Source organism: Dethiosulfatarculus sandiegensis, from assembly GCF_000931935.2.
Classification (GTDB): domain Bacteria; phylum Desulfobacterota; class Desulfarculia; order Desulfarculales; family Desulfarculaceae; genus Dethiosulfatarculus; species Dethiosulfatarculus sandiegensis.
In genome coordinates this window covers 1-230,686 of the sequence record NZ_AZAC01000056.1, presented here as the reverse complement: position 1 = coordinate 230,686, position 230,686 = coordinate 1, and the positions used below count along the sequence as shown (strand labels likewise).

Below are 230,686 nucleotides of genomic sequence, written 5' to 3'. Positions count from 1 at the left end.
CCCATACCGGCCAGGGCCGACCAGTTTATGGTCGAATCCGGCTTGGAGGGATCTTCATGGCCGGTCACAAAGGCCACTTCAGTGGAGCACCTGCGGTCTGTAACCGGTATGCCCGCATACGAAGGAGCGCTGATGGCGCTGGTTATGCCGGGCACCACCTCAAACGGCACATTTTTATGATATAGCGCGCTGGCTTCCTCGCCGCCCCGGCCAAAGACATAGGGGTCTCCGCCTTTGAGCCGCGTAACCACCAGACCCTTTAAGGCCAGATTGACCAGGAGCTCGTTGATATTCTCCTGGCTCATGGTGTGGTCGCCGCCTTTTTTACCAACGTAAATTTTCTCGGCGTCCAAAGGAGCCAAGGCCAGAAGCTCAGGGTTGGCCAGGAAGTCGTATACCACCACCTGGGCCTCGGCCAGACAGCGGGCTCCCTTTCGGGTAAGCAGTTCGGGATCACCCGGACCGGCCCCGACCAGATAGACCTTGCCCATTTCTTCCCCGGAGGGCGCGTAAACTTCCCGCAATATCTCCGCCCCTCCCTGGTCCAAAACCTCCAGGCCCACCTTTTCGCCCAAATCCGCAGCCTTTTCCCTGGGGCCTGCGGCCCGGGCGATGATCACCCTGGTTCCGTCCAGGCTGGCGACCAGCCCCTTGAGATGGAGCTGGTTAGCCTTTATTTGGGCATAACCCGCAATGGGAACCTGGCAGCCGCCTTCCAGACGAGCCAAAAAAGCCCTCTCCGCCTGGACGGCATAGGCGGTCTCAGGATGGTTCAGCTTGGAGACCAGCTCTCTCACCAGCTCGTCGTTCTCACGGATCTCTATACCCAGAGCCCCCTGGCCCACAGCGGGCAACAGCTCATCCGGCCCCAGCTCCTCCAGGTTCATGTCCCGGCCAAGCCCGAGCCGCCTGAGTCCGGCCGAGGCAAGCACCACGGCATCCAGATTCAGTTCCGTCAGCTTTTTCAGCCTGGTCTGTACATTGCCCCTGATGGATACAATCGAAAAATCAGGACGTACGGCCAGAAGCTGGGCAGCCCTGCGCAGACTGCTGGTGCCCACCCTGGCCCCCTGGGGTAAGGAGTTTAAGGAGCCGGACCTTGCCAGGACCAGAACATCGGCCGGGTTTTCCCTTTCGGTCACCGCGCCGAGTATGAGTCCCTGGGGAAGCTCGGCGGGCATGTCCTTCATGGAATGCACCGCCAGATCGGCCCTGCCGTCTATGAGAGCCTCTTCTATTTCCTTGACAAAAAGACCCTTGCCCCCCACCTTGGCCAGGGGTACATCCAGGATTTTGTCGCCTTTGGTCTTTATGATTTTAAGGTCCACGAGGAGGCCGGGGTTGGCCTGCGTAAGTTCCCGGGCCACCAGCTCTGCCTGGGCCAAGGCCAGCTTACTTCCCCTGGTGGCGATAACCACTTGGCGGTGCAATGGTGTCAACTCCCTTGCCTTTGAATTAATGGCAACTGGAGCAGGAGCCGCCGCTGCAGGAAGAGCAGCCGCCACCCGAGGAAGAGACCATGGGGCCGTCGCATTTGTGGGCAAAGCCGCTCAAAAGGCGCTCCACCTTTTCGGACTTGCACTCCGGGCAGGTCACTTTTTCGTCGCTCTTAAAGACCAGGATCTCAAAATCCTTGCCACAATCACTGCAATGATATTCATAGATGGGCATGATCCGTTCCTTTCAGAATTCGGTTCAATATGGTAGACGGGTTGCCGCTCGCTTTTGGCCTTTTGGCATTTCACCCGGCAACCCGCATTTTTCTTCCCTTTAACTCATGACATAAGCCCCTTGCCGCAATAATGCAAGGGGAGTTATATGCTCTTCCCCTGCCTAAGCTCGGCCACCATGGCCAAAACCAAGGGCAAATTGATCTCGTGGTGGCCTGTGATGAAAAGCCCCTCGCCGCCGGTCATGACCGGACGGCTCACCACATTGGTCATGGGACGGTAGTGGCGGATCATATCCAGGTTCACCGTGGTGAAATCGTGGGCATCCATACCCAAATTGCGGGCGGCGCTCAAGGCCTTGAGAAAAACCTCGGGCAAGACCACGGCCGACCCCACATTGAAAAACACCCCATGCTTCAACTCCCCAACCTGACTCACCAGAAGCCGGAAATCAAAATGAGATGCCCGGCCTGTGACCTGGCCGTCGAAACTGGGATGCATGTGAATAATATCCGAACCGATCGCAACATGCACGGTAAGCGGCAGGTCCAGCCTGGCGCAAGCGGCCAAAAGGGACAGCTCCAGGTTGGGGGGAGACGCCTCTAAAAGGGCCTCGCCCACTGCCCGGCCCAGGCCGTTTTCGCCCTTTTCAGCCACGGCCCGGTTGATGAATTCGCCGGTCTGGCGGGCCGTTCCAAAGCTGCCGTCGGCCAGGGCCTCGGCCACATCCTCGCTGGTGTGGCCGCTCAAGGCCATCTCCAGATCGTGGATCATTCCGGCCCCGTTCAAGGCCACCCCTGTGATCACAGACTTTTCCAGGGCGTCTATGAGCAAAGGGGAGAGTCCCACCTTGATAACATGGGCCCCCATGCCCAGAATCACCGGAGCGCCCATTTCACGGGCCTTAACCACGGCGCGGGCGGTTTTTCTCAAGTCATCCGCGGCCAGAAAACCGGGCAGGGTCTCTATGAATTCGGCCAGCCCGCCGCCGGGACGCCAGGGCTTGCCGAGCCGATCCTTCTCCACTTTGGAGGGCCTGGTGTCAAGGTCGCATAATTTAAGCTTGCCGAGATCCGCGGGTTTTATTTTCATTGACTGTGTCCAAAGAGTTTCAGGTCAACAAGTTCGCAAAGCAGATGCACCACCAGGCCGTGGACCTCCTGAATGCGCGGGGTCTCCAGGCTGGGGGCGCTTATGAGTATATCGCAGAGGCTTGTCATGCCGCCTTGTTTTTGGCCGGTGAGCCCCATGGTGAAAAGTCCCTTTTCCTTGGCCGCCTCCAGGGCTAAGAGCACATTGGCCGAAGAGCCGGAGGTTGAGATGCCGAGCGCTATATCCCCTTTTTCCCCCAGGGCCTTGACCTGTTTGGAAAAAACCTCATCAAAACTATAGTCGTTTCCAATGGCGGTTATGATGCTGGTGTCCGTGGTCAAGGCCAAGGCCGGCAAGGGCGGCCTCTCCAAAATAAAGCGGTTTACCAGTTCCGCAGCCAGATGCTGGGCATCCGCGGCAGAACCTCCGTTACCGAAGACCAAAACTTTGCCGCCCCTGGCAAAGGCTCCGGCCAGGGCATCGGCAGCCTCGATCACATCTTCCAAGCCCTGCTTGACAAACTCCGCCTTGACTTGCAAGGAACTTTCGCAGGATGCGCGGGCCACGTCTAAAAAATCAATCACTCCCACCTGGTTCCCCCTGTTACTGCCCCCTGAGCTTATTTCAGAAGGCCGCTCAAGCCAACTATTCGTGTTGACAACAAAATCAAAGATTCAAAACTAACCGGCGCACTGGTGTGTGTCAAGGCCGCCCCTTGTGGGATTTACGCCCAGACCGTTCCCTGAACAAAAGGCGCAAGGGAGCCTTTGTCAACCCCATTACTCCCCTCAGCTCATTATTCAGATAACGACGATAGGAAAAATGCACCGCCTTGGGGTTGTTGACAAACAACACGATCGTCGGCGGCCGGTTGGCCACCTGGGAGGCATAGTAGAATTTGAGCCTCTTGCCCTTGACCATGGGAGGCTGGTGCTTGGCCAGAATCATCTCCATGGCCTTATTCAAAGGTCCGGTGGCAATGCGCTTGTTATATTCTTCAAATACCTTTTTCACCTGGGGCAGAACCCGGTTCACCCCTTTTTTGGTCAAAGCGCTGATCTTCACCACCGGTGCGTAGGGAGCGAAACGGAAAGCCGACTCCAGGCGTTCTTTAAGCCGTCTTTGCTTGTATTCCTCGCCCTTTAAAAGATCCCATTTATTCAAAACCACCACCAGGCCCCGGTAGGATTCCACGGCCTGACCCGCCAGGCGCAGGTCCTGGTCTGTAATGCCCTCAAAGGCGTCTAAGACCACCACCGCTACATGGGCCCTTTCCAGGGAGCGCAGGGACCTGAAAACACCGGCCTTTTCTATCCCCTTTTCAACCCTGCCCAGTTTTCTTATGCCCGCGGTGTCTATGAGCACGTAATCCTGGCCGTCGAAGGTGAAGGGCGTATCGATTGTGTCCCTGGTGGTGCCGGCCACATCGCTCACCACCACCCGGGGGCTGCCGACCAGGGCGTTCAAAAGGGAGGATTTGCCCACATTGGGCCTTCCCAAAAGGGTGACCCGTATCTCTCCGGAGTTATCTTCGTCTTCTTCTTCCACAGACGGCAGGGCGGCCATCACGTCCTGCATCATATCCCAGATGCCATAGCCGTGGGCCGAACTGATGAAATGCAAGGGTGTGATTCCCAAGGCGTAAAATTCGGAAGCCGCGTCTTCCTTTTCCGGGGAGTCTATCTTGTTGACGCAGGCTATCACCGGTTTATGAGAACGCCTCAGCATATCGGCCACATGACTGTCCAGGGGGCTCAAGCCATACTTGCCGTCTGTAAGAAACAAAATCAGATCAGCCTCTTCCATGGCCAGTTTGATCTGGGCATGGACCTCATCGGCAAAGGCCTGGTCCGCTGGAGGGTCGAAACCACCGGTATCGATAAGGGTGAAGGGCTTTTCATAGGATTCCACCCGGCCGTAGAGGCGATCCCTGGTCACACCGGGAAGATCATCCACCAGAGCCATTTTGCTCTTGGTCAGGCGATTAAAAAGGGTGGACTTGCCCACATTGGGGCGTCCCACCACAGCTACTATCGGGGTCGTCATCTCTTTTCACCTCCATTAAGGGGTGATAACGCCCTGGGATCAAACCGGGCGGCCAAGGCCTGCACCAGATCCCTGAAGGCAAAAAATTCCTCAAATGCGGGTTCACTCACCAGCCGCTTGAGCGCAGCCAGAGCCGGTGCGGCATGAGGCGCGAAATGCGTCCTGCCCCGAACCCGGGTCAAAAAGGCGTAAGCGCCCAGGGCCTGCATGATCCTGCTTGCGCTCACCATGGGCCAGCCCTTGCGAAAGACCTCCCGGTCAAAGGGACCCAGCTCCTTTTGCAGCCCTATATACACCTCAACCAGCTCTTCCTTAAGTTGCCGGGAAAGATCCACATAAGGGTCGTGCAGCAGTGAGGCCAGATCATACTGGCAAGGCCCCAGACGGCCACCCTGAAAATCCACCAGGCCCGGTCCCCGGGAGGTCAAAAGAATATTCCTGCTTTGAAAATCCCGGTGCACAAAGCCCCGAGGCGAAGCTTCTCCGGCCAGGCGGCAGATTTCTTCCAGTTCCTGTTCCAGGGCCTGATTAAGATCTGCGGCCAACAAACCGCAAGCCCCCACGGCAAACTGTTCCCAAAAATAGGCGGCCTCTCTTTTCCGCAAAAAGCCTGGAGTAAGCTCATCGCCGTCAAAGCAGAATTCGAGTTTCATATTGCGGGCGGCTTTTCTTTGCATACGCGCCAGCATGGCCAACACGGGCCTGTAAAGCTCAAGCAATGCCCCGTGATCGCCGGCCAGGGAAAGAACCTTTTGCTGAAACAATTGGGAGCCCAAGTCTTCCAGCAAAAAGAAACCCTGGTCAAGATCCTTGACCAACAACTCGGGCACATGAATTCCCAGCCCGGCCAGGTGACCGGCGAGATAATCATAGGCCAGGTTCTCGGGCCGGTTATCCGGATTGGCCATACCCACCAGACTGCGGCCCTGGTTGTCCGTAAGCCTCAGAAAAACCCGGGGTGAACCATCCGCCTGGACAACCCCTGCCTCCAAATCCCCTTCACAGGCAAAGGGCCAGTTTTGAACGGCCCAGGTTTTGAGCTTCTCTGTCAGGGGCTTAGGCATGGGCCCCTCCCCCAAGATCCGAATTGGCCACAAATCCGTCGGCCAAAACCGCTCCCGTCACTGTTACCCCGGACCTTATTCTGGCCCCGGGCAGGAGTATGGAGTCGCTTACCTTGGCTCCGGACTCGACCACTGCATCCTCTCCCATGATCAGAAAGCCGCTGGTCGCAGCACCCGGCTCGATCCTAGCCCCCCGGGCCAAGACCGGTGATTCAGAGGGAGACAAAAAGGCCAGCTCCGAAGGAGGGGACTGGCATAATAACCGGTTGACCGCCAGATAGCGCTCAACATCACCTAAGTCGTCCCAAAAACAACCCGGCTCATAAGCCCTTATCTCACAACCCTTGCTAATGGCCGTGCGAAAGGCGTCCACCAGGCTGGAAGGGCCTTTTGCGGGTAAGAAATCCAAGAGTTCGGGCCTTAACCTGGCCAGGCCGCAATAGGTTTTCCAGCGGGCGTTCGGGGGGATATTCTCATCGCCCTTAAAGCCGAGCACCCGCCCTCCTTTATCCAGGGCCACGGTGTTAAAGGCCGGGTTATCAACCACAACCAACAGGGCCAGGGGGTTATCCACACCGGCGATCTGCTCCAGCTTTAGAAGGTCCAGACTGCTCAAGACATCTGCGTTAACCAGAAAAAAGGGGGCTTCACCCAATAGTGGACGCGCCTTAACCAGGCCCCCGCCGGTGCCTAAAATGCGGGGTTCATGGCTCACACGCACCAAAAGGTCCGGATCATCAAGCCGGTTTATATAAGACTGAACCCTGTCCGCCAGGTGATGGGTGTTCACCACTGCGCAATCCACCCCACAGGCGGCCAGCTTTTCCAGCCACAGCCCCAACAGGGGCTTGGAAACAACCGGCATCAGGCATTTGGGGCGGCGGCGAGTGAGGGGCAAAAGGCGAGTGCCCAGGCCCGCGGCCAGAACCATGGCCCGCATGGCCTTCTCCTTTTATCAGGTTATTCGGCCTCGCAGGGCCGTTTAAAGGTAAAATAAAGCCTGTGTAATATAACCATTTATTGTATCAGATGAAACACATGGTCACGCTTGGATGCCTTAAAACAGCACTTCCGGGCTGAAATTACGTTTCTTCATTATAAGGGTGTCGTTTCTTTCGATTCCCCAATAAATATTTAAAGGGTAGTCGGCCCGCCTCAGGCGCCTTTTCCCTAAAGGCCCCAAAGGGGCGTGCACAGGCAGGTTTTTGCTTCTCCGGTATTGCAGGCCCGTTTCAAGCCGGATAAAACCCAGGAGAATCACTTTTTGCAAGGCAATCAATTGTATAGCATAATAGTGCCTCTGCAACAATCACTGGACCCTTGACTATCTCTTCAGGCAAAGGGATCATTGGCAAATAATCTCCTGTAACTTCAGGCAAAGAGGTTTCCATGCCCTTAAGAAAACCGCTCAGAATCCTGGTGATCTGCCTTTTTTTATTTTCACTTACCTGTGTGGCAGGCTGCTTTGACTATACCGTGGAACTTACCCTGCAAGAAAAAGGTAGTGGAATCATTGACATAAGTCTTGATATGCCCCGTGGGCTGGCCGGGGACAACCCGCCCAATCCCCTGGATTCTCTTTTATTCCCCATACCGCGTAAAAAAACCGAAATGGTCGGGGACCGGGTGATTATAAAAGAATTCGCCGGGTTCAGCTGGCCGGACCTGGTGGTGGCCAATCGGGTCTGGTTTGAAGTGGAGCGGATCAGGGTCGGCGTATTGGGCATAACCGATTATACCTATCGCCTCACCACCAAGCTGCGTTCCCTGGAAGGCGAACTGCCGGACCGGGACGTGTTGCCCGGCAGGGAGCTTGAGCAAAAGGCCCTGAAAAACAGGCCCACCGATCCGGCGGAGATCAAGGCCAGGTCCCTTTTGGCCAGAAGCCTGGTCGGGCACCATGTCACTTTGCGCATCAATCTTCCGGGCGAAGTCACCAAAACCTATCCCCTGGTTCTGGGCACAAAGGTCATAGAACCGGTGGTCTCCGAAAAAAGAGCCGCCATAACCTGGCAGGTTCCCCTCTCCACCCTGGCCAATGAACAGATAAGGGACAACATGGTCTTCAGGGTGGAGTTCCAGGGCGTCATGGATTTCCGGGGCAAGGGGCAAACCCTGGCCCACACCCGCTATCCCAAGGCCTCGGATCTGACCCGGATCAAAAAGGAAAGGGAAAAGGCGCTTAAGGAAGGCAGCCGGGACTGAAAAATGATGTCACCTGAAGAAATCAGGGCCGCCTTGGCCCAATCATTTGTTGTGGGCCTGCAAGGACCGACCCCACTGGCCGAAGAACTGGAGATGGTGGGGGACAAGGGTCTCGGCGGGGTGATCCTCTTCAAACGAAACTGTGAAGGGCCTGAACAGGTCTGGCGGCTGAACCGGGACCTGCGCCGGGCTGCCGAGCAGGCAGGCAACCCCACCCTGTTTGCGATGGTGGACCAGGAAGGCGGCACTGTAGCCCGGCTCAAGGGCGACTTCACCCATGACCCGGATTTTTGCGAATTGGGAGATAAAGACGAAAAGGCTCTTTATGATCACGGCCTTCGCCTGGGAAGGGAGCTTTCCCTGGCCGGTTTCAACTGGAACCTGGCCCCGGTTCTGGATGTGCACGGCCTCCCGGACGGGGTGATGGCCCGCCGCAGCCTGGGTTCAGACCCTCAGGTGGTGGGCCGCCTCGGCGCAGCTTATATAAAGGGCCAGCAAAAGGCTGGTGTTCTGGCCTGCGGCAAGCATTTTCCCGGCCTGGGCAGGACCACCAAGGACACTCACAAAGAACGCCCCATAGTGGACCTTTCAGCCCCCGAACTGGCCGCCATGGAGCTTATTCCCTTTGAGCGGGCCATCCAGGCGGAATCGGCCGGAATAATGGTCTGCCATGCAGTTTTCAGTTCAATCGATCCCACCCTGCCCGCATCACTTTCCCCCAAAATCAGTGAAGGCCTCTTAAGGAGGCAAATGGGATTCAAGGGACTCATCCTTTCCGATGACCTGGAGATGGGAGCCCTTGCAGCCAACCTGGATCCGGCCGGGGCAGCGGTCAAGGCTTATCAGGCCGGAGTTGACCTGCTTTTAATCTGCCACCGTGCGGAATACGCCCTGGCGGCCCTGGATGAATTGGTTGACAAGGCGCTGAAACGGCAAATCAGCCAAGAGCGCATCCAAAAAGGGTTGAAGCGCATCTTGACCTATAAAGAAAATCTGCCCGCCCGGTTCCCCGAGCTGGCTGAACTTAATCAGGCGCTTAAGGCCTGATTAACGCCTTTACCTCAGCCGAGACTTAAGAATTAAACATATCAAAATTCTTGATTCAAGATTTGCTCCCTTTATACCGATATCGTAAGTGTATGGCTGTATCTAAAACGCCAGGGAGCCAATTACTTGAGCGTCACTATCAAATATAAAGAACTCTTGGAAAAACCGGTGTTGATCACCCCGGCTAAACGCAGTCCCTCGGTGAAACGGGAAACCCTTTCGGATAAAAAGCCGGAGTATGAATCCCCTTTAAGCCTTTATCTCGCGAGCCGCCGCTCCAACCTGAAGGAAGAGGTCTTTCAACAGGAACAGGAAAGAGTCCTGTCTCAGGTTCGGAGCAGGGTGGCGAACCTGGCCCAAAACATAGATGACTTAACCGTACCCCAGACCGATCTGCTGCCGTATTATAAATACGCCAAAAGTTCGGAACCCCAGGCCTTAAGCGCCGAGGCGGATCAGGAAGCGCCCTGGCCCTCTTCCTATTCGGTCAAGGTGTACCACCCGGCCAGGGGCCAGGTTATCCAAAGCCAGGGGCAAAATCCCATAGAGGAGGTGAATCTGGCCGACGGTGAACACACCTTTATCCTTAATCTTGATGGTGAAGAAAAGGAAGTCAGCGTAACGGTCAACAATACCGAGGACAACACAGACACCCAGGAAGAATTCCTGGAGCGGCTCGGCATTCTTATTGAGTCACAAAGCTCTCAATTAACCGCCCGGCTGGAATATTCCTTTGAGGATGCCTGGGACCCGGCCCCCAGAACCAGACCCATGAATCGGGTGGTCCGCCTGGTGGTGGAGTCCAGTGAGGCGGGCATGGGGCCTGATTTTCATTTCACAGACACAGAAGGTGAATCTCTGATCTCTGACTACGGCCTTGACCGGGGGCTTCCCCCCCAAGCGGCCATGGTTTATTCAGGAGGCGCCATAAGGGAGCAAAGCACAAATCAACTCAGCCTGGCCGACGGGCATTTAAACGCCGAGATCAAGGACGCAACCAACGGCATGGTGGAGATAGAAGTTTTAAAGGGCGGCGAAGAACTCAACCGGGATTTGCAAAAGATCATTGACGAATACAACAGTCTGGTGGATTATCTGGATTTAAACTCAGACCTCCTGAGACCCTCCTTGAAAGACAGGGTGATCCGGCCTTTGGAAGATCAATCCAGGCAACTTTTTGAAATGGGTCTACAGGCCTCGCCCCAGGGGAAGATGAAGGTATTGAGTGAATTCCCAGGGCAATTGACAGATAACTACAGCCAGGTGAAGGCAAAGGTTCTGGATGATGATGGCTGGATGGGAAGGCTGAAAACCAAGCTGGACCAAATTCTCGATCTGGAAGAAGACGCCTTTGCCGCCCAACCGGCGACCCGGTCGAACCTGCAGGCCAGGCAAGAAGCCTGGGCCCTTTTGGAACATTTAACAGACGGCATTATCAACGGCTATTACTGAACCGGAAAAATAAAAATGAAAAAACTTATCCCGCTGCTTTTGTTGTGTCTACTTCCCGTTTCCCTGGCCCTGGCTTCCCCCAGCGGCCTCATAGACCAAGGCAACCAGGCCGCGGCCAAAGGAGACCTTGCCAAGGCGACAAGCCTTTATCAAAAGGCCATAGCCTCGGGCAAGCTTTCCAAGGCAAACCTGGCCGTGGCCAGAACCAACCTGGGGTGCGCCCTGGATGATCAGGGTCAGGTCGATCAGGCCATAGCCCAGTTCAACCTGGCCCTTAAGGCAGATCCCTCCTATGCCCAGGCCTATTACAACCGCAGTTTCTGCTTTGAGCGCAAAAACCTTCCCAAACTGGCCCTGGAAGATGCCATGCAGGCGGTCAAGATCGCGCCCGGCGATAAAGACTACGCGGCTCGGCTCAACTATCTCAAAGGTCAATAGGGTTTCTTCATCACCTCCATTCCCTGCGGAAAAGACAAATGAGCATCTCCATACGCCCCCTGGCGGCCGGCGACGCGAAAAGCCTGCCCATCATCCACTCAAACGCGGTGCGCGTTATGGCCAGGGAACACTATTCCCAAGAGATAATAGAAGCCTGGACCGGTGCCTTTACCCGGGCAGATATAGAAAGCGCCTTGAATGAGCCCCAAACCCAATGGCTCTTGGCCCTGGACGCTGACGAACCGGCCGGTTTTGCCCTGCGCCACGGCCCTGAAATCAGGGCGGTGTATGTACACCCCGACCACTCAAGAAAAGGGCTGGGGCGAACGCTTTTAACCGAATTGGAACAAAAAGCCCGGCAAGAGGGGCACACCTCTCTGCAATTGGAAGCCTCACTGAATGCCCGCCCCTTTTACCAAAAACAGGGATACCGGGATGTCACCCGCTCATTTTTCAACCTGCCTGACGGGCTTTTGATGGAAAGTGTCAAGATGACCAAGGAGTTATCCTGAAAGTTCTCACCCTTCTCCGGCTTAGGGCATTGACTTGACGCTTGAAACCGGGCAAGCTGCCCCAAGGTTTGCATCACCTTGGGGCCGTTGTGCGCATGAAAGAACCGGTAGAAATTTTAAAGGGTCTTTTTTTCTGTGAAAGGGGTTTTCTAAACGCCAATCACTTTGTGCTGACAAGACCTTATAAAGCCCTTATCGACACCGGCTATCTCACCTGTCTGGAGCAGACCGAAAAAATACTGAACTCCCTGGGAGTAAAATTCAGCCAGGTAAGGCTTATTGTCTCCACTCACACCCACTCAGACCATATCGGCGGCAACCGGACCATACAAAAAGCCTCCAACTGCCGGGTGGCCCTGCATCCCCTGGGCAGGAAGTTCATGGAGCGAAAGGACAGCCGCTCGCCTTGGTGGAGTTACTATGGTCATAAAGCCGAATTCTTTTCCGCCGATCTTACTCTGCATGACCGGGATATGCTTAGCCTTGGCGATCATGAATTCATGGTGATCCATACGCCCGGCCATGCCGCCGACGGAATCTGCCTTTACAACCCCAAGGAAAAACTGCTTATCTCCTCGGACGCCCTTTGGGAAAACGACCTGGCCGCCATGACTCCCCTGGTGGAGGGGGAAGATTGTGTAATAAAGGCCAGACAGTCTCTGGAAAGCCTTGGCAGGCTTGAAGTCGGGCTTGTCTGCCCGGGGCACGGGCCGTGCTTTAAAAATGCGCCAAAGGCCCTGGTCAAGGCGGACAGACGCCTTAAGTCGTATCTCAAGGACCCGGAAAAAATGGCCCGCGACCAGATAAAACGGATCTTCATATTCACCCTGATGATGCTGAACAACCCCTTGAGGCAAGATTTTGTCCAGCACCTTAAGAGCGTCCCCTGGTTTCAGGAAACCGTGGATCGGTATTTCAACGGCGAATACGAACCGGTGAAACGTGATATCCTGGAGGAGCTCAAAAAAAGGGGCCTGATTGCCGAAAAACAAAACCGTCTTTTCAGCACAATCAGACCCTGATTATTTTATAAAACGCCAGTGCAGGGTGTGTCCTGCACCGTGCACTGGCTTTTATCCTTTTTTCCGCGTACGGGCCAGACAGGCCGGACAAAGTCCTTCCAGGGTGACCTCAAGGTGATCCACCTGGGCAGGGTAAAGGTCTTTCAAACGTGAATAATCCAGTTTGACCAGACCCGGCTCAAGGCAGGATTTGACTCCGCAGGCCTTGCAGTAAAAATGGGGGTGGCTCTCCCTGCCTGGACCGGCGACCAAATGATAGCAAAAGGCCCTGCTGCCTGATTTCAGGCGATCCAGCAGACCGGCCTTGAAAAACGTTTCCAAAAGCCTGTAGACCGTCACCCGGTCAATGGGTCCCTTTTGCCGGGCCTTTTTAAACAGTTCAGTGGCTGAGAGGGGCTTTTCTCCCTCCTCCAGCACAGAGAGCAAAAGCAGCCTGCGGCTGGTGGGTTTCAACCCTGCCTCGGTGAGCAAACGTTTAAGATCCAAGCCTTTCATTGTCCAGTCCCGGCCGGTAACAGGGGGTTCAGCAAAAGCGAAGCGAAAAAGAAAATTCCAGCCACACAGATAATACTCGCACCTGAGGTGAGATTAAAGACATAAGACAGCATCAAGCCTACAATGGTGAAGAACCCGCAGAGTAATGATGAAACAAACATCATGGATTTCAGTGACCTGCACCAACCCTCCGCCATATAAGTGGGAATGGTCAATAAGGCGATGACCAGTAAAAGCCCCACCACCCGGATCAAAAATACCACCACCAGGGCTATCATCACCACCAGCAAATAATACAAAGCCCTTACCGGCACCCCCCGGGAGACGGCAAACTGCTCGTCATAGGAGATGGCCAGAAAACGGGGATAAAAAAGAAACACCAGCCCCAGGCAGAGCAGGTCCAAGGCGGCTATGAAATAAAGATCGCTTGATGGAACCGCCAGGATGGAGCCAAACAGATAGCTCATCAGATCCACGTTGTACCCGGGCGTGAGGTCCATCAAAATTACGCCCATAGCCATGCCCAAGGCCCAGATTACTCCGATTATGGTGTCTGCCCTTTTTTTGTTTTTAAGGGTTATCCAGGCCATGATCAAAGCCGCGCTCAAGGTGAACCCCACCGCTCCCAAAAGCGGGCTGATGCCCAGAAAAAAGGCCAGGCCGATTCCGCCGTAAGCAGTGTGGGCGATGCCGCCGGAGATGAACACTATCCGATTCACCACCACCAGGGAACCGATCACTCCGCAAGCCAGGCTGGCCAGAAGACCGGCCAGGATTGCGTTTTGCATAAACTCCATCTGGAGGGCCTCAAGCATCTTCATCCTCCTCCTGATGGTTGTGCAGGGCCAGCACCCGATGGGGCATGCCGTGGGCCACCAACTCCACCGGGCAGTTATAGGTCTTTTGCATCATCTCGGGCGTGATTTCGGCTGAATGATGGTGGAAAACCGTATGATTCACGCAGGCCACGCTCTTTACATGGGTTGAAATGACGTTTAAGTCATGGCTGACCAAAACAATGGTCATGCTCTCGTTCAATTCAGCCAGGAGATCGTAAAAACGCCCTTGCCAGGTGCGATCCACACTGGAGGTGGGCTCATCCAGAAGCAAAAGGCTGGGGTTGTCGACCAGGGCGCGGGCAATAAAAACCCTTTGACGCTGGCCGCCGGAGAGTTTATCCACCTGCTCCTTCAGGTATGCTCCCATACCCACCCACTCCAGGGCCTGTGCGGCGGCCGCGCGGTCTTTTTTACCCCAGCCGAAAAACTTGAACCCGGCGGTGAGCCGCCCCATGAGAACCACTTCTTCCACTGTCACCGGCAGTCCCGTGCCGTTGGTTATCTCCTGGGGCACATACCCCACCCCCTTGGGGGTTCCGGGCATTTTCCTTCCCAAGACCCGAACCGATCCCCTGTCCGGGGCGATCACCCCGGCCATGATCTTCAACAGGGTGCTTTTCCCTCCTCCGTTGGGACCTAAAAAGGCAACATAATCACCCTGTTCCACGGTAAGGCTCACCCCATTCAAGACCTGCCCCCTACCGTAGGAGTAGTAAAGGTTTTTTATTTCAATTACCGGTTCACTCAAAACACTGTCCCCGTATCTGTTTTTTCCTGCAAATGATTAATCCTGATCCACGTTTCAGCGCAGGGCCTTTTTCATCTCAAGGGCGGCCTTTTTCAAATTAGCGGCCCAATCAAGGGCCAGGGGATCTATTTTCAGCACCTTGCCGCCGATGGCCTGGGCCACGGAAGAAGCCGCCTTGGTGGAAAACTGCGGCTGCACAAATATCACCTTGACCTCCAGTTCCCTGGCCTGCTTGATCAAAGCCATGAGCCCCCGAGGAGTGGGTTCCTTGCCTTCCTTTTCCACTGGTATCTGCTTAAGGCCATAGGCATCGGCAAAATAGCCCCAGGCCGGATGAAACACCATCAGGCGGTTTTTGCCGGAGACCCGGCTGAAGGCCTGGCGCAGCTCCTCGTCCAGCGAGGCGATTTGTTTTTTAAAGGCCTGATAATTACTTTCATAAACACCCTTATTAGCCGGGTCCAGGTACTTTAACTCCCGCAAAATTGCTTGTGCCTGGATAGCCACCAGGGGCGGAGAAAGCCAGATATGGGGGTCTGCGCCTGCTGTGTGTTTGTGACCGCCGTGTGCGGAATCAGGGCCTGATTCATGGCCCTTAACGGGTTTTCGGGTGGTTACATCCACCCTGGGCACCTTGGCCTGAGTGAAAACGATTCGCATGCCGGGATTTGCCGCCGTTATCCTGGGCAGCCAGGTCTTTTCAAAAGGCACCCCAATGGCAAAATAAGCCCTGGCCTTTTGCAAGGCCGCCATTTGCGCGGGCTTGGGTTCATAAGTTGCCGGAGAAGCGGCCTTGGGGACCATCACCTCGACCTGTGCCAGGTCCCCTGCGATGCGCTCCACAAAGTATTTCTGAGGCGTTATACTAACAAACACCTTCAGCCGATCTCCGGCCAAGGCACTATCAGGCCGGACCAGGCTCATCAGTAACGCACTGACAATTAACAAGGAAAAAACAAAACCCGTTTTAAAAACCTTTTGCCCGGGTAAAAGGCGTTTTGCAAACAAAGCTGTCATCTCAGATCCCCCATCCCTATTTAGGATTTATGTGAAAGGCCTTGAGCCATCAAACAAAGCGTTTTAACTTTCTGGGATTAATTGTGAGTCTCAGGCAGGCAAAATGCAACAAAGTTGCAAAAAAAACAAAACCCATCAACTGTGGGATCACCTTTAAGTCTGACCGGATCAAATCTCAAATTCGATAGAAAACCGCCAAAGCTCCAAAATATGCGCTAATTAAGTAAAACAGCCAATGGCAGTGGACCTTACCGATGAGCTGGTCTTAATTTAATAAAAAACAACTTATAAAGTAAGTTTTCACAAAATTCAAGCCTTAAAAAATGCCCGGGAGTTGAAAACTTCCGGGCATTTTTTAAGGCTTCTGACAAACAGCCTGTGTACGGGGCACTTGGCAAGACCACGTTTTTGCCAAGTGGCATCTGACCAAGTCCGGGATGGATTTATCAGCGAGTTTATTCCTTAAACCTTGGTCAGGCCTTTTGCTCCTGCCTTTCCAGGGCGCTTATAATGCCTTGGCGCACCATAAACGGAGCCAGCCCGGTCTCTTTGCTGATGCGCAGTACATCATCGGCCTCGGGATGCATGCACCATAAACCGGCTACCCTGGTGCGCTTGACCCTGGCCGGGCCCCAGGGGCTTTCCACGGTCACGATCTCCCTGGGAACGCAACGCCTCTCGGTGCGGGTGATGCGCACACCCAGAGAAGTTGTCTGTTCCAATACCAGTTGGGCCATTTCTTCAGCCTTTTCCGGCGAGCAGGAAACCATGACCCGCAAACCCGGACGCCCCTTTTTCATATAAAGAGGGGCAGCACTGGCATCAAGGGCCCCGGCTTTCATAAAGCGGTCCAGCACCATGGGCAGGTCCTCCGGGGTCTGGTCATCCAGATGGCAGGTTATCTCCACCACCTGCCTGGCCTCGGGCAGAATCCGCCCCTCTCCCCAGATAACCCGAACAATGTTGGGACTAAGCCTGGAAGGGCGTTCACCGCCTCCGGTGCCGGAACTTTTTATCTTCATCTGGGGCAGATCGCCAAAGCTGTGGGCCAGGGTGCTCACCAGGGCCGCGCCTGTGGGCGTAACTGTCTCCTCCTGCTCAACCCAGGATCTTACCGGAGCCCCTTCCAAAAGCCCCAAAACCGCGGGTGCGGGCAAGGGCAATCTGCCATGGGCGCAGTCCACGAATCCCCGTCCCAGAGGCAAAGGCGAGCAGACTACTTGATCGGGCTTGAGCCAGGCCAGGGCCCCACAGGTGGCGATAACATCCACCATGGCGTCAACAGCTCCTACCTCGTGAAAATGCACTTCCTCGGGTGAAACGCCATGCACCTTGCCCTCGGCCAGGGACATACGCTCAAAAACCCGCTCCGCAGGGCCTTTGACCTCCTCAGGCAGGCAACTCAAGATCTCCTTGACCTGGGCCACTCCCCTGAAGGGCTGCTCAGGCGGGGCAATCACCTCGATGCGGCGGCAGGCGATCCCCATATGATCCAGGTAAACCTCCCTCACCTCCACACCTTCCAGGCCCAAGGCCTGAACTAATTTCTCCAGCTCCGAAAAGGGCCATCCAAGGTCAAGAAAGGCCCCGGCCAGCATATCTCCGGCCACACCACCGCAAGCGTCTATATAGAGAATCCCCGACATCTCAATTCCTCATGATTTTTTGCGGGAACCGGACTTCCTGGTCCCGCTTTTTTTGGCGGCCTTTTTTTTGGATTTCCTGGGCTGGTCGGCAAAGGCCAGGTCCAGGACATCATCCATATGGGAAATCTGATGAAAAGTTAATTTTCTTTTAACATTGGCCGGGATCTCAGAGAGATCCTTTTGATTCTTGGACGGGACCAAAACCGTGGTCAGCCCGCAACGCAGAGCGGCCAGGGATTTTTCCTTTATCCCGCCTATGGGAAGCACCTTGCCGGTAAGGGTGATCTCGCCTGTCATAGCCACATCTTCCTTCATGGCCACACCGGTCAGAGCGCTTACCATGGCCGTGCATATCGTCACCCCTGCGCTGGGGCCGTCTTTGGGGATAGCCCCGCTGGGCACGTGCAGGTGCAGGTCCATATTCTCGTAAAAATCCGGATCCAGGCCCAATTGGTCAGCCCTGCTTCTGATATAGGTCAGGGCGGCCTGGGCCGATTCGCGCATGACCTCTCCCAACTGGCCGGTAAGGGTGAGATTCCCCTTGCCTTCCAAGGGCGAAACCTCAATCCTGAGAACCTCTCCGCCAAAGGCGGTCCAGGCCAGTCCGGTGGCCACGCCCACTTCACCCTCGGCCTTGTCATCCTCCGGTATGAACTTAGCCACTCCCAGATACTTGACTACGCTGGACTTGACTATGCGGAAGTGGCCTTTTTTCCCTTCCGCCACCTTACGGGCCACTTTACGGCAAAGGGAGCCCAACTCCCGCTCCAGGCTGCGCAGCCCGGCCTCGCGGGTGTAGCCCCTGATCACTTCGAATATGGCCGAGTCGCTTACGGTTATATCCGACGGTTTGAGCCCGTTTTCCTTAATCTGCCGGGGCAGGAGATGCCTTTTGGCGATTGTCACTTTGTCTTCATCGGTGTAGCCTGAAAGTTCAATCACCTCCATGCGGTCGAAAAGCGCATCCGGAATGGTGTCTTCCATATTGGCCGTGGTGATGAACATCACCTTGGAGAGATCAAAGGGCAAATTCAGGTAATGATCTGAAAAGGCATCATTCTGCTCAGGATCCAGCACCTCCAAAAGGGCCGAAGAGGGATCGCCCCTGAAGTCGCTGCCCACCTTGTCCACCTCGTCGATCATAAAGACCGGGTTGTTGGAGCCCGCGCTCTTCAAACCCTGAATAATGCGTCCGGGCAAGGCCCCGATATAGGTTCGGCGGTGTCCCCTGATCTCGGCCTCATCCCTGACTCCGCCGAGGGAGACGCGTACGAACTTGCGTCCCACGGCCTTGGCTATAGACCTGCCCAATGAAGTCTTGCCCACCCCCGGAGGGCCCACAAAGCAAAGGATGGGGCCTTTCATCTTGGGGTTAAGCTTGCGCACGGCCAGATATTCCAGAATGCGTTGCTTGATCTTGGCAAGGTCGTAGTGATCCTCGTCCATGACCTTTTTGGCTTTTTTAATATCCAGACTGTCCCTGGTGGATTTGGACCAGGGCAGGTCAAGAATCCAGTCGAGATAGGTTCGCACAATTCCCGCCTCGGCCGCTTCCGGCTGCATGCGCTCCATGCGGCCCAGCTGTTTTAGCGCCTCTTTGCGAACCTCTTTGGGCAGGGCCTTTTTCTCCAAGGCCTCCCTCAAGGTGGCTATCTCCTGGCCTCTTTCCTCGGCATCCCCCAATTGGCGGTTTATCACCCGCATCTGCTCGCGCAGGTAATATTCCCGCTGGCTCTTGCTCATCTCTTCCTGGGCCTCGGACTGAATCTCGGCCTGCAGGGTGGAGACTTCCAGTTCTTTATTGAGCTGGGAATAGACAAGCTCCAGGCGGGTCTTGGAATCTGTTTCCTCCAATATGCTCTGGGCCTCTTCGGTTTTGAGCCTCAGATTGCTGGCCACCAGATCCGCCAGGCGGCCGGGGCCTTCCACCGAGTTTAAGATAGCCATGACATCGCTGGACAAAAGCCCCCTTAAAGCCAATATCTTTTCACTGGCTTCGCGCACACTGCGCATAAGGGCTTCCAGGTTGGGGGAAAGATCTTCCTGCTCCGGCTCTTCTTCGTTTAACGGATCAACCGATACTTCAAAAAAGGGCTTTTTCTTTTTCCAGTCAGAGATAGCTGCCCTGGTTATCCCTTGAACCAGCACCTTCAACCGGCCGTCGGGCAGCTTGAGCTGGCGCATGATCATACCCACCGAGCCCACTTCATAAAGCTCGTCCGGATCAGGTGAATCCACATTGGGATCTATCTGGGTGGTCAAAAAAACCAGCTGATCACGGTTTTGGGCAGCCTCCACCGCCAGAACCGAAGACTCCCTGGCCACAAAAAGAGGCAAAATCATATAGGGGAAAACCACCACGTCCCGCACCGGCAACAGGGGCAGGGTTTCAGGCAGGTTTTCCTCGTCCAGCTGCTCAGCCAGTTCACTTGTATTTATGTTGTCTGTGGGTGCGGCCATTTTCTTCACCTAATAGTTAATAATCATTTATTTTCCCGGCCATTATACAGGCTCGGCCGGACCGGCGCCCCTACATCCTATCAAACCGCCGGTGCCTGTCAACAAGCCCCCAAGAGCCTATCAAACCGCCGGTGCCTGTCAACAAGCCCCCAAGAGCCTTTAAGGGCCTTGGCTCATATCAACGTAGACATTACCCCTTTTATTGTATTAGTATAACCTGCATACTGGGTATTAAGCTAAAGCAGGGCGCCAAATAACCTACAAAAAACAGGGGTTAATCTTGGTGTCAACCTGCTTATTTGTTAAAGGGGCTCCACTAATCCATAAGGAGGATATCGCCATGAAAAAAATGCTCGTGGCCGGTCTGTTCGTAGTTCTGGCCTTATCATTGGGAATGGCTCCCCCACAGGCCTTGGCCAAGGAGTATAAAATCAAGATTGGCGGAGGGCCCACAGGCGGCACATTCAACGCCTTTGCCAGCGGCATGGCCGCCTATGTGCCAAAAGTAGACGCCAACATTGCCTGCACCGCGGTGGGTTCAGGCGGCAGCGTGGCCAATGTGCGCCGGGTCAACGCCAAAGAATCTGACCTTGGCCTTTCCTATGGCGGCGATCTTTGGTTGGGGGCCAACGGCAAGCTGCCTAAGGACACCAGAAAATACGATAATGTCCGCATAATCGGTTTCCTCTACGGGGCCCCCGCCCAGCTGGTGGTCAGGGCTGATTCAGGCATAAAAAGCGCCAAGGACCTGGCCGGCAAGAGAGTGGCCGTAGGCAACGCGGGTTCCGGCGCGGCGGCCAGTTGCGAACGTTTTTTCAGACATCTCGGAACCTGGGACAAGATGAAGCGTCAGTTCCTGGGCTATTCCAAAGCGGCCCAGAACTTCCTGGACCGCAAATTGGACGCCTTCTGGGTGCTGGTGGGATACCCCAACCGCTCCATAATCGAGGCCAACTCAAGGGCTGAAATAACCTTGCTAAATGTGGGCAACGATGCCAAGGAAAGCGGCTTTTTCAAGGCCATGCCCTTTTACCAGCCCACAGAGATCCCGGCCGGCACCTACAAGGACGTTCCGGCATGCAGCACATTCCAGGACGCCACCTTCCTGACTGTAAACAAGGACATTTCAGCCGACCTGGTCTACAAGCTCATGACCATACTGTGGTCCCAAAAGGGTATGCGCGAGATGACCACCCGCAAAAAGACCTTCAAAACCATGACCATGGAAAACAATTTCAAGGGCGCTCCGATCCCCCTGCATCCCGGGGCGGTGAAATTCTGGGAAGAAAAGGGCGTAAAGGTGGCTGACAACCTTAAACCGTAATTTTAAAAAAAACGCCTGGCTCCCGGAGGGAGGCCGGGCCAGGCGTTTAATTTCCATGGGCGTTTGGGAGGCCTTTATTAGTCCATATGGGGAGGGGGCTCTATCGGCTCCCTTTTCTATTGCCTGGTACGGAGTTGGCTGATGAACGAAGTTCTTGAGAATGCAACCCAGGTTGAGGACAAAGAAAAACTGGACGAAATAGTACGCAAGGATTCCAAGGTCGGCAGGGCCATGTATGGCTTCTGGAACTACATAAACGCTTCCTTGGGCATCTTTTTAGTGCTTTTTTATTTTTATCAGGCAGGAGTAAACCCGGTGGACAACCAGTACAGCCTGGGAGTCTATGTGATGGTTACTTTTGTCATGGTTTTTTTAGCCTACCCCGCCCGCCGTGAATCACCGGAAGACAGACCCTCCCTTTTTGACTTATTCCTCAGTCTGGTGACCATAGCGGCAATCGGCTATTGGATGATGGAATTTGAGGATCTTAACTACCGCATGGGTGCGGAGACCGACCTGGACACAGCCTCCAGCGTACTCGGCATACTGCTTTCCCTGGAGGTGGCCCGCAGGGTCCTGGGCTGGGCCTTGACCATAGTGGGTATTGTGTTTTTGCTTTACTGCCTTTTCGGTGATCTGCTCTCCGACATTCCGGTTCTGAAAGCCTTTGCCCACGACGGCTTCACCATCAAAAGAAGCCTGAACCACATCTATCTCAAGTCGGAAGGCGTCTTCGGCATCATGGCCGATGTGCTGGTGACTTATGTTATTCTCTTTATCTTCTTTGGGGCGTTTCTGAAAAAATCAGGAGCCGCCCGCTTTTTCCTGGACCTTCCCACCGCACTGGCAGGCAGGGCCGTGGGCGGACCGGCCAAGGTGGCGGTGATAGCCTCAGGCTTTTTCGGTTCAGTCTCAGGTTCGGCCATCGCCAACACCGTCTCCACTGGGGCCTTTACCATCCCCTTGATGAAAAAGGCCGGTTTCAGGCCCCATGTGGCCGGAGCCATTGAGCCCAGCGCCTCTATCGGAGGCATGTTCATGCCCCCCATCATGGGCGCCGGCGGCTTTATAATGGCCGAGATGACTGAAATCCCCTATGTTGATATCATGAAGATGGCCATCTTCCCGGCGGTTGTCTACTTCCTCTCGGTCTATGCCATGATCCACTTTGAGGCCAAACGCTATGGCCTCAGGGGCAAGCCCCAGCCCGGAGATCCCACAGCCTGGGAAATCCTGAAAAAGGAATGGTACCTTTCCCTGCCTCTGGTGATCATCATCATCCTCATGCTCAAGGGTTATTCCCCGGGCCTGGCCGCCTTTTACGCCACTGTGAGCTGCATTGTGGTGAGCTGGTTCACCAAGGACCACAAAATGGGGCCGCGACAGATTGTGGAAGCCATGGTGGAGGGAGCCAGAAACACCATAATCATCGGAGCCACGGTGGGGGTTATCGGCATTATCGTGGGGACCATTGCCTTGACCGGCATTGGGCTTAAATTCTCCCAGATCATCATTGACCTTTCCTACGGCATCCTGCCCTTGGCGGTTCTTTTGATCGGCCTGGCCTCCCTGGTGCTCGGTATGGGCGTGCCGGTTACCGCGGCCTACCTCATAACCGCGGTGCTGACCGTAAGCGCCATGAGCCATATGATATCCATGGCCAACTTCGGCGTGCCCTATGCCGACATCCAATACAACGAACAGATGATGGCCCAGGCGGGCTGGGTGCTGATAGCCTCGCATATGATTGTGTACTGGTTCAGCCAGGACTCCAACATTACCCCGCCGGTCTGCGTGGCCGCCTATGCCGGTGCGGCCATCGCGGGATCAGACCCCTGGAAAACAGGCTGGACAGCCTTTAAATTCGCCAAGATGCTTTATATTGGCCCCCTTTTGTTCGCCTTTTCCCCGGGCTTTTTACTCCACGGCTCCTGGGACCAGATAGTTATGGCCTATGTAACGATCACCCTGGGCACCATTGCCTTTTCCAGCCTGACCATGGGTTATCTGCTCTGCCCCACCAACGTGCTGGAATGGCTCATGATGCTGGTGGCCACCGCCCTTTTATTTTTCCCGGTGTTGCTTCCGTTCTTGCCCAAACTGGCCGTGGACCTGATAGGCATCGGCTTTTGGGCGGGAGTGGTGATTTTGCAAAAGGTCCGCATCAAGAAAGATCCCACTTTGACGCTGCCCATCCAGGAAAGGATGAAGCTCAAGGAGGCCTGAAATGAACCCGGTTAAACCCATTGCCAGGATTCTTTGTCCCTTGGATTTTTCTCAGTTTTCCAAGGATACGGTGGATACCGCCGTCTTCATGGCGGAGAAGCTCGATGCCAGTGTGCTTTTTCTGAATGTGGTGAACGAAAGGCTTTTCCAGGATCTGAAAAGGGCCAGTGGAAGAGTGCGCTCTCTGGACGGGGTTTTTGACCAGTCCATTCTGACCATGGAAGAGGAAAGATCCCAACAGATGAGGGACATTTTAAAAAAAAGCAACGTGGACACTATTATCCACGAGTCAAAAGTGGCGGTGGGGTTGCCCTATGAAGTAATCATTAAAACCGCGGAACAGGAGAAAATAGACCTTATTATCATGGGAGCCAAGGGGCATGATTCATTAAGCCGCAGGCTTCGTTTCGGCAGCTCGGCGGAAAAGGTCTTTCGCCGCTCTTCCTGCAGGGTCTTATTTGTGCGCTAACCCGAAGCCTCCCTTGTGTAAACCGGTTATTTCCGAGAGCCTTTTCATAAAGGGCTCTCGGAAATCTTAAAAGACGCGTCTTGCTGCCCACTCTCAATCCATCTTTTCCAGGGTGAAGACCACCGGATTATCCGGATCCGGACAAACCAGTTCCAGCCTGCCCTCTTCATCCAGCCAGGGTATGGAGGCATCAAACATAAAGGCCCTGATCATGGGATCCAGGGCGCTGTAGGCGTGTACACACAGGCCTTCGGGGGTGTGCGCCTCGACCACCCACTCGTCACCAGGCTTATGTCCAGCGTGACAGGTCCCCTCAACTGATTTAACCTTGATCTTGACCTTACGATAATCCGACATTGAAACCTCCGGCCTTGCCCTGGCCTACATGGTTGACCCCTGATGAGCCGAGGATTTAAGATATGCTAACCATATCACCTAAAACCCGGTACAGATAAATATTAACAACCGGACCAAAACCAGTATCGACCGAAAAGGCCCCTCCGGGCAATCAGATCCAAGGGGGCTTTTCACCTGAATTTAAAAAAAAGCCCGGGTAGGACCGTTCTCGGCCAAAGGAGGACACCATGCAAAGGTCCCTTGGCGAAAAAAACAGATTTAAAAAATGGACGTCTGCCTTTTGGGGGATGTTTATCCTGCTTGTCTGTCTCACCACCGGGCTAAACGCCCTGGCCGCAGCTTCTGAAATCAGTTTCTGGACCACAGAGGTGGAAAAAGACCGGCTTACAGTGCAAAAAAACCTGGCCCGGGATTTTGAAAAGAAAAGCGGCATAAAAGTCAAGATCATTCCCGTGCAGGAAAACAGGCTTAACCAAAGGGTTACCGCTGCCTTTGCCGCCCGTAAACTGCCGGATGTCATGTACCACCCCCTGGACTACACCATGGGCTGGGCGGAAAGCGGCATCTTAAACCCCAAGGCCGCGGAAGAGGTCATTACCAAGCTTGACAAGGCCACCTTTGCCCAAGGCCCGTTGGAAATGGTTAAAACCCAAAAGGGGCATGCGGCAATTCCCTTGGACGGCTGGGGGCAACTCTTGCTCTACCGTAAAGATCTTTTCAAAGAGAAAAACCTGGACAGGCCGGATTCCTGGGACAAGATACTGAAAGCCGCCAAGGCCCTGCACAATCCGCCCCTGTTGTGGGGTTTCGAGGTGGCCACAGACCCTGGGCAGGCTTACACTCAGCAGGTCTTCGAACACATAGCCCTTTCCGGCGGGGTCAGGCTTCTCGATAAATCAGGCCGGATCGACCTGAATACCAAGGCCATGATAAATGCCCTTGATTTTTATAAAGAATTGGCCCAATTCACCCCGCCCGGAAACCTTTACTGGCTCCACACCAGAATGGATTATCTTTCGGGGCGGGCGGCGATGATTGTGTGGTCGCCTTTTATTCTGGACGAGCTCTCGGGCCTGCGCCGGGACCAGCCCGTGGCTCCCGATCTGGCCCAGGGCAAACCGGGTTTTCTGGCCAAGAACACAGGCTTTGTAACCAGCATCCAAAGTTCCGGGGGCAAGGCCCAATATGGAATGGTGAACTATCTGGGCATTACCGCGGACGCCCAAACCAAACCGGCCCGAGCCTGGGTGGAGTACCTGCTTCAAGAGGGCTACACAAAATGGCTGGCCATGGCCCCTGAGGGCAAACTCCCCTTGCGAAAAGGCACCCCCCAAGATGCCGATGCCTTTATCAAGGCCTGGAAAGAACTTGAATTCGGAGTGACCAGGCGGGCCAAGATATCGTCTTTTTACGGTCCTGAAACAGTATCTGCCATTCTGAAGGGCGCAGACGACTTTGACCGCTGGGGATTCAAGGCGGGCAAGGGATATCTCATGGCCCAGATCTACGGCTCCAAACTAATTGCCAGGGTCTTGAAACAATTTTTGGACGGTGAGTTGACTGCGCCCCAGGCCGCGGCCCTCATGGATCAAAAAGTCAAGGAATTGAATAAGTAAAAACGGCATATGCATAAAAGGGGGGGATTAATTGAACCCGAACAAGGCCGAAAACACTCTTTCCTCCACCAGGGTCGAGCTCAGCCTGGAGAAAAGGGAAGCAAGGCTGGCTTTCGGGCTATTGGCCCCCACCGCCCTGGTGGTGCTTTGCATCATCATCTTCCCCCTTGTCTGGAATATCTGGCTCAGCTTAAAACCGGTGGAACTGGCCCAGTTAAGGGGAGAATCCCTTTTCGCCTGGAATCTGGGATGGGACAACTACCTGAAAATCTTAAGCGACCCTGAGCTGCCCGCCATACTGGCCGCCACCTTGAGCTATGCATCTTTAGGCAGCGGGCTATCGATTATCCTGGGTTTGATCGCAGCCCTCTGCCTGCAAGGGCCCTTCAGAGGCAGAGGAGTTTTAAGGGGGTTTTTCATTTCTCCCTATATAGCCCCTGTGGTGGCGGTGGCCTTTACCTGGGGTTTTATCCTGGACCCTCAACTCGGCATCCTGAATTGGTTCGGCATGGAACACGGGCTTTGGGAAAAACCGCTTGCCTTTTTCTCCGCCCGCTGGCTTGAACTTGATTTATGGGGGGTTGAGTTCTCTATTCCCCTGGCCCTCTTCTCTGTAATCCTGTTTGAGGCCTGGCGCTATTTTCCCTTTGCCTTTCTTTTCATTCTGGCCAGGTTGCAGGCCATTCCCCCTGAACTTAATTATGCGGCCCAGGTGGACGGGGCCGGTGTGTGGCAGGTATTCAAACATATCACCCTGCCCCAGCTCTATCCGGTGCTGGCCAGCCTGTTTTTGTTCCGCTTTATCTGGACTATTAACAAATTTGACGACATTTTCCTTTTGACCAGGGGGCAGTCGGGAACCATGGTCCTGGCCATTAAAGTCTATGACTATGCCTTTGGCCAATTCAACCTGGGTCTGTCCTCAGCCCTGGCCATATGCATGTTTTTGTTTCTGACTATTTTACTGGCCGCTTATTTTCGCTGGATCATAAGGAAAGCCCATGCCCTGGTTTAAAAGCAAAGACAAAAGGGAACGGCTTTTCTGGGGCGCGATGAAAATCCTGGGCCTGGCCTTTTTCACCATCCTGGTCGGCTTTCCCTTTTACTGGATGCTGGTCTCTTCGCTGAAGCCCTTGCAGGAAATTCTGATGAACCCCAGTAACCTGCTTCTGGACCTGGGGCGAATAAGCCTGACCGCCTATACCCAAGTGCTTTTTGAACACGGTTTTCTGCGCTATCTCTTAAACAGCGCCTTCATCTCCCTGGCCACGGTTTTGCTCACCCTGGTTCTGGCCACCTTGGGGGGATACGCAGTCACAAGGCTGGGTTTCAGAGGTAAAAAGACCCTTTCCGGCGGCATTCTGGCCATATATATGCTCCCGGCCATAGTGCTGGTGATTCCCCTGTATGTGCTTTTAACCAAATTGGGCCTGCACGACTCCCTTCCGGCCCTGGTAATGGTTTATCTGGCCCAGACCCTGCCGGTGGCCCTTTATATGCTTAGAAGCTATTTCCTGACCTTGCCGGTGGAACTGGAATATGCGGCCATGATCGACGGCTGCACCAGGCTGCAGATAATCCGGCGCATCATATTGCCGCTGGCCGCGCCCGCTCTGGCCAGTGTGGCGCTCTACACCTTTATGATCGCCTGGAACGAATTTCTCTTTGCCTTCATGCTTTTGGATACACCGGAAAAATTCACCCTCTCCCGAGGGGTGGTCCAACTGGCCGAAAGCGTACACCTCTCCAAACAGCTGGTAATGGCCGCCTCGGTGATGACCACGGTTCCGATAATGGTTTTATTTCTCATGTTTGAACGTTTTCTGATCCAGGGACTCACCAAGGGGGCGGTAAAGGGATAAATCATGGCAAAGCTGGAGCTTACTGATCTGCATAAAAATTTCGGAAAAACCAAGGCCCTTGACGGAGTGAATCTCAAGGTGGCCGACCAAAGCCTCTGCGTTCTGTTAGGGCCTTCGGGGTGCGGCAAAAGCACCCTGCTCTACATTGTGGCCGGGCTGACCAGCCAAGACCAGGGACAGATCAAACTGGAAGGCAACCCCATTGACCACCTTTCCCCCAGGGAAAGGGATATCGCCATGGTTTTTCAGAACTACGCCCTATATCCCCACATGACCGTGGCCCAAAACCTGAGCTTCGGGCTTGCCATGCGCAAAGAACCCAAAAAAGTGATTCAAAGCCGGGTTAGTGAGACTGCCGAACTCCTGGGCATAACAGACCTGCTGGGCCGCAGGCCGGGCCAGCTCTCGGGAGGGCAAAGGCAGAGGGTTGCCATGGGCAGGGCCCTGGTGCGCAGGCCCAAGCTTTTCCTCCTGGATGAACCTTTGAGCAACTTGGACGCCAGGTTGCGGGCCCAGGTGCGCCTGGAACTGAAAAGCCTGCATAAACGCCTGGGGGCCACCATGGTTTATGTCACCCATGATCAGGTTGAGGCCATGACCCTGGGAGACCAGGTGGTGGTAATGGAAAACGGTAAAATCAGACAAACGGGCAGCCCGGCCGAGATATACAACCAGCCTGCCGACACCTTTGTGGCCGGTTTTATAGGATCGCCCGCCATGAATCTGATTCCGGGCAGGTTGGAGAACACGCCCAAAGGCCTGGTTTTTTCCTGCCGGAGAGAGGAAATATCCCTGCCCAAGGGACTTAGCCCGCGAAAGTCGCCGCTTGATATTTTATTAGGGATCAGGCCGGAAGACCTTCATCTGGGGCATGGCAAGGAAATCAAACTAAAGGCTGATCTCAGGCTCTTGAGCGACCTGGGCCCGGAGAAGCTTCTGCAACTTGACTGGGCGGGTCATGAGTTGACCATGCGGGCCGACAAAAAAGCCCTCCCGGCGCAAGATGAAACACTTTCGGTGAGCCTTGACTTTGAGCAACTACATTTTTTCAAGGATGAAAGGAGATTTGAACTTACGGCTGATAAGCAGCCAAGTCAGACCGGCAAGGAGGATGCTGAAAGGCACCCGCATCAACAACACTAAACGGTATTGATCGTGGAAAAAGTGATTGGAAAACGATCCAACCCGGGTTCTAATCTTTTTTTTCCAAAACCCGGGTTGGATCCTGGGCAAATTGAGACTATTTCCAGGTCACATTCCTGAAGATCTTGTGAGTGTCAATATTGTCCTTATAACGTAAGACCGTTTCCATAAACCGGGCCAGAACCTCATCGGTAAGGTAATTGGGCTCAAGCCCCAATTCGATCAAGCCTGAATGGGCCGGATTGTAGTAATGCTCATCGGCTTCCACCCGGGGGTTGGGCAGGTTCTCTATCTGTACATCCAGGCCCAGGCCCTTGCCCACCCTCTGCACCATTAAAGCCAGCTGATTCACACTGAAGGTCTCTACAAACTGGTTGAATATGCGCAGTTCACCGGGCTGAGCCGGATTTTCCAGGGAGAGGCGCACGCAGTTAAGGGTGTCTTTGATATTGAGGTATCCCCTGGTCTGACCACCGCCGCCGTACACGGTCAAGGGATAGTCGGCCACCGCCTGCACGGCAAAACGGTTCAATACCGTTCCAAAAAGCTCGTCATAGCTAAAAAACGGGAAAAGCTTTTCATCGTCGCCCGTCTCATCGGTAACCAGGCCGTAGACCGGGCCCTGCATAAGATCAGTGGCCCTGATGCCCCAGGTGCGCACATAGAACCACAAAAGGTCGGTATCCATGATTTTAGTGGTGTGGTAAAGGCTGGAAGCCTGACGGGGATAAAGGAACTTATGGGAGCGCCCCTTGTGCTCCACCTCAAGCCAGCCTTCTTCAATATCAATATTGGGAGTGCCGTATTCCCCCATGGTTCCCACCTTGACCAGATGGGCGTCCGGGCAAAATTCATGCACTGCCATTATCACATTGAAGGTGACATCCAGGTTGTTTTTGAGGGTCAGGTCTGCGGCCCTTCTGTTCAGCATTGAATAGGGGGCTGAAGGCTGCTCGGCATAATGCATCACCGCTTCGGGATCTGAAGCCTTGAACACCTCGGCCACAAAATCCCATTCCCTTAAGTCGCCGATCATGACCTCGACTTTATATCCGCTCTTGGCTTCCCATAAGCGAGCCCGTTCATGGAGACTCGGAACCGTAAATAACGGCTCCACATCTTCTTCAGTGCTGACTATACGGCGCAGGTAGTTATCCACCACAGTCACCTTGTGCCCTCTGGCCGAAAGATTCATGGCCGTGGGCCAGCCCAGGTAACCATCACCGCCCAAGATCAGAATATTCATAAGTTGAACACCTTGAAGTGGTTTGTAAAAGGAAAAGTAAAAAGACTATGAAATTTTAACAAATACCACTTTCTATGAACAGCAAGCAGATCATATATTCAATGACGTGAGCCAGGGCCCAGCACATCTCCTTCAATTTATACCTGAGCGTCGCTTGTTCAGCTAATTTACACATGTCTATAATGAAAAATAGGTAAGTACTGGTTTGCGTGTTTTTTTCATCAAAACTCACCGCGAAAAGACATGCTTTTTTAAAAATTACAACACAGTCCCTTAAATAGATAACAAACAAAAAAACCACGTATTAAATAAGAATTCGGCTACTAGGCCTGATACTGTTTTTGGATAAACAGTTTTTACTATCCTGCTGCTATTGTTTATGTACCCCTTGACATTACGGGCTTAAAGAGTACATATTTTTAAATTCCATTTACTCTTATCAGCAATATCGAACCCTCTATAGGAATATAAGCATTTCGTGAGGAAAACCATTGTTCACATAATCACCAGCACCGATACAGGAGGAGCGGAGAATATGTTGAGCAACCTCATAGAAGGTGCTTCTTCGCGGACTGCTCATCGGGCTGTAATCAGCCTCCTTCCTCTTGGCGCCATAGCGGAAAAAATCAATGCGTTCGGTGTAGAGACTCTTTCCCTGAATATGAAATCAGGGGCCGACGCCCTGCTTTACCTCAGCCGCCTGGCCCGGATGCTCAGAGTGCTGAAGCCTGATCTGGTGCATACCTGGATGTATCATGCCAACCTATTGGGATCTCTAGCCGCATTTTTGGCCGGAAGACCACCGGTTGTCTGGGGCCTGCATCACAACAACCTGGCTTTCAGCGCCAATAAGAAATCCACCCTGATGGTGGCAGGGCTGTGCGCTCCAATATCCCACTTTCCCTTGGTGAAAAAAATTATCAGCTGTTCACAAGAGGCATTGGCAACGCACAGGAAACTGGGCTATTGCTCTCCCAAAATGCAGGTAATACCAAACGGATTTGACCTAAACAGGTTCAAGCCTGATCCTTCCGCCCGTCAAGAATTGCGCATCTGTCTGGGACTTGCACCAGACACACCCATCGCCTGCATGGTGGGCCGCTGGGACCCTCAAAAGGATCCGGAAAACTTTATAAAAGCCGTCGCCAAGGCGCACCGTGAAAGTCCCCGGAGCATCTACCTTATGTGCGGAAAGGGCTTTGACAACAAAAACAGTCAATTAAAAAGCATGCTACGTAACGCGGGCATATCAAAAAAAGTTTTGCTTTTGGGTAAACGGGACGATATTCCCTTTATAATGGCTGGGATTGACCTGTTGGTTTTACCATCAAGGGGAGAGGCCTTCCCCATGGTAATGGGAGAGGCCATGGCCTGCGGCACCCCTTGCGTAGCCACCGATGTTGGGGACGCAGCCTATTTAAACGGAAATTTGGGTTGGATTATTCCGCCAAGAAACCATGAGGCCCTTGCCAAGGCCATGGTTAAGGGTTTGTCTTTAGGAAAAGACCAACGGGAAATCCTGGGGATGAAGCTCAGATACCGGGTAAGAATGAACTTCAGCTTGGCTGATACGGTTAAAAAATACGAAGCCTTATATGCACGAATATAATCTACTTTTTAAAAGCTATCTTCGATCTCGTCTCGCATCAGACTGTTGGAAGTTACAACGCAATCTGCAGATACAATCATTTTTTACGCCACTTGCCGGTCATTAATTAAAAACGGCAAGCCCCTTTCGCAGGCCGGGCTGTTTATCCAAGGGAATCAATATCACAAAAAACTAACCCAACTCTCTTAAAAAACCCAATCGTTGTTTTTCCTTGATCCCCGCATCCAGATTCTCTTCAGTATGACAACGGGCCTTTCGCCTCATTGCTGTATTCTTAAATACCCGATCAATAAACGTGGAAATGGAATCCATCTCCTTTACATAATTATCTTCTGTATTTTCAATACGCAGGGCAAAAGGGGCATCAGCAGGCAAATCCGGATCAACATATGCGTAAACCATGGGAATGCCCATGGCCAGGTACTGCCTTGATTTAAGCGGACAGGCCTGATCCAGATTTTTACGATGCAAAGCCAAGGTGGAAAACGCCAGATCCGCCCCTTTTAAAAGCTCCGTAACTTCAAATTCCGGCGGCCGGCCGTGAAACACCAAGTTAGACTTGTTTCGGCGATGAACGCCGATTACATGAAAAATTATATTGGGCATGAGCCCGGCCAAGTGGGTAATCTTGTCCAACCCCTGCCACCTCTGTTCGCTGGAACAGACAAAATACACTTGAGGGGTTTTATTACCCGTATCTTCTACAAAGGGATAATCTGCACAGGAAATCCCATTGGCTATGGTGGCCGTGGATTTATGCCAGGAATCATAAGAGCTTGCCAGCTCAGGCGTTACGCATACCAAACCATCGGCCAAAGGCAAGACGGCTCTGCGGCCGAGTTTATTGTAGGCCCAAAGCAGGCGATTGGTCACACGCCATTCCTTATCCTCGTCACTGTTGATCTCAAAAACCAGTCTGCGGGCCGCACGTTTCAAGGCTACAGGTAAAAACGGCATAAATAGAAGATAACGACAATAGCAAAAATCGTAGTCCATATTTCTTGTCATACGCATAAGGCGATAAGATGCCACTATCTGGCGTTGAAAGAACCAGGCTCTCCCTGCGGGCAGGCTAAAACTGAAAGGTGTGGATTTGGGTTGCATGTGAAGGTCGAACAACCTGAGTGATTCATAGGACAGCAAGTCAACCTCAATACCCATTTTTTGCCAGGCGGCAACCTGAGAGGCGATCTTGACCGCAACTCCGCTGGCCGGCTTGGGATCTGAATCGCAAATATACAAAATCTTCAAATTATATAACCCTTCCCCCTGAGGCCTTTCAAAACAGCGCATAGAAATTGCCAGGGGAGTACAGGACAAGGCTCAATTGCTTGAAATTGCATCCCGGCCAGAGGCTTTTTTGCCAGTCCCGACGCCGAAAGACACTATTGGGCACACAACTTCCACTCCCGGAAACCAGCACCGGCGAATAAGTTCTATTCCCTCAAACAAAGCATTATATTAACCGCAATTCCACTTAACGTCAGCTAAATGGCGGTGAGCGGTGGAGTAATCTATTTACATAAACGGTCTGTTTGACATCTCCCATACTTTTTCTGGCTTTTGCTGAAATGTTAAGTGGTGATTCAACCTGTCATGTTCACGGCTATTTTCTTTCCCCGAAAATGGGCTGTCACGGTTAAGCTTTTTTCAACTTCCTCAGATGGCCAGAAAATCATGCTGGTTTTAAGGCTGTTCATCGGGGTCCCCGAAATGCGAAGCATTTAAGGGGTGGCTCGTCGGGGTCCCCGAAATGCGAAGCATTTAAGGGGTGGCTCGTCGGGGTCCCCGAAATGCGAAGCATTTAAGGGGTGGCTCGTCGGGGTCCCCGAAATGCGAAGCATTTAAGGGGTGACTCGTCGGGGTCCCCGAAATGTTCCAATTTTCATTCAGGGTTACTGCCCCCGAATGATCACAACTCTTATGGCGGGACATAAAGGAGCAAGCATAGCTCTCATTTGATGTTTCCTTGGTGAGCCCTAACTGATTACAGGCAGCGTTTAACTGCGGCCCATCACCCCCGCTAGCTTATTATTTCTTAACCATTTTTCAAAAAATCTTACTGCCTAACCTGTGGAGCATCCCCGTTTAAAACACAAGGCTTCTCAAACCAGACAGGCCGGGATTCATAATTTAAATATCAAATGCCCCTGCGACCTGAGACACTCACACCAAAATGTCACCAGGAAAAAACTGCTTGGGTCCGGCTTATATAAAAAGCTCCAATCCACTTGAATTACATTAACTTCCACTCTATGGTCAAGGGAAGAACATCCAATTCAAAATTCAGGGATCAGCCTGCGCTCCCCCTATTTATCGGAGAAGACAACCCATCACTTAGGACTGTTTTTAGGGCAAAGAGCATGGCTGTTAAAAACTCCGGAATACGCGAGAGAAGCAATACTTAAAATGGTTTGGGCTCTCTACGCTTTGTGATATTAATTGCAATATGCATTGACTGGGTGTAGAAATTCAGGTATCAGTCATCGTAGTTTAAACAGTAGGGCTATCAATTTAATAATACAAATAGAACCAAGTAAATACACAGGAGACAACTTTAAGCTTACAGAGTGGGAATAGCGGATATAATAGGTCTTGCCTTTGCACCGCTGGTCAAAAGATTAGCCTTTGCCGCCGGAGCGTTTGTTTAAAAAACTTTGACAGCCAAAACAATCCCGGATCCATACTCGAGAGGCGATAACACAGTCTCCAAACTCACCTTCTTGCACTTGTAAGCTTGGCTGCCCGATATATGGTTTACCATGCCATACCTAGCCCCAAAATCAAATTTTACTCCCATCAACTTGGGTTGAGACAGTGGTATACTGCAGACTATTTATCTCACATATCAGGATAAAAGCTGCGGAGTAAAATCTTAACTTAAAAGTAACCTATCCTGCTATAGTAGAAAGTGTTACCCTGTCTCCAAAACGAATCAATTCGAATAAAATATTATCCAACCTTATTATTAACAAGGGGGGCTAACGAATTATCTGAGCATAACAAAAAATTTAGAGTTTTACCTGTACAGCACAAATGACATACAATAACTTTTATTAAATAAGTCGTTATTATAGAATTATTTTAAACTGACATTACCAAATTCCCCAACATAAAAAATAAAGAAAAGAGTCTTAAAATTTACTACTAACTTTTTACCATACTCTTTAATAAGTCTTAAATTTTGCAGAATTCAGTTGCTATCATTTAAGGACAATCCAGGGGATTCGCCTACGCTTACCGGCGTTAGGTTTCCCGCTTTTTACTCCGGATCCATGGATATTTGTTTTATCAAATGAACAAAACTCTTTCTTCATCGCTGGCATCGAATCTTCAGGAGCCCTGTATCTTGTTTTAAATTGAAAAAAATAAGCAACCAGCATCAACAGTATAGGTTTACTCTCAGAACCCGTCTGTGAGCGACTTGGGACGATTTTTCCGCTCACACCTCTTTTTTTTTAGCCCAAAGAAGGGTATTAAAACCAAACAGCAATACTGAAAAAAAACGCCAATATGGCGATTTATTTCTTCTTGGCCTAAGCAAGTCGGCTTTACTAATCTAATATATAGTAAATAGGCCATCAAACAAATACGTCACCAATATAAGAGGGGATGAGACATGGACTTCATCGATTTAAAAGCACAACAGGCGTTGATCAAAACCAAGTTGGATGAGCGCATCCAGGAGGTCATGGCCAGCGGTCGCTATATAATGGGGCCACAAATCAAGGAACTGGAAGATGCCCTGTCCGAATATACCGGCGCCAAACATTGCCTCAGCTGCTCCAGCGGTACTGACGCTTTATTGCTGGCCATGATGGCTTTGGGCGTAAAGGCGGGTGATGAGGTGATTACCACACCGTTCACCTTCATAGCCACAGGTGAAATGATCGCCCTTTTGGGCGCCAAGCCGGTTTATGTAGATATCGACCCTGCCACCTATAATATTGATCCCGGCAAAATCGCCGAAGCCATTACAGACAAAACCAAAGCCATCATACCAGTCAGCCTTTACGGGCAATGCGCCGACATGAACGAAATCAACAAAATCGCGGCAGATCATGACCTTCCTGTAATTGAAGATGCGGCCCAAAGCTTTGGTGCAACTTACCAGGGCAAAAAATCCTGCACCCTCACCACCATCGGCTGCACCAGCTTCTTCCCTGCCAAACCGCTGGGCTGCTATGGCGACGGCGGGGCCTGCTTTACGGATGATGCAGAGTTGGCCACCCAAATGCGCTACCTCAGGGCTCACGGACAGGATCGCCGCTACCATCATCCTCTTATTGGTCTCAATGCCCGCATGGACACCATGCAGGCAGCTATTTTAATGGAAAAACTGGCTATATTCCCCAATGAAGTTGAAGCCCGCGCCAAAATCGGCGCCCGTTACAGCCAGGAATTCGGCGATAGTGTAAAGACCCCAGTCATCAAAGACGGGAACACCCATGTTTATGCTCAGTACACTGTTGAAGTTGATAATCGCACCCAGGTGCAGGAAGCTCTAAAGGAAAAAGGGATTCCAACGGCAGTGCACTACCCGGTTCCCCTGCATCTCCAGCCTGCTTTTGGGTTCCTTGGCCAGGGTGAAGGAACCTTCCCGGTAGCGGAAGCAGCCTCGCAAAGGGTTATGAGCCTGCCCATGCACCCTTATCTTAAAGAAGAAGATCAGGACACTATTGTTGCCGCAGTCAAAGCTGCTTGCTAAATAGGGTTGTTTGTTAATTTGCGGAGAGTCATCTAATGGACTTTAAAAATACTTTAATCAGTAAATTGAATGATAAAACCTCCCTTATCGGGGTGGTTGGCATGGGTTATGTGGGCCTGCCTATTGCCTTGCGGTTTGCCGAAGTCGGTATAAAAGCTCTGGGTTTTGACGTCGATCCAGTAAAAATCGACAAACTGAACCAGAAGCAAAGCTATATTGAGCATATTTCCGCTCAAAAAATAGCAAAAATGATAGAAGCAGACCTGTTCAGCGCCACAGGCGATTTCAAGCGCCTTGCGGACTGCGATGTGGTTATTATTGCGGTCCCCACACCATTGACCGATAAAAAAGAACCAGACCTTAAATACGTGGTTGCCACAGCCGAAACAATTCAAAAATTCATTCGGCCCGGTCAGGCTATCAGCCTGGAATCCACCACCTATCCCGGGACAACCAAAGAACATCTGCTTAGCCGTTTTGAACGGGCTGATATGAAGGTTGGTGAGAATTATTTTCTCATTTACAGCCCCGAGCGTGAAGACCCCGGCAACCCGGATTTTTCCATCCATCAGATTCCCAAAGTGGTTGGCGGCATCACACCATCCTGCCAGGATGTCGGAGAAGCAATTTATGGTTGCATCCTGGACAGGGTGGTGAAGGTAACATCACCTGAAGTAGCGGAACTTACAAAAGTTTTTGAGAATATTTTTCGCTGCGTAAACATTGCCCTGGTTAATGAGCTGAAAATGCTCACCGACCGCATGGGCATTGACGTTTGGGAGGTAATCAAGGCCAGCTCCACCAAACCCTTTGGATTCATGCCTTTTTTCCCCGGTCCCGGGTTGGGGGGCCACTGCATCCCCATAGACCCTTATTATCTGAGTTGGAAGGCCAAAGAGTACGATTTCTCCACTAGATTCATCGAGCTGGCCGGCGAGGTCAATACCTCGGTGCCTTACTGGGTCGTACAAAAGCTTTCCGAAGCCCTGAACAAACAAAAAAAGTGCATGAACGGCTCAAAAATCATGTTGCTGGGGGTGGCGTATAAGAAAAATGTAGATGACATGCGCGAATCCCCTGCCCTGGTTCTCACAAAACTTCTCCTAAAAGCCGGTGCTGAAGTTTGCTACCATGATCCATACATTCCGGTATTGCCTCATACCCGTGAGTTTCAACTGGACATGACATCTGTCCCGTTGACACCGGAAAATCTGACAAAAATGGATGCTGTGCTTATAGTAACGGATCATGACAATGTGGATTACCAACTGGTGGTTAACCATTCAGCCCTTGTGGTGGACACCCGCAATGCCCTGGACAGGCTGAATGAAAAATCTAAAAATATAGTAAAAGCCTAAAACTGAATGGAATGTGATAAATGAGCGCCAAGAACTCAAGCGAAATAAAAGTAGCCGCTATTGGGGCAGGCTACTGGGGTAAAAACCTTATTCGTAACTTTGAAGCCTTAGGTGCGCTTAAGGTGATTTGCGAGTCCAACCCTGATACTCTCGAAAATTTCAAAAAGTTATACCCAAATGTACAGGGCGAACTCAACATTGATAAGGTTTTGAGCGATCCTGAAATCGATGCTTTATCCATCTCCACCCCGGCTGAAACGCACTTCGACCTGGTGAAAAAGGGGCTTTTGGCTGGTAAGCATGTTTTTGTTGAAAAACCACTTTGCCTAAAGACAGATGAAGGTAAAGAGCTGACCAGAATCGCAAATGAATGCGAACGCGTCTTAATGGTCGGACACCTTCTGCACTATCACCCTGTGGTCATCAAGCTTAAGGAGCTGATCAATAATGGTGTATTGGGACGTTTGCAATACATCTATTCCAACCGCCTCAACCTCGGTAAAATCCGCACTGAAGAAAACATTCTTTGGTCCTTTGCTCCCCATGACATCTCTGTGGTGTTGGCTTTAACCGGTCAATCCCCGGACACCGTGAGTACTCAGGGCTCTTATTTCCTCAACAAAAACGTTGCTGATGTAACTGTAAGCAACCTTACCTTCCCCTCCGGTATAGCAGCCCACATTTTTGTATCCTGGCTGCATCCCTTTAAAGAGCAAAAACTGGTGGTGGTTGGCGATCGCAGCATGGCGGTCTTTGATGACACAGAGCCGGACGACAAGTTGTTGCTCTATCCCCACCAGGTCATGTGGAAAAACGGAGTACCTGTACCGGATAAAAAAGAAGCTCAAAAAGTGGAATGGGAAAAAAGTGAGCCTCTAAGGGATGAATGCGCCCACTTCCTGGAATGTGTCGCTTCCGGAACAAACCCTCTTACCGATGGAGAAGAAGGCCTCAGAGTGCTTAGTGTATTGGCCGCCTGCCAGGAATCCATGCAAAAAGGCGGCGAAGCGATCAAGCTTAATCCCCTTAAGGATGCGGGACTGGAATATCAGGCCCATCCTTCCGCATTAGTGGACAATGGGGTCAGCGTGGGTAAGGGGACCAAAATCTGGCATTTTTCCCACGTGCTTTCGGGCAGCGTAGTCGGCGAAGACTGCAACATCGGGCAGAACGTGGTTATTGGACCCAACGTAACGGTTGGAAACGGATGCAAAATCCAAAACAATGTCTCGATATACAAGGGAGTGACCTTAGAAGATGATGTCTTCTGCGGCCCTTCCATGGTGTTTACCAACGTTTTCAACCCGCGCTCTGAAATCAAACGTATGGATGAAGTCAGAGACACTGTAGTGAAAAAAGGCGCCAGTATCGGAGCCAATGCCACCATCGTGTGCGGAAACACCATTGGCAGCTATGGCTTTATCGGCGCCGGTTCAGTAGTTACCAAAGATGTACCGGATCATGCTTTAATGGCGGGCAACCCTGCTAAGCAAATCGGCTGGATGTGCCGTTGCGGTGAAAAACTTCTGACTAAAGATGATCATATCTTCAAGTGCCCTGCTTGCGAGGCTCAATATGTGGCAACTGAAAACGGTCTGAAATTGGAATCAAAATAATTTCGCTAATTAAGGCAAAAAATTATGGGCATACAGGTATTATTAGTTCCTGCATGCCCATAATATAGCTTGCATCGTAGACTGTTACATAGTCTATTTGGTCAAGTCCAATTGGGGAGAGCGAGTTAACTATTCAGTTAGTCGGCTTTCTTTACTTAGATTCATGTATCAAAAGGCCAAAAAAACGAATTACTACGGAAGCTGTCTTTCTAATTTACCCCCTTCAAAACCTGTATTATCTTTTGTCCGGTATCACCGTGCCCATAAGGGGATTCCTTTGAATCAAGTGGAAAATTTAAAGCGTTTTTAACCTGCTGTATCAAATCATCAGGTTCTTTGACGTTAGCCAATCTGCTCCAGCCGAGCCTAAGCAATTCCACCCATTCTGTTTCATCACGTAGGACAACACTAGGGACATTGTGAAAAAAAGCCTCTCGTTGTACCCCACCAGAATCGGTTGCTATGGCGGCGGCATTTTTTTCCAGCATGACCATATCTAAATAACCAACGGGTTCAATTAATTTAAAAGAGTCTTTAGAGTTGATCTTTTGAGTTAATTTTTTAAGTTTATTACGTGTACGTGGATGGACCGGAAAAACAACAGGTATTTCATCGGCTATTTTATCAAATGCCTGTATTATATTAGCCAACAACGCGGGATTATCAACATTCTGAGGGCGATGCACCGTGGCAAGAATAAAATCTTGGGATTTTAGACCCAACTCATTCAAAATATAACTTTTTTCTTCTGCCTTTTGGGCATAAAACAAAGCAGCGTCATACATAACATCACCAACTTGGTGAATTTTGTCCTTGGAGATTCCTTCTTTGGCTAGGTTCTCCACTGCCGGGGTGGTTGGCGCAAACAACACTTGAGCTGCATGATCTGTGAGCACCCGGTTGATCTCTTCAGGCATACGCCTATTAAATGAACGTAAACCCGCTTCAACATGAGCTATAGGAATCTGTAGTTTGACTGCAGCCAAAGCACCGGCCAGGGTGGAATCCGTATCACCATAGACCAACACCCAATCAGGCTTTTCCTTGATAAGCACTTTTTCAATGGCCTCAAGCATGCGTCCGGTGTTTTGACCGTGGGTGCCGCCTCCAACGCCCAAATTATAGGATGGTTCAGGAATCATCAACTCGTCAAAAAAGATTTGGCTCATGACAGTATCATAATGCTGCCCAGTATGTAGTAAAATATCCTGCATATCGTCATGATAAGCTAACAATCTAGACGTGACTGCGGCTTTGATAAATTGAGGCCGCGCACCAATAACCGTTACTATATTCATAACTATCAAATCTCCACTTAATACATAAAAACTAATAAAATTTACGATTTAGAATTTGGAAAAATTTTAAAAATGTGCTTAGGATTTGATGGCAAATTTTAACGCCGTTTTTTTATTGAATCTTTAATATGGGCATTTAATATCGACAAAATATGTTATATTATAAAATTCAATAGTGAAGAAATAAACAGATTTTTTATGCTACTGTAGTAAATATATATAGAATTTTACTTCCGAAAAACAGGTTAAAAAACCAATCTTTTTAAAAGGGTATTCGGTTTAGTAATCTTCATCCAGTGGAGTTGCATCTACCTCATTAGAAGATTTAGCTTTTAATGATTCTGGGAGTTTCCCATGACGAATTATATAAAATGCTCTACCAAAATAATTAAAAAACACATGGAAATTTGTAAATACTTTAGGCGCTATTCGTAAGCGAGACAAAACAAAAATTGCAACAAAAATATAAAACATTAACCCGCCATGTACCTGATCTTTTTGCGGGAAGACAAGGAACCAGAACATAATTACGGCAGTAGCCAAGGCGTATAGTAGGCCCCCCAAAAAATTACCCATGTGAGGCATAGTTAGCCGCCTACGGTAGGTATTCATAAAAATGGGATCTGGTACTTTAGCGGTAATCTCTTGATATGAACCACTAATTGATTTTAATTCCTTTAATAAATCTGCCTTAGCAATTCTATCGAAAGCAGCATCAGATTCCATATCTTGAGAAACTTTTTTAGCCATGCGCCAGACAATTGCTTGTCCACTAAATGCCAAAGTCATAACGATCAGCAAGCTAATCGTCGCGTAGTGATTTATATAAAACAGCACGGGAAAACCTCCTAAGGCAACTCCTAGAGGCATCACCATTGTTGAAAATTCATAAGCGATACGTCCCCCAAATCTACAGTCTTTACTTATAAGTGTAACTATTTGATTGTCGGTTAACGTTTTATATAATTTTGAATCACTTTGCAGAATTTTGATCAGTCTTTCAGCACATTTCTTTTCGTAATCGACCATTACACTTACAGCAATCAAACTATGCAAATACATTAAATAAGCAGAAAGAGCCGCAAAAACAAATGCAATGATTGGTAACCACATTACCGAAGTATTTTCTATCTCAGAAAAAATATTAGTAATGAATTTAGGTAGGGAAAGGCTGTGGGCCATAGTGTACATAAGCGTACCAGCCGCTACTGTTTGGGCAAGTACGACTAATGCGGAAAGAACACCAATAGTTAAAAGGCGAAACCAAAATACGGAGAGTACATCACGTGCTACGATAAAAGGTGATGGGCCCAGACCCATTTCTTTTTTGAAAATTAACAAGTTTAGAAATTTTTTCAATGCATGGGTTCCTTAAAAAATGAACTATCTGAAATTCGACAAAAATAAATCAAACAAATTTTCAGAAAAATATTTGAATAAATTAAGACATATTAGAGATCCTTTTGATTACCTTTTTTAGAGCGATTTTCCAGCCCTCATCATTCACAACTTCGAAAAATCTTTTTAGATAAAGTCCGGATCTACCAAAACGTTCTTTCCATTTCAAAAAGAAAATCGGTTTATGACTAATTTTTGTTTTATATTTTTTTATAACAATTTTTTTTCTTTTGTAACTTTTTCTTTCGTTATTGAAAAAAGCATCTTCTGGAAAAAAATTAAGCCACTCCCACGAATTAATTATATCTATTTTCTCATTAAAATTCTCATAAATGTAAATTAAATTTTGGGTAATCTTATAGGCATCGTGATTTTCTTCTACAAACATCCTGGCTCTCTTACCAAGTTCGGTAATTTTTTTACGATTTGTTTCAAGATCTGAAAGTACATCGTAAATTGTATCCGGATTTGCTATAGCCAGTGGTGGTGGATTAGGCAAGAAGTGTTTTAAGTCATCACGAATATAAGCTATAACAGCCTTACCTAAGGCCATAGCTTCAACGGTTAATACTCCATACCATCCTATTAATAATTGATCTATAACAACATCAGCTTCAGCATATGCTTTCATAGCTTCATCATTTTCTAAGCCGTCAATTTTTATAAATTCAATGTTACGCCCTTCATCTTCTAATTTTTTAATCGCATTTAATACAGCATCTGTTCCTTTAAAAATTTGATTACTTGGGGCATGTAAAATTTTTAGTTTTTGCTGTGGAGTATTATATACCGGTCTTAAATCAGAAATGTCGATGGCACGTGGAATAATTAAAGAATTGGGAACGTAGGTTTGCAATTCAGGATCAACCACAAACACTTTATTACATATTGCATTAATATATTCAATAAATTTATTTTGAGCAATCTCAGGATACATTTGCCGAAAAGAATTTGAAATTTTATCAGCGTAACTATATTTATTCATATCTTTAAACACTGAAGGCATTCTAATTTCAGAACCACGGAAATGAAAAAATACTTTTTTTTGCGAAGCACGGAGCAACAAAATATCAAGACAACTTGGAAAAGCTTCTTGTAATTCAGTAAACATTAAAGGACGGACATGATAATGGAAAACATCGAATTGCTTAGCAATCTCAGAAAGTTTTTCGACATCTTTTTTGCGTCCTGAAAACCCATCTAAAGATATATCAACAGGGTAGTTAAATTTATGGGAACTAATTCTAAGGCTCTTACAAGTAGCTACTTTGGAATTATTAATTGCTTTTGATAATATATTTGGTTGACCCGCAGCAGCAACTGGTAATTGCAAAATTTTTATTTTTTTTGGTTCTCTAAATTGATTATTAACAGAAGATTTTAAGGGGAGATGAGTTGAATAAATTTCATCAAGAATTAATTCTTGTTCTTCCCAACAATAATTATGAGCAAGACTTTTAATTTTATCCGACCAATCAGGATCACGAGTCAAACGTTCTGATGTTAGTTTTATAGCACTAGCCAGAGATACTGGATTTTTTTCATCAAATACAAGGCCCATATCGTGTTTTTTGACAAACTCAGCCATTGTTGGATTGTCACTAACAATAATTGGAGTTCCTGAGTGCATATACTCAAACAATTTATTAGGTAAAGCAATTGCAGCATTAGGATACTTCCAAATTGGATGTATTCCTATATCCGCTGTACGTAAAAATGTAGTCACATTCATAGAAGGAACATAATGACGGAAAGAGACTTTATCAGATAGTGATAAATGATTAATCTTACGTTTAAGCTGATCGATATAATCACCTTTACTATTTGTAATAATAGCAATTTGATAACTATTTAGGTAAGTCAAAGCTTCTACTAAAGTGTCAACGCCACGTACAGCCTTAACTACACCGGAATATACTAATAATTTAATATCAGTTGGCAAATTAATTGAAGAACGGAGATCAAGACGGCTAAAGTTATCCATATCTGATAGTCTGGGCGAGTTAAGAATTACTTTAGGCTCACTGTCTAAACTGTGCTCTTTTTTAAGTAATTTTGCTAAACTAGGAGAAACACAGGTTAAAACATCAGCCTGATGAATGAATTCTTTTTCAACACCAAAATAATATTTTGTTATGGGCTCGGGTAATTCGGTAAGCCCTTTAACATATTCATGAATATCATGAATCCAAAATATATTTTTGTCTTTTAAATAGCTTCTGACATGGCCCCCTATGGCAATTCCAGGCATATCATGAGTATGTAGAACAGTTGTATGTAAGCTATTCATATATGATGCTAAATAAGTTGCGTAGATATCCCAAAACCTATCCCAGTCAACCTCTTCTCGATTGATAGGCCATTTTTTTTCTTCTACAAATTTAAATTTAGGATTGGGTAATAAAATGATTCTGAAAGGATTACCTTTAATTTCTTTTACTTGTTTTGTATGATTTAACCCAAAAAGAGTCAAATCATAACCCATTTTTGTAATTGTAGAAGCAGTTTTAAGTACTCTACTATCGGGTAGTACAGCATTGGCAACTACCATCGCTACTTTATAATAATGGCGTTTAATGTAATTTAAATCAAATTTGAAATACATAGCCCACCTACTCCAGTACAAAAACGGTCCTCTATAAAAAACTTTAATATTTGCTATTTTTTAATATTAAGTCAAATTTTTCTAAAATCTTAATAAATATTACCAACCAACTTCATGAATCGTGTAAGCTAATATAGTTAGATTAAAGGTATAATTCACAATTTCATAATAAGAATAATAAAATATAATTTGATACAATTTTTTCAACAAATTGCATTACATGTTAATTTAATCATTGTGTAATAGTAATAAATGTATGACTAATAAAATGATCTATTAGAAAAATTATATAAATAGTGATATCGAATTTTAAATTTACTTGACAACAAACAACATTCACATATAACCATGAATAATCTGTCAATTATTTTTTTTACGATATAAACTAATTGTATCAACCAAAAGTTATCAAAATTTCAAAAACTAATTTGATTCTGTCTTTCATAGTTTATAAATCATGATTCTTTTTATTTTTATGGGTGGGAGTTCAAATTATAAAATATTGCTAATTTACTAACACAATTTTAAATTAATTCAATTACATACTTCCTTTATTTCACCTACTATCTTATCAATAAATTTAACATACTTAGGAATAACCGCACTGGCATCAAAATTTGATTTAGCATATTTTATTATTTGATTTGATATCGAATCAAAATTAAGTATTGATTTAGTTATAATTTCTTTTGCTTCTTGGGGTTCATTGTAAATAAAATCGTCTAAATTTTTATAAAGCTTGTGTACCCCATTGAACTGAGCAGCAAAAGGCCAATTACGGATTATTGGTATACTACCAACAGACATAGCTTCCATTACTGCTTCATGCGTGCCTTCGCGATCACTACAAGATAAAATAAATCCGATATTTGAGCATTCTTCATAAATATTTTCAGTATATTTAATAAATTTAAGATTAGCTCTTAAATTATTATTTTCTATAAAAGCATCAAATTCTTTTTTATATTGTAATTCAGTTTTTTCAAGTGTAGTTTCATGATCCCAGTAGTGACCAATCAAATGTAACTTCCATTTTGGATTGTCAATTAATAGCTTTTTAAGAACTTTGCAAGCTAATAGAGGATTTTTATTACGATTACTATACCCAATCATCCCTAAAGTGAAAATACGTGATTCATCGGAATTCGAGGCATTAATATTTTGAAATTCTTTTACATTACCGATTACTTCGACACTAATTCTATCAATCCGCTTTTCATGTTGTAATTTAAAAATATCTTTTATATGGTGTGCAACAAATAAAATTCCATCAACCCCCCCCCAATTCATAAAATATGGCCAATATGAAAAGGCTTCATAACTATGAATTTTAACGATTACTTTTTTATCTATTGGTAGAAATTTTGAACACCAAACTGCATGAGAGGCTCCCCACTCAATAATCACTATGTCTGACCATTCAACCAGGTTTTTGAAAATTGGATTATTATCAGCGATAAAATTATATTCCAAGGACCTTTTCTTAGAACTTTCTGTTGGGATAATTGATTGCGCATTTAAATAATTTTGGTTAACGCCATGAAGGCAAATCATGTCAAATGTACGTATATTAAATCGCTCGGTTTGCTCTAATTGTCTAATTAATGGTTCAATAAAAATCCAATTAATCCTACTAATAAATAAAATGTTTTTTTTATCTCTACTTTCAGTCGATTTTTTGAGAAAACTATCTCGCTCATTCCGACGTTCTAATTCCTCCAAAATTAACTTTTTATATACTGGAGAATTTTCCCATATTGATAGAATTTCATTTTTGCGCTTAATGAAATTTAGAAAAGCATCATTTTTAATTATAGGATAATTAATTTTTAAATTATAATCAATGCCAATAGTTTGAATAGATTTAAGTAGTATAAGCAGCCCTTTAATCAAATTAGAGTTTGGAGTGCCGGGTATAAATTTTTCTGACTTCAGATATGAGTTCCAAAATTGATATACTTTATCTTCGTTATTTCGTTCAATTAGTCTTTTAACTAAAAAAGGGTGATAAATTAAAAAGTTATTCCAGTCTTCATTTGGCTCAATATAGTGTAAGAGTGAATCCAAAATTACAGTTAGCTCATCAGATTCCCAATCAAACTTTACATCAGAATTATAATCTAAATTTCGGACAAAATTCAAAAATTTTTCAACTATCAAATTTACTTTTTCAATATTTATATTTTTTTGATCTAAACCAGTATATATACTATAAAAACCTTTAATTGCGCGCAAGCTATCCGGCGAGATATAATCGCTTTTTATCGCCTTCATAGCGCGGTTTTTTTCTAATGAAAGCCAAGAAATAATAAATTTATTACTTTTTTTAAGATTTGACTCAAAATTATCTAAACAATTATAAGCAGCATCGTTTTCTCCTAAAATTAGGAAAGATTTTAATACTAAAAATGGGGAGGCTGCATCCAGTTCATCACTCGATGTGTGCTCATAAAACCGGCAAACAAAATCATATTTTTTTGTACGATAAGCTAAAAATATTGCGGTATTTTTTTCGTTTGCGTCGAGAGTATTCCTTAAAAATTTATTTTCAATTATTTTTAGGTTTTTTAAAATTACCTTTTTACTTACTTTTCCAATACAATTTTTTATAAATAATTTATTAAGGATAAACAACTCATCTGAAGAATAAACATCCACATTCTCACGAAGATAATCTTTTTGAATTGCTAAGTTTATAAACTTTCTAAGATTTACCTGATTAGTATCTATAGTTATATTCATTCTATAATTTATCTGTCTGATATATATTAGACTTTTATATAGTGAATTAATAATTTCTTTATCTTTAGGATTAATTTTTAAAACAAATTTGTATAAACTAGTTAAAGTGGTTACAACTAGAAAAGAATCATATATATTTTTATTTCTTTCTTGGGCCCTTTTGGCTCTCTCTTTCTCAATAACTAAAAATGAATTTAAATAATAACGATTTAACCTATATTTGCTATCGAATGAATCTAAAAGCAAATAAGCATCAGAAAAATGATTTAAAGAAGTTAATGCGATTACAACCAAATATTTAGTTTTTAAATCAAGTTCACTATAGCCAACTAAATCAATAAAATTAGCAATATATAAATAGTTTTTAGTATGATAAGCCAACTTGAACCCGTAAGCGATTTCATATGGGGTTACGTGATTGTTAAGCATTTTTTGTTGTATTGTGATCAATCTTTTCTTTATCGATACCTCATCATTAGTTTGTACCCATTTTTTTATATCACTATCGTTTATGATAATATTTTTTTTGCTGCTTTTTTCAATCAACGGTCTAAACTGATTTTTGACTCTTATTAATAATTTTTTACGAATAATCTGTTTTAATTTTCCAGCTGAAAGACTTGACATTTTACCCCCCCCTATAGAAGAAACAAAGCTAAAAAAAGTAACAACATTTTTATTGTATTAAAACACCAAAAGGTATCTAAACATACAGAATATTCATCTTGCAATCTTTAAATTGCAAAGCAACTTGTAAATGTGGTTTTTCAAATTGAATCAACCGCATCAGAAATATAAAAACTACGCCTATCCACCAAATAATAAAAAAGTAACCTCACACCTTTTCATAGTAATGCTATGTAGATTGCAAAAAGTTTATGACCTGCTTTTTAGTAAAATTCGCTGCATTATTAATAGAATTTTTAAGAGCGATTTCTTGTAACTGTTCCTTGAAAACTATTAAAAACGAAGGATCATTAATGAGTTTCTTAATAAGAATATCTAATTCTTCTTCAGTGTCATAAGAACCAAGATAATTCTCGCCTAGATACTCATCTCTAACATCAGTCCTAGTAGTGATAACTGGTGTATTCATATTTATAGCATCTAAGACACTATTAGCTCCAAGGTAGTGAGATTCTTTACTTTTACGACCAATAATAAAATCTGTAGCTGCAAGCAAATTCGCCATTTGGTTATATTCTATATTTCCAATATATAAACTTTGTTTAGGAAGCCCCCCTGCTTCTCTCAAATCCTTTCTTATTTTTCCCGCAAAAACTACTATTGGCTGCTCAATGGGGTCACTGTATTTAATTTTGTTTAAAGCTTGGAGCTCTGGCATATTTAAACAATCAATTGACAATCGGCCATAAAACCCAAAAGTTGTATGTCTTGTCAGTTGGCATTTAAAAATGTCGACGACCCGCTGTGAAACGCTTGAAAATGAAACTATATCATCACAGCATTGCTTAAACTGCACTACATTTTTGGGTATTATAGCATCGTCTGGATACATATCACCAAAGAGGTTTTTATTATCTATTCTTAATTTCTCGTCAACAAGAGCCTTTTTCCAAAATCTGGTAGTCACAACCAATCCATCGGCACACGAAAAAACTTCTTCATCATACGGATAAGCCATATATATTTTCGGGTGAGGTAACTTTAAAAAAACCTCCTTATTTGCTCTTACATAATATAAATCATAGCCTTTTTTGGGAATATTTATTTCATAATCTTTAGTGCCTAAATAGGCGCTTTCTTTATTCACCAAAATACCATTATAATATACATCGGCAAATTGGGAAAGCATTTTAATTATACGATATTCACCAATTGAATCTCCCAGAGAAGGGTTGATATATGGTTTATTTACAAACAAACACCAAATCTTTAAGCGTGGAGACGAATAATTTTGTTTTTTTGCAGAGCTTTGGTTCATTAGATTCCTTCAAAATATATTTTCAAATTGATTTAAATAAAAGTTTAGAATATACTTCTCATGATTTATGATGAGCTCTAACTGAATCAACTAAATTGTTTTGCAAAAATATAAATTTATCCGAATAAACATCAAAGCGTATATTCAGAGCACCAATCCCTTAATTCTCCAAGTTTTCATAAACATTTAAATTACCTCCGATATAATGCTAAGTTTTTTCCCAATAAGTAAACACTTCATCACTGTATTCCTGATTCAATATTTCGTATAATTTATTCATACTACTCACACGATCTTCTTGCAACAATTGCAAAAATAAAAAATTTAGTGCATAAAAAAATTCTACGACTTATATGGCTTCTTCATTCAGGAGGTTGGCATTCCTAATGGAAATTTATAAGTACAATTATATTTTGGTTTTTTCATCTGTTAACTGTCCTAAATTTCAAATACCTTTTCCTGTCAATACCATACTATTTACCTGTAAAATATGGACTAATTTGCTACACTACTCAGTTCTTTTTTTATATTTTGGCGCATCTCTATAGTCTTGACAAAACGATATTTACCACAGTATCGGTAATGTGCAAAATCACTTACTGTATCCTGAATAATAACAGAAGCAGTTCATGAACTCCTGGTTTATTTGTTGTAGCCTAAATCTGCCACTACGACTCATTTACATTAGCTATATCTGAAAGATAACCTAACATTAAAGCAGTAAGTGTGCTTCCAGAAAATGAAGTTCCATATAAATATTTATTATTCGTAATTCAATTCAACCCAAGCAAAAATTAATTTGAATAATAATATTTTTTTACTGTATTATTCAGAAGTTAGGAATCAATGCAATGATTGAATTATTACAATATCGATCTATTTACAATAGCTATATATGTTTCATCTCCTAGAAATTTAAATTTATGAAATTGTTAATAACAAATAATAAATTGTCAGCTTTTATTAATATTCACATAATCAACAAGCAATAAGAATGAAAAATTTTTACGTATTTTCAGAATAAAAAACTAAAAAACCTTAATTAACCAAACTGAAAACTGAAGATTATCTTAATATATGCAAGTTAATATATGTATATTATATTGCCAAATTTACGTTTAAAATCAAATATTTATAAACATATATAATTAGGTTCAAAATACTAATTAATTTAACTGAATATTAAACAATCGCAACACATGAAGGTAAACTTACAGTAGTTGCATTATTGAATGTTAGAATTCTTCGATTTTTTTCTAATATATAGTATTTATTACTAATTTGAGCCATCAAAATTATAAATAATTTCACTGAAATTACAACCTAATTTTTCTAATAATTTCCAGTTGATTGTACAGTGATGGTACTGACCTGACAGTCGCCTCCGGCAAGGTTGGTTTTTAGGCTGCCTTTTTGGTCTTATTTTTTCGGCTCGAGATTCAAATTTTTTAGCCCATTCTTGAAGGCCTTATAGGGCATCCTCCCGTTCATATTGCGGCCTCGGTGAGACCGCTTCATGTTGTAAAGGTTCACATAGTTTTTCAAATTTTTTTCTATTTCATCGACAGCTTCGTACCATTTCTTCCGGCCTATGATGAGAGTGCTGTACAGTATCAGGATGCGCAATTCGTTTTGGAAATATTTAACTATTTGAAATTGTGGCTGAAACTTACTTTTTTGGGTGTGTGTAAATGGCTGCCAAATTCGATCACAGGGGCGGTTTCGCAGATCATGCGGCAATCAGGCGTAAACGTCGGGAAAAGACGGCGGACAAAATAGATAAAATCATTGATTGGCATCCAATAGAAAAGTTTTTGAAAAATAATTTTGGCCACCGCCACAATGTGGTGGGTAATCCCGCTTATCCTGCCTTTGGCATGTTCGAGGCTCTCTTTTTGCTGTCCTGGTACGGCCTATCGGATCGGGAGCTTTCCGACAATCTTGAAGACCGCATATCTTTAAGCCATTTCTGCGGTTTCAGTCTTCACCACGAGGTTCCGGACAACTCCACCATATCCCGTTTCCGCCATCATCTTCATAAAATGAAACTGGTTGAGCCTTTATTGGAGATGGTCATCGCCCAGATTCAGGCGAGCGGCTCTGGCGGCTATGAAGTCAAGACCAGCTATTCCAGTGATAAAGAGGCCAAGTGGACCCAAAAGGGCAACCGGTTTTACTACGCCTAAAAGGTGCATATAGCGGTGGACACGGAGCACGGTTTTATTCTTGCCGGCCATGCCACCCCGGCCAACCGGCCCGACTGTAAAGAGATGATGGCGGTGGTGAAAAGTGCGGCGTTGAAGAGGGATCACCGGTCTTTGCCGACAAGGGCTATTACGGCCAGGAGTACAGCAAGGCGCTTTTAGATGAAGGCCTGTTTGACGGCATCATGTACAAAACTTTCAAGAACCGGCCATTGTCAGAGGCAGAACGAAAAGGTAACCGGGCCATCAGCCGCTTCAGAGGCCGGGTGGAAAAGGCTTTCGGAAAAGACCACCGCATGGCCAGGGCAAGGTATCTTGGCACAGCTAAGGTGGCCTGCAACTCATGTTGGATGCCATTGCCTTTAATCTCAAGAAAGCGGCCAGACTGGCTATGGCATAGGAAAACAGCCCGATAGAGCCTTATCAAGCCCCTGTCGGGCAAGCTTAAAGCGATCAATAAACTTTAGAATCAAGGTAAAACGGGACTAAAAACAAACTTCAAAGTTAAAAAGGGAAACCGGCTCACCTAAAAGCGGCCGGACGACTTACGCAGCACTCTCTAGCAATATATTTTTTAGAAATGGAAAAAATAATGCTTTATCATTAAGTACGGTTAAATTAGGTTTCCATCTAGAAGGTGATAAGATAGAATGAAATGTAGGATATACTTTATCGATATTTGTCGAAATCTTATATGATTCTGGTTAGTAATAATCCTTACTGTTCACCTCGTTTTTTAAGCAACCCATTCAATAATTTGTTAAATATTATTAATAAAGTATGATTACTTAGTACATGGCACTCAGTAGCTAATATTTTTACTCTTTAAACCAATTCTAAACTTTAATTCTATTGAACAACTTACTGTTTATCATAATCCCTTCCCAATAATAGACTCATAAATAATTATTTCTTAAATTTTATATTTTCATCCCAACTGCCCATCAAATCAAACAATGAATTACAATCTCAGTTACCATTATCCTTTACGACTTACTTCAAATTACTTGAAATTTATCAAAAAATATTCATAATGATTAAGAATAAAGACTAACTTTTTACTTTTTAACATCTTTCTGGTAAAATTTTGCATATATAGATAAAAGTTTTTGTTCATATATTTCCCAATTATTGCTAGCAATAAAATTGCTACACCCTTTTCTGATAGAATTATATTTTTTATCATTCAAATTTATTATGAATTCGCTTAATTCTGTATAGCTATTTTCCATGTCTAACAACCAACCATTATTATATTTAGAGATTATATTTTTAATTTCAAATAATTTATTCGCGATGATAGGAACACTTGCTATTGAATATTCCCAAATTTTATTCGGAGTGCAGTAATAATGATTCAAACTAACGTTTCTATAAGGAATCACACCCAGGGTAGCCCCTGAGGTCCAGTCCAACAGCTCATTTTGAGGTGCCTTGGGTGCAAAATAGACATTTTTATTTCCCAACTTCCCATTAAGCTCCCTTATCTCTGCCCCATAAGCCCCAGAACCCATTAAAACCAGAGCCCAATCAGACGGCAGATAAGAAGCTGACCTGATCAAATACTTTAAACCTCTATGCCTGGCATATCCACCTTGATATAAAATTATTTTTGTATCTTTCGGCAGGTTAACGCATTCGTGCAATCTTCCATCATACGGAGCAATTTTCTTTTTTTCTGCTGCATTCATTATTACATTTGCAGGGCAAAGTTTTGGATAATTAATTTTATACCAATTTTTTATACTTTCATTAATAGTTATAAACTCGTCAACATATCTCAAAAATAATTTATGAATAAGACGGAACTTTAACCTGGATATTCGATCTCCACCCGCAAGTTCTTCATATACTTCATGAGCATCATAAATTACCTTACACCCCTTAATCTTTTTTACAAAAAACGAGACGGGTAAACTTTCTACATCATGGCAATGTAGTATTTTTGGTTTTTCTTTCAATACCTGTCTAGTCAACGCCAGGATAACAAACAAATTGGAAACCATACCCTGAATTACCCTGATAAACATATTTGGCTTTTGTAATATATCCAATAAATTTAACAATAGAATTGTTTTAATTTTTTTACGATTATAATATTTTTCTTTAAATTCAGATATTTTTTTGGAAAATCGTAGTAAAGTTAAGTTTAGAATCGCAATTACAAGTATAGTGTATGCAACAATATTTAAAAAAAATTCGGCACTCGCATTCAATAAGCCAAAAGGCAGAATCAAAAATACAGTTACAATCAATGCAATCATAACCCACAACAAATTACTTTTCGCAAATATTAATGGATAATACGGTACCCTAACTATTCTAAATTTATCATTAAGTCTAGTAAAAGGCGTTTGATCTGCATCATCTCTGACACCAACAATGGTCACATTATATCCATTATTACTCAAGCTTGTGGCTTCTTTTAAAACTCGCGTATCATATGTTACGCTATTAAGAACCACCATACAGACTTTATCCAAATTCTACTCCCTCTACCCCTGCATTCTTCTTCAAGCTTAATTTTGGAAAATTGTTATTTACCACTAATGTCCGCTTCATGCTATATAATCATTAACTCAAATATTCCTTAATATTTAGCAAAATATTTACTGCTTTTTCCTTTTACAATACATAATTTCATTTAAAAATCTTATAATTCAACACGTTGTACCTACTATCGGTTCCATTTTTTTTGAAATGATGTAAGTTTGGTATCTATTTGCAACAAGCACAATAACCACTTTACTGACTTAATAAATATCGTACTTATCATTTACCAATAAATTCAAATCAGTTAAACCCTTTTAAATTAATCTTGCCTTTTAAATTTTAAGTTCTACACGTATCTCTATTTTGCTATGCTTTCTGCAATTGAAATTCAATTTTCATCCAAAACCTACGCAATATCATTATACAAATGAACTATTACTTCTCCCTCAAGAACAAATTTATCGTGTCGTCAACTCGCCCGTCAGCTATACCTTAAAATAAATATTGATTAAGTCTCAATTATAACTCTGTTTTCTAAAACCACTCATCTAAAATTTTTTCTTTTATATTGAGGTAAAAACCTCTGGCTTTTATTAATTTTACCTAAACTGAGAATTGGCCATAACCATACAATATAATTATCTTTATCTAGACCTGTATACCTTACATGGATGTTTTTCTAACCGCTCATTTCTTACTTTTTTTAATCTCACATAGCACACGCAATAGTTAGAGTTGATTGGCGGTTCCTAGCTCTATCTTTTTTACAATTTTGTTTTTTTTGACTAATAACTGACAAACTAACCTGAACAAACTTCAGTATTTACCAGAAAATCGACCAATAGTCCCAAAAGCTTAGGTTTCCAATTTTTCTCTGATCTCATCAGGCAGCACCCCGGGTAGAAAAAGAAAATCCCTGATTTCATTTATCGTAAACGGCTGTTGTTTAAAAGAATTATAAACCCCTGCTGCCGGTTTTGTGTCCACCTCTTCGTACGTATACTCCACCTTTTCATAAATATTTCTAAAGGCAGGTAATATAGCGAAAAATGGTCCAGCATCCAAGGTGCGGCGCACTTCTTCTTCATTCAAAAGTTCTTCATACATCTTTTCGCCTGGACGGGGGCCAATTATTTTAAGCTCTACATCTTCCGGTTTACGTTCATAGACAGGCGCCAACAATTCAATCATCACCTCAGCCAGCTCCTTGATGCTTACCACCGGCATCTTGGTTACAAAGACTTCCCCCCCCTTGGCCAGGGTCATACTTTGCATTACCAATTCAGTTGCCTGTGACAGGCTCATGACAAATCTGGTCATCATAGGGTCTGTCAGAGTGACCGGGCCGCCTTTTGCTATCTGCTGACAGAATAAAGGAACCACAGAACCGCTGGACCCCACCACATTACCAAAACGAGTAGAGGTGAAGGCCGTGTCTCCATCGCCGTGGCTCATGGAATTGGCAGCGGTCATCATCCTTTCGCCCATGAGCTTGGAAGTCCCCATTACGTTTGTGGGGTTCACCGCCTTATCAGAGCTGGTAAACAGCACTTTCCGGACCTTGCAGGAAAGGGCAGCCCGGATAACGCTTTCCACTCCCAGGATATTGGTTTTAACCGCAGTGAAAGGGCTTTTTTCGCAGAGGGGGACATGCTTGAACGCCGCTGTATGAAACACATAATCCAGATCCGAAAACATACGCTCCAGGTTATGGCTTTCGCTTATGTCACACAAAAATGGATGATAACGTTCTTCATCCCGGTATTCCTCGTCCAAGGAGAAGAGATGGGATTCATGGATTTCCAAGCCCCTGACTTCGTCTACCGGCAGATTCAACAGCTGGAGCAACAACTCCCTGCCAACCGTACCTCCCACACCAGTAACACCGACTTTGGCGCCTTTAAAAAACTTTTGCAGATTCAAAGCGATCTCCCCCTGAAACCCTACTCAAAAACATCTGGGCTTTTGGTAAAAACCTTTTATATCAGCCACCTTATTTCCAATAGGATAATCTGGCAACCGCCTTCACACCTAATATCAGAAAGCCTGAATGTCAAGCCATAAATTGAAAGCGCACCTCCCTACAAGCTGCCAATCAAGCAGGAGAGTGCGCCAGCCTCAAAAGCCAGTCACATATTCTATCTTTTCCATGTCTTTTAACAGAGATGAAACGATTAATAAAAAACCACTTTTTACACGTAATGTTGCGATATAGATATAGTCCGCTTGCAAATCTTAAAAACAACTCAGTGAGTCTTTTTATCGAAATTAATAATTACTATACGTTGCTTGCTCATTTAGGTTGCGCAAAACAAAAAAACAAGCCTATAATCCACAGCATTCTTTTAGAAACAAGTTACTGAAATTAAACACCAAGAGGTCCGGTTGCTTTTTAAGGATTTTTTTCATAACTACACAAGCCATCCAACCCCTAATCTTTTAATTAGGCGTATTTTTTTAAAAGGATTAATTTATACATTTTCCGTATTGGCTTTGCGCTTTTTCGCTCACCAGGTAAACCTACCTGACTTTCCTGAAAAGGGGCTTTTATCGCTCATGGGGCGGCCGGAGTCCTGGCGCTTTTTTGTCTGCGGCCTGATCCCTCTGGGTTTTTGCCTGCAAAGCATTTTCACCGAAGCCTTTGTCTGGTGGATTCTTGGCAAACATCAAGAACAAAGCATGATTAAAGCCAAATGTCTCCGAGCCCTCTCTGTAGACTCCTGGTCTCTTTTGGCCCTGCCCCTTTTGGGGATAATAGTCATACTCCACCATAACCTGGCTCAATGGGCCCTTTTGGCGGGCATGCTCTTCTTTTTTGTCTTGCTGAGCAAGCTGTTTTTTATAAGCGGCATTTTATGGTCCCTTGCCCAAGAAGGGAAATCAACTTTTTCCGACAAACATTTTCTATCTAAAATAACTTGGGGCCTGGCCCTATCCGGGTTTTTCTTTCTGACCAGCCTGGGCTTCTGGACCAACCAGGCCGTCTCCACGGCCGGTGATGAACCGGCCTACCTTATTAATTCACAAAGGGTTGCGGCAGCCCTGGTTCCCGGTTCAACTCTTGAAGCCAAACAAGGCAAAGATCGCTTTTACTGGGGTCGCTGGAGCAAAAAACTGGCCCAACCCCTGGCCAGGTCCCCTTTATTTGTCTCCGCCCTGGCTCCGATGGTTAAAATCTCGGGTCGATTGGGGGGCATAGCCCTTAATTCAGTTGGTGCAGGGCTATGCCTGGCGCTTTTCTTTTATCTGGCAACCCAATTGGGCTACACTCCCCGCACCTCTTTACTGGCTACGGGCCTGTTTTTTGCCGGGGCTCCTTTTTTACAGCTCAGTCAGCATATATATCCCGGCATTTTCGGCATTCTATTCACCTTGGCAGGAATGATACTGCTAACCACGGAAAATCCGTCCAGGATCACCATACTTAAATTAGCCGGAGTTATCCTGGCCATCAGCCTTGTCAAGTTGCGTTTTTCCCCTGTGGCCCTGGCCATGGCCCTGGCCGCAGCCTATCTTTGGCTTCCGTGGCCCGCCAAAAAGGCCAGGGGACTTATTTTATTCTCCAGCGTTGTTTTAGTCTTCTCTGTTTTGCTAATGACGCTTGGGTATCTTTTCATGCCCCAGCCAATGAGGACATATCTTGCCAGTCATGCCAATATAATTCCCCCTGATCCGCTCCTCATGCTGGCCTCGATTCCGGCCATGTTCTTTGATCAGGAATTTGGTTTGCTGGCCTATGCCCCGAGCCTTGCCCTGGGCTTGATCGGCCCGGGATGCTTCTGGCAAAGAAAACCCAAGGCCGGAGCCGTAAGCCTATGGCTGGGTTTAGCCAACCTTATCTCCATTGTAATCTGGCGCTGGAATCAGTGGGACGGCGGCTTTACCGCACCGGGCAGATTCCTGGCCCCTTGCATTCCCCTTTTACTGCTTTGGACATTGCCTCTTTTACGCAAGACTAAAAGCCTGGCCTGGCAGACCATTATCACATTGCTGAGCGCCTCAACCATATTGATAAGCATGATCCTGGCCCTGGTTCCGCAATGGCGTTACCACCGCCGAACAGGGGTTAATAATCTGTTTCTACAGATCAGTGACCACTGGGAATCCCTTTGCCACAGGTTCTTCCCCTCTTTTATCAACCGTTACCTGCCGGAGATGTTACCGGCCCTCTTCTGGGGGCTAGTCATCTTTGCACTGGGCTTTTTCTACTACCGTTTTGTGCATTGCAGAATGGATGACAAGCCCGATACATCCCGGCATGGCAAAAAGCCTGCCTTCCTGGCCTTGGGCATTGGTCTGGTCTTTTGCCTTACACTCGTAACAGCCGGGCGTTACCTGACTACCGATCATTTCCAGGCCGAGGCCATGCAACGCAAAGGAGCCATCCTGTACGGGGCGATGTTCAACCAGCCCATGTATCTGATCCTCGGCAAAACCGGGGCAAGCGCCTCCACCAAGGTCATCTGGGGGGAAGAAACCCAAAAAATTATTTTGAACATGCGCTATGTGCCGGTTGGCAAAAGAAAAAAAGGGCCCGCGGCCAGGCCGGTCCCTGCTTTGGAAATCGCAGTTGATCATAAACCTGTTGCCAGGTTGAAAGTGGGAAGTGTAAAAATCAAGGACTACGAACTTAAGGTGAAGGCCGAGCCCGGCCCCAGGCTGATCACCATCACCTGTCTTTCTCAAAGCGGCAGGGACCAGGTCGCCCTGGACCGCATAAGCCTGGCAGACTAAATAAAAACGCCTCGGCCTTTTGATGCAGGCAGAGGCGCTTTTACTTGTAACCACACAATTAAACTAGATCTTTTGAGCCGCTTTCCACACCTCGATATCAGCGTCTATGCTAAGCAGGCCAAGTTCCTGCCCCATCTCAAACAAGAGCACCACCAAAAAGCAAGCCACAATAACAATCCCCAGGCTTCGCCCCAAGGTGCTTTGGGAATCCTTGAAAAGCAGCAGACCGGGCAATACTCCAAAAAGCAGGGCTATCCCCACTCCCCCCACCACATCCAAGGCCTTCAGGAAAAGTCCGGGGTAAAAAACCGCCACCAAAAGCGGGGGAACAAAGGTGATCAAGGCCGTGAGGACCCGGCCGACGCCACGATCCGGAAGAGAAAACATATCCCGTACAAACCCCATTAGGGCGGTGCCGTTGGCCATGTACGAGGTGGTTATGGCCAACAGGGCGAAGACCATGCCCACAGTGGTGAAAATCGATGAGGATATCACCTTGGACAAAGGCACTGTGGCAGGCAGGCCATGGTCAAAGGCATAGAGTATGTTGCTCTCCCCGGGGCCGCTTACCGGCAGGGAGCCGGTCACCACCACATTCCACAAAAGGTTCATGCCAAGCCCGATCAGGGTGCCAATAAGCAAAGCTTTGGCAACGCTTTTGGCATCCCAGTCCAGACTGCGGCAGGTGGTGGGGATAATATTGTGAAAGTGAAAAGCAGTAACCATTATCGGCAGGGCTGAGGGCAAAAGCATGGGATCCGCATAGGTGAGCCGACTGGGCTCCACCTTGCTTCCGGCCAGTAGTAAAAGCCCGCCAAAGGCCAACCACATAAGGATCATCAAAAAAGCGTTTCCCTTTTGCAAGAAAGCCAGGCCAAAAAGGGTGAGGCTGGTAATGAGGCAAAAAAAGATCAGCATGGCCACTTCACGGGAAAAAGGCAGATGGCAAAGATTTAAAAGCAGGCCCGCTCCACCGCTAAGATAAGCTACTAAAAGGCCGTAGAGGATCAAAAGGTTTGCCCCCACAGCCAGCCATTTTCCCAATGGCCCCAATGCCTGGCCAAACAGAGAGGGAAGGTCGAAATCTTCTTGTCTGGATTCCAGAACCCGCTTGCTTAAGATAAGGGCAGTGCCGAGCATCAGGGCCCAGACCAGAAGCATGGAGGCGGTGGAAAGCCCAAAGCCCGCCAACCCGGTGTTAATGGGAAGCCCCAGTATGCCGGCTCCGACAATGTTTCCCGTAATCAGAATACCGGCTGTCCAGATCCCGGCCGTTTTGCCAGACATGTAAATATCACCTCACTTGCATATACCACTCAAATAGCCTGCATCAACATTGGGCCATGCTCACGGCCAAGCCGCCCAAGGAAGTCTCTTTATATTTGCAGGACATATCCCGCCCTGTATCGAGCATAACCTGAATCACCTGATCAAAGCTGACTTTTTGTTTGCCCGGGTCTCCCGCTGAAGCCAAAAGATAGGCGTTATAGGCCTTTACCGCACCCATGGCGTTTCTTTCCACGCAAGGAATCTGCACATAGCCCTTAACCGGATCGCAAGTCATGCCCAGATGATGCTCCAGGGCTATCTCGGCGGCATTGGCCAAAATATCCATGGAAGCCCCTCTGACCTGGGCCAGAAAGGCGGCTGCCATGGCAGAGGCCACTCCTATCTCGCCCTGGCACCCAACCTCGGCGCCGGAGATGCTGGCGTTGTGTTTGGCCAGAAAACCGATCACCGCCGCAGTCATAAGCCCCCTGCGCAGTGTTTTTCGATCTGCGCGGAAATACTCCCTGGCCAGGCGGACCACAGCGGGCATCACCCCGCAGGACCCCATGGTGGGGGCGGTGACCACCACATGCCCGGCCGCGTTTTCTTCTGCCACGGCCAAGGCATAGGCATTGAACATAAGCAGGATGCGCCCTGGTTTATGGGTTTCCTCCTGTGCCCTTTGGGCCAGTCCGGCCGCCTTGCGGCCCAGTCCTATTTCACCGGGTAGGGGTCCCCTGGTATTAAGGCCCCTTTCCAGGGAACTTTCCATGACCTCCAATATGTGATCCAGCTTTTCCTCGATTTCACTACCGGAAAGACCGGTCATGGCTATTTCATTGGCCATGACCACATCAGGGATATCCATCCCTTTTTTACGTAAAATCGTTTTGAGCCCTTCCATGGTCTCAAACTGGTATTTCGGATCCTTGCGCTCCAGGGGCCGCCAGCCGTCCCACTGAATAAAGCCGCCGCCCACAGAGTAATATTTTTTATGCAGGATGCTCTCGCCCTTTGCATCCAGGCTTATCTCCAGGGTGTTGGCATGGGCAAAGCCGTGCTGAATAGGCCCAAAGGCAACTGTCTTCTGGTCGCAAGGCAGCTCCTTGTTTTTAATCTTAAATACCCTTGGTTTATCTTCCGGAGTCAAGAGCAGGTCAAATTCATCCGGGTCTACTTCCTCCGGATGCCAGCCCAGAAGCCCGGCCACCACTGCCCGATCCGTACCATGCCCCTTGCCTGTGGCGCTTAGGGAGCCATAAAGGGTCACCCCCAGGTGATCGGCCCTGGCCAGGTCTTCGTCATCAAGCTTTTGCAGCCTCTTTTGAAAATCCAACCCAGCCGTCATGGGGCCCATGGTGTGGGAACTGCTGGGGCCCGGCCCGATTTTGTAAAGGTCAAACAAGGAAATGGTTATCGCCAATTTTCAAGCCTCCTGATCAAAATCTCGAAATGTCTATAAATCGATCAGAAACCAGGAAAAATTATTTACCCGGTTACTGTTTAAGGGGATTAAGCCTTTAAACCCCTCAGTGGGCCTTCACATCAAAAGCCTCCCAAAGGGGTAACTCTCTGAGTCTTGGACTCCGTTTAAATACGCGTCTGCAAATCAAATCCGGCAACAGGCCTGTTCAGGGGCATGGTATTTTGAACAACCCGATGGTGAGCCGGAAAATCCACACCAGGGTTCATCTTTCCGGACGTCCTTAAGAAAAATACGAACAACTCACTTAAAATACGCAATTTTTCACTCTTTTTCACAGGCCGTCCAGACTCCGGTCTGGAAACATTGCTCCCGCAGGCTAGCGCCCTTTTTTAAAGGGAGATAATAATATCCCCATGTCAACGAAGCATGATTAAAAAATCCGTATTTTAAAATAGATGCAAGAGATTACTCTCTGCTCGGACAACCGGGGCAGCCGATGAATCTAAAACCGGCCGTAAACGCCAGGCAGCCCCGTTGACCATGCTAAACCATGTCGTCCGGAAAAACGACGAAAGCCTTATGGTTTTCAAGGCACGAACAGGCGGAAAGCAGTTATTTGATAACTAAAGAGTCAAAGAAAACTCCACTTAAATACCCTCAGGCTTTTGAGGGCCTCGGTGGAAGGAAGGCCTTCTGAGTCGCGAGTCTTTTCTAAAGCCTGTAACTAAAACCGGTTGGAAAATCCATTTATTCCAACCGGCATCAGCCAAAGCCCGGGGAAATTTTGACGGAAAGCCACGGAGGATCAGAATTATTGATTCTGCCTGAAATTCTTAAATCCCTTTTAACGCCCTTTCCATTCAGGCGGCTCTTTTTTATTCAGGAAGGCCTTTATTCCCTCTTGGGCGTCTTCCATAGTCAGGTTAAGAGCTATGGCCCTTTGGGCCAGATCATAGGCCTGGTTTTCCGGGCGGTCCACCTGGCTGTAAAAAGCGCTTTTACCCATGGCCAGGGTAAGGGGGCTGGCCTTGGCTACACTCAAGGCCAAATTTTTCCCTTCCTGCACAAGTTCAGAAGGTTCTGCGACCTTGTTCACCAATCCCCAGTTTTGGGCTTCCCCGGCAGAGACCATGCGGCCGGTCAAAAGCATTTCCAAGGCCCTTTTGGGGCCAATGGCCCGCACCAGGGGAACCGCAGGAGTAGAACAAAAAAGCCCTATCTTCACCCCTGGGGTGCCAAAGCGAGCTGTTTTTGAGGCCACCACCAAATCACAGGCGGCAGCCAGCTGGCAACCGGCCGCCGTGGCCACGCCCTGGACCAGCCCCACCACCGGTTGAGGCAGCTTGCGCAGTTTTTCCATCATCTTAGTGCAATTGGCAAAAATCCTCTGGTAATCAACCGGGTCTTTGTCAATCATCTCATCCAAGAGATGTCCCGCGCAAAAATGATTACCCGCGGCATTCAAAACCACCACTTTGGCCTGTTGTTCACTCGCAATCCGGTCCAAGGCCAGACTGAGTTCGGCAATCATTTTTTCACTCAGGGAATTCACCTTTTCCGGCCGATTCAGAGTTATAAAGGCCAAGGGACCTTCCAGGTAATATTCAATTTCTTCAAAATGCACCCAAAACCCCCTTTGTAAAAAATCAAACCGCCATGGGCCAGGCAATAATCACCAGAGAAGAGCCTTTATCAAAATCCCGCTCGGATTCAGGTACAGATTGGCCTTTAAGTAATCCAAGCAACTGCTCTCTGCTTATACCGGGGAAAACCAGGGCGCTTAAATTGACCTGTCCCGCCCCCAGAGCAGCGCCGGACTGCTCCATGGCCCGGATCATCTTCAGGCCAAGTTCCCGCACCTCTTTTTTGACCTTTTTCCCCAATTCATCTGACCAAGGCGTGTTGCCCAGGTATGCCAGAACAGACTCAAGCTCTGCGGTCGGTTCGGCCAAGCCCGGTCTCTCGCACAAATCAAGACAAAGCCTGGCCAATCCCGTAAGATCCGGGGCCATAAACTCAGGCAGGATTACACGAAAAGCCTCCACCGACAGCGCCGGATTCTCCACCCGGCTCTCAGGCGGCAGATCAACCAGGCTGGTTGCTCCCGCGGCTGAACGTTTGGTCTCTTCTTCGGCATAAAAAACCCGGTTCGCCCTTTCCAAAAGCAGGCGGGCGGCGGGAAGGTTGGCCGTGGCCAGATAAAGGTCTTTTTTATCCACCCCCTCGATCAACCTGGCCCAGGCCTCAAGCCTTTGGCTTAAAAGCCTTTCATCGGTCTGTTCCTGGTCCGGGGGGGTGAGGGATATCTGATTTAAGTCCTTTAACTCCTTGGGCACGCTTTCATCATCATCCAGAATGTTGCCAAGGTTAAGACTCTTCTGCCCCACTAAAGCGGCAAGCTCCTCCATCTCCGCCGCCTGGTTTTCCCAGATATGGGCCAAATGAACAAGCACCGCCGGATCCTTGGGGGGGGGGGGCGCAGCCGCACCGCTTAAAGGTTTTTTGCGCTGGGGATCTTTAATATCCTCCATCACCGAACGCAAATTCTCCAACCCCGGCGCCGGAGGATTCACCCCTGCCTTGAGGCTCTCAAGACGCCCGGCTCCCCTCTGAACCGCCACCCAGTCCTCCCATTTTCTCAAGACCTCCAGAACCTCTTCGGTGCGGGGATGGCTCGAGCGGTCCGTGGGCAGCAGAAGCTCAAACAAGCCGGTCTCCAAGAGGTCATCACTGACGGCCTTTTCGTTCAGTGAGGCGGGGCTCATAATGACCAAGGGGCGCAGCCAGGGAAGCATTCCCCCAAACATGGCGCGGCGCAAACGGGTATGGGGAAAAACAAGCACAGAGGACATGGGTTATTCCTTTTCAAATTTTTATGCAGCCGGGTGCGAGAGACACACAAACCACTGTTTCATGGTATCCTGCTTTAAAGGCTAAGATTACGGCTCTCCCTCTTCCTCATTATAGAGAGCGGGGAGCGCACCGGCACAACTCATTGCAACCGTGTGAAATTAATATGGACCGTAAAATTTTTGAGATGAACTTAAGCGTCAATGCCACCAGCCTCTACCTGCTTTTGACCTCGCTGATCCAATCAGGCGCAGACCTTACTGATGAGGTTATAGCATCTTTGTGGAACGGTCACCAAGATGAACTGACCGAGGCCCAAGATGAACTTGAAAAATATAAAGTGGTCAAGTCCCCCAAAGAGGGATGGTGGCAGGTGCTTCCCGCCACATCCTGGCAAAAGCCCTGAAAAAAAAGGCTTTCAAGCCACGGTGAGAAGCCCCTTGAGAGCCTTTAGCCCGGCATACACATCCAAAACCTGCTGAGCGTCTTTAACCTCCACATCCAGGGTGACGGCCAGGTATTTATTGTTTTTAGACGGCCTGGCAGTGGGATGAAAAGAAGAATCCAAAGGGCCCAAAACCTTTTCAGCCGCCTTATGTACGTCGTTTTTCAGGTCTTCCCTGTAAAATCCGATCACCTTGAACATATAGGTGCACGGAAAGTCGTGATTTTTTTCCAGGGTCTTAAGCGGGTCGTGGGAATGCACGCCTGTGCAGTTGGGATCGGAACAATTGCACTTACTCAATTTCACATCCTGTTTTTATTTAAGGAATTAGTCGTATCACTCAGCTAAATCAATTTTATGCACCCTTCCGGCGAGTGTCAAAAATAACTTTCCCGGCTCCATAGGTAATTTCACTGAAATACTACAATAAAAAAGTTGACCAAAGCAACTTTATTTGATTTTGGACATCTACTTATGATCACTGGAAAAATATCTCCTTATCCTACCACGGGCAAGAGCTTTACACCTTGACATAGTCTCTGGGCTCTGCTATCAATTTTTCTTCAACTACTATGGGAAAAGGCCACCCTTAAGTCGGAGCAAATAAAAATTCGCTAAAGCCCTCCTTACCTGTTTCGTCCCGTAAGGAGCAAGCCAACCAAGAGCGACGGCATGGTTTCTAAATCCCATGCGAAAAAGCCCTGGCGGACAAGGCATTTTTCCAAGCTCACTACCCGTCGGCCGATGTGTGTCTCTACGTCATCCGTCTATTGGTGGCGAGCATCTAAATAAACGTTGGGTAAAGGAGTATTAGTTTGGCTGTGAAGGGCAAAGTCGTGATCGACCGAGACCGGTGCAAGGGCTGTCAGCTCTGTATCGCCTTCTGCCCCACGGGCAGTCTCGAAGTCGACCCGAGATTGAACATCAAGGGCTATTCCCCGGCCCAGTTTAAGGAAACCGTAGCTGAAGGCGAAAAGGGTTGCACAGGTTGCGCCCAGTGCGCCACAGTCTGCCCCGAAGTTGCAATCGAGGTGTATCGTGCCAAGTGAAAAAGTATTAATGCGCGGCTCAAACGTGGTGGGCGAAGCGGCGGTTCGCGCCGGTTGCCGCTACTACTTTGGATACCCCATCACACCTCAGAACGAACTGCCCGAGTACCTCTCCGGCAGGCTTCCTGAGGTTGGTGGCACCTTCATCCAGGGTGAAAGCGAAATCGCCTCCATCAACATGGTGTTAGGTGCAGCGGCTGCCGGAGCCCGCACCATGACCTCTTCTTCATCTCCGGGCGTTTCATTAAAACAGGAAGGCATCACCTACCTGGCAGGCATGGAACTGCCTGCGGTGATCGTCAACATGATGCGCGGCGGTCCCGGTCTGGGCAACATTGCTCCGTCCGCGGCTGACTATTTCCAGGCCACCAGGGGTGGCGGAAACGGTGACTACCGCACCCTGACCCTGGCCCCGGCCGGCTGTCAGGAATTGGCTGAGCTGACCTTTGAGGCCTTTGATCTGGCCGATAAGTACCGCACCCCGGTCATGCTCCTGGGTGACGGCCTGATGGGTCAGGTTATGGAGCCTGTGGTCTTCCCGGATTACATTGATCCCGAGACCCTGCCTAAAAAAGACTACGCCTTGGACGGCGCCAAAGGTCGCGGCCCCAGGAAAATCTTCTCCATGTACCTGGGTCAGCAGGGCGAGCTCAAGGATCACAACCTGAAGCTTCAGGCCAAGTACGACGAGATCACCGACAAAGAGCGCCGCTGGGAAACCTACAAAACCGATGACGCCGATGTCATCGTCGTGGCCTACGGCACCGCCGCCCGCATCGCCGAAACAGCGGTGGACGAGCTGCGTGAACAGGGACTCAAGATCGGCCTCTTCAGGCCCATCACTCTGTGGCCCTATCCCACACCCGCTTTGAGGAAACTGGCTCAAGGCCGCAAGATCGCTGTTTTCGAGCTTTGCCTGGGGCAAATGGTTGAAGACGTAATGCTGTCGGTCGGTGAACGCGCCGAGATTTACTTCTACGGTGTGCCTGGCGGTGTCATTCCCACCCCCGCCGAAGTCGTAGAATTCCTGCGCTCGACCTCCAATGGCGACGGCAAGGTGGGCAGGAGGATCGAACTATGAGTGCAGAAACTGCATACAAGCAGGTATTCGGCTGGCCCGAGTCCCTGCAGAAAAACCCCACTCACTACTGCCCGGGCTGCGGTCATTCTGTGGCTCACCGCTTGGTGGCAGAGGTAATCGATGAGTTGGGTGTGCGTGAAAAGACCATCGGCGTGCCCCCCGTGGGCTGCTCGGTTTTGGCCTACAACTACTTCAACTTCGATATGGTTGAGGCTCCCCACGGCCGTGCCCTGGCCGTGGCCACCGGTATCAAAAGGGTTCATCCCAACCACGTGGTCATGACCTATCAGGGTGACGGCGACCTGGCCGCCATCGGCACCGCCGAGACGATCCATGCCGCCAACCGTGGTGAAAAAATCACCGCCATCTTCATCAACAACGCCATTTACGGCATGACCGGCGGACAGATGGCCCCCACCACCACTCTCGGTCAGGTGGCGACCACCACCCCCGGCGGTCGTGACGCCGACCGTGACGGTGCGCCCATTGACATCTCTTCCATGGTGGCCTTATGTAAACGCACCGTTTACGTTGAGCGTTGCGCCCTTACCAACCCCAAGGAAATTCGTAAGGCTAAAAAGGCTATCAAAAAGGCCTTCCAGGCCCAGATCGACGGCAAGGGTTTCACCCTGGTGGAACTCCTTAGCGCCTGCCCCACCAACTGGAAGATGGGCCCGGTGGATGCCTGGAAATGGGTTGCTGAAGAGATGACCAAAACTTACCCCCTGGGCGTCATCAAAGACGAAATCGGGGACAAGGACTAAGGATATGCACACCAGCACACTTTTCGCCGGCTTTGGTGGACAGGGTGTCCTTCTGATGGGCTATGTGCTGAGCCACGGCGCAATGCTCAAGGGACTCAATGTCACCTATTTTCCGGCCTACGGCGCTGAGATGCGCGGCGGCACGGCCAACTGTACTGTAACTCTGGCGGACCACAAGATTGCCAGCCCGGTGGCTTCCAATCCTGATGTCCTGGTCGCCATGAACCCGCCCTCACTGGACAAATTCGAGAGCACCGTGGCCGAAAACGGCCTGGTGGTCTTGAACTCCTCCCTGATCGAAAGGGGTCCCGAGCGCGACGATGTGGAAGTCTTGAATGTTCCCACCGTGGAGCTGGCCAGGGAAGTCGGCTCCGAGCGGGCAGGAAACATGATTATGATCGGCGCTGTCTGCGCCAAGACCGGCTTCATGACCCTGGAAGAAACCTTCCACGGCATGCACGCCGCTCTTAAGGGGAAAGAAAAATTCTTCCCCATGAACGAAAAGGGTATTGAGCGCGGTTTTGCCTTTGCCAAAGACGGCAAATAAAAAACCAGCTTAAGATACCTGTCCTGAAAAAATCACCCCGCCGGGAGACTTGTCTCTCCGGCGGGGTTGCTTAAGGCTACAAGACCCTGCAATTCAATCGTTTTTTATATAATTACCGCCAAGTCCACCCTGCCAAGGAGAGATTCCATGACAGTAACCCAACTTTCCATCCGCATGCCGAACAAACCAGGCCAACTGGTCACGATAAGCGAAATAATGGGACAGGCGGAAGTAAATATCCTGGCTTTGTTTGTCTCCACCACCACCCCGGGCGGGGATGGGCTCATGCGATTTGTCCCCAGTCATCCCGGCAGGGCGGCGGCGGCCCTGGTGGACAGGGGCATGGAGGTGGCCACCAGCCAGGTGCTGGCGGCCGAAACTCCCCACCACGCCGGAGGCCTGAAGGCGATATTGGACCCTTTAAGCAAGGCAAAGGTCAACGTGGATTACCTCTATCCCTGCATACAAACCGGAGAATCCACCATACTGATCATGGGCACCGATCAGGTGGACCAGGCGGTGGAAGCCTTGAAAAAAGACTGGATACGCCTTTATAGCGACCAGGATCTGCTTAATCTGTAAAAAAGACGACAAAGCCCTGGGGATTGGTCATACCCAGCTTATGGCCTCCGCAGGGCATTCCTCTATAGCCTCTTCCACACAATCAGGGCCGCCTTCCGGCAGAATCACAGTGGACTTTTCCGCTCCTTCAGGCAACTGAAAAACATCGGGGCAGAGTTCCATGCAATTGCCACAGGCAATGCATTCATCACTGATTTCAAGCAGTTTTTCTTCTTCCATGCTCCCTTCCTTTGTCTAAGCTATTTCCCTTCAATGCCCAGATTGAAGGTAGGTAAACCCTCTGTCAAGTATTTGATGGGCAAAAAAACAACCGCAGGGAAATTCCCTGCGGTTGTTATGTTTTCTCAAAGTTTGGCCGAATTTTTCTTTTCAGGGCAAGGTATGCGTAATCTATTTACCCAGCCTGTCAGCCCTCCAATGCAGAAAAGCCTCTATGAACTTGTCCAGGTCCCCATCCAGCACTGCGTCAACGTTGCCCATTTCCTGGCTCGTGCGATGGTCCTTAACCAGGCGGTAAGGGGCCAGCACATAGGAACGGATCTGACTTCCCCAGCCAATCTCCTGCAGGCCTTCATGGGTCTCTTTTTTCTCGGCCTCTCTTTTGGCCATTTCCATTTCATAGAGCCTGGCCTTCAGCACCTTAAGGGCCAGATCCTTGTTGCGGTGCTGGCTCTTTTCATTCTGACACTGCACCACAACCCCTGTGGGCAGGTGGGTGAGCCTCACCGCGGATGAGGTCTTGTTTACGTGCTGTCCACCCGCGCCGGAAGCCCGGAAGACATCGACCCTGAGGTCACTGTCCAAGATCTCAATTTCTATGTCGTCATCCACCTGGGGAGATACAAAGACCGAGGCAAAAGCTGTGTGACGCCTGTGGTTGGAATCAAAAGGGCTTATCCGCACCAGGCGGTGAATGCCGCTTTCGCCCTTGCACAGGCCATAGGCCTGGTGCCCGTTCAATTCCAGGGTGGCGCTCTTTATACCCGCTTCCTCGCCCTCCTGAAAGTCCAGAAGCCTGGTCTCAAAGCCCTGCCGCTCGGCAAAACGGGTATAGAGTCTCAAAAGCATCTCAGCCCAATCCTGGGCGTCAGTGCCTCCTGCTCCGGAGTTAATGGCCAGGATGGCGTTTCTGGCATCGTCCGGACCACTCAAAAGCCTGGCGGCCTCCAGGCGGGAGAGCCCACTCTCCAGGGTTTCCAAGGCGGAAGAAGCCTCCTTCAAGGTCGCTTGGTCGTCCTCTTCCTCGGCCAGCTCCAAGAGCACCTCTGCATCATCCATCTTTTCCTTAAGCTTCACATAGGCCTTGAGGCTGTGCTCCAAGTCGCTTCTTTCCTTCATCACCGCCTTGGCTTCCTCCTGATTATCCCAGAAACCGGAAGCGGCCATGATCTTGTCCAGCTCTTTTAATCTTTTTTCCTTGCTGGCGGGGTCAAAGATGCTCTCCCATCAAATCCAGGCGTTTACGCGCTCCGTTCAGGGATTCCTTAAGTTCAGTTATCATCTCAAACCTCCTGTTTATTCCGGAAACCAGGCCGCAGGGTTACAAGCAACAATAAAAGGCTTATGCCAAAGGCCGCCTTGGAAAAAACATCCCCATGGCCGGTAAAAAAAGTATTGATTTTTAAAAGCGGCAATTCTCTGGTTTGAACCGCTTCAGTAAAAAGGCCGGTTAACTGGTGCACCGTGCCGTCCGGTTCTATGAAACCGCTGATTCCGCTGTTGGCCGACCTGGCGCATGACATGCGGTTTTCCACGGAACGCAAAACCAGATGACTCAAGTGTTGGCGGCTGGCCCCGGTGCGTCCGAACCAGGCGTCATTAGTCTGGTTTATTATCAGGTCCGCCCCTTTTCTGCGCTGGCTTAAAGCCAACTCACTGAAAATGGACTCATAGCAGATGAGCGGTCCCAAAACAGCTGGTCCGGCCTTAAGGGTTGCACCCTTTTCACCGGGCGCGAAATCCCGCCCCAGGGCAGCGATGGCCCGCACAAAAAACAAAAGATTGTCCCAGGGCACATACTCGCCAAAAGGCACCAGATGAACCTTGTCGTACCATCCATGAGGCCTGCCCAGGGGATCGGCCAAAAAAGAACGGTTGGTCGGGGCATATGTGCCATTGACAGCCACAGACCCCATAGTGCCCAAAGTTATGTAAGCCCCCAGTTCACGGGCTCCTTCCAAAACCTTCAAGGTCGGCCTGGCCTCGCTCAACATATAAAAAGGCCCGGCCGATTCAGACCAGACAATCAGCCAGGGGCGTTTTTTAATCTTTTCCGCCTCTTTCCCGGAAAGTGCAAGATGCTTTTGCACCACGGAAACTTTCTTTTCCGGGTTCTGTATATCAAAAATGCTTATATCGCCCTGCACCACACTTACCGGGATATGAGGGGACTTTTGGGCCAAACTCTGGATCTGATCCATACGTTTTTGCCCCAAGCCCCAAGCGCCCGCAACAATTATAACCCCGGCAAGCAACCAAGCCAAGCCGGAGAAACAAATACGCCCCTTGTCTTTAAAGGCAAAAAAACCTTTCATAACAAGGGCATTGATCATAACCAATCCGGCTGACAGGCCGGGCGCCCCCCACCACTCGGCGCTCTGTAAAAGTTGGGGGCAAAAAGCCAGGCTGTTTGCCAGGGGCAACCAGGGAAAGCCGGTCAGAAGAAGCGACCTTATCCATTCCAGGGCTGCCCAGGCCAAGGGAGCAGACAAGAGAAGCGGGATTCCCCTTTTGCCGGTCCGGCTGACAAAATAGGCGAACGCCGCCGGGTACAAGGCCAAATAAAGGGCCAAAAGACCGAAAAGTAATATGGAAACCGCCCAGGGCAGGCCGCCGTATTGGGTTATGACCACATTCAGCCAATACATCTGGGCCAGTCCTCGGCCCAGGCCAAACAGCAACCCTGCCGCCATGGCCTTTTTAGGCGGCAATAAGGATGAAAGGCCCAAAAGAGGAGCCAGAGACACCAGGGCCAGGGGCCAAAAGTCCCAAGGAGAAAAGGCCCCGGCCAACATAATTCCGGAGAAAAAAGCGGCCAGGGCTTCAATTTTGCCAGGTAGCCGGGATTCTGTTTTACTCAAGACCTTATCAAGCTTCCTCCGGCTCTTTGGCTGCCTCAGGATCAAAGCCGACCTTTACCTTGTCGATCTTGCGGTCGTCCGCTTCCACCACTTTCAGAGTCAAAGGTCCGTATTCCATGATTTCACCGGCATTCGGCACCCGCCCCAAGTAGGTGGTTATAAAGCCGCCGACCGTTTCAAAGCGCCCTTCGGGCAATTCCTCGGGGACTTCATAACCAAGAAGGCCTGAAAGTTCTTCCACCTCCAGACGGGCGTCCACCACCAAAGAACCGTCCTGCTGCCTTTGGCTGAGATGCTCTTCCTGATCATACTCGTCTTCGATCTCGCCCACAATTTCTTCCAGGACATCCTCTAAAGTCACCACTCCCGCAGTGCCGCCGTATTCATCGACCACCACGGCCAGATGAACCCTTTTGCGCCTGAAGGCCGTCAAAAGCTCGTTTAAAGGCATGGCTTGAGGCACAAAAAACGGCTTGCGGGCTACTTCACAAATATTATTGGTTTCCCCTGGCTTACCCCAATGGGAGAGCAGATCCTTGGCATAAATCACTCCCACTATATGATCAGGGTCACCGGAGTAGACAGGTATCCTGGAATGTCCGGAGTCGGTGATTACACGGATGATATCGTTAATGCTGTCTTTATCAGAGACCATTGCCAGGTCTATTCTGGGCACCATGATCTGACCGGCTGTGGTCTGATCAAGCTCCAGCACACCTTCTATCATATGCCCCTCGTGAGGGGTGAGAAAGCCCTGGGCTTCGCCCTGATCCACTAGTCCCTGAATCTCGCGTTCCAATTCCTGAGAGGTCGTACTGCGCCCGCCCTTGAATAAATCCAAGACCCGCGCGATAAGACTTCGGCCTGGTTCTGTATCCAAACCCCTTTGCTTCCTTTTTACAAGTTATTGTCATGGCGACGAAAAAGTCATTCAAGCCCATGCATGCCGGGCCAAGCTTCATCTGTCGGCTTTTTTGTCTATAAAAAAAGACCTGACTAAACGCCTTCCCTTTTATTGAATCTTATCTCAGCACAAGGGAAGTTGACAAGATGGCAGGTCTTTTTTAGTATAATAATTAGAGGTGTGTGAAAATGCCGATAGAATTTGATCCAAATACTTCCACCTATTACCAAACCAGTTATACACAAAACAGCTATGCCCAGGCTCCGGTGGAGAATCCTCCCCCCACCCCGACCGGTCCCCAGGACCCGGCCCAGGCCGTCTCCGCAGAGAAACAGATCCCCCAGGACCCGGCCCTGGTAGAGCCCCAGGACCGTCCCCGGCCCTCAGGCCAGGAGACCTCCCTTACCGGCTCCATAGTGGACACCGTAGTCTGAAACCGGGGTGACGATCCGTCTTATTCCATTCTCAAGGGATAATCCGTCTGGGGCAGCAACCCACTTTGCCTCCCCCGAATAAGAGCCTCTTCCACTGCCTTGAGTCCGGCTTCCCCCAGGTCTGCGGTAAAGTCATTCACATAAAGCCCAATATGGCTCTCCACCACCGAAGCCTCCATTTCCTGGGCGTGGGCGAGAACATATTCCTTTGACTTCAGAGGATGTTGCATAGCCATGTTCACGCTTTCACCCAAGGCCCGGTCAATAATGCCGTAGGCCTCTTTACCAAGGTCACGGCGCATGGCGATGCAGCCCAACGGTATGGGCAGGCCGGTTTCCGCCTCCCACCATTCACCCAGGTCCAGAAGCCTGATAAGGCCCAACCTTTCATAGGTGAAGCGACCCTCATGTATAACCAGGCCCGCCTTGAAACGTCCTTGGGCCACGGCCTCCATGACCTGACTGAACTCCATGGGCTCCACCTCGGGCGTCTTGCCGAGGTAAAGGGATAAAAGCATCTGGGCGGTGGTGAGGCGGCCTGGTACAGCCACCTTGACCTTGGCCAGGTCAGCCGGTTCCGCCCCCGGCTTGGCCACCACCAGGGGACCGCATCCCCTGCCCAGGGCCGAACCCGCATTTAAAAGAGCGTACTTATCCAACACATGCCCCAAAGCGTGGAAACTCAGTTTGGTCACCTCCAAAATGCTTTGCAAGGCCAGGCGGTTGAGTTCTTCCACATCACCCAGGCGGGTCTTGAACTTAAAACCCGGGGCCTTTACCAAACCGTGACTAAGGGCATGAAAGGCAAAGGTGTCGTTGGGGCATGGTGAATAGCCAAAGGTTATCTCCCGGCTCATTTTCTTCTCCCGGAATTAATGGCAACAGGCTCTGACAGGCTCTGGAAGCGAAACTGCCGGGCGCACCGAGGACTGGGTTCACTAAAAACCCTGTTTAATGACTTGTCAGTTTAATCCGCAGTAGGCCAAAACCGCCCTTTGGGCTGCTTCGGCGCCTATTTTCAGGTCAAGGTGACGGTCACCGGCCAGATTGCTTACTCCCCTCACCGAGGTAAAGGGCTTTTGGTAAAGGGCCGCCACCTGGGCCACGGCCGCGGTCTCCATATCTTCCAGCTGGGCCTGCCAGCGACGGGCCACAACCCTGGCGGATTCAATATCCCCGCTCACCTGGTTCACAGTGGCAAAAACCCCGGTGGTCAAATCCGGACAGGACTTTAAAAACCCGCGGTTTAGCCCGGGATCACATTCAAAAACGTTAAAAACCGGTTTTTGGCCTTCTGTGAGGGGTAAAAGGGGAATTTTTATGGCGGACAGATCGCGCCAGGAGTGTTTTTCGACAACCCCCATATCAGCCAGGACAACCCTTTCAGCCACGACCGCCTGTCCCAGCCCGGGACCGCTCTCATAGGCCCCGGCACAGCCGATATTCAAGACAACCCGGCAGGAAACCAGATTCTCTAAAGCGGCAGTGACAGCCTGGGCGGCGTTAACCATGCCCAGGCCGGTGAGCAAAAGCCAAACCTTTTCTTTTCCCAAGCGGCCATGCCAAAAGGGACGTCTGCCCAGATTCCCCGCCTTTTTGAGGTGGGGGATTATCAGCTCCACCTCAGCAGGCATTGCCGCTGTTATAAGCATATTTTGCCAACCCTAGCGGGAGGTGTTTTTTTTACTGATTTTCCCAAAATGACTATTTAAAAGGGAATCCAGCACCCCGTTCACAAAGGCCGGAGAATCTTCCGAGCCGAACCTCTTGGCCAGCTCCACCGCCTCGCTGATGGCAACTTTAGGGGGCACTTCGCCGTTTGTATGCAGCATCTCCTGGCAGGCAAGGCGCAGGATATTCCTGTCCACCCGGGCCATGCGGTCCAATTTCCAGCGTTTGCTGACCTGGTTCAATTCAGAATCTATGGCAGATTTATTATCGCCTATGCCCCGAACCAGTTCCTCGGTATAGGCGAAATATTGAGGCGGAGCTTCGAAGTTATCGGCAAAGGTGTCCAAAGCATCGTCCACCATGGTTCTGGAATGCTCCATCTGATAGAGCACCATAAGCGCCAACTCCCGGCTCCGCCGGCGTTCTTTTATGAGGGTCATTTAAAACCTATATTTTTTTCAAAAGGTCCACCATCTCCATTGCGGCCATGGCGGCATCCGCGCCCTTGTTGCCGGCCTTGGTGCCGGCTCTTTCGATGGCCTGTTCAATGGTGTCGGTGGTAAGCACGCCAAAGATGACCGGCACTCCGGTGGCAAGGGAGGCATGGGCCACGCCTTTGCTCACTTCAGCGGCCACATAATCAAAATGCGCCGTAGCGCCCCTTATGACTGCGCCCAGGGTGATCACCGCATCATACTGACCGCTCTGGGCCATGCGCTGGGCCACCAGGGGAATTTCAAAGGAACCGGGCACCCAGGCCACAGTGCAGTCATCTTCGGCCCCGTCGTGCCGCCTTAGGGCGTCCAACGCGCCTTCCAGAAGCTTGCTCGTGATAAACTCATTGAACCGGCCCGCAACTATACCAACCTTGATTCCCTTGGCCGAGAGTTTTCCTTCCAGCGTCCTGGCCATTGTCATTCCCCTTCTTTTTAAGGCCTGGGGGCGGCATGGGCCGCCCCGGCTGTTTTTTTAGTTCAATCCAGCTTTGGTCAAAAAACGAATTAGCCTCAATCCCTCAGCTTCAGCAGGTGCCCCATTTTGGTGCATTTAGTGCGGAGATACCGCTCATTTTCAGGGCAGGGAGAAATCTCAATGGGAACCCTCTCCACCACGGAGAGCCCGTACCCGTCAAGACCCACCATTTTTTTAGGATTGTTGGTCATAAGCCGCATTTTGCGCACCCCCAGATCAGCCAGGATCTGGGCGCCGATGCCATAGTCCCTCATATCGGCGGGGAAACCCAGGGCTTCGTTGGCCTCCACCGTATCGCAGCCGTTATCCTGCAGCTCATAGGCCTTCAGCTTGTTGACCAGTCCTATTCCCCGGCCCTCCTGCATCATGTAAAGCAACACGCCCTTGCCCTCGGCGTCGATGGCCTTAAGGGCATTTGCCAGCTGGTCTCCGCAATCGCAACGGCGGGAATTAAAGGTGTCGCCGGTCAAGCATTGGGAATGCACTCTGACCAGCACCGGTTCTTCAGGGTTGATCTCACCTTTGACCAGGGCCACATGCTCCAGTGAGTCCACCTTGTTGGTGTAGCCAATGGCCCTGAACTCACCATAAGCCGTGGGCATGTGCACATCCGCCTCCCGGGTCACAAAGGACTCGGTGCGCATGCGGTGGGAGATGAGATCCGCAATGGTGACTATCTTCAAGTTGTGGCGCTCGGCAAATACCTCCAGATCAGGCATGCGGGCCATGCAACCGTCGTCTTTCATGATCTCGCAAATCACGCCGGAAGGGGAAAGGCCGGCCAGGCGGGCCAGGTCAACCGAACCCTCGGTCTGACCGGTGCGGACCAGCACCCCGCCTTCCTTGGCCCTTAGGGGAAACACATGTCCCGGGCTTACCAGATCCTCAGGTCCGGATTTGGGGTTCACCGCCACCTTGACGGTCTGGGCCCTGTCATGGGCCGAGATGCCGGTGGTGACCCCTTCCCTGGCCTCGATGGAGACGGTAAAGGCGGTTTCAAAGGGGGATTGGTTGTCACTGACCATCATGGGAAGCTTCAAGCGCTTCACATCCTGGTTGGTCAGGCTCAGGCAGATCAATCCCCTGCCGTGGGTGGCCATGAAGTTGATGGCTTCCGGAGTCACCATCTCTGCGGCCATGGTAAGGTCGCCTTCGTTCTCCCGGTCTTCGTCATCCACCAGGATGACCATACGGCCATTCCTAATATCCTGAATGGCCTCTTCTATGGATGCCAGAGGCATTGTAATCCCCTTGCCGGGCAATCAAGCCCTATTATTAAGTATTCAGATATCGTTTTTTCCAGGTCCAGACACCCCGTTTTGGCAGGTCCGCCTTAAGGGAGCCCCTTTAAGCAAAGGCCTGATCAATAGCCCATACGCAAGAGATCCTCTGCGCTGAAGCCTTTTTCGCGGGTCTTTTGATCCTGATCCCGACTCATTAACCTAGCTACGTACTTACCTATCAGATCGGTCTCAATATTAACAGAATCGCCTTGGGTGGCAAGCTTGAGGGAAGTCTCTGCAAAGGTGTGGGGAATAATATTCAAATCAAACCCTTGGTCGTCCACGCCATTCACCGTCAGGCTGATGCCGTCTACACATACAGAGCCCTTTTCAACCACCAGGGCAAGGTGTTCGGCCGGAATATCCACTTTTATAAGTTTGGAGGCTCCACGCTTTTCGATCCGGGCAATGGTCCCCACACAGTCAACATGGCCTGTGACCATATGTCCGCCAAAACGGTCGCCCACACTCATGGCCCTTTCCTGATTAACCTGATCTCCGGGCCTGAGTCGGCCCAGGGTGGTTCGGCTTAAAGTTTCCGCCGATGCTTCCAGGCAACAGGCGTCGCCCACGATCCGGGTGACGGTGAGGCAGGCTCCGTTGGTGGCAACCGATTCGCCTATCACCGCCTCCTTGACGGGCCAGGGCGGGCGGATCACCAGTTCAGCATCCGGGCCTTTGGGATTGACCTGGGTCACAGTGCCCAGGCCTTCTACTAAACCTGTGAACATATCCAACTTCCCTGTTCAGATCCCCTGCTCAACTAAGCATCACAGACTTTTTCAGGGAATTGAACCGGCTTAGAGTAGTATAGGTAGAAATTATATCCGCCAAGGGGCCTGGTCAAGGCCTTGTAAGCCCGAGGAGCAGAGTTTTGGCGCGGCAGCGCCTTTTAGCGCCAAATGGAAATTGGGAATCTGCTCAGGAAGGTAAAACCCTGGACGAAAGCATGATATCCGGGCCGAATCTCCTAATTACCGGTTTTTCGAGCTGAACAGCCCGGGCCATACGCGTAAAGCCCTCACCACCCAACATGGAAGGAGCCGTCTGGCCGCCGATCAACTTCGGCGCAAAGAAATAATTCACCTCGTCGACCAGCCCCTGGGAAACAAAGCTGAAGGCCAAGGTGGCGCCACCTTCCAAAAGCATGCTGGTCACCCCCAGTTTGCCCAGGTGATCCAAAAGCGCTCCCAGGTCGACACGGCCGTTTAAGAGAGGCAGCCGCACCACCTTGGCCCCGATCTGGGTCAGGCTGTCTATTTTTGCCTGCGAGGCCTCGGGTCCGCAGGCGATCAGGCAGCCGCCCTTTTCCGAGGCGTCAAGCACCTTGGCCGGGAGTTCTATGCTCAAACCGGTGTCCACCACCACCCGCAAGGGGTTGCGACCGCCTTTTAAGCGGCAGGTGAGGCTGGGGTCATCGGCCCTTAAGGTGCCGGAACCCACGCAGATGCAATCCAGCAGGTTCCTGAGCCGATGCACATAACGCCTGCTTTGCTCCCCTGTGATCCAACGGCTGTCACCGCTTGCGGCAGCGGTTTTGCCGTCCAGGGTGGCCGCAGTCTTGAGCAGCACATAGGGTCGGCCGGTTGTGATGTGCTTAAAGAAAAAACGGTGTTCCTGAAGACAATCATCGACCAGCACGCCGGAAAGGACTTCAAGCCCCTTGGAGGCCAAAAATGCGCCGCCGCCTCCGGCCACCCTCGGATTGGGGTCGCTGGCCCCGAAAACCACCCGCTTTATGCCTGCCTCCAGAATTGCCCTGGTGCAGGGCGGGGTGCGTCCCTGGTGATGACACGGCTCCAGGGTGACGAAAATCTCGCCGCCCTTGGCCTCTTCTCCCGCCTGCCTTAAGGCAAGCACCTCGGCGTGCGGCGTTCCCGCCAGGGCATGAAACCCCTGGCCCACCACCTTGCCCCGGTTGACAACCACCGCCCCAACCGCCGGATTGGGCGAACTTCTGCCCAGACCCTTCCGGGCCAGGCGCAGGGCCCGACGCATATGAAGCCGATCATTTTTTGAGGGGGGTAAGGTCTCAGCCAAGGTTTTTAGGAGACCTCCTTCTTCTGGGCAATCAGGCTTTCCAGTTCATTCATGAATTCACGCACATCCCTGAATTCACGGTAGACACTGGCAAAGCGGACGTAAGCCACGTCATCCACGCCTTTAAGCCACTGGATGACCATCTCGCCAATCTCCTTGGCCGGAATCTCGCGCTGATTTTTTTCCTGGAAACCGTGTTCCAGGGCGTCCAGGAAATCATTAACAATTTCCATGGACACAGGCCGCTTCCGCAACGAAACTTGAATGCCCTGTTTTACCTTGCTGCGGTCGAATATCTCCCTGGAGCCGTCTTTTTTAATGACATAGGTCTCCAGCTCTTCCACCCGCTCATAGGTAGTGAAACGTTGCCCACATTCCAGGCATTGCCGCCTGCGTCTGATTACCGAAGCGTCCTTACTTACCCTTGAGTCTACAACCTTGTTCTCCACCGCAGTGCAGAAGGGGCACTTCACTCGTCTCCTCCTTCGAATCCATCCAATTGAAGAAGAATGCCCTTGGGTGCCGGCAGGCCGTCTTTAGCGGCCTGGTTTTCCTCGTCAATCCAATCCTGAGGGTCAAGATACTTTATATCGCCACCACGTGGTTGGACAACAACTCTTTTTATTCCGGCGTTTATGATGACCCTTCGGCAGAGAAGACAAGGTTCCGGATTCTTGGTGGGGAGACCGTCTGAAAGTTCGATGCCGGCCAGGTACATGGTCGCCCCCAGGGTCTGGGCCCTGGACGCATGTATCACAGCGTTCATCTCGGCGTGCACTGACCGGCACAGTTCATAACGCTGACCCGCCGGTACGGCCAGTTCCTCGCGCTGGCAGGAACCCAGGTCCACACAATTCGCCACACCTCTGGGGGCTCCGGCGTAACCTGTGGAGACTATCTGGTCGTCATTAACAATCACCGCGCCGTATTGCCGCCTTAGGCAGGTGCCCCTGCGGCACACCTCACGGGCGATGTTGAGGTAATACTCGTCTTTGCCCGGACGGGTGCTCACGACCCGGCTCCGGAAAGTGATTCTATCTTGTCGATGCGCCTTATGTGGCGGCCACCCTCAAATTCAGTGGCCAAAAAGGCATCGAGGATCTCAAAGACCAAATCTTGTGGGGTGAGGCGTTCGCCCAGGCAGAGCACGTTGGCGTTGTTGTGCTGCCTTCCCAGCTTGGCATGCTCCAGGGAGGGAGCCAACACCGCCCGAACCCCGTGGAAGCGATTGGCTGTAATACTCATGCCAATGCCGCTGCCGCATACTAAAACACCGGATTCAGCCTCGCCGTCCGCCACCGCCTTGGCCACCTTTGCGGCCTGTTCGGGATAATCCGTGGAATCCAGGGAATAGGTCCCCTTGTCATCCACCTGGTGCCCGCCGGCGGCAAGTTTTTCCTTAAGGGCCTCTTTCAGGTTGTAGCCTGCGTGATCACTTCCCAGGGCAATTTTCATTTTAACTCTCCTTATTCGCCGGGTTCGGAGAAGACCAGACTGGCGTTGGTGCCGCCAAAGCCAAAGGAGTTCGAAAGCACGTTTTTAATTCTGGCCTCACGCTTGACATTGGGCACATAGTCCAGGTCGCAGGCGGGATCGGGATTTTCATAGTTGATGGTCGGAGGCATCACCTGGTCCCGCAAGGAAAGCACGCTGAAGACAGCCTCCACGCCACCGGTGGCGCCGAGCATATGACCGATCATGGATTTGGTGCTCGATACCGGCAGTTTGTCGGCATGCTCTCCAAACAGACGACGAATGGCCTTGGTCTCCAGGGCGTCGTTCAGCTCGGTGGAGGTGCCGTGGGCGTTGATGTAGTCGATCTGGTCCACATCCATTCCGGCGCTTGCCACTGCCATGCGCATGCAGCGATATGCCCCGTCGCCGTTGGGGTCCGGAGCAGTCATATGATGGGCATCGCAGCTCAGGCCGTATCCGGTCAGCTCTGCCATAATGGGGGCGCCCCTTTCCAGGGCATGCTCCCTTTCCTCCAGAACCAGGATGCCGGCTCCCTCGGACATGATAAAGCCGTCGCGCTTGGCGTCGAAAGGACGGCTGGCCTTGGCCGGATTGTCATTATTGGTGCTGATGGCGCGGGCCGCACCAAAACCGGCCAGGGTGGTGGGGGTGATAACAGCCTCGGACCCACCGCAGAGCATGAGATCGGCGGCGCCCCTTTTGATGAACTCGCCCGCCTCGCCCACGGAATGGGACCCAGCGGCGCAGGCAGTGACTATGCAGATGTTGGGGCCCTTGAGGTTATACTCAATGGCCACCTGACCTGAAGCCATGTTGCCGATCAGCTTGGGGATGAAAAATGGGCTCACCCTGGCGTTGGGGCCTTTTTCAGTCAAGGCTCCGACTGTTTCTTCCAGAGTGTGCAGGCCGCCCAGGCCAACCCCGATAAGGCAACCGGCCTTTTCGGAGAGATCCGAGCTCAACTCGGCGGGCAGCCCGGCCATTTCCCAGGCCATGCGGGAAGCGCCCAGGGCATAGTGGATAAAAGTATCCAGGCGCTTGACCTGTTTTTTCTGCACCCAGTCCTCGGGCTTGAAATCCTTTACCTCACCTGCGATCTGGGTCTTGAAGCCCGTGGGGTCGAATTTGGTAATACGTCCAATACCGTTTTCACCCGCCAGGATCTTTGTCCAGCTTTCCTCTACACCTGTGGCAAGGGGTGTAATCAACCCCACACCGGTTACCACCACCCGTCGATTCACATCAACTCCTCGTGCGTCGTAAGGTTAGCCGATTAATGGCTTTTTCAAAAGCCGGTTCTCGGCTCGCATCCACCGGGCGGCCCCCAAAAAGCGCCCGGATAAAGATAAGGCCCCCCAAAAAGCCTTTGTTCAGTCGATTTCCTCGGCCAGAGCCAACAGTAGAGTCCTTATAGCACGCCTATCAGTGACCCGGTTGGGCAGCCCATGAAAATCCAAAAGACTAAAGCTTCAGTTGTTAAGATCTGTAAATTATACTTTTGCAAATCTTTTACGGAAAAGCCCGCAAGCGGGTTTTTCCGGAACAATCAAAAGGGGGGGCCTTTCTCATTCGTTTACTAAAAAATTTAGTTGCTGGCGGCCTCGATATAGGCGTAGGCATCCTGCACAGTCTTGATCTTCTCAGCATCCTCATCGGCGATGGAGACATCAAAGGCCTCTTCCATAGCCATGATCATCTCGACTAAGTCCAGGGAATCCGCGCCCAGGTCATCCACAAAAGAAGCCTCGGGGACCACATCTTCTTCAGCAACAGAAAGCTGTTCACAAATTATTTTTTTGACACTTTCCTTGACGTCCATGCTTTTCACTCCTACGTGTTTCAGGGCTTTTAGTGTAAAGCCCAATCGCCGGTCACGGCGCTTATAATTCTTTTTGCGCCCCGGCATTAAATCCAAAGATAATGAATCCGGGCATCTTTGCCAAGAAGCTCCGGAAAATACAGGGATCCGCCGATATCATCCAACCACGGGCCGGAAGCTATCGGTCACACGGACCGCCGCACTACATATACATTCCCCCATTGACATGCACAACCTGTCCGGTGATGTAATCACTGTCATCGGAGCAAAGGAAGGCGGTCAACCTGGCGATATCTTCAGGCTGCCCCGCCCTTGCCATGGGGATCATGTTTTTCATTGCCTGCACCGCCTTCTCGGGCATTTGCGCAGTCATCTCTGTCTCAATAAAGCCGGGGGCTATGGCGTTCACCCTGACGTTTCTGCCGGCCAGCTCCTTGGCCGCCGTCTTGGTAAGGGCTATCAAACCGCCTTTACTGGCGGAATAATTGGCCTGACCCGCGTTTCCGATCTGACCGACCACCGAGGCCATATTCACAATGGAACCGCTTCTCTGGCGCATCATGATCTTGGCCGCGGCCTGCAGGCAGATAAAGGCCCCGGTTAAATTGATTTTAATCACCTGCTCGAATTGCTCAAGGCTCATACGCACCAAAAGACCGTCTTTGGTGATGCCCGCATTGTTAACCAGGGCATCAAGGCGGCCATAGGTGGAGACCAGATGATCCATATATTCCTTGACCTGAGCCGGATCTGAGACGTCAAACTTCTTGGCTTCGGCGGTAACCCCCTTTTCGGCCAGCATGGCCAGGGTTTCGTCGGCTGCCTTTTCATCAGGATCAAAATGATTGAACGCGATCACATCACCGGGCTTGGCCAGGGTGAGGCAAATGGACCTGCCGATACCCCGGGAGCCGCCGGTTACCAATGTAACTTTCTTTGTGTCAGCCACTTTTATACCTTCCTTGCAAACAAGGCTTTTTTTCGAGAAACTCCGCATACGGCGGACTGAATACCATTCAGAATACGTCTAGTCTAGCTTTTTTGTAGGAGCAAGCTTAAAAAATCCACCCAACAGGCTAACACATAGTGCCCGGCCGGTTGCGTAAATCACAAGATTGTAACACATTTCCAGACACAATCAGCCTCACGCCAACGATTAACCGGTCCGGGAGCCTATTTGGGGAATTCCCCTGGCAGCCGGGGCCCGTCACCGAAAACGCTGCTCGATTTTGCCGTAAAACCGCCTTAAGCGGTAAAAAGCTAGGCCCCTCCCCTGAGTTCCCTTAACCTGTCCAGCATAGCCGGGACCACCTTGAAGAGATCTCCGACTATACCATATGTGGCCACCTCGAAAATCGGTGCATTGGGGTCTGTATTCACAGCCACGATGGTATCCGATGCCTGCATGCCCACCAGGTGCTGTACAGCACCGGAGACTCCCAGGCCAATATATAATTTGGGCGCAATGGTGCGGCCGGTCTGTCCCACCTGATGGGCGTGACCGATCCACTCCAGGTCCACGGCCCCCCTGGTGGCGCCCACCACACCGTTTAGGGCCTCGGCCAATTCACGCACCAGGTCAAAACCCTCGGGTCCGCCCAGGCCGCGGCCTCCGACCACAACCACCTCGGCTCCGGTGAGGTTAACCTTTTCGTCCAGGGCCTTGACCACCTCAAGCACCCTGGTGCCGGTTTTTTCTTTTCCCTCCAGGGTCAGTTCAATCAACCTGCCGGTCTGACCGGGGGTTCTTTCTCCTTTTTTCATCACCCTGGGGCGCACCGTGGCCATCTGGGGCCTGGCCTGCGGGCAGATGATGGTGGCCATGATATTGCCGCCAAATGCAGGCCTGGTCTGAAGTAAAAGGCGCCTTTCGGAATCAATGGTGAGCGAGGTGCAGTCTGCGGTGAGCCCTGTCTCCACGGCGGTCGCCACTCTGGGGACCAAAGAACGCCCTATGCTGGTTGCCCCGGCCAGAAAAATCTCGGGCTGATACTTCTTAATCAGCTTGGCGAGGACTTCACAATAGGCGTCGTCATTGAAATCGGCCAAACAGGGGTCATCGGCCACATAGACCACATCAGCGCCAAGGGCGAAAAGCTCCTCGGCCTGTCCCTTGACCTGATCCCCCAAAACCACGGCCCCCAGTTCAACCCCAAGCTCGTCGGCCAGCCTTTTCCCGTGGCCCATAAGCTCAAGAACGACCTCGGGCATCTCACCCTGACGCTGCTCGGCAAAGACCCAAACGCCTTTACTGGCAAGGGTCCGCTCATCAGTGCGCCGGGGGGCGTCCTCAATGGAAATCGCCTCAAAGGCGCAGGCTTCCACGCAGGAGCCGCAAAGGGTGCAGCTTTCGTTCACACATGCCTTGTCGTCAACCAGTTCCAGGGCCTCAAAGGGGCATGTATCTACACATTCACCGCAGCCGGTGCATTTTTCCTTATCGATTTTAAGTGCCATTAAAACTTACCCCCCGAGCGCAATCACTTTGCTCTGGACCAGGCGGTCGACCACCGTCGCCCCGGCCTCTTCGGCCGGGCCCTCTATCATCTCGCGATCTCCGCAAGCTTCGGGCGCGAAAACCTTTTCCACCTGAGTGTAACTGCCGGCCAAACCCAAAGATGAAGGGTCCAGGGACAGATCCTCGGCTGTGGCCACTGGCACTTTGTATTTTTTGGCCCTCATTTTGCCCTTGAGCGAGGGCGGCCTGGGTTCTCCCACCTCTCTCACCACGGTCATCAAACCGGGAAGGGGCAGATCCACCACGTCATAGCCGTCGTCCATCTGGCGTTCAACCACCAGATGATCTTCGGCAAGCTCTTGAAAGCCCTTAACAAAAGCCACATGCGGCACGCCGAGCCGATAAGCCAGGCCCGGCCCCACCTGAGCGGTGTCTCCGTCCACGGCCTGCTTGCCGCAGATCACCAAATCGGCTCCGCCGAGGTATTTAACCCCCGCAGCCAAGGCGCAGGTGGTTGCCCAGGTATCGGCCCCGGCAAAGGCCCTGTCGCTCAAAAGCAGGCCCGAGTCCACCCCGTAGCCCACGGCCTCGGAGATAACCTCGGCAGCCTGAGGGGGGCCCATGGAAAGAACCGTCAACTCGCCGCCCACCTCTTCACGCAGCCTTAAGCCCGCTTCCAGGGCAAAAAGATCAAAGGGATTTATTATAGACTCCACGCCCTCTCGCTTAAGGGTGTGGGTCTCCGGGTCCAGACGCACATTGGCCGTGTCCGGAACCTGCTTTATGCAGACAACAATTCTCATGGGTTCATTACTTTCATCCCCTGATCAAAAAAGATCCAGGGAAAAAAGGTTTCAACAACCAGAGTTTTTACCGTATCCGGGGGTGTCGGTCTATTTGCGGCGACCGTATTCCTTGTTCAGCTCCTGACCGATCACATTGCGCTGAATCTGGTTGGTGCCTTCGTATATCTGCAGGATCTTGGCGTCACGCATCATCTTCTCCACCGGATAATCCCGCATGTAGCCATGGCCGCCCATGACCTGCACTGCGTTGGTGGAGACCTCCATGGCCACATCTGTGGGGAACATCTTGGCCATGGCGCTGACTTTGCTTGTATCCTTGGCCCCGGAATCCACATACCGGGCGACATTGTAGACCAGCGCCCTGGCGGCCTCGGTCTTGGTGGCCATGTCGGCCAGCATGTGGGCGACAGCCTGGAAGTTTATGATTGGTTTACCGAATTGCTTGCGGACCCTGGCAAAACCGGCGGCCTCGTCCAGGGCGCCCTGGGCCAGGCCCACCGCCTGAGCTCCCACGCCGGGTCTGGACTGGTCAAAGGTGCGCATGGCGACAACAAAGCCCATGCCTTCCCTGGAGACCAACCGATCGGCCGGGATGCGGCAGTCTTGGAAAACCAGCTCGCTTGTAATGCTGGCCCTGATGCCGAGTTTGGTCTCTTTTTTACCAAAACTGAAACCGGGATCGCCTCTTTCCACGATAAAGCAGCTTGCCCCCCTGGGGCCCTTGGAGCGGTCGGTTATGGCCACAACCGTATATACATCGGCCTCTCCGCCGTTTGTAATCCACTGTTTGGTGCCGTTTAAGACATACTCGTCGCCCTCTTTGCGGGCTTCTGTCTTGATGGCCGAGGCATCGGAACCGGCAGCCGACTCCGTAAGAGCAAACGCAGCCAGTTTTTCACCTGTGGCGATCAGGGGAAGATATTTTTCCTTTTGCTCTTTATTGCCGAAGAGCAAGATGGGATAGGCCCCCAAAAAAGTGGCCGCATAGGTTGTAGAGCAGCCCACGCAAGCCCGGGAAAGCTCCTCCACGCAGATGACGTTATCCATGCATCCGCCGCCCAATCCACCGTATTCCTCGGGGATGATCAGACCAAAAAGGTCTGCCTGGGCCAGAGCCTTGATGATTTTATGAGGGAACTCTTCTTTTTCATCCAGTTCGGCCCTCACCGGTTTAATGCGCTCTTCGGCGATCTGACGGGCCAGGTCGCGAATCATCAGTTGTTCTTCTGTGAGGAAGTAGTCCATAGGAAAATCCCCTCCCTAAAGTACGGAAAAATGCAAAAACGGCCGCTTACAGGCGGCCGAATATATCATGTTTATTCTGATTTTGTTTCCGGCTCGCCCAGAAGTTCTCCCCGGTATTGCGCCAGGCCTTCACTGACCCGTTTATCCACCTGGGTATTGACCGACTCCATGGCCAGGCCTATGGCAGAGGCGATTGCCTTGGGTGAGGAAGCTCCGTGACAGATATAGGCAACGCCGTTTATCCCCAAGAGAGGGGCTCCACCGAAATTTTCATAGTCCATACGGTTGGCCAGGCGTTTAAAGGCGGGTTTTAAAAGCATTGCCCCGGCCCTGCCCCTTAAATCGCGCATAACCTCGTTCTTGACCAGTTGATTGTAAGCGGATAAAAGGCCTTCGGAAAGTTTGAGGCATACGTTGCCCACAAATCCGTCGCAGACCACCACCGAAACCTCGCTGGAAAAAACATCCCGCCCTTCAACATTACCGGCGAAATTCAGCGAACTGGCCTTGAGATGCTCATAGGCCTGCCTGACTACCAGGTTGCCTTTGCCGCCCTCTTCTCCGATAGACAAAAGTCCAACTAAAGGCGACTTTGCCCCCAGTACCTCCCTGGCATAGACCGATCCCATGAAGCCAAACTGAGCCAGCATGGAAGCAGTGCAATCCACATTCGCGCCCACATCCAGGATCACGGTCGGGCTCAACAGGCCGGGGAAAATAGAGGCCAGGGCCGGGCGATCCACTTCCGGAGCTCGGCCCATGACCACCATGCCTACAGCCATGGTGGCGCCGCTGTTGCCGGCACTGACCACGGCATCGACCTCACCGGCACGGTGCAGATCAAAACAGACTCTGATGCTGGCATCGCGTTTATGGCGCAGGACAGACGAAGGCGCATCGGTCATTCGGACCACCTCGGAAGCGCTTTTTATACTGATGCCCTCTTCTGGTGCACCAAGGCGGCTCAACTCAGGCTCTACAGCCTCGGGTTTACCCACCAAAACAACTTCCAGGTCGCCCGGATGATCCTTAAGCGCCGATAGGGCGCCTGAAACGGTTACGGAAACTCCGCCGTCAGCGCCCATTGCGTCCAGGGCGATACGCATAGATTGTTTCTCTTAGTCTTCTTTGGCCACAACCTGGCGGTCTTTGTAATACCCGCAGGAAGGGCAGACCCGATGAGGCATCTTGGGTTCGCCGCACTGGGGGCAGGAGACCGGATTAGGCAGGGTGATGGCGTGATGAGCCCTGCGCATGCGTGTATTGGCCTTGGACTGTTTTCTTTTGGGAACAGCCATGATCCTTCAACTCCTTAACGTAAAAAGCCACCGTTTCCAGTTAAAACGGCGATCTGGTTTAATCAGTCTTCTTCTTTGAGCTGAGCCAGCTTGGCCCAACGTGGGTCTATATTATGTTTATCAGTGCAGCCGCACCCGTCTTTTGTGTGGCTCTTGCCGCAGGCCGGGCAGATGCCCTGACACTCCGGCGAACACAAAGGAGCCATGGGCAGCGCAAGGGTGAGTTCGTCCAGCACCGCCCTGTCCAGATCAATTTCACCTTCATCAAAAAAGGTGATGGCAAGATCGTCCTCGGCCAGGACCACTTCCTCAGCCATATCCTCGGGCTGGGGCATGAAGACCATCTCCAGGGGAGCGGCGAGGGTAACCGGAGTCTCCTCCAGGCAACGGCTGCAATAAAGAATCAGAGAGGCGTCGAACTCTCCCTTTAAAAAAACTTTCTTACCCCTGCGGGCAAGTCGCAGCCTGGCATTGACCGGGCCATCCATTTTTTTGACCTGCGGGCCCAACTCCCCGGGCGAAGGGACATTCACTATAAAAAAAACCTCACGCCCTTCCTTGGGGATATCTTCCAGTCTGATCTTCATTTTCGGCCCACTTTTGTTTTGCACCGATCTTCAGTATCCGAATACCCCGGGGCTGTCAAGACCGGCAGTTTTCGGAAAGCCATTATGGAAATCAGGGGGTTAACCCAAAATTCCATCAAGTATAACCCGGGGAGTATACCAGTTGCCATCTGGCCGCACAAGTGCGCCGCCAAGGAAGGCGGGCGCCTAAAACCCGGAGCTTGGCCAACCTCTTCCAGACCGTTATCATACCATTGTATATTTGTACCGCCAGAAGGCAAGTGGTATACTCACAGCTCGACCTGCTGCGGGAGCCGTGGCAGGATGTTTTTTTATTTAAGGAGAAAAATACTGTGGAGCGTCAGTTACTGACTCGCGAAGGCCACCACGACCTGTTAAAGGAAATGGATCACATCCGTAAGGTGGAGCTCCCCAAAAACGTCCAGGACATTGCTGAAGCCAGGGCGCACGGAGACCTTTCCGAGAACGCAGAGTACCACGCGGCCAAGGAACGCCAATCCATTCTTTCCGCCAAGTTGCGGGAATTGGAAGAAATCCTGTCCATCGCCGAGATTGTTCATCCCCTCCCCGAAGTGGGCGAAAAAGTAGTCTTCGGCTGTCACGTCACTGTCTTCAATCCAGACAATGACGAAGAAAACACATACCAGATAGTAGGGCAAAGAGAATCCAACCCCACCATGGGCCGCATATCTTTAAGTTCACCTTTGGGACAGGCTCTTTTGGGCAAGGAAGAAGGTGACGAGATCCGCTTCAAGGCCCCCGGGGGAGAGCGTATTTTAGAAATCGTTTCGGTTGAATAAAAAAATTCGCAAGACCTTAAAGCCTTAAAGTGAAAAACAGGAGTTTCTAAAGAGCCCATGCCGAAAATTCTGGCCACGATTTTAAGTCCCCGTATGCTGGTTTCCTTTCTAATGGGCTTTTCCTGTGGCCTGCCCCTACTTCTCACAATCGGGCTTTTACAGGCTTGGATGAAAGAAGAGGGCCTGGATCTGGGGTCCATCGGACTGATTTCACTTTTAGGCCTGCCCTATACCCTGAAATTCATCTGGGCCCCTCTGACAGACCGCTACACCCCGCCTTTTTTAGGAAGAAGGCGGGGTTGGCTTTTAACCCTTCAAGTTATCCTGGCCCTTTCCATTGTTCTTCTGGGACAGTCAAACCCTGGTCAGCATCTCTACCTGATGGCCGCAGCGGCCCTTTGCGTGACTTTTTTCAGCGCCAGCCAGGATATAGTTGTCGACGCCTACAGGAGAGAAGACTTGACCGACGAGGAGCTGGGCCTGGGCTCCTCGCTCTATGTCTACGGCTACCGCATAGGCATGCTCCTGGCCGGGGCCGGCGGCATGATCCTGGCCGACCACCTGCCCTATTCCCAGGTCTACCTGATCATGGCCCTTTGCATGGCTCCGGGAATAATCACCACCCTATTGTGCAGTGAGCCCAATCCCTCTCCCAATGCGCCGAAAACCATATCTGAAGCGGTGATAGGGCCTTTTAAGGAATTTTTCCTGCGCTCCGGCGTTCTTTGGGGCTTTCTGGTCCTGGGCTTTATCCTTTTTTTTAAACTTGGCGATAGCATGGCCTCAGCCATGACCACCCCGTTTTTTCTGGATATCGGCTTTTCAAAGAGCGAAATAGGGGCGGTGGGCAAGCTATTCGGCTTTTGGGCAACCCTGGGGGGCCTGGCCTTCGGCGGCATTCTGCTGATCAAGCTGGGAATAATTAAAAGCCTTTTTCTTTTTGGCGTGCTGCAGGCAATATCCACGGCAGGTTTCGCAGTTCTGGCCTATCTGGACCCCAAATGGGAATACCTGGCCGCTGTAATCGCCTTTGAGAACCTCACCTCCGGCATGGGGACCTCGGCCTTTTTGGCCTACATAGCCTCTCTGACCGACAAAAGGTTCACAGCCACCCAATTCGCCCTGCTCTCGGCCTTGACCGCAGTGGCCAGGGTGGTGGTCAGCGCCACCACCGGGTTTATGGTGGAGCTCATGGGCTGGAGCGGTTTTTTCTGGTTTTGCGCGGCAGTGGCCACTCCAGGTCTGCTCCTTTTGATAAAGGTGGCCAAACCAACCGGACCGAAGGCCTGATTCCTAGAGCCACAAGTCCGGTCGCTCTTGCCCCGCACTCTGTGAATTGGTACACTTTCCAAAATAAACTTTAGCCATTCTTTAAACTACAGCCTCAAGAATAGGAGCCAGTATGCCCATGGATTGGACCCCTCCCCCAAGGGGCGGAGGACAAAATCCGGACATCAACAATGTCCTGAAAGAGGTAAAGCAAAAATTCCCCGATTTTAAAAAAGCCAGGGGTCTTTTTCTCATCATCCTGATAGTTGCCGCCCTGGGCCTGGGCTCAACCGCCTATTTCACAGTGGGGCCTGAGGAAACCGGGCTGGTCCTGCGGCTGGGCCGTTATAACCGCCAGGTCGGCCCCGGTCTGCATTTCAAGCTGCCCATGGGCCTGGAACAGGCCATCACCGTAAAAACCGGCCGCGTCTTTAAAGAGGAGTTCGGCTTCAGGGGTACCAGCCCGGGAGTGCGAAGCCGTTTTTCTTCCAGAGGCTACGCCGAAGAATCCCTCATGCTCTCAGGGGACTTGAACGTACTGGAAGTCAAGTGGATTGTTCAGTACAAGGTCAGGGACCCCAGAAAGTGGCTCTTTGAAATCAAAGACGGGGTTGCGGCCATCCGCGACCTTTCGGAAGCGGTGATGCGCAGCATTGTGGGCAACAGCTACAGTGACGAAGTCATCACCCTTTCCCGTGTGGAGATCGCCATCCAGGCGCAAAAAAAACTCCAGAAACTTTTGGACACCTATCAGACCGGTGTGCAGGTGGTAACCGTAAAGCTTCAGGATGTCAACCCGCCGGCACCGGTGCAGCCTGCCTTTAACGAAGTGAACGAAGCCAGGCAGCAAAAGGAGCGCATGATCAACGAGGCCCAGGAAGCCTATAACCGAGCCATTCCCCAAGCCAAGGGCGAAGGTCAGAGGGTGGTCACTGAGGCTGAAGGTTTTGCAACGGAGAGGGTGAACCGGGCCACAGGTGAAGCCAAACGTTTTGACAAGGTGCTCCAAGCCTATCTTCTGGCCAAGGACGTAACCAAACGCAGGCTTTATCTGGAAGCCATGCAGGAAATGATTCACAACGCGGGCCGGGTTTTTGTTTTGGATGGGGACGTAAAGGGTCTTCTACCGCTTCTTGACCTGGGCAAGGGCAAGGCCGCCCAAAGGGAGGTGACCAAATGAAATTGCCGCGTCTTCTGATACCCCTGGCCCTATTGATCATTTTTGTCGGTTCCTCGGCCTTTTTCGTGGTCCAGGAAGGGCATCAGGCCCTGATCACCCAGTTCGGAAAGCCCGTGGGCGGTCCCTACAAGGAAGCAGGACTTTACTTTAAAATCCCCCTGATCCAGGAAGTGCACACCTTTGAAGAGCGCATCCTGAAATGGGACGGCTCCCCCAACCAGATACCGACCAGGGATAAGAAATACATCTGGGTGGACACCACCGCCCGTTGGCGCATAACCGATCCGCTGAAATTCTTGCAGACCGTTTCCACTATCACCGGGGCCATGAGCCGCTTGGACGACATCATTGATTCGATCGTGCGTGACATGGTCTCCTCCAATCTTTTGGTTGAAATTGTGCGCTCAGGCGACTGGAACCCCAATCCCCCAGCCGAAATCAGCACTTTTACACCCAAGGAAGAGGTTCAGCAGGTCTCCATGGAGAAAAAAGAGGAAGACAGGGTGGACAAGCCGGTCATGATCGGCCGCCAGCTCATCACCCGGCTCATGCTGGCCGAAGCGGGCAAACTTACTCCTCAGTACGGCATCGAGCTGATCGATGTGGAGATCAAGCGCATCAACTACGTTGAAAGCGTACAGAAACGGGTCTATGAGCGCATGATCAGCGAGCGTAAACGCATCGCCAGCCAGTATCGCTCCGAGGGTGAGGGTGAGAAACGCCGGATCATGGGCATCATGCAGAAGGAACTTGCCCGCATCCGCTCCGAGGCCTATAAAAAATCCCAGGAGATCCGCGGCGCGGCAGAAGCCGAGGCCACCCGCATATATGGGGAAGCCTTTGGACGGGATCCCGAATTCTACGCCTTTTTCAAAACGCTCGAAAGCTACAAAGACCAGCGCAAGGGCAATTCGGACTTGATCCTCTCCACCGAGAGCGAGTACTACAAGTACCTAAATTCTCTCCCCGAATAGTGTATTTCTTACCTAAAGGGTAGAAACTCAAACTGCCTCAACCCGCCCAAGGGTCCAAAAAACTGTTTTTGGGCCCTTGGGCGGAATTTTGCTAAAATAAGGTTGCGGACAGGCCTAAAAGGCTTGCAAAATGCAACCGTTAACATCATAAATAACCTTACGAGGATTATAAGCATTTGACACATTACCTGGCGGGGGGTAAAAAAATCCATCCCAGGTAAAAATACGACCCTGGCCCAACAGGGAAAGGCTTTTATTTGCCCTCCTCCTCTTGACAGAAGGGCCGGGCATATGTATCCTCTGCTTTTGTTTTTCAAAGGAAGGTAACGAATATGTATGCGGTAATCGCCACGGGCGGCAAGCAATACAAAATAGAGCCCGGCAACGTACTGCGCCTCGAGAAGCTAGCCGGCAACGTTGGCGAAAAGGTGGAGTTGGCGCCGGTGCTCATGGTGGGCGGCGAAGGCGAGCCCAAAATCGGGCAACCTCACCTCGAAGGCCAGGTCCAGGCTACTATCCTGGAGCAGGGCAAAGGCCGCAAGGTAATGGTCTTCAAGAAGAAAAAGCGCAAAGGCTATCGTGTAAAGCGGGGTCACAGGCAGCCGTTCACTGCCGTGCGCATTGAATCCATAGACGCCTAGTTTTTGAGGAGCATGAAAAATGTCACATAAAAAAGCAGGCGGTTCTTCCCGTAACGGCCGCGACACCTCGGGCAAAAGGCTGGGACTGAAACGCGGTGAGGGTCAGGAGATCAGCGCCGGCACCATCATCGTGCGTCAGCACGGCACCACCATTCACCCGGGCAACAACGTCGGCATGGGCCGTGACTACACCCTCTATGCCCGCGTGGACGGCAAGATAAAATTCGAACGCCTGGGTCGCGACCGTAAGCGGGTCAGCGTTTATCCTGCTTAACAAAAGCGGATCCAACGGATGTAGACGGCCTTACACGGCGCTGATAAGCGCCGGGGCCGTCTTTTGTTTTGCTTAATTGATTAGTTTGGAAGCCAGGCAGCAATGCGCTTCGTAGATGAGGCCACCTTGGAAGTGGCCGCGGGAAACGGCGGCAAGGGGTGCGTAAGCTTTCTGCGCATGCGCTTCATGCCCAAAGGCGGCCCCAACGGCGGTGACGGCGGCAGGGGCGGCAATGTAATCCTGCGCGCTTCTTTAAGTCAAGCCACCTTGGCCGACCAAAGCTATCTGCGCCATATCCGGGCGGGCAACGGTATGCCCGGTCAGGGCTCGGATAAAAACGGCCGGTCAGGTGAAAATAAAATAATCTCCGTACCCGTGGGCACCATGGCCACAGATGTGGAGACCGGCGAACTGTTGGCCGACCTTGTAGAAGACGGCCAGGAAGTGATCCTCGCCCTGGGCGGTCAAGGCGGACTGGGAAACCGGCATTTCGCCACCTCAACCAATCGCACCCCCCGTTACGCCCAGCCCGGCGAGCCCGGAGAATCCCTTACGGTAAAGCTTGAGCTGAAACTTCTAGCCGATGTGGGGCTGGTGGGGCTGCCCAATGCAGGAAAATCAAGCCTTATTCGCGCCCTCACCCAGGCCAGGCCCAAGGTCGGCGACTATCCCTTTACAACCCTCACCCCTCATCTCGGGGTGGCCTTTTCCGATGACGGTGACCCCTACACCCTGGCCGACATACCGGGCCTGGTGGCTGGAGCGCATCAGGGCGCCGGTTTGGGGCTTCGTTTTTTAAAACATGTTGAGCGGACCAAGGCTTTTATTTTAGTGGTCGATTTGGCCGGAAATGATCCCCTGGCCGATCTGACTGTGGTACAAGATGAGCTCAAGGCCTATGGCAAAGGACTGGCTCAAAGGACCATGCTGGTGGCCGCCAATAAAATGGACCTTGAATCCGATCACGAAATAGCTGATATCTTTACTGAGGAAATCAACAGGCAGGGCCTTCAGGTAATCTTCACCAGTGCAGTCACCGGCGAGGGAATAGACAAGCTCAACCACGCCTGCCTGAGACTTATCCGGGAAGCCAATAAGGAGAAAGCAATTGAACAAAGCTGAACTTCTGGCCTCCTCACACAGGGTGGTGGTAAAAGTCGGCTCTGCGGTGCTTACCGATAAGCACGGTCTGGACCGCAGGAGGGTCGACCTGCTGGCCGCCCAGATCTGTCGTTTGGCTGATCAGGGCAGGCAGGTGGTCTTTGTCTCCAGCGGCTCCATTGCCACCGGACGAGCCAAGGCCGGACTGAACTACCGCCCCAAGGCGCTGCCTGAAAAGCAGGCCTGCGCCGCCCTGGGCCAGTCCGGACTGATGCAGGCCTATGAAGAAGCCTTTGCCCGGCATGGGCGCAAGGTGGCCCAGATTCTCCTTACCGCCGCGGACCTCACCAGGCGCAACCGCTATACCAACGCCAGAAACACCCTGGAAACCCTACTCGACTGGGGCGTCATCCCCATTGTCAATGAAAACGACACGGTCAGCACGGCTGAAATCAAGCTGGGGGACAACGACAATCTGGCGGCCATGCTCACCAATCTCCTGGGCGCCCGGGTAATGATCAGCCTCACCAATGTTGACGGGGTCATGGATGCCGATCCCAGGATGCATCCCAACGCCAAGCTAATACCAGTGGTGGAGCAGGTTGACGTGGACCTTTTGAGCGCGGCCAGCTCCCAGCCCGGGGCAGTGGGATTGGGCGGCATCTTCAGCAAGGTGAGGGCGGCGGACAAGGTCGCCCGCTGTGGGTCTTACACAATTGTGGCCAATGGCCTGGTAGACGATGTGATAGACCTTTTGCTCAAGGGGCAGGACCTGGGCACCTTGTTCTTGCCCAGGGCCTTTAAACTCACCAGCCGCAAACATTGGATAGCCTTTACAGCCAGCAGGCAGGGCGAATTGCTGGTGGACAAAGGCGCTGTGCCGCCCTTGACCGAATACGGAAAAAGCCTGCTCCCGGCGGGAATCACTGAAGTTCGGGGTGATTTTCAGGCAGGCCAGGCAGTGAAGGTTCTGGGCCCCGACGACTCGGTGCTCGGGGTGGGATTAAGCAACTATTCCAGCCGGGAAGTAGACGCCATCAAGGGTTTGCACTCCAACGAAATAGCCGAAAAACTGGGGCATGATGCACCTGAAGAGGTGATTCACCGGGATAATCTGGTGGTTTTTGACCAGGAAGAAGAGGAGAGCGTGGCATGTCTGTTGAACAACTAGTGGCCGATATTTGCCGGGGGGCCAAAAAAGCCTCCAGGACTCTGGCTTCCATTTCCACTGATCAAAAAAACGCGGTTCTTCTGGACCTGGCCCAGGCCCTTTTGAAGAACCAAAAGGAAATACAGGCCGCCAACCAGGGCGATGTGGAAAAGGCCCGTGAAGCCGGGCTCACCAATGCCATGATCGACCGCCTCACCCTTTCGGACAAGGTTATCCAGTCCATGGTCGACGGGCTTAAGGAAGTTGCCGCCCTGCCCGATCCGGTGGGAGAAGTCACCTCCATGTGGAAGCGCCCCAACGGCCTTTTGGTGGGCAAACAGCGCATTCCCTTGGGAGTCATCGGCTTTATTTACGAATCCCGGCCCAATGTCACAGTGGATGCAGCGGCGCTCTGCCTTAAAAGCGGCAACACCGTAGTCTTGAAAGGCGGCAAGGAATCCTTGGACAGCAACCTGGCCTTGACCGAAATCATCGGCCAGGTGCTTATGGATCACGGCCTGCCCAAGGCCTGTGTGCAGGCCATACCAACCACTGACCGGGCCGCCACCAGCGCCCTTTTGGCCCAGGATGAAACCCTGGACGTGATTATTCCCAGAGGGGGCGAGGGCCTGATCCGGTTTGTGGCAGAAAACGCCAAAATGCCGGTCCTGAAACACTACAAGGGCGTTTGCCATGTTTATGTGGATGAAACGGCGGACCACGACATGGCCCTTGCCATTTCTGTGAACGCAAAGTGTGACCGGCCCGCGGTCTGCAACGCCATGGAAACCCTTCTGGTCAACCAAAAAGAAGCGGATGCCTTTATTCCCCGCGCTGCCAAGGCCTTTACCGGGCAGGGGGTGGAATTAAGAGGCTGCCCCCTGACCTGCGCCCTGGCCCCCCAGGCCAAACCCGCCTCGGAGGAGGACTGGTCCACTGAGTACAACGATCTGATCCTCTCGGTGAAGGTGGTGGAAGACATGGACGCCGCCCTGGATCACATAAACCACTACGGCTCTCAGCACACCGAAGCCATAGTCACCAAAGACTATGCCCGCAGCAGAAAATTCATTGACCAGGCGGACTCCTCGGTGGTGTTGGTGAATGCGAGCACCCGTTTCAACGACGGCGGGCAGTTGGGGCTCGGGGCCGAAATCGGCATCAGCACCAGCAAGCTACACGCCTTTGGCCCCATGGGCCTGTCCGAGCTGACCACCCTTAAATTCGTGGTTTTCGGCGAAGGGCAGGTGCGCAACTGATGAGGGAAAGACTGGCTATTTTCGGGGGGACCTTTGATCCTGTACATAACGCCCATTTAAGGGCCGGGCTGGAAGCAGCCGAGGAATTAGGACTGGATAAAGTGCTTTTCATGCCCTGCGCCGAGCCGCCCCACAACAAACATCTTGGCGCAAACGTGGAACACAGGCTTGAGATGCTGCGCCTGGCCGTGGCGGATAACCCCCGTTTTGAGGTCTGCGACATCGAGGCCAGAATGGGTGGGAAAAGCTATACCGGCCGCACCTTGGCGGAAATCCAAAAACAGCACCCCAGGGCGAAGATCTATTTTCTGATAGGGGCGGACGCGTTTTTTTACCTGCACACTTGGCACTACCCCATGCGCCTTTTTGAAATGGTGGATTTCGTGGTCATGGCCCGACCCAAATCCCCCAAAAGCGAGCTCCTGGAATACATGCAGGAAAAGCTGGACCCCGGGTTCCAACAGAACGAAGACGGCTGGGTGCGGCTGCCGGGCGGTCATGGCGCCAGGCGGGTGCCGACCACCTTGTTGAGCATATCCAGCACCGGCATAAAGTTCAGGGCGGCCAACGGGCTTTCCCTGGCTTATCTTGTACATCCGGCAGTAGAGGACTATATTAAACGTATGAAACTTTACCAGAAAAAGAAGGCCGCCAAATGAATCGCCGCTCACGACCCAAGCGCCCTGAAACCACAAGGGACATGGCTTTTCTCTGTGCGGCCGCAGGCCTGGACAAAAAAGCCCAGGATCTGATCCTTCTGGATGTGGCTGAACTCTCCGGTTACACCGACTTCTTCCTGCTGGCCAGTGGCCGCTCCACCAGGCAATGCGCCGCTATTGCCGAAAACATGGCCCGGGTCATGAAAAAAGCAGGACTCAAGCCGCTCTCCATTACGGGACTAAAGGAAGGCGGCTGGGTGCTTTTGGATTTCGGCGATGTTGTGGTGCATGTTTTTCATCAGCCGGTGAGAGAACTGTATGACCTGGAATCCCTTTGGTCCGATGCTCCCAAGGTCGATATCAAGATTGATGAATTGCCGGAACTTTCTGACCTGGAACAGGATTCTTAAAGGTCCGATCGATTTTTTCAAGACCTCATCCGGCCTGCGCAAAAGGCGGCCGCTCCCCCGGCCCAAGGAGGCATTGGATCCCCTAATTAAACTATGGGAGATAAACCATGACTGCCAAGACTCCGCTCACCCTGATTATCCTCGACGGCTGGGGGATCGCCCCGCAAGGCGAAGGCAATGCCGTCACCAATGCCAAAACCCCCTTCATGGACTCTCTTTTCACAGCCTATCCCCAAACCAGCCTTGACTGCTTTGGCGAGGCAGTGGGACTTCCCGAAGGCCAAATGGGCAACTCGGAGGTCGGCCATTTGAACCTCGGCGCAGGACGGGTGGTTTATCAAGATATCACCCGCATCAACCTGGCCATCAAGAAAAAAAACCTGCCCCATAACCAGGCTATTAAAAATTGCCTGGACAAGGTGGAAAACAACTCCTCCACCTTGCATCTCATTGGCCTGGTGAGCCCCGGCGGGGTCCACTCCCTTATGACGCATCTCTATGCCTTGATCGACTTGGCTCATGAACGGAACATAAATACCATTGCCGTTCACGCCCTTTTGGACGGTCGTGACACCCCTCCCAATTCAGGGGCGGGCTATTTGACCGAACTCCAGGACTACCTGACCGGCAGGCCCAAGGCCTTTATCGCCTCGGTGGGCGGACGTTTCTGGGGTATGGACAGGGACAAGAGATGGAAAAGGGTGCATAAGGCCTATGAAGTCATGGTCCACGGCCAGGGGGCCACGGCCAGTGACCCGGTCGACTATGTCAAGGCCTGCTATGCCAAAGAGGAATTTGACGAATTTGTCACCCCTGCCGTGATCACAGACTCTGAAGGCGCGCCCAAGGCCCTGATCAAAACAAACGACGGGGTTATCTTCTTCAACTTCCGGTCCGATCGGGCCAGGGAATTGACCTGGGCCTTTAATTCCAAAGATTTCGATGGCTTTGATGTAACCGACCGCCCCAGTCTGGCCGACTATGTCTGCATGACCCAATATGATGAACACCTTCATGAGATCCCCGTGGCCTTTCCGCCGGTGGAGATAGAAAACACCCTGGCCCAGGTGCTGAGCAGAGAGGGTAAGCGGCAGCTCCATATAGCCGAGACCGAAAAATACGCCCATGTCACCTTCTTCTTCAACGGCGGCCTGGAAGAGCCCTACCCCGGAGAAGACCGGGTGCTGGTTCCCTCTCCCCAAGAGGTGGAAACCTATGATGAAAAGCCCCAGATGAGCGCCTTTGAAGTTACTGAAAAGGTGTTGGAAAGAATCAACTCCGGGCTATACGATTTTATTGTGATGAACTACGCCAACGGCGACATGGTGGGTCACACAGGCAGTCTGCCTGCTGCGATCAAGGCCATGGAGGCCCTGGATTATTGCCTCAGGCAAGTGATTCCCGCAGTTTTGGCCCAAGGGGGCCGGGTGCTTCTGACTGCGGATCACGGCAATGCCGAACAGATGATAGATCCCGAGACCGGCGGCCCCTATACGGCCCATACAGTCAAAAATCCCGTGCCGTTCTTGCTGATCGATCCTGATTTGGCTGAGACTGAGCTCACAAAAGGCGCTCTCTGCGACGTGGCCCCCACCGCCCTGGCCCTGTTGGGTATTGAACAGCCAAAGGAGATGACAGGCAGGCCTTTGTTCAACCCTGCCAAGGAGTAGAACCCTTGAAAAAAATCCTGGCGCTCGTTCTGGCTTTTTGCCTCCTTGCAGCCCCTGTGGCCCGTGCCGATGAGGAAATGTCCGTAGAAGAAGAGATCAAAATCGGCAAGGACGCTTTCAAGGCGGTGCAGGCCCAGATACCCTTGGTGGATGACCCCGACACCATAAGTTATGTAAAGGGTCTGGCGAAAAAACTCACCAAGGCCAGGCCCGACGAACGCTATAAATATCAATTTTATGTGGCGGACGAAGGAGTGGTGAACGCCTTTGCCCTGCCCGGCGGCTGGATAGTTCTTTTCAGGGGCCTTATCACAAGCATGGATAACGAGGGCGAACTGGTGGGTGTCATGGCCCACGAAATGTCCCACGTGTATTACCGCCACATAGCTGCCCGTATCAAAAAGTCCGGCGCTGTTTCCATGGCCACAGTTGCCGGCATGGTGGCCGGACTACTGCTCGGCGCCCTGGGAGGCTCCCCTGAACTGGGCCAGGCCCTCACCTTGGGCTCCGCGGCCGGAGGGGCCCATGCCCAGCTTGCCTTTAGCCGGGAAGACGAAATGCAGGCCGACTATGGGGCCTACAAGGTGCTCACAGCGGCGGGATACCATCCTGCCGACATGGCCAAGACCTTTCAGCGCATGTGGCGCACTCAAAGGACCACCTCGCCCACACCGCCGACCTATCTTCTCACCCACCCCACCAGCCCGGAGCGCATGGAGGCCATTCAGAACCTGGTGAGAAGGTACCCCCGGCCACGCATGGAATACAACAACAGCGACTTCCTCAGGATAAAGACGAGGCTCAGCGCCCTGTACTCGCCTGAGGACGAGGCGGAAAGCACCTTCAAGGCCAAGCTTGCCAAAAACCCCAAGGACCCATATGCGCTCTATGGCCAGGCCCTTTTGGCCATGCGCGGGTCTAATTATAAAGAGGGCCTTTCCCGCCTCACCATGCTTGAACCGCTTTGGCAGTTCAACAAGGAATATCTATGGAGGGCACAGGGCATTTGCCGCCTGAACCTGGGTGATTATGAACAGGCGGAAAAGCTGTTGGACAAATGCCTCAGTAAAGTTCCCCACGACCAGGAGGCCCAGGTCGCCCTGGGGCAGACCTATCTGCGGCAAAACAAATATGAAGACGCCATCTTTGTACTGGCCAGGGTGGTGAATAAACACCCGGACGACGCCCAGGCCAACTATGACCTGGGCATGGCGCTCGGCAGGCAAGGTAAAACAGCCGAGGCAGCCTTGCATCTGGGCCTGGCCTTCAAGCAGGGAGGCAAGATCAGATCCGCCCGCTACCACCTGGAAAGAGCAGTGCAAGGGCTTAATGACCAACCCGAGCTGAAAAAAAAGGCCCAAAAGGCCCTGGATGAGATCTCACCCAAAAAGCCGGGACCGGAAAAAGCGGAAAATAAGAAAAAGGATGACTAGCCTGCCAAGGCTTGCAGTCTTTAGTATAAGGGTAAAAAGCTACCGGAGCGAAGATCTCCCAGGTTTTCCGGGCTTTTTCAAACTTAAACAAAAAACAAAGGAACTAGTGGAAACATGAAAAAAAATGTGCTCATCACGCTGACCTTGGCAATGACACTTCTTCTCAGTGCTCCTGCGGCTTTTTGTCAGGATAAAGCCAAAGAACCGAAGAAGCCCTCAGCCGAAAGCCTGGCCCTGGCAGCCGAATACTATCAGGCCTCTGAATTCAAGGGAATGCTGGAAAAGTCTCTGACCCCCATGCTGAACCAGTTCCCCGAGAAAAACAGAAAAGAGCTGCGCACCGCGCTGGACAAGATTCTGGCTGACGACGGTCCCATGAAAAAGCAGATTATCAATGCGGCTGCCAGCAGCTTTACCGAGGCCGAACTCAAGGCCATGGTTAGCTACTACACATCGGCCGAAGGTAAATCTATCCTGAAAAAAATGCCGAATTACACCAGGGAAACAGGCCAGATCATCCAGAGCCTCTTGATGCCGGTTGTACAGCAGCAAGCCATGAAGCTCAGAATGCAGATGCAGGAAGAACAGAAAAAGGCTGCTGAAGCAGCCAAGGCCGCCGCTGCCGCTAAAAAGGCAAAAGATGCCAAGGCAGATAAAAAAGAGAAAGCTCCCGCTAAAAAGTAAACTCCAAGGCCACGGTTAAAAAGGGCCTTTTACATCGGCCAAGCCGTGATGCAGCGATAAAAAAGCGTAAGCGCGTTCAGCGCTTACGCTTTTTTATATTTATGCGGGGGGATTTTACTTACCTGAGCCGGAAGCGTCGTAATGGGAGAACTGCATGCTGAAAATGGCCCGGCCCTGGGTGGCCGAACGCAAGATGGTTGAGTAACCGAACATGCGCTTCAAGGCAACTGTGGCCGTGATCACCTGGGTGTTTCCCTTGGGTTCCACGCTCTCCACGGAACCGCCCCTGGCGTTTAAGTCTCCGATAACTTCGCCCATGAACTCCTCGGGGCTCACAACCTCCACCTTCATCACAGGCTCCAGGAGAATGGACTCAGCAGACTCCAGGGCCTTGCGCAGGCCGGTGGAGCAGGCCAGGCGCATACCCAGTTCCGTAGTCGTCCCCTGGGTGTAGCCAACCCCGGTGACCTCAACCTTGGTATCCACCACCGGATACCCCAAAACCACTCCGCTGGAAAGCCCCTCATTCACGGACTGCTTAATAACATCAGTGAATTCGGCAGGCAGATCCTGATCAGAGATATCAATACGAACCGTATTGCCCCCGCCTCTGGGGTTGGGTGTGAGTTTGAGGGTAACCTCTCCGACCTGGCGGTCTCCGCCAAGATCACGATCAAAGGACTCGGTAAGCTTAACTTCCCTGGTAACGGTCTCGCGGTACACCACCTGAGGCTGCCCCACGTTTACCGTAAGGCTGAATTCCCTTTTCAATCTTTGCACGAGCACATCCAAATGAAGCTCGCCCATACCCCTGATAATGGTCTGACCGGTGTCTTCATCAATGTGCATCCTGAAGGTGGGGTCCTCGTCTGCCAGACGATTCAGACAGGATTCCAGCTTCTCCTGGTCCCCCACTGTTTTGGGCTCCACAGCCACACTGATCACCGGTTCGTAAGACCTTATATTATCCAGCAAAAGAGGCCTGTCCTTAAGGGCCAGTGTGTCGCCTGTGGTCGCAAGCTTCATACCCATGAGCCCCACGATATCTCCGGCTGAGGCCTCTTTGAGCCTCTCTCTTTTGTTGGCGTGCATGCGTAAAAGCCGGGCCACCTTTTCGGTTTTGTCCTTGGTCACATTGTAGACCTCGGCGCCGGACTCTATAACCCCGGAATAGATGCGGGCAAAGACAAGCTTACGCCCCTGCTCCATCTGAACCTTGAATACCAGGGCGGCAAGGGGCGCCTTTTTGTCAGCCTGGCGCAGTTCCTTTTGCTCGTTGGTGGGGTTGACCCCCTCCACCGACGGAATATCCAGGGGAGAAGGCAAATAGTCGCAAATCCCGTCCAGAACCGGCTGCACCCCCTTGTTGCGCAGGGCGGAACCGGCGAATACCGGGATCAGCTTCAGGCTAAGGCAGGCCCTCCGCACAGCGGCCTTAAGGTTCTTGAGGGAGATTTCCTCCTCACCCAGATAGGCCTCCATGATCTCGTCATCATTTTCAGCCAGGGTTTCTATCATGCTCTCCCTGGCCGCCTGGGCCTCTTCCTGCATTTCCGCCGGAATCTCCGAACGGGCCACTGTCCCGCCCTGGTCACTCTCATCAAAAGAAAGCAATTCCATGGTCAGTATATCGATCACTCCCTTGAAGTCGCTTTCACTGCCCCAGGGAATGGTGAGCGGCAAGGGGTTGGCCCCGAGTTTTTCCCGTATCTGGTTTAGCACACCGTTGAAGTCAGCGCCTATACGGTCCATTTTATTAATGAAAGCTATCTTGGGTACATGATAGCGGTCAGCCTGGTGCCACACGGTCTCACTTTGGGGCTCCACACCGCCCACAGCGCAGAAAACCATGACACAACCGTCCAACACCCTAAGAGAGCGCTCCACTTCCATGGTGAAATCCACATGGCCCGGGGTATCTATCAAGTTGATATCATAGTTATTCCATTGGCAGGTGGTAGCCGCGCTGGTAATAGTGATACCGCGCTGCTGCTCCTCCTCCATCCAGTCCATCACCGCAGTGCCTTCGTGGACCTCTCCTATTTTGTGGGTGCGCTTAGTGTAATAAAGCACCCTTTCGGTAAAAGTTGTCTTACCTGCGTCTATATGGGCCACAACGCCCATATTACGTGTTCTTTTTAGGCGTGGTTCACCAGCCATTTACAATGCCTCAATAGAAAATAGGAATCATTTCGAGCCGTTTTTCAAAGCCTCCTTGTACAGAAGGCAAATATAGTATATTTACGGCTAAAATGCCTTATGTCAACAGTATGCACCTTTAAAGGAAAACTAATTGCATGGAAATTAAGGAGATCTTAGAAGAACTCTACGACCTGCCCTTTAAACGCTTCGGCGACCTCCATTGGTGGCCCGGGGAGACCAGGTTCGAGATCATGGTGGGGGCCATACTCACCCAAAACACCAACTGGCAAAACGTGGAAAAGGCCATAACCAACCTGAAAAAGGCACGCGTTCTTTCTCTTGATCGGCTTTTACAACTGCCGCCGGAAGAACTGTCCCGGCTTATCCGGCCGGCGGGGTATTACAACCTGAAGGAAAAACGCCTGCGCAATCTTTTGAACCTGGTTCAACAGGATGCAGGTGGAGACCTGGACGCTTTTTTCAAAGGGCCGCTCAAAGAGGTTAGGGAAAAACTTTTGAGCTCCAAAGGCGTTGGGCCGGAAACCGCAGATTCCATACTGCTTTATGCCGGAGGCAGACCCACCTTTGTGGTGGATGCCTACACCATGCGCATCTTAAGCCGTCACCACCTGATCCCGGCCAAGGCCGCCTATGAAGAGGTGCGCCTTTTATTCATGAAAAACCTGCCAAACAAAGCCCCTTTTTTTAACCAATATCATGCCCAGCTGGTGATGATCGGAAAAGACTACTGCAAAAAAAGCAAACCAGCCTGTGAGGATTGCCCGCTTGACAGCTGGCAAAGAAGCTGAAAATTGCCTCAAACACCAAAAAAATCGGCTAAAAAGCAAAGCGGTTGTTGACAATTAAGCGCAAATGGTGGTGAAATATTTTTAAATTAAGCAGAAAGGAAAGGGGCGCATGGCTAAAAAACCAATGACCAAAACCGACATGATAGACGTTATCGCCAAAACTGCCGGCATACCCAAAACAGCAGCAAAGGCATCCTTGGAATCCTTTGTAGCCATGTGCCGGAAGGAAATCAAGGCGAACCGGCCTTTCAGAGTAGCGGGGTTGGGCACCTTTGCCCTTAAGAAAACAAAGGCCCGCAAAGGCGTAAACCCGGCCACCGGTGAACCAATCAAGATCAAGGCTAAAAAGCGCATGGCCTTCAAGCCGAGCAGCCAGGTTAAAGAGCTTCTGAACCCAAATAAATAGACGTTTCAGTAAAAATATCTGAAAACGGAGCCGACCTGCGCCTCAATACGACCTGGTTCCCAATGCGTCCCTAAAGCTGTAAGCACCACAATTGCTCGGCCGGAAAACTGCGCATAAAAATGTCTGAAAAACGCCCGGGTGCACACCCGGGCGTTTCTATCGGCCTATTCCCTTAAGCACCTTTGCCAAAAGGCCCTTCTTGAAGGAAATGGCGTTTTCCGGGCACACCTCCTGGCAACAATAACAGCGGATACACCTGTCATAATCAAAGGTCATTCGATTCTGCAGAATCTCCAAACAGTTCACCGGGCATATGCGAACGCATTTACCGCACAGGCGGCAGGCTTTCTTATCCTGAACCGGTTTTGAAACCAGATAACGTCTGGAAAAAGAAGTCAAAAAACCCGGCAACATCTCCATGCTGCCCAATTGCGGCAGCTCAAGATCTGTAACTAAAGGCATCTCTATCCCCGGCGCAAGAACCTTCACGGCATCTTGCTCCAGCTCGGGAGCTCCCCTTTCCCGGGCGGCCAGGTAAAGGGGATAATCCTCCAGGGACACCCCCAACAACCTGCACATGGTCATATCCAGGGCCAGGGCGTTTTTCGAGGCAGCCAATACACCGAAATGCCTGGGCCGACCGTTGGAAGGGCCATGCCCTTCCATGCCCCAGACGCCGTCCAAAATAGTCAACCCCGGATTAACCGCCTGGTTGATATCAAGTAAAAGCGAGGCAAAGGTTCGACGGCTGGCCCCCACCATACCGTGCCATTCAGCCTTGCGCTGGGCCACGATCACCCCGAAAAGGTTTTTCACCCCCAGGGTCAAAAGCATCTGGCAATGGGTCTTCAGCTTGGGCAGGTTGATGACCTGGTCCGCCTCCATTGCATCGGCCGCGATCTCCAGGTTCTTGAAAAGCGCCACCCTGTTTGAGGGGATCGGCCGAGGGTCTTTTAATTCCCTGACAGAAATTCCCAACTCCCCGGCAATCCTGTCCAGACCGGTCACTTTGACAATTTTGGCAAAGGGCTCCAGGGCGGGACTGTCCGCAATAAAGGGCCTGGCCCCTGCCTCAAGCACCATACGGGCCACCGCCTCAACCAAAACAGGGTCGGTGACCACCCTTTGCTCAAGAGGCCTGGGAGAAAGCAGGTTTGGTTTAAGCAACACCCGCTGACCGGATTTTACAAAGGCCGTGATTCCACCAAGCGGCTCCAAAACCGCATCAAGGGATTTCCTGATATTTCTCTTGTCATAGTCAGGGCATCTGACTAAAGAGACCGTATCTTGCAAATCACACCTGCAATTCCGGCTTCTCGGCCTTTTGAATTTTGTCTGCTGCGCAAGCGGTATCAGGCTTCTTTTTACGCAAAAGAGAAAAAACAATCAAAACAACCATCATTGAAATCAGCCCAAGGACCGGAAAAGCAGCCTCAACTCCATAGGCGCCTTCCACGTAGCCCATGAGACTCACAGCCAAAGACCCCACTCCAAACACCAGTACAAACTTCAGTCCAAAGGCAGCATGGCGCAGCCTGGCAGGGGTGTAACGGCCAATAAGGGTGTTTTCAATCGGCTGCATCCCCAGTAAAAAGAAGACATACAGCATGACCATGAGGCCTGAAAGGCTTCCCCAAACCAAGCCGCTTAACAGAGCACAGGGCGCGGCAATGGCGTGAAAGGTGAAATATGCCTTTTTAGACTCAAACCTCTCCCCCACCATCCCTCCGGCGATCTGGGCAGCCATCCCGGCCAGATAGATGAATGAGGACAACAGGGTAGCCAGAAGATTGCCGGAAAGGCCTTTAAAAAGGCTGAATTCCATAAGCCAGGCCTGCCCCTTCAATTCAAAAAAGGCGGGCATCATCAAGGTTGTGCCCCGGTAGGCCATGCCGGAAAGCGTCATGGCCAGAAGCATAATCACAAAGGGCCAGGGAATGCCTTTTCCGTTTTCCTCGCTCATGGCCTCTTCGGGTTTGTCAGCAAATGAAAAAGGTAAGAATAAAAGTACAACCAGACCGAAAAAATTCACCAGGGCTATCAGGGCAAAGGCAGCCTTGACGCCCCAAAGCCAATTAACCAAACCTGCGGCCAAGGGCGCCAGGGCCAGCCCCAGATTGCCCCACATGCCATTAATCCCCATGGCCATACTCACCCTTTCGGCCCTGGTGGAAATAAGGCCAAGGGCGGCGGGATGATAGATCCCTGCAAACAAGCCAAGACCGGCCAGGAAAAGGCTCAGCATCATAGGCTGCCATACAAAAAAACATGCCCCCAGAGCGCTTAGGCTTGAGCCCAGGAAAAAAAGGGAGAGTAAAGGTTTTCCTCCGAAACGGTCGGCCAGATACCCCCAGGGCAAAGCGGTGAGCCCGAAAAGCAGATACATCCAGAAGGACAGCTCCAGCACCTGAGCCAGTTTCAGGCCCATTCCATGGGAAAGGGGCAGAACCAGGGCCGGAAAAACCAGCATGTTGAAATGACAGATAAGGTGCCCCAAAGAGGTCACTCTCAGCATACGGCGTTGGTCGCGATTCACGTTAACATCCTTTACACAAAAAGTCAGGCCAAGTGCAGGTCCCCAAAAGAACTGTAAAAACAACCCGGCTAGATTCGCTTTTTTCCCGACATGCGAAAACTACCGGGCCGATTTATGGCTCTTTTGTTTTTTTCTGAGATAATATACTACTTAACAACCAGGAATCTGTCCGGCCCATATAAAGGTAAAAAACCTTGAGCAGCAAGACAGCACGCCTGCCATGAGTTATATAATATTAAAAAAGAAATGCATCCGAACCAGCTTAAATACATGTAAAAACTGGATAGCTGCAAGAGAGATTCCCAAAAAACCGTGGAAGACTTAAACGGAACCATAATCCTGGCCCACAGTGAAAAAACCCTGCGCCAGACCCTCAGACGCATATTAAGAGATATGGGGTTTCGCACCATTGTGGAAAAGGAAAACGGCACCCAGGCCTGGGCCCACCTTTGCACCAATGGCGGCGATATGATAATCGCGGGCTGGAATATGCAGGAAATGAACGGCCTGGGCCTGTTAAAGGTTGCGCGGGCCGATGCGGACTTTGGCAAAATACCAATTATTCTGGTTACCAGGGGTATAACCAAAAACCAGGTGGTCGAAGCCGGTGAGGCGGGAGTCAGCGACATTGTAATCTTGCCTCTTGCCCCCAAAACTCTGCAACTCAAACTGGAAGCCATTTTCAAAAGCGAAGCAGACCCCACCACCCGCAAGGTGGAAGGTTACTATAATCAGGGCGTGCGCTATATGGAGCAGGAGCGCTGGCAGGATGCCCTTGGCAGTTTTCAGAAGGTTCTCAAGCTTCATGAAAATGCGGAAGTCTATTACAACATGGGCTACATAAAAACCGCACAGGGGCGCTATGAAGAGGCTATCCAGTATTTTCGAAGAGCCACCAAGATCAACCAGGACTTTGCCAGGGCCTACAAGCGCATGGGTGAATGTTATCTTAAACTGGGGCGGAAGAAACTGGCCGAAAAAAGCATGCACCATGCCGCTGAAATCTACATGGAAAAGCAGATGGACGACAACGCGGAGCAGATCCTGCAGCAGGTGCTCAGTTTTAACCCCGACACCACCAATGTATTTAACTCATTGGGAATTATCTACCGCAGGCAGGGGCGATATCAAAAGGCCATAGATCAATATCTCAAAGCGCTCAAAGTCAATCCCGGGGATGAAAACATCTACTACAACCTGGGCCGTATTTATTATGAAACCAATAAATACCAAAAGGCCAAGGAGGTTCTTGTTAAGTCAATAGAACTTAACCCCTCCTTTAATGAAGCCCGGCAGATGTTGGAACTCATTCAAGCCGAAACCAGTCCCTGACAGGGTATTCCAAAAGGCAAATCCGGACGGTAATTTGCCGGGCCTTTTTTCTCCCTACTGGGTAAAAAAGCGGCAATAGGATTAACCGCTTTGCCAAGGTACGACCTCCTTTCCAGGCAATCCCCCCGAAAGCGATCATAGAAAAACCCCTGCCCGTGCAGGCAGGGGTGACAGGCTTCGGTAATGCCAACTAAGGAGAAATTATACTTCCTTGGCATCCTCCTCAATATTTCGGCCGTCTTTTTCCACCATGGCCATGAACTCAGTGCCTTCCAGCACCTCTTCTTCCAAAAGCCGTTCAGCCACCTTTTCCAAAAGATCCTTATTGGCTGAAAGCAGCTTGACGACCCGGTCCTGCCTTTGTTGCAAAAGGCTCAAAAGCTCCTTATCCAGGGCCGCTGAAGTGCTCTCACTGAATTCCTGCGCCGCGGGAGCGATCCCCCCTGCATCAGAAGGGAAAAACACCGGTTGATTGCGACGGGTGAAAGTGGCCGGCCCCAGAGTCTCGCCCATGCCGTATTCGGAAAGCATTGCCCTGGCCAGATCTGTTGCCCGCTTCAGGTCATTGCCCGCCCCGGTGCTCACCTCGCCAAAGGTGACCTTTTCCGCCACCCTGCCGCCCAACAGTACATCCAACCTTCCCAAAAGCTCGGTTTTGGTCATCAGATAGCGGTCCTCGGTGGGTCTTTGCTCCGTATAGCCCAACGCGGCTATGCCCCTGGGGACTATACTTATCTTGTGAACCTGGTCCGCCTTCGGAGTAAGGGCCGCCACCAGGGCGTGGCCGCTTTCATGGTAGGCCACCACCTTTTTCTCATGGGCGTTTATCACCCGGTTTTTCTTTTCCAACCCGCCTATTATGCGGTCGACAGCGTTCTCCAGGTCGGTCATGGTCACTTCAGTGCGTCCCGCCCGGGCTGCCAGTAAAGCGCCTTCATTAAGGATGTTCTCCAGGTCCGCGCCGGAAAGTCCCGGGGTGCGCTGGGCCAGGACCTTTAAGTCCACGTCCTCAGCCATGGTTATCCTTGCGGCATGGACCTTTAATATGGCTATGCGGCCGTTAAGGTCCGGTTTATCCACCAAGACCTGTCTGTCAAAACGACCCGCGCGCATCAAGGCCGGGTCCAGAATCTCGGGCCGGTTGGTGGCGGCCATTATAATAACCCCCACCCTGGGATCGAATCCATCCATCTCCACCAAGAGCTGTTGCAGCGTCTGCTCGCGCTCGTCGTGGCCGCCCATGGAAGACATGCCCCTGGCTTTGCCCAAGGCGTCCAATTCATCGATAAAAACAATGCAAGGAGCCTTTTCCCTGGCCTGGCTGAAAAGCTCCCTCACCCTGGAGGCCCCCACTCCGACAAAAAGCTCCACAAACTCCGATCCGCTGATGGAAAAAAAGGAGACCCCGGCCTCACCGGCCACAGCCCGGCTTAAAAGGGTCTTGCCCGTACCCGGCGGACCCACCAATAACACGCCTTTGGGCATGCGTCCGCCCAAGGCGGTATATTTCTCCGGCTCCCTCAGGAAATTAACGATCTCTTCCAACTCTTCCTTGGCTTCATCAACCCCGGCCACATCGTCAAAATTCGTAGTTATATCAGTCTCAGCGTGAATCTTGGCCCGGTTGGACCCGAAATTCATCACGCCTTGGCCGGGACTCATGCGTTTCAGCATGAACCACCAAACCACAGCGAAAATCAAAATCGGAACCATCCAGGAAAAAATGACGCGTAGGAAGGTGGATTCAACCTCCCCCCTGAATTTAAGTTTGTGCCCCTCCAACTCCTTGGCCAATTCAGGCGATACCCTTACAGTATCGAATTGGATTTGTTTCCCCTGAGAATCCCGATAAACCCCGCTGATCACCTTTTCACCAATGGCGATCTCCTCTATCTTGTCCTGCCGCAGGAGGTTAAGGAACTCACTGTAGCTGACGTTTTTCGGCCCGATATTACTGTAGATCAGGTTATTCAGTATCAATACGAACCAAATGCCGAAAACCACATACCAGATTGAGAATTTGTGTTTCTTTTCCAAATCAATATCTCCCGTGTCATACCGCGGGCCCGCGGTCAAGGGTCAGATTCCTCTTATTTTAAACAGTAAGACAGATGATCTTTTTGGTCAAGAAGGGGTTGACTCTTTGTCGGAGGTGCTTAACTTTTTGTGTGTAAGGAGATGAACCGTTAATAACAATTATGGAGGTTTCTAATGTTCGAGCTTATCCCTGCCAACAGTTTCCGTAACCTCGGATCTTTGCGCCGGGAAATGGACGGCTTGTGGGACACCCTCATGGGTCCAGGCAGTCTGCCTTTCTCGGGCGTTAAGGAGTCTTTTTCCCCGCTGGTAAACCTTGCGGACAAGGGAGATTGCCTGGAAGTCACGGCTGAGCTTCCCGGGCTTAAGCCCGAAGAGCTTGATATCAGCCTTAACGGCGACGTGCTGACCATTAAAGGCGAGAAAAAAGAAGAACTTGAAGAAGATCACAAGGGCTATCATTTAATTGAAAGGCGCTATGGTGAATTCAGCCGCAGCTTCCGCCTGCCCGATGAAGTAGACCGGGAAAGCCTTAAGGCCACTCACAAAAACGGAATTGTAAAGATCGTTTTACCCAAAAAGGCCAAGGAATCTTCCACTGCCATCGAGATTGAAGTTGAATAGACTTATTAACTCCAAAATCTAAAATTATATTCTTGACGGCCGCCGTCTTTAGCAGACGGCGGCCGTATTTTAATTCACCATCCTCATATAAAACTTGACAATATTATTTCTAAAAAACAACACACCTATATTCAACGGATTACTACTCTCTTGGAAATGCACCCTTAATCAATTTTAAACAGACTGAGATAACCTTTGATCTATTCCTTTACCTGCCAATAGTACGGATACAGACGATAGAGATAGAGCACCCGCAAAATGGGTTAATTTGGTCTAAAAAGCAGACCAAAATAGCCGGGCCATATTATGCCCCGTTCTGACAGCTGATAATAAATATTTATTATTATTAAATAGTTAACTAATAAAGCAACCAAAAATTCAATCATACCATTACCCCTGGAAAAACCTTTATCGAGGTGTATCATAAATGGGCTTTTAAAATCAGAAATCACCCCTTTACCGACACGGATGACTTTTTTGGTTTTTTTTGAGACCGAATTCTTCCGAGTCGCCTTTGACTGCCGCCTTTACGCGCAGAAATCATCGGGAGGAGTATTTTGGATACCGTGGCTTCCGGCGAATTCGCCGGTCTGTGGCAAATTCTTTTAATGTATGGCGCAGCCGGTTGTGTGGCCGGTGTACTGGCTGGACTTTTTGGTGTGGGCGGCGGTGTTATAGTAGTGCCCGCCCTTACCTTTGTTTTCACCATGCAGAACATGAACCAGGAAGTAATCATGCATATGGCCCTGGGCACCTCCCTGGCAGCCATTATCATGACTTCATCCTCCAGTGTACGGGCCCATCACAAAAGAGGCGCGGTTAAATGGCCGCTGGTGGGGCGCATTACACCGGGCATTATAATAGGCGTGCTTTTGGGATCTGTTTTGGCGGCTCATCTCAGCTCGCAATTTTTAAAAATTTTCTTTGCCTGCTATCTTTTGCTGGTGGCTGTTCAGATGTTCCTGAATGCCAAGCCCAAAGCCACCCGCCAACTCCCCGGCACCCTGGGGGTGTTTGGTGTGGGAAACATTATCGGCATAGTCTCCAGTCTGGTCGGTATCGGCGGAGGCACCTTGAGTGTGCCCTTTATGGTCTGGTGTAATGTAAAGGTGCACAAGGCAATCGCCACCTCTGCGGCAATCGGAATGCCCATTGCCATATTCGGGGCCATTGGTTATATCATCAATGGCTGGGGCGACCCCAACCTGCCGCCCTACAGCCTGGGGTATGTACAATGGCCGGCTCTTTTAGGCGTAGCCTGCGTAAGCGTTCTCACAGCTCCCTTGGGGGCCAAGATCGCCTATCTGATGCCGACTGCGGTGCTCAAAAAAGTCTTTGCCATATTTCTTTTGCTCATGGCCGTACGCATGTTCTGGAGCGCCTTTTAACAGTCTTTTGATGCATATTCGCAAACTTGCGTGGGAAGGGCTTGCGAACAGTGTGTGGACGGATTTTTCGGACCCAATGCCGCACGCGCCAAGCCACGCAGACTTGAAAAGTTACAAAAGCCTTGGCAAAATAAATGTTTTGCCAAGGCTCTCTTAAAATGGCTTAATAGATTTTTTAAAACCTATTTATTAATAAGACCTTCTTTTGAACTTACATCTTTGGCGGACAACGCAAGCCGGACAAGCGGATCTTTTTAAAGGAAAAACCGTTCCCCACAAAGAGAATCCCGACCACCCAGATGCAGCGCCCGTTTGAAGACTGGTCGGGAAATGCATACAAAACCAGAGCCGCCTTACTGGACCAGTGAAGAATCCTGGCAGGCAGTCAACCAATCTCTGTTCAAGCTTGTAAACGATCCCGCCCTGAAGGGAATGGAGAATCTGAAGGCCTCGGCCATGGCCATGGCCGAAGAGATGAACAAGCTGGACAAGCTCATGGAAAAACTCTGTCAACGAACCTGCCCCGATTGCCTGGGAGTTTGTTGCCTGGCCAAAAACATCTACTACGACTTCTCAGACCTGCTTTACATACAACTGAGTCAAGATAAGGCTCCCCGCAGACAGACCAGAAAAGGACTGGATGAGCCCTGTTGCTACCTGACGCCCCGGGGATGCTCCATTCCCAGAAACCGGCGTCCCTTTATCTGCAGCTGGTTCATATGCTCAGACCAGGAAGAAATCATAAGCCGCATGCTGTGGGGCAAAGAAAGAGGGCTGATTAAATCCCTGGACAAGTTGTTAGTTATGCACAGAGACCTGGAAAAAGACTTCATCTCCCTGGCCTGCTGAACGGAAACTCGTTTCCTTGACTTTTCGGGTTTTAGAGGCCTGCCGCCCTGCCTTATCCGGCAGAGCGGCAAACTGCTAGAGATTTCCTTTAACCCATTTCACAATAGCGTCCGGATCCATAACCCCGGAATTCCTGGCCAGTTCCTTGCCGCCTTTGAAAAGCACCAAAGTGGGGATGCTTTTAATGCCCAGCTTTCCGGCCAGCGCCTGGGCGGCTTCGGTGCTCACCTTGGCAAACCTGATATCAGGGGCCATTGTCTCGGCCGCCTTATCAAAATTGGGCGACATCTGGCGGCAATGTCCACACCAGGGAGCGTAAAAATCCACCAAAAAAGGCAGGGTCTCTTTGGTCTTGTGCCGCTCAAAACCGCCTTCATCCAATTCAACCGGTTTGGCGTCCAAAATCGGTTCCCCGCAGTTGCCGCATTTAGGCGCGTCGCCCAGCTTTTCACCAGGTACATTGTTTATGCTCTGGCATCCGGGGCATACCACATTTTCACCGTTACCCATAACTGACTCCTCTTATGCAATTGTTTCAGGGGAATCAAAGACTCTTTTACTAATAATAAAGTTCGTACATGGAAATGCCAGGCATGAACCGGAAAAAAACACAAAAAAGGGCTTAAATTAAACCCCACTCAAGCACGCTGCCGAAAATTTTTGCGTTTTCCCCGGATGAAACGCTCCGGGGCCACCAACCGGGCTGGATTATTCTTCCGCATCTTTTGTGTGTTTGGACATGATAAGAGCAGGAAGGTTGCCCAGGGCGTCTAAAATGGGCAAAGGTTTCTCCCTGACTTCAGCCTTGAACATTAAAAAGCCCAAGACCCCAAAGGTGAGATTCGGCATCCACACCCCTATTTTGGGAGGATAGTATCCGGTGTCACCCAGGGACCAAGCCAGGGAAAGCATGAGGTAATAGACTAAAAACACCGCCAAAGCGGCAATCACTCCCCAGGAGCGTCCACCCTGCCAGTGGGTGCCCAGGGGAAGGGCGATCAAGGCCATCACCAGGCAGGAGAATGGATAGGAAAAACGCTGTTGGAACTCCATGTCCAACAAGTTGTGTTGGCGATCGTCATTGACATTTTGGTCCATGGCGGACAAGAGCTCGCCCAGGTACATCTCTTTTCTGTGCTTGCCCTGCCGCTGGGCCTGGCCAATGGATCCGGTTTCCAGCTGTATATCATAGGTTTTAAAGCTGGCGTTTCTGGCCGAACGCAGGGAGCTGTCCACCCCGTGCATGGTGCCCTCATACAGCCTCAGGATGATATGACCGTCTTTGCCCGGAAACAACCTGCCCCTTTTGGCAACCACGGTGTTCACCTTTTCAGGATCCCTTTCATCCACAATGAAGATATCCTGCATAAGCCTTTCACCGGGCAGGCGGTTTACATACATGGTCATTTTGCCGAAGGAATCTAAGAAGACCCTCTCCCTCAAAGCCAGATCCGCCCTGGAATGAGCCACCTCAAAGACCACGTTTTCAAACTGATTGTGCCCCCAGGGCAAAACCCACAGGGAAAGCCCCTGGGTAAGCATCCAGGCCAAAAGGGCCAGGGCGGCCACAGGAGGTAAAAGAGATCGCAGACTCACCCCGGCAGCCCTGAGAGCTATGATCTCGTTATCTGAAGAAAGGCGCAAAAAGCCCAGCAAAACCCCTAAAAGGGTGGCCATGGGCACGGTAAAAACAAAGAAATAGGGCATGGCGTAGAGCAAAAGACGAGCCACCACTCCCATGCCAACCCCCCTGGTGACCACCATGTCGGTCAATTCCACTATTTTGGCCAGGAGCAGGATAAAAGTGGCCACGGCCATGCTTAAAAAGAATGGCGTGATCATTTCCTTAAACAGGTAGCGGTGTATGAGTAGCGGCTTTTGCATGCATCGGAGTTTAAAGGCTTGAGGGTCTTTTGTAAAGCAGCACCGACACCCCGGCTCCTATAAAAAACACCCTAGCTCGGCATTTATGGTTCCATTGAACTTTTCGGCCGATCAAACCCGGTTTGGATACTTTAAAAGCAACTTATAACCGGGACTGGCCCCAGTCGGCTTAAACTGCTAAGCTGCTTCTCACCATGACTCAAAAACAAGCCGAAAACCTCCTGACCCAAGAGCTGAACAGGCTTTGCGGCGAACTTGGCGTAAACCCCATCCCCAAGTTGATCTTTAGCCGACGCTTGAAGACCACTGCGGGTTGCCTGCGCATTCAGCACAAAAAAGGGCTGACCACCGCGCTCACCATAGAACTCAACCCAGCCTATCTGGAAGAATTCGGCTACAGCCGGATTTACCGCACCTTTTTGCACGAAGTGGCACACGCAGTGTGTTGGGTTCGCTACAAGGACCACGGGCACTCCAAACTTTTTCAAAAAACCTGTTTGGATCTCGGCGGATCTTTATCCCCTTCCCAGGGAGGGCGGGAGGAATCCTGGTTAAGCGAACCTTGGCGCTGGCAATATAATTGCCCGGTCTGCGGCATGAGTTTTAAACGGAAGAGGAGATTCAGCCTGCCAAAAAGACGGCGCTACAAATGCAGAAACTGCGGCGCCAGGCTGGACACATGGCGGGAAACCAGGCTTTAGGACCGGCTTTAAGGCGTCTCCCTGATAACCCTGAAGCCCAGGGTTGAATACATGGAATCAGGATTGGCAAAATTCCGGTTGGTGGATCTTAAACGGGCAACGCCTCGATACCAGCTGCCGCCCCTTCTCACCCTGTTCACCCCGTCGGCCGGGCCGGTGGGGTCGGTAACCGCCTTTTCCGGATATGGCCCAAACCAGTCCCGACACCATTCCCACAGGTTGCCGTGCATGTCGTAAAGCCCCCAGGCATTGGGCGGATAGCTTTTCACAGGGGCCGGTCCGGACACGGGCAGGCCTTTTTTTCTTATATAGGCCAGGCAGCAGGCATTTTTAATGGGATTATTTCCGTACATCGCCTGGGAACAGGTTAAGCTGTTCCCCCAAAAATAAGCCGTATCAGACCCGGCCCGGCAGGCATATTCCCATTGAGCCTCAGTGGGCAGATTGTAAACGCCCTCCCCCAACTGATTCAACTTGGCCACAAAACGCATGGCATCATGCCAGGAAACCTTGGAAACCGGTATATCGGGCCCGCCTTTCCGGCGGATCAAAAACCTCTTGCCCATCAAAGCCCGCCATTGGCCAAGGGTTACTTCCGTGGTCTGCATATAAAAAGGTTGGGAAAAGGTTACCTGGTGCGGCGTCTCATTGGGTCTGGCCCAGGATGCGTCTGCCGGAGAGCCCATGGTAAATTTTCCGGCCGGTATCAGGGCAAACTCCATGCCCAGGGAATTTTTATACTTCGCAGGTAAAGAAGACTCTGCCCGAAGGCTTTCCCCAAAGCCCAGGCAAAGGCCTAAGGCCAGTGCGGCAACCGCTAACAGATTCCAGGAAAGCCTCTTTCCCTTCATGGCAAAAACTCCCCGCGCTGGGTCTTAAGTCATTTCTGAACTTTGTTCAGGGACATTGTAAATAATCGTGACACGCCTTATGCGGCCTGACAAGTTAAAGCGGCGTTTATTCAAATTAATAGGACCGAATTTTTCCAACAAGCGGTTTAGCACCCGACAGGCGGCCCTATACATCATCTAAAAAATAAAAATCCCCCGCCGGTTAACCTGTCCGGGGAGCAGCATTTCCCCGGACAAGTAATCTCAAAACCGGTTTTGTATCAATAAGAGAAAAGCAGCGGACTCGTTAGACTGTGTTCCTTGGCCTTCCCCCGCATCTCTTGCGGGCCGGGCTATAAAGCGGCTTCCATTTCCTTTTTGGTGATCACTCCGTCTTTGTTGCGGTCATACCAGTCGAACTCTTCCAGGCATTTTTTCTTGCCGTGGGTGCATTTGGCCAGAAATTCCTCTTTGGTAATCTTGCCGTCCCCGTTTGTGTCATATTCTTCAAAAGTGATCGCAGCCAGGGCGCTGCCCGCGAAAAGGGCAATACCCGTCACCAGGGTCAGAGCCGCCAGTTTTTTTCTCATGTTCATTTATCCTCTCCCATTCAGGCAGGCGAATTTCCATAGTTCAATCCCGGCCCTTGCCTTGTTTGGGCCTAAATTTTCACCTCTGGAAAAGCTTCTTCCACCGTACTCCTTTAGTCGCAGACCTCACGCTGGGTCTCCCTTACCAACTGCCCGTGCTCATAAAACTTTTCCTTAACGATATGGCAGTTTCCCCGACGACCGATATTGTCGGCCACCACTCGTCTGGTTCCGGGTGCGTTGGTGTAGACCACAGGCTGCTGGCTGTAAGCCGCCTGCCTGGCCGCACGATTGCTGATCTCGCCAACGGCCCCGCCCAACAAGGCCCCCAGACCGGCTCCGATCACCCCGCCACGCCAGGAGTTGTCGTCATCCAGAAGCGCTCCAGCCACCGCGCCAACACCGGCTCCCACAGCTCCGGATTCATAGGCGGTTCTGGAAGGCGCCTGCACACTGGCGCAACCCGTAACCGCCAGGGCCATGGCTGCCAACAGGGCTAAGACTATGAAATTAACTCCGCTTTTTCTCATTTTGCCTCTCCTTGATCATCATTTGCGATGAAATTTTGTCCTTTTTATTATTTTGTTTTGCAGACCACCGGTCACCCCCCCTCGCCCGGTTGCCTTTGGGAATCACCTGAGCCTGCGATCCCGGTAAAGCGTCTTAAGGCGCTGATAACGGACGTTTCCCAAAAGTTTCCTAACCTGCAATAAAAAATGATACCTGTCCTGATCAATGGAAGCCCTTATACGGGCCGCTTTTTGAGTCAGGACCTTGACCTTGTGCTCATTGACCACGCTTTGGTTCATAAGAGCGTCTATTTCCATGCGGATGGCCTTTATACGCCCCCGCTTGTTTATTTCTTTTTGTCTCAAATCCAAATGAATGCGGTCCAAACGGGCCTGTTCCCCTCCGGTAAGGTGAAGAGCCTTGATTATCTGAGGAGAATGCCACCATTTCTGCCAGGAACCGGCGTGTCTGCCCGCCCCGGCCTGGTTCAGGCAGCAAAGCAGCCCGCAAAGAACCAACACCACGGTTAATGCCGTTTTTTTCATGTAAGGCTCTCCTCTTCAGCACCAAAGGGGGCCACAAACTCCCACCATCGTTCATCCAGGGCCACTTCATCCTCGCCCAGAACAAACTCTTCAAAGGGAGTGAACCCTTCTCTTTGGTCCTCAAGCTCCAAGAAAAACACCGTTTGTCGTCCGCCAAAGGCCGAGTCAGGCAAAAGCTCCAGGGGCCTTTGAGTTCTGTAAGTCGGCCCCGCCCAAATGAAAGCCAAAACCAGGGCAAACGCGGTAAGGGAACCGGCCGTAGACCAAGCCAGCCAAAATCTTCTCCGGCTACTCTTTTCAGGTATCACACAAGGAGGTGCGGAAGGAAGCATCTTCTTGGCGGTGCTTCCCAAATCACCCAACTCTCCCTTTAATCGGGCGCAGGCCTTTTGACACTCAGGGCAAGAGTCGAGATGCCTTTTTCCCGCAGAGGAGAGGTCAAGGGGATCAATGGCTGCGATCACGATCTGATCTTCAGTGAGATGCCTGGTTGTCATCACAACACCTCCCTTGAGATGCTTCTCAGCCGGGGATTCTTCCTGAACTTGGCCACCGCCCGGTAAAGATGAGTCTTTATGGTGCTGGGCTTTTTTCCCACCACCTGAGCTATCTCTTCCAGGGTGAGCTGATCCAGAAACTTGAGCAGGAAAACCTCCCGCTCCGCCCCGGGCAAACCAGCGGTAAACTCCTTGACCTTTTCCCAAAACTCCCTTTTCATCGCCTGATCCAGGCCGGATTCAAAGGCCCGGCCTCCCAGGGTATCCAGATCCGGCCCGGCCCCGGCCTCAAGCCCCAAAATGGAAAGCAGCTTTTTCTTGCGCTGAAAATCCCGCACCAGGTTCAAGGCAATACTGAACAGCCAGGGCCTGAACTTCAAAGGGTCCTTTAAACCGCTTATCCTGGTCTGGGCCTTGAGAAAAACCTCCTGGGTTATGTCTTCGGCGTCCATCGCATTCATGGTGCGGTAATAAACCATTCCAAAAACCTTTTCCCAATAAAGGGCAGTCAGGCGACTGAACGCCCTTATATCCCCTTCTCTGGCCAAACGGGCTGTTCGGGAAACTTCCTCGCCGTAAAAAGTCGAGCTCCCATCGGCCCGTTCTTTTTCAGGTTGACTCATGCTCTTTTGCTTCACCCCTGCGGGCCTGATGGCGGACTCCTCAAATCCTAAGACGCTTGCAGTCGTCTTTTAGTCTACAACTTTCTTAAAAAATCTTGTTTTTTTTCAATCCGGTTCAAAGGCCGCCTTTCTTTGCTATACTTCCTTACATAAAATTCATTTCAGAAACCAATGCCCGCAAGTTTGCCAAAGGCCGGCCTTTGGGGAAAAGAATACTCGAGCGGGCTTTTTAATTCTAAAAACAGCTCGACAAAAACCGGCCACCACCCAAAGCAAGGAAATCCTGTTGGCGGAAAAGAACCTCAAAAAAACGGTGCTTGCGGTCACCACCTTCACTTCTTTTCTCACACCTTTCATGATCTCGGCGGTCAACATCACCCTGCCTCAAGTCCAGGCGGATTTTCAGACCAACGCCATTATGCTGAGCTGGATAGCCAACTCCTATTTTCTGTCCACAGCCGCCTTTCTTTTGCCCATAGGCAAGCTGGCCGACATCTACGGCCGTAAAAAAACCTATGTCTCAGGTATTCTTGTTTTCAGCCTGGCTTCTTTGCTGGCCGCCTTTTCTCCCAACATAGAGACCCTGATAGCACTGCGGGCCTTACAGGGACTGGGAGGGGCCATGATCACCACCACGGGCATGGCCATCATAACCAGTGTTTTCCCCCCCACTGAACGGGGCCGGGCCATGGGTATTTTGGTGGCCGGAGTTTACTTGGGCATATCCCTGGGCCCTTACACCGGCGGCCTTATCACCGACCTTTTGGGCTGGCGGGCGGTCTACGCCATATTCGGGGTTCTATGCCTGTGGGCTTTTTACAGATCCCTTACCAGGCTTAATCAGGAATGGGCCGATGCCAGGGGAGAAAAACTGGACTGGACCGGCAGTTTTCTCTACACGCCTTTTCTGGTGGCGCTTATCTTCGGAATATCTAATATATCAAGTAGTTATGGACCATGGCTGATTTTGGTCGGCCTCCTTGGCCTGACAGCCTTTGTCTGGTGGGAATTAAGAATCGAAAACCCGGTTTTTGAGGTGAGGCTGTTTTACGAAAACCGGGTCTTTGCCTTTTCCAATCTGGCGGCACTGATCAATTACGCCGCAACTGTGGGAGTGGCCTTTTTCCTTGGTCAATATCTGCAATTTGTCAGGGGCATGTCCCCTCATGAGGCGGGACTTGTCCTGCTGGTGCAGCCTGCCATGCAGGCCCTTTTCTCGCCTTTGGCCGGAAAACTTTCCGACCGCATCGAACCGCGCATAATCGCCTCGGCCGGTATGGCCATGAACACCCTGGGCCTGGGTTTCATGATAATGGTGGGACTTGAGACTCACACCGGCCTTATCATCGCCAACCTGGCCTTCCTCGGGCTGGGTTTTGCCTTTTTCTCCTCGCCCAACACCAATGCGATTATGAGTTCGGTTGAAAAAAAACACCTTGGCGTGGCCTCCGGCGCAGTGGCCACCATGCGCACTGTGGGCATGGTTTTTTCCCTTACCGCCGCCTCCCTTGTGTTTTCCCTTTATCTGGGGGCAAACCCCATAGGGCCTGACAACCTGCATCTGTTTGTAAAAAGCCAGTCCGCAAGCTTTACCTTTTTCACTCTCCTGGCAGGCTTTGGCACCATGTGCTCCATGATAAGAGGCAAGCTGCGGGACTAGAAACGGGTTCACCGATCCCTTGTGTTTCCGCCCATCGTCGGAAGCCATAATCCAGAGACCAATCCGGGAGCGGCTCCGGACCATGGCTGAAGCCGTTGTTAATTAGCTGAAAACCACACCCATTTAGTTTGTTAAATCAATTTCAGTTGGGTTAAAGTGAAAGGGCCTTTCCATAACAGAAAGCGGTCGTTATGCACCAGTTGGACCCCATATTGGATCTGTTCCACCCCGTAATCGCCCAATGGTTTGTCGGCCGGTTGGGTGAGCCCACTGATATACAAAGGCAGGCCTGGCCCAAAATCGCCCAAGGCGGCCATGTACTGATAACCGCGCCCACGGGCAGCGGCAAAACCCTGGCTTCATTTCTCTGGTCCATTAACCAGCTTGTAAGCCGCTCCTGGCCCCTGGGAAAGACCAGTGTTCTTTATGTCTCTCCTCTAAAAGCCCTTAACAACGACATAGAAAAAAACCTCCTGCTTCCCCTGGCCCAAATAAAAAAGCTTTTAAAAGACCAGGGCCGTGAAATGCCCCGCATACAGGTCATGACCAGAAGCGGAGACACTCCCCAAAATCAGCGCAGACGCATGCTGAGAGACCCGCCCGAGATACTTATCACCACCCCGGAGAGCCTGAACCTTCTTTTAAGCTCCCGGGGCGGGAGGTCTATCCTGGGCAGCCTCAAAACCGTAATTCTTGATGAAATCCATGCCCTGATGGGCAGTAAGAGGGACGCATTTTTGAGCACCGCCGTGGAAAGGCTGGTCCCCTTAAGCGGCGAGTTCCAGCGCATTGCCCTTTCCGCCACCATACGCCCCCTGGCCAAGGCAGCGGATTTTGTGGGCGGCTTTGCCCTGGAATATTCAAATGACGCCCCGCTTTTTCATGCCCGCCAAGTCTCTTTGGTGCAATCAAGCCTCCCCAAAAAACTTGAAATCAAGGTGTGTTTGCCTGAAGAAGCCCTGTCTCTTCCGCCGGGAGAATCTGTCTGGCCCGCCCTGATCAGTGACTTTAAGAAAATCATCGCAAAAAACAAATCTTCATTGTTTTTCGTAAACAGCAGAAGGCTTGCGGAAAAAATCACCCACCTGATTAACCGTGACGAACAAACGCCCCTGGCCTATGCCCACCACGGCTCTCTTTCCAAGGAACTGCGCCTGGAAGTTGAGTCAAAACTGAAAAAAGGCGGGCTAAAGGCAATTGTGGCCACCAGCTCCCTGGAACTGGGTATAGACATAGGAGAGCTTGAGCAGGTGGTTCTGGTGCAGACACCGCCTTCGGTGTCTTCCGCCCTGCAACGCATAGGCCGGGCCGGGCACCAGGTGGGAGCGGCCAGCAAAGGCGCGCTTTTCCCCACTCATGCCCGTGACATCCTGGAAGCTGCGGTCCTGGCTCCTGCGGTGGAGAGCGGGCTGATTGAAAAAAGGCCGCCGGTGGGCCCCTGCCTGGATGTCCTGGCCCAGGTTCTGGTCTCCATGACCGCCATGGAGACCTGGGACCTGGACCGGCTCTATGACCAGATCCGCACCAGCGTCTGTTACCGCACCTTAAAACAAAAGGAATTCGACCTGGTGCTGGAGATGCTGGCCGGTCGTTTTGCTCAAACAAAAATACCGGAACTAAGGCCCAAAATAATGGTGGACCGGCTGGAAAACCGGGTAAAGGCGCGCAAAGGAGCTTATCTGGATATCTACTCCTCAGGCGGGGTGATCCCGGACAGGGGGTCTTACAATCTGCGCCACCAAGAAAGCAACAACCGCATAGGCCAATTGGACGAGGAATTTGTCTGGGAGGCGAAAAAAGGCCAGGTGTTCACCCTGGGGGCCCAGAATTGGCGGGTTGAAAAAATAACCCCCAACGATGTGTTTGTTTCCCCGGCCAAGCCGGACGCCATGGCTCCTCCCTTTTGGCAGGCCGAGGGATTCAACCGGGACTTTCATTTTTCCAAGGCCCTGGGCAGATTCATGGAACAGGCAGATCAAAACCTTGATCAGCCCTGGTTCAAGACCCATCTGTCCAACATCTGCGGGCTTGAGCCCCCTGCCGTGGAAAAGCTCTGTGATTTCCTTGACAGGCAAAAACAGGCCACCGGCGAAAACCTGCCCCATGCAAATCACCTTCTCATGGAGCAGACCAGCGCCGGACCGGGGGGGGCGCCGGGCAACCAGCTGTTTTTACACACCCTGTGGGGGGGTAAGCTTAACCGCCCCTTTGCCCTTGCCCTGGAAGCGGCCTGGCAGATGCGCTTTCAAAAGCCCGTGGAAATTTTCGCGGGAAACGACTCCATAGCCCTGGTATTGCCGGATCAGGTGGAGGCGGATGAACTTTTGGGCATGGTCACAAAGGAAAGGCTTGGTGACCTGTTAAGGCACAGGCTGGAGAACTCCGGCTTTTTCGGGGCCAGATTCAGGGAAGCCGCGGGCCGGGCCCTGCTTTTACCCAGAAAAGGTTTTAACCAGCGCATGCCGCTTTGGCTAAACCGGCTTCGCTCTCAAAAACTTTTGGAGGCCATCAAGAGGCTAAAGGATTTTCCCATTCTGCTGGAAGCCTGGCGCTCCTGCCTTAACGAAGAATTTGACCTGCCTGCCTTGAAAGAGGTGCTGGAAAAGATCCAAACCGGTGAAATCAGGGTCAGCCTGGTCAAGACAGACCATCCCAGCCCACTGGCCATGGATATGGCCTTTCGCCAGATCAACCAATACATGTACCAGGGCGATGAGCCAAAAACCTCCCGAGCCTCCGATCTTGATATGGACCTTTTACAGGAGGTTTTATTTGAGCCTGATCTGCGCCCCGAACTGCCAGAGGCACTGTGTCGCGAGTTTGAAGAAAAGCGTCAGCGCCTGTTTCCGGAATACACCCCTGATTCCGCCTGGGAACTGGTGGAATGGGTCAAGGAACGGCTGTTGATTCCCCTCTCCCAATGGCGCGCCTTGAAACGAAGCATGGAAAGAGACCATGGCCGGGAAGCTGAACAAGCCCTGACCCAAGCCGCGCCCAAACTGGCCTTGCTCGCGCCTCTTCAGGCGGCCGAGCCCCTGGTGGCGGCCAGGGAAACCGTTTTTGCCCTGAAAAACGCCCTTTATCCGGCAGACCCCCATATCAGACTGACAAGCCTTGCCTCCGACCAAGCGGAATTAACCGAAAAAGACTCGATTGACCTTGAGCTTCCGGATGAACCGGCGCTGGCTTTTATGGGTCAATGGCTGAGCTTCTTTGCCCCCCTTGGTTTTAAACAGATCCAAAAGGCCCTGGGAATTTCCCCTGATCGTTTAAGCGATCTGTTGGGCGAGATGGTCTCGTCCAGGCAACTGATCACAGGGCAGTTGAGGGAGGATTCCAGCGAAAAGCTGTTTGTGGACAAAAACAACCTGGAATCCCTGTTGCGCCTGATGAGGGCTCGTTCCCGCCCGGGTTTCCAGACCCTGCCCGCAGAAGAGCTGGCGCTTTTTATCGCCGAATGGCAGGGACTCACCAGACAGCCAAAAGACAAAGAAAACTTTTATAACAGACTGGAACAACTCCTTTGCCTTCCCCTGGAGGCTGAGCAATGGGAAAGCGAATTCCTGCCTGCCAGAGCCCTGAACTACCAGACCGGATGGCTGGATGAAGCGGCCACCCGTCACCAGCTTATCTGGGTTGGCCAGGGTAAGGGGCAAGTGGCCTTTTGTTTTGCGGAAGACCTGGATCTTTTCACAGACCAGGAAAACGAAGGCCGACAGGACGAGGTTGAGATAACGCAACTTTTCACCGACCCCAATGGCCGCTACAGCCTGGACGCCCTTTTACAGGCGGCGGGCTTAAGCAGCTCCGAGCTGGTCTCCCGGCTTTGGCAGGGAGTCTGGCAGGGAATTTTAACCAACGACTCCTTTGCCGCCCTGCGTAAAGGGGTGCAGACCGGCTTCAAAGCGCCGGATGCTGCAACCAGTGGAAAATATCGCAACACAACAAGACCCGGGCGGCGCGGTTTTGCCAGGTGGCAAGGATCCCTGCCCCTGGTGGGAAACTGGCGCCTTCTGCCGCCCCCTGACTTTCCGCAAGGGCAATTGGAAAAGACAGAGCTCTTAAAAGACCGGGCCCGTTTGCTTCTGGCCCGTTATGGCCTGATCTGCAGGGAGCTGCTGGCCAGGGAGGCCCCGGCCCTTGGCTGGGGCAATATCTTCAGGGCGTTGCGTTTTATGGAACTCTCCGGCGAGGTGCTCTCGGGTATGTTCTTCCATGGCCTTTCGGGGATCCAGTTCATCACCCCCCGTGCCTTTGGCAAACTCAGCCAAGGGCTTGATCAAGAGGCTGTTTTCTGGCTTAACGCCAAGGATCCGGCTTCTGTCTGCGGATTGGGGTTAAAGGGATTCAAGGGCCTTTTACCTAAGAGGCAGGCAGGCAACCATATGACCTTTCACGGCTCGGAACCGGTTTTCATCTCCGCTTCAAGGGGGCGTGAGCTGACCTTTTTTAAACCTGCCCAAGATCCGGCCAATCCGCTTTATCTGGGGCCTTTGGAGAACATGCTGGGCCGGTCTTTCAACCCCCAAAGCAGGATTTTGGTCAAAACCATCAACCAAAAACCCGCTGCCCAAAGCCCCTATCTAAACGACCTGGCCCAAATTTTCGAGGTGGTGGCCGATTACAAGGATGTGGTGCTCTATAAAAAACGCCTTAATTGACAAAAAGGCCGCTCATGGCCTAAGTTGAGGTAAAACAGCCTGGAGCCGGGAGGTGCGGAGATGACAGCCGAAGCCTATGGCAAGCAAAAAGTGGTCTACCACTTCAGCACCCACTTGCCGGAAAAAAACAAAAACGCCTTGAAATTCATTCAAAATCACATCAATGCAGTGGGGGAGGAAAACATAAATGTCATTGCACTGGTCCACGCATCGGCCTGGGTGATTCTGGCCAGGAAAAAAGTCAGCGAGGAAATGGCCCAGATGATCGAATCCCTGGTTGAGCAGGGGGTTGATTTCAGGCTCTGCGAAAACACCCGCATACAGCATAAGCTTGACCTGGACCATGACTTGGTGGTGCCTGTGAGCGTAGCCAAGGCAGGGGTGGCCGAGCTTGCCATGCTGCAGGCTCAGGGATACGCCTACATTAAGCCTTAAGTATCATCTTGCGACTACTATAATCTAACTAATTGAATTTGGTGCCATTTTAGGCCCAAACCCGCCAACTGTGGCTATTTATCGGATTCCACTAACTTTTTTCCCTGACTATGGTATATTGCTTACAAAATTATTCGGGCATCATTCATGAGTTTCAAAGGGTTTCGTCAGCGCCGCCTCAAGCGTCCACATGGGAACCAATAAACTTGACAATTGGCTTCACTTCGCCTGAATACCAATTTCAAGCTTTTCCCTGCCCGCCCACCGGGGCCCAAACGCCTTGAATCGGCTTGCCATCTTTATTATCTCCTTTGAACAAGTTGAATAGTCCTCTTTTTTCAGGTTCGGGTTAAGGCGCAGGTTGATGGAACCGCACCTAATCTTCCGAACAAAGCCTCTCGTCTTTTCAAACAGGAGCGACCATGAACTTCAAATCCCTACAAATGAAGCTGGTTGTCTTTTTCGGCCTGTGTCTGGTTCTTACTGCCGGAGCGCTCATAGGTTTTGCCGTATACACCAATAAGGACACGGAAAACGTTGTACTGAACAACAGCACGGAGCTGGCCCGCAAGGCCGCCGGCAAACAGCTTATGGACTCCGCCCGCGGACTTGGCCAGCAAGCAAAAGCCACGGTGGAAGTCGGGCTCAGCGCGGCCCGAACCCTGGCCGACCAGTTCTCCGGTTTAAACGACCCCAAAACCAGATTAAGGCTGACCAGATTCCAGTTGGATGGCATCATCTATGGTTTTTCCAAGAAAAATTCTTTAGTCGACGGTGTTTACCTTTACTGTGAGCCCAAAGCCATAGACAATATAGACGCCGCCTTTGCGAATATAGAAGGCTATGACAAAACCGGGCGCATGATCAGTCATTGGATAAAGAACGCGAAAGGCAAGCAAGAACGCATTGTCAACCCCGGATATGCCCTTGAGGAGGCTTACGCCAACCAGGTAGGCAAGGGGGATTTCTATCAGATATCGCGCGAGACTCTAAAAGAATTCGTAACCGATCCACATCCTTTTTTAGATAAAGACAAAAAGGGATGGCAGATAGCATTGAGCGCCCCGATTATTCAAAACGGCAAATTTCTGGGTGTGGTCGGGACTGAATTAAATCTGGCCCAACTACAAAAAATGACAGAGGAAACCAACCGGGAAATCTACGACGGCAAGGGTAAGACCGCGTTAATCAGTAACAACGGAATTATCGCCGCGGCCAGCGACGCCCCCCAACTGGTGGGGCAGCCCCTGGAAAAATGGCTGGAAGCGTCCATGGCCCAAAGGGCCAAAGAGCTGATTAAAAAAGGCGGCAGCGCACTGGCCAACAACCAGGGGCTGGTCAGGGTCCTCACCTCGGTTGAATTGGGCAACAGCCAGAGGCCCTGGGGTGTGGTCACAGTGGTGCCGGAAAAAGCGGTGATGGCCGAGGTTGCGGCCCAGACTGAAGAGCTGGAACAGATGAGCGCCGAAGCCCAATTCTGGCTGCTTGTAGTGGCGGGCGGCCTGGTGGTGGCAGCGCTTGTGTTCCTGTGGTTTATGGCCATACGCATCGCAAAACCCATCAACAAGGCAACCATCACCCTGACCAAGACAGCCAAAGATGTGGCCGACACCTCGGTCTCTGTCTCGGAATCCAGCCAGGAACTGGCCGAAGGTTCCAGTCAACAGGCTGCGGCCCTGGAGGAAACTTCCGCCTCGCTCAACGAAATGGCCAGCATGACCAAGAGCAATGCGGAAAACGCCGGTTCCGCAGACGCACTTGCCAATGAGACGACCAAGGCCATGGAACAGGCCGACGCCAGTATGGACAAGCTTAAAAAGGCAATGGACCGTATCAACCAGGCCAGTGGTGAGACGGCTAAAATCATTAAAACAATTGACGAAATTGCCTTCCAGACCAACCTGTTGTCCTTAAACGCGGCGGTTGAGGCGGCCAGGGCCGGAGAGGCAGGGGCCGGTTTCGCAGTGGTGGCCGACGAGGTGCGCAACCTGGCCCAACGCTCGGCCGAGGCGGCTAAAAACACCCAGGCCCTGATTGAAAACAACCTGAGCGACATCAAACAGGGCTCGGAGCTGGTCATGGCCACGGACAAGGCCTTTGACCAGGTAGAGGAAAACGCCAAGAAAATGGCCGGGCTGGTCGGTGAAATCGCCGCGGCCTCCCATGAGCAGGCCCAGGGTATTGACCAGGTGCACAAGGCTACCGAGGAAGTGGGCAAGGTCACCCAAAGAGTGGCGGCCGGCGCCCAGACTTCGGCCCAGGCGGCTGATGACCTGGCGGCTCAGGCAGAAACCAGCCAAAGCGCCCTGGTTGATCTGGCCCAGGCAGTGGGTTTGGATATAGCCAAAATCAACAAGAGCCAGCAGATGGCAAAAACCAGGAACTCTGCGCAATCAGCCGCTCGAGCTCCAAAAGAGGCAGGCTTCGCCCGCCCCACTCAGGCCAGGCTGACAGCCCCGAGAGCAGAGTCCGAGCTTAAAAAAAGGGCCAGAAAAGAACTGCCCTTGGATGACAGCGACTTCACGGATTTCTGATCTGTACGGAAAAAATCCCGGGGCAGATAACGCCATAAAGCCCCCAACCCGGCTCCCGGGTTGGGGGCTTTCAATTCCGCATCCCCTATGACCGGCCGGGCCCTAATAACATTGACCAGCCTCGCAACAAAAGCTAGCATACCAATAATCAATTTGCGGTAACTCCTTTACCGCGGGGGGATGATCTCGCGTTTTGGGACATGACACGTTTTTTGCCTTTTGTTGGGCATGATCCTGGTACAAATGGTCAAGAGTCTTTGACTCACCATTTCGCAAGGCAGGTGCGCGCCATGACAATCACGGGCCTCAACTGGTTTGCTAAATCCTTAGGCAAGGCACTGGCGGGCTCCGCCCGGGACCTGGCCCCGATCATAGGTGTAATCGCCGTTTTTCAGGCTCTCATCATCGGCCAGCCCCTGCCGGATCTTTTAAAAACCCTGGTGGGGCTTTTACTGGTGGTCTTGGGCCTGGCCTTTTTTGTGGTCGGCCTGGACAGTGGACTCTTCCCCTTGGGCGAAAGCCTGGCGGAGGCCTTTGCCCAAAAGGGAAGCCTGTTTTGGCTGTTGCTCTTTGCCTTTGCACTGGGTTTTGGAACTACAGTGGCAGAGCCCGCCCTTATCGCAGTTGTAGCCGAAGGGACCAAAGCGGCGTCTGAATCCGGAATCATAAAAGATACGGAAGCCTCACGTCAATCCTTTGCCCTGATGGTCCGCCTCACAGTGGCCCTGTCTGTGGGGCTTGCCATAATCCTGGGGGTATTGCGAATCCTGAAAGGCTGGTCCCTGCCCAGGCTGATTTTGAGCGGCTATGGCCTGGTCATGCTGCTCACCCTGGCCGCTCCCCGGGAAATCATCGGCCTGGCCTATGACTCAGGCGGGGTGACCACATCCACGGTCACGGTTCCATTGGTCACAGCCCTGGGGGTGGGCCTGGCCCGTTCCATCCGCCAAAGAGACGCGCTAACCGACGGATTCGGCCTGATTGCCCTGGCCTCCTTGACTCCCATGATATTCGTCATGCTCTATGGAATATGGGTGGCCTGACATGTCCGGACTGGAAATTCTCTTCAACCCCTTGGAACTGCTTTGGGCCACCGCCGGTGACGTGCTTCCGGTGCTTATTCTTTTGGTTGGCTTTCAAAAACTGGTTCTTAAAAAACCTTTACCCAGGCCGGGTAGGATGTTCACCGGTTTTGCCTTGGTGCTTTTGGGCATGAGTCTTTTTTTAACCGGCCTTGACCTGGCGCTCTTTCCGGTGGGGCGCAACATGGCGATCAAACTTATCCAGGCCTCAGGCAAGGCTCCCGATCCCCACTGGAGCTCCTATTACCTGGTTTATATCTTTGCCGCGCTTTTGGGGTTCTCAACAACCGTCGCCGAACCGGCCCTGATAGCGGTTTCACACAAGGCGCAGGAGGCCAGCCGGGGAGCGCTTTCTTCCTTGAGCCTGAGGTTGGTGGTGGCCCTGGGGGTGGCCCTGGGCCTGACTGTCGGCGTATTTCGTATTGTAACCGGCACCCCTTTGTATTGGTATATTCTGGCCGGCTATATAATAGTGGCGGTGCAGACCCTTTTCGCACCCAAGCTCATTATCCCCCTGGCCTATGACACCGGCGGGGTCACCACCTCAACGGTCACGGTTCCCCTGGTGGCCGCCCTGGGCTTGGGCCTGGCCTCGGGCATTCCCGGTCGCAGCCCCATTCTGGACGGGTTTGGACTTATAGCCTTTGCCAGCGTCTGCCCCATCATAAGCGTGCTGGCCTATGCCCAGCTGGCCAGGCTGAAGGCCCTGCTCAAAGAAAAAAGGTCTAACAAACAAAAGTCCCTTAAATAAACGGAGATCCAAGATGCCCTATAAATGCCTGGTGGCCATGCTGAAACCCGACCTTACGGAAAAAGTGGTTCAGGCCGCCAAAAAAAACGGAGCAACCGGGGCCACCATTATTCCAGCTTCAGGCACTGGCGTTCATGAAGCCAACACCTTTTTCGGCCTCACCCTGGACATAAGCACCGACGTGGTGATCTTTGTCCTGCCCGCAGATGATGTGGAAAAAATCATGGCCACGGTTAGAGAGGTGGGCTGCTTTGATCAACCGGGTACGGGCATAGCCTTTGTTTTGCCGGTAGAAAAGGCTACCGGGCTGGAAAGCCAAAAGAACCAGGCAGAGAAATAAGGGGATTAACTCTCCCCTTGCAAGGGTCGGTTAATCCCCGGTTCAGCGGCGGGCCGGTCAAAACCGGTGCAAACACCGAGTGCTTTTCACTGATTCCAGTTTATAAAATAAAGGTCCTTCCTACGGCTCTCCAGGTTGCGCACACTGCCTTGCTTGCGCAACTCCTTAAGCAGATCCAGATCCACATCAGCCAAAAGGGTCATCTCCGTATTGGGAGTGGCCTCGGCAGCCACGGCGTCATGGGGAAAGGCAAAATCAGACGGAGTGAAAATGGCGGACTGGGAATACTGGATATCCATGTTTTCCACCTTGGGCAGGTTGCCCACACTGCCTGAAATGGCCACATAACATTCGTTTTCTATGGCCCTTGCCTGGGCGCACCTGCGCACCCTGAGATAGGCGTTTTTGGTATCCGCCCAAAAAGGCACCAACAGAATCTGCATACCATGCAGGGCCAGGATCCGCGAAGGCTCGGGAAACTCCACATCGTAGCAGATCTGAATGCCTATCTTACCCACATCGGTCTCTAAAACCTTTAATCCCTTGCCTCCGTGCAGGCCCCAATATTCAGATTCGTCCGGGGTTATGTGCAGCTTGTATTGGGAATCCCAGGTGCCGTCCCTGCGGCAAAGGTAGGAAACATTGTAAAGCTTGCCCCGGTTGAACTCAGGCAACGACCCGGCCACTATATTGATGTTATAACTGACCGCCATCTCAAGGATCTCATCCCGGATGCGTTCGGTGTGTTCGGCCAGGGAGCGCACTGCCTGGGGCGGGTCTTCCTGTTCATACTTGGCTAAAAGCGGGGCGTTGAAAAGTTCCGGAAACAAAAGCAGGTCCGCATTGTAGCCCGACACCGTATCAACATAAAAATCCAACTGTTGAAACAGGTCCTCAAAGGAGTCGAAGATGCGCATCTGCCATTGGACCACGCTGAGCCTCGCATTGGATTTGCGCCCCCAGACAATCTTTTTCTTGTGCTCGTAAAAAATATTGTTCCATTCAAGGAGCACGGCGTGGCTCCTGGACTGGCTGTCTTCGGGAATGTAATTCTGGATAACCCTTTTGGGGTGAAAGTCATTGGCAAGCTGAAAGGTGAGCACCGGGTCGATTATCTCCTTGTCCCTGACCTTTTCAATATATTGGTTGGGGGTGAATTCCTTGTAGTGCTTGGAATAGCCGGGGATGCGGCCCCCCACGATCACGCCTTTCAGGTTGAGCTGTTCGCAGAGTTCCTTTCTGGCGTCATAAAGCCTTCTGCCCAGGCGCATGCCCTGGTAATCCTTGTGTACAAATACGTCTATACCGTAGAGATAATCGCCTTCGGGATCGTGTTTATGGAACTTGCCTCTTGAGACAATATCCTCATAGGAGTGATCCCGCTCCACACTGTTGTAGTCTATGATCAGAGTCAGGGCCGCGGCCACAACCGTGCCCTTGTCTTCTATGCATATCTGACCCTCGGGGAAAATCTTAAGCAACTTGCCGTACTCACCCCTGCTCCAGGCCCCTCCCATCTCGGCATAGACCTGCTTCATGATGAGCTTGATGTCATCATAATCAGGCATGTTGAGGTTTCTGATCTCCAGTTTATGGCTGCTGGTCTTGGCGGTCATAACACCTCATTTTTCTTTTATTTTTAGCCAATATGATTTCTATTGCCCAGGAAGGGCTTCTAACTGAAATGGTAGATCACAAGCAATTGGCAGTCAATTTGAAGATGCGGCTCAACGTAGTGAAAATGAATAAAAAAAGCCTTTGGCAAAAGAACCCTGCCAAAGGCTTTTCTTAGGAGTCAAGCAAAGCCGACTGTCGGAGTGGTTTTTAAAAACCTCCGGAAAACCGGCTCAGATGAAAAATCAACGAAACACGGGGAGTTTTCGAAAACCGAGATAGGTGGAGATGTGGTCTGCCGTGTTCATTACAGCCTGTCCCAGGCCTTCCAGATCCGCACCACTGATTTTTCTGGGCTCGCCCAAGAGGCAGATAGCCCCCACAGGCACCCCTCCCGGGCCGAAAACCGGAGCGCCCACTGCTTCCTGATGCAGGGCAACTTCCTGCAACTCCAATGAATATCCCCGCTCTCTGGTCTTGGCCAGTTCCCGGCGGATAGCCTGAGGATCAGTCTCGGTCTTGGGGGTGTAGGAAACAAGCTGCACCCGCTTAAGGTGGGCGTCGACCTCTTCCTCAGTCATGTAGGCTAAAATGGCCCTGCCCATGGCGCTGCAAAAGGTGGGTTTGATGGGGCCTGTGTAGGCTATGCCCATGGTGCTGGCCAAATGGCCGGTGTTAAAGGTGAGCACCACCGCATCATTATAAAAAACCCCCACCCTGCCTTCCAGGCCGGTCTGCTTGGCCAGGTAGTTGATCGGCACCTCGGCCTTCTGGTTCAGCTCCAGGGTGGAACGCTGCACCGCGCCCATGATGTTCATCATCTGCCCCAGGCTATAACTTCTGGTCTGGGGGTCTTGTTCCAAAAAACCTTCTTCTTCCAAGGTCTGCATAAGACCATGCACCGTGGTCACCGGCAGGTCCACCTGCTTGGCCAGTTTGGATACCTGCCAGCTGGGCTGGGCATAGGTGAAGGACTTAAGTATAAGCACCGCTCGTTTTATTGACTGGTTAGCCAAAATACCCCCCGGACTGATCCGTCTCATTTTTTTCGCAGAAGCTTAAAGGGAGACAGGACAGTCGGTCAAAGGATTTCAGGATTTTTTTCCGCTTTCTTTAGTAAACTTTCAAAATGCCCACCTAAAAAAGCCCCCCACTGGCCATTTTTTAGAATATTATACGAAAAAAGCAACCCCAAAAAACAACTTTCGTTCCTGCAATTTATTAATACATGTCTTTAACTGACTAATTTTAAAAAATTTTTTCCATAATAGTTTATTTGCGCTATTACAGAAAACTGGTAAAGATTCAAAGGAACAAGAGATATTAAGTTTGATTTTTCGAATGATATTCCATTATTTTTAAATGTAATACGAAAATAGCTCGACACAACCCGATTTCTTCGTTATCGTCTCTTATTTATCATCCGCAAATCATAACCTCTTGCTTCTGTATTATTAAAATAGACGGTGCAGTCAGGTCTCCCAGTTTGGATGACGTTTTAAGGGAGGAGCAAAGTGAGTGAAAAAAGGAACATTATCCTGGTGATAATCGACTCCTTGCGCAAAGACCATGTCGGGGCCTATGGCAATAATTGGATCAAGACCCCCCACCTGGATGCCTTTTGCCAGGAGGCCGCCCGCTTTGACAGAGCATATCCGGAATCTTTACCCACATTACCCTTCAGGCGTTCCACTTTTACCGGTAAGAGGGTTTTCCCTTTTAAAGACTGGGAGCCTTATCCCGCTTCCTATCCTTTCAACAATGTGTTCAACGCAACCAGCCTGATTCCCGGATGGGGCCCCATTCCCCACCATGATGTACCGATGAGCGAATACCTGACCAACCAAGGCTGGACCACAGGCCTGGTGACCGACTGTTTTCACCAGCATTATCCCGGCATGAACTACCACCGGGGATACACCAGCTGGCAATTTATCAGGGGTCAGGAATATGATTTGAAGATGCCCCACAAGGACGAAAACGAGCGGAAACTGGCCCTGCCGCACATGACCGAGGGCATGAAATCGGAAAACCGCAAGACCTGGGAATTGGGGCGCTATCTTGCTAACAACACTACCAGAAGCAGCGAAGAAGATTATTTCGCTCCCAAGGTTTTCCGTATGGCCGCAGATTATCTTGACCGGGTCTATGATCAGGATGAACCCTTTTTCCTGTGTGTGGACTGTTTTGATCCCCATGAGCCCTGGGACCCGCCCAAATACTACACCGAACTCTATGACAAAGACTATGAGGGCGTTGAAGTCATAATGCCCCTTTATTCGGACAAGACAGACACCTACCTGACCCCTTCGGAGCTGCGTCACATGAAGGCGCTCTATGCCGGTGAGGTCACCATGGTGGACCGCTGGTTCGGCTTTTTCATGGAAAAGGTAAAACTCCTGGGCCTGGACAAGAACACGGTCATCTGCGTGGTGAGCGACCATGGCCACCAGCTGGGTGAAAAAAACTTCACCGGCAAACTTCCCTGGGGCCAGATTCCGGCTCTCCTGGACCTGGTGCTGGCCATTCGCACGCCTGAGGCTGAAGGCGCAGGCCAATGCTTCAGCCCCTTTGTCATGAACCACGACATCCTGCCGACTTTGCTGAACCTGGTTTTTGAAAAAACTCCGGACTGGTGCCAGGGTGAAGACATCTGGCAGGTCGTCAAAGGTGAAAAAACAGAGATCAGAGACCATGTGACCAGCTGTTTCAAGGATTACTACTGGGTCAGGGATAATGATTATGCCCTGGTGACTGATTCAAAATGGGACAAGGTCGAACTTTACGACCTTAAAGAAGACCCTGAATACTTAAATGACGTTGCCCTGAAAAAACCAGAGGCGGTTCTTAAGATGAAAGCAAAACTCCTGAAAGACGCAGGCGGGGATTTACCTGTTTTTAAAGTGCTTGATCCCCTTTTGGAGAAAACAACATGAACGAACGCGTTAAAGACGCCTTGGTGAAGATCGTAGGCAAGAATAACTTCACCGAGGACCTGATCGACCTGGTGTCCTACTCCTCAGACGCCTCTTTGAACCAGTCCCGGCCCCTGGCCGCTGTCTGTCCCACCACCACCGAACAGGTGGCGGCCGTTATGAAGCTGGCCAAGGAAGAAGGCCTGACCGTCACTCCCAGGGGGGCCGGAACCGGCTTGAGCGGCATGGCTGTTCCGGTAAAGGGCGGCCTTGTCCTGGACATGGCCCGCATGAACAAGATCAAAAGCATCCGCATTGAAGACAGAGTGGTTGTGGTTGAGCCGGGCGTGGTCTACGGTGACCTGGCCAAAGAGCTTGCTCCCCATGGTTTTGCCTTTCCCCCGGACCCCTCCAGCGGCGTAGTCGCCACTATCGGCGGCAATGTAGCCACCGACGCGGGCGGCATAAAGGGCGCCAAATACGGCACCACCAAAGACTATGTCATGGCCCTGGAAGTGGTCTTGCCCGACGGCCGCGTCATGCGCACCGGAAGCGCCTGCATGAAATCCGTCTCCGGTTATGATCTTACCCACCTATTTGTGGGCTCGGAAGGCACCCTGGGCGTGATCACCGAGATCACCTTGAAGATCAACCCCATTCCGCCCCTATCCTCTACTGCCATGGGCACCTTTGACCGCCTGGACCAGGCCGGTCAGGCAGTGAGCGAGATCATGCATTCCGGCATTTTGCCGAGCGTGCTGGAAATCATTGACGAGCCCACCTTAAAGGCCATCAATGAAAACACCAACATGGGCCTGCCCGAGGTGGAGGCCATGCTTCTGGCCGAAACCGAAGGCCACACCGAGACCGAGGTCCAGTACCAGATGGACCGGGTGAAGGAAATCTTCAAGAAAAACGGGGCATCCACCATCCGCCAGGCCAAAGACGCCCAAGAGGCGGCAGACCTTTGGACCGCCCGTAAATCAGGCTACGGCGTGCTCGCCCGCATCAACAAAAACCTTTTGGTTGAAGATTGCAGCGTGCCCATGAGCCATGTGGCAGAACTTCTGCGCACCGTGCAGGAGGTGGCCGAAAAATACGACCTGGTCATAACAACTGTGGGACACGCCGGTGACGGCAACCTTCACCCCACAGTCTGCTTCGACGCCTCCGACCCGGAAGTCAGCCAAAGGGCCCATGACGCGGCCCGGGAACTTTTTGAGAAGGTCATATCACTCGGCGGCACCTTGACCGGTGAACACGGCATTGGCCTGGACAAGGCCCCGTTTATGACCATGGAGCACGACCCCGTGGAGATGGAGGTCATGCGCACCTTTAAAAAGGCCCTGGACCCTGACAACAGAATTAACCCCGGTAAAATGGCCCTGAATGGATAACGTAACCATGGAACCCAAATACGACTTTACCAAAGCTTTTAAAGACCAGATCGAGCGCTGCTCCCGTTGCGGATTCTGCCAGGCCTCCTGTCCGGTCTACGGGGCCACCCTGCGCCCGGCCTTAAACGCCAGGGGCAAAATGCTCCTGGCCAAGGAAGTGCTCGAAGGCCGCATGGAACTCACAGACGAGCTTATTGAGACCGTCTTCCAGTGCACCGGCTGCGCTTCCTGCGCCAGCAAGTGTCCCAGCGGAGTTAACGTTCCCCAGATTCTCAAGGCCTTCCGCCGGGATATGGTTAAGAACGGCTCCTGTCACCCTGCCTTTACCGGCATGAGCCAGGTGCTTGATGAATCCACCAACATCTACGCCGAGGACGAGCCTGAATTTTTTGATCGTCCGGTGGGTAAAAAGGCGGATTTCGTGTATTTCATGGGTTGTGTGGGCCAGTACCGCGAAGAAGACGCCACCGAGGCCGCCCTGGATCTTATGGACCACCTTAAACTGGACTACACCCTGATTGAAGAATCCTGCTGCGGGGGGGTGCTCCAGGATGTGGGGCAGGAGATGAAGCCCCATCTGGCCGAGAGCAACATCGAAAAAATCCTGGACACGGGCGCACACACAGTGATCACCGGTTGCCCCTATTGTTTCAGGACCTTTACCGAGACCGAGCTTTACAAACCCCTGCTTAAAGCCGGTGTCAAGGTGCTCCATTTCAGCCAGTGGCTGGCTGAACAGGATATTGAAGTAAAAACAGACCTCAAGGTCACCTACCACGACCCCTGCGACCTGGGCCGCCACACCGGCATCTATGAAGAGCCCAGGGTGACTATTAAAAAAATAGCACCCAATTTCCATGAGTTGCCCAATAACAGGGAAGACGCCCTCTGCTGCGGCGCAGGCGGCGGAGTGCGCGGGGCCTATGCCATGCACAGCCTGGCAATGGCCAGAAAAAGACTGGAACAAGTGGAAAAAATTGACGCGGATATACTTTTAACCGAGTGTAATTCTTGCGTACATAACCTGGCTAACGGTAAACTCCGCAAGCAGAAATTTAAAGTTCAGACAACAGCTCAATTTATTATGGATCTTATTAATAACTAGTAATAACAGGGAAAAGTTCTGAGAGACCAGCAAAAGGGCGCGGCCACAGCGCCCTTTCACACCCCATAAAGCAATTCTCCAGAATACCCGCAAAACAGGAATTGAAATGGACAAGTTCTTCGATTATCAGCGAATGGACGAGGTGTTTTCTGCGGCCGCGGCAGAGAACCGCCTTCAGCTCTTTGAGTATGAAAACTATGCCCTCTTGGCAGCTTCCGGTGCGGAATCCGTACCTTACACAAGGTTCATCCCCCGGGGCGAGCGCATCACCGAAAAAGCTCTCAATGCCTTTGAGGGAAACAAAGTGGTGCTCAAGATAGTGAGCCCTTCCATTGTTCACAAGTCCGATGTGGGTGGAGTCAAGGTAGTTGAAAAAACCCCGGGCAAGGTGCGCAGCGCCTGCCGCCGCATGCTGGACCAGGTTCGCAAAAACTTTGCGAACTTCCTTCTGGCCCGCCCGGAGCAGATGCCTGCTGAATTCAAGGGAATGGGTGTCGAAGAGCTGGAAAAGGCCGTTAGCGCCGAGATCAAAGGCGTGCTCCTCTGCCAGTTCATGCCGCCTGATTCAGAAGCCTTTGGCAATGAACTTCTGGTCAGCCTGCGCCTTACCCGTGAGTTCGGCATGGTCATCACAGCCGGGCTCGGCGGCACGGACACAGAACTTTATGCCGAGCGCTTCCGCCATGGCCAGGCTGTGGTCACGGCATCCTGCGAAATGGTCACCGGACCTGAATTCTTCGAACTTTTCAAAAAAACCATCGCCTACCAGAAGCTCGCCGGACTGACCAGGGGTGGGGAAAGGCTGGTCAGCGACGATCAGCTTCAAGAATGCTTTACCAATTTCATCGCCATGGGCCGCCATTACAGCCCCTTGAATCCCGAGGCCCCTTACGTGATCGACGAACTGGAGGTGAACCCCTTTGCCTTCACCGATTACCAGATGGTTCCCCTGGACGGACTGTGCCGCTTCCACCTGCCCGTTAAAATCGCCCAGCCCCGCAGCCTGGAACGCATCACCAAGCTGCTGCATCCAAAGAGCATCGGCATAATCGGCGCCAGCTCCAGCAAGGTCAACTTTGGCCGTCAGATCCTGCGCAATGTTATCGAGGCCGGTTATCCGCCGACAGAGATCAAGGTGGTGAGCCCCAGCGCCGAGAGCATTGACAACGCCCCTTGCGTGCCCGACCTCAAGGCAATGGGCAAGGTGGACCTTTTTGTCATCGCAGTGGGCGCCGACCAGGTGCCTGATTTGATCGACAATATCGTGGAAGGCGACCACGCTGAATCCGTGATTCTGATTCCCGGTGGCCTGGGCGAGACCCCGGGCACCGAAGAACGCGCCGCCGAAATTATCGAAAAAATCGCCCAAGCCCATGCCAGGCCCCAAGGTGGACCGGTGTTTTTGGGCGGCAACTGCATGGGCGTGATCAGCCATCCCGGCAGGCTCGACACCTTCTTTGTGCCCGACATCTCGGCCCCCAAGGACAGGAGCGACAGAAAACGCAACGTGGCCATGATCAGCCAGAGCGGGGCCTTTGCCCTGGTGCGCACGATGAAGATGGTAAACGGCGATCCGCTCTACAACATCACCGTGGGCAACCAGATGGACCTCACCATCGGAGACTTTGCCAACACCCTCGCCGATAACGACGAAATCGGTGTCATAGGCATCTATGCCGAGGGATTCAAAAACCTAGACGGCCTCTCCCTTTGCCGGGGCATCAGAAAGGCCGTGGAAAACGGCAAGGAAGTGGTGGTCTACAAGGCCGGCCGCACGCCCGAGGGCAAGTTGGCCACCAGCGGCCACACCGCCAGCGTGGCCGGTGACTATGCGGTCTGCGTCTCCTGCCTGAGCCAGGCCGGAGCCCTGGTTGCAGAGGACTTTTCCGAATATGACAGTCTTATAAACCTGTGCAGCGTTTTCCATGAAAAGAAAGTCGGCGGCAACCGGGTCATGGGCATCTCCTCGGCCGGTTTTGAGGCTGTGGGCCTGGCCGACCATCTCAAGGCCGAAGGCACCAACCTGACACTAGCCAAACTGAGCGATCAGACCAGGGAAGCCATTTACGAGCTGCTTAAACAAAACCGCCTGGCCGGTATTGTGGATGTGAGAAACCCCATGGACCTCACTCCGGCGGCCAATGACAAACTTCACGCCGACACCCTGGAGACCGCCTCCAGGGACGAGGCAGTGGACGGCATGATCATCAGCTACGACACCATGGCTCCGGCCACCAAGGACTTCCCCGCGCCCGGCACCATAGAGGGTTACACCGACGCGCCCGACAGCTTCAGCAACCTTCTGGTTGACCTCATGGCCCGCCTGGAAAAACCCCTGGTGGTCTTTAACGATGTGGGCCGGGTGCACGAGCCCTTAAACGCCAAACTGGAAAAAACCGGCGTGCCCGTCTTTAACACCTGCGGACAAGCCATGGTGGCCATGGGCCGCTATATGGACTACCGCCTCAAGGTGCGGAAGTTCAGGAACAAATAGAAAAAGGATCATCTATCCATGTTGGAAGCATATATTAATATGGTCACTGCCAACCCCCTTGGTATGGCCGCTATTCAGTTCGCCATACTCGGCACCTTGGGTGAGGTGGCCAGCTTCAGCGCGGTGAACCGCCGTTTTGCCCTGCCCTGCAACCAGATGCAGCTCGCCCTTAAGGCGGTTGCCTGGGCTGTTTTGGGGATTGTCGTTAAATACGGCTTTGTGGGAGTGACCGGTTTTGCAGACGCGCTTTTGGACCACGGTCTTTTGCCCTCATTTCTGAGTTCCGGTCTGGGCCGCGCCTTTTTACTTTCTTTTTGCATGCAGGCTGTTTTTGGGCCTCAGATTATGTACTTCCACAGGCTGGAGGACAACCTTATCCTGCGCCAGTGGAACTTCAGCGGCATGGAAACCGCTTTAAAGGCCCTGGTTTGGTTCTGGTTGCCTGCCCACACAATCACCTTTATGCTGGACAAGCCTTTGCAGATAGGCCTGGCCGCAGCCTTCTCCGTTGCCCTGGGCTTTATCCTGGGCTTTGCCAAGAGCCGGGCTCAAAAGGCCCAGATGAGTCAGGCGGCCGCTTAAACGCTAAAAAAGTCCCCGCTTCGGGCGGGGACGTCACCGCTGAAAAAGAGCCCTCAAACGGATTTCTTTTGAATTTTCGATTTTTATGTGCAAGTTATTTCTAAATAGGAGGTTAGCATGAGCACCATGCAAAAACTCTGCACCGCGCCTGCCGGTCAGGCCGAGGTGCTGCAAGGCAACATTGCCTTTGCCGCCGGTATTGTGCGCGCCGGCATCCACGCCACAGACGGTTATCCCGGCACCCCCAGCTCCGAGGTCATCGACAAGGGCTTGAGCCAGGTGCAGGATATGCTGACTGTGGGCTGGTCCATCAACGAGGCCGTGGCCTCGGGCGTGGCCCACGGTCACACCCTGGCCGGACGCGACTGTGTGGTCACCATGAAGATCCCCGGACTTTTCCAGGCCGGCGACATCTTCACCAGCTCTTCTCTGTTCACCCAGCCCAGGGGCAGTATGATCTGGTACGTGGCTTCGGACTTCACCCCCAGCTCCACCCAGCACACAATTGACCCCAGGCCGCTTTTCAAAAGCTGCTTTATGCCGGTCTTCGAGCCCAGGAACCACCAGGAAATGCACGAGGCGGCTTCCATCGCCGTGGCCATTGGCCGCGAGCTCTACACCCCGGTAGTGATCATGCCCTCCGGCGTGCTCTGCCACAGCGAAGGCCTGGTCCGCCTGATGGAGCCCCAGAAGCGCGAGCCGGTTCAGATGCCCGAGGATATGCGCTCCTTCAACTGTCTGCCGAATGTCTGTCGGGTTAACTATGACATGATGATGGAAACCCGTATGCCCGCACTCACCAAGATGGTGGAGGAGACCCCCTTGAACAAATGGATCAAGGGTTCCGGCAAGCGCGGCGTGATCACCTATGGCGTGAACTCCATGTACCTGGAAGAGGTGCGAGAACTCTTCTTCCCGGATCTGGATGTCTTGAGCCTGGCCTTCACCAACCCCCTGCCCAAAAAGCTGATCAAAGAGTTCTACGACTCCATTGACGGCGACGTCTATGTGATCGAAGACGGCTATCGCTTCCTGGAAGAAGCCTTGAACGCCCAGGGACTTCAGGTCAAGGGCAAGCCCGAATACAGCAGGATCACCGAATGGTCACCGGCCACCATCGCCGAGGTGCTGGGGCACAAGGTCGAGGCGACCAGCGCCAAGATCAACCCCGTGCCCCGTCCGCCGATGATCTGCGCCGGCTGCCCCTACCGCCTGTTTGGCGAAGAAGTCAAAAAAATGCGCAAAAAGGGCAAGCTGGATGTCACCTTCGGCGATATCGGCTGTAACTCCCTGCTTTACTTCATGAACGCCATGGACACCGGCCTGGCCATGGGCGCCAGTGAGTCCAAGCGCACAGGTTATGTGCTGAGCCAGCCTGAAAAGGCGGGCCGTTGCTTGAGCATCATCGGCGACGGCACCGAGTGCCACTCCGGTATGGATGCCACCAGAAACGCCATCTTCCGCAACGTGGCTGGTGTCAAGGTTATCCTGGACAACGAGTGGACCGCCATGACCGGCGGCCAGCCCAGCGCCACCAGCCCGGTGAACCTGGCCGGCGACCCCCAGCGCATGGATATCAACGCCGTACTCAAGGCCCACGGCGCCAATGTGATTGAGGTGAGCGGTTATGACAGAAAGGGCCTCCAAAAGGCCCTGAAAGAGGCCCTGGCCCTGGCTGATGAAAAATCCGAGTTCACTACCGTGGTGGTGCGCGGCACCTGCATCAGAAAGGTTCCCAAGGAGAAATACGGCCAGAAGCTGATTGTGGATGCGGACAAGTGCAAGCGTTGCGGCCTTTGCAACATCTGCCCGGGCATCGAAGCCGATGAATCCGGCCTGCCCTCATTCACCAACCTGTGCTCCGGCTGCGTCTCCCAGAACCCGGCCTGCCTGCAGATGTGCCCCACCGGCGCCATCTCCATTGACAATGCCCCGCAAAAGGCCAAGACCGGCGCCAAAGTGGAACTGCCCGAAGCCCCGGCCGAGCTTGAGCCCTATAAACTGGACCAGGCTGATCTGCCCGAGCGCTTGAGCGTTGCGATCCGCGGCGTGGGCGGCCAGGGCAACCTGTTCTTTGGCAGGGTGCTCACCCAGCTCGCCTTCCTGGCCGGTTACGACCAGAGCAACGTGATCAAGGGCGAGACTCACGGCATGGCCCAGATGGGCGGTCCGGTGATCAGCACCTTTGCCTGCGGCAAGGCCTATTCTCCGCAGCTTCTGCCCGGCAGCGCCGATTGCCTGGTCTCCATGGAGATGAGCGAAGTCTTCCGTCCCGGTTTCCGCGAGATGCTGAAAAAAGGCGGCAAGGTCCTCCTGGCCCAGACAGCCATGCTGCCCCAGGGCCTCAAGGCCGACCAGTATCCCGAGCGCCAGGCTATCCTGAACGAGTTGACGGACTTTGAAGTCAACTTTGTGGACGTGCTTGAAGCCTCCATTAAGCTGGGCGATCATGCCGGCCGCTCTGCCAACGTGGTTATGATGGGTGTCATGAGCAAGACCGCTCCCTTTGATGTGTTCCCCGAAAGCCTGTGGCTTGAGGCCATCAAGAGGAACAGCCCCAAACCCGCCATCTGGCAAATGAACTACGCAGCCTTCCAGGCCGGACGCGAGCTGGTTTAGTTCTGATCCAGCCGTAAAAAGCCCAAGGAGTGTTCTCACCCCTTGGCAATAACCGCAAGATAAACGGCCGGGGTTTTTAAAAAACCCCGGCCGTTTTATTACCTTGTTGCTCCCTTCAAGCCAGCCCCATACGACTATTAAGCTCCCGCCATTTTTCAGACTCAAACTTCACACCGGCCAGCTCCGGACTCTCTGGTCCATAGCGCCTGGCCTTGAAAATCATGGAGCAGTGCACATTCTTGAAAGGCAACACAAAGGGGCTGATCCACTCCCAACAAGTCTCGTTTTCAGGGGTGACCTCAAATACCCGGCCTGACTGGCCCTCAATGATCAGGGTGTTGCCGTTTTCCAAACGCTGGCATCCGCCTATATGGCCGGAATGCAGGCTGAATACCACCTTGGGCATGTATTGCCAAATAATCTTGTCAGTGGCCGGGTCGATCTCAAGCACCCGGGTGTGAGGCACCACCGGATGATGTACTCCATTATCAAAAACCAACACAGTGCCCTTTTCCGTAAAAGAGGCGTCGTGCTGGTGGCTAAGCTCATAACCGCCCCATTTCCATTCCAGCTCGCCGGTGTCCCAATCCAGGATCACCAGGCGGGAGCACTCCCGGAAGCTCAAAAGGACCTTGCCGTCTTTATAGTCCACAGAGTTGCAATGGGTCCACTCGTGCCTGAACTCCCTGCTGCAAGTGGGGTCCGCCTCGGGGTCCATATGCTCCCAGGCATTCCAGAACTTAACCACTTCACCTTCCGGGGTGAGCTCCACAATCTGGTCCGAAAGATAGCCGCTCATGTCCCGGGGACGCCCCCCCACCCCCAGCCCAGCCATCATAAAATTGATATGCTCTTCACTGGACCAGCGGTAACTGTTTTCATTTTCATCAATCCACCCCTTGATCTGATTCTTGATCTCTTCACCAGCCACCTGCCAGGTGATCAAAAGGGTATTTCCATTTTCCAGCCGGAACATATCGTGGTGAAAGGAAGGATGTTCATAGCGCCAGAGAACCTTTCCCTCCCAATCCAGCTCTAAAATAATATCCGCCCCACCGGCGCTCATGCCTGCGGCGACCTTTTCCTGGTGAGGTTGTCCCCGCACCAAAAGCCTGCCGCCGGAAAGCATGAAGCCATAGCCCGGTACAAAACCGGGGTGGCTCCAGCCGTGGCATATGCGGCCCTTGTGATCCAACAGATAGATATGATCTCCACCCACCGGGGTGAGGCAGGTGTACCCCTCAGAAGAACGGTCATCCACATGGGTGAGACCCGTGTTGCGAAACTCTGACCAACCCATCTTATATTCCTCTCGGCTTAAATCATTTTACTGATTGATCACAATATAATTCATTATTATTGGACATCGTCCATTATATCAAAACATAGTCGCTTTTCCAGAAAAAAGAAAAGCTGTATATCGGCATTAAAAAACCTCCCCGGCTCTGGGCAAGGGAGGTTAAACGTCTTGACTCATTGTATTTTTCAATAGATGCGTTTCAGACTCAAGCTGGTCCTTTATAGGAATGATACTCCGGATGATGCCCCATGGAACGGCTGATGCCGCCCGCGCATTGCAAAAGGTTGCCCACCAGGTTATCCTGGTTGGGCCCTAAAACCTGCTCCGGTCCGCCGGAGAGGCTCAAGGCCCCAAAGACCCGGCCCATGCGGTCAAACAAGGGCGCACCCAAGGCAGCCTGAATAGGCAGGGTCTCCCGGTTGGAGACGGCAAAGCCTCTTTGAGCGGTTTTATGAAGCTCCCGGCGCAGGTCTTCCGGATCTGTGATGGTATGTTCCGTGCGGCGGACCAGATCCACTTTTTCCAGATATTGATTCAATTGATCATCGGATAAAAATGCCAGAACCGCCTTGCCCAAACCTGTGCAATAGCCGGGAATACGCGGTCCGAACTGGGAGGGAAAAGAGCCGCTCACATCAGGCAAGGCGTTTAAAACCACCAAAATAGAAGACTGGGACCAAAGCCCCACCCGACAGGTGAAGCCGGTCCGGGCGGCCAGACTTTGCACCAAGCCGGCGGATTTCTGATTAACCTCCAGGTTGCCCGCACTTACATGCCCCAATTCAAGAAGCTTCAGACCCAATTGATATTTGGAAGAGCCCGGGTCTTTTTGCAGCATGCCCAGGCCGCATAGGGTCTTAACCAGCCCGTGTACTGTAGTCTTGCCCAGGCCCATTAGCTCCGCCATCTCGGTTATACCCAAAAAAGGCCGGTCCGGACCGAACAGCTCCAGAATTCCAACCGCCCTCTCCACTGACTGCACTGCCATGGTTCAGTCCTTTTCCCTGTAAGGTTGCTTAATCTGAACCATTCTAATGGGCGGCGAAATTCCGTTCAACTATAATGAACCAAATCCGATTTACCTGGCCCCCGGAAAAACCGGCCAAGATGTCCTATGGCAGCCCCCGCCCGGAATCTATAAGCGTTGCTCTGCTCAACCTTTTGCGTCCCTTACCCCAGGAATTTAAAAAGTCGTTCCTGGGCCTGTGGGAGGAGTACGAGTTTGCCGCCACCCCAGAGGCAAGGATCTTGAAATAACTGGATAAACTTGAGACTCTATTGCAGCAGGCCCAAGGGGAGAAGGCACCAGACTTTGACTATGCCTTTAACCTGAGATACGGAGTTCAATACACTGGCCTGGATGAATTCATGGCCGAGATAAGAGCGGCCATAGGCCAGAAGACCAGACGCATCTGGTCGAGGCGGGGCAGAAGAATTTATAGGCAAAGATCAAGATACATGTTTTTAACGGCCGGGCCCGGAATCAATCATAAATTGTTCCGGTCCCGACTATTCAAGCTAAAAACGCCAGGTGAAATCTATGCCCACGGTGAGGGGATCGCCGTCCACAACCACCTCTGAACTTCCGGACCACTTCCGCCTTTCCACTATATATTCCTTGTCAAAAAGGTTCTTGCAGCAAAGCACAATATCCCAGGAGGCGGTTTCATATCCCAGGCGCGCATTGAAAATTTCAAAGCCTTCGCACTCATATTGATTTTCCGCATCAGTATAAAAGGAAGAATGCCCGGTCATATCCAGACGGGCAAAGACGCCTGGGGCGTGATGGTATTGCACACCTGCGTTAAAGGTGTATTCCGGGGCAAAGGTAAGGGAATTGCCTTCATAGTCATAACCGTCCACTTGCCAATCATCAAAAGTGGCGTCCAGGTAGCCAATTCCGCCGAAAAAGTCCAGGCCTTCCACCGGCCGGGCCTTTATTGACAGCTCTAGGCCGCGGGAGGAGGCGGATTCGGCATTTGCGATCCTGCGGTTCAGACCGATCACCTCCATCACCTGCTTATCGTCAATATCCAAATAGAACAGGGAAATATTGGCCAAAAGCCTGCCGTCCAGCCAAATGGTCTTGGCCCCCAGCTCATAGCTCCACATCTGCTCCGGATCATAGGTGAAATCAGCCAGGCTCTCGCCGAGCACGGAGTTAAAACCGCCGTTTAAAATTCCTTTACTTATAGATGCGTACAGCATGGCTTTTTGATCAAGATCAAAACTGACAGACAACTTCGGCAAGACCTCGGTGTTATCAATGGAATCATCAAACTTTTTCAAGCGGGTGAACCTGCCGATCCTTTTCTGGTAATCCTGCTCTCCATCCATGCTGGTGTGATCACCCCTTACACCGGTGGTAAAATACAGGCGCTCATGAACCCGATAAGTGGCCTGGCCAAACAGCGCCATGTTGTTTGCGGTTTCATCGGTCTTTCTGTTCTCAGTCATGCCGGGCCCGATAAACAGCTTGGTGTGCTTGCGTTTGAAGATCTCACGGTTTTCGCCGTATACACCTGCCAGCCACTTTAACGGGCCCGTATTCTCAGGCGAGGAAAGGCGAAACTCCTGGCTGTAGCCGGTTAGCTCCTTTTTCATGGCAAAATCAGAGATACGATAGGGTCCGGGCTCAAATAATTATGAGGAGACCCAAAGACCTGCGCATAATCCGTTCAAAGCCTTTTACAGCCCGAAATTGTCAGGGTCACGGCCCCGAAGTTTTCATCCACCACCCCTTCCAGAATGTAGGGGTGGTTCCAGTCCATGATCATGTGAAAGCGGCGGTAGGCCTCCGGAAAGAAAACCGTCTCCAAAAGCCCGGTTTCATCCTCAAAGGTTAGAAACTGCATGGGCAGGTGCTTGCTGGTGGATACGGTCTTGCCGGTGATGAGCCAGGCCGCCACCCGCACCTTTTGGTTTATATGCTCACTCACCTCACAGGTCTTGAGCAGGTTTTGTTTTTCCAACCTGGGGCGGAAGATCTCCATGGGATGTTTGGCAAGCAAAAACCCGAGCACCGCATATTCACGGCGCAGCCGTTCCAAAGGCGGGGTGCGCGGCAGGGGCGGGGCCTCCAGGGAGTTATTGGTGAACAAGGAATCCGCCCTGCCCTGCCTGGGGGCAATGCGGCCGTGCCTGGCCAGTTGCCAGAGCAGCCGGGCAGGCTCTTCGCCCGGATGCAAAGACTCAAAAGCCCCGGCCTGTATCAGGGCCCTGGCTTCGTCCTGCTCGGGGCGGGCCCTTTTCAGAAAATCATCAAAACCGCCAAAAGGCCTCTGCTCCCTGGCGGTGATCAGCCGGGCGATGGTCTTTTGGCCAAGCCCCTTCACAGACATGAGCCCCACCCGCACCTTGTCGCCCTGGCCGGTCCAGCGCAGGCGGCTTTGGTTCACGCAAGGCGGCAGAATAAAAAGACCCAGCCGCCTGGCCTCTGACACGTAAGCCCCTGTGGAATAAAAACCGCCCTGGTTGGAGATCACCGAGGCCATGAACTCGGCCGGAAAATGACGCTTGAGATAAGCCGCCTGAAAAGAAACCCGGGCATAGCTTGCGCTGTGGGGCTTGCAAAAGCTGTAGCCCGCAAAGCTCATCATCATGCGCCAGACCTGGTCTATCTTTTCCCGGCTCACCCCTTTCTTGAAAGCGCCGGTCAAAAACCTTTGCCAATAATCATCGAGCGCCTTTTTCTTATCCTTTTTACTCATCACCTTGCGCAGGCCGTCGCCCTGGGCATGGCTGAAACCGGCCAGGGCCACGGCCGCCTGGGAGACCTGCTCCTGATACACCATGATGCCGTAGGTTTCATCCAGGATATCCTTTAAAAGGGGATGAATGGGCTCCCACTCCCCACCGTGAATCCGATGGAGGTATTCCTGGATATAGGTGTTGGCCGCCGGACGGATAATGGAGGAATGGATGACCATGTGCTCGTAATCGCCCTGGGCGGCTTTTTCCTGCAAAAGCCTGGTGGCGGGGCTTTCTATGTAAAAGCAACCCATGGTCTTGCCTTGGCTCACCAGGTGCTGCGTCTTGGGGTCGTCCTCGGGCGACCAGGTTGCCTCGCAAAAAACGCAACCATTGGCCTTTAAGTTGGCCACGGCATCCCTGATAACCCCCAGGGAGCGGTTGCCGAGAAGATCGATCTTGACCAGCCCGGCTTCCTCGGCTCCTTCCTTTTCCCACTGGATAACCGGCATGCCCTTGGGCGCGATCTCCAAAGGCGCGTAATCCTGAATCGGGCCGGGAGTGATCACCAGGCCGCCCACATGCACGGAAAGGTGCCTGGGCATGCCCACCAGTCCCTGGGCCAGCTCAAGCACCTCGGGCCAGGGGGCGGGCAGTTTGGGGGTCGCCCCCTTGGGCAGGGCCGGGCGCTTGGGATACATGCCGGTGCACTCTTCCGCCGCGCCCCTTAACCAGGGCAGGCCTTTCATCACCCGCTTGATCTCGTCTGCGGGCAGGCCGTAGACCTTGGCCACCTCCCGAATGGCCATGCGCCCCTGAAAAAGTATGTGGGTGGCCACCATGGCCGAGCGCCCCTTGTATTGCTCGAGAACCGACTCGATCACCCCGTCGCGCTCATCCCAGGCAAAATCAATATCAATATCCGGCGGATCCTCGCGCTGGGGATTGATGAAACGCTCAAAATAAAGGTTGTATTTAATGGGGCAGACATTGGTTATGCCCAGAGAATAGGCCACCAGGGAAGCGGCCCCGGAGCCCCGGCCGCAGATGCGGGGCGAGCGCTTTACAATATCCTCCACTACCAGAAAGTAAGAGGAAAAATGCTTTTGCTCGATTATGCCAAGCTCATATTCCAGCCGCTCTTTCACCTTTTCCGGCAAGGGGCTGCCGTAGCGGAAAGCAGCTCCGTCAAAGGCCCTTTGGCGCAGGGCCCTTGCCGCGCTTCTGCCCAGGGAATCGCTCCAAGGCGGCATGATCAGATCCCGGTTGGGAGTGAAGTCCAGCTGATCGCCCAGGGTGCGGGCGTTTTTCAAGGCCCGGGGCAGGGTCTCGAAACGCTGGCAGAACCTTTGGGGCGAGGCCAGCCAGGCATCAGGCGGGGCCATATCCCCGGGTTCCAGCCTGGAAAGCGAGGTGTTGAGGCTTACGGCCCTTTGCACCCTGTGCAGGTCATAGTCTCCGGGCTCCAAAAAAAAACTGCCCGCCACGGGAACCAGGGGGATGTCGTTTTCCTTGGCTATCTGGCGCAGGCGGTGGTTCTGCTGACTGGGCCTGCGGGGCAAACAGGCCATGACCGGGACTCCCTTTTTTTGCCAATTCAGGAGCAGATCCAAACTGCCGGTGAGCACCACAAGGCCGGTATGGCGGCCGGGCAGGGCCTGTTTAAGGCTGAACTCTGAATCTGTGTGGCGCAAGCTCAAAAGGCGGCAGAGGTTTTTAAAACCCCGGCCCGTCTTGACCAGGCAAAGGGCCCTTTGCCCGCTGGCCGGGTCTGTGACCTCCGCCCCCACACAGGGCTTTAGATGATATTGGCCGCAGGCCCGCAAAAACTCCCACAGGCCGTAAAGGTTGTCCGTATCTGTGAGGGCCAGGCCGGTATAGCCCAACTCCTTGGCCTTGCGGCACAGATCCCCGGGCGAGGCAGTGCCCCACATCAAAGAGTAATTGGAACGCACACCCAGAGCCAGCATCTTCAGTCCCCCAGGCTGCGCCCCAGACAGATGGAGCGCTCCCCATGCCGGTCCCGGATGCGGTCCAGGGCATGCATCAGTTTTTCCTGTTTCCTTTGGATCAGATCAGTTGCATCAGCCATAAAAGGCAGATCCAGCTGGGCAGGTGGATAAACCAGCCGATCGCAGACCAGGCGCAGATGACGCAGGCGCACCCGCCTGGTCCAGCCCACGGCCAGGGCGATCCGGGCCAGGTCAAAAAGCAGAAAATCATTGGCCGTGCCCAGGGCATGGGAGCGCTGGCGTATAACCCGGCCCCCGTCGCTGTAGGTGAGATAGACCGCCACCCTGCGGGCCGCCTTGCCCATGCGTCGCAACCTGCGCCCCGCCTTTTCCACCAGCCCGAAAAGCGCCCTTTCCACCTCACCCAAATGGTTGGTATCCTGGCTGAATTCGTGATCCAGCCGCACAACCGGAGGTTTTAAGCCCACAGGCAGGACCTTGGAATCGTCCCTGCCCTGCAAAAGCTGGTGTATCTCCCCACCCCTTTTGCCGAAAACAGCCAACAAATGCTCCTTGCGCCAGGTAAGGGCCTCTTCAACCGTATGCAGGTTGTACTGCCTGAAAAGCATGAGGTCCGGGGCCTCCAGACCGGACAGCAGGGAAAGGGGCAAACTGCGCAGAAAATCCTGTTCCCCACCGGGACGCACAATATGCTCGCCCTTGGGCTTCACCACCCTGGTGGCGGCCTTGGCCAGCATCTTGTTCGGGGCCAGCCCCCATATGGGCTCCAGGCCCAGGCGCTTTTTCACCTCCTTTTTCATGCGCCAGGCCACATCCCGGGCCGGGCCGAACAAACGGCCGGTGCCGCTTAAATCCATGAACACATGGCCCGTGTCTTCCTCGCTCTCCACCAGGGGCGAATAGGGCAAGGCCATCTTCATCATCTCCAGCATGGCCTTTTCATATTTGTGCGGCTTAGGCGGCACTATGCGCACCCCACCGCACATACGCCTGGCCTGATCCAGGGGCATATGCTTGCGCACCCCGGCCTGAAACGCCTCCTCGCTCATATCGTAAACCCGCGCCCTGCCCCCTTGGGCCCGGGACACAATCACCGGCCTGTCGTGCAAACCCGGCCGATTCAACCGCTCAACAGCCACGGCAAAATCCGCCACATTTAAGTGCACTATGTCCCTTTGGGTATAACATCCCGTAACCACAACACATTACTCCAAAAAACGCTACAGCTTACTCTGAAAAGACACCTCTCCCCCTAAGCCCAGGATACCGCAAAAAACGGGATTGGTAAACATATGTTGAGTAGTTGAAGTATTAAAAATACTATACAGGTAGACAGGTAAAACTTCCGACGGCAAATCATTTTCTTGGGGGCAGACTGAGAAAAGGAAGGGGTGAATCGTAAATAAACCATTTAACAAAAAACAGCCAACCCAATTTATGCGTTAACGAAAAATTAAATATCCGCCTTTACACGCCTTGAAAAATTAGTAATGTTGAAAAGGTATTCCCACTGGACTTGTGCTTCAGGTCACGGTTAATATAATTCACGTCAAACAGGGGGGAAATCAAGGGCCTTTCAAGGCCAAATCAATGCTGCCGGCCCCAATAACATTGCTCGTGCAATTTTCATGAGTGCTTTCAAAAGGGATATATTCCCGTTTACTAATTCTCTGCGGCCATTCACAGAAGAAAACGCAAGCTATGGGCAACAGATTCTTTGAGAAACCGATTCTTAACTCACCTTATGACTATCCCAGGCGGCATTGGGAGCTGGATGAAAGCGGCCAGCCCACCCAAAAAATCATTGAACACCGCCGCAGGGCCGAATTTATAACCCCAATTCCCAAACCCAAAAAACGCCGCAAAAACAAGAAACATGAACAGGATGAACTGCTTTTTGACGAAGGCAAGGGGCTTTCCACCCAGGAACAGCTCTATGACCAAACCTCGATAATAAACGATCTCAGAAGCCAGGTGGACCAATGGCGCAAATGGCCCAACCCGAACAGTTGGCAGGTCACCCCGGAAACCGCCCGGCTCTTAGAACACTGGCGGCATCATAATTTCAGCGGCATTCGCCCTTTTTTTTGCCAGGTGGAGGCAGCGGAAACCCTGATCTGGCTCACGGAAGTCGCCCCCAAAATAGGTAAGACAGGCAAGCGCTTTTTAGATCATCTTAAAAACGCCAACCACGATGCCAACCCGGAACTCATGCGCCTGGCCCTGAAACTTGCCACCGGAGCAGGTAAAACAACGGTCATGGCCATGATAATTGCCTGGCAGACCATAAACGCGGTGCGCAGGCCGGGCAGTAAAAATTTCACCCGCGGTTTTCTGGTGGTGGCTCCGGGCATCACCATCCGCGACCGCCTCAGGGTGCTCATGCCCAATGATCCGGATGCCTATTACGCCAGCCGGGAGCTGGTGCCCGGTGATATGCTGGCCGACCTGGAGCGGGCCAAGATCGTCATCACCAATTATCATGCCTTTAAGCTCCGAGAGCGCATGGATCTCTCCAAGGGAGGCCGCTCCCTTCTGCAGGGCCGGGGCGCGCCGATAAACACCCTGGAAACCAAAGGCCAGATGCTGCAGCGGGTCATGCCAGAGCTCATGGGCATGAAAAACCTCATGGTCATAAATGATGAAGCCCATCACTGCTATCGGGAAAAACCAGGCGAAGACGATATAACGGAGCTTAAGGGAGAAGAAAAAAAAGAAGCCCAAAAAAACAACGAGGCAGCCCGGCTTTGGATCAGCGGTTTGGAAATAGTCAAACAAAAGCTCAAGATCAGCCGGGTTATAGATCTATCCGCCACGCCCTTTTTCCTGCGCGGCTCGGGATATGCCGAGGGCACCCTTTTCCCCTGGACCATGAGCGATTTTTCCCTGATGGATGCCATTGAAGCGGGCATTGTCAAACTCCCCCGAGTGCCGGTGGCGGATAATATCACCGGCGATGAAATGCCCAAGTTCCGCAACCTCTGGGAGCACATCCGCAAAAAAATGCCCAAAAAAGGGCGGGGCAAAGCCAAGGGGCTGGACGCCTCAAACCTGCCCGCAGAGCTGGAGACCGCCCTTGACGCCCTTTACGGCCACTATGAAAAGACTTTCCGCCTCTGGATGGAAGCGGGCATCAGTGTGCCGCCCTGCTTTATCATTGTCTGCAACAACACCTCCACCTCCAAACTTGTCTATGACTACATCTCCGGTTTTGAAAGAAAAAACCAGGACGGTTCCGTAACCCCGGTTCCGGGCAAGTTTCCCCTGTTCAGAAACAGCGATGAATATGGCAACAACCTGGGCAGGCCCAACACCCTTCTCATAGACAGTGAACAGCTTGAATCCGGAGACGCCCTGGATAAAAATTTCCGGGACCTGGCCGCAAAGGACATAGAACGCTTTCGCAGGGAAATAATCGAGCGAACAGGAGACCGCCGCCAGGCGGATAACCTCACCGACCAGGACCTTTTGCGCGAGGTCATGAATACTGTGGGCAAAAAAGACCGGTTGGGCAGCTCCATCCGCTGTGTGGTTTCGGTATCCATGCTCACCGAGGGTTGGGACGCCAACACAGTCACCCATGTTCTGGGAGTTCGGGCCTTTGGCACCCAGCTTTTATGCGAGCAGGTCATAGGCCGGGCCTTGCGCCGCCAATCCTATGACATAAACGAAGAAAACCTCTTTAACGTCGAATACGCGGATGTGCTCGGCATTCCCTTTGACTTTACGGCCAAGCCGGTGGTCGCCCCGCCTCACCCGCCGATTGAAACCATCAATGTCCGGGCGGTCAGGCCGGAGCGGGATCATCTGGAGATAAGATTCCCCAGGGTTATGGGTTATAGGGTTGAACTGCCCGAAGAACGCCTGGAAGCCAAATTCAACGAAGATTCAGTGCTTGAGCTGACCCCGGACCTGGTGGGGCCTTCTGTCACCCACAATTCGGGAATCATTGGCCAGGGTGTGGACCTGAACTTAAAGCATCTGGACAACGTACGGGAATCCACTCTTTTGTTTCACATAGCCAAAAGGCTTTTGGAAACCAAACTGCGCGAAAACGGCCAGGACCCCAATTTCAATCTGTTTGGCCAGGCCAAAAGGGTCACCCGAAAATGGCTTAAAACCTGCCTGGTCTGCAAGGGAAGCACCTTTCCGGCCCAGCTCATGTACGAAGAGCTGAAAGACATGGCCTGCGAACGCATCATGGCCGGCATTACCAGCCATTTCATAGGCAAAAAACCCATAAAGGCCATTTTGGACCCTTACAACTCTGTCGGCTCCACTGTTCATGTTAATTTCAACACCTCCAAGGCCCACCGCTGGGAGACAGACTCTCGTTTTTGCCATATCAACTGGGTCATCTTGGACAGTGATTGGGAGGCTGAATTCTGCCGCCTGGCAGAGGCCAGCCCCAAAGTCAAGGCCTATGTGAAAAACCACAACCTGGGTTTTGAGGTTCCCTATCGCCATGGCTCCGGCACCCGCATGTATCGCCCGGACTTCATTGCCCAGGTGGATGCCGGGCAACCGGAACCAATCAACCTGGTGATCGAAGTCAAGGGCTATCGGGGCGAGGATGCCAAGGACAAAAAAATCACCATGGACAATTACTGGATTCCCGGGGTCAACAACCTGGGCCAGTTCGGCCGCTGGGCCTTTTTGGAATTAAAAGACGTATTTAAGATGGAAGAAGAGTTCAACGGCAAATTAAAGGCCTTGGAATCTTAGACTGGGCAAGGGCCGATTTTTGAGGTCACATCTTGTGACCTCAAAAAAACTCCTGAGAGCAAAATGGGGGGAGCGTGGCTGAAAAACTCATAACAAAAACCAATGAACCAGCCAGACTAATACCCCACATAAAATCCCGCATTTTTGAACTGCGCGGGGTTCGGGTTATATTAAGCGCGGATTTGGCTGAACTCTACGGGGTTAGCACCAAGGCCCTGAACCAGCAGGTAAGCCGTAATCCGGAAAAATTCAAGGATATATCCTTTAAACTCTCCAAACAGGAGTTCAAGGCCTTGCGGTCACAGATTGTGACCTCAAAAGGGCGCGGCGGAACCACCCATCCCCCCAATGCCTTTACTGTGCGGGGGGCAATTATGGCGGCAACGGTTCTTCGCTCTGAAAAAGCCGTTAAAATGAGCCAGTTGATCGTGGATGTGTTTGTGGATTTTGCCAGCCAGGTAAAGGCAAGCCCCCGGCCCCCGGCCCTGCCCGCCGTGGCTGGCCAGTCTGAGCCGGGCCATAAGGCTCTCACAGACGCGGTTTCAGGCGGCGGACTGAAAAACCATCTTAATGATCTGGTGGATTCCATCCTAACCAAAGACGACCGCCAGATGGTGGCCAGGGAAACCAGGGAAACCGCCAGGCGCGCCCTGGCCGGGCTGCAGGAATATCTGGACAAGCCCGGCCTGGCCAACGAAAAAAGCCGCACGGAAATCGCCCGGATGATCGCCGAGATAAGAAATATCCAAAGCCTGGGCAACAAGGCCCAGGCAGAGGCAGAGGCCATAGACCTTAACACCCGGCTCACCGAACTTGTGGTGAGGCTGGCCGCTGAACTCGGCGACACCAGAGAGCTTATGCAGGTTGTCATGCAACTTTTAAATGCCAATACAACTGAAAAATAAACCGGAAACGAGATCCCCATGGCAACAAGAAAAAACAAGGCCAAAGACATTGAGACCATCATCCACACCGAGGACTCCCGCGCCAATATCCCCACTGCCGAGTATCAGTCTGTCATGGCAAGTGATGAAAAAAGCCCCATTCAGGTGGCTTATGAGCGCCGCAACCGGGATCTGGACCCACAGCTTGTCTGGCGGGGCAAGGATGAGCAGGATTGGTCTGACTTGGTGGTGCAGGCCCCGCCCTTATACATCCAGGAAAAGGTTCATCCCAAGGTCTTGATCGATGACCTCAAACAGCTCAGCCAAAACCAAGAGCAGGATGACAAACCCCAGTTCAACCTTTTCGCTGATTTTAACGGCATCAATGACGAGGCAGCCAAAACGGAATTTTATCAGCACGAAGCCAACTGGACCAACCGCATTATATTGGGCGACAGCCTGCAGGTGATGGCCTCCCTGGCCGAGCGGGAAGGCCTGCGGGGCAAGGTGCAGTGCATCTATATGGACCCGCCCTATGGCATCAAGTTCAACTCCAATTTCCAATGGTCCACCACCAGCCGGGATGTAAAAGACGGCAAGGCCGAACACATCACCAGGGAGCCGGAGCAGGTCAAGGCCTTTAGGGACACCTGGCGGGACGGAATTCACTCTTATCTGACCTATTTAAGGGACAGGCTAACCGTTGCCCGGGATTTGCTCACCGAAAGCGGCTCTATCTTTGTGCAGATTGGGGATGAGAATGTGCATAGAGTTAGGGCTTTGATGGATGAGATTTTTGGGGAGGACAATTGTATCAGCCTAATTAGCTTCAGAAAAACAGGTTCTACTTCATCCGCATTGTTAGATGCAAATAATGACTTTATACTTTGGTATGCCCACAAAAAACAATTAACAAAATTTAGACCATTATTCTTTTTAAAAAAAATAGCGGGAACAGGTGCCAGTGAATACAAAAGCTTAATATTAAAAAACCTTCAAGAACGACCTTTAACAAAACAAGAAATCAATAATACTTCAAATATTCCAACCACTGGAAAAGTTTTTACACTCACATCAGTGGTTTCTGATGGAACAGCATCCACGCCACAAACAATTAAACTATTTAGCAAGACATATCAGCCTGGAAAAAATGAGCATTGGAAAACTACAATTGCTGGAATGAAAAGATTATACCAAGCTAATCGGCTTAGCCCTGTCACTGCCAAAAGAATGTACAGGCGTTTTTTTGATGACTACCCAATATATTCGCTTAATAATAATTGGCAAGATGTAAGAGGGGCTTTAGGAAAAACTTACGTTGTTCAAACAACAGAGATAATTGCGCAACGCTGCATCCTTATGACCACCGACCCCGGTGACCTGGTCCTTGATCCTACCTGCGGTTCCGGCACCACGGCCTATGTGGCGGAACAATGGGGGCGTCGCTGGATCACCATGGACACCTCGCGGGTTGCCCTGGCTTTGGCCAGGGCCAGGGTTATGGGGGCGCGCTATCCCTATTACACCCTGGCCGACAGCAAAGAGGGCCAGATCAAAGAGGCCGAACTCTCCCGCAAAGAGCCTTCCCTTGCCCGCACCTATGGCAATATCCGCCAGGGTTTCGTTTATGAGCGGGTTCCCCACATCACCCTTAAATCCATTGCCAACAACGCAGAGATAGACGTTATCTGGGAGGAGTATCAAGAGGCCCTGGAGCCCCTGCGCCAGGAGCTCAACCAGGCCTTGGGGGCATCTTTTGAAGAATGGGAGATCCCCCGCGAGCCGGGCGATCCCTGGCCGGAAAAGGCAACCAGGCAGTTTGAATCCCTGCAAAATGCGGATACCGAAAAAAAGAAACTCTCTGCCCTTAAAAAACTGAACAGCCTGTTGGGTCGCAAATACACCCTGGAGACCCTGCCAAACACACCTTATGACCTTTGGACCGATGAAAAGGCAATCAAATTCCATGCCAGTTGGTGGGAAAACCGCATTGCCCGCCAAGAAGAGATAGACGCCTCCATTGCGGCCAAGGCTGATCATGAATACCTCTATGATAAACCCTATGTGGAAAACTCCAAGGTGCGGGTGGCCGGGCCCTTTACCGTGGAGAGCCTTTCCCCCCACCGGGTTTTGGGTGTGGATGAAAACGACGACCCCTTTGACCCCCAAACCCCCTCCCCGGACCAGCCCGCGAGCCAGGAAGCCTTTGTGGATATGATCCTGGAAAACCTGCGAACCTCGGGTGTGCAGCAGGCCCACAAAGAAGACAAGATAGATTTCCGCACCCTGGTTCCCTGGCCGGGTTACTACATCTGCGCCGAAGGCAGGTATTACGAAGGCAACCAGGAAACCGGTGCCGAAAAAAGGGCTGCCATATTCATAGGCCCTGAGTTTGGCTCTGTTTCCAGGGAAGACCTGGTGGCCGCGGCCCGCGAGACCGGTGACGCGGGCTTTGACGTGCTCATCTCCTGCGCCTTTAATTATGACGCCCAGTCTGCTGAGCTCAACAAGCTGGGCCGGGTGCTGATTTTAAAGGCCCGCATGAACGCAGACCTGCATATGGCAGATGACCTTAAGAACACCGGCAAGGGCAACCTTTTTGTCATCTTTGGCGAACCGGATATAGACCTGCTCGATACAGATGAAGGCCAGATACAGGTGAGAATAAACGGTGTGGATGTGTTCCACCCAAACACCGGCGAAGTGCGCAGCGACGGTCCTGAGGGAATCGCCTGCTGGTTCATAGACACAGACTACAACGAAGAAAGCTTCTTTGTGCGCCACGCCTATTTCCTGGGGGCCAACGACCCCTACAAAGCGCTCAAGACCACACTCAAAGCGGAAATAAACCCCGAAGCCTGGGACTCCCTGCACAGCGACACCTCCCGGCCCTTTGACAAACCAAAATCCGGCCGCATAGCAGTAAAGGTGATCAACCACTTGGGTGATGAAGCAATGAAGGTATTCAGGGTGGAGTAAAAAACGAACTAACCATAGGCAAAAGGGGGGGGAATGGCTGTTCTGATAGAGGGAATTTCAGTAGTTATCAAGGTTGAATCCATTTTTAGTAAGTATCCTGGCGGGTGGGGGCAATTCAAACAAGAAGTGCCGAATAAAACCCTGTGCTCGGATAATGAATTGGCAAGAGTCGGTTTCATGGCGCCTGATGACGTTCGGCACTATTGCAATTTCTTATCAACCAAGGGGCTTATCTATCTGGCGGATGGCCAGGCTCAAGACATAGTGGTCGCAGATCAGATTCGTGGTTTTACCTGCAAATGCACATGGGCTGAATTCGGCCATGTTAATCTTAATGATAATTCAAATCAAAAAATTACCGCCTGTCGGATATTAAATTCAGATAATTATCAAGTTTTCATTCCGGTTGGTTGGTCTTATGAACACTCCCTAAGTAAAGAACACACCTTTATAGAAAATAGAAATATAAAAAACCGAACTATTCCATTAGAAAATGAAAATAATTTAGACACCTTTTTAGATAAAAAAGCAGGGGACGAACTCTACCTTGGCAGGACCTCGCGCCATCAGAGTCCAAACAAAAAAAGTTTTTTCGTTCGCTTAAAACAAATAATCGGCACTATTGGACTCAAGAAAAATTAATACCATGCAATTCCTAATCGCCGACACCTTCACAGAAAGCCTGGCCAAGCTCACCGGCCAGGAGCAAAAGGCGGCCAAGACCACTGCCTTTGACCTTCAGATGAACCCTGCCAATCCGGGGATAAAGCTGCATAAGCTGGACACAGCCAAAGACCGGAACTTCTGGTCCGCGCGGGTTAGCAGTGATATCAGGCTCATACTCCACAGAACAGACTCCAGCATTCTCCTTTGTTATGTGGATCATCATGATGTGGCCTACAAATGGGCAGAGCGGCGCAAGCTGGAGACCCACCCCAAAACAGGGGCAGCTCAGTTGGTGGAGGTTCGCGAAAAGGTAAAGGAAATCATTGTCCCGGTTTATCAGGAGCAGGAAGCGCCCGCCCCGCCCAGATCGCCTTTATTCAATGGTTTCAAAGATGAGGCCTTATTGGAATATGGAGTGCCGGAAGATTGGCTGGATGACGTTCGCCTAGCCAATGAAGACACTATATTAGAAATTTGTGACCACCTTCCCGCCGAGGCGGCCGAGGCGCTTCTGGACCTGGCCACAGGGAAAACACCCAGCAGGCAGGCCAAGGCCATTCCCGCCAATCCGTTTGACCATCCGGATGCTAAACGCCGCTTCCGGATCATGAAAAATTCCGATGAACTGGAAAGGGCCCTTGCCTTCCCCTGGGAAAGATGGACCGTCTTTCTCCATCCGGAACAGGAAAAACTGGTTGAAAAGGATTTCAACGGCCCGGCCAAGGTGGCAGGTTCGGCAGGCACCGGCAAAACCATTGTAGCCCTGCACCGGGCTGTGCACCTGGCCAAAACCAATCCGGAGGCAAGGGTTCTTTTAACCACCTTTTCCAATACCTTGGCCAATGCACTTCAAATTAAGTTAAAAAGGCTCATCCATGGCAAACCCAGGTTGGGGGAGCGCATAGAAGTTCATTCCATGGAGGCCATAGGCCAAAGACTCTTTAAACTCCATTTTGCCCCTGCGCAGATGGCTTCCAGAGAAGAATTGGCCGATCTTATCCGCGGTGCTGGTGAGCAGGTGCAAGGCCACAATTTTTCCCTGCATTTCTTGCTGACTGAGTGGGAACAGGTTGTGGATGCCTGGCAGTTGCAGACCTGGGAGGAATACAGGGATGTGGTGCGCCTGGGCAGAAAAACCCGACTGCCGGAGAGCCAAAGAGAGCTTTTGTGGAAAATCTTTTCCAAGGTCAGACAGGAACTCACCCATAATGACCAGATCACCCCTGCATCCATGTTCGCCCAATTGGCGGCCAAGATAAAAAAACAACAGATTCATCCCTTTGATTACGCGGTTGTGGACGAGGCGCAGGACATAAGCGTTCAGCAGCTCGCTTTTCTGGCTGCCATGGGCTCCAGCCTGCCCAATGCACTGTTCTTTGCGGGCGACCTGGGGCAGCGCATTTTCCAGATTCCGTTCTCCTGGAAATCTTTGGGAGTGGAAATACGGGGCAGATCCCGAACCCTGAAGATAAACTACCGCACCTCCCATCAAATCCGGATGCAGGCGGACCGTTTGCTGGATTCCGAGATGGCAGATGTGGACGGCAACAAAGAAGACCGGGCAGGAACCATCTCGGTTTTCAACGGCCCCAAGCCCATAATAAAGCTGGCCGACTCTCTTGCAGAAGAAATAAAACTCGTGAAGAACTGGGTGGGCGATTGCCTTGCCAAGGGTGTTGAACCCCATGAGATAGGTATTTTCGTCCGTTCAAAAAATGAGCTTAAGCGGGCTTTTAGAGTAGCGCAAGAGCTTGGAGCGCCTTTCATCACCCTGGATGCAAGCGTAAAGACCTTTAAGGGAAAACTATCCATAGGCACCATGCATCTTGCCAAGGGCCTTGAATTCAGAGCTGTTGCCGTGATGGCATGCGACGACGAGGTGATTCCGTCCCAAAGTCGCATTGATACTATAAGCGATGAAGCAGATCTGGAAGAAGTCTACAGCACGGAACGCCACCTGCTCTATGTAGCCTGCACCAGGGCTCGGGACTATCTTCTGGTCTCAGGTGTCGAACCCGCCTCTGAATTTCTAGATGACCTTTTGCCGTGATTTGTCGGCAGAAAAAAAGAATATCAATCAAAACCCTTTACTCTCGCATTGTTTAATTATTGATAGCGGCCCAGTTCTGGAAACCTCTGTAACTCTGGCCACTTGTCGAACTGAAATCAAATTCAGCCACCCAAAGAAGTGGCCTTACTCAGCTTGTATACTATTTTTTTCCGTCAGGATCATCCGACCCAGGCAAGCATTACCTTCATAGCAATTAAGCCGCAGCCAAGGCCTGCTTGACAAAGCCCAATATTTAACTCAGGGTTTAAATTATATATGCCTCACTTTGCGCACATCAATTGCACCTAAAAGGGAATCGAATGATAAGAAGGCTCCTAAATGATCCTGAAAAGAATCTCAACCTGAGACAGTGGAGGGCAGTGGCCTTGACCCTTTTTTTGGGGGTCGGGCTTTCTGTGGCGGGATTTATGCTGGCTCAAAAAGTGGAAGCAGACCGCAGCACCGCCAACCTGCAAAACAAGGCAGGGGAATACCTAAACGCCTTGCAGCTTCAAACCGACCAGCTGCTTCAAGCAACCATGGTGGTAAAAGCGTTTTTTGATTCTTCCCGCCCGATATCCCAGACCGAATTCAAAACTTTTGCCAAGGAAATTCTCCATTCCACAAGTGGGCTCCAGGCCCTGGAATGGGTTCCCAAAATTACGGCACCCCAAAAAGACCGGTTTATCAAGAAGTTGCAAAGCCAAGGTTTTCCTTTCTATGAAATCAGTGAAATGGGGCCGGACAACAAGCTTAGAGCTGTCGAAGAAAAGAATACATATTTCCCTATAACTTTTATTGAACCACTTAAAGGCAAAGAAAAGGCCTTGGGTTTTGATGTAAGCTCAAATGGCATCAGGCTGGTCGCTTTGAGAAAGGCGCGAGACACAGGAAAAACCGTTCTCTCCAGGGGAGTCCAGTTAATCCAGACCAGCCCCCGAAAATCGGGTTTTCTGCTTTTCCAGCCTGTCTATGATAACCCCGCTCCCCCCAACCAACTTTCTGAGAAACGCAAAAAACTGCGAGGCTTTGTATTGGGGGCTTTCAGGATCGACGATTTGGTGGAGGCCTCCTTGAAGAGAGCCACGCCCGCAGGCATTAACTTTACGATTTTTAACCAAGAGGACAAAAACAAACTCCAAAAGCTATTTTTTCACAGATCACGCACCTACAAGACGGAAACAGCACCACCATCATCTGAAGACACTCAAACCCTTTGTGACAAATGTGTCTATCTTTTACATATAGCAGACCAAAAATGGAGACTAGTTTTTCAGGCCACCCCCTTGTTCATGAAAAAAAACAAAACCATTCAGCCATGGGTGATATTGGGGATTGGTCTTTTTGCCACCTTGCTCTTGTTGGGCAGTGTCCTGGGATTGGTTCGCAAGGAAAAATCTTTGAACAAAGCCAACAATCAACTGGCAAAAGACATATTGGAGCGCAAGCGTCTGGCAGAGGAAGAAGCGCTTCTCGCGGACGTGGCCAATCTCATCAACACAAAGAAAGACCGCAGAAGCCTCTTAAGGGCCTTTCTTGAAAGGCTTCAGTACTGGTCCGGGTGCGAAGCTGCGGGAATTCGACTTAAAAAAGGAGAAGATTTCCCATATTTTGAAACCAGGGGTTTCAGCAAAGATTTCATCAAATTGGAAAACAGCCTCTGTAACCGGGATGAAAAAGGAAAAATATTAAAAAATTCCCGTAACGAACCGCTTCTTGATTGCATGTGCGGCAATATTCTGCAAGCCAGGATTGATCCAGATAAACACTTTTTCACCAATGGCGGCAGCTTCTGGTCCAATTGCACCACAGACCTTTTGAACACCACAACCGGCCAAGACCGTCTGCCCCGCACCCGCAACCGTTGCAATGGTGCGGGATATGAATCAGTGGCCTTGGTTCCTTTGCGCTCCGGAAACAACACCTTTGGTCTCATCCAATTAAACGATAAGCGCAAAGGGCGATTTAGCAAAAAAAACATCCGGCTGATTGAACGCTTGGCCAACAACATCGCCAGCGCCCTGGCCAAATTTCAGGCTGAAGAAGAAACGAAAAGACTTTTCAAACAATGGCAATTGGCCCTTAAAGCCGCCAATATGGGATGGTGGCATTACGATCCACAAACCAAAATCTCCACCTGGGATGAAAGGTATGCCGATTTGTTTCAGGTATCGGGCCACGAAAGCCCTAGTGAAGAAATTTTGAAACGTATTCACACGGAGGACCTCCCCAAGGTGTGGGCCAAAGTTGAGGCAGCCCTTTCTCCCGATAATCCCAAACCTTTTTCCACTGAATATCGCATAAATCTTCCAGACGGCTCCATCCGCTGGATCGAAGCCCACGGCCTGGCCCAATTCAGAGGTCAAGGCAAAAACAAACATGCCGAGGACTTAGTGGGAACCGTGGCGGACATAACTGAGCGTAAACAATACATGGAAACCTTGGCCCGTAGTGAAGAACGCTATCGTCTGCTGGCTGAAAACACTTTGGATGTCTTCTGGACCATGAACCTGGAGATGGAGTTCACCTTTGTAAACAAAGCGGTCTTGGATGTAACCGGTTATACGCCGGATGAGTGGATTGGAAGTAAATTTCCCGACTACTTGGAGAATAATGAATTTGCCAAAATATCCCAATTAATCTCAGACGAAATGGCGCGAGGAGAAAAGGGCGGCGGCCTTATATTCGAAACCATTATGCTGCATAAAAGCGGTGAACCTATCTTTGTCGAGGTGCATGGCAAGTTGATCTTTGATCAAAAAGCCAAGCCAGTGTCCCTGCAGGGAGCTATGCGGGATATCTCTGAACGCAAAAGTTATGAATTTGCCCGACAAAAAAGTGAAGAACAATTCCGCGCCGCCTTTGAAAGCGCGCCCGAAGGGATGGCCTTGCTTGATCAAGACCAGCAATTTGTCAAAGTCAATCCAAGGCTCTGCGAAATGCTGGGATACTCTGCCCATGAATTCCAAGGCCTAAATTTCAATCAGCTCACCCATCCGGAAAATCGGCAGACAGACAGGTCGACCTGGTTGGAGCTTTTAAACGGCGAAAGCTCCATCAAGAGAAACGAACTAAAAATTATTCATAAAAATGGGGAAGCCATATGGGGCATTGTCAGCAATGCCGCGGTTAATGATGAAAACGGGCGTTTAGAGTATGTCATCTCCCATATATACGATATCACAGAACGTAAAAAGGCCGATAATGCTAAGCAGGAGGCTATACTGCGTCAACGGGAAGCAGTGCAAGCCAGCAATGTGGGGCTTTGGGACTGGAACCTGCTCACAAACAGGGTCGCCTATTCAAGTGAATGGAAATCCCAGATCGGATACCAAGATCATGAGATAGGAGACGATTTTGAAGAATGGGAAAGCAGAATCCACCCCGATGATCTCAAGCCCACTTTAAATCAAATACAAAAAAGTCTTGAACAGGCCAACCCAAGGCAGTGGGTCGAATTCCGCTTTCGGCACAAGGATGGATCTTATCGCTGGATTCTGGCACAGGCATCTATATTCAGGGACGAATCCGGCAAACCGGTGCGTATGCTCGGCTCTCATGTTGATATAACCGATCGCAAGCACACAGAACAGGCCTTGCGTCTCTCCGAGGAAAAATTTGCCGCGGCTTTTCGTCACAGCCCGGTCTGGGTCGCGATCACCACTTTGGAAAAAGGCGAATACATCGATGTTAACGACACCTTTCTCAAGGCCACCGGCTATAGCAGAGAAGAAGTTATCGGCCACACGGCCCTGGATTTGGAGATCAGGAAAGACCCGGCCGAGAGAGAGCGAATTGTGGAGCTTATCAAAAAACAGGGTTCTGTAAAAAACATAGATGTGAAAAGGCGGCTGCGTTCAGGCGAGATCAGGGATATGTTGCTCTCCGCTGAATTACTGCCCGTGCCGGGCGAAGAGGTCATAGTGGTTGTCCTGGCCGACATAACCGAACTGAAAAAATCTCAAAAGGAAAAAGACGACCTGGAATCACAGCTTCGTCAGGCCCAAAAAATGGAGGCTATTGGCACCCTGGCCGGCGGCATTGCCCATGACTTCAACAACATACTCACCGCCATTTTTGGTTTTGGCGAGCTTTTGCAGGTGGAGATGGGCGAGGAGTCACAGAATAGAGGCTATGTAGATCAAATACTCACAGCAGCCGATCGGGGGCAGAACTTGGTCAAGCAAATCCTGGCCTTCAGCCGCAAGGTAGAAACCGAAAAAAAACCTTTAAATTTAAATCACTGCGTTGAAGAAGCTGTCCTTCTTTTGAAGCAGACCATTCCTAAAATGATTTTCATTGAACTCCACCTGAAAAAAGGCCTTAATCTCATTGAGGCAGACCCTGGGCAATTAGAGCAGATCGTAATGAATCTGGCCACAAACGCCAAGGATGCCATGCCCCATGGAGGCAAACTGGTATTTGAGACGGACAATGTGGTTTTAAGTGAAGACTACTGTCGGGAACACTTGGAATCCACACCGGGTGAATATGTACGCCTTCAGGTCTCGGACACTGGCCAAGGCATAGGAAAAGAATTACTTGATCAAGTATTTGACCCGTTTTTCACCACTAAGGACGTGGGTAAGGGCACCGGACTGGGACTCTCCACTGTTTACGGAATAGTAAAGGCTCACAACGGATTTATCTATTGCTACAGCGAACCCGGAATGGGCACTAATTTTCGCATTTACCTACCTGTGTTAAAGAAAGATGATGCCATTTCCCCACCATCGCGCGCACTGGAAAAGGAGGAACTTAAAGGAGGTAGTGAAACCCTACTGTATGTTGACGATGAAGAATCCTTGCGCCAGCTTGGAAGCCGGAGCCTTTCTAAAATGGGCTATAAGGTGATCACGGCTTCCAACGGCGAAGAAGCGCTTAAGATCTATCAAAAACAAATCAAGGATATCGACCTAGTTATCCTGGACGTGAGCATGCCCGGAATGGGCGGGCATAAGTGCCTGCAGGAACTTTTAAAAATCAATCCCAAAGCCAAAGTGTTGATCGCAAGCGGTTACACTGTAAATGGCCAGCTAAAAAATATCCTGGCCGATGGAGCCGCAGGCTATATCGCCAAGCCGTTTGAAATGATCAAGATGCTGAAACTGATCAGAAGCACGCTGGATGACAAATAAAAAGCGGAAATAATCAAGCCGGGCGCAGAATCTAACCTGCCTGATTCAGATACAAAAGCCTTTTCCAAAATGCTTGCGGCCCGACTGCTAACGGCCGGACCGCAAGCGCAAAACCACCAGACGAAACATAGCTGCCCGGTGGCCGGTGCAGTCTGTCAGGCCTGGTTCAGGCCGGTGTTCATCTCCATGAGCGCACCTCCGATAGTAACTGTCTTGGAAGTTATGGCGCTGTACCCGGTGCGCTTAAGCGCATCTTCGAAAAAGCCTTTTTCCGGCAAGACGCCCTGTCCGGCCAGGCCCTCGGGCAGCATGGCCAGGACCATGTTCTCCGGTTTGGTTCCATTGTCCGTGAGCACCGCATGGATGCCCACCAAGGCCCCGCCCGGATTCAGCGCCCGGCGGCACTTGGCAAGCACTGAATCCAGCTCCCGGTCTTCATAATAAAGGCTGTCCGTGACCATTATCAGGTCATAGCCCGAGCCCAAGGAATCTTTCAGGTAATCGCCGCCGGTTACGGAGATCCGCTCCTCAAAGCCGTATTCCTTGATATACCCCTGGGCCAGGCGGACGATCTCCGGGCGGTCAAACAAAACGCCCTTGAGGCCATCATTTTCCGCCATCACGGCCATTAAGTTTATACCGGGTCCCCCACCCATATCCAGCATGGTCCGGAAACGGCTGAAACCGGGCACGCTGCTGATCTGCTCAGCCAGTTGCAGGCCTATGCCCGCCAAGCTGGTGGCTGCGTGAGCATCAGTGAAGCGCTCACAGAATTCCTCGGAATTCATGTGTGATGCCGGATCGACTTTGCCGGGGCCGTTTTTGATCAGCTCCGGCATGGAAGTCAAACAGGAACCCCATGATTCTTGCGTTATTTCAAGCCATTCCCCCACATAAGCAGGTTTTTCCCGCACCAGAAAATCGCTGCTCAAAGGCAGGTTGACATAGGATTCGGCCTGTTTGCTCAAAAGACCCAAGGCGCACAAGGCGTCGAGCATCATTTTTGTGTTGCCCGGATCAGATTGCACGGCCTCGGCCAATTCCTGAGCTGTATGAGGTTTTTCCAGATGCCCGAAGACCTCAAATTCCAAGGCGGTCATCAAAAGGCGGCTGGCTGCCGCGCCAAAGAACATATCTCCCAACACACTGAAATCGGCTTCATATGCAGTTATCTGCTTCATCGGTTCTATAACCTCCTAAAAAGTCATTAATTATGAAAAACCCTCCGGAACAGCTTCCCCAACCAGAAAGGAATGCATTTCAGCAGGCATTTCCCCCACAGGCAAACGCGTGGTGGCCCGCCCCATATCCAGCCGGATCACACTGGTGCAACAACTTAAAATGAACTCGTAATCATGGGTCACCACCAGAACCACACCGCCCCTGGCGGCAAAACCTTTCAGCAAGTCACCCACTTGGCGAAGGCTCCCGGCATCAAGGCCGCTGGTGGGTTCGTCCAGGGCAAGGACTTCCGGTTCTGTGGCCAGGGCGGCTGCAATGACCAGCCTTTGTTTTTCACCACCGGAAAGGCATTGGGGGCGGCGGGCGGCCAGGTGATCCAAACCGCATTGCGCCAGCAGTTCCTTGATGCGCCCATCTGCCGCGCCGCCCTTTCCCAGGGCCAAGGCAAGCTCACCCTCAGCGCTTTGGGCAAAAAGCTGGTGGTCGGATTCCTGCAAAACCATTCGACAACGCCTGGCCCTTTGGGCGGCCTTGCACAACTCACCGTTTAAGCGGACTTTCCCGCCCCGTTCCTTTAAGAGACCGGTGAGGACCATGGCCAGGGTGGTTTTACCCGCACCGTTGGCACCGGTGACACCCAGAATCTCCCCGCCCCTGGCCTGAAGATTCAGCCCCTTTAACAACTCCGGCTTATGTCTGCCGTAACGAAAGGCCAGCTCCCTGGCTTTAAGCTGATTTGCCTTTACCTGGGAAGCGGGCTTTGCCGCCTTGAAGTTTGTGGTTGGGATATGAGCCCAGCGCAGCCCCTGTCTGCCAAGCTCTTCATTACTCTGGCTGAAAAAACTCTTTGCGCTCTGGTCTGAAACAATGCGCCCCTTTTCCATAAGCACCACCCTATCGGCGCAGTCCTTAAGGTAATGACAGCGGTGCTCGGCGATTATCAGGGTCTTGCCTTCCTGTTTCAGCCCCTTGATTATGTCGGTCAGCTGGGCCACCGCCCTTGGGTCCAGGTTGGAGGAAGGCTCATCCATGACCCAGAGATCCGGCCCCATGGCATGGATCGCCGCCATAATCACCTTTTGCCGCTCCCCGTTTGAGAGCTGAAAAATGCTCTTTTCCTTTAAAGGATCCAGGCCAAAGCGCTCCAATGAGCGCTCCAGACGCTTAATGATTTCCCTTCTGCCAAGCCCTAAATTTTCGCAGCCAAAGGCAATTTCATCGCACACCGAAGTAGTGAAAAACTGGGAGCGGGGATTCTGAAACACAGCCCCTATGTTCTCGGCTATCTGATGCATGCAAAGGTCCGCCAGATCCGCACCCTTGAAAAACACCCGACCGGCCCTGATGCCTCTTTCAAAGTGGGGGATCAGTCCGCACAAGGCCTTGACCAGGGTGGATTTGCCGCAACCGCTGGAACCGCCGAGAACCAGGCACTGCCCCTGCTCCACCTTGAGGCAGACATCCTTCAGGGCCCATTGGTCCGCGCCCGCATAGCAAAAAGAAAGATCCTTGGCCTCCAACATCACGCCCCACCCAAGCCCTGGCCGTATATCTTTAAATCCCAAACAATCAGACCAACCAGGCCCAGGGTCCAGACTGCGGTTATCACTCCGTCAAGCGGCCTTAACCCCACCCTCAGATAGGATGCCTTGACCCCAGGTTTCTCTATGGCCCTGGCCACGGCTGCGCGGGCCAGTTCATCACCAACCGTCAAGGAGCGAACCAAAAGAGGAGCCATTACATAACCCAGGCACTCAAAGGGGCGCCTCAATAGATTTTGAGGGTTTATGCCGATTCCCCTCATGCGCATTCCATAAAAAACCTGACGGCACTCCGCGGCCACTGAGGGGATGAAGCGCAGGCATACGCCAAGGGGTATAACCAGGGACTTGGGCGCCTTTAAACTCTCCAGGGAACGCAAAAGCCTGGAGGTGTTCAAACTGGAGCCCAGGAAAAAGGCCATGGCCAGCATGGGGCTGAATTTGATAATGAATTGGGCAAAAGACCATACCCATGAAGACCAGGCCGGAACCAGGCGGAGAACGCCCAGACCCAAAAGGCCCAAACCGGCCATAAGCAGGCAAAACCAAAGCACGAATTTACCTGCCCCGCCCAAAAGGCACAGTACAAGGCACACCAGCAGAACCACTGTCTGCAGGCCGGGATCGATCAAAAATACAGCCGTGGCTCCGGCGCTGATCCCCAGCCAAACCTTGACGGTTTCATCCATTTCGCTTAGCAGGAATTGCCTCAGCATGAGCCTGAATCTTCCCAGGCAAAATGTTTGATAATCAGCCTTTGAGCCATGTAGCCGCCCAACAGAGCGCAGCCAAAAGTAGCGGCCAGCATGGAGCCCAAAACCGGCAGGGTAAGCATGGCCACAAGCTGAGAGATAATCTGATGCATGGCGGAAAGCCTTTTGATCACAGCCTCAAAGCTGGTCAAGAAAAGCGGCCAATAATTGGCCAGGCAAAGCATGGTTGCATAAAAGGCGAAAGTGATAAGCACCCAGCCGTGTCTGCGCTTGGGCACGGCCCAGCGGATAACCCGGTCCGCAAGAAGCCCGGCCGGAATGGCCACCGGTAAAATGGGCCACCAGCCCATCAAAAGCCCCATGACGCCCCAGATAAAGGCGTTTTTGGTAAAAGGCCGGCGCTTGGGAGCCACATAGGCCATCATGAGATAAACGCTGGCCAATAAAAGGCTTTCAACTGCCTGATGATAAAAGTTGAGCACCACCGCACCCGGCCCGGCAAAGACATAGGTGAAATAAATCAAATGGCTCAAGCCCAGCAAAAGGCCGTTTAAGATGCTCAAAACCACCCAATCACGCAGACCTGAGCGACATCCGCTTTTAACCAGGTGATCACTGGCCGGAATGAAATTTTGCGCTGGTGAAGAATTCATGTTTTGCCGACTATCCAAAAAAGGAAACGGCAAGGCCCTTCAGGGCCTTGCCGAGCCCGAGATCAAAATCTGGCGGTCAAGGTAAGGCCGACCATAACCGGGTCTCCGTCCTGAACCAGCTTGGCTCCGTCCCAGTCATAGGCAACCGCGTTGTATTCGGTGTCAAATACGTTTTTGCCCCACAGGACAACGCTGTAGCTGTCGGTTTCATAACCGAACCTGAGCCCCAGCAGGGAATAGGGGTCTTCAAACATTTTATTATCCGAATCCACATACATGCCGCCGATATAGTTGAGATCGGCCCGTCCGAAAAATCCGCTGGGATGGCGGTATTGCACGCCCAGATGCCCATTGTATTCGGGAACCTTGATGATCTGCTTGCCGCTGTAATCCTTGTTCACCAAAGCCGTGTAGTCGCTGTTCCACTCAGTGCTGACCCAGTCGTCATACTCGGCGTCGGTCAGGCCGAAACCGGCGGTAATGTCCCAGCCTTCAGCCGGTTTGGCCTGGAGTTCCAGTTCAAAGCCCATGGAATGGGCCTCGGCCGCATTCTCCACCTTGGTGACCGGATTGGCGCTGGAGGTGATAACCATGTCAAAGGCCTGCTTGTCCTGCATTTGAATGTAGAAAAAGGCCAGATTCAAAAACAGCTTGCGGTCCAGCCAGGCGGTCTTGGCCCCTACTTCATAATTCCAGGTGTATTCCGGGCCATAGGTAAAGGATTCCTTATCCAGGGCCATGCCGTAGTTGTACCCGCCGGAGAGATAGCCCCTGGAGACAACGGCATAGACCGAGTCATTGTCTGTTACATCGTAACTAACCGAGAATTTAGGTAAAACCTCATTTTCAGTTGAATCGTCGGATATACTTATCCCGGTATCTGTTTTCTTGCCTTCCAGCTTGGAGGCATCCAGGCGCAGCCCGGCGGTCAGGTGCAGACGCCCGCCAAAGGTGTAGGTGGACTCGCCGAACAGGGCGTAGTTGGTTTTGTCGATTGTGGTGACCGCGTTCTGCTGGATATCCTGATTTATCTGTGAAATCTCAGAGTCTTCTGTCATGCCGTAGAGGCCCAGCAACCATTTGAACGGCGAATTGCCCGCCTTGGAGGAGAGCCTGAATTCCTGGCTGTAAAAGGTGTCGTCATAATCAGCCATGGTGCTGCCCCAGTCATAATAGGGGTCGGCAGTGTTGTCGTAGTCTTGCAGGTTGTTGTTTTTGTAATCGCGGCGGCCTGTGATGGATACAAAATCAAAGGCGTTAGCCGCATAGGAAACCCGAAGAATCTGGCTGTTGGCTTCTTCAACCTGGAAGTTGTCAGTATTCATGCGCACCTTGTGACGCTCGGTGCGGTAGGGGCCGGTGGCAAAACGGTACACCCCTATGCCGTCGTCGTTTTTATAAACATCGCCGGTGAGCATTACTTCCAAATTTTTCTTAGGCGTCCAGCGCAATGTGGCGCGGGCGTTTTTATGGTCAACCGAACCCGCTTTGTCGTTATCGTTGTAAAGGTTCTCCACAAAGCCGTCGTTTATATCTATCTGGCCGCTCACCCCCAGGTACAGGCGGTCCTTGACCACAGGCCCGGACGCACCGGCGCTCAAGCTGTAGCCCGGATTTTGGCTGTCTGAATCGGGATAGAGGTTCAATCCGCCGCTTACATGGGCCCTGGCCTGCTCATCCGGCTTCCTGGTGATGACATTGATCACGCCCGCCAGGCTGTTTCCGCCGTATAGGCTGCCCTGGGGGCCGCGCAAAACCTCCACCCGCTCCACATCCACCAGATCCAGGTTGTGGGCATAGTGCAACGGCACCAGCAGATCATCCACATAAACTGCGGTCGGTGAATAGATGGAGGTGTCAAAGGCGGTGATGCCCCTGATATTGATCATGTTCTCGGAGGTCGATTTGGCCATGTAGACATTGGGCGTGAACTGAGTCAACTCCCTCATGTTCCTTATGTCGGCTTGCTCGATCTCCTTGCCGGTCAATACCGTGATGCTCTGAGGTAATTCACCAATATTAGACTCGACTTTTCCGGCGGTAACCGTGACATCACCGAGCAGCTTTTTGGCTTTTGCCTGATCCCGCTTAGCCGGCTCCGCCAGGCAGACGGCAGCGCCTGCAAGGGACATAACCGCCAAACCCATTATAATCATGACTATTTTTTTCATAAATCATGCACCCCAAACTTTATTTTGGATTCTTAAAATGAAAGCCGATTCTATCAGAAGGGCGGCAAGCGACAGGTACCCCAAAGGGTTTATTGGGTACCCCAAAAGGTCTTTATTGTTGTTTTGAGTTAACTTTTGGGAGGGTTGGCTATGGTGTGCACCGGCCCTTATCTGAATTGGGCGGGGATTTATCGATAAATAACTTGCCGAAAGCAGACAAGCCGGGCGGGTGTCCAGGCTAGCGGGCCTTTGCCTGTTCCAACCACGCGGCTTCTCGGCCTTGGATCAGATTGAGGCGGTACTGGGAAGGCGGCATGCCGAAATAACGGGAAAAGGCCCGGGAAAAATGAGTGCGCTCGGCAAAACCCAGCTCAGAGGCGATGCGGGCCATGGTGAAGTTATCATCGGCCAGAAGTTCACAGGCCCGTTCCATGCGGCAGGCAGTCAAATAACCGTAGACAGTGGTGCCGCACTGGGCGGCAAAAGTTTTCTTAAGCTTGGTCTGGTTGGTGCCGAGCATGCGGGCCAAACCGGCCAGGGTGGGCGGCTCTTGCATATGGGAATCTAATATCGCCTTGGCCTGCAAGACCATATCCGACTCAAAAGAAAGGGGCGCGCCGCTTTGGGGCGCGTCATCCAACTGTTCCATCTGAAAAGAGACCAGCTCAAGGGACTTGCCCAAAACAAAGAGCGAATCCGAAAGGTTTCGGCAAGAGCGATTCACAAGCTGCTGAAATATGCGGCCGAGGCCCCCTGGTATCCTGGTTCTGGTGTATATGAATTCTTTTTCATGGGACAGCCTGGGCATCAGCTCGCCTTGCAGGTAGCCCTCAAATGACTTGTCGGAAAAACTTTGCAAAAGGCTGGGGCATAGCAGGATATTCAGCATTACGATGGGTTCATCGGCCAGATATTGGGTTTCACCGGCGCTCTTTCTGGTAAAGACCAGGTCGCACTGTCCGCCTTGGGTGCTGAATTTTTGGTTAACCCCGGAAATACTCCAACGCATCCGTCCGGAAAGGCAAAAGGAAAAGCCCATGGGAAGGGTTGTGTCTGTGTTAACCATGCGCATGCTCTTTTTGAGCCGATAATTCTCCATGACGAGCAACATGCCCTGACGGGGAGAAATGACCCGCACATACCCCTCTCCCAGTTCCGCGGGCAAGGAAATGGAAGAAACCTGGCCGAGCGCCCCCTGATTGGAAGACCGGCTCCCAAAATCCACCGCCGATGCGGCCCCGGAGGAGATATCTTTTAACTGCATCAACATGGCTTGCTTGACCACTGGCCTGATTCACAAAAAATCAGCCATTTGGGGAAAGGGGAAACTGAGAAAAAAACGTTCCGCTTGTCTGAGGAACTTCCCAGTCTCAAAGTCTTATATTTAAAATGTACATATTTAGTTTAGAATTCCTAATTTTATACAAAATATTAAATACTATTCTTCCCATATTCTGTCAAGCCTTTCCCGCCGGGAAAGCAGGCGGCGCTTCGCAGGCCCCTAAGCAACCTAAAAAACAGAGCCGATTGCTTTTATCAACCAAATCCAAGCCAAACAGGTTATAACCACCCCTGCAAGCAACGGCTCATGACAAAGCAAAACATAGCCAGGCTCTAAATGCGATATTGGTTTATTCCTGAAGATTGAAACCTGCTAATATCCACCGCAAGGAAGTATAAACATCACAAATGCCCAGATACCTTAACATAGCCCTTATGGCCCTGGTTGCGGTGCTGCTGGCGGGTTGCGGAGATGAACCCCGGACAGACTCAGTCCTGCGGGTGGGTGTGGCGCGGTTTGAAGCGGAAACGGCCCGCAGCAAGGCCCAGCGGACACGCGGACTTCTGGGACGCAGTAAGCTGGAGCCGGACCGGGCCATGGTGTTTGTCTATGTCAAACCCGAGCCCAAATGTTTTCACATGCGGGGCATGGCTTTTGGGTTGGATATCGTTTGGTGTCTGGATGGACGAGTTAAAAGCATATCGCGCAATGTGCCTCCCAACTGCAGGGACAAAAACCTGTTGCGCTCCCCCGGCCCGGTGGACCTGGTGGCGGAGATAGCCGCTGGTCAGGCCAAGGCCTTGGGGCTGCGGGTGGGCGACACGGTGAAACTGAATGAAAGCGCGGAGTGATACACCCGGCAATGCCATGGCCGGCGCTCGACCTGGAGGTGCGGCTAAGCTTGCTCGGCCCCGGAGCTGGACGAATTTACCTGTGAATTAGTGGCCATATCCCGTCAACCAGAGTTCAACCAAAAACGGGTGATGGGCTTTCCACCCGACTGCATGGAAATAAGGCCAACCTGCCTGATGATGGTGCCATTGTCTGCACCCTAAAAAAGGCCCCCCAGAAGGGCCATGGCATAGGCGAATAGCCCAAAAAGGACAGTGTCAGAACAATTTAACCAAGGCCGAGATTACTATCATTCAGCCCATTTAAAGGTTCTGGTTTCCCCTTTGAACCAACTCCACTTCTTGGTCAGATGTCTGTAACGACCGGCTACAATACCGGAAGACACCCCAAGTTTTTCAGCCAAAAGACGAACCTCGTTCTTTGTTCTAACGGCTTTAATCGCAGGATTGTTTTTTTTGGGGATTAAAAATTCCGCTGCAAAATCATCGGCCCTCTGCTCTCGGGGGTCATCTTGGGGATTGCCCGTGTTAATCAGCAAGTCCTTCTTATTGTCTTTCAGCACATGCCCGGCCTCGTGGAAAAAAGAAAACCAGAATATATCCTCACCCTTGCCGCGCAGGGAGAGCAAAATCATTGCTTTTTCAGAGTGTAACCACTTGGTCGCCCCGTTCCAGGGGACTTTTTTCATTTCAGGCACCAAGGCCAAAGCCACCCCGGCCACAGCACAAAGGTCTCTCATTTTAGGTAGAAAATCTTCGGGTTCCTTACGAGTAAGATTGCGAATTGCCTCTAAGGAGGCCTTAAAGCATTCTTTATCATAAGGCCGACATTCAATTTTAGCTGCCTGTAGTTCACCCAAGCGAATCCAGACCGAAGCCGGACCGGGTCGAGTTTCAAAACAGGCTGAACGCCTGGCGGCTACTTTTGGTGCACCCCAAACCTCTTTCCAGGCATCCACACTGGAAACACTAAAAAAAGATAAAACTTCCCTGAGCTGTGCAACCCTGTCCTTGCTGTAAGGAATAACTTTTCGATCACAAAGCTCCTTAACCGGGATATCCTTTAACCAACCCAATTCGGCTTCCATGCGTTCGCGCTCATCAAGTCTGGCCATCTGCTCCTGGTATTGGGCTTCCAGATTATTCCAAAACCCTGCCGGGACCTTGGTTACCAACTCCAGGCGGGCCGCGGTCTCATAGCTGATGGGCTGTCGACCCTTGATGATGCGATTCAGAGACTGCACAGTCAAGCCGGTCCTTGCCGCCATCTCCTTTTGTGTTAAATCCAGGGACTCCATGACCTCCAAAAGGGTTTGCCCTGGAGGCACTGCATAATCAGGCTCATAGGCATATTGCATTTTGGCCCTCATGACCTGCCTCCCTTGTGCGTATTCTCAATTTTGATGATCTCTATTTCTGTTACCTGACTTCGATCAATCCCTCCGTCCCCCAATTCAGGCACAGGGTCATGGGCCGGGACAAAAAGCAGACGATACGGATAGTCCAAATCCACTGAAAATTGTCCGGCAAGGTTGCCTGTTAGTTCATGTAACCGTGGTGGCGGAAGGTAAAAAATGTCTTGCAATGAGTCTGCCGCGCTCAATTCGCTAAGCCTTTGGGCCAGTTTTGTGGCCATCTTGCCATAGCATTTGATCATTACTTTTTTGTGTGAGCACTCCTTTTGTAGCTTCTTTGTCTTAAAACATATGCGCAAGACTCCCCTAAGTCAAGTTTTGATTAACATGGCATGTTAATAAAAATAAAATAATTATATAATTATCAAAATATTTCAAACAGTTATCCTAAAACCCAATCATACCAAAAAATATCTACTCAAAAATTAGTAATAGGCTATTTCAAATTTTTAAGACATCGCTACTAGCAACATTTCGGAAATTGTGCTGAGAAAATCTGTTATGGTGTACAATTCACAAGACAACTAGACATTTAATCCTCTTTTAAAAAATTAGTATAATGCATACAAACCACCAACTACTCTAAAAAATTAATATATTTTTCAGGACAAACAGTTGAGGTTATAACCTTACCACTCTGGGTAGCAAAGGTGAGTACAGCCTTATGCATTAGAGGATTATATGGTGCTAAAACTTTGAATGGAGAAGTTTGAGATGGCATTATTGGATTATAAATTAACATTCCACTATATGTATCAATAAATCTATTATTGCTATCATAAAAAGAAACAATAACTCTTGTGTCTTTAATTCTAGTCCTTGAAAAATTATAAACTTGACCGACAACTCTAACCCAACGAGAATCTTCAGGTGCATACCACTTCCAATTTAAAACTAGAAACTTCACACCCAATAATTCGGTTCTTTTGACAAACCCCGTAAATTCTTCTCTTCTTTTTTTCTTTTGATCTTTTTCAGCTTCTTCAATTAAGGCAATACGTTTCTTTTTAATTTTTTCCTGATATAATATCCACTTTCTCGAATACTTCTTCTGCTTCTCAAGATAAATTTTATTATCTGGAAACAAATCTACTAGCTTTCCATATATCCGAGCATATTCCTTCAAATTTTTCTTTGAAACTTTACTCAACTCTTGTAAGTACTTTTTTTCCTTCGCCTTAGCTCTGACAGCCAATTTTAGTTTTGTATCTCGACCAAAAGATACAAATTGACAATTATATCCACCAAACGACTCCTGTACATTATTAACAATAACTTGTATTGGCATATTCTTTTCAAGTAAAAGCATAGGTAATTTTTCAATCCAATAAACTATTTCAATATAATCATCATTTTCTCGTTTAAAATTTATTTTTACAACACCTATAGTTTTATTCAAAGAACGTTCAAATGATCCCTTTACTGTAATATTACTATTTAAGCAATTAACTACTTTACTTTGAGTTGGAGAAGTATCGGACATTAGAGTTGGAAACGTGTCGGGTATTATCGCACCAATATCATTTCCTAATCTTTTAAATTGCGGACACCTTTTGCCTTTAGAATTATAAGCACTAACAAAAATTTCTCTTGCAAAACTTTGATTCCCCATTTCAAACACATTCCGAATTATATATTCATGAGCAACACAACTATTTGGCATTAGCTTCAAAAGCCGTTGACACTTTTTCAAAGATTTTACGAAATCCCTTTTCTCATATAAAGAAACACATTCTTTTTGCAAATTATATTGCTGACTGATTGCATCATTAACACAAAAAACCGTAAGGCAAGCGGTACTAGCAATTAAACTAATCCATTTAATGAAATTAAACATTTTACCCCCGCATAAAAGTAAGATTTAATTCATCAAATATCTTCTATAATGTCAAGCGGAAAGAAAAGAGTACAGAAAACTTGTCATAATTAGAAAAGGATCAAAGGCAGTGTGAAAATATTACAAATAAAATTTCCCAAATAAAAGAAGGGTTAGCCGTTTCCGGCTAACCCTTGACTTTTTCGATTGGTGGAGCTGAGGGGGATCGAACCCCTGACCTCATGACTGCCAGTCATGCGCTCTCCCAGCTGAGCTACAGCCCCGATCACGAGGCATGTTTTTAACAGAGGGGGGTGGGGTTGTCAACGATTTCAGCCTTTTTATTACATTCTTTTGTATTTTTCAGCCTACTTGACCGGGGAGTCGCTTTTATGTTATTGTAATTTCAATCTGTTAGCGAAGGACGGGTAAATGAGTCAAGGCCAGCGTTTCTTTAGTCAGGTTGAAATAGGTCAAAAACCGATCAAGGATGCATGGAAGCCCAACGGCCTTAAGCCGGATTTACCCCTTTTGCTCAAAATACTTGATTTCACCCACATTCAAGCCGGACTTTTAGACTTTTACGGGCCTGACTACCCCCTGGTCGAACCCAGGGAGCTTATCCCTTCTTTTGACGCCCCATTGATCGAATATCGGGATCTGGGGGCCTTCAGCCTGGTGGCGCTTGACCGGGAGCTCAGCTATCAGGACGAAGGTTTTCAGTTTGATCTGCTTTCCAGCGAGGGCAAGCCTGCCAACCGGCGTACGGCAGCGAAGAACAGAAGGCTTATGCGGGAGCGCCTGCCCAGAAACCAGCTTCCCCAGTTGGATCTGGTCTTGGGGCGCAAGGCTGTCACCCCTTTGCACCGCTACAAAGCCATATTGCCCCATCTATTACAGATGGACAGGGGGCATGTGCTGGCCCGCAATCAGGAGGGCGATTTTCACCTGTCTGGAATCTTTGCCTCCTTTCCCTCTGACTTAGACGGTGAGATCAAGCGCTTTGGCCGCCAGATAGGCAAATTCAAAAAAGGCGACAATCATCTATACGCAAGCAACCGTTTATTTGTCTATCGCTTTTTAATGGAGCAGCACAGTTTTCCCATCTGTGGGGAGCGGCACACCTCTGCCGCCCTGTTTGCCAGGCGGCTCTTAAGGCGCAGGCAACGCTTTTTCATAAAGGTTTTGGGCAACAGTGACCGGGCAGTCACCACCCTCACCAGCCTGGACTCCAAGGCGGGGCTGCCCAGGCTGGAAAAGGTAGCCCTGGTCTCGGCCCAGGCCTGTTCCAGAGAAATTTCAAAGGAACTGCGCAAAGGCGGTTATTACATAGACCCGGGCCGCAGGGTGGTTATTTTAAGGGTGCGCTATCAGCAACATGCCTATCACCCTTACAATGTATTGGAAGAGCGCGCTCTTTCCGTGGCCTCACAGGAGGTGATCCACCCCAAGACAGGCAAACCCTTGGCCCTGGACATATTGGGTTTGAGCCAGGACCGGCTTTTGATGCTAAACGACATCGTGCGCGGTGAGTTTGAAGGCTCCATTGTGTTCCAGAACCGGGAGAGGGTCGTATCCACCTCGGAGATGAAAAACCGGCTCAAATTCCTGGTGGCCTGGATGTCCAAACACCGCTACATCATAAGTGACTATTCACCGGACAACTTTGAACGCATCCGCCGGGTTATTTTTTCCTTTTTGGAAGACCCGGACCATCAGGAGGAATTCAGCCGCTGGCCCAAACTGCTTAGCCAGGTGCACAAAGGCCTGAATGAGCTGAAGGTGGCCCACCGCCTGCGTCTGGTGGAACGCCTGGTGCTTAACAAAGCGGATTATGAAGGACGTAAACTTAAATTCGTTCACGTATTCATCATCCTGGTCCATTTTTTAAGCCAGGAAGGTGTATTTCTTCTGGAGCATCATCCCAAATCCTTGGGAAAACTGCTCACCCTTTGCCGGAAGCAGTTAAACAACCCCTATTTTATGCAAAGATATTTATCCCACCCCCCGCGTAATGGCGGCGAAAGGGAAGTTGTAGGCGAATACCGACTACTTACCAGGCTGGTGGAACGGTTCGAGAAACGGCTCAAGGATTGACGATTGGCCCTTTCGGCGCTAAACTTCTTTGCAATTTCCAGCAAACAGGTTTGAAATATGGAAAACCCAAGCCCCAATGCCCCTGAATCGGCCCCTCGCCGCTTAGTGGATACATACGGCCGCTGGCTCCACTATCTGCGCATTTCCCTTACCGACCGCTGCAACCTGCGCTGTATCTACTGCATGCCTTCCGGAGGCCTGCCCATGCTGCGCCATGAAGACATCCTCACCCTGGAGGAACAGGCCCGGATGGCCAAGGTGGCGGTTAATCTGGGGGTCAACAAGATCCGCTTGACCGGCGGGGAACCCCTTTTAAGACGGGGGGTGGCCACCCTGCTGAAAGACATAGACCGCCTCACGCCCAGGCCGGATCTGCGCATCACCACCAACGGCCTTTTGCTTGAACGCCACATAGACCTCTTGGAATCCTGCCGGGTTTCCACCCTCAATATCTCCCTGGATACTTTAAGGCCGGAAAAATACGGCAATATCACAGGGGTGGGCCAAACGGCCGGGGAAAAGCTCTTTGCCAAGGTGAAAAGGGGCATAGACCTTGCCCTTGAAACCGGCGCTTTTCAGGTAAAGATAAATGTGGTGGCGCTTTCGGGCATAAACCAGGATGAAATCCTGGATTTCGCCCGCTTGACCTTAAAGGCCCCCCTGGCGGTGCGGTTCATAGAATACATGCCCGTGGGCAGGCACAAGCCTTTTCAGCCCAGGCATTTCCTTTCCACAGAAGATATCCTAGCCGTCCTGGCCGACTTAGGCCCCTTTGAAGAGTTGCCCACAGGCCCGGGAGACGGCCCTGCCAGGCGCTTCAAGGTGCCCGGCTCTCCGGGCGAGTTGGGCGTGATAAGCGCCTTGAGCAGCCATTTCTGCGCCGCCTGCAACCGGCTACGCCTCACTGCCGACGGTAGGCTGGCTCCTTGTCTTTTCTCGGAAAAAACCGTGGATGTGAAAGCTGTTTTACGGGCAAACCCAACAGACGAAGACCTGGCCCAGGCTCTATTAAAGGCAACCAGGGAAAAACCGGCCAAGCATCACCAGGTGCCCAACCAGACCATAGCCGCAGGATGCCCCATGTCCCGTTTGGGAGGCTAGAGCATGAGCTATTACTGGTATAAAATCGCCGAAGAAAAAATCACGGAAGCCGCCCAAAAAGGCGAGCTGGACAACTTGCCCGGCCAGGGCAAGCCCCTGGAGCTGGAAAACGACTCCAACCTGGACGAAGAGGTGCGTCTTACCTACAAGGTGCTTAAAAACGCCGGCTACACCCCGCCCGAACTGGACGTAAAAAAAGAAATCAATCAGATAGAGGACTTTTTGGCAGGTTCGCCGGATGAGAAATCCCGCTACAAAGCCTTAAAGCGCCTCAATTATCTGACCATGAAGATGGGGAGCTTAAGGCCCCAGACCACATCCCTGGCCAATAGCCAGTATGCCGCCCGCCTGGTCAATCGGATGATTAAGAAACCTGAGAAAAAAGAGGGCTCAAAATGAACTGCCGCAACCACCCGGAACGCGAGGCAAGGGTAAGCTGTCAGAAAATGATGATAGGCTATTGCGAAGAGTGCCTGGAAAACTGCGAAGCCTGCACCGATCCTTGCACTTACTGCAAATTTCGCCCGCAATGCATTATTTGGGAATTGTGCAAAAAGAGTGAAAAACGCTACAAACTCGAGGCCGAAAGCAAGGGCAATCAATCCTGACTCCCCCTTGCACCGAGCCTTGATTCCCACTCCAGATACAAAAGTCTTTCCAGGTTCTTGCGCCAGGACATCCGCTTGGCTTAAGATACCTTCATGCGTGGGGGAATTGCCCTGGGGCTATTCTCCATTTCACAGGTTATACGCGAAAAACACCACAGGATTATTGGCAAAACCATTTTGGTCGATGCCTGCCGCCGCCGGGCGGTTAATCCTGTTCGCCATAAAGCAGAAGGGTGCTTGTCTTAAAAGACCAAGCGCTTTCAAGGGCCTTCTGAGACTCATGGCAAGGCCTTTTTGGCAAGGCATTTTTCGCGCCCGGCCTGGTCATCATGGTTCATTCCTTTTTCAACTCCCGAGTCCAAGCCTATTTTTTGAGCCTGGGCCGGGATGGGAAGAGGTTTGTAATAAGAAAGCCGCCGCTTAACATGGCTTTCCCACCCAAAAAACAGGGTTAAGGCTTTAAGAACCGCCTTTGAAAAACCCTTGTTAAGGAGGAGCTAAGAATTGAGCCAGATACGCGCCTTGGATGTATCCTCCATTACCAAAGAAGTCGCCCGGCTGTGTCAGGAGGCCTGCACCAACCTGCCCGAGGACGTGGCTTCCACCCTGGCCGACGCCAGGGATAAGGAAGAATCGCCCGTAGGCAAAGAGGTGCTGGAGCAGCTCCTGGAAAACGCCCGCATTGCCCGTGAAGAGACCATGCCGATCTGCCAGGACTGCGGCCTGGCCGTGATCTTTGCCGATGTGGGGCAGGACGTGCACTTAACCGGTGGCACCCTTGAGGAGGCCATCAACGAAGGTGTGCGCCAGGGCTATGAAAAGGGATACCTGCGCAAAAGCGCCTGTCACCCCTTTACCCGGGCAAACACGGGCGACAACACGCCCGCCGTGATTCACACTAAACTGGTGGCCGGAGACAAGGTTCACATCTACCTCATGCCCAAGGGCGGAGGCAGCGAGAACATGTCAAAGGTGCATCTGCTCACCCCTGCTCAAGGTTTGGAAGGGGTGAAGGAAAAGGTTTTGGAGGCGGTTGAAAGCGCAGGCCCCAACCCCTGTCCGCCCATTGTGGTGGGCGTGGCTGTGGGCGGAACCTTTGACCAGGCTGCCGTGCGGGCCAAACGCACTTTCTTGAGGGATATGGGCTCCAAAAACCCGGACCCCGAGGCGGCAGCCCTGGAAGACGAACTTCTCGAAGCCATAAACAAGCTGGGCATCGGCCCGGCCGGTTTGGGCGGCCGAACCACCTGCCTGGACGTTTTTGTGGATATCAGGGAATGTCACATCGCCAGTCTGCCCTTGGCCATCAATTTGCAGTGCCACGCGGCTCGTCACAAGGAGGTGGTCCTGTGAGTCAACCGGTCAAACTTAAAACACCCTTGACAGATGAAGACGTAAGCCGCCTTAAGGCGGGAGACGCAGTGAGCCTCTCGGGCGTGATCTACACAGGCCGGGACGCGGCCCACAAGCGCATAACCCAGGCCATGGCCGAAGGCAGGGAGATTCCCTTCCCCCTTGAGGGCGCGGTTATCTTTTATGTAGGCCCCTCTCCCGCCCCTCCGGGCAAGGTCATAGGAGCCGCCGGACCCACCACCAGCTACCGCATGGACCCCTTTGCCCCCACCCTGATCAAAAACGGGCTCAAGGCCATGATCGGCAAGGGCAAACGCAATCAGGACGTAAAAGAGGCCATGCAAAAACACAAGGCAGTCTACCTGGCCGCCATCGGCGGGGCCGGTGCACTGGTGGCCAAGGCCATCAAAGAGGCCGAGGTCATCGCCTATCCGGACCTGGGCCCGGAGGCGGTAAGGCGTCTTGTGGTGGAAGACATGCCGCTTATCTGCGTTAATGACGTAAACGGCGGCGATCTTTACCAGCAGGGTAAGGACGCTTATAAAAAAGCTTGATAAATTTAGATATAAAGCGGTTTTGAGGCCTGATTGGCCTTAAGGCGACTTCAAGTCGACGCCCCTTTATAATGGCCTTTTAATATAAAAGAGTGTCGTCCGACAGGGCAGCACCTGTTGGAATAAATTTTGTCTAGAGGGATATCTTTCACCTAACCCGCGGAAAAGTCAAGGCTTTGCCGCGCATTCACCCCCTGTTTCATTGGGGAGCAGGGCAATAGGGAAGAGGGAATCAGACATGAAAGCTTATCCTCCCAAGGTGCATTACCGCCTGCATCCGGGCTATGTGGCCTGGATTCTCCACCGGGTAACCGGCCTGGGGCTGGCTCTGTACCTGTTCATGCATATCTGGGTGATCCACAACATAAGCCGGGGCAAGGAGGCCTTTAACGAGGTAATGGCCGTGGTGCAGTCGCCCATTTTCCACATCTTGGAGATCGGCCTTTTAGGCTGTGTGGTCTTCCACGGTCTTAACGGCATCAGGGTAGTGCTTCTGGACTATGCCGGAGCCGCGGACAAAGGCCCGCACAAGACCTGGGTGTGGGCCACCCTGGCCGTCAGCGCGGCCATTACGGTTATCGGCGGCATCCCCATGCTGCAAATGGCCTTTCACTAAGCCACGCTTCAAGGAGAATTGACATGAAATACATGGGTTCCGGACGCACCGGCGCTTTTGAGTGGTTTTTTCAAAGGGTCAGCGGGGTTGCTCTGGTCGTCATCTTGGGCCTTCACTTCACGCTTCTGCACTACACGGGAGAGCCCGGCCCCGTTACCTATGAAAAGGTAGCCTACCGCCTGGCCAATCCCTATTACAAGGGGCTTCAGCTTTTGTTCCTGGTCCTGGCCCTTTACCACGCCATGACCGGCATCAAGCTCTTTTTGGACGACTATGTCCATAACCCCGGCTGGCGCACTTTCCTAACCGGCGCCCTGTGGGTCGCCACCCTGGGCTTTGGCCTTTTCGGTGCAGTGACAGTGCTTACCTTCACCTATCAGGGAGCCTGATAAGACAGGTAAACCAAACGGAACAAGCCTGACCCGGCCAAGCCAAACCGGGCAGTAACGACTCAGGAAGGAACGTAAATGCCAATTCAAGACACCATAACGGTTCATCGCGTGGGAGCCCTGGTAGTGGGAGCCGGTGGAGCCGGTCTGCGCGCCGCCCTGGAGGCAGGCCGACAGGTGGACACCGCCGTGATAAGCGAAGTCTTCCCCACCAGGAGCCACACAGTCAGCGCCCAGGGGGGAATCGGGGCCAGCCTGGGCAACGTGGAAAACGACAACTGGCAATTCCATATGTTCGATACGGTCAAGGGCAGCGACTGGCTCGGTGACCAGGATGCCATCGAGTTCATGTGCCGGGAAGCGCCCAGCGTAGTCATAGAGCTGGAGCACCTGGGACTGCCCTTCTCGCGCCTTGAAGACGGCCGCATATATCAAAGGGCCTTTGGAGGCCACACCTCCAACTTCGGCCAAAACGAGGTGCACCGTTCCTGCGCGGCCGCGGACCGCACCGGACACGCCATGCTTCACACCCTTTTTGAGGAGTGTCTACGCCAGGGCGTGCGTTTTTATAATGAATTCTTCATGCTGGAACTGGTCATGAACCAAGGTGTGATTTGCGGCGCCTTGGCCTGGGACATGGTCAAGGGCGGCTTCCACCTTTTCCACGCCAAATCCGTGCTGTTTGCCACCGGCGGTTACGCCAGGGTCTTCCGCACCACCAGCAACGCCCACATCTGCAGCGGCGACGGCGTATCTTTGGCCATGCGGGCCGGTATACCGGGTGAGGACCTGGAATTTTTACAGTTCCATCCCACAGGCATATACGGGGCCGGAAACCTGATCACAGAAGGTGTGCGCGGCGAAGGCGGCTATCTGGTCAACTGCTCGGACACCCGGTTCATGGAACTCTGCGCTCCCCATGAAAAAGACCTGGCCTGCCGCGACGTGGTGAGCCGGGGCATGGCCGAAGAGCTGAGAGGCGGCCGGGGCTGCGGAATCGGCCAGGATTACCTGCTTCTCAAGATCGATCACATCGGCGCCGACAAGATCATGGAACGCCTGCCCGGAATCTGGGAGCTGGCCATGGTCTTTGCCGGGGTGGATTGCACCAAGGAACCCATTCCGGTGGTGCCCACGGCCCATTACTCCATGGGCGGCATCCCCACAAATTATCGGGGGGAAGTTGTGGTCCCCGGCCCGGACGGCCAGGAAACCGTTGTCCCGGGCTTCTACGCTGCCGGAGAAGCGGCCTGCGCCAGTGTTCACGGAGCCAACCGGCTCGGCACCAACTCCCTTTTGGATTTGATGGTATTCGGCAGGGAGGGTGGCAAACGCATGGCTGAATACGCTTTGGCCAACGAAGCCTGGCCCGAGCTGCCCGAAGAGGCCGGACAGGCCGGCGTGGCCGAGGTGAAGCGTCTTCTGGACGGGCGCGGCAGCGAACGCCTGGGACCGATCATGGAGGAGATGCGCGGGGATATGGAACGCCACTGCGGCGTATTCCGTCTGGAAAAAGATATGATCCAGCTCAAAGAGAAGCTGGCCAAATACCGCGAGCGCTATGCCCAGGTGAGCGTCCAAGACAAGGGCCAGGCCTACAATCTCGACCTGATCGAGGCCCTGGAGTTGGGGCACATGCTTGATGTCTGCGAGGGCATCTGCCGGGGTGCGCTGGCCAGAGAAGAGAGCAGAGGCGGCCATTACCGGGACGATTTCCCGAAAAGGGACGACGAAAACTGGCACAAGCACACCCTGGCCTACCTGGAGCCGGACGGTTCGGCCCGCCTGGATTACAAGCCGGTGCGCATGCAGCCGCTGACCGCCGAGACCATACCGCCTGCAGAGCGGAACTACTAGGAGTAAGCCATGGATACTGTAACCTTCACCATACTCCGCTATGATCCGGAAAAAGGCTCAAAACCCTATTACCAGGATTTTGAGGTCAAATTAAACAAACCCGGCATGATGATCTTAGACGGACTTAACCAGATCCGTTGGGAGCAGGACGGCACCTTGGCCTTCCGCCGCTCTTGCCGGGAGGGTGTCTGCGGTTCCGACGGCATCAATGTCAACGGGGCCAACATGCTAACCTGCGTCACCCATATAGAAGAGGTGGTTAAAAACGGCAAACTGGTTATCCAGCCTTTGCCGGGCATGGCCCTGGTAAAAGACCTGGTGGTGGATTTGTCGGATTTTCTGCAGAAATACTTCCTGGTCAAGCCCTACCTGATCAGCAAAACCCCGGCCCCGGCCAGGGAGCGCCTGCAGTCGCCTGAAGACCGTAAAAAGCTCGACGGACTCTACGAGTGCATCCTGTGCGGCTGCTGCTCCAGCTCCTGCCCGTCTTACTGGGCAGACCCGGAATACCTGGGACCCAGCGCCCTTTTGAACGTATGGCGCTTTGTGGAGGATTCCAGAGATGAAGGAGCCGAAGAAAGACTGGGTCTTTTGGATAATAGAAACGGCGCCTGGCGCTGCCACACCATCCTGAACTGCATTGAAGCCTGCCCCAAGGGGTTGAACCCCACCCAGGCCATTGCAGGAATCAAAAGGGCTTTGGTGGAGCGCAAGTTCTGATAAAAAATGAGCCCCAAGCCGCCCGGCCCGACCAGGGCCGGGCGGAACATCCAAAAAAGATTTTAAATCAGCCTGTTATAAAAAAAGGCTCCAGAGTTTTTATGGTTTTGAAACAGGTGGAGAGTTTTTTTGAAGCCCTCTAGAAAAATCCTGCATGGACGAATATCTTTGGGCGCAACCAGCTTTTGTGACGGGCAATTTCAGCCTGAAACGGTAAAATTGATGTTTTAAGTCAACTGTCCGTGGGGGCGGGTCTTATAAGCCCGCCCCCATGTTCTGATGAAGTGGGTGTGTGGCCATCCCATAACAGGCTTGAACAGTTGGAGAAACCTTTGGACAAAGACGAGACTTACCGTCGTCGCCTGATCATGGCGGCCCATCGCCGGGGTTTTCTGGAGGCTGAGTTGATTCTGGGCCGTTTTGTGGACCGGGAAATAATGAACCTGTCTTCAGAAGAACTGGCCGATCTGGAAAGGATTATGGCGCTGGAGGATCTGGATCTCTGGGAAATTATCTGTCGCAGAAAAAAAACTCCGCCGGATTTAAACCTGGAGCTTCTGGAAAAAATCCGGGGAATGCTCCCCGCTCCACCGGTCTCTGGTTAGTTTTTTTGTGTGATACAAAGATCTTCCACGAAAAATAAAAAGCTCAATCAACTTAGCGGGCTAAAAGACAGCCTTGCTTTAGCTTAATTTGAGTTTGACTTTGTCTTGTCCGTAGGATAGTTTGAAGATTAGGTATAGAATACAGGTGGTTAATACCTGTGGCTCCATAAGGGGCAAACATGCGGCAATTAACTGCAGCGGCTTTGGCAGATAAAAACCGGCCACTTTGTCAACTATTGGCCCTGAAAACCAAATGAGCAGGCCGTGCTCAACCGCGTGTCTCAAAAATCGGTTATAATAATAGTAAGGGCTGTAGAAAATTGCCTTTCCAAGAAGACCCTCTTTACTTAGTGTTAAAACCCGAAAAGATTCAAGACCGGATTGCCGAGTTGGCAAAGGAGATTTCCGAAGAATTAAAAGACCAGAAAGTGGTTCTTTTAGGTGTACTCAAAGGTGCTTTTTTATTCCTGGCCGATCTGGCCCGCAAAATGGAAATCCCGGTTTCGGTTGATTTTGTGCGGGTGAGTTCCTATGGCGGCAACACTGAAAGCTCCGGGAAAATCACCTTAACCAAGGCCTGCGAAATAGACGTGACCGACTGCACGGTAATAGTTATCGAAGATATAGTGGACACCGGCTTTACCTTAACCTGGCTGGTGGATCACTTGAAGGCGCAAGGTTGCCGTCAGGTTAAAACCTGTTCCCTGGTCGACAAGCCTGAACGCCGGGGAATAGACCTTAAGATAGACTACGTTGGTTTTAATATTCCAGAGGGCTTTTTGGTGGGCTATGGAATGGATTACGACGAACGCTACCGCCAATTGCCCGGAATCTATGAACTGAAGCTAGAGGGCTGACTTTTAAGCCCGACCCGGGGAATGCCATGATTGTCCAGTGCGCAAACTGCAACACGAAATTCAACCTGGATGAAACAAAGATCGGTTCAGAGGGGGCCTGGGTCAGATGCAGCAAATGCAACGAGGTCTTTCAGGTAAACGCCCCTGAGGCGGAGCCTAAAGCCTCCGAAGAGACCATTGCCCTGGATCTGGGCCTGAACGGCCAAAGCCCTGACGAGGAAGAGTACGATCTCGACCTTGGAATGGGTGGCGATCCCGAGCCTCAGGGCAGCGGGGTGGGCAAATTCTTTAAAATCTTTTTCTGGACCCTGGCCACGATTCTTATCCTGGCCATGCTCTTTGTGGGTGGACTGGTTGCCCTGGACCGTCTGGCCCTGGCGCCCGGCTTTGTAGACCAATGCCGCAATCTGCCCGGCATATCCGTGCTCCTTTCCCCGGGCGGAACCCAAAGCGGCTCCGTTGCCGCCGGGGGCCAGGAAACCAACATGGACTTAAAGAGTGTGCGAGGCTTTTTCCGCATCAATCAAAGATCGGGCAAGCTCTTTATCATCCAGGGAGTTATCCAGAACAACCATCCCGAGGACCGCACCGACATATTGGTCATGGGCAAGCTGTTGAACGCCGAGCAAAAGGTGCTCCGCGAGGCGGTCATTTACGCCGGTCCGGTATTCACCCCGGAAGAACTGAAAAACCTGTCCATCAAGGATATGCAGGTGCGTCTGGGCAGCCCGGAAGGGTCCGACGGCAGTAAATACGTGGTTCCGGGCAAAGGCACCATCCCCTTTATGATTGTGTTTGCCAACCTGCCCCCCACAGTGCAGGAATACATCACGGAGATAAAGAGTTCCGAACCACTGGGAGCCAAGAAACCTGGCCAATAAAGCCACCTTTACGGAGGCTCCATGAGCAACACCTTTTTTGGCCGCTCAATTCTGGCAGCTATCATGGTGCTCGCCGTAATGATGGCGGGCACCGTTGGCTATATGGTTTTTGAAGGCTGGTCTTTTCTAGACGCCCTTTACATGACCTCGATCACGGTCAGCACGGTTGGGTTTGGAGAAACCCATGCCCTGAGCCAGGGGGGAAGGTTTTTCACCATCTTCCTTATCTTCTCCGGAGTGGGAGTGGTTTTTTACATCCTCACTCAGGTCACCCAGATGGTGGTTGAGGGTAAGATCAGGCAGGTCATGGGGAGGAAAAACTTGCAACGCCGCATTCGTTCACTTAAAGGTCACTACATCATCTGCGGATATGGCCGCATCGGCTCCATGGTGACGGAAATGCTGGTGAACAAGGGAGTGCCGGTGGTTATTCTGGACACCTCCCAAGAGATCACCACCCGCCTTGAGGAGCAGGGCATTCTCTATGTACTGGGTTCGGCCACGGAAGATGAAAACCTGCTGGCCGCAGGCCTGGACCGGGCCAAGGGCCTGGTGGCAACGGTGAGCAGCGATGCCGATAATGTTTACATTGTCCTTACCGCCAAGGGCATACGCCCGGATATCTTTGTGATCGCAAGAGCCACTGAACCGGGTTCCGAGCGCAAACTCAAACGGGCCGGGGCCAACAAGGTGGTGAGCCCCTATTTCATAGGAGCCAGGCGCATAGCCCAAACCGTTATCCGTCCTTCAGTGGCGGATTTTATTGACCTCACCTTTCACAACGCCGATGTAGCCCTTTCCATGGAAGAACTTTTGGTAGGAAAAAACACCGACCTGGCCGGCATACCGCTAAAAGATTCGGGGATTCGCCAAAAACTTAACCTGATCATTTTGGCGATTAAAAAACCCGATGAACAGATGATCTTCAACCCGGACGCAGACACAGTGCTTGAGATCGGCGACACCCTGATCGCCATGGGCTCCAAGGCTTCCATGACCAAACTGGGTTCCATGCTGGACAGCGGCGTCTGAATCGCCACAACTTACCTTCAACCTGATAAAACAGCCGGTCTGAAATACATCTTGAGGTATTTTCCCCCTGAAAAATAAAGAATAGTCACACCCTCTCCCTGTAATTTAAAACCATTTTTTATGCCGCCTTTAGGTTGGATTTTGGGGTGAACTCCATTTTCTTCTTCTTATGCCAAACAAAATAGCCAACCGGTTCGGTTCATGGATAAGTAATCCTCCGGCAGGGCGCCATGTCATTAGACAAGCTTGATTCACTAACCGCAAGGTCCGCATCCCTGATCAGGGAAACGCTTGCTCCAGATGGACCGGTTCAGTAAAATTACCCTATAACCATCTGGTCACTTCACTTATCCCTGCCATGGTGTACATGCAACAGGTGTATTGAGTGGCGATCAAGGCGTGGCATGCTCGAATCCAACATATTGGCGATGAGGAAATTCGTAGCCCCGGAGTTTGTTTACGGGGCAGGTGCGCTGCAACTGGCAGGGCAATACGCCACCAACCTTGGCGCAGGCAAGGTCCTTTTGGTTTCTGATGAAGGAGTGGCCAAGGCAGGTTGGACCGATTTGGTTGCCGAGAGCCTTGAACAAGCCGGTCTGCCCCTGGTTCTCTTTACAGATGTGAGCCCAAATCCCCGCACCAAGGAGGTGATGGCCGGTACGGAGCTGTTCAAGCAAACCGGCTGCGACGCCATTGTGGCCGTGGGCGGGGGCAGCCCCATGGATTTGGCCAAGGGTGTAGGCATTGTGGCGGCCAATGGCGGACACATCCTGGATTATGAAGGAGCGGACAAGGTGGGGGCGCCCATACCGCCTTTGATCTGCCTGCCAACCACGGCAGGAAGCTCAGCCGATGTCTCCCAGTTCTGCATCATCGCCAACCCGCAAAAGGAAGTGAAAATAGCAATCGTCAGCAAGGCGGTGGTTCCTGATGTGGCCCTGATAGACCCCCTGACCACCACCACCAAAGACCCCTATCTCACTGCCTGCACCGGCCTCGACGCCCTGACCCATGCGGTGGAGGCCTATGTTTCCACGGCCAATTCCCCCATAACCGATTTGCATGCCCTTGAAGCCATAAGGCTGGTTTCTAAATATTTGGCCCAAACCGTGGCTAAGCCCAAAGACAAGATGCTGCGAGCCAAGATGATGCTGGCAAGCCTTGAAGCGGGCTTGGCCTTTTCCAACGCGATCCTGGGCGCGGTGCATGCCATGGCCCACAGTCTGGGCGGCTTTTTAGACCTGCCCCATGGCGAATGCAACGCCATCTTGCTTGAGCATGTGGTTGAATACAACTTTCCTAAAGCCCGGTCACGCTATGCTCAGGTGGCGCGCGCCTTGGGAGTTGAGCTAACAGGCATGTCTGACAATGAATTATTGGAATCCCTCCTGGCCCGGCTAAAAAATTTACGTAAGCAATGCGGGGTCACCCGAACCTTGAGTCAATTGGGGGTGGGCCCCAAAAATCTAAGCACCTTGGCGGAGATGGCTTACGCAGATGTATGTCTGGTTACCAACCCCAGGCAAGCCCAACATGCAGATCTTGTGGCAATCTTCCAACATGCCCTTTGATAAGCAAAACAAACATAAGGACGTTCTACAGCAACTCATCGGACTCGGTGAAAAATCTCTCAGGAAAAGTTATTATCCCGAACTCAGGGTAAGGTTAAACGAACTGGAACGCTTCCGCGCCCTGCTGGATCAAAGCAACGACGCCATCATCCTGATAGATGCCGACACCACCAAGGCGGTGGATGTAAACCAGGCGGCGGCCTTTCTTTTGGGCAAGACCAAGGCCCGGCTTATTACTGAAGAATTGCCCGATCTTATCGATTTTGAATCGCCGTTTTCCCTTAAGCATTTTCCGGATAAAGCCAGGCAGGCTGTGGATCACAAGATTGAAGGTGTTTGCCACTTCCTTTCCCGGGACAGCTCGCGCATCCCCATAGAATTCACAGCCAAGCTGGTGGAGTTCGCGGACAGGGAATACCTGGTGTTTGTGGGTAGGGACATCAGTCTGAGGCTCAAGGAAGAAGAAGAAAAAAGGCTTTTGGAAGCCCAATTATCCCAGGCTCAGAAGCTGGAAGCCCTCGGCGCCTTGGCCGGAGGAATCGCCCACGATTTTAACAATATTCTGGCCGGAATCCTGGGCTCTTCAGAACTGGCCCTGGCCTCTGTCCGAAAAGGCCAAACCTGCCCCAGGGAGCTTGAACAGATAATCACCTTTACTGATCGGGCCCAGGAATTGATCAAACAGATACTGGCCTTCAGCCGCAAAAACGAACCTCAATTAACGCCCTTGAACCTGAATATAGTAATCAAGGAAATGATCGCTCTGGTGGAGCGCACCATCCCCAGAATGATCTCGGTGGAGCTTCATCTTGACCCGAGCCTGAACCTGGTAAACGGCGATGCCAACCAGCTTGGCCAGGTGCTGCTTAACCTGGCCACCAATGCCAAGGACGCCATGCCGGGGGGCGGCAAGCTGACCATCCAAACCAAAAACGTGGTCCTTAAGGGAGAATATTCCCGCACCTATCTGGACCTGACGCCGGGAGATTACGTACGGCTAACCGTCTCAGACACCGGCCAGGGAATGGACCCGGAGACCCGGGAGCACATCTTTGAGCCCTTGTACACCACCAAATCGATAGGAAAAGGCACAGGCCTGGGCCTGGCCACGGTTTTTGGCATTATCAAGGTCCATGGCGGCCATATCACCTGTTACAGCCGCCCCGAACAAGGCGCCAGCTTCAAAATTTATCTCCCCCCCTGAAAGGCGGAAAAATCAAGGGAAAAATACAGAAACAGAGGTGCGAGGCCTCCACAAGGGGCGATGAAACCATATTAGTGGTCGATGACGAACAAGCCCTGCTTGAGATAACCGCCCGTTTGTTAAAAACCCAAGGCTACCAGATCATCACCGCAGGCAGCGGGGATGAGGCCCTGGCCCTATACAAAAAGCAAGAAGCGACCATAGACCTTGTGGTCATGGATCTCAACATGCCGGGCATGGGAGGCGACAAGTGCCTGCAGGAAATCCTTAAAATCAGCCCCGAAGCCAAAGTGATCATAACCAGCGGCTATCTGCGCGACCTTGACTCAAAGGATATCAGCGCCGCAGGCGCAGCCGGTTACATTGAAAAACCTTATAAAAGTTCCATACTGCTCAGAACCATACGCGAGGTGCTGGACGGCAAGAAAAACAAGGTTTAAAAGAACTTTTCCCATTCAAAGAAAAGATCACAAACCAGGCACCCAAGCATTCCATCAGAGCCGGACAAAAGCAACACCCGTGTTTGAAAACTTGCCTCTACACACATCCGCCCCCGGCTAAGCCGCCATGTCCCCCCAGATTGCCCCCTAAAAAGCCCCAACGCCTTTTAAAAGACTCGCCGGGCCCCTTCAAGAACTATCAAATGGGGGCACTCTCCCGTCCACCCAACATCCTTGATCTACAGGGTATTTCTTCCGGGGTCCCCAAAATGCGCAGTATTTTAAGGGTGCTCTTCCGGGGTCCCCAAAAATCGCAGATTTTTAGGGGTGCTCTTCCGGGGTCCCCAAAAATCGCAGATTTTTAGGGGTGCTCTTCCGGGGTCCCCAAAAATCGCAGATTTTTAGGGGTAAATTATCCCCATGCCACAATTATCACAGCCCCAAAAATGATTACTGCTCCCGCAGTGAGATGCTGGAGAGGTTTGGCTTCCCTCAGGACCAAGGCGCCATAGGCCATGGCAAACAAAATGCTCAATCTCTTTACGGCGATCATATAAGCCGCCTGGACCATAGCCACCGCCTGAAAATGGCAAACAGCCATGGCGGCCATGCAAAGGGCAACCAAAAGAGCCGGGCCGGTGCGTCTGGTCCAGTTGAAGTCAAGCTCGCCCTTGACTGCCAACCCTGTACTCACACAACCAAAGAGAATCACGGGATAAAGACCTGCCACAAACCAGGGGCTGGAATGCAGCACCATGCCTCTGCCCATGACAGAGGTATAGGCATATAAAAAGCTCACCAACAACATCATCCAGGAGCCGGTTTCCGTAGTCACCGCCTTGAAAGGGGCCAGCCAGCCCTGCCTGAATTGATGCAAATTAAGTACATAAGCCCCGGCCACCAAAAGGCCCATACCCAAAAAGCCCTGCCAGGAAGGGGCTTCTCCCAGAATAATAATTCCGGTGAACAGGGAAAAGGCCGGGGTGAAGGCAGTAAAAGGCATGGTCAGAGACAAAGGCGAAACCTGAAGCGCCCGAATGTAGAGAAAATTTGCCGCCACCTCTGCGGGTATGGCCGCCGCCACGCCCCAAAAAAACCAGGAATCAAGCTCCGGCCAGGGAATAAGAAAAAGGATCACCAGCCCGGATACGGCCAACCCGCTTAAGCGGACCATCACTACCTGGGAAAGGGGCAAATCAGAAAAATAGCGCTTGGTCAGCCCGTCTGCCGCGGCCATGAAAAAGGCGGCTCCCAAGGCAGGCAGCACCCAAATCATGAGGAATGATTTTCCAAAAAGAGTCCCAACTCGGCCTGATCCGGCAAAGCGCTCCTGCCTCCCAGCTCGGTTACGCTGATCGCAGCCACTGCCGAGGCGGTTTCCAGGGCCTGTTCGGGTTTTTCTCCCTGCAAGATTCCATGGATCAGACCGGCATGAAAGATATCCCCCGCTCCGGTGGTGTCCACAGCCTTAACCTTAAATACTTCCTGGTGGTATTGCCTGCCTTGAGCCAAGAGCACAGCTCCCTCATGCCCCATGGTTCGCCCCACCCAGGCAGGGCCCATTTCGGAAAGGATAGCCAAAGCTTTGTCCGGGTCCTTTTCCCCGGTCAGGCGGGAGGGAAAAGATCTCTCCCCCACCACTACATCACAAAGGCTCACCAGTTTTTCAGTGCCCGGATAAACCCTTTCTCCATCCAGGCTAACCAGCACCCCATTTTTTTTGGCTATTTCAGCGGCAGCCAGGCTGGCCTCCAGGAAATGACCATCCAAATGCAGGACCCGGCAAGAACCGATGAGGTCGGGATCCAGATCCTCGGGCCAAAGACACAAGGACTCGTCCCTTTCCCAAAAAATAGTCCTTTCTCCATCATGAGCCCTGACCATGATCCAGGCCTGTTGACTTCCTGAACCGCTTTTCTGTTTAAGCCCCAAATGAGCCACGCCAAATTCTTCCAGCCAGGGTCCTGCCTTGTCTCCGGCTTCGTCCTGGCCGCAGACCCCGCCGTAACAGACCCTGTGTCCCAGACGGGCCAGGCAACAGGCGGCGGTCGCACACTGGCCACCACCGGAGGTCACCCTACGGGATATACGCTGCTTGTGCCCCGGTTCGGGATAGGCATCAATCAGGCAAAGATGGTCACAGGCATTCAAACCAAGACAAAGCACATCAAAGTGCCTTGATTCATCAAGTAAAGGGAGGGAAGGCATTTTTATTCCCGACTCTTAAAAAACAAGGCCGTTTCCCACACCAGGGGCAACGGCCTTGTCTTGATTTCAATTAAGCTTTTTATTCTCAGCCTTTTTGCAGAATCCTGACCGGCACATCCCCTTCCAGGAGCTGGGCAAACCTCTCGGCATCCGATGCGTCCCCCACTATGGCGCCATAGTGCATGGGTATGGCCAGGCCGGGCTTAATGGCCCTGGCGGCCTCGGCCGCCTGATCGGCGGTCATTACATAGGTGCCGGATACAGGCAACAGGGCAATATCAGGCTTAAGATCGGTCATCTCGGGAATATGGTCCGTATCACCGGCGTGATATATGCTCACCCCGTTTACCGTGACCACAAATCCCAACCATTTATTGCCTTTGGGATGGAAATCCTTATCAGTATTGTAGGCCGGAACAGCCTTGACCCCAATACCGTTGACCTCCAGCTTGTCTCCCGGAGAAACCACCCGCACATCGCCTTCCAGCTTGGCGGCGCAGTCTTTTTCCGTGACTATCACAGTATCGGGACCTTTAATTTTGGCCACATCTTCAGCCACGCAATGGTCAAAGTGATCGTGACTGGCCAAAACCAGGCAGGCCTGAGGCCCCTCGCCCAGTTCAAAGGGGTCAAAATAAATCGCACCCTGGTTGGTATCCAGACGGAAACAGTCGTGTCCCAACCAGTGCAGGGATTCAAGCAGATCTTCTATAGCCTGTTTTTGCGCCACACACTTCCTCCCCAAGCGCGGAACCAAAAATTATTTCGCGCCCGTCTCAGCTTAAGCAGCCTCGGGGTATGCAGTAACCCCGCCAGAGGTGCATGAGTGTGCCTTTCGCCCCTAAAACTTTATTTTTCAGGGGACTCCCCAATCCAGGAACCGGCGAAACAGCTCCTAGGCAGAGGCAAAGACCACCCGGTGGTTAACCAGCGACATGGACTTGATGCCTGCATTGATCATCTTCTGCTCCCCGTAAATGGAGACCAGGCGAATCTGGCCGTCATCCTGGGGCTCAATGATGTCCACATCTTCCAAAAGAAGTTCCTCTGATCCGTCACTCTTTGCAATATATGCTGTAGCTTCACACATTTTTCAAATACTCCTTAAGGCCCCCCTTGATTATCTGATCAACCAAGTGAGGCAAAGGCTCGTGTTTAACCCCCACTATCTCAACATTCTCCTGCGTAAGAGGCAAGAGAAACTTGCGCGCATCAGAAGAAGCAATCGCCACGGCGATCTCACCTGTCACCTCACCCATCATGGAGCCTGCCAGCACAATCCCCACCGGGCCTATTATAACGTGGGATCTGGCAGTTGTGGCAACAATGGCGCTTTCTCCGGTGGCGCCTTTGTTTGCCCCGGCCTTCATCATCTGGGTGGTGGCTATGGCGTTGGTGCCCAAGGCCAGAATTTCATGGGCTTCACCAAACTCCTCTTTAAAGCGCTTGATGACCAGGGCCCCTATGCCGCCGCCTTGTCCGTCTATAACACTAATGCGCAATTCATATTTCCTTTCAATTCCGAGAATACACCCCCCGGAGCCTGTGTTCAAGAGATAGAGCTTAAGGCCGGGGCAAGTGTTTTTTACCAGTCAACCCACAAAGGGGCCTTGTATCATGGGTCATAAAAAGGTAAGACAGGGATAATCTACCCAAGAGAATGGATTAATATGCTCTTATTCTTTACATTATTCATCGCTGCTTATCTTTTGGGATCCATTCCCTTTGGACTTGTCATTTGCCGGGCTTCGGGTAATCCCGACCCGCGCGAAGGCGGATCAGGCAATATAGGAGCCACAAATGTCGCTCGCCAGGCAGGCAAACCCGCCGGAGTGGCTACTCTTATTTTAGATATATGTAAAGGTTTTTTGCCCACTTACGCAGCTTTTCAATATCTGCCCGAATGGCAGGCCGCCTTGGTTGGAGTGGCCGCCTTTACCGGCCACATATGGCCCCTTTATCTGCGCTTTAAAGGAGGTAAAGGCGTGGCCACGGCCCTGGGTGTTTACCTGGGTTATTCCCCCCTGGCTCTGGCCGGTATATTGGCCATGCTGATCTGGGCGTTATTACGTTATGAATATATGTCTGTAGGTTCCCTGGCCGGAGCCTTCAGCGCGCCGGTAATGCTGGCTTTGGCCGGCGAATCCATAAGCCTTATTCTAGCCTCCATTGTCATGGCCTTTTTAATGGCCTGGCGGCACAAGGACAATATCGCCAGATTAAAGGCCGGACAGGAACACCCCATTAATTTCAGGAAAAATTAAATTTAAATTTTATTAAAACGTTTATTTTTCAGCCGCTTGGACTTGGGCTCTCTACGAGAGGGCCCTTTTTTTCTGGTGGTGAAATCCCAGCCCTGATCATCATCATCTAAATCCATGGGCACCATATCCATGGCCGCCTCCAAAAGTCGGCGGGAAAATTCATGGGACCCCATTACCAAAGAGCCATGGACCCGACAGCGCCCTTTCAGCTCCCTATCATCGGTTATAACCGTAGCCCCGGGACCCTGGTGGCTGCATAGGCGGGCGATAACGTCATCCGCCGATTCCCTGGCCCCACTGTAAATCACCGGGATACCCTTTAAAGAAGCCTTGGAGCCTTCCGGGTCTTCGCCGCCGTCTAAAATAATGGTTATGCGGTGGGAGCGTTTTTTCCGGTACAGATTAAGGGCCGAGGCGAGGGCCTCTTCGCCGGCCCCCCTGTCATAAGCCATTAACAGTTCGCCCGAGGCGTGAATGAGGTTGTATCCATCTATAAGTAAATGCATCTTTTTCACCAAAAAAACAGCCGGGGAAAGCCCCCCGGCTTATTGCGCCCTAAATGCTTACTCCCCCCTTTTTAAGGCCTTTCAAGCAATCAGCGCAGGTTATCGAGCAATCGCTCCAAATCCTGATCAGAATAAAATTCCAGTACAATACGCCCCTTTTTTCCTTTGCGCTGGATCTGCACCTTTGTGCCCAGAGATGTGGAAAGCTCCTCGGAAAGGCTCTTGATATAAGTTTCAGCCTCGGTGGGAGGGGAGGGTTCCTTGGGCTTTTGATTCATAGTCTTGACCAGCTGCTCCGTGGCGCGGACACTTAACCCTTTTTTTATTATCATATCGCGCACTTGTCGCATTTGAGCTTCACTGGTCAAAGCCAACAGGGTGCGGGCGTGGCCTGCGCTTAAATGTCCCCCGGCCAAATCGTCTTGAATGGTGCGGGGCAATTTCAACAGCCTGAGGGCATTTGTAACCGTGGTGCGGTCTTTGCCCACACCTTGGGCGATCTCCTCCTGGTTCAGGGAAAATTCCGATGCCAGTCTCTGATAGGCCCGGGCCTCTTCGAGGGGATTTAAGTCTTCGCGCTGGAGGTTTTCCAACAACGCCAGCAAAAGAGCCTGTTCATCAGTGGCCTGTCGGATCACCACAGGGGCCATGGTTATACCGGCGAGCTGACAGGCGCGCATGCGGCGTTCGCCTGCTATGAGCTGATAACCGTTTTCAACCGGGCGAACAACCAGAGGCTGCAAAAGGCCGTACTCTTTGATTGAATCGGCCAGACTCCTTAAGGCATCGGTGTTATAGCTGCGGCGGGGCTGATAGGGGTTGGGTTCCAAGCTTTCCAGGGGAAGTTCCAGAACCTTTTCTCCTGGTTTGGGTTTATCAGGCTGCCCATTTTCCAATAAAGTTTCGTCATCACCCAAAAGGGCTGCCAGTCCGCGACCCAATGCTTTTCCTTTTTTCTTGATGGTTTTTTTTTCGTCCTGTGTCATGCAGCCTCTCCCGCCTTTGGCCTTCTGGAACGGCCGGCCATCATCTCCTTGGCCAAGGCCAGATAACTTTGAGCCCCGGTGCTTTTGTTATCATAAAGCAGGGCGGGTTGGCCGTAGCTCGGGGCCTCTGAGAGCCTGACATTTCTGGGAATGACTGTTCTGTAAACCAGATCACCGAAATGCTTGCGAACATCGTCGGCCACTTGGGAGGAAAGATTGTTGCGCCGGTCAAACATGGTCAGTGCTATTCCCTCCAGGCCCATATATGGGTTAAGACTTTTTCGCACCCGGGATATGGTGTGCAGGAGCTGAGTCAGCCCTTCCAAGGCATAATATTCGCATTGCAGGGGAATCAGAACCCTATGACAGGCAGTAAGTGCGTTTAGGGTCAAAAGGCCCAGGGAGGGAGGGCAATCCAGGAATATATAATCAAATTCCTGCTCAAGGTCTTTGAGTTTTGTCGCAAGAATTCTTTCCCGGTTAAGCTCGCTGGCCAGCTCCACCTCAGCGCCGAAAAGGTTCACATCAGAACCCATGAGCATGAGGTTTTCCAGGTCTGTGGACAACAGGGCATCTGCGGCGTCCACCTCGTCGATAAGCACCTTGTACAGGGTCGGTTCTTCACCTGAAATGGACAGGCCCAATCCGCTGGTGGCATTACCCTGGGGGTCGCAATCAACCACCAACACCTTTTGACCGGCAACTGCCAGGCTGGCGGCCAAATTGACTGCGGTGGTGGTTTTACCCACTCCGCCCTTTTGGTTTGCTATGGCAATGATCCGACCCATGGCAACTATCCCTCATTCCCCTTGTATCCCCCGCCGAAGTGATAGACTGCCATTTTCTTCAGCAAATTCAATCGGCTAAAGGGAGCTGCAAACAAAAATCAGCCTATTTCGCCATCTGCCCCGGCAAAAAACCGTCCTCAAAAAGCGGTTATCGGGGTCAGGCGTCACATTATAGCAGGTTGAGGTCCACCTTGTCTTTGCTCAGACTAAGGTGTCGACCCGACCAGGTCATAAAAAAGGAAGCCTTAAAAAACGTCTTAAAACGCAGGACAAGGCCTTGGCTTTTGTCTCGAAGGCATTTCCCGGACAAGGTCTTGATTGGAGAATAACTTTGACAAAGGCCCATGTCAAAGGCCATTTGGCGAAAATTATTTCGCCAAATGGCTCTGACAGATAACCTACTTTTTACGGCTAATTACCTCCCCTTTCATAAAAAAACGGGGAACTCCGAAGCCGTGTTTACCTTCTTTTGCGCCTTGCCGACGCCTTTTTCTTGGAGCGCTTGCGGCTCAAGGCCGCTTTGCTGGCTGTGTTGGCTGTTGCCGCCGGAGCAGGTTCGCCGTTATTCGCCTTGACGGCCTTGTTTGCCTCAGGCATTTTTGCCGCCCTGCCCTCGGGCAAAAGCAGCAACACCGGGCTGGCCACGAAAACCGAGGAATAGGTGCCGATGATTACACCAACCAACAGGGCAAAGGCAAAGTCCTCTATAACTCCACCGCCGAGCACAAAAAGGGAGATCAAGACCACCAAAGTGGTGGTGGAGGTCAGGATGGTGCGGCTCAAGGTTTGGTTCACCGAGTCGTTGATCACCCCCGACAAGAGCTTATTGCCTGTTTTTTTCAGGTTTTCCCTGATACGGTCGTAAACGATAATTGTGTCGTTTAACGAATAGCCGATGATGGTCAGGAGCGCGGCCACCGTGGCCAGGGTGAACTCCTTGTCCATAAGGCTAAAGACGCCCACTGTAATCAACACATCGTGAATCAAAGCCACAATGGCGCCCAAGGCGTAACGCAGACGCAAAAACCAGCAGGCCCCCACGGTAACGACCAGGGCGGTGATAATCAGTGCCACAACCCCGCCTGAAGCCACAAAGGTCTGCACAAACAGGGTGGCTCCGATCAGAACCGCAGCCATTACGGCGGCTATGCCCCACTTGGCCTCAAAACGGCCGGAGATATAAACCGCAATAAACAAAAGGGAGAAGAAAATGGCCATCAGGGCCTTTTGTCTAAGGTCGGCTCCGACTTTCGGGCCAACCATATCGACCCTGCGCACCTCAAAACCCTTGCCGTATTTTTTGGACAGGGCCTCACGGACCCGGTCGGCCAGGCCTTGGAGTTTAAGATCCTGCTGCTCGGCCCTGATCAAATATTCGTTCTTGTCCTCCTGACCGAACCTCTGCACTAAAGAGTCGCCCATGCCCAGGGGAGTAAGAATTTTTTTGATCTCTTCCGGTCCGGTGGGTTTTTCAAACTGCACCTGCACCAAGATACCGCCAGCGAAGTCGATACCCAAGTTGAGGCCGCCGTGCATTAAAAAGCTGACGATGGTCACCAACAAAAGCAGACCGGAGAGGCCGAAAGCCAGTTTTCGCCTACCTACGAAATCAATATTTATACCTGGTTTGATAATTTCCATAAGACTTCCCGAGCCTTCCTGGTACCAGTTAAATGCTCAGCTTTTTAAAGCTGAACTTGGACAAGGCGATCTCAAAGATCAACTTGGTGACGACAATAGCCGTAAACAACGAACTGAGGATGCCTATGGACAAAGTAACTGCAAATCCCCTGATGGGGCCGGTGCCGAACTGGAACAGAACCACAGCGGCGATCAGGGTGGTTACGTTGGCGTCTAAAATCGTAAGCGTAGCCTTGCCGTAACCAGCCTCAATAGCCGCAGCCGGGGTCTTGCCCAGCCTCAGCTCCTCCCGGATGCGCTCAAAGATAAGCACATTGGCGTCCACCGCCATACCGATCGTCAGGATGATGCCTGCGATGCCGGGCAGGGTGAGCGAGGCCTGGAAGGCTGCCAAAGCGGCCCCGATCAAAAACACGTTCAGAATAAGGGCTACATTGGCTACCAGACCGGAGATTTGGTAGTAGACAATCACAAAGACTATCACCAACCCGAAACCGACCACCATGGACAAAAGCCCCTGGTTAATAGAGTCCTGGCCCAGGCTGGGTCCCACGGTTCTTTCTTCCAGGATGCGCACCGGTGCGGGTAAGGCGCCTGAGCGCAAAACCACCGCCAGGTCCTTGGCCTCGGCCATGGTGAATTGGCCGGTAATCACGGCCTGGCCGCCGGTGATGGCGTCTTGGATAACCGGAGCGGACTGCACCTTGCCGTCAAGCACGATCGCCAGACGCTTTTTGATATTCCTGCTGGTCAGGTCCGCAAACTGCCTTGCGCCTCTGGAGTCAAAAGAGACCGAAACATAAGGGGTTCCGAACTGGCTGTCAGTTCTCACCTTGGCGTCGGTGATGGTGTCACCGGTCATAAGGGCCCTTTTGCGGAGGACGATGGGAGTCTTGGAGACTCTGCCGGAGGCCCGGTCCTTACGATACTCGTAGTTGAGTTCCGTGCCCGGGGGCAGGGTGGCCTTGGTGGGGTTGCCGCTGCTCAAGGCATCATCCACCAGCTTGAAGGTAAGCTGGGCGGTCTTGCCGATCAGGGCCACGGCCCTTTGGGGATCCTTGATGCCCGGGAGCTGAATCATGATGCGGCCATCAGCCTGAGGCATGATCTCGGGTTCGGCCACGCCGAACTCGTCCACCCTGTTCCTGATCTTCTCCAGGGCCTGGAGGGCCGCCATTTCTTCAATATGGGCTACGGCTTTGGGAATCAGGGTCAGGGTGTAGGTCACCTTGCCTTCTTCTGCGGAAGTCGCTGTGCCCAATGTATAGTCAGAGAATTGAGTCTTGATCAGATCATCAAATTTACCCTGGTCCTTGGTGGAAAGAAGGGTCAGGGTTATGGTATTGCCTTTACCGGCTTCAGGCCGGGTGGCGCGAATTCTCTCTTCCTGCATCTCCCTGCGCAGGTCTTGGCTGTTGCGCTCCACCTGAGCGGCCACAGCCTTTTCCACGTCTACTTCCAGGACAAGATGCATGCCGCCTTGCAGGTCCAGGCCCAGATGAATCTTTTCAGTGGGCAGGATGCTCTCCGCCCAAGTGGGGATCTTACCCCCCAGGGTGGGAACCAGACAGACCAGTGCGGCTATGATCACCAACGCCACCAGCACAGTCTTGATTGTGAGGTTTTTGGACAAGGTCAGCTCCTTAGCCGATGCCATACACGTTTTGCCGCCGTTTGCCCCTAAGCGGGGAAACGGCGGGATGGTTACACCTTTGGAAGAAAAAGACTACCTCTTTTTCTTGTCGTTGGCCGCCTGGGCCTGATCCTGGGGTGTGCCGATGCCACTGACTGCGCCACGGCTAACCTTGATCCGCACCTGGGGGGCGATCTCAACCACCACAAAGGCGTCGGTCAGACCGGTGATGCGGCCATAGATGCCGCCACTGGTAATGATCTGGTCCCCTTTGTGCAGATTGGCCAGCATCTCTTTATGAGCCTTGGCCTTTTTCTGCTGAGGCCTGATGAGCAGAAAATAAAAAATAGCGAACATGATAATGAGCATGGGCAAAGGCCCGCTCAAAAGTCCGCCTAAACCGCCTGGTGCGCCTCCGCCTTCAGCCCATGCGCTGGCAGGGAACAAAAGATCAATCATGGTGTCCTCCCTTACTGGTCGTCGGCCGCCGCCCTGTGTTCTCCCCTGGACAGGCGATCCAGGGCTTCACGGGCAAAAGCGGCGTAATTATCGTTTTCAATGGCCTGTCTGATCCGGGCCATCAAGTTCAAGGTAAAATATAAGTTATGCAACGTGCCCAAGCGATAAGCCAAAAGCTCCCGCGCCGCAAACAGGTGGCGCAGATAAGCCCGGCTGTAATTCCTGCAGGCAGGGCAGCCGCAATCTTCCTCAATTGGGCGGCTGTCCCTGGCAAAACGGGCGTTTCTCAAATTCAGACGTCCGTCCTTGGTCAGCATGGTGCCGGTTCTGGCCATGCGGGTGGGCAGAACGCAATCAAACATATCCACACCCAGGCCCACACAGTTGATCAGATCCTCCGGCGCGCCCACACCCATAAGGTAAAGGGGCTTTTTCCGGGGCATCAAAGGCTGGGTGGCGTCTATAACCTCAAGCATGGTTTCCTTGGGCTCGCCCACGCTTAAACCGCCCAGGGAATGACCCGGCAGGTCCAGTTCGCAGATAAGCTCAGCGCTTTGCGCCCTCAAATCCTTGTACATTCCGCCCTGTACTATACCAAAAAGCGCCCCGCTTTCGGGGCGAAGAGCGCTTTTTGCCCTTTTTGCCCAGCGGGCATCCCTTAAAAGGGCCTTTTCCGCATATTCACGGTCCGCATCCGGCGGCGGGCATTCATCCAGGGCCATCAAAATATCGCTGCCCAGGAGGGTCTGGGCGTCCATGGCCTTCTCCGGAGTAAGCTCCATAAGGGCGCCGTCCAAATGGGAGCGAAAACTAACCCCCTCTTCTGTCACCACCCGGCGGGAAGCCAGGCTGAAAACCTGAAAGCCGCCGCTGTCGGTAAGTATGGAACCGGTCCAACCGCCCATAAAGCGGTGCAGCCCTCCCATCTCCGCCACCAGGTCCACACCGGGCCTTAGAAGAAGATGGTAGGTGTTGCCCAAAATAATGCCTGCCCCCAGGTCGCTAACCTCACCAGGTGTCAGGCTTTTTACCGATCCCACCGTGCCTACCGGCATGAAGGTGGGGGTCTCGACCACGCCCTTTCTGGTCGTGAGCCGGCCTCTTCTGGCCCGGCCGCTCTGGGCGAGGATATCAAAATCCAATTTTGCCATAGCTATATTATCAACATGGCGTCGCCAAAGCTATAAAATCGGTATTTCATTCTTATAGCCTCGGCATAGGCCGCCAGTATTCTTTCCCGCCCGGCCATGGCCGCGACCAACATCAATAGCGTGGTGCGCGGCAGGTGAAAGTTGGTTAAGATGCCGTCCGCCACTTTAATAGCGGAGCTCTCGTCTATCAAAATATCGCACCATCCGGCCCCGGGCTCGACCAGGCCCTGTTCTGTTCCCCGCCATTCCACTGCCCGCAAGCTGGTTGTGCCGACACAGATTACCCTGCCTCCCTTTTGACGGGTCTCTTCCACTGCGCGAGCTGTCTCGCAGCTGATCTCCACCCATTCGGAATGAAGCTTGCCGCTGGCCAGATCCTCGGCAGAAGGCTCGGCAAAGGTGCCGTATCCCACATGCAGGGTTACCGGAGCCACCCTTACCCCGCGTTTCAACAAGGCGGCCATGAGTTCTTTGCTGAGATGAAGGCCTGCGGTGGGAGCAGCTACAGCCCCTTGTTTGTGGGCATAAACCGTTTGGTAGCGCTGTTTGTCCTCAGCCAGAGGTCCGTCGGGCCTTTTAATGTAGGGAGGCAAGGGCACCTCCCCCAGGTCGGAGGCCAGGGACAAAGCGGATCCCGGGAACTTTACCAGGGCCTTGCCCCGGTCAGAGACCTCAACCACTTCCGCCCAGAGGTTTTCCTCTGGATCAAGGTTGATTCTGGCTCCCTTGGCCAGCCTGCGATGAGTCTTTATCAGGGTCTCATGCACCTCGGAACCGTCATCCATTACATCCAAAGGATGAGCGGGACTCAGTAAAAAGACTTCCACTTTGCCGCCGGTGGGTTTTCTGCCCCTTAGCCTGGCCGGGACAACACTGGTGTTATTTATCACCAGCAAGTCGTCTTTTCTTAACCATTCCAAAAGGTTATAAGCCCTTTTATGAACAGGCGCAGCTTGCCCTTCTGCCAAAACCATCAGCCTGGCCTGCACCCGGCGGGGAGCCGGATGCTGGGCTATCAGCTCTGGGGGCAACTGGTAGTCATAGGCGTCTAAGGGGCTTGACGCCTCAGCGGATCTGAGAAGGGCCGGATTCATGGGTCTCTTTGTACTCGCTGGGAAGCCTTGATCTGGGCCCCAAGGCTTAATTGCCGGGGCTTTTGCACAGCAAAGACTAGCATGATATGCCGAAGTAAATGCCTTGTCAAGACAGGTAATCTCTTGGGAAATAGAGGTGATTTCCCGGGGATGCCGACGGCTTGCCGCTTTGGTCCTCTTTAACGGGTAGTAAGGATGAGATAAAGACTGAATTCAATCTAATAACAAATTATTATATAGATGGTTTACATCCGCCGGTAAGGGAATGCGCTAAAAAACCGACTGTAAAACAAATTAACGTCGCCTTAAGGCATTGCGTCCCATCATTTTCACACCCAGGCGATAAATCAAATGCAAAAATTCGGTCAGCAGAAGCCCAAAGACAATCAGCCCGGCGATGGTCAAAAGGCGGGGTATGAAGTTGGCCCAGTTCCAAGGCCTTCCGGAGAGCAGGCCCTGCCCCTCCATGATCCAGTTAAAGGGGTTAAACGACTGCTCATATTCCATGGCATCGCGCTTTGTACGGACGCTGTCCACCTTACGGTCTATGGGGTTTGCGCTTTTTAACAAAAAACCCAGATTGATGGGATCGTTCTCAATAATCCTGATGGTGTTGGTAAATTTTTCCCCATAGGTACCGGCATACTCATAACGGGCAGCGCCAACCAACAGGCGTTTAAGGGCAAGAAGCGGGATACTGGTCCGTGCTTCACGTTGAAAGCGCAGCCATTCTTCCCAGCTCTCATCTAAAATGATGGTGTCCGATAGGCGGGTTACATCGTCAAAGCCTTGAAAAACCTCGCGAACCAGAATCCGGCTGGTGTCATGCACCGGAAAGCGGCGTTGGGAATCAGCCGGGTATTCCACAAAAGGCGGTCCATAGCGCTCGAGGGTTTGCACCTCAGCTGCAAAAACAGGTTTCCAAAGCAAAAACACAGCCAAACAACATACTGCTATGGCAATACCTAGCTGGCTGCGCATATACTTTACCCCCAAATTACTTTTGTGAACCTGACTCATTGGCTTTAAAATAGCATGAAAAAAATTCCCTGCCAACCAAGCAATGAACGAGGCCATTGTTTTATAACGGAGTGGAAATGAAGCCTGGATTAGATTTTGTGGATTTCAACTGGCATAGACCGCAGAGTTTCTTTCCGGTTGCCCTGGCCGCCCTTTGCAACCCAAGAAAATATTTTGCATCCTTCCCCCGGGTGCTGATTATTTTTCCACCGCTTGTATTTCTACTATTAACCCATTTGGTCCCGGTGGCAGTAAGCCTGTTTTTACCGGGCAACCAGGGCGCTAAAGCCGGATTGATATTAATTCTCACCTTTTTTTCAGGACACCTCATCACCGCCCTGACACTCTACGCCGTAGCCAGGATCATTGCCAAGAGCCCTTGGACTCTTGCAGCGGCTCTGAGGGTTTACGCCTATGCGGGAGCCGTTTGGATTACTGCTTTTTTAGCTATTTTTCTGCCTGAAAAGGCTGCTGCGGTTTACCTGGGGCTCGCCTTTTGTATACACGCCTATTTGGTTCTGGTGGGCCTGCAATCAGCCGGAGATATGTCCATGCCCATTGCCGCAGCCTGCATGATTATAACCGCTCTGGTTTTGGGGATTGTTTTTACTTTCTCAGGTTCTGTTTTTGTCTGAGGCCTGGCCCGACGGCTCACCAAGGGTTTATCATTAGCTTTAAAATGCAAAATAACATCTCTATCTCTCGTTTATTGGAAAAACTAACTACTAAATGTTAACCAACGCCGAGACAGATCTTCATCTTTCCAGTGTGTTGAAAAATTTCCTGAATAGGATTTTTCAGCAATTCATATTTTTATCCGATGCGCATTCGGTAAAAAGTATGACCACTTAGTTGTAAAAACCAACTAAACGTAAAAACCGCCGCTCAGGAGGTTTCAGATAATGAATGCACTTGGTTTTATTAACGCTTTTGATGAGTTGGCAGACCCTGACCAGCGTTTGGGGCGCAAAGTGGCCAATTATGGCCTGACCGCGGCCCTTCTGGAATACAGTTCGGCCCGTAAACTGTTTTTTTTCCTGCCTTTTGCCCGGGCCTTAAAGCCTTTTCAAGACGGTTATGGGAAATGGCTGGACTTGCCCCACTTAAAGGACAGGTTGGTTCTCCTGCATGCCCAGGCCTTGCCCGGCGCTCTGGAACGGGTTGATTTCACTGCCTTGCATGCAGCGGAATTGGATCGATACTTCCCGGAGCTTTGCCACTTGCGCAACCGCTGGGCAAAAAAACCTTTCCCGGTGACCTGCACGCCCCACACCCTGAACTACTGGTCAACTCAGGTCAGGAATTTGTATAAAGTCCTGCCCGGCGTTCAAAAATGTGATGCTGTCATGTGCACCAGCCGGGCAGCCCAAAAATACCTCGAGCTCTGTTTCAAAGCCTCTTCTGAAAACCTCTCAGACCTTGGCCTTAAGCAAGCGGGCTATAACGGCCAACTTAAAATTACTCCCCTTGGTGTAAGGGCTTCTGATTTTGGGGAGCAAGACATGGCCCAGGCCAGAAAAATTCTTGGCCTGCCTGCCGAGGGATTGGGGATTCTGTGTCTGGGGCGTCTCACCCCTTCGGATAAATACGACCTCATGCCGATCTTAGGGGCAATATCTCTTTTAGCGGAACGCTTTAACCTTTTTTTAGTGTTGGCGGGAGCGGCCAAGGGGCCCTATGCCAAGGAGCTTAAACAGACGGCCCATGAGATGGGGATAGGAAACCGGTTATTTCTTTATGAAAATTTTGACTCGGCCGTCAAGCCAAGCCTATACAGTGCATCAAACATATTCATCAGCCCGGCAGATAATTTTCAAGAAACCTTTGGCCTGACTCTGTTGGAGGCCATGGCCTCGGAAGTTCCTGTTTTAGCCAGTGACTTCAGTGGGTACCGGGATCTGATCGTCCCCGGCGAAACAGGCTTTCTCATACCAACCATCGGACCTTCGGACTACGGCCCCCTGGATGCGGTCTGGCCCATTCAGGCCGAGCATATCGCATCTCTCCAGTCTGCCGCCCGCACTGCCCTTGATTTAGACGACCTGTTGGAAAAAATCACTCTCCTGGCAAAATCTCCGGACCTTTGCCGGCAATTGGGAGAAAACGGCAGGAAAAGAGTAATTAAAGAGTTTGACTGGCGAGTTGTGGTCAAAAAAATGGAAGATGTCTGGCAGGAGCTTTTTCGCCAGGCCCAGGATATCAAACTCAACCCCATACCTGGCAACGTGTTGGGAGCAGGACAGGGAGAATTGTTCGGTCACTTTACCGGCAAGACCCTGCCTCAACAGCAGCCAATAGTCGTCGGCCCCCTGGCCCGGCCATTTGCCATGGGCAAATGGCACAAATCACCCCACCCCGACCTGGCCCAGGTGCTGGACAACAAATACTTACAGTATTTACTTGAAATAATAGGCCAAGCCCCTGACGGCCTGAGCTTTACAGAAATACAGAAACAGTTAAAAACTTCCTGGCCCGGATATCAACTCGAACACCTTATTCTACACGGCCTTAAAATGGGTATTTTTTCCCTGGCAAGATAAAATAAGCAACCGGCCTGGCCAAAAAACAACCTGCCCACCGGAAACAGGCTCCAGTGGGCAGGTGACCGGCCAGGGCCAAGAATGGCTGAGCAGACCGGTATCAAGGGTTAATTTGATCAGCTATAGCGCAGGCGGGCCGCTATTCCTCCCAGGCTCTCCAAGATGGGGTCATTGTCAACCTCTTCCAGAGCGGCCCCGGATTCAATGGCCCTGGCGACGGCGAGATTAACCACATCGTCAACAGAGGTCATCTCCCCCCCGCACAAGGGGCATTCTCCGGCCACATGGCGCAGGCGGCCGCAGCCCCCGCAGGCCCCGCCCGGTCTTCGGAGCCCCTTGGCCACGAAAAGAGTCTGCACCCTGCCCTCATGCAAGACTGCCAACACCTGGTTCAACCCCGAGGCCACCATTCCCTGGGGCCCCTGCATTTCCTTTAATTCGGCCAGCATTTTTTCCTGCCGCTCTTTTTTGGCCCTGCCCAAGGCCCGGCTAAACCCTTCAACCAGTTGGGGCAGGCTCGCGCCCGCGTCGCAGGAAAAGCTGCCCGCCAACCTTTCTTTTACATAGGAATGTAAAAACGGGTGGATAAACTCAACGGCTTTTTTACTACCGCCGAAAATTATCTGGTCATATTCCTTTGCCATTTCCATCAAGCTGTTGTTCACCGCCTTGAGATGGCGGTTTCTGAGTTCATCCGCCTTACGGGCCAGTCGGGCGTTGCCCGCCCTGGCGGCATTGCCGTCAGGTTCCGGAGATTCCGGATCTGTTCTGATTGTCTTTTCTTCAATTTCTTCCAGTGCACCCAGTTTGCTTTTAAAAAACCTGGCGTTTTGAAGATCCAACACCACCAGCAAGGTGGGCAGATACTCTCCGACCAGAGCCGCCAGGGGCCTTATATAGGCTGAATGACCTATTTCCATCAGATTTGGGACCAATACGGGAAGGGCGCTGGTTTCAAAAAGCCCCTTTTCTTGGCAGGAGAACAATACCAGCCCCCGGTCCGGGCCCAAGGGCAATTCTTCCACATAGTGAGTGGCGACTTTTAAGTCCGGGGCCATTTTACGCCACATTTCCGCTGAGCCATTGCCCCGCAGTTTATTCTCCTTAACCTTGATCATCTGGGACAAGGCCTGGAGCCGGCCTTCACGGTTTTGGTCCAGAGCCAGGTACAGGCTCAGGGTGGGGTCGGGACGGCTGTCCCATTTTGCCAGCTGGTTCAACTTGGCTATGTCACGCATGGATTACTCCTTTTGCAGACAAAAAACGCCTCCGGCCCAGGAAAAGGCTTCCTGGTTCCGACTGCGACGGTTGACCATATTGCATAGATTATTCGAAGTACCGACAGAGTGAACGCACTTTGGCCGCGCCAGCGGGTAAGCTTGGAAGACTGTTCGGTTAACAGTCTGTTATCAAAGGAATAACTTGGCATTTACCTAATAGAATAAAACAGTCTGAAGCCTGGGTCAAGCTGATAAGAACACTCGCTTGCTAAAAAAATTCCAACCTTTCAAACGGCTTCAAAACAATCGGCCACAGAGCGAATTCAGCGCCAAGCGTGAAACCGCTCTTCACCTTTAGTTACGCGCTTCAATTTTTTAATACCGGCAACCATCGGCTGCAACAGGGGTTTAATTTTTGGTATGATACCATGTTGTCCCGGAGGGGGGCCTTAAGCCCCAGATGATCATTGCTTGCCGCTTTTTTTCGAGGAGCGTGAATTGAAACTCTCATACAGAAAGCTTAGCGTTCTTCTCGTAGATCAGGTTTCAACCGGCCTGGACACCCTGAAAACCTACTTGGAAGACTTCCAGTTCTATCGCACTTGGACTGCCCAAGATGTTGAAAGTGCAATAAAAATATTAAAAGACAAGCCTGTAAACCTGGTGGTGAGCGCCTGGAAGATGCAACCACAAAGCGGTTTTCAGCTCTTACAGAGGATAAGGGCGGCTGAAAAGACCAGGGAATTGCCGGTTCTTTTAATGATAGACCGCAAGGATAAGGCCCTGGAACAAAAAGCGCTCGAATTGGGAGCCAGCGGTTTCTTAAACACCCCCTTGGCCATGGAGCCGGTGCGGCTGACGGTGGCCCAGATGCTGGACCAGTTTGTGGACGAGGATGAAGAAACCTTTATGCAGCACATGACCAAGGCCAGGAAGTCCGTGCGCCTTGGAAAATTGGACCAGGCCGAGGAGAGCTACCAAAACGCCCTGAAGGTGAAATCAAGTAAAGAGGCCATGTTGGGCCTGGGTCGCATCCTCAAGGAAAAGGGCGACATGGAGGCGGCGGCCACTGCCTTTATCAGCGCACTGCGCCTTGACCCCAAAAGCCTGCGGGCTTTTTTGGGGCTGGCCAGCGTCTACAATATTATGGGGCGCAAAACAGATGCGCTAAAGGTGCTGGCCGGTGCGGTCATGGCTGCGAAAAGGATGAAAAAATCCGGGAAGGTTACCGCCAGCCTGCATTTTTACATGGGCGAGCTGGAGTTGCAGCTAAAGCAATTGAAAAAGGCCCTGGACCATTTTCACGAAGCCACGGATGATAACCCCAAAGATCCGGATATGCAGGTGAAGATGGGTGACGCCTTGTCTGACTCCGGTCATTTCGCCGAATCGGAAGAGTTCTACCAAAGGGCCCTGGAACTTGATCCCGAACTGGCCCACGTCTACAACCGCCTGGGTATAAGCTACCGGAAACAAAAGAAATACGACCTAGCCCTCAACCTGTTTGGCAAGGCTTTAAATTTCCATCCTCAAGATGAACACCTGCTTTACAATATGGCCCATTGCCTGTGGGACATGAATTCCCTGGAAAAGGCCACCGAGTACTTGAGCCGCGCCCTTAAGCTCAATCCCGAATTTAAAGAGGCTCAAATGCTCTTGGACGCAGTCTTGAACAAACTGGGCTACAAGGTCAGCGAAGGCGCCCCGCCCCCACCTCCGGTCCCCTAGCAGGGTGTAGAATAAATTGGGCAACTTGCTTGCCCCGCAATACTACACGCCGGGTCCTTATTCAGGCCCGAAAAACTATGCTATTGGTGTGTCCATCAGAGAATATTCATGACCCGCTAGGCTCTTTGGAGGGCGGGCAGCTTATGATTTTTTTCAAAAAGCCTTCCCGGTATTTTAAAATGCAAACCCGCTGAAAACGCCATTTTGACCAGCCTCCGTCAAAAAACCGCCTTTTTGTCGATGCCGACATGATCACGCCTTGCCCAAAACAAAAGCCGCCGATAGATCCCAATAAAGATATTAACTTGAAAAAACTCTATAAAAAGCTTGGTTAACTTCATTGCAAAGAACTAAACCTGATCGCATTCTGCCTACTATTAATTAGGCCCGTATTTTGCATATAACTTGGGATACCAGCGCCAAGGGCTACAGATTATTGCCGTTTGGACCTAAAATCATAAACTCTGAGGTCTTCTCAGCCCCCGGCGCCTACAACAGGGAAAATCCGGCTATTCCAAAGTCGGTAAAAAATGCTCACCCGGAGAGTTGAAAATACCGGGAGCAGAAAGGCTTTGCTTAAAAATGCTCGCACCCTCCGCCTTTCCCCAAAGGCTTACCTTGGAAATCACCAACCATTGCAACTACCGCTGTGTGATGTGTCCTTCCCACCTGGAGCCGGATGCCAAAAAAGGCTTTATGGCCAAAAGACTTTTCCGGAATCTGGTGGATCAGGCGGCGGAGCGCCTGCCTGTGGCCCTGGTTCCTTTTTTCAGGGGGGAGCCTCTGATGCATCCTGAAGCAGCGGATTTTCTAAACTATGCCAAGCAAAAGGGACTTGGCCCCATCCAGTTGGCCAACAACGGTTCTCTGATGGACCGGCAAACCGCAGCCCGGCTTTTGGATGCAGGGGTAGATTTCATCTCCTTCAGTCTGGACACCATCGAACCTGACGAATACCTGGCCATGCGCCGGGGTGAGCCCTTGGCAAAGGTTATGGAAAACATAATGGGACTTTTGGATTTGCGGGACCAGGGCAATTACCCCACCCAGATTCAGGTTTCAGCCACCAGAACCGAGATCAACCAGAAAAGCATAGATAAATTTATTGCCCATTGGCGCAATATCGCCGACCGCACCAGGATCTATTATGAACATTCCAAAGACGGTCACCTGGGCAGCCTGGACTGTCCGGAGGTGCCTGAATCCATCCCCAGAAAGCCCTGTCAAAAACTTTACACGGACCTCGTGGTTTACTGGAACGGCCAAGCGGCCTTTTGCAACCATGACTGGCAAAGGGGCGATGATTTGGGGGACCTGAACAAACAGAGCATTGAAGACCTCTGGCTGGGGGAACGCTACGAAAAGATGCGTACCGCTCATAACCGGCCTGAAACCATAACAGATTCCACCTGCCTTTATTGCGACCACTGGAAAATTTCTTATTTGGAAGAACAATTGATCGGTGAACTCTATACACCACAAGACGACCTGGCCAGGGCAGGCGGCCAATGAAAAATAAAGAGTTACCACACCCGGCAGGAACCTCCTGCATTGGAAGGGTATTAGAATGTGCGGCATAGCTGGGATAGCGGGCCTGGGCGAGGTTGAGCCCCCTTCGGAAAACCTTTTGCAAAAGATGGCCCAAGCCATGGCCCACAGGGGGCCGGACGGTGAGGGAGTCTTTCTGAAGGGAAAAGTGGGTCTGGCTCACCGCAGGCTGGCGATTATAGATCCCTCGCCCGCCGGCAGTCAGCCCATGGTCTCCCCCGACCGGAACCTGGCCGTGGTCTTTAACGGCACTATTTACAATTTCAGGGAACTGCGCTCTGAGCTGGAAAAGCAAGGCCACCTGTTCAAAAGCCAATGCGACACGGAAGTTTTGCTGCACGGCTGGAAAAAATGGGGCGAGGATCTGGTTCCCAGGCTGAACGGGCATTTCGCTTTTGCCGTGACGGACCACCAAAAGGGAATGGTTCACCTTATCAGGGACCGTTTCGGAGTAAAGCCCCTTTACCTGGCCAAGCTGGGCAAAAATCTGGTATTTGCTTCTGAAATCAAAGCGATAACCGCTCACCCCCTTTACACTGCCGAAGTCAATCATCAGGCACTGGCCGAGTATTTCACCTTTCAGAACCTGTTTCGCTACCACACCCTGTTCAAGGGTGTAGAGCTTCTGCCCGCGGCCAATATCATGACCATAAACACCCGGACAGGAGAGATTAAAAGAAGGGCCTATTGGGATTACAATTTCAGCAACCCCGACCAGTCCATGGGCCAGGAAGAGGCGATCTGCGAGGTCAAAAGGCTATTGATTCAAGCGACCAAGCGCCAACTTGTGGCTGACGTGCCCGTTGGGGCCTATCTATCGGGCGGCATGGACTCAGGTTCTTTGGTGGCCATCGCCTCCAGGGAGCTGAACCGCATGCACACCTTCACCTGTGGTTGGCACATGGGAAGCGTGCACGGGGTTGAGGCCAGCTTTGATGAAAGGGTTCAGGCGGAACTTATGTCCTATCTGTTTAAAACCGAACATTTTGAACAGATAGTGGGGCACACCGATGTGGGCTGGGCCTTGCCGCTTGTGGTGAATCACCTGGAAGACCTGCGCCTGGGCATGTCCTATGGCCAATACTATGCGGCCAGGCTGGCTTCCAAATTCGTCAAGGTTTGCCTAAGCGGCGCCGGAGGCGACGAATTATTTGGCGGCTACCCCTGGCGCTACTACCGGGTGAGCCACTCCCTGGGTAAAAAGGAATTTTTCGACAACTATTTTTCCTATTGGCAAAGGCTTATTCCCAAAGGGCTGCGCCAAAACTTTTTCACCCCTGCGGCCAAACGCCATATGGAGGGGGATGATATGCGCCGGGTGCTCACCCGGGTGTTCACCTTTCACTCCAACCTGGCCTATGAGACCCCGGAAGATCACATAGCCAACTCACTTTATTTTGAGGCCAAGACATTTCTACACGGGCTTTTTCTGGTGGGAGACAAACTTTCCATGGCCAATGGGCTGGAGGAGCGTTTCCCCTTTATGGATAATGATCTAGTTGATTTTGCTCAAAAAATCCCGGTACGTTATAAATTGAGAGACCTGGAAGAATGGAAACACCAGGATGAAAACGCCTTTGGCAAGAAAAAATCCTATTTCCAGACCCATGACGACGGCAAGAACATATTGCGCCAGGCCATGAGCCTTTTGGTGCCCAAGGAAGTATCTGAGCGGAAAAAGCAAGGTTTCAGCTCTCCGGATGAATCGTGGTTCAGGGAAGGCAACCTGGAGCTGGTAAAAAGGCTGATCCTGCGTAAAGGCGCCATGTGCCACGACTATATCTCACCCAGGGTTATAACCGAGGTGATGGAGGCACATTGCCGCTGCGGCATTAACTTGAGGCTCCTGATCTGGTCATTGGTCAATTTTGAACTTTGGCTGCAACTCTTTATGGGCAAGGCCGGAGATTATTACCAGAGCCTTGGGCTTGATGAAATGACCAACGAACTCATGAAAAGCAAGCCCCCCTCCCAGATAAAGGCGGCCTGAAACCGATTATCGCCAAGACTGCCCGTCCGGCCGGGAAGGGCCCATACCTGAAAATGCGCGGAGACGGAATTCAATTGCCTAACAACATCTTTGCAGACTCATCAATGGAATGTTCCCAACCCAGGCTGATGGAGCTTATCAGCCAGAACCGGTTGGATGTGGTCATGGGCCTTTTGGACCCATTCCTGGCCACTGAACAGGCCACCAACACAGGGATGCTTTTGGAACTGGGTGAAGCCCTCTTGAGGGCGCAGGCCGCCAAAGGCGCAGATAAGGTTTTTGCCTGGTTGATCAACCAGGACAGGGATCACGGCCAGGCCCACAATCTTTTAGGTATTGCCAAGGTCATGCAGGGAGACGCACCCGCGGCTGAACAGTTCCTGCGCAAGGCCGTGGAACTGATGCCTCAAGACAGGCCCAGCTTGAACAACCTGGCCAAGGTGCTGATGCTGAAAAAAGACTGGGCTCAGGCCCTTGGTTTTCTGGAAAAGGCCTGGCAGCTAAACGGTCAGGACCCCAAAGCCCCGGAGATGGAGCTGATAAAAAACTGCCGCACTCAGCTGGGGGAGAAAACAAAGCCCCTGATGGATAATCCCATCTCAAATGACCCTTTTATGAAACTGGTGCCCCCGGAAAAACAGCCAGCCAAAACCGGTCTGAATGTACTTATCTACGCTGATTTCAATGTGGCCGGCCAGCTTACCAAACTTTGCCGGGCCCTGAATCAATACACGCCCCACAAGGCCCGGTGCATAATTGTACAAGACGATTATTTACAATATGACCGGGATATAATCATAAACGACCAAAACGGCAGACAGGTGTTTCATGATTTGAATGAAATACACCAATTGGTCAGGCAGGCGGATTTCTTTCATATAGGCAGACAGGCCCTTAACCTGCCCAACCTGAACTTCGACCAAATACTTAATGAAAAAAACTGCCTGGTCCAGTATTTCGGCTCTTATCTGCGTATGAACCACAAAAAACTCTTTTTGTGGCACCTCAAAAGAAATATCGCAGCGGTGGTGGGATTCGGCTGGACCCAGGCCTTTCCCCTGCACCGCAAATTTTATCATATTCAGCAATTCTTCGATCCCACCCCCTTTGAAAGGGTTCCCAGGCTTAACCCGGGAGACGCCATCCGGGTGGTGCATGCTCCCACCAACCGGGAAATAAAACGCACCGCCGACTTTGTTGCCGCCATGGAACCCCTGGTGAGGGAATTCAAGGTCGAAATGGATATCATTGAAGGTGTGGACAACAAGGCCTGCCTGGAGCGCAAGGCAAGAGGGCACATAACCTATGACGAAATGGGCACCCCCACCTTTGGGCTCAACTCAGTGGAATCCATGGCCATGGGGCATGTGGCGCTTTCCAGTGTGAACCCCCATGTTTTAAGCTATATGCCGGACACTCCGGTGGTGCGGATCACGCCTGAGAGCCTGGCCCCCTTGCTGAGGCGTCTGGTCAGCGATCACGAATTGGTAAACGCCATAGGCGACAGGTCTTATGAATTCGTCAGAAAACATTATGACGAGATGCGCTCGGTCACCCAATTCGCCCACCTGTACAACGGCATCAAATACGGATTTTTTCATTGTGACTCAGGCCTTCCCCTGGAGTTTTCATGAATAGTCAAACACAGGCAAAACCCTGGGCCAATCAAAAGGCGGTAAGGCATTACGACTTGACGCCGGACCAGGTGCAACAACTGGACAACGATCAAACCTGGTTTTTCATGAGCCGGCTGGTGGCCAGACACCTGCCGCCGGGCTCCTCGCTCTTAGACCTGGGTTGTGCGGCAGGCTCGCTCCACAGCCTTTTGAACAAACGAGGAGTCAAGATGCAATACACCGGAGTGGATGTCACCCCGGAACTGATTCAAGCCGCAAAACACCGCTATCCGGAAATCAATTTCCAGGTGGCAAGCGCCCTCGAACTTCCCTTTGAAGATGCCTCTTTTGACGTAGTCTTCAGCAAAGGCACTCTTTTTGTAACCCAAGACCCGCATGAAGCCCTGCTTCAGGCCTTGCGAGTAGCTAAAAGGACCCTGATAGTCGACCTGGTGCTGAACAAACCCGGTGAGCCGGATCAGACAGTCACCACAGAAGATCGCGGCTCGGTTCATCTTCTCGGGCCTCAAGGACTCTCCGAACTGGGGCGAGCCCTCTCAGGCTGCCGGGTTGTTTCAAATCTTTTGAATGTCGGGTTGACCCACCGTGACCAACTGCATCCCGCTTATCAAAAAATGAATTATCTCAAGCACCTGGTGCTTTGCGTTCACAAGGAGACCAAGTGAGGATCGCTGTTTTATCACCCAACAACATCCATGGCCTGCCGGCAAGCCTGGCCAAAGGGCTTAACCGGCTGCCCGGGGTCAAGGCCAAAAGCTACACCTACCTTGATCCGGCCTATGGCCCGTATGGCGACGTGGTCTTAAAGGACCTTTCCCTGGATGGATTCAAGCAAACACTTGAAGAAATTATCAGCGCAGATCTTATCCATGTTTTCGACGAATCCTTTCAGGCCCAAAACTTCAATTTATTGGATCATCTGCGCCCCAATAATTCCGTCTTCACCTATACCCCTGAATATTTCAAAAAAAATAACTCGGAAATATTTTTTCGCCATTATCAGGGGGGCATAGTCGCCACCTCCTGGCCCCTTACCGGAGCCTTGTCCACCTGCCCGGTGCCTTTGGTGCATATGCCGCCGGTGCTGGACCTTGAAGATATTCCCACCCGAAATTCCGCCACCTTATCCGGGCCCCCGGTTCTGGCCTATCACAGCCGACACCAAAGGCGGGGACATCTGGATCAGATTCTGCAAGTCTGCTTCGAGATCCAGGAACACCTGGAGATGACCTTCAACTGGCTGGAGAACTTGAACCGCAAGGACTATCTGCTGGAGCTGGCCAACAGCAACCTGTTTTTGGATGACCTCACCTTGAACGGCCTAAGCATCCAGGCCCTGGAGGCCATGGCTGTGGGCTTGCCGGTGGCCGCCAACTTGAGCGGGCTGGATTTTACCCTTATGCCCGAAGCCCCGGTTATTCCGGTCTCTCCCCAAAATCTCACCATACGCCTGGCCGAGATGGTTTCAAATCCATCCACCCTGTCTGAAACAGGCGACCGTTCCGCGGCCTGGATAAGACAAAATCTCGATCCCGCCAAGGCCGCCGCCCGCTGGAAGGCTCTGTATCTGCATGTAGTCACCTTGGGCGGTCCGGTGCCGGAAAATCCTTATTTTCCTGAAACAAAAGGGCAAGAATCATGATATCCCTCACCCTGGATACAGACTGGGTGCCGGATGCAGTCTTATCCGACACTATGGATCTACTGGCCGAACACAACCAGAGGTGCACGGCCTTTTGCACCTCCGACTATCCGGCGGTGCTTTTAAAAGGGCATGAAGCAGCCCTGCACCCCAATTATCACAACCGAGAAATAAGCGAGGCAGAACATTTAAAAAGTTTGCTTGAACTATATCCTAAGGCCAAGGGTGTAAGGGCGCACACCCTTTATATTCACGGCAGGCTCATAACCGCCACCTACCCTGAGGCGGGACTGCTCTATTCCAGCGACTATATGATGCTTTACCAAAAGGATATAAAGCCCATACCCATGCTTGGCCTCTGGCAAATGCCCATATTCTTTGCAGATGCATCCTGGTTGCGCGATCTGGAAAGGAACCAGGCCCCGAAACTGAATGACTTTGACCTTGCCCTGCCCTCATTAATGGTCTTTTGCTTTCACCCTATTCACATCTATGTCAACACACCGGATGTGGCATTTTATGAAAGCATCAAAAAAGACTATCAAAATCCGGCCAGGCTGAGAGAGTTGCGCAATCGCTCCCGACCCGGAGTCAGAGACCTTTTCATGGAACTCTTAATGCGCATGGACAAAATGGGGCTGAAAAGCAAACCCTTGCTTGAATGCCTGCCGGATAACCAAGCCTGATCAGACCTGTTCGGGTTCTTTTTTAACTATCTCTTCTATCTAAAAAAATTAAAAAAGGGTTGGCTTGCCTTAACGGCATGGCTAACCCTTTTTGTTCGACTTTATCGGGTAAAAATCGCCTACCGTGGAGAACCGCCTCCGGCCCGGCAGGTGATTCTAAAAGTTGTGTTCATCCAACCTTTTTTTCCTGCCTTGCTCCGAGGATTCAAAATAGGTGGTTTTAAAGAGATGCCGCATGGTTATACCTTCATTATTAAAGGCCTTTTCCCACTTTTCCAGGGCATGGCGCTGAGCGTAGACCTTTCTCAGGTTTTTTTCCCATAAGGCAGCCTTTTCCCTGATCCAGTCTTCTCCAGCTACTTCGGAAGCCAAAAGCATGCCCCCGGCCGCTCCGGCCATATCACCTTCCAGATACTTCACCAGGCCGTTATACAGCATCTCAGCTGCGCTGAGTTCCAGGCCTTCGTGCCCGGTGAGTTTAAAGCCTTCGGCTATTTGCTTGGTTTTGAGGGTCAGGTAATTCAAGGACTGGGCCCTTAAATGGAAAAGCCAATTGCATTTTTCACAAGCCAACCTACGCTGCCACAGGGCTGGAAAATCCCTTTGCACCGAGGCCCGGCGATAATCAATCAGGCCAGGGTGGTTCAAAAGATCCATCAGACTGGAATCAGGCGCCCGGCCGTTTCCATGGAAAACCTCTTCCACATCCACCATGCAATGGGAAACCCAGCCATCCCAAAGTACGGTGAAAATGGTGTAGGGAAAAACACATACCGGGAAATCGCTTTTATCTTCCTGTTCAAAAATGCCGAAATTACCTTCCGAGATCCGTCCCCCGAAGTTGTAAACTCCATGAATGGAATTATGAAAATAAGGAAACTTTGATATCATGAACTCTTCCACCTCATCGTCTGAATGATGCAGGTTTCCCGCCTGACGCACAAAATTGAAATAAACCTTGGACCTGGGTGAAGGCATGGCTGCATATTGATCGTGAAAATCCTTTATGTTGGCCATTACCTTGCCAAAATCATCTTTACCGTGCAAAGAGGCAAAGGTTTGACGGTCCAAACCATAGGTGGAAAGCAGAATCACGTCAAAGGCATCGGCCAGGGGGCGGGCCATTTCTTTTCTAAGATGGGTGGCATTGGTGCTGATGGCTATTTCCACCTTGTCCCCCACCTTTTGACGCAAATATTGGACCATTTCAAGGTACCTGGGGTGCAGAAGCGGCTCGCCGTGTTTGTAAAAATAGATCCTGGCCACATCATCGGGAATCTGTTCGCAGATAGCCCTGAAGCGGTCCCAGTCCATCAACCCCCGTTGGCGCTCGCCGGTTTCGCTTAGGCCTTTGCGCATATAATCTTTGTGAGCGCAGATGGCGCAACGATGAGTACAGGCATTGGTGGGCGAGATATAGAGGATCGGCGGAAAATAGTCCAGCTCAGTAAGCCCGTTGCTCCAGGCGTAAAGCGGTGAACGCCGGCATTCTTTTTCCAGGGAGCCCATGCGGCTCAATACCTGGGCCTGCACCTGATCCGGGCCGTTATATTCTCTTCGCACCACTTATCGTCTCCTTATATAAACCGAACCGCAATTAAACTGTTTACTTTAATCAATCCCACTGCGGCTTCGGGAGATGACCCAACTATTTGAAACCCTCTTTCTTTAGAAGGCTGAAGAGATAAGCCTCTTTCCCATCTTCAATGAAAAAACCGTCTTTTGTTTTCCGGGCAACAAATCCGGTTTGACCGGTCAGTTGAGTTTTCCTGCCCGGCCCCAGGTAGTAACGTTCTTTTGCTCTCTGAAAATATGCCGGTGAAAACGGGTAATTGGCCCGCACCAAACGATCTATCTCCTCCAGGGAAAGCCCTGAATGCACCTGTCTCTCACTAAAGGGGGGAGCCTGTGTCGCCTGGGTTTCATCCTGTTTGCGCGGTGCAAACATTCCATTGACCAAGTCGAAAAGGGCATTCGGCGCCTTTGCAGCAGTTAGTTGCGACAACCCCAGATACAGGCTTCCCAAATCCGTCTTATCATCCAGGGGATATTCCCACTGGGCGTATATACATCCCCCATCAAACCGGTCGCTGAGCTCCAAAAGGCTCACCCCGGTCTTTTCCCCGCCCTGCCAAATAACCCAGCGCAAGGGGTCGGCCCCTCTTAATTCCGGGAGCAGGGAGGGGTGAAGATTCAAGGCAAAATCGGCTTTTTGGCGTAGCTCAGCCGGTATCAATAGGGAATAGGCGCAGGCCAGGACCAAATCGCATTCGATCTCCAGCAGCTTGGCTGGCCTTTTATCCTCGGAAAGGCTATGGGGAGTGAAAACCGGATACCCCCGGGGAACCTTGCTAAGCCAGTCCAGAACCGGCCTGTTTCCAGCTCCCTGTTCCGGGGCGGTGACAACCGCCTTGAGCTCAAAGCGGCTGTCCTGGTCCAGGGCCTTGAGCAGATCCAGGCTCATGGGATAGCTGCCATAGAAGACCACCGACACCATCAGGCTTCTCCCTTTTCCAAAACAGAGAAGGGCAGCACATAGAAATAGGGATATTCTTTTTTGATCCCCTCAGGCCCAAGGGCCAGCCAGGGATCAAGCCCTCCCGACAGGCTGATGAAATAGCCATATTCGCTATTCACGGTTCCCCAGCGTTTTTTAAAGGTCTGCAGGCTTTTCTGACTGGGCCAGGAAGCCCCCCAGTTCCACCACAAAGCCCCCTGAGCGGCCAGATCCTGCATGGCATGAAATATAAGCCCGCTTAGGGGTTGGGCCGAACGGTGTTCGGCCTTTAAGGCCGGTGTGAAATACTCTATCACCCGGCCATGGCGGACCAAAAAGGCAGCAGCCACCGGTTCATCATTGATTTTGGCCACGTAAGTGAGTGTATCCAACCTTTGCCTGGCCAAATCAAAAAACCGGCGATCCTTGGCCCCTCCGCCCAAGGCGGCCAGGTTCTCCGCATGGGTGCGCTCCAAAAAATCCTGATCTTCCGGATTACTTGAAGCACTTACTTTAACATTACTTTTAAAAGCCTTGCGCACCATATTCCTGGTTTTGGAATGCAGAAGGTTCATAAGCTCCTGAACCGGGTCTTCAACCTCGGCCAAGGAGCCCAGGGGAGTCATGTGCCCCATTCTCAAATCGCCTGAATCCCAGGTCCGGCCTTTTAAAAAACCTGAGTTTCCGCCCCAGGGCGTGTCGATAAAAACAGAGACCCGAATATCTTCCCGCTCGGCCAGATCCCGCCATGCAGTTAAAAGTTTTTGGCGCACCAAATCCGGCTCCGGCAGATCCGCTTCCAGGATAAAACTTGCGTTAGAGCCAAAATAAGGCAAGGAGTTGGCAACCTTACCGGCCTCACCCTCCTTGACCAGCATGGGCAGAACCCCAACCAGGCGATCGTCTTCCAGGCAGACCAGAGTCCTCTCCCGCACTTCCGGCAGGTAGTCTTTCAAAAGATCGACCCAAGAACGGGACTGGAACAAAAGAGATCTGTTTTCCCATTTCAATAACCCGTCCCAATTGTGAAGCGGGTTTTCCGGGTCTCTGAGTCTTATCTCAAAAGCCATGCCTTAGCCCTCCCCGAGAGCTTTTCTGCCGGCCAATATGGAAAGAGTGCTGCGGTCCTGATGCAGATAATGGATATTAAAATGCTCTTCCACCATGGAAAGGGCCTCTTCCGGTTTAAAGAGACGCCAGGGATAAGTAAAGTTGTTGCGGTTCCTTTTCAGGCTGTAGGCCTGGTCTCCGTTCCAAAAACACTTAAGGAAATAATGATAAATAAACCTTTGCAGACTTAACTCTCCGGAGCCGATGCCCAGGTTCGGGTAATCGTTTTTCAACGCAACCGTAAGCCCCAACTCATCCAGTTCCTTGGCTAATAATGTCATTTCCCCGGCCAGGAGATCGGCTTTCTCCTGGTCTTTGGCATAGACTGATCGGAGATAGTTGTCACTCAAGGTGCGTATGCAGGACTGTTCCAGGCTAAAGGAAACCGCCAACACGCCATGAGCCGGGATCTTCTCCGCCACCCTGGCCAGGACCTCATCCGGCCGGTTCACATGGCTTAAGACATAGTCCATGATCACCAAGTCCAAGGACCCGTCAAAAAACGGCAGGGCCTGGTCCAGATCGGCCAGGATCAAGGTTACATTATCCAACCTACCAAAATGCAGATCAAAAGCGGGCAACATCCCGGAGGAATCAAGGCTGATCACCTCTTTATCCGGGAAAAGGCGAGCCAGCCATTGCACATAGATCCCCGGCCCGGAGCCCAGATCGGCCATCACCTTCACCCCGCTCAAAAGGGAGCTTAGTTTATCCTTATCATCCAAACCGAAGCGGCTCACAAAATCTTGAACCCGGTTTTCAATATTCTCCCGAGTCACATAGGAACTGAAGGTTGAGTCATGACCGCAACGGGAAAAGGCACTGTCTTCAAGGGACGCGTCTTCTAAATAATCATAGATCAGGTTGTTTTTCTGCACAGTTTCATGGGGCAGATCAAGGCGCAGCCAGGAAGGCCCCATTGCCGTCTTTGCAACCTGGGTTTCAGTATTCACCTCTTTACCTCATCTAGCGCCCGGCCGATAACAGCCGGTTTGTTTGCAAGGCCAAACCCGTCAAAAAATTGCCGACCCCATTTGCTGGCGGCAATGATCCAGCAGCTGGCTCAACTGCCCCCGCGGGCCGCTGCCCGCATTTGTCAGGGCTTTTTCCAGATGATCGCAGGCCTCTTGCCATTTCTCACCCATAATAAGAACCTTGGCCAAATTGGCCTGATAGGTTCGGCTTTGGGGATTAAGCCTGGCAGCCTGAGACAAAGCCGACTCGGCCATTTCTATTTCACCGGCCATGAGATGGGAAACGCCCAAGGCGTTTTGAGTCTTGCCGTCCACATGGTAGTTAACCAACTGTCTATGAACCGTAACCGCCTGATCATACTGTTGATTATCCATATGAATCCGCCCCAGCAACTCCAGGGAGGCCCTATGGTCCGGTTGGCCGGCCAGTATCTCGCGCAATAAAAGAACCGCTTTTTCGGTTTCCCCGGCCTGGTGCAGTTCCCGGGCTTTGTCAAAGCTCTCATCCGGTGAGGCTGTCCGGGGGGCAAACACATCCGCGCCTTTCAGATCAAAGGGCACGGAAAAACCGTCCGGGGAATCAATCTGGTTATTCATTTTAAATCCTCGCCGCTTATTTTGGTTAGTCATACCTTGGCACACAGTTAGTGCATTCAAATAACATGCCAACAAAACAAGCGAATACCACGGGCTTAAAGCTGATTTTTAAATCGGGGAGAGAAAATAAGGTAAGAAAGACCGGGAATTTTTTTCCGGGACAAAGCTAAGGCAACCTTGCCCAAAGGACCGGTTGCCTTGCTTGGGGAGCGATAAAACTGTGCCGGATTCATTAATTGGCAGCGGTCCTTTGCCTGAGACAAGGAACCGCTGCCAAGGTTGAAGGTTTTAGACTGAGCGCTTAAGCCCGGTCACCTGGCTAGCCTCCCAGCAACTGCAGCGCCAAGCGCGGCAGGCTGTTGGCCTGGGCCAACATGGCGGTTGCGGCCTGGGCCAAGATGTTGTTCTTGGTGAAGGTGGTCATCTCAGTGGCCACGTCCACGTCACTGATCCGGCTTTCAGCCGCCTGCAGGTTCTCCGCCTGGATCTGCAGGTTGGTGATGGTGTTTTCCAACCGGTTCTGCAAGGCGCCAAGGGCCGCACGGGCGGTGTCCTTCTTGTTGATGGCTGCGTCCACACCGGAAAGGGCTTCCTGAGCCGCGGTCTGAGTCAGGATGTCGGCGCCGGCCCAGTTGGTTTCACCGGCTCCGTTCTGAGCCTGGATCCACTCGTCGGTCTCGTCAGCCGAACCGTAGTCGGTCAGAACCGAAGTCGGGGCGTCGTTAGTCGGCAAAACGCCGCCCCAGGTGCCGCCCATGGAGGTGCCGGAGATCACGCCGCCCACAATGTCTGAGGTGCCGTTCATTGTGGTGAGGTTAAAGATCTGCACCTGATGGGTTTCACCGCCCACATTCATCTGGATCTGAAGCTCGTACTCTTCGTTCACCTCATCGTAGTAGGCGCTGGCGGTCATCTGCTTGTCGCCGCCGTTTTCCAGGGTCGCCGCACCTGTGCTCATGGCCGTGGAAGCGGAGACAGTGTTAATGGAGTTACCTTCTTCACCCCACTCATTGGCGAACAGATGTACGGTCGCACCGTCTGCCACTGCGTGCACTCCGATGGATGCCGAGTTGGCATTCAGGAAGGCCGCGGTGTCCCAGGCAACCGAGGTTGCGCTGTAGCTGGTGGTGGTCAGGTTTACGGTTCCGGTGCCGGAGCCGCCGTTATAAGTTCCCACTCCGGAGCCGGTGGCAAAGGAGAAGACCTGGCCATTGACGGTGAGGCTCTGGGTGGAGATGTCGTCCGTGGCAGAGCCGCCGCCGCTCAATGCGGTCATGGTGATGGTTCCGGAGGCCTGGGCTCCCTTGTTGATGTCCGCCACGATGTCATCGATGCTGTCTCTGGATGCGTCAATATCAACATAACCATAGACATTCCAGGTGGCGTTGCCCGGGTTCTCGTTGTCGAAATCCGTACTGTAGCGGATGCCGAAGAGGCCGTCAGTGCTCGACGCGCTCTCGGAAAGGGCGTCAGCAGGGGAGGTCGCGTTAAAGGTGAGAGTGCGCAAGGTGTCTCTGTCGTCTGAGTTGCCCACGCGCAGGCCTGTGGCCTCGGTGGCCCGCATATCACCGATATTTATGAAGTAATAGTCTTCCGCCGACTCGTTGCCGGTGCCGAAGTGAACCTTGAGGCCGCTGCCCTCGTGGCCATATTGCATAGAGCCGTCAAGGAGCTTGACACCGTTAAAGTCGGTGGCGTTTGCGATACGGTCGATTTCAGCGGCCATGGCCTGATACTCGGAGTTCATGATCTCGCGCTGAGCCGTGGTGTAGGTACCGGTGGATGCCTGCTCTGCCAGTTCCTTCATACGGATGAGCTTTTCGTCGATGACGCCCATGGCGCCCTCAGCGGTCTGAATCATACTAATACCGTCCGAAGCGTTACGGATACCCTGGTTGAGCACCCTAATGTCCGAACGCATCAACTCACGAATAGCCAGACCGGCGGCGTCGTCGGCTGCCGAGTTGACCCTGAGTCCCGAAGATAAGCGTTGAGTAGATGTACTCAGATCGCTATAAATGCTTCCGAGGTTACGGGCAGCATTCATAGCCATTAAGTTATGATTAATAACCAGACTCATTAGACCCCTCCTTAGGCTAATGCGCGCCTAATCCATTGGCGCTTGGAAGTCTCAAAGCATTTTCGCCAGGTGATTTTTTGGTTCCCTAAGCATTTCCCGTTCCCGGGTCGTGAAGATCGTCACCTTCACGGAGCGCTCAATTATCTATTCGGCATGGATAGATGGTTTCTTGAACCGGGGTGTTGAAATTTTTGAGGATGCTTTGTTTCCGCAAAGGAAAACCGGGTCTGGGGATGGGGATAAAAAACATTAATTTCATGCAGTTATATTTTCTTAAAACCATTTTAAGAATAAAGAATGAGAAAACAAAAAAAACTTTAATAACAAGAAGTCCCGGCAAGCCCTTTTAAGGGGCTTGCCGGGACAGGTGCGGGGGGGTGGCCGTTGGTTGGTGCGAGGCTTTTTTATGTTTTATGCACCCAGGAGCTTCAGGGCGAGCTGGGGCAGGCTGTTGGCCTGGGCCAGCATGGCCGTGGCTGCCTGGGAGAGTATGTTGTTTTTGGTGAACTCGGTCATCTCATGCGCCACATCCACGTCACTGATGCGGCTCTCAGAGGCCTGCAGGTTCTCCACCTGAATCTGCAGGTTGGTGATGGTGTTCTCCAACCGGTTGGCAAAGGCTCCCAACTCGGCGCGCTTGACGTCCTTATTGTTTATGGCCTGTTCCAGCTGACCCAGGGCGAGCTGGGCCCCGGACTGGGTGCGGATGTCCCGGCCGTCCCAGTTGGTGTTGCCGCTGCCGTTTTGGGCCTCGACCCACTCGTCGTCTTCATCGGTGCCGCCATAGTTGCTGACCACCGAGGTGCCGGTCAAGCGGGTGGAAAGGGTGCCTAAAAAACCCACGGTTGCGGTGGAGTCGATAACATTACCGGCGCCGTTGACACTGGTGATGGTGAAGACGCGCATCTGGTTGGCGTCACCGCCGATATCCATGCTCAGCTCCAGCTCGTATTCCTCGTGCTCCTCATCCCACCAGGCCGAGCTG

General features: G+C 51.7%; 194 protein-coding genes, 1 tRNA gene and 1 pseudogene (1 of these 196 cut by a window edge). 95 read left to right on the top strand and 101 right to left on the bottom strand.

The window, feature by feature from the left end; genetic code table 11:
• The 7 genes from hemC to X474_RS22025 form a co-directional block, all read right to left on the bottom strand.
• Window positions 1-1,430: the 5' portion of a hydroxymethylbilane synthase gene (gene hemC / locus X474_RS26970; RefSeq protein ID WP_231688369.1), read on the bottom strand. It extends 1,036 nt beyond the left edge of the window; 1,430 of the gene's 2,466 nt are visible here — the first part of the coding sequence; its start codon is at window positions 1,428-1,430; its stop codon lies beyond the left edge, outside the window.
• Between the two features lie 25 nt (window positions 1,431-1,455).
• A complete protein-coding gene (locus X474_RS22050; protein ID WP_044352021.1) occupies window positions 1,456-1,671 on the bottom strand; it encodes an FmdB family zinc ribbon protein in 216 nt (71 codons plus the stop codon).
• Window positions 1,672-1,814: 143 nt separating this feature from the next.
• Window positions 1,815-2,762, bottom strand: a complete 948-nt coding sequence (locus X474_RS22045) for a GSU2086 family protein (RefSeq protein WP_044352020.1) — start codon at window positions 2,760-2,762, stop codon at window positions 1,815-1,817.
• Window positions 2,759-3,352, bottom strand: coding sequence for a D-sedoheptulose 7-phosphate isomerase (locus X474_RS22040; protein ID WP_231688368.1), 594 nt, complete (start codon window positions 3,350-3,352; stop codon window positions 2,759-2,761). The genes X474_RS22045 and X474_RS22040 overlap by 4 nt, the downstream gene beginning before the upstream one ends.
• 112 nt (window positions 3,353-3,464) lie before the next feature.
• Complete coding sequence (gene der, locus X474_RS22035) at window positions 3,465-4,808, bottom strand: ribosome biogenesis GTPase Der (protein ID WP_044352019.1); 1,344 nt, start codon at window positions 4,806-4,808, stop codon at window positions 3,465-3,467.
• Window positions 4,805-5,872 (bottom strand): aminoglycoside phosphotransferase family protein, encoded by a 1,068-nt coding sequence (locus tag X474_RS22030; protein ID WP_044352018.1) that lies wholly within the window; start codon window positions 5,870-5,872, stop codon window positions 4,805-4,807. The genes der and X474_RS22030 overlap by 4 nt, the downstream gene beginning before the upstream one ends.
• Window positions 5,865-6,812 (bottom strand): nucleotidyltransferase family protein, encoded by a 948-nt coding sequence (locus X474_RS22025; RefSeq protein ID WP_044352016.1) that lies wholly within the window; start codon window positions 6,810-6,812, stop codon window positions 5,865-5,867. The genes X474_RS22030 and X474_RS22025 overlap by 8 nt, the downstream gene beginning before the upstream one ends.
• Window positions 6,813-7,261: 449 nt before the next feature.
• On the opposite strand from X474_RS22025, the gene X474_RS22015 reads away from it, so the two are divergent.
• The 6 genes from X474_RS22015 to X474_RS21990 all read left to right on the top strand — a co-directional run bounded on the left by X474_RS22015 (window position 7,262) and on the right by X474_RS21990 (window position 12,548).
• Complete coding sequence (locus X474_RS22015; RefSeq protein WP_044352014.1) at window positions 7,262-8,077, top strand: hypothetical protein; 816 nt, start codon at window positions 7,262-7,264, stop codon at window positions 8,075-8,077.
• A gap of 3 nt (window positions 8,078-8,080) precedes the next feature.
• Complete coding sequence (nagZ, locus tag X474_RS22010; RefSeq protein WP_082464562.1) at window positions 8,081-9,124, top strand: beta-N-acetylhexosaminidase; 1,044 nt, start codon at window positions 8,081-8,083, stop codon at window positions 9,122-9,124.
• A gap of 126 nt (window positions 9,125-9,250) precedes the next feature.
• The gene (locus tag X474_RS22005) at window positions 9,251-10,576 is read left to right on the top strand and encodes a hypothetical protein (protein WP_044352012.1); all 1,326 of its coding nucleotides are present in this window, start codon (window positions 9,251-9,253) and stop codon (window positions 10,574-10,576) included.
• Between the two features lie 15 nt (window positions 10,577-10,591).
• Complete coding sequence (locus X474_RS22000; RefSeq protein WP_044352011.1) at window positions 10,592-11,014, top strand: tetratricopeptide repeat protein; 423 nt, start codon at window positions 10,592-10,594, stop codon at window positions 11,012-11,014.
• 38 nt (window positions 11,015-11,052) lie between these two features.
• Complete coding sequence (locus tag X474_RS21995) at window positions 11,053-11,526, top strand: GNAT family N-acetyltransferase (RefSeq protein WP_052515509.1); 474 nt, start codon at window positions 11,053-11,055, stop codon at window positions 11,524-11,526.
• 95 nt (window positions 11,527-11,621) lie between these two features.
• A complete protein-coding gene (locus X474_RS21990) occupies window positions 11,622-12,548 on the top strand; it encodes an MBL fold metallo-hydrolase (RefSeq protein WP_156360885.1) in 927 nt (308 codons plus the stop codon).
• A gap of 51 nt (window positions 12,549-12,599) precedes the next feature.
• On the opposite strand, the gene X474_RS21985 is transcribed toward X474_RS21990, so the two are convergent.
• The 6 genes from X474_RS21985 to lon form a co-directional block, all read right to left on the bottom strand.
• The gene (locus X474_RS21985) at window positions 12,600-13,043 is read right to left on the bottom strand and encodes a Fur family transcriptional regulator (RefSeq protein ID WP_044352009.1); all 444 of its coding nucleotides are present in this window, start codon (window positions 13,041-13,043) and stop codon (window positions 12,600-12,602) included.
• On the bottom strand, window positions 13,040-13,858 hold the full coding sequence (locus X474_RS21980; RefSeq protein WP_044352189.1) for a metal ABC transporter permease: 819 nt from the start codon (window positions 13,856-13,858) through the stop codon (window positions 13,040-13,042). Before X474_RS21980 ends, X474_RS21985 begins: the two co-directional genes overlap by 4 nt.
• The gene (locus tag X474_RS21975) at window positions 13,851-14,630 is read right to left on the bottom strand and encodes a metal ABC transporter ATP-binding protein (protein ID WP_044352007.1); all 780 of its coding nucleotides are present in this window, start codon (window positions 14,628-14,630) and stop codon (window positions 13,851-13,853) included. Before X474_RS21975 ends, X474_RS21980 begins: the two co-directional genes overlap by 8 nt.
• A 54-nt stretch (window positions 14,631-14,684) precedes the next feature.
• Entirely contained in the window at window positions 14,685-15,647 is a 963-nt protein-coding gene (locus X474_RS21970; protein WP_082464561.1) for a metal ABC transporter solute-binding protein, Zn/Mn family, read from the bottom strand.
• 473 nt (window positions 15,648-16,120) lie between these two features.
• A complete protein-coding gene (gene larC, locus X474_RS21965) occupies window positions 16,121-17,293 on the bottom strand; it encodes a nickel pincer cofactor biosynthesis protein LarC (RefSeq protein WP_044352005.1) in 1,173 nt (390 codons plus the stop codon).
• 9 nt (window positions 17,294-17,302) lie between these two features.
• Window positions 17,303-19,753: an endopeptidase La gene (gene lon / locus X474_RS21960; RefSeq protein WP_044352004.1), complete on the bottom strand. Its 2,451-nt coding sequence runs from the start codon at window positions 19,751-19,753 to the stop codon at window positions 17,303-17,305.
• Between the two features lie 340 nt (window positions 19,754-20,093).
• On the opposite strand from lon, the gene X474_RS21955 reads away from it, so the two are divergent.
• The 3 genes from X474_RS21955 to X474_RS21945 all read left to right on the top strand — a co-directional run bounded on the left by X474_RS21955 (window position 20,094) and on the right by X474_RS21945 (window position 23,772).
• Complete coding sequence (locus X474_RS21955) at window positions 20,094-21,077, top strand: TAXI family TRAP transporter solute-binding subunit (RefSeq protein WP_044352003.1); 984 nt, start codon at window positions 20,094-20,096, stop codon at window positions 21,075-21,077.
• 141 nt (window positions 21,078-21,218) lie between these two features.
• Complete coding sequence (locus X474_RS21950) at window positions 21,219-23,303, top strand: TRAP transporter permease (RefSeq protein ID WP_044352002.1); 2,085 nt, start codon at window positions 21,219-21,221, stop codon at window positions 23,301-23,303.
• Between the two features lies 1 nt (window position 23,304).
• On the top strand, window positions 23,305-23,772 hold the full coding sequence (locus X474_RS21945; RefSeq protein ID WP_044352001.1) for a universal stress protein: 468 nt from the start codon (window positions 23,305-23,307) through the stop codon (window positions 23,770-23,772).
• Window positions 23,773-23,865: 93 nt separating this feature from the next.
• Here the strand turns inward: X474_RS21945 and X474_RS21940 are convergent, their stop codons facing one another.
• Entirely contained in the window at window positions 23,866-24,129 is a 264-nt protein-coding gene (locus tag X474_RS21940) for a TIGR04076 family protein (RefSeq protein WP_044352000.1), read from the bottom strand.
• Window positions 24,130-24,356: 227 nt separating this feature from the next.
• On the opposite strand from X474_RS21940, the gene X474_RS21935 reads away from it, so the two are divergent.
• The 4 genes from X474_RS21935 to X474_RS21920 are packed head-to-tail and all read left to right on the top strand — an operon-like array spanning window position 24,357 to window position 28,750.
• A complete protein-coding gene (locus tag X474_RS21935; protein WP_052515508.1) occupies window positions 24,357-25,745 on the top strand; it encodes an ABC transporter substrate-binding protein in 1,389 nt (462 codons plus the stop codon).
• A gap of 31 nt (window positions 25,746-25,776) precedes the next feature.
• Window positions 25,777-26,760 carry a carbohydrate ABC transporter permease gene (locus X474_RS21930; RefSeq protein WP_044351999.1) on the top strand — a complete coding sequence of 328 codons (984 nt, stop codon included), beginning with the start codon at window positions 25,777-25,779 and terminating at the stop codon, window positions 26,758-26,760.
• Entirely contained in the window at window positions 26,747-27,607 is an 861-nt protein-coding gene (locus X474_RS21925; protein WP_052515507.1) for a carbohydrate ABC transporter permease, read from the top strand. The genes X474_RS21930 and X474_RS21925 overlap by 14 nt, the downstream gene beginning before the upstream one ends.
• A gap of 3 nt (window positions 27,608-27,610) precedes the next feature.
• Window positions 27,611-28,750 (top strand): ABC transporter ATP-binding protein, encoded by a 1,140-nt coding sequence (locus X474_RS21920; protein WP_082464560.1) that lies wholly within the window; start codon window positions 27,611-27,613, stop codon window positions 28,748-28,750.
• Window positions 28,751-28,847: 97 nt separating this feature from the next.
• On the opposite strand, the gene X474_RS21915 is transcribed toward X474_RS21920, so the two are convergent.
• Window positions 28,848-29,996 (bottom strand): NAD-dependent epimerase/dehydratase family protein, encoded by a 1,149-nt coding sequence (locus X474_RS21915; protein WP_044351998.1) that lies wholly within the window; start codon window positions 29,994-29,996, stop codon window positions 28,848-28,850.
• A gap of 478 nt (window positions 29,997-30,474) precedes the next feature.
• On the opposite strand from X474_RS21915, the gene X474_RS21910 reads away from it, so the two are divergent.
• Window positions 30,475-31,605: a glycosyltransferase gene (locus X474_RS21910; protein WP_156360884.1), complete on the top strand. Its 1,131-nt coding sequence runs from the start codon at window positions 30,475-30,477 to the stop codon at window positions 31,603-31,605.
• 171 nt (window positions 31,606-31,776) lie between these two features.
• On the opposite strand, the gene X474_RS21905 is transcribed toward X474_RS21910, so the two are convergent.
• Window positions 31,777-32,856: a glycosyltransferase gene (locus X474_RS21905; RefSeq protein WP_197282225.1), complete on the bottom strand. Its 1,080-nt coding sequence runs from the start codon at window positions 32,854-32,856 to the stop codon at window positions 31,777-31,779.
• Between the two features lie 2,368 nt (window positions 32,857-35,224).
• Here X474_RS21905 and X474_RS21900 point away from each other — a divergent pair.
• Genes X474_RS21900 through X474_RS21890 form a run of 3 tightly spaced genes read left to right on the top strand, consistent with a single transcriptional unit; the run spans window position 35,225 to window position 39,287 of the window.
• Complete coding sequence (locus X474_RS21900) at window positions 35,225-36,313, top strand: DegT/DnrJ/EryC1/StrS family aminotransferase (protein ID WP_044351994.1); 1,089 nt, start codon at window positions 35,225-35,227, stop codon at window positions 36,311-36,313.
• Between the two features lie 35 nt (window positions 36,314-36,348).
• Window positions 36,349-37,671: a nucleotide sugar dehydrogenase gene (locus tag X474_RS21895; protein ID WP_044351993.1), complete on the top strand. Its 1,323-nt coding sequence runs from the start codon at window positions 36,349-36,351 to the stop codon at window positions 37,669-37,671.
• Between the two features lie 20 nt (window positions 37,672-37,691).
• The gene (locus X474_RS21890) at window positions 37,692-39,287 is read left to right on the top strand and encodes a Gfo/Idh/MocA family oxidoreductase (protein WP_044351992.1); all 1,596 of its coding nucleotides are present in this window, start codon (window positions 37,692-37,694) and stop codon (window positions 39,285-39,287) included.
• Between the two features lie 209 nt (window positions 39,288-39,496).
• Here the strand turns inward: X474_RS21890 and wecB are convergent, their stop codons facing one another.
• The 5 genes from wecB to X474_RS21865 form a co-directional block, all read right to left on the bottom strand.
• On the bottom strand, window positions 39,497-40,585 hold the full coding sequence (gene wecB, locus X474_RS21885; protein ID WP_044351991.1) for a non-hydrolyzing UDP-N-acetylglucosamine 2-epimerase: 1,089 nt from the start codon (window positions 40,583-40,585) through the stop codon (window positions 39,497-39,499).
• 279 nt (window positions 40,586-40,864) lie between these two features.
• Window positions 40,865-41,944 (bottom strand): ABC transporter transmembrane domain-containing protein, encoded by a 1,080-nt coding sequence (locus X474_RS21880; RefSeq protein WP_044351990.1) that lies wholly within the window; start codon window positions 41,942-41,944, stop codon window positions 40,865-40,867.
• 82 nt (window positions 41,945-42,026) lie between these two features.
• On the bottom strand, window positions 42,027-44,588 hold the full coding sequence (locus X474_RS21875; protein WP_044351989.1) for a glycosyltransferase family 4 protein: 2,562 nt from the start codon (window positions 44,586-44,588) through the stop codon (window positions 42,027-42,029).
• Between the two features lie 534 nt (window positions 44,589-45,122).
• Complete coding sequence (locus X474_RS21870; RefSeq protein WP_044351988.1) at window positions 45,123-47,957, bottom strand: glycosyltransferase; 2,835 nt, start codon at window positions 47,955-47,957, stop codon at window positions 45,123-45,125.
• A 229-nt stretch (window positions 47,958-48,186) separates the two neighbouring features.
• Entirely contained in the window at window positions 48,187-49,275 is a 1,089-nt protein-coding gene (locus tag X474_RS21865; protein ID WP_044351987.1) for a glycosyltransferase family protein, read from the bottom strand.
• A 1,691-nt stretch (window positions 49,276-50,966) separates the two neighbouring features.
• Between X474_RS21865 and X474_RS21860 the strand changes: the two genes are divergently transcribed.
• Both X474_RS21860 and X474_RS27355 read left to right on the top strand, forming a co-directional pair.
• Window positions 50,967-51,461 (top strand): transposase, encoded by a 495-nt coding sequence (locus X474_RS21860; protein WP_044351986.1) that lies wholly within the window; start codon window positions 50,967-50,969, stop codon window positions 51,459-51,461.
• Window positions 51,462-51,589: 128 nt separating this feature from the next.
• Window positions 51,590-51,895: pseudogene (locus X474_RS27355) on the top strand (transposase); the annotation flags it as partial.
• A gap of 642 nt (window positions 51,896-52,537) precedes the next feature.
• Here the strand turns inward: X474_RS27355 and X474_RS21850 are convergent.
• Window positions 52,538-53,962, bottom strand: a complete 1,425-nt coding sequence (locus tag X474_RS21850; protein ID WP_044351984.1) for a glycosyltransferase — start codon at window positions 53,960-53,962, stop codon at window positions 52,538-52,540.
• A gap of 865 nt (window positions 53,963-54,827) precedes the next feature.
• Window positions 54,828-55,895 (bottom strand): polysaccharide biosynthesis protein, encoded by a 1,068-nt coding sequence (locus X474_RS21845; RefSeq protein ID WP_052515506.1) that lies wholly within the window; start codon window positions 55,893-55,895, stop codon window positions 54,828-54,830.
• Between the two features lie 633 nt (window positions 55,896-56,528).
• On the opposite strand from X474_RS21845, the gene X474_RS21840 reads away from it, so the two are divergent.
• A complete protein-coding gene (locus X474_RS21840; protein WP_156360883.1) occupies window positions 56,529-58,706 on the top strand; it encodes a hypothetical protein in 2,178 nt (725 codons plus the stop codon).
• Window positions 58,707-58,769: 63 nt separating this feature from the next.
• Here the strand turns inward: X474_RS21840 and X474_RS21835 are convergent, their stop codons facing one another.
• The 4 genes from X474_RS21835 to X474_RS21820 all read right to left on the bottom strand — a co-directional run bounded on the left by X474_RS21835 (window position 58,770) and on the right by X474_RS21820 (window position 64,253).
• Entirely contained in the window at window positions 58,770-59,993 is a 1,224-nt protein-coding gene (locus X474_RS21835; RefSeq protein ID WP_044351982.1) for an aromatic amino acid transport family protein, read from the bottom strand.
• Between the two features lie 43 nt (window positions 59,994-60,036).
• Window positions 60,037-61,398, bottom strand: a complete 1,362-nt coding sequence (locus X474_RS21830; protein WP_044351981.1) for an L-serine ammonia-lyase — start codon at window positions 61,396-61,398, stop codon at window positions 60,037-60,039.
• A gap of 847 nt (window positions 61,399-62,245) precedes the next feature.
• Window positions 62,246-63,025, bottom strand: coding sequence for an enoyl-CoA hydratase (locus tag X474_RS21825; RefSeq protein ID WP_044351980.1), 780 nt, complete (start codon window positions 63,023-63,025; stop codon window positions 62,246-62,248).
• A 22-nt stretch (window positions 63,026-63,047) separates the two neighbouring features.
• Entirely contained in the window at window positions 63,048-64,253 is a 1,206-nt protein-coding gene (locus tag X474_RS21820; RefSeq protein WP_044351979.1) for a hypothetical protein, read from the bottom strand.
• 164 nt (window positions 64,254-64,417) lie between these two features.
• Between X474_RS21820 and X474_RS21815 the strand changes: the two genes are divergently transcribed.
• Window positions 64,418-64,657, top strand: coding sequence for a hypothetical protein (locus X474_RS21815; RefSeq protein WP_044351978.1), 240 nt, complete (start codon window positions 64,418-64,420; stop codon window positions 64,655-64,657).
• 12 nt (window positions 64,658-64,669) lie between these two features.
• Here X474_RS21815 and X474_RS21810 read toward each other — a convergent pair whose 3' ends face one another.
• Entirely contained in the window at window positions 64,670-64,996 is a 327-nt protein-coding gene (locus tag X474_RS21810; RefSeq protein WP_044351977.1) for a DUF493 domain-containing protein, read from the bottom strand.
• Between the two features lie 521 nt (window positions 64,997-65,517).
• Here X474_RS21810 and X474_RS21805 point away from each other — a divergent pair.
• The 5 genes from X474_RS21805 (at window position 65,518) to X474_RS21785 (ending at window position 68,719) form a co-directional block, all read left to right on the top strand.
• Window positions 65,518-65,745, top strand: a complete 228-nt coding sequence (locus X474_RS21805; RefSeq protein WP_044352180.1) for a 4Fe-4S dicluster domain-containing protein — start codon at window positions 65,518-65,520, stop codon at window positions 65,743-65,745.
• A gap of 10 nt (window positions 65,746-65,755) precedes the next feature.
• Window positions 65,756-66,826 (top strand): 3-methyl-2-oxobutanoate dehydrogenase subunit VorB, encoded by a 1,071-nt coding sequence (locus tag X474_RS21800; protein WP_044351976.1) that lies wholly within the window; start codon window positions 65,756-65,758, stop codon window positions 66,824-66,826.
• Window positions 66,823-67,590 carry a thiamine pyrophosphate-dependent enzyme gene (locus X474_RS21795; RefSeq protein WP_044351974.1) on the top strand — a complete coding sequence of 256 codons (768 nt, stop codon included), beginning with the start codon at window positions 66,823-66,825 and terminating at the stop codon, window positions 67,588-67,590. Before X474_RS21800 ends, X474_RS21795 begins: the two co-directional genes overlap by 4 nt.
• Before the next feature lie 4 nt (window positions 67,591-67,594).
• Entirely contained in the window at window positions 67,595-68,137 is a 543-nt protein-coding gene (locus X474_RS21790; RefSeq protein WP_044351973.1) for a 2-oxoacid:ferredoxin oxidoreductase subunit gamma family protein, read from the top strand.
• A 147-nt stretch (window positions 68,138-68,284) separates the two neighbouring features.
• The gene (locus tag X474_RS21785; RefSeq protein WP_044351972.1) at window positions 68,285-68,719 is read left to right on the top strand and encodes an ACT domain-containing protein; all 435 of its coding nucleotides are present in this window, start codon (window positions 68,285-68,287) and stop codon (window positions 68,717-68,719) included.
• A gap of 27 nt (window positions 68,720-68,746) precedes the next feature.
• Here the strand turns inward: X474_RS21785 and X474_RS21780 are convergent, their stop codons facing one another.
• From X474_RS21780 to X474_RS21765, 4 genes are all read right to left on the bottom strand, one after another.
• Entirely contained in the window at window positions 68,747-68,938 is a 192-nt protein-coding gene (locus tag X474_RS21780) for a ferredoxin (protein WP_044351970.1), read from the bottom strand.
• Window positions 68,939-69,109: 171 nt separating this feature from the next.
• A protein-coding gene (gene prfB, locus X474_RS21775) for a peptide chain release factor 2 (protein WP_156360882.1) occupies window positions 69,110-70,220 on the bottom strand; the annotation gives its coding sequence in 2 pieces (ribosomal slippage) (window positions 69,110-70,150 and window positions 70,152-70,220; 1,110 coding nt in all).
• A 1-nt stretch (window position 70,221) separates the two neighbouring features.
• Window positions 70,222-71,799, bottom strand: a complete 1,578-nt coding sequence (lnt, locus tag X474_RS21770) for an apolipoprotein N-acyltransferase (protein WP_156360881.1) — start codon at window positions 71,797-71,799, stop codon at window positions 70,222-70,224.
• 7 nt (window positions 71,800-71,806) lie between these two features.
• Complete coding sequence (locus X474_RS21765) at window positions 71,807-72,679, bottom strand: hemolysin family protein (RefSeq protein WP_052515505.1); 873 nt, start codon at window positions 72,677-72,679, stop codon at window positions 71,807-71,809.
• Between the two features lie 212 nt (window positions 72,680-72,891).
• Here X474_RS21765 and X474_RS21760 point away from each other — a divergent pair, with 212 nt between their 5' ends.
• Window positions 72,892-73,137 (top strand): hypothetical protein, encoded by a 246-nt coding sequence (locus tag X474_RS21760; protein ID WP_044351967.1) that lies wholly within the window; start codon window positions 72,892-72,894, stop codon window positions 73,135-73,137.
• 20 nt (window positions 73,138-73,157) lie between these two features.
• On the opposite strand, the gene X474_RS21755 is transcribed toward X474_RS21760, so the two are convergent.
• The 19 genes from X474_RS21755 to X474_RS21665 all read right to left on the bottom strand — a co-directional run bounded on the left by X474_RS21755 (window position 73,158) and on the right by X474_RS21665 (window position 88,792).
• Complete coding sequence (locus X474_RS21755) at window positions 73,158-73,994, bottom strand: 1,4-dihydroxy-6-naphtoate synthase (RefSeq protein WP_044351966.1); 837 nt, start codon at window positions 73,992-73,994, stop codon at window positions 73,158-73,160.
• Between the two features lie 105 nt (window positions 73,995-74,099).
• A complete protein-coding gene (gene mqnB / locus X474_RS21750; RefSeq protein ID WP_052515504.1) occupies window positions 74,100-74,789 on the bottom strand; it encodes a futalosine hydrolase in 690 nt (229 codons plus the stop codon).
• 12 nt (window positions 74,790-74,801) lie between these two features.
• On the bottom strand, window positions 74,802-75,248 hold the full coding sequence (nusB, locus tag X474_RS21745; protein WP_044351964.1) for a transcription antitermination factor NusB: 447 nt from the start codon (window positions 75,246-75,248) through the stop codon (window positions 74,802-74,804).
• Window positions 75,249-75,255: 7 nt separating this feature from the next.
• Complete coding sequence (ribH, locus tag X474_RS21740) at window positions 75,256-75,720, bottom strand: 6,7-dimethyl-8-ribityllumazine synthase (protein WP_044351963.1); 465 nt, start codon at window positions 75,718-75,720, stop codon at window positions 75,256-75,258.
• Window positions 75,721-75,815: 95 nt separating this feature from the next.
• Complete coding sequence (locus tag X474_RS21735) at window positions 75,816-77,021, bottom strand: bifunctional 3,4-dihydroxy-2-butanone-4-phosphate synthase/GTP cyclohydrolase II (protein WP_044351962.1); 1,206 nt, start codon at window positions 77,019-77,021, stop codon at window positions 75,816-75,818.
• 122 nt (window positions 77,022-77,143) lie between these two features.
• Complete coding sequence (locus tag X474_RS21730) at window positions 77,144-77,794, bottom strand: riboflavin synthase (protein ID WP_044351961.1); 651 nt, start codon at window positions 77,792-77,794, stop codon at window positions 77,144-77,146.
• Window positions 77,795-77,984: 190 nt separating this feature from the next.
• The gene (gene ribD / locus X474_RS21725; protein WP_197282223.1) at window positions 77,985-79,103 is read right to left on the bottom strand and encodes a bifunctional diaminohydroxyphosphoribosylaminopyrimidine deaminase/5-amino-6-(5-phosphoribosylamino)uracil reductase RibD; all 1,119 of its coding nucleotides are present in this window, start codon (window positions 79,101-79,103) and stop codon (window positions 77,985-77,987) included.
• A 5-nt stretch (window positions 79,104-79,108) separates the two neighbouring features.
• Window positions 79,109-79,576: a transcriptional regulator NrdR gene (gene nrdR / locus X474_RS21720; RefSeq protein ID WP_044351959.1), complete on the bottom strand. Its 468-nt coding sequence runs from the start codon at window positions 79,574-79,576 to the stop codon at window positions 79,109-79,111.
• Window positions 79,573-80,115 (bottom strand): deoxycytidylate deaminase, encoded by a 543-nt coding sequence (locus X474_RS21715; RefSeq protein ID WP_044351958.1) that lies wholly within the window; start codon window positions 80,113-80,115, stop codon window positions 79,573-79,575. The genes nrdR and X474_RS21715 overlap by 4 nt, the downstream gene beginning before the upstream one ends.
• Window positions 80,112-80,558, bottom strand: a complete 447-nt coding sequence (gene rpiB, locus X474_RS21710) for a ribose 5-phosphate isomerase B (RefSeq protein ID WP_044351956.1) — start codon at window positions 80,556-80,558, stop codon at window positions 80,112-80,114. Before rpiB ends, X474_RS21715 begins: the two co-directional genes overlap by 4 nt.
• Window positions 80,559-80,569: 11 nt before the next feature.
• A complete protein-coding gene (gene fabF / locus X474_RS21705) occupies window positions 80,570-81,820 on the bottom strand; it encodes a beta-ketoacyl-ACP synthase II (RefSeq protein ID WP_044351955.1) in 1,251 nt (416 codons plus the stop codon).
• A 344-nt stretch (window positions 81,821-82,164) separates the two neighbouring features.
• Entirely contained in the window at window positions 82,165-82,398 is a 234-nt protein-coding gene (acpP, locus tag X474_RS21700; protein WP_044351954.1) for an acyl carrier protein, read from the bottom strand.
• A 202-nt stretch (window positions 82,399-82,600) separates the two neighbouring features.
• Window positions 82,601-83,347 (bottom strand): 3-oxoacyl-[acyl-carrier-protein] reductase, encoded by a 747-nt coding sequence (gene fabG, locus X474_RS21695; RefSeq protein WP_231688367.1) that lies wholly within the window; start codon window positions 83,345-83,347, stop codon window positions 82,601-82,603.
• Between the two features lie 311 nt (window positions 83,348-83,658).
• On the bottom strand, window positions 83,659-84,855 hold the full coding sequence (locus X474_RS21690; RefSeq protein WP_044351953.1) for an electron transfer flavoprotein subunit alpha: 1,197 nt from the start codon (window positions 84,853-84,855) through the stop codon (window positions 83,659-83,661).
• A gap of 6 nt (window positions 84,856-84,861) precedes the next feature.
• Window positions 84,862-85,659 (bottom strand): electron transfer flavoprotein subunit beta/FixA family protein, encoded by a 798-nt coding sequence (locus X474_RS21685; RefSeq protein ID WP_044351951.1) that lies wholly within the window; start codon window positions 85,657-85,659, stop codon window positions 84,862-84,864.
• 90 nt (window positions 85,660-85,749) lie between these two features.
• Window positions 85,750-86,907 (bottom strand): acyl-CoA dehydrogenase family protein, encoded by a 1,158-nt coding sequence (locus X474_RS21680; RefSeq protein WP_044351950.1) that lies wholly within the window; start codon window positions 86,905-86,907, stop codon window positions 85,750-85,752.
• A gap of 71 nt (window positions 86,908-86,978) precedes the next feature.
• The gene (gene plsX / locus X474_RS21675) at window positions 86,979-88,013 is read right to left on the bottom strand and encodes a phosphate acyltransferase PlsX (protein WP_044351949.1); all 1,035 of its coding nucleotides are present in this window, start codon (window positions 88,011-88,013) and stop codon (window positions 86,979-86,981) included.
• A gap of 12 nt (window positions 88,014-88,025) precedes the next feature.
• Window positions 88,026-88,205, bottom strand: coding sequence for a 50S ribosomal protein L32 (gene rpmF, locus X474_RS21670; protein WP_044351948.1), 180 nt, complete (start codon window positions 88,203-88,205; stop codon window positions 88,026-88,028).
• 62 nt (window positions 88,206-88,267) lie between these two features.
• Window positions 88,268-88,792 carry a YceD family protein gene (locus X474_RS21665; RefSeq protein WP_052515503.1) on the bottom strand — a complete coding sequence of 175 codons (525 nt, stop codon included), beginning with the start codon at window positions 88,790-88,792 and terminating at the stop codon, window positions 88,268-88,270.
• Between the two features lie 332 nt (window positions 88,793-89,124).
• On the opposite strand from X474_RS21665, the gene greA reads away from it, so the two are divergent.
• The 14 genes from greA (at window position 89,125) to X474_RS21595 (ending at window position 102,296) form a co-directional block, all read left to right on the top strand.
• Window positions 89,125-89,592 carry a transcription elongation factor GreA gene (greA, locus tag X474_RS21660; RefSeq protein ID WP_044352169.1) on the top strand — a complete coding sequence of 156 codons (468 nt, stop codon included), beginning with the start codon at window positions 89,125-89,127 and terminating at the stop codon, window positions 89,590-89,592.
• A 57-nt stretch (window positions 89,593-89,649) separates the two neighbouring features.
• On the top strand, window positions 89,650-90,882 hold the full coding sequence (locus X474_RS21655; RefSeq protein WP_044351947.1) for an AmpG family muropeptide MFS transporter: 1,233 nt from the start codon (window positions 89,650-89,652) through the stop codon (window positions 90,880-90,882).
• Between the two features lie 112 nt (window positions 90,883-90,994).
• Window positions 90,995-92,041: an FtsH protease activity modulator HflK gene (gene hflK / locus X474_RS21650; protein ID WP_052515502.1), complete on the top strand. Its 1,047-nt coding sequence runs from the start codon at window positions 90,995-90,997 to the stop codon at window positions 92,039-92,041.
• A complete protein-coding gene (gene hflC, locus X474_RS21645) occupies window positions 92,038-93,015 on the top strand; it encodes a protease modulator HflC (RefSeq protein WP_044351946.1) in 978 nt (325 codons plus the stop codon). The genes hflK and hflC overlap by 4 nt, the downstream gene beginning before the upstream one ends.
• 332 nt (window positions 93,016-93,347) lie before the next feature.
• Window positions 93,348-93,656 carry a 50S ribosomal protein L21 gene (gene rplU / locus X474_RS21640; protein WP_044351945.1) on the top strand — a complete coding sequence of 103 codons (309 nt, stop codon included), beginning with the start codon at window positions 93,348-93,350 and terminating at the stop codon, window positions 93,654-93,656.
• A 19-nt stretch (window positions 93,657-93,675) separates the two neighbouring features.
• Window positions 93,676-93,930, top strand: coding sequence for a 50S ribosomal protein L27 (gene rpmA, locus X474_RS21635; RefSeq protein WP_044351944.1), 255 nt, complete (start codon window positions 93,676-93,678; stop codon window positions 93,928-93,930).
• Between the two features lie 102 nt (window positions 93,931-94,032).
• Entirely contained in the window at window positions 94,033-95,052 is a 1,020-nt protein-coding gene (gene obgE, locus X474_RS21630; RefSeq protein WP_044351943.1) for a GTPase ObgE, read from the top strand.
• The gene (gene proB / locus X474_RS21625; protein WP_052515501.1) at window positions 95,039-96,202 is read left to right on the top strand and encodes a glutamate 5-kinase; all 1,164 of its coding nucleotides are present in this window, start codon (window positions 95,039-95,041) and stop codon (window positions 96,200-96,202) included. Before obgE ends, proB begins: the two co-directional genes overlap by 14 nt.
• Entirely contained in the window at window positions 96,184-97,440 is a 1,257-nt protein-coding gene (locus X474_RS21620; RefSeq protein ID WP_044351942.1) for a glutamate-5-semialdehyde dehydrogenase, read from the top strand. Before proB ends, X474_RS21620 begins: the two co-directional genes overlap by 19 nt.
• Window positions 97,440-98,099 carry a nicotinate-nucleotide adenylyltransferase gene (nadD, locus tag X474_RS21615; protein ID WP_044351941.1) on the top strand — a complete coding sequence of 220 codons (660 nt, stop codon included), beginning with the start codon at window positions 97,440-97,442 and terminating at the stop codon, window positions 98,097-98,099. Before X474_RS21620 ends, nadD begins: the two co-directional genes overlap by 1 nt.
• On the top strand, window positions 98,096-98,509 hold the full coding sequence (rsfS, locus tag X474_RS21610; RefSeq protein ID WP_044351940.1) for a ribosome silencing factor: 414 nt from the start codon (window positions 98,096-98,098) through the stop codon (window positions 98,507-98,509). The genes nadD and rsfS overlap by 4 nt, the downstream gene beginning before the upstream one ends.
• A 107-nt stretch (window positions 98,510-98,616) precedes the next feature.
• Entirely contained in the window at window positions 98,617-100,179 is a 1,563-nt protein-coding gene (gene gpmI, locus X474_RS21605) for a 2,3-bisphosphoglycerate-independent phosphoglycerate mutase (RefSeq protein ID WP_044351939.1), read from the top strand.
• Between the two features lie 5 nt (window positions 100,180-100,184).
• On the top strand, window positions 100,185-101,612 hold the full coding sequence (locus X474_RS21600; RefSeq protein WP_044351938.1) for a M48 family metallopeptidase: 1,428 nt from the start codon (window positions 100,185-100,187) through the stop codon (window positions 101,610-101,612).
• A gap of 114 nt (window positions 101,613-101,726) precedes the next feature.
• Complete coding sequence (locus X474_RS21595) at window positions 101,727-102,296, top strand: DUF2059 domain-containing protein (RefSeq protein ID WP_052515500.1); 570 nt, start codon at window positions 101,727-101,729, stop codon at window positions 102,294-102,296.
• Window positions 102,297-102,410: 114 nt separating this feature from the next.
• On the opposite strand, the gene fusA is transcribed toward X474_RS21595, so the two are convergent.
• Complete coding sequence (fusA, locus tag X474_RS21590) at window positions 102,411-104,456, bottom strand: elongation factor G (RefSeq protein WP_044351937.1); 2,046 nt, start codon at window positions 104,454-104,456, stop codon at window positions 102,411-102,413.
• Window positions 104,457-104,593: 137 nt separating this feature from the next.
• Here fusA and X474_RS21585 point away from each other — a divergent pair, with 137 nt between their 5' ends.
• Complete coding sequence (locus X474_RS21585; RefSeq protein WP_044351935.1) at window positions 104,594-105,247, top strand: endonuclease III domain-containing protein; 654 nt, start codon at window positions 104,594-104,596, stop codon at window positions 105,245-105,247.
• A 109-nt stretch (window positions 105,248-105,356) separates the two neighbouring features.
• A complete protein-coding gene (locus X474_RS21580) occupies window positions 105,357-105,653 on the top strand; it encodes an HU family DNA-binding protein (protein ID WP_052515499.1) in 297 nt (98 codons plus the stop codon).
• A gap of 156 nt (window positions 105,654-105,809) precedes the next feature.
• On the opposite strand, the gene X474_RS21575 is transcribed toward X474_RS21580, so the two are convergent.
• Window positions 105,810-106,946 (bottom strand): DUF362 domain-containing protein, encoded by a 1,137-nt coding sequence (locus X474_RS21575; protein WP_044351934.1) that lies wholly within the window; start codon window positions 106,944-106,946, stop codon window positions 105,810-105,812.
• Window position 106,947: 1 nt separating this feature from the next.
• Window positions 106,948-108,189 (bottom strand): MFS transporter, encoded by a 1,242-nt coding sequence (locus X474_RS21570; protein ID WP_156360880.1) that lies wholly within the window; start codon window positions 108,187-108,189, stop codon window positions 106,948-106,950.
• A 312-nt stretch (window positions 108,190-108,501) separates the two neighbouring features.
• Here X474_RS21570 and X474_RS21565 point away from each other — a divergent pair, with 312 nt between their 5' ends.
• The gene (locus tag X474_RS21565; protein ID WP_044351931.1) at window positions 108,502-109,521 is read left to right on the top strand and encodes a tetratricopeptide repeat protein; all 1,020 of its coding nucleotides are present in this window, start codon (window positions 108,502-108,504) and stop codon (window positions 109,519-109,521) included.
• Between the two features lie 201 nt (window positions 109,522-109,722).
• On the opposite strand, the gene ftsH is transcribed toward X474_RS21565, so the two are convergent.
• On the bottom strand, window positions 109,723-111,558 hold the full coding sequence (gene ftsH, locus X474_RS21560; RefSeq protein ID WP_044352162.1) for an ATP-dependent zinc metalloprotease FtsH: 1,836 nt from the start codon (window positions 111,556-111,558) through the stop codon (window positions 109,723-109,725).
• A gap of 174 nt (window positions 111,559-111,732) precedes the next feature.
• On the opposite strand from ftsH, the gene X474_RS21555 reads away from it, so the two are divergent.
• The 3 genes from X474_RS21555 (at window position 111,733) to X474_RS21545 (ending at window position 114,419) form a co-directional block, all read left to right on the top strand.
• Window positions 111,733-112,182 carry an Hsp20/alpha crystallin family protein gene (locus tag X474_RS21555; protein ID WP_044351929.1) on the top strand — a complete coding sequence of 150 codons (450 nt, stop codon included), beginning with the start codon at window positions 111,733-111,735 and terminating at the stop codon, window positions 112,180-112,182.
• Window positions 112,183-112,790: 608 nt separating this feature from the next.
• Window positions 112,791-113,570: a sulfite exporter TauE/SafE family protein gene (locus X474_RS21550; protein ID WP_044352161.1), complete on the top strand. Its 780-nt coding sequence runs from the start codon at window positions 112,791-112,793 to the stop codon at window positions 113,568-113,570.
• 330 nt (window positions 113,571-113,900) lie between these two features.
• The gene (locus tag X474_RS21545; protein WP_044351928.1) at window positions 113,901-114,419 is read left to right on the top strand and encodes a hypothetical protein; all 519 of its coding nucleotides are present in this window, start codon (window positions 113,901-113,903) and stop codon (window positions 114,417-114,419) included.
• A gap of 75 nt (window positions 114,420-114,494) precedes the next feature.
• Here X474_RS21545 and X474_RS21540 read toward each other — a convergent pair whose 3' ends face one another.
• Window positions 114,495-114,929 (bottom strand): thioredoxin family protein, encoded by a 435-nt coding sequence (locus X474_RS21540; protein ID WP_044351927.1) that lies wholly within the window; start codon window positions 114,927-114,929, stop codon window positions 114,495-114,497.
• Window positions 114,930-115,127: 198 nt separating this feature from the next.
• Complete coding sequence (gene lptF, locus X474_RS21535) at window positions 115,128-116,303, bottom strand: LPS export ABC transporter permease LptF (RefSeq protein WP_082464555.1); 1,176 nt, start codon at window positions 116,301-116,303, stop codon at window positions 115,128-115,130.
• A 194-nt stretch (window positions 116,304-116,497) separates the two neighbouring features.
• On the opposite strand from lptF, the gene X474_RS21530 reads away from it, so the two are divergent.
• Window positions 116,498-117,004, top strand: a complete 507-nt coding sequence (locus X474_RS21530; protein ID WP_044351925.1) for a SprT-like domain-containing protein — start codon at window positions 116,498-116,500, stop codon at window positions 117,002-117,004.
• 8 nt (window positions 117,005-117,012) lie between these two features.
• Here the strand turns inward: X474_RS21530 and X474_RS21525 are convergent, their stop codons facing one another.
• The 6 genes from X474_RS21525 to X474_RS21500 all read right to left on the bottom strand — a co-directional run bounded on the left by X474_RS21525 (window position 117,013) and on the right by X474_RS21500 (window position 120,599).
• Window positions 117,013-117,855 (bottom strand): formylglycine-generating enzyme family protein, encoded by an 843-nt coding sequence (locus X474_RS21525; RefSeq protein ID WP_052515497.1) that lies wholly within the window; start codon window positions 117,853-117,855, stop codon window positions 117,013-117,015.
• 332 nt (window positions 117,856-118,187) lie between these two features.
• Window positions 118,188-118,430: an EF-hand domain-containing protein gene (locus tag X474_RS21520; protein ID WP_044351924.1), complete on the bottom strand. Its 243-nt coding sequence runs from the start codon at window positions 118,428-118,430 to the stop codon at window positions 118,188-118,190.
• A gap of 107 nt (window positions 118,431-118,537) precedes the next feature.
• A complete protein-coding gene (locus tag X474_RS21515) occupies window positions 118,538-118,954 on the bottom strand; it encodes a YMGG-like glycine zipper-containing protein (protein ID WP_044351923.1) in 417 nt (138 codons plus the stop codon).
• A gap of 102 nt (window positions 118,955-119,056) precedes the next feature.
• Window positions 119,057-119,479, bottom strand: coding sequence for a hypothetical protein (locus X474_RS21510; RefSeq protein WP_044351922.1), 423 nt, complete (start codon window positions 119,477-119,479; stop codon window positions 119,057-119,059).
• Window positions 119,476-119,976, bottom strand: coding sequence for a hypothetical protein (locus tag X474_RS21505; RefSeq protein WP_044351920.1), 501 nt, complete (start codon window positions 119,974-119,976; stop codon window positions 119,476-119,478). Before X474_RS21505 ends, X474_RS21510 begins: the two co-directional genes overlap by 4 nt.
• Complete coding sequence (locus X474_RS21500) at window positions 119,976-120,599, bottom strand: RNA polymerase sigma factor (RefSeq protein WP_052515496.1); 624 nt, start codon at window positions 120,597-120,599, stop codon at window positions 119,976-119,978. The genes X474_RS21505 and X474_RS21500 overlap by 1 nt, the downstream gene beginning before the upstream one ends.
• A 286-nt stretch (window positions 120,600-120,885) precedes the next feature.
• On the opposite strand from X474_RS21500, the gene X474_RS21495 reads away from it, so the two are divergent.
• The 7 genes from X474_RS21495 (at window position 120,886) to X474_RS21465 (ending at window position 132,062) form a co-directional block, all read left to right on the top strand.
• Entirely contained in the window at window positions 120,886-122,259 is a 1,374-nt protein-coding gene (locus tag X474_RS21495) for an MFS transporter (protein ID WP_052515495.1), read from the top strand.
• A gap of 191 nt (window positions 122,260-122,450) precedes the next feature.
• Window positions 122,451-126,920: a DEAD/DEAH box helicase gene (locus tag X474_RS21490; RefSeq protein ID WP_052515494.1), complete on the top strand. Its 4,470-nt coding sequence runs from the start codon at window positions 122,451-122,453 to the stop codon at window positions 126,918-126,920.
• A 60-nt stretch (window positions 126,921-126,980) separates the two neighbouring features.
• Window positions 126,981-127,355: a DsrE family protein gene (locus X474_RS21485; protein WP_052515493.1), complete on the top strand. Its 375-nt coding sequence runs from the start codon at window positions 126,981-126,983 to the stop codon at window positions 127,353-127,355.
• 422 nt (window positions 127,356-127,777) lie between these two features.
• The gene (locus X474_RS21480; RefSeq protein WP_052515492.1) at window positions 127,778-129,889 is read left to right on the top strand and encodes a methyl-accepting chemotaxis protein; all 2,112 of its coding nucleotides are present in this window, start codon (window positions 127,778-127,780) and stop codon (window positions 129,887-129,889) included.
• A 290-nt stretch (window positions 129,890-130,179) separates the two neighbouring features.
• On the top strand, window positions 130,180-130,932 hold the full coding sequence (locus X474_RS21475; RefSeq protein WP_044351916.1) for a DUF1538 domain-containing protein: 753 nt from the start codon (window positions 130,180-130,182) through the stop codon (window positions 130,930-130,932).
• 1 nt (window position 130,933) lies between these two features.
• Window positions 130,934-131,722 carry a DUF1538 domain-containing protein gene (locus X474_RS21470; protein WP_197282221.1) on the top strand — a complete coding sequence of 263 codons (789 nt, stop codon included), beginning with the start codon at window positions 130,934-130,936 and terminating at the stop codon, window positions 131,720-131,722.
• A 13-nt stretch (window positions 131,723-131,735) separates the two neighbouring features.
• A complete protein-coding gene (locus tag X474_RS21465) occupies window positions 131,736-132,062 on the top strand; it encodes a P-II family nitrogen regulator (protein WP_044351915.1) in 327 nt (108 codons plus the stop codon).
• An 86-nt stretch (window positions 132,063-132,148) separates the two neighbouring features.
• Here X474_RS21465 and X474_RS21460 read toward each other — a convergent pair whose 3' ends face one another.
• Together X474_RS21460 and X474_RS21455 are read right to left on the bottom strand one after the other, a co-directional pair.
• Window positions 132,149-133,678, bottom strand: coding sequence for a bifunctional GNAT family N-acetyltransferase/carbon-nitrogen hydrolase family protein (locus X474_RS21460; RefSeq protein WP_044351914.1), 1,530 nt, complete (start codon window positions 133,676-133,678; stop codon window positions 132,149-132,151).
• Window positions 133,679-133,921: 243 nt separating this feature from the next.
• Window positions 133,922-134,692 carry an IclR family transcriptional regulator gene (locus X474_RS21455; protein WP_044351913.1) on the bottom strand — a complete coding sequence of 257 codons (771 nt, stop codon included), beginning with the start codon at window positions 134,690-134,692 and terminating at the stop codon, window positions 133,922-133,924.
• A 498-nt stretch (window positions 134,693-135,190) separates the two neighbouring features.
• On the opposite strand from X474_RS21455, the gene X474_RS21450 reads away from it, so the two are divergent.
• The 6 genes from X474_RS21450 (at window position 135,191) to X474_RS21425 (ending at window position 144,788) form a co-directional block, all read left to right on the top strand.
• Window positions 135,191-136,612 carry a sulfatase family protein gene (locus X474_RS21450; RefSeq protein WP_044351912.1) on the top strand — a complete coding sequence of 474 codons (1,422 nt, stop codon included), beginning with the start codon at window positions 135,191-135,193 and terminating at the stop codon, window positions 136,610-136,612.
• Entirely contained in the window at window positions 136,609-137,988 is a 1,380-nt protein-coding gene (locus tag X474_RS21445; RefSeq protein ID WP_044351910.1) for an FAD-binding oxidoreductase, read from the top strand. The genes X474_RS21450 and X474_RS21445 overlap by 4 nt, the downstream gene beginning before the upstream one ends.
• 7 nt (window positions 137,989-137,995) lie before the next feature.
• Window positions 137,996-139,093 (top strand): (Fe-S)-binding protein, encoded by a 1,098-nt coding sequence (locus tag X474_RS21440; protein ID WP_044351909.1) that lies wholly within the window; start codon window positions 137,996-137,998, stop codon window positions 139,091-139,093.
• A 106-nt stretch (window positions 139,094-139,199) separates the two neighbouring features.
• Window positions 139,200-141,587: an acetate--CoA ligase family protein gene (locus X474_RS21435; protein ID WP_044351908.1), complete on the top strand. Its 2,388-nt coding sequence runs from the start codon at window positions 139,200-139,202 to the stop codon at window positions 141,585-141,587.
• An 18-nt stretch (window positions 141,588-141,605) separates the two neighbouring features.
• A complete protein-coding gene (locus X474_RS21430; RefSeq protein WP_044351907.1) occupies window positions 141,606-142,169 on the top strand; it encodes a hypothetical protein in 564 nt (187 codons plus the stop codon).
• A gap of 117 nt (window positions 142,170-142,286) precedes the next feature.
• Window positions 142,287-144,788 carry a 2-oxoacid:acceptor oxidoreductase family protein gene (locus tag X474_RS21425; RefSeq protein WP_044351906.1) on the top strand — a complete coding sequence of 834 codons (2,502 nt, stop codon included), beginning with the start codon at window positions 142,287-142,289 and terminating at the stop codon, window positions 144,786-144,788.
• 115 nt (window positions 144,789-144,903) lie between these two features.
• Here X474_RS21425 and X474_RS21420 read toward each other — a convergent pair whose 3' ends face one another.
• The 5 genes from X474_RS21420 to X474_RS21395 form a co-directional block, all read right to left on the bottom strand.
• Complete coding sequence (locus X474_RS21420; protein ID WP_044351904.1) at window positions 144,904-146,088, bottom strand: aryl-sulfate sulfotransferase; 1,185 nt, start codon at window positions 146,086-146,088, stop codon at window positions 144,904-144,906.
• Between the two features lie 205 nt (window positions 146,089-146,293).
• The gene (locus tag X474_RS21415; protein WP_044351903.1) at window positions 146,294-147,076 is read right to left on the bottom strand and encodes an IclR family transcriptional regulator; all 783 of its coding nucleotides are present in this window, start codon (window positions 147,074-147,076) and stop codon (window positions 146,294-146,296) included.
• Window positions 147,077-147,606: 530 nt separating this feature from the next.
• Entirely contained in the window at window positions 147,607-148,692 is a 1,086-nt protein-coding gene (locus tag X474_RS21405) for a TonB-dependent receptor (RefSeq protein ID WP_052515490.1), read from the bottom strand.
• A gap of 74 nt (window positions 148,693-148,766) precedes the next feature.
• Window positions 148,767-151,748, bottom strand: a complete 2,982-nt coding sequence (locus X474_RS21400; protein ID WP_044351902.1) for a DNA polymerase III subunit alpha — start codon at window positions 151,746-151,748, stop codon at window positions 148,767-148,769.
• A gap of 2 nt (window positions 151,749-151,750) precedes the next feature.
• Window positions 151,751-152,950, bottom strand: a complete 1,200-nt coding sequence (locus X474_RS21395; RefSeq protein ID WP_082464552.1) for a DNA polymerase Y family protein — start codon at window positions 152,948-152,950, stop codon at window positions 151,751-151,753.
• Window positions 152,951-153,452: 502 nt separating this feature from the next.
• Here X474_RS21395 and X474_RS21390 point away from each other — a divergent pair.
• From X474_RS21390 to X474_RS21365, 6 genes are all read left to right on the top strand, one after another.
• Entirely contained in the window at window positions 153,453-156,476 is a 3,024-nt protein-coding gene (locus X474_RS21390) for a BPTD_3080 family restriction endonuclease (RefSeq protein WP_044351898.1), read from the top strand.
• Between the two features lie 74 nt (window positions 156,477-156,550).
• Window positions 156,551-157,381, top strand: a complete 831-nt coding sequence (locus X474_RS21385; protein ID WP_052515489.1) for an ORF6N domain-containing protein — start codon at window positions 156,551-156,553, stop codon at window positions 157,379-157,381.
• Window positions 157,382-157,399: 18 nt separating this feature from the next.
• The gene (locus tag X474_RS21380) at window positions 157,400-160,339 is read left to right on the top strand and encodes a site-specific DNA-methyltransferase (RefSeq protein WP_044351897.1); all 2,940 of its coding nucleotides are present in this window, start codon (window positions 157,400-157,402) and stop codon (window positions 160,337-160,339) included.
• A 33-nt stretch (window positions 160,340-160,372) separates the two neighbouring features.
• A complete protein-coding gene (locus tag X474_RS21375; RefSeq protein WP_044351896.1) occupies window positions 160,373-160,981 on the top strand; it encodes a hypothetical protein in 609 nt (202 codons plus the stop codon).
• Window positions 160,982-160,985: 4 nt separating this feature from the next.
• A complete protein-coding gene (locus tag X474_RS21370; RefSeq protein WP_044351895.1) occupies window positions 160,986-163,055 on the top strand; it encodes a 3'-5' exonuclease in 2,070 nt (689 codons plus the stop codon).
• 320 nt (window positions 163,056-163,375) lie between these two features.
• Window positions 163,376-168,193 (top strand): PAS domain S-box protein, encoded by a 4,818-nt coding sequence (locus tag X474_RS21365; RefSeq protein WP_052515488.1) that lies wholly within the window; start codon window positions 163,376-163,378, stop codon window positions 168,191-168,193.
• Window positions 168,194-168,348: 155 nt separating this feature from the next.
• Here X474_RS21365 and X474_RS21360 read toward each other — a convergent pair whose 3' ends face one another.
• The 6 genes from X474_RS21360 to X474_RS21335 form a co-directional block, all read right to left on the bottom strand.
• Entirely contained in the window at window positions 168,349-169,374 is a 1,026-nt protein-coding gene (locus tag X474_RS21360) for a methyltransferase (protein ID WP_044351894.1), read from the bottom strand.
• A 30-nt stretch (window positions 169,375-169,404) separates the two neighbouring features.
• The gene (locus X474_RS21355; protein ID WP_044351892.1) at window positions 169,405-170,898 is read right to left on the bottom strand and encodes an ABC transporter ATP-binding protein; all 1,494 of its coding nucleotides are present in this window, start codon (window positions 170,896-170,898) and stop codon (window positions 169,405-169,407) included.
• Window positions 170,898-171,632, bottom strand: coding sequence for an energy-coupling factor transporter transmembrane component T (locus X474_RS21350; protein WP_044351890.1), 735 nt, complete (start codon window positions 171,630-171,632; stop codon window positions 170,898-170,900). Before X474_RS21350 ends, X474_RS21355 begins: the two co-directional genes overlap by 1 nt.
• Window positions 171,626-172,282, bottom strand: a complete 657-nt coding sequence (locus tag X474_RS21345) for an MptD family putative ECF transporter S component (RefSeq protein ID WP_044351888.1) — start codon at window positions 172,280-172,282, stop codon at window positions 171,626-171,628. Before X474_RS21345 ends, X474_RS21350 begins: the two co-directional genes overlap by 7 nt.
• A 62-nt stretch (window positions 172,283-172,344) precedes the next feature.
• Window positions 172,345-174,453, bottom strand: a complete 2,109-nt coding sequence (locus X474_RS21340) for a TonB-dependent receptor (RefSeq protein WP_044351887.1) — start codon at window positions 174,451-174,453, stop codon at window positions 172,345-172,347.
• 238 nt (window positions 174,454-174,691) lie between these two features.
• A complete protein-coding gene (locus tag X474_RS21335) occupies window positions 174,692-175,717 on the bottom strand; it encodes a helix-turn-helix transcriptional regulator (RefSeq protein WP_044351886.1) in 1,026 nt (341 codons plus the stop codon).
• A gap of 425 nt (window positions 175,718-176,142) precedes the next feature.
• On the opposite strand from X474_RS21335, the gene X474_RS21330 reads away from it, so the two are divergent.
• Window positions 176,143-176,586 carry a DUF192 domain-containing protein gene (locus X474_RS21330; protein WP_052515487.1) on the top strand — a complete coding sequence of 148 codons (444 nt, stop codon included), beginning with the start codon at window positions 176,143-176,145 and terminating at the stop codon, window positions 176,584-176,586.
• 290 nt (window positions 176,587-176,876) lie between these two features.
• Here X474_RS21330 and X474_RS21325 read toward each other — a convergent pair whose 3' ends face one another.
• The 3 genes from X474_RS21325 to X474_RS21310 all read right to left on the bottom strand — a co-directional run bounded on the left by X474_RS21325 (window position 176,877) and on the right by X474_RS21310 (window position 180,101).
• Window positions 176,877-177,956, bottom strand: a complete 1,080-nt coding sequence (locus X474_RS21325) for a helix-turn-helix domain-containing protein (RefSeq protein WP_044351885.1) — start codon at window positions 177,954-177,956, stop codon at window positions 176,877-176,879.
• A 622-nt stretch (window positions 177,957-178,578) separates the two neighbouring features.
• The gene (locus X474_RS21315) at window positions 178,579-179,838 is read right to left on the bottom strand and encodes a hypothetical protein (protein ID WP_044351881.1); all 1,260 of its coding nucleotides are present in this window, start codon (window positions 179,836-179,838) and stop codon (window positions 178,579-178,581) included.
• Window positions 179,839-180,025: 187 nt separating this feature from the next.
• Window positions 180,026-180,101: transfer RNA gene (locus X474_RS21310), tRNA-Ala, on the bottom strand.
• A 148-nt stretch (window positions 180,102-180,249) separates the two neighbouring features.
• On the opposite strand from X474_RS21310, the gene X474_RS21305 reads away from it, so the two are divergent.
• From X474_RS21305 to X474_RS21225, 17 genes are all read left to right on the top strand, one after another.
• Window positions 180,250-181,914: a hypothetical protein gene (locus tag X474_RS21305; RefSeq protein ID WP_052515486.1), complete on the top strand. Its 1,665-nt coding sequence runs from the start codon at window positions 180,250-180,252 to the stop codon at window positions 181,912-181,914.
• 57 nt (window positions 181,915-181,971) lie between these two features.
• Window positions 181,972-183,015, top strand: coding sequence for a GTP 3',8-cyclase MoaA (gene moaA, locus X474_RS21300; RefSeq protein ID WP_044351880.1), 1,044 nt, complete (start codon window positions 181,972-181,974; stop codon window positions 183,013-183,015).
• A gap of 3 nt (window positions 183,016-183,018) precedes the next feature.
• A complete protein-coding gene (locus tag X474_RS21295; RefSeq protein ID WP_044351878.1) occupies window positions 183,019-183,414 on the top strand; it encodes a DnaJ family domain-containing protein in 396 nt (131 codons plus the stop codon).
• Window positions 183,411-183,623: a hypothetical protein gene (locus tag X474_RS21290; RefSeq protein ID WP_044351877.1), complete on the top strand. Its 213-nt coding sequence runs from the start codon at window positions 183,411-183,413 to the stop codon at window positions 183,621-183,623. The genes X474_RS21295 and X474_RS21290 overlap by 4 nt, the downstream gene beginning before the upstream one ends.
• A 504-nt stretch (window positions 183,624-184,127) precedes the next feature.
• Complete coding sequence (locus X474_RS21285) at window positions 184,128-184,976, top strand: fumarate hydratase (protein ID WP_156360878.1); 849 nt, start codon at window positions 184,128-184,130, stop codon at window positions 184,974-184,976.
• A complete protein-coding gene (locus tag X474_RS21280) occupies window positions 184,973-185,530 on the top strand; it encodes a Fe-S-containing hydro-lyase (protein ID WP_044351875.1) in 558 nt (185 codons plus the stop codon). Before X474_RS21285 ends, X474_RS21280 begins: the two co-directional genes overlap by 4 nt.
• Window positions 185,531-185,768: 238 nt before the next feature.
• Window positions 185,769-186,146 (top strand): succinate dehydrogenase, cytochrome b556 subunit, encoded by a 378-nt coding sequence (gene sdhC, locus X474_RS21275; RefSeq protein WP_044351873.1) that lies wholly within the window; start codon window positions 185,769-185,771, stop codon window positions 186,144-186,146.
• A 23-nt stretch (window positions 186,147-186,169) separates the two neighbouring features.
• A complete protein-coding gene (gene sdhD, locus X474_RS21270; RefSeq protein WP_044351872.1) occupies window positions 186,170-186,535 on the top strand; it encodes a succinate dehydrogenase, hydrophobic membrane anchor protein in 366 nt (121 codons plus the stop codon).
• Window positions 186,536-186,613: 78 nt separating this feature from the next.
• On the top strand, window positions 186,614-188,392 hold the full coding sequence (sdhA, locus tag X474_RS21265) for a succinate dehydrogenase flavoprotein subunit (protein ID WP_044351871.1): 1,779 nt from the start codon (window positions 186,614-186,616) through the stop codon (window positions 188,390-188,392).
• A 9-nt stretch (window positions 188,393-188,401) separates the two neighbouring features.
• Window positions 188,402-189,112, top strand: coding sequence for a succinate dehydrogenase iron-sulfur subunit (locus tag X474_RS21260; RefSeq protein ID WP_044351869.1), 711 nt, complete (start codon window positions 188,402-188,404; stop codon window positions 189,110-189,112).
• 332 nt (window positions 189,113-189,444) lie between these two features.
• Window positions 189,445-189,717, top strand: coding sequence for a succinate dehydrogenase assembly factor 2 (locus tag X474_RS21255; protein WP_156360877.1), 273 nt, complete (start codon window positions 189,445-189,447; stop codon window positions 189,715-189,717).
• 350 nt (window positions 189,718-190,067) lie between these two features.
• The gene (hpt, locus tag X474_RS21250; protein WP_231688366.1) at window positions 190,068-190,574 is read left to right on the top strand and encodes a hypoxanthine phosphoribosyltransferase; all 507 of its coding nucleotides are present in this window, start codon (window positions 190,068-190,070) and stop codon (window positions 190,572-190,574) included.
• A gap of 26 nt (window positions 190,575-190,600) precedes the next feature.
• Window positions 190,601-191,455: a zinc-ribbon domain-containing protein gene (locus X474_RS21245; protein ID WP_044351866.1), complete on the top strand. Its 855-nt coding sequence runs from the start codon at window positions 190,601-190,603 to the stop codon at window positions 191,453-191,455.
• A 21-nt stretch (window positions 191,456-191,476) separates the two neighbouring features.
• Complete coding sequence (locus X474_RS21240; RefSeq protein ID WP_044351865.1) at window positions 191,477-192,487, top strand: potassium channel family protein; 1,011 nt, start codon at window positions 191,477-191,479, stop codon at window positions 192,485-192,487.
• A 404-nt stretch (window positions 192,488-192,891) separates the two neighbouring features.
• Entirely contained in the window at window positions 192,892-194,058 is a 1,167-nt protein-coding gene (ercA, locus tag X474_RS21235) for an alcohol dehydrogenase-like regulatory protein ErcA (protein ID WP_044351864.1), read from the top strand.
• Entirely contained in the window at window positions 194,021-195,262 is a 1,242-nt protein-coding gene (locus tag X474_RS21230) for a two-component system sensor histidine kinase NtrB (RefSeq protein WP_052515484.1), read from the top strand. The genes ercA and X474_RS21230 overlap by 38 nt, the downstream gene beginning before the upstream one ends.
• Before the next feature lie 74 nt (window positions 195,263-195,336).
• Complete coding sequence (locus X474_RS21225; protein ID WP_052515483.1) at window positions 195,337-195,702, top strand: response regulator; 366 nt, start codon at window positions 195,337-195,339, stop codon at window positions 195,700-195,702.
• Window positions 195,703-196,114: 412 nt separating this feature from the next.
• Here the strand turns inward: X474_RS21225 and X474_RS21220 are convergent, their stop codons facing one another.
• The 5 genes from X474_RS21220 to X474_RS21200 all read right to left on the bottom strand — a co-directional run bounded on the left by X474_RS21220 (window position 196,115) and on the right by X474_RS21200 (window position 199,412).
• The gene (locus X474_RS21220; protein WP_044351862.1) at window positions 196,115-196,978 is read right to left on the bottom strand and encodes a DMT family transporter; all 864 of its coding nucleotides are present in this window, start codon (window positions 196,976-196,978) and stop codon (window positions 196,115-196,117) included.
• Complete coding sequence (locus tag X474_RS21215; protein WP_052515482.1) at window positions 196,975-197,910, bottom strand: carbohydrate kinase family protein; 936 nt, start codon at window positions 197,908-197,910, stop codon at window positions 196,975-196,977. Before X474_RS21215 ends, X474_RS21220 begins: the two co-directional genes overlap by 4 nt.
• Window positions 197,911-197,995: 85 nt before the next feature.
• Complete coding sequence (locus X474_RS21210; protein ID WP_044351861.1) at window positions 197,996-198,640, bottom strand: MBL fold metallo-hydrolase; 645 nt, start codon at window positions 198,638-198,640, stop codon at window positions 197,996-197,998.
• 165 nt (window positions 198,641-198,805) lie between these two features.
• Window positions 198,806-199,000 (bottom strand): CooT family nickel-binding protein, encoded by a 195-nt coding sequence (locus X474_RS21205; protein WP_044351860.1) that lies wholly within the window; start codon window positions 198,998-199,000, stop codon window positions 198,806-198,808.
• A complete protein-coding gene (locus X474_RS21200; RefSeq protein WP_044351858.1) occupies window positions 198,993-199,412 on the bottom strand; it encodes a DUF3842 family protein in 420 nt (139 codons plus the stop codon). Before X474_RS21200 ends, X474_RS21205 begins: the two co-directional genes overlap by 8 nt.
• A 168-nt stretch (window positions 199,413-199,580) precedes the next feature.
• Here X474_RS21200 and plsY point away from each other — a divergent pair, with 168 nt between their 5' ends.
• Window positions 199,581-200,174, top strand: coding sequence for a glycerol-3-phosphate 1-O-acyltransferase PlsY (gene plsY, locus X474_RS21195; RefSeq protein WP_044351857.1), 594 nt, complete (start codon window positions 199,581-199,583; stop codon window positions 200,172-200,174).
• A 2-nt stretch (window positions 200,175-200,176) separates the two neighbouring features.
• Here plsY and X474_RS21190 read toward each other — a convergent pair whose 3' ends face one another.
• From X474_RS21190 to X474_RS21145, 9 genes are all read right to left on the bottom strand, one after another.
• A complete protein-coding gene (locus X474_RS21190) occupies window positions 200,177-200,680 on the bottom strand; it encodes an NYN domain-containing protein (RefSeq protein WP_156360876.1) in 504 nt (167 codons plus the stop codon).
• Between the two features lie 89 nt (window positions 200,681-200,769).
• Entirely contained in the window at window positions 200,770-201,666 is an 897-nt protein-coding gene (locus X474_RS21185) for a ParB/RepB/Spo0J family partition protein (protein WP_156360875.1), read from the bottom strand.
• Window positions 201,663-202,454 (bottom strand): ParA family protein, encoded by a 792-nt coding sequence (locus tag X474_RS21180; RefSeq protein WP_044351854.1) that lies wholly within the window; start codon window positions 202,452-202,454, stop codon window positions 201,663-201,665. Before X474_RS21180 ends, X474_RS21185 begins: the two co-directional genes overlap by 4 nt.
• Window positions 202,455-202,913: 459 nt before the next feature.
• Window positions 202,914-204,095 carry a protein translocase subunit SecF gene (secF, locus tag X474_RS21170; protein WP_044351851.1) on the bottom strand — a complete coding sequence of 394 codons (1,182 nt, stop codon included), beginning with the start codon at window positions 204,093-204,095 and terminating at the stop codon, window positions 202,914-202,916.
• Window positions 204,096-204,123: 28 nt separating this feature from the next.
• Window positions 204,124-205,728 (bottom strand): protein translocase subunit SecD, encoded by a 1,605-nt coding sequence (gene secD / locus X474_RS21165; protein ID WP_197282220.1) that lies wholly within the window; start codon window positions 205,726-205,728, stop codon window positions 204,124-204,126.
• Window positions 205,729-205,821: 93 nt separating this feature from the next.
• Window positions 205,822-206,187, bottom strand: a complete 366-nt coding sequence (gene yajC, locus X474_RS21160; RefSeq protein WP_044351848.1) for a preprotein translocase subunit YajC — start codon at window positions 206,185-206,187, stop codon at window positions 205,822-205,824.
• Between the two features lie 11 nt (window positions 206,188-206,198).
• Window positions 206,199-207,338: a tRNA guanosine(34) transglycosylase Tgt gene (gene tgt, locus X474_RS21155; protein ID WP_044351846.1), complete on the bottom strand. Its 1,140-nt coding sequence runs from the start codon at window positions 207,336-207,338 to the stop codon at window positions 206,199-206,201.
• Between the two features lie 2 nt (window positions 207,339-207,340).
• Window positions 207,341-208,432 (bottom strand): tRNA preQ1(34) S-adenosylmethionine ribosyltransferase-isomerase QueA, encoded by a 1,092-nt coding sequence (queA, locus tag X474_RS21150; RefSeq protein WP_044351845.1) that lies wholly within the window; start codon window positions 208,430-208,432, stop codon window positions 207,341-207,343.
• Between the two features lie 294 nt (window positions 208,433-208,726).
• Window positions 208,727-209,413, bottom strand: a complete 687-nt coding sequence (locus X474_RS21145; protein WP_156360874.1) for a hypothetical protein — start codon at window positions 209,411-209,413, stop codon at window positions 208,727-208,729.
• A gap of 116 nt (window positions 209,414-209,529) precedes the next feature.
• Here X474_RS21145 and X474_RS21140 point away from each other — a divergent pair, with 116 nt between their 5' ends.
• Together X474_RS21140 and X474_RS21135 are read left to right on the top strand one after the other, a co-directional pair.
• The gene (locus X474_RS21140; RefSeq protein WP_044351843.1) at window positions 209,530-210,087 is read left to right on the top strand and encodes a hypothetical protein; all 558 of its coding nucleotides are present in this window, start codon (window positions 209,530-209,532) and stop codon (window positions 210,085-210,087) included.
• Between the two features lie 267 nt (window positions 210,088-210,354).
• Window positions 210,355-211,992 (top strand): glycosyltransferase family 4 protein, encoded by a 1,638-nt coding sequence (locus X474_RS21135; RefSeq protein WP_044351841.1) that lies wholly within the window; start codon window positions 210,355-210,357, stop codon window positions 211,990-211,992.
• A 116-nt stretch (window positions 211,993-212,108) separates the two neighbouring features.
• On the opposite strand, the gene X474_RS21130 is transcribed toward X474_RS21135, so the two are convergent.
• A complete protein-coding gene (locus X474_RS21130; RefSeq protein ID WP_044351840.1) occupies window positions 212,109-213,230 on the bottom strand; it encodes a baeRF10 domain-containing protein in 1,122 nt (373 codons plus the stop codon).
• A gap of 480 nt (window positions 213,231-213,710) precedes the next feature.
• On the opposite strand from X474_RS21130, the gene X474_RS21125 reads away from it, so the two are divergent.
• From X474_RS21125 to X474_RS21095, 7 genes are all read left to right on the top strand, one after another.
• Window positions 213,711-214,940, top strand: coding sequence for a tetratricopeptide repeat protein (locus X474_RS21125; RefSeq protein ID WP_044351839.1), 1,230 nt, complete (start codon window positions 213,711-213,713; stop codon window positions 214,938-214,940).
• Between the two features lie 582 nt (window positions 214,941-215,522).
• A complete protein-coding gene (locus X474_RS21120) occupies window positions 215,523-216,452 on the top strand; it encodes a radical SAM/SPASM domain-containing protein (RefSeq protein WP_044352140.1) in 930 nt (309 codons plus the stop codon).
• Between the two features lie 55 nt (window positions 216,453-216,507).
• Window positions 216,508-218,478: an asparagine synthase (glutamine-hydrolyzing) gene (asnB, locus tag X474_RS21115; protein ID WP_082464548.1), complete on the top strand. Its 1,971-nt coding sequence runs from the start codon at window positions 216,508-216,510 to the stop codon at window positions 218,476-218,478.
• 104 nt (window positions 218,479-218,582) lie between these two features.
• The gene (locus X474_RS21110) at window positions 218,583-220,112 is read left to right on the top strand and encodes a tetratricopeptide repeat protein (RefSeq protein WP_197282219.1); all 1,530 of its coding nucleotides are present in this window, start codon (window positions 218,583-218,585) and stop codon (window positions 220,110-220,112) included.
• Window positions 220,109-220,780 (top strand): class I SAM-dependent methyltransferase, encoded by a 672-nt coding sequence (locus tag X474_RS21105; protein ID WP_052515480.1) that lies wholly within the window; start codon window positions 220,109-220,111, stop codon window positions 220,778-220,780. Before X474_RS21110 ends, X474_RS21105 begins: the two co-directional genes overlap by 4 nt.
• The gene (locus X474_RS21100; protein WP_044351837.1) at window positions 220,777-221,757 is read left to right on the top strand and encodes a glycosyltransferase; all 981 of its coding nucleotides are present in this window, start codon (window positions 220,777-220,779) and stop codon (window positions 221,755-221,757) included. The genes X474_RS21105 and X474_RS21100 overlap by 4 nt, the downstream gene beginning before the upstream one ends.
• Window positions 221,754-222,443, top strand: coding sequence for a polysaccharide deacetylase WbmS family protein (locus X474_RS21095; protein WP_044351835.1), 690 nt, complete (start codon window positions 221,754-221,756; stop codon window positions 222,441-222,443). The genes X474_RS21100 and X474_RS21095 overlap by 4 nt, the downstream gene beginning before the upstream one ends.
• A gap of 156 nt (window positions 222,444-222,599) precedes the next feature.
• Here the strand turns inward: X474_RS21095 and X474_RS21090 are convergent, their stop codons facing one another.
• From X474_RS21090 to X474_RS25825, 7 genes are all read right to left on the bottom strand, one after another.
• Complete coding sequence (locus X474_RS21090) at window positions 222,600-224,009, bottom strand: radical SAM/SPASM domain-containing protein (RefSeq protein WP_044351833.1); 1,410 nt, start codon at window positions 224,007-224,009, stop codon at window positions 222,600-222,602.
• Between the two features lie 82 nt (window positions 224,010-224,091).
• Window positions 224,092-224,940, bottom strand: coding sequence for a methionyl-tRNA formyltransferase (locus tag X474_RS21085; protein WP_044351832.1), 849 nt, complete (start codon window positions 224,938-224,940; stop codon window positions 224,092-224,094).
• Window positions 224,940-226,010: a GNAT family N-acetyltransferase gene (locus X474_RS21080; protein WP_044351830.1), complete on the bottom strand. Its 1,071-nt coding sequence runs from the start codon at window positions 226,008-226,010 to the stop codon at window positions 224,940-224,942. Before X474_RS21080 ends, X474_RS21085 begins: the two co-directional genes overlap by 1 nt.
• Window positions 226,011-226,013: 3 nt before the next feature.
• Window positions 226,014-227,003, bottom strand: a complete 990-nt coding sequence (locus X474_RS21075) for a class I SAM-dependent methyltransferase (protein ID WP_156360873.1) — start codon at window positions 227,001-227,003, stop codon at window positions 226,014-226,016.
• 60 nt (window positions 227,004-227,063) lie between these two features.
• Window positions 227,064-227,621, bottom strand: coding sequence for a tetratricopeptide repeat protein (locus X474_RS21070; RefSeq protein ID WP_044351827.1), 558 nt, complete (start codon window positions 227,619-227,621; stop codon window positions 227,064-227,066).
• Window positions 227,622-227,940: 319 nt separating this feature from the next.
• Window positions 227,941-229,701, bottom strand: coding sequence for a flagellin N-terminal helical domain-containing protein (locus tag X474_RS27105; RefSeq protein WP_082464546.1), 1,761 nt, complete (start codon window positions 229,699-229,701; stop codon window positions 227,941-227,943).
• A 411-nt stretch (window positions 229,702-230,112) separates the two neighbouring features.
• On the bottom strand, window positions 230,113-230,686 hold a 574-nt coding region (locus X474_RS25825), incomplete at its 5' end, for a flagellin (RefSeq protein WP_269433217.1).

Bases quoted from the DNA above. Each gene is read 5' to 3' on its own strand.
- X474_RS22050 (WP_044352021.1), bottom strand. From the start codon at position 1,671: ATGCCCATCTATGAATATCATTGCAGTGATTGTGGCAAGGATTTTGAG.
- X474_RS22045 (WP_044352020.1), bottom strand. From the start codon at position 2,762: ATGAAAATAAAACCCGCGGATCTCGGCAAGCTTAAATTATGCGACCTT.
- der (WP_044352019.1), bottom strand. From the start codon at position 4,808: ATGACGACCCCGATAGTAGCTGTGGTGGGACGCCCCAATGTGGGCAAG.
- X474_RS22030 (WP_044352018.1), bottom strand. From the start codon at position 5,872: ATGCCTAAGCCCCTGACAGAGAAGCTCAAAACCTGGGCCGTTCAAAAC.
- X474_RS22025 (WP_044352016.1), bottom strand. From the start codon at position 6,812: ATGCGGGCCATGGTTCTGGCCGCGGGCCTGGGCACTCGCCTTTTGCCC.
- X474_RS22015 (WP_044352014.1), top strand. From the start codon at position 7,262: ATGCCCTTAAGAAAACCGCTCAGAATCCTGGTGATCTGCCTTTTTTTA.
- nagZ (WP_082464562.1), top strand. From the start codon at position 8,081: ATGATGTCACCTGAAGAAATCAGGGCCGCCTTGGCCCAATCATTTGTT.
- X474_RS22000 (WP_044352011.1), top strand. From the start codon at position 10,592: ATGAAAAAACTTATCCCGCTGCTTTTGTTGTGTCTACTTCCCGTTTCC.
- X474_RS21995 (WP_052515509.1), top strand. From the start codon at position 11,053: ATGAGCATCTCCATACGCCCCCTGGCGGCCGGCGACGCGAAAAGCCTG.
- X474_RS21990 (WP_156360885.1), top strand. From the start codon at position 11,622: ATGAAAGAACCGGTAGAAATTTTAAAGGGTCTTTTTTTCTGTGAAAGG.
- X474_RS21985 (WP_044352009.1), bottom strand. From the start codon at position 13,043: ATGAAAGGCTTGGATCTTAAACGTTTGCTCACCGAGGCAGGGTTGAAA.
- X474_RS21980 (WP_044352189.1), bottom strand. From the start codon at position 13,858: ATGCTTGAGGCCCTCCAGATGGAGTTTATGCAAAACGCAATCCTGGCC.
- X474_RS21970 (WP_082464561.1), bottom strand. From the start codon at position 15,647: ATGACAGCTTTGTTTGCAAAACGCCTTTTACCCGGGCAAAAGGTTTTT.
- larC (WP_044352005.1), bottom strand. From the start codon at position 17,293: ATGTCGGGGATTCTCTATATAGACGCTTGCGGTGGTGTGGCCGGAGAT.
- lon (WP_044352004.1), bottom strand. From the start codon at position 19,753: ATGGCCGCACCCACAGACAACATAAATACAAGTGAACTGGCTGAGCAG.
- X474_RS21955 (WP_044352003.1), top strand. From the start codon at position 20,094: ATGAAAAAAATGCTCGTGGCCGGTCTGTTCGTAGTTCTGGCCTTATCA.
- X474_RS21950 (WP_044352002.1), top strand. From the start codon at position 21,219: ATGAACGAAGTTCTTGAGAATGCAACCCAGGTTGAGGACAAAGAAAAA.
- X474_RS21945 (WP_044352001.1), top strand. From the start codon at position 23,305: ATGAACCCGGTTAAACCCATTGCCAGGATTCTTTGTCCCTTGGATTTT.
- X474_RS21940 (WP_044352000.1), bottom strand. From the start codon at position 24,129: ATGTCGGATTATCGTAAGGTCAAGATCAAGGTTAAATCAGTTGAGGGG.
- X474_RS21935 (WP_052515508.1), top strand. From the start codon at position 24,357: ATGCAAAGGTCCCTTGGCGAAAAAAACAGATTTAAAAAATGGACGTCT.
- X474_RS21925 (WP_052515507.1), top strand. From the start codon at position 26,747: ATGCCCTGGTTTAAAAGCAAAGACAAAAGGGAACGGCTTTTCTGGGGC.
- X474_RS21920 (WP_082464560.1), top strand. From the start codon at position 27,611: ATGGCAAAGCTGGAGCTTACTGATCTGCATAAAAATTTCGGAAAAACC.
- X474_RS21915 (WP_044351998.1), bottom strand. From the start codon at position 29,996: ATGAATATTCTGATCTTGGGCGGTGATGGTTACCTGGGCTGGCCCACG.
- X474_RS21900 (WP_044351994.1), top strand. From the start codon at position 35,225: ATGGACTTCATCGATTTAAAAGCACAACAGGCGTTGATCAAAACCAAG.
- X474_RS21895 (WP_044351993.1), top strand. From the start codon at position 36,349: ATGGACTTTAAAAATACTTTAATCAGTAAATTGAATGATAAAACCTCC.
- X474_RS21890 (WP_044351992.1), top strand. From the start codon at position 37,692: ATGAGCGCCAAGAACTCAAGCGAAATAAAAGTAGCCGCTATTGGGGCA.
- wecB (WP_044351991.1), bottom strand. From the start codon at position 40,585: ATGAATATAGTAACGGTTATTGGTGCGCGGCCTCAATTTATCAAAGCC.
- X474_RS21875 (WP_044351989.1), bottom strand. From the start codon at position 44,588: ATGTATTTCAAATTTGATTTAAATTACATTAAACGCCATTATTATAAA.
- X474_RS21870 (WP_044351988.1), bottom strand. From the start codon at position 47,957: ATGTCAAGTCTTTCAGCTGGAAAATTAAAACAGATTATTCGTAAAAAA.
- X474_RS21865 (WP_044351987.1), bottom strand. From the start codon at position 49,275: ATGAACCAAAGCTCTGCAAAAAAACAAAATTATTCGTCTCCACGCTTA.
- X474_RS21860 (WP_044351986.1), top strand. From the start codon at position 50,967: ATGGCTGCCAAATTCGATCACAGGGGCGGTTTCGCAGATCATGCGGCA.
- X474_RS21840 (WP_156360883.1), top strand. From the start codon at position 56,529: ATGGGGCGGCCGGAGTCCTGGCGCTTTTTTGTCTGCGGCCTGATCCCT.
- X474_RS21835 (WP_044351982.1), bottom strand. From the start codon at position 59,993: ATGTCTGGCAAAACGGCCGGGATCTGGACAGCCGGTATTCTGATTACG.
- X474_RS21820 (WP_044351979.1), bottom strand. From the start codon at position 64,253: ATGTCCTCTGTGCTTGTTTTTCCCCATACCCGTTTGCGCCGCGCCATG.
- X474_RS21815 (WP_044351978.1), top strand. From the start codon at position 64,418: ATGGACCGTAAAATTTTTGAGATGAACTTAAGCGTCAATGCCACCAGC.
- X474_RS21800 (WP_044351976.1), top strand. From the start codon at position 65,756: ATGCGCGGCTCAAACGTGGTGGGCGAAGCGGCGGTTCGCGCCGGTTGC.
- X474_RS21795 (WP_044351974.1), top strand. From the start codon at position 66,823: ATGAGTGCAGAAACTGCATACAAGCAGGTATTCGGCTGGCCCGAGTCC.
- X474_RS21790 (WP_044351973.1), top strand. From the start codon at position 67,595: ATGCACACCAGCACACTTTTCGCCGGCTTTGGTGGACAGGGTGTCCTT.
- X474_RS21785 (WP_044351972.1), top strand. From the start codon at position 68,285: ATGACAGTAACCCAACTTTCCATCCGCATGCCGAACAAACCAGGCCAA.
- X474_RS21780 (WP_044351970.1), bottom strand. From the start codon at position 68,938: ATGGAAGAAGAAAAACTGCTTGAAATCAGTGATGAATGCATTGCCTGT.
- X474_RS21760 (WP_044351967.1), top strand. From the start codon at position 72,892: ATGCCGATAGAATTTGATCCAAATACTTCCACCTATTACCAAACCAGT.
- X474_RS21755 (WP_044351966.1), bottom strand. From the start codon at position 73,994: ATGAGCCGGGAGATAACCTTTGGCTATTCACCATGCCCCAACGACACC.
- mqnB (WP_052515504.1), bottom strand. From the start codon at position 74,789: ATGCTTATAACAGCGGCAATGCCTGCTGAGGTGGAGCTGATAATCCCC.
- nusB (WP_044351964.1), bottom strand. From the start codon at position 75,248: ATGACCCTCATAAAAGAACGCCGGCGGAGCCGGGAGTTGGCGCTTATG.
- ribH (WP_044351963.1), bottom strand. From the start codon at position 75,720: ATGGCCAGGACGCTGGAAGGAAAACTCTCGGCCAAGGGAATCAAGGTT.
- X474_RS21735 (WP_044351962.1), bottom strand. From the start codon at position 77,021: ATGCCTCTGGCATCCATAGAAGAGGCCATTCAGGATATTAGGAATGGC.
- X474_RS21730 (WP_044351961.1), bottom strand. From the start codon at position 77,794: ATGTTCACAGGTTTAGTAGAAGGCCTGGGCACTGTGACCCAGGTCAAT.
- rpiB (WP_044351956.1), bottom strand. From the start codon at position 80,558: ATGAAAATTGCCCTGGGAAGTGATCACGCAGGCTACAACCTGAAAGAG.
- acpP (WP_044351954.1), bottom strand. From the start codon at position 82,398: ATGGACGTCAAGGAAAGTGTCAAAAAAATAATTTGTGAACAGCTTTCT.
- X474_RS21690 (WP_044351953.1), bottom strand. From the start codon at position 84,855: ATGGCACTTAAAATCGATAAGGAAAAATGCACCGGCTGCGGTGAATGT.
- X474_RS21685 (WP_044351951.1), bottom strand. From the start codon at position 85,659: ATGAGAATTGTTGTCTGCATAAAGCAGGTTCCGGACACGGCCAATGTG.
- X474_RS21680 (WP_044351950.1), bottom strand. From the start codon at position 86,907: ATGGACTACTTCCTCACAGAAGAACAACTGATGATTCGCGACCTGGCC.
- plsX (WP_044351949.1), bottom strand. From the start codon at position 88,013: ATGCGTATCGCCCTGGACGCAATGGGCGCTGACGGCGGAGTTTCCGTA.
- rpmF (WP_044351948.1), bottom strand. From the start codon at position 88,205: ATGGCTGTTCCCAAAAGAAAACAGTCCAAGGCCAATACACGCATGCGC.
- X474_RS21665 (WP_052515503.1), bottom strand. From the start codon at position 88,792: ATGAAGATCAGACTGGAAGATATCCCCAAGGAAGGGCGTGAGGTTTTT.
- X474_RS21655 (WP_044351947.1), top strand. From the start codon at position 89,650: ATGCCGAAAATTCTGGCCACGATTTTAAGTCCCCGTATGCTGGTTTCC.
- hflK (WP_052515502.1), top strand. From the start codon at position 90,995: ATGCCCATGGATTGGACCCCTCCCCCAAGGGGCGGAGGACAAAATCCG.
- hflC (WP_044351946.1), top strand. From the start codon at position 92,038: ATGAAATTGCCGCGTCTTCTGATACCCCTGGCCCTATTGATCATTTTT.
- rplU (WP_044351945.1), top strand. From the start codon at position 93,348: ATGTATGCGGTAATCGCCACGGGCGGCAAGCAATACAAAATAGAGCCC.
- rpmA (WP_044351944.1), top strand. From the start codon at position 93,676: ATGTCACATAAAAAAGCAGGCGGTTCTTCCCGTAACGGCCGCGACACC.
- obgE (WP_044351943.1), top strand. From the start codon at position 94,033: ATGCGCTTCGTAGATGAGGCCACCTTGGAAGTGGCCGCGGGAAACGGC.
- X474_RS21620 (WP_044351942.1), top strand. From the start codon at position 96,184: ATGTCTGTTGAACAACTAGTGGCCGATATTTGCCGGGGGGCCAAAAAA.
- nadD (WP_044351941.1), top strand. From the start codon at position 97,440: ATGAGGGAAAGACTGGCTATTTTCGGGGGGACCTTTGATCCTGTACAT.
- rsfS (WP_044351940.1), top strand. From the start codon at position 98,096: ATGAATCGCCGCTCACGACCCAAGCGCCCTGAAACCACAAGGGACATG.
- gpmI (WP_044351939.1), top strand. From the start codon at position 98,617: ATGACTGCCAAGACTCCGCTCACCCTGATTATCCTCGACGGCTGGGGG.
- X474_RS21595 (WP_052515500.1), top strand. From the start codon at position 101,727: ATGAAAAAAAATGTGCTCATCACGCTGACCTTGGCAATGACACTTCTT.
- fusA (WP_044351937.1), bottom strand. From the start codon at position 104,456: ATGGCTGGTGAACCACGCCTAAAAAGAACACGTAATATGGGCGTTGTG.
- X474_RS21585 (WP_044351935.1), top strand. From the start codon at position 104,594: ATGGAAATTAAGGAGATCTTAGAAGAACTCTACGACCTGCCCTTTAAA.
- X474_RS21580 (WP_052515499.1), top strand. From the start codon at position 105,357: ATGGCTAAAAAACCAATGACCAAAACCGACATGATAGACGTTATCGCC.
- X474_RS21555 (WP_044351929.1), top strand. From the start codon at position 111,733: ATGTTCGAGCTTATCCCTGCCAACAGTTTCCGTAACCTCGGATCTTTG.
- X474_RS21550 (WP_044352161.1), top strand. From the start codon at position 112,791: ATGTATGGCGCAGCCGGTTGTGTGGCCGGTGTACTGGCTGGACTTTTT.
- X474_RS21545 (WP_044351928.1), top strand. From the start codon at position 113,901: ATGCATACAAAACCAGAGCCGCCTTACTGGACCAGTGAAGAATCCTGG.
- X474_RS21540 (WP_044351927.1), bottom strand. From the start codon at position 114,929: ATGGGTAACGGTGAAAATGTGGTATGCCCCGGATGCCAGAGCATAAAC.
- lptF (WP_082464555.1), bottom strand. From the start codon at position 116,303: ATGCAAAAGCCGCTACTCATACACCGCTACCTGTTTAAGGAAATGATC.
- X474_RS21530 (WP_044351925.1), top strand. From the start codon at position 116,498: ATGACTCAAAAACAAGCCGAAAACCTCCTGACCCAAGAGCTGAACAGG.
- X474_RS21525 (WP_052515497.1), bottom strand. From the start codon at position 117,855: ATGAAGGGAAAGAGGCTTTCCTGGAATCTGTTAGCGGTTGCCGCACTG.
- X474_RS21520 (WP_044351924.1), bottom strand. From the start codon at position 118,430: ATGAACATGAGAAAAAAACTGGCGGCTCTGACCCTGGTGACGGGTATT.
- X474_RS21515 (WP_044351923.1), bottom strand. From the start codon at position 118,954: ATGAGAAAAAGCGGAGTTAATTTCATAGTCTTAGCCCTGTTGGCAGCC.
- X474_RS21510 (WP_044351922.1), bottom strand. From the start codon at position 119,479: ATGAAAAAAACGGCATTAACCGTGGTGTTGGTTCTTTGCGGGCTGCTT.
- X474_RS21505 (WP_044351920.1), bottom strand. From the start codon at position 119,976: ATGACAACCAGGCATCTCACTGAAGATCAGATCGTGATCGCAGCCATT.
- X474_RS21500 (WP_052515496.1), bottom strand. From the start codon at position 120,599: ATGAGTCAACCTGAAAAAGAACGGGCCGATGGGAGCTCGACTTTTTAC.
- X474_RS21490 (WP_052515494.1), top strand. From the start codon at position 122,451: ATGCACCAGTTGGACCCCATATTGGATCTGTTCCACCCCGTAATCGCC.
- X474_RS21485 (WP_052515493.1), top strand. From the start codon at position 126,981: ATGACAGCCGAAGCCTATGGCAAGCAAAAAGTGGTCTACCACTTCAGC.
- X474_RS21480 (WP_052515492.1), top strand. From the start codon at position 127,778: ATGAACTTCAAATCCCTACAAATGAAGCTGGTTGTCTTTTTCGGCCTG.
- X474_RS21475 (WP_044351916.1), top strand. From the start codon at position 130,180: ATGACAATCACGGGCCTCAACTGGTTTGCTAAATCCTTAGGCAAGGCA.
- X474_RS21470 (WP_197282221.1), top strand. From the start codon at position 130,934: ATGTCCGGACTGGAAATTCTCTTCAACCCCTTGGAACTGCTTTGGGCC.
- X474_RS21465 (WP_044351915.1), top strand. From the start codon at position 131,736: ATGCCCTATAAATGCCTGGTGGCCATGCTGAAACCCGACCTTACGGAA.
- X474_RS21460 (WP_044351914.1), bottom strand. From the start codon at position 133,678: ATGACCGCCAAGACCAGCAGCCATAAACTGGAGATCAGAAACCTCAAC.
- X474_RS21445 (WP_044351910.1), top strand. From the start codon at position 136,609: ATGAACGAACGCGTTAAAGACGCCTTGGTGAAGATCGTAGGCAAGAAT.
- X474_RS21440 (WP_044351909.1), top strand. From the start codon at position 137,996: ATGGAACCCAAATACGACTTTACCAAAGCTTTTAAAGACCAGATCGAG.
- X474_RS21435 (WP_044351908.1), top strand. From the start codon at position 139,200: ATGGACAAGTTCTTCGATTATCAGCGAATGGACGAGGTGTTTTCTGCG.
- X474_RS21430 (WP_044351907.1), top strand. From the start codon at position 141,606: ATGTTGGAAGCATATATTAATATGGTCACTGCCAACCCCCTTGGTATG.
- X474_RS21425 (WP_044351906.1), top strand. From the start codon at position 142,287: ATGAGCACCATGCAAAAACTCTGCACCGCGCCTGCCGGTCAGGCCGAG.
- X474_RS21420 (WP_044351904.1), bottom strand. From the start codon at position 146,088: ATGGGTTGGTCAGAGTTTCGCAACACGGGTCTCACCCATGTGGATGAC.
- X474_RS21415 (WP_044351903.1), bottom strand. From the start codon at position 147,076: ATGGCAGTGCAGTCAGTGGAGAGGGCGGTTGGAATTCTGGAGCTGTTC.
- X474_RS21405 (WP_052515490.1), bottom strand. From the start codon at position 148,692: ATGAAAAAGGAGCTAACCGGCTACAGCCAGGAGTTTCGCCTTTCCTCG.
- X474_RS21400 (WP_044351902.1), bottom strand. From the start codon at position 151,748: ATGCTGGCTCTGGGTGTGCGTTCCAATTACTCTTTGATGTGGGGCACT.
- X474_RS21390 (WP_044351898.1), top strand. From the start codon at position 153,453: ATGGGCAACAGATTCTTTGAGAAACCGATTCTTAACTCACCTTATGAC.
- X474_RS21380 (WP_044351897.1), top strand. From the start codon at position 157,400: ATGGCAACAAGAAAAAACAAGGCCAAAGACATTGAGACCATCATCCAC.
- X474_RS21375 (WP_044351896.1), top strand. From the start codon at position 160,373: ATGGCTGTTCTGATAGAGGGAATTTCAGTAGTTATCAAGGTTGAATCC.
- X474_RS21370 (WP_044351895.1), top strand. From the start codon at position 160,986: ATGCAATTCCTAATCGCCGACACCTTCACAGAAAGCCTGGCCAAGCTC.
- X474_RS21365 (WP_052515488.1), top strand. From the start codon at position 163,376: ATGATAAGAAGGCTCCTAAATGATCCTGAAAAGAATCTCAACCTGAGA.
- X474_RS21360 (WP_044351894.1), bottom strand. From the start codon at position 169,374: ATGAAGCAGATAACTGCATATGAAGCCGATTTCAGTGTGTTGGGAGAT.
- X474_RS21355 (WP_044351892.1), bottom strand. From the start codon at position 170,898: ATGTTGGAGGCCAAGGATCTTTCTTTTTGCTATGCGGGCGCGGACCAA.
- X474_RS21350 (WP_044351890.1), bottom strand. From the start codon at position 171,632: ATGCTGAGGCAATTCCTGCTAAGCGAAATGGATGAAACCGTCAAGGTT.
- X474_RS21345 (WP_044351888.1), bottom strand. From the start codon at position 172,282: ATGAATTCTTCACCAGCGCAAAATTTCATTCCGGCCAGTGATCACCTG.
- X474_RS21340 (WP_044351887.1), bottom strand. From the start codon at position 174,453: ATGAAAAAAATAGTCATGATTATAATGGGTTTGGCGGTTATGTCCCTT.
- X474_RS21335 (WP_044351886.1), bottom strand. From the start codon at position 175,717: ATGCAGTTAAAAGATATCTCCTCCGGGGCCGCATCGGCGGTGGATTTT.
- X474_RS21330 (WP_052515487.1), top strand. From the start codon at position 176,143: ATGCCCAGATACCTTAACATAGCCCTTATGGCCCTGGTTGCGGTGCTG.
- X474_RS21325 (WP_044351885.1), bottom strand. From the start codon at position 177,956: ATGAGGGCCAAAATGCAATATGCCTATGAGCCTGATTATGCAGTGCCT.
- X474_RS21315 (WP_044351881.1), bottom strand. From the start codon at position 179,838: ATGTTTAATTTCATTAAATGGATTAGTTTAATTGCTAGTACCGCTTGC.
- X474_RS21305 (WP_052515486.1), top strand. From the start codon at position 180,250: ATGAGTCAAGGCCAGCGTTTCTTTAGTCAGGTTGAAATAGGTCAAAAA.
- moaA (WP_044351880.1), top strand. From the start codon at position 181,972: ATGGAAAACCCAAGCCCCAATGCCCCTGAATCGGCCCCTCGCCGCTTA.
- X474_RS21295 (WP_044351878.1), top strand. From the start codon at position 183,019: ATGAGCTATTACTGGTATAAAATCGCCGAAGAAAAAATCACGGAAGCC.
- X474_RS21290 (WP_044351877.1), top strand. From the start codon at position 183,411: ATGAACTGCCGCAACCACCCGGAACGCGAGGCAAGGGTAAGCTGTCAG.
- sdhC (WP_044351873.1), top strand. From the start codon at position 185,769: ATGAAAGCTTATCCTCCCAAGGTGCATTACCGCCTGCATCCGGGCTAT.
- sdhD (WP_044351872.1), top strand. From the start codon at position 186,170: ATGAAATACATGGGTTCCGGACGCACCGGCGCTTTTGAGTGGTTTTTT.
- sdhA (WP_044351871.1), top strand. From the start codon at position 186,614: ATGCCAATTCAAGACACCATAACGGTTCATCGCGTGGGAGCCCTGGTA.
- X474_RS21260 (WP_044351869.1), top strand. From the start codon at position 188,402: ATGGATACTGTAACCTTCACCATACTCCGCTATGATCCGGAAAAAGGC.
- X474_RS21245 (WP_044351866.1), top strand. From the start codon at position 190,601: ATGATTGTCCAGTGCGCAAACTGCAACACGAAATTCAACCTGGATGAA.
- X474_RS21240 (WP_044351865.1), top strand. From the start codon at position 191,477: ATGAGCAACACCTTTTTTGGCCGCTCAATTCTGGCAGCTATCATGGTG.
- ercA (WP_044351864.1), top strand. From the start codon at position 192,892: ATGCTCGAATCCAACATATTGGCGATGAGGAAATTCGTAGCCCCGGAG.
- X474_RS21230 (WP_052515484.1), top strand. From the start codon at position 194,021: ATGCAGATCTTGTGGCAATCTTCCAACATGCCCTTTGATAAGCAAAAC.
- X474_RS21220 (WP_044351862.1), bottom strand. From the start codon at position 196,978: ATGATTTGGGTGCTGCCTGCCTTGGGAGCCGCCTTTTTCATGGCCGCG.
- X474_RS21215 (WP_052515482.1), bottom strand. From the start codon at position 197,910: ATGCCTTCCCTCCCTTTACTTGATGAATCAAGGCACTTTGATGTGCTT.
- X474_RS21205 (WP_044351860.1), bottom strand. From the start codon at position 199,000: ATGTGTGAAGCTACAGCATATATTGCAAAGAGTGACGGATCAGAGGAA.
- plsY (WP_044351857.1), top strand. From the start codon at position 199,581: ATGCTCTTATTCTTTACATTATTCATCGCTGCTTATCTTTTGGGATCC.
- X474_RS21190 (WP_156360876.1), bottom strand. From the start codon at position 200,680: ATGCATTTACTTATAGATGGATACAACCTCATTCACGCCTCGGGCGAA.
- X474_RS21185 (WP_156360875.1), bottom strand. From the start codon at position 201,666: ATGACACAGGACGAAAAAAAAACCATCAAGAAAAAAGGAAAAGCATTG.
- X474_RS21180 (WP_044351854.1), bottom strand. From the start codon at position 202,454: ATGGGTCGGATCATTGCCATAGCAAACCAAAAGGGCGGAGTGGGTAAA.
- secF (WP_044351851.1), bottom strand. From the start codon at position 204,095: ATGGAAATTATCAAACCAGGTATAAATATTGATTTCGTAGGTAGGCGA.
- yajC (WP_044351848.1), bottom strand. From the start codon at position 206,187: ATGATTGATCTTTTGTTCCCTGCCAGCGCATGGGCTGAAGGCGGAGGC.
- tgt (WP_044351846.1), bottom strand. From the start codon at position 207,338: ATGGCAAAATTGGATTTTGATATCCTCGCCCAGAGCGGCCGGGCCAGA.
- queA (WP_044351845.1), bottom strand. From the start codon at position 208,432: ATGAATCCGGCCCTTCTCAGATCCGCTGAGGCGTCAAGCCCCTTAGAC.
- X474_RS21145 (WP_156360874.1), bottom strand. From the start codon at position 209,413: ATGCGCAGCCAGCTAGGTATTGCCATAGCAGTATGTTGTTTGGCTGTG.
- X474_RS21140 (WP_044351843.1), top strand. From the start codon at position 209,530: ATGAAGCCTGGATTAGATTTTGTGGATTTCAACTGGCATAGACCGCAG.
- X474_RS21135 (WP_044351841.1), top strand. From the start codon at position 210,355: ATGAATGCACTTGGTTTTATTAACGCTTTTGATGAGTTGGCAGACCCT.
- X474_RS21130 (WP_044351840.1), bottom strand. From the start codon at position 213,230: ATGCGTGACATAGCCAAGTTGAACCAGCTGGCAAAATGGGACAGCCGT.
- X474_RS21120 (WP_044352140.1), top strand. From the start codon at position 215,523: ATGCTCGCACCCTCCGCCTTTCCCCAAAGGCTTACCTTGGAAATCACC.
- asnB (WP_082464548.1), top strand. From the start codon at position 216,508: ATGTGCGGCATAGCTGGGATAGCGGGCCTGGGCGAGGTTGAGCCCCCT.
- X474_RS21110 (WP_197282219.1), top strand. From the start codon at position 218,583: ATGGAATGTTCCCAACCCAGGCTGATGGAGCTTATCAGCCAGAACCGG.
- X474_RS21105 (WP_052515480.1), top strand. From the start codon at position 220,109: ATGAATAGTCAAACACAGGCAAAACCCTGGGCCAATCAAAAGGCGGTA.
- X474_RS21095 (WP_044351835.1), top strand. From the start codon at position 221,754: ATGATATCCCTCACCCTGGATACAGACTGGGTGCCGGATGCAGTCTTA.
- X474_RS21085 (WP_044351832.1), bottom strand. From the start codon at position 224,940: ATGGTGTCGGTGGTCTTCTATGGCAGCTATCCCATGAGCCTGGATCTG.
- X474_RS21080 (WP_044351830.1), bottom strand. From the start codon at position 226,010: ATGGCTTTTGAGATAAGACTCAGAGACCCGGAAAACCCGCTTCACAAT.
- X474_RS21070 (WP_044351827.1), bottom strand. From the start codon at position 227,621: ATGAATAACCAGATTGATTCCCCGGACGGTTTTTCCGTGCCCTTTGAT.
- X474_RS27105 (WP_082464546.1), bottom strand. From the start codon at position 229,701: ATGAGTCTGGTTATTAATCATAACTTAATGGCTATGAATGCTGCCCGT.